The organism is Mesorhizobium sp. M7A.F.Ca.MR.245.00.0.0, assembly GCF_003997415.1.
GTDB lineage: Bacteria > Pseudomonadota > Alphaproteobacteria > Rhizobiales > Rhizobiaceae > Mesorhizobium.
Window position 1 is genome coordinate 1 of record NZ_RZTE01000010.1, and the last position, 178,607, is coordinate 178,607.

Annotated in this window: 166 protein-coding genes and 1 tRNA gene; 82 read left to right on the forward strand and 85 right to left on the reverse strand. The window is 63.9% G+C overall.

The features are described 5' to 3' along the window. Window positions 1-256 precede the first annotated feature (256 nt). Window positions 257-2,299 carry a hydantoinase/oxoprolinase family protein gene (locus tag EOB80_RS13090; RefSeq protein WP_127327988.1) on the forward strand — a complete coding sequence of 681 codons (2,043 nt, stop codon included), beginning with the start codon at window positions 257-259 and terminating at the stop codon, window positions 2,297-2,299. Between the two features lie 48 nt (window positions 2,300-2,347). Here EOB80_RS13090 and EOB80_RS13095 read toward each other — a convergent pair whose 3' ends face one another. Continuing rightward, window positions 2,348-2,767: a hypothetical protein gene (locus EOB80_RS13095; RefSeq protein WP_127318995.1), complete on the reverse strand. Its 420-nt coding sequence runs from the start codon at window positions 2,765-2,767 to the stop codon at window positions 2,348-2,350. Between the two features lie 232 nt (window positions 2,768-2,999). On the opposite strand from EOB80_RS13095, the gene EOB80_RS13100 reads away from it, so the two are divergent. Continuing rightward, entirely contained in the window at window positions 3,000-5,168 is a 2,169-nt protein-coding gene (locus EOB80_RS13100) for a malate synthase G (protein WP_127327990.1), read from the forward strand. A gap of 52 nt (window positions 5,169-5,220) precedes the next feature. Here EOB80_RS13100 and EOB80_RS13105 read toward each other — a convergent pair whose 3' ends face one another. From EOB80_RS13105 to gshB, 3 genes are all read right to left on the reverse strand, one after another. Continuing rightward, entirely contained in the window at window positions 5,221-5,760 is a 540-nt protein-coding gene (locus EOB80_RS13105; protein WP_127318999.1) for a J domain-containing protein, read from the reverse strand. Window positions 5,761-6,030: 270 nt separating this feature from the next. Then, a complete protein-coding gene (locus EOB80_RS13110) occupies window positions 6,031-7,563 on the reverse strand; it encodes a YifB family Mg chelatase-like AAA ATPase (RefSeq protein ID WP_127328179.1) in 1,533 nt (510 codons plus the stop codon). Between the two features lie 183 nt (window positions 7,564-7,746). Continuing rightward, window positions 7,747-8,688: a glutathione synthase gene (gshB, locus tag EOB80_RS13115; RefSeq protein ID WP_127327991.1), complete on the reverse strand. Its 942-nt coding sequence runs from the start codon at window positions 8,686-8,688 to the stop codon at window positions 7,747-7,749. Window positions 8,689-8,918: 230 nt separating this feature from the next. Between gshB and EOB80_RS13120 the strand changes: the two genes are divergently transcribed. The 6 genes from EOB80_RS13120 (at window position 8,919) to EOB80_RS13145 (ending at window position 14,970) form a co-directional block, all read left to right on the forward strand. Further along, a complete protein-coding gene (locus tag EOB80_RS13120; RefSeq protein WP_023814197.1) occupies window positions 8,919-10,268 on the forward strand; it encodes an EAL domain-containing protein in 1,350 nt (449 codons plus the stop codon). Between the two features lie 268 nt (window positions 10,269-10,536). Beyond that, the gene (locus EOB80_RS13125; protein WP_127327993.1) at window positions 10,537-11,304 is read left to right on the forward strand and encodes an SDR family oxidoreductase; all 768 of its coding nucleotides are present in this window, start codon (window positions 10,537-10,539) and stop codon (window positions 11,302-11,304) included. Then, window positions 11,301-12,254 (forward strand): 2-dehydro-3-deoxygalactonokinase, encoded by a 954-nt coding sequence (locus tag EOB80_RS13130; RefSeq protein WP_127327995.1) that lies wholly within the window; start codon window positions 11,301-11,303, stop codon window positions 12,252-12,254. Before EOB80_RS13125 ends, EOB80_RS13130 begins: the two co-directional genes overlap by 4 nt. Next, complete coding sequence (locus EOB80_RS13135) at window positions 12,251-12,889, forward strand: 2-dehydro-3-deoxy-6-phosphogalactonate aldolase (protein ID WP_127327996.1); 639 nt, start codon at window positions 12,251-12,253, stop codon at window positions 12,887-12,889. Before EOB80_RS13130 ends, EOB80_RS13135 begins: the two co-directional genes overlap by 4 nt. Continuing rightward, window positions 12,889-13,770 (forward strand): SMP-30/gluconolactonase/LRE family protein, encoded by an 882-nt coding sequence (locus tag EOB80_RS13140; RefSeq protein WP_127327998.1) that lies wholly within the window; start codon window positions 12,889-12,891, stop codon window positions 13,768-13,770. The genes EOB80_RS13135 and EOB80_RS13140 overlap by 1 nt, the downstream gene beginning before the upstream one ends. A gap of 126 nt (window positions 13,771-13,896) precedes the next feature. Further along, window positions 13,897-14,970 carry a D-alanine:D-lactate ligase-like protein gene (locus EOB80_RS13145; RefSeq protein ID WP_127328000.1) on the forward strand — a complete coding sequence of 358 codons (1,074 nt, stop codon included), beginning with the start codon at window positions 13,897-13,899 and terminating at the stop codon, window positions 14,968-14,970. A gap of 43 nt (window positions 14,971-15,013) precedes the next feature. On the opposite strand, the gene EOB80_RS13150 is transcribed toward EOB80_RS13145, so the two are convergent. The 9 genes from EOB80_RS13150 to dnaK all read right to left on the reverse strand — a co-directional run bounded on the left by EOB80_RS13150 (window position 15,014) and on the right by dnaK (window position 22,910). Continuing rightward, on the reverse strand, window positions 15,014-15,424 hold the full coding sequence (locus EOB80_RS13150) for a GFA family protein (protein WP_127328002.1): 411 nt from the start codon (window positions 15,422-15,424) through the stop codon (window positions 15,014-15,016). Window positions 15,425-15,465: 41 nt separating this feature from the next. Beyond that, on the reverse strand, window positions 15,466-15,930 hold the full coding sequence (locus EOB80_RS13155) for an SRPBCC family protein (protein WP_127328004.1): 465 nt from the start codon (window positions 15,928-15,930) through the stop codon (window positions 15,466-15,468). Then, entirely contained in the window at window positions 15,927-16,247 is a 321-nt protein-coding gene (locus EOB80_RS13160; RefSeq protein WP_127321643.1) for a helix-turn-helix domain-containing protein, read from the reverse strand. The genes EOB80_RS13155 and EOB80_RS13160 overlap by 4 nt, the downstream gene beginning before the upstream one ends. 715 nt (window positions 16,248-16,962) lie before the next feature. Further along, a complete protein-coding gene (locus EOB80_RS13165) occupies window positions 16,963-17,250 on the reverse strand; it encodes a DUF1330 domain-containing protein (RefSeq protein ID WP_023762651.1) in 288 nt (95 codons plus the stop codon). 32 nt (window positions 17,251-17,282) lie between these two features. Beyond that, the gene (pyrF, locus tag EOB80_RS13170; RefSeq protein WP_164762605.1) at window positions 17,283-17,996 is read right to left on the reverse strand and encodes an orotidine-5'-phosphate decarboxylase; all 714 of its coding nucleotides are present in this window, start codon (window positions 17,994-17,996) and stop codon (window positions 17,283-17,285) included. Next, on the reverse strand, window positions 17,993-18,589 hold the full coding sequence (locus EOB80_RS13175) for an NADPH-dependent FMN reductase (protein WP_127328006.1): 597 nt from the start codon (window positions 18,587-18,589) through the stop codon (window positions 17,993-17,995). The genes pyrF and EOB80_RS13175 overlap by 4 nt, the downstream gene beginning before the upstream one ends. 288 nt (window positions 18,590-18,877) lie before the next feature. Next, window positions 18,878-19,483: a phospholipid N-methyltransferase PmtA gene (pmtA, locus tag EOB80_RS13180; RefSeq protein ID WP_023810874.1), complete on the reverse strand. Its 606-nt coding sequence runs from the start codon at window positions 19,481-19,483 to the stop codon at window positions 18,878-18,880. Window positions 19,484-19,650: 167 nt separating this feature from the next. Next, window positions 19,651-20,781 carry a molecular chaperone DnaJ gene (gene dnaJ / locus EOB80_RS13185; RefSeq protein WP_013528587.1) on the reverse strand — a complete coding sequence of 377 codons (1,131 nt, stop codon included), beginning with the start codon at window positions 20,779-20,781 and terminating at the stop codon, window positions 19,651-19,653. Window positions 20,782-20,993: 212 nt separating this feature from the next. After that, on the reverse strand, window positions 20,994-22,910 hold the full coding sequence (dnaK, locus tag EOB80_RS13190; RefSeq protein ID WP_023810872.1) for a molecular chaperone DnaK: 1,917 nt from the start codon (window positions 22,908-22,910) through the stop codon (window positions 20,994-20,996). A gap of 213 nt (window positions 22,911-23,123) precedes the next feature. Here dnaK and EOB80_RS13195 point away from each other — a divergent pair, with 213 nt between their 5' ends. The 5 genes from EOB80_RS13195 to EOB80_RS13215 all read left to right on the forward strand — a co-directional run bounded on the left by EOB80_RS13195 (window position 23,124) and on the right by EOB80_RS13215 (window position 32,966). Beyond that, on the forward strand, window positions 23,124-25,379 hold the full coding sequence (locus tag EOB80_RS13195) for a hypothetical protein (protein WP_164762606.1): 2,256 nt from the start codon (window positions 23,124-23,126) through the stop codon (window positions 25,377-25,379). A 10-nt stretch (window positions 25,380-25,389) separates the two neighbouring features. Beyond that, on the forward strand, window positions 25,390-29,235 hold the full coding sequence (locus EOB80_RS13200) for a hypothetical protein (RefSeq protein WP_127328009.1): 3,846 nt from the start codon (window positions 25,390-25,392) through the stop codon (window positions 29,233-29,235). 220 nt (window positions 29,236-29,455) lie between these two features. Next, window positions 29,456-30,133, forward strand: coding sequence for a ribulose-phosphate 3-epimerase (gene rpe, locus EOB80_RS13205; RefSeq protein WP_127271687.1), 678 nt, complete (start codon window positions 29,456-29,458; stop codon window positions 30,131-30,133). A gap of 401 nt (window positions 30,134-30,534) precedes the next feature. Then, window positions 30,535-31,275 (forward strand): GntR family transcriptional regulator, encoded by a 741-nt coding sequence (locus EOB80_RS13210; RefSeq protein ID WP_127320269.1) that lies wholly within the window; start codon window positions 30,535-30,537, stop codon window positions 31,273-31,275. Between the two features lie 176 nt (window positions 31,276-31,451). Further along, on the forward strand, window positions 31,452-32,966 hold the full coding sequence (locus EOB80_RS13215) for a malonyl-CoA synthase (protein WP_127328011.1): 1,515 nt from the start codon (window positions 31,452-31,454) through the stop codon (window positions 32,964-32,966). A gap of 27 nt (window positions 32,967-32,993) precedes the next feature. Here EOB80_RS13215 and EOB80_RS13220 read toward each other — a convergent pair whose 3' ends face one another. From EOB80_RS13220 to EOB80_RS13240, 5 genes are all read right to left on the reverse strand, one after another. Continuing rightward, complete coding sequence (locus EOB80_RS13220; protein WP_027040195.1) at window positions 32,994-35,033, reverse strand: ABC transporter ATP-binding protein/permease; 2,040 nt, start codon at window positions 35,031-35,033, stop codon at window positions 32,994-32,996. Window positions 35,034-35,095: 62 nt separating this feature from the next. Further along, window positions 35,096-36,274, reverse strand: a complete 1,179-nt coding sequence (gene nagA, locus EOB80_RS13225) for an N-acetylglucosamine-6-phosphate deacetylase (RefSeq protein ID WP_127328012.1) — start codon at window positions 36,272-36,274, stop codon at window positions 35,096-35,098. Next, a complete protein-coding gene (locus EOB80_RS13230) occupies window positions 36,271-37,305 on the reverse strand; it encodes an SIS domain-containing protein (protein WP_164748800.1) in 1,035 nt (344 codons plus the stop codon). Before EOB80_RS13230 ends, nagA begins: the two co-directional genes overlap by 4 nt. A 17-nt stretch (window positions 37,306-37,322) precedes the next feature. Further along, window positions 37,323-38,105: a GntR family transcriptional regulator gene (locus EOB80_RS13235; protein ID WP_027040192.1), complete on the reverse strand. Its 783-nt coding sequence runs from the start codon at window positions 38,103-38,105 to the stop codon at window positions 37,323-37,325. Continuing rightward, complete coding sequence (locus EOB80_RS13240; protein ID WP_127328016.1) at window positions 38,102-38,983, reverse strand: N-acetylglucosamine kinase; 882 nt, start codon at window positions 38,981-38,983, stop codon at window positions 38,102-38,104. The genes EOB80_RS13235 and EOB80_RS13240 overlap by 4 nt, the downstream gene beginning before the upstream one ends. A gap of 198 nt (window positions 38,984-39,181) precedes the next feature. On the opposite strand from EOB80_RS13240, the gene EOB80_RS13245 reads away from it, so the two are divergent. The 6 genes from EOB80_RS13245 (at window position 39,182) to EOB80_RS13270 (ending at window position 45,823) form a co-directional block, all read left to right on the forward strand. After that, window positions 39,182-40,132 carry an N-acetylmuramic acid 6-phosphate etherase gene (locus tag EOB80_RS13245; RefSeq protein WP_127321313.1) on the forward strand — a complete coding sequence of 317 codons (951 nt, stop codon included), beginning with the start codon at window positions 39,182-39,184 and terminating at the stop codon, window positions 40,130-40,132. Between the two features lie 117 nt (window positions 40,133-40,249). After that, window positions 40,250-41,509 (forward strand): ABC transporter substrate-binding protein, encoded by a 1,260-nt coding sequence (locus EOB80_RS13250; protein ID WP_127328018.1) that lies wholly within the window; start codon window positions 40,250-40,252, stop codon window positions 41,507-41,509. Window positions 41,510-41,754: 245 nt separating this feature from the next. Then, entirely contained in the window at window positions 41,755-42,684 is a 930-nt protein-coding gene (locus tag EOB80_RS13255; RefSeq protein ID WP_127321311.1) for a sugar ABC transporter permease, read from the forward strand. A 227-nt stretch (window positions 42,685-42,911) separates the two neighbouring features. Continuing rightward, the gene (locus tag EOB80_RS13260; RefSeq protein ID WP_127265686.1) at window positions 42,912-43,751 is read left to right on the forward strand and encodes a carbohydrate ABC transporter permease; all 840 of its coding nucleotides are present in this window, start codon (window positions 42,912-42,914) and stop codon (window positions 43,749-43,751) included. Continuing rightward, window positions 43,748-44,809: a Gfo/Idh/MocA family oxidoreductase gene (locus EOB80_RS13265; RefSeq protein ID WP_127328020.1), complete on the forward strand. Its 1,062-nt coding sequence runs from the start codon at window positions 43,748-43,750 to the stop codon at window positions 44,807-44,809. Before EOB80_RS13260 ends, EOB80_RS13265 begins: the two co-directional genes overlap by 4 nt. Window positions 44,810-44,824: 15 nt before the next feature. Beyond that, window positions 44,825-45,823 carry an ABC transporter ATP-binding protein gene (locus EOB80_RS13270; RefSeq protein ID WP_127328021.1) on the forward strand — a complete coding sequence of 333 codons (999 nt, stop codon included), beginning with the start codon at window positions 44,825-44,827 and terminating at the stop codon, window positions 45,821-45,823. 208 nt (window positions 45,824-46,031) lie between these two features. Here EOB80_RS13270 and EOB80_RS13275 read toward each other — a convergent pair whose 3' ends face one another. From EOB80_RS13275 to EOB80_RS13295, 5 genes are all read right to left on the reverse strand, one after another. Then, a complete protein-coding gene (locus EOB80_RS13275) occupies window positions 46,032-46,877 on the reverse strand; it encodes a fumarylacetoacetate hydrolase family protein (protein ID WP_127328023.1) in 846 nt (281 codons plus the stop codon). A 218-nt stretch (window positions 46,878-47,095) separates the two neighbouring features. Further along, on the reverse strand, window positions 47,096-47,827 hold the full coding sequence (locus EOB80_RS13280) for an SDR family oxidoreductase (protein ID WP_127328025.1): 732 nt from the start codon (window positions 47,825-47,827) through the stop codon (window positions 47,096-47,098). A gap of 186 nt (window positions 47,828-48,013) precedes the next feature. Then, on the reverse strand, window positions 48,014-50,386 hold the full coding sequence (locus EOB80_RS13285; RefSeq protein WP_127328027.1) for an aldehyde dehydrogenase family protein: 2,373 nt from the start codon (window positions 50,384-50,386) through the stop codon (window positions 48,014-48,016). Window positions 50,387-50,459: 73 nt separating this feature from the next. After that, complete coding sequence (deoC, locus tag EOB80_RS13290) at window positions 50,460-51,509, reverse strand: deoxyribose-phosphate aldolase (protein WP_127328029.1); 1,050 nt, start codon at window positions 51,507-51,509, stop codon at window positions 50,460-50,462. 153 nt (window positions 51,510-51,662) lie between these two features. Then, entirely contained in the window at window positions 51,663-52,490 is an 828-nt protein-coding gene (locus EOB80_RS13295; protein WP_127320870.1) for a ferredoxin--NADP reductase, read from the reverse strand. A gap of 219 nt (window positions 52,491-52,709) precedes the next feature. On the opposite strand from EOB80_RS13295, the gene EOB80_RS13300 reads away from it, so the two are divergent. From EOB80_RS13300 to EOB80_RS13315, 4 genes are all read left to right on the forward strand, one after another. Continuing rightward, on the forward strand, window positions 52,710-54,794 hold the full coding sequence (locus EOB80_RS13300) for a hydantoinase/oxoprolinase family protein (protein ID WP_127328031.1): 2,085 nt from the start codon (window positions 52,710-52,712) through the stop codon (window positions 54,792-54,794). Between the two features lies 1 nt (window position 54,795). Beyond that, window positions 54,796-56,553, forward strand: a complete 1,758-nt coding sequence (locus tag EOB80_RS13305; protein WP_127328033.1) for a hydantoinase B/oxoprolinase family protein — start codon at window positions 54,796-54,798, stop codon at window positions 56,551-56,553. Between the two features lie 125 nt (window positions 56,554-56,678). Further along, entirely contained in the window at window positions 56,679-57,455 is a 777-nt protein-coding gene (locus EOB80_RS13310) for an ABC transporter substrate-binding protein (protein ID WP_127320873.1), read from the forward strand. Between the two features lie 69 nt (window positions 57,456-57,524). Further along, window positions 57,525-58,640, forward strand: a complete 1,116-nt coding sequence (locus tag EOB80_RS13315) for an aminomethyltransferase family protein (RefSeq protein WP_245466356.1) — start codon at window positions 57,525-57,527, stop codon at window positions 58,638-58,640. Window positions 58,641-58,731: 91 nt separating this feature from the next. Here the strand turns inward: EOB80_RS13315 and hpaR are convergent, their stop codons facing one another. Next, window positions 58,732-59,127 carry a homoprotocatechuate degradation operon regulator HpaR gene (gene hpaR / locus EOB80_RS13320; RefSeq protein WP_127276380.1) on the reverse strand — a complete coding sequence of 132 codons (396 nt, stop codon included), beginning with the start codon at window positions 59,125-59,127 and terminating at the stop codon, window positions 58,732-58,734. Between the two features lie 214 nt (window positions 59,128-59,341). Here hpaR and EOB80_RS13325 point away from each other — a divergent pair, with 214 nt between their 5' ends. From EOB80_RS13325 to hpaH, 5 genes are read left to right on the forward strand one after another with little or no spacing between them, the layout of a single operon-like run. After that, window positions 59,342-59,728, forward strand: a complete 387-nt coding sequence (locus EOB80_RS13325; protein WP_127266759.1) for a 5-carboxymethyl-2-hydroxymuconate Delta-isomerase — start codon at window positions 59,342-59,344, stop codon at window positions 59,726-59,728. A gap of 11 nt (window positions 59,729-59,739) precedes the next feature. Further along, the gene (gene hpaE, locus EOB80_RS13330) at window positions 59,740-61,257 is read left to right on the forward strand and encodes a 5-carboxymethyl-2-hydroxymuconate semialdehyde dehydrogenase (protein WP_127328037.1); all 1,518 of its coding nucleotides are present in this window, start codon (window positions 59,740-59,742) and stop codon (window positions 61,255-61,257) included. A gap of 14 nt (window positions 61,258-61,271) precedes the next feature. Beyond that, window positions 61,272-62,252 carry a 3,4-dihydroxyphenylacetate 2,3-dioxygenase gene (gene hpaD, locus EOB80_RS13335; RefSeq protein ID WP_127321202.1) on the forward strand — a complete coding sequence of 327 codons (981 nt, stop codon included), beginning with the start codon at window positions 61,272-61,274 and terminating at the stop codon, window positions 62,250-62,252. Between the two features lie 25 nt (window positions 62,253-62,277). Next, entirely contained in the window at window positions 62,278-63,153 is an 876-nt protein-coding gene (locus EOB80_RS13340) for a fumarylacetoacetate hydrolase family protein (protein ID WP_127328039.1), read from the forward strand. After that, window positions 63,150-63,956 (forward strand): 2-oxo-hept-4-ene-1,7-dioate hydratase, encoded by an 807-nt coding sequence (hpaH, locus tag EOB80_RS13345; protein WP_127328041.1) that lies wholly within the window; start codon window positions 63,150-63,152, stop codon window positions 63,954-63,956. Before EOB80_RS13340 ends, hpaH begins: the two co-directional genes overlap by 4 nt. Before the next feature lie 27 nt (window positions 63,957-63,983). On the opposite strand, the gene EOB80_RS13350 is transcribed toward hpaH, so the two are convergent. Genes EOB80_RS13350 through EOB80_RS13375 form a run of 6 tightly spaced genes read right to left on the reverse strand, consistent with a single transcriptional unit; the run spans window position 63,984 to window position 70,416 of the window. Then, window positions 63,984-65,006: a phosphotransferase gene (locus EOB80_RS13350; protein WP_127321205.1), complete on the reverse strand. Its 1,023-nt coding sequence runs from the start codon at window positions 65,004-65,006 to the stop codon at window positions 63,984-63,986. Continuing rightward, window positions 65,003-66,295 (reverse strand): aminotransferase class III-fold pyridoxal phosphate-dependent enzyme, encoded by a 1,293-nt coding sequence (locus EOB80_RS13355; RefSeq protein WP_127328043.1) that lies wholly within the window; start codon window positions 66,293-66,295, stop codon window positions 65,003-65,005. The genes EOB80_RS13350 and EOB80_RS13355 overlap by 4 nt, the downstream gene beginning before the upstream one ends. A 34-nt stretch (window positions 66,296-66,329) precedes the next feature. Continuing rightward, window positions 66,330-67,679, reverse strand: a complete 1,350-nt coding sequence (locus tag EOB80_RS13360) for an aminotransferase class III-fold pyridoxal phosphate-dependent enzyme (protein WP_127328044.1) — start codon at window positions 67,677-67,679, stop codon at window positions 66,330-66,332. A 21-nt stretch (window positions 67,680-67,700) separates the two neighbouring features. Next, window positions 67,701-68,369, reverse strand: a complete 669-nt coding sequence (locus tag EOB80_RS13365; RefSeq protein ID WP_127328046.1) for an HAD-IA family hydrolase — start codon at window positions 68,367-68,369, stop codon at window positions 67,701-67,703. After that, on the reverse strand, window positions 68,366-69,646 hold the full coding sequence (locus tag EOB80_RS13370; RefSeq protein ID WP_127328048.1) for a Tm-1-like ATP-binding domain-containing protein: 1,281 nt from the start codon (window positions 69,644-69,646) through the stop codon (window positions 68,366-68,368). Before EOB80_RS13370 ends, EOB80_RS13365 begins: the two co-directional genes overlap by 4 nt. Beyond that, window positions 69,646-70,416, reverse strand: a complete 771-nt coding sequence (locus tag EOB80_RS13375) for an IclR family transcriptional regulator (protein WP_127328050.1) — start codon at window positions 70,414-70,416, stop codon at window positions 69,646-69,648. Before EOB80_RS13375 ends, EOB80_RS13370 begins: the two co-directional genes overlap by 1 nt. 173 nt (window positions 70,417-70,589) lie before the next feature. Here EOB80_RS13375 and EOB80_RS13380 point away from each other — a divergent pair, with 173 nt between their 5' ends. The 6 genes from EOB80_RS13380 (at window position 70,590) to EOB80_RS13405 (ending at window position 77,698) form a co-directional block, all read left to right on the forward strand. Next, entirely contained in the window at window positions 70,590-72,038 is a 1,449-nt protein-coding gene (locus EOB80_RS13380) for an APC family permease (protein WP_127328052.1), read from the forward strand. A 57-nt stretch (window positions 72,039-72,095) separates the two neighbouring features. Beyond that, window positions 72,096-73,289 (forward strand): cytochrome P450, encoded by a 1,194-nt coding sequence (locus EOB80_RS13385; protein WP_127328054.1) that lies wholly within the window; start codon window positions 72,096-72,098, stop codon window positions 73,287-73,289. Further along, window positions 73,286-74,773: an aldehyde dehydrogenase gene (locus EOB80_RS13390; RefSeq protein ID WP_127328056.1), complete on the forward strand. Its 1,488-nt coding sequence runs from the start codon at window positions 73,286-73,288 to the stop codon at window positions 74,771-74,773. The genes EOB80_RS13385 and EOB80_RS13390 overlap by 4 nt, the downstream gene beginning before the upstream one ends. Window positions 74,774-75,017: 244 nt before the next feature. Beyond that, complete coding sequence (locus EOB80_RS13395) at window positions 75,018-75,872, forward strand: MetQ/NlpA family lipoprotein (protein ID WP_127328057.1); 855 nt, start codon at window positions 75,018-75,020, stop codon at window positions 75,870-75,872. Window positions 75,873-75,963: 91 nt separating this feature from the next. Further along, window positions 75,964-77,061, forward strand: a complete 1,098-nt coding sequence (locus tag EOB80_RS13400; RefSeq protein ID WP_127328059.1) for a methionine ABC transporter ATP-binding protein — start codon at window positions 75,964-75,966, stop codon at window positions 77,059-77,061. Beyond that, a complete protein-coding gene (locus EOB80_RS13405; protein ID WP_127328060.1) occupies window positions 77,042-77,698 on the forward strand; it encodes a methionine ABC transporter permease in 657 nt (218 codons plus the stop codon). Before EOB80_RS13400 ends, EOB80_RS13405 begins: the two co-directional genes overlap by 20 nt. 75 nt (window positions 77,699-77,773) lie before the next feature. Here EOB80_RS13405 and EOB80_RS13410 read toward each other — a convergent pair whose 3' ends face one another. Together EOB80_RS13410 and EOB80_RS13415 are read right to left on the reverse strand one after the other, a co-directional pair. Next, entirely contained in the window at window positions 77,774-78,283 is a 510-nt protein-coding gene (locus tag EOB80_RS13410) for a flavin reductase (protein WP_127328062.1), read from the reverse strand. Between the two features lie 6 nt (window positions 78,284-78,289). Next, complete coding sequence (locus tag EOB80_RS13415; RefSeq protein WP_127328064.1) at window positions 78,290-79,834, reverse strand: 4-hydroxyphenylacetate 3-hydroxylase N-terminal domain-containing protein; 1,545 nt, start codon at window positions 79,832-79,834, stop codon at window positions 78,290-78,292. A 92-nt stretch (window positions 79,835-79,926) separates the two neighbouring features. Here EOB80_RS13415 and EOB80_RS13420 point away from each other — a divergent pair, with 92 nt between their 5' ends. The 15 genes from EOB80_RS13420 to EOB80_RS13495 all read left to right on the forward strand — a co-directional run bounded on the left by EOB80_RS13420 (window position 79,927) and on the right by EOB80_RS13495 (window position 95,765). After that, window positions 79,927-80,796: a helix-turn-helix domain-containing protein gene (locus EOB80_RS13420; RefSeq protein WP_127328066.1), complete on the forward strand. Its 870-nt coding sequence runs from the start codon at window positions 79,927-79,929 to the stop codon at window positions 80,794-80,796. Window positions 80,797-80,958: 162 nt separating this feature from the next. Continuing rightward, a complete protein-coding gene (locus tag EOB80_RS13425; RefSeq protein WP_127328068.1) occupies window positions 80,959-81,456 on the forward strand; it encodes a hypothetical protein in 498 nt (165 codons plus the stop codon). A 176-nt stretch (window positions 81,457-81,632) separates the two neighbouring features. Further along, window positions 81,633-82,727: a transporter substrate-binding protein gene (locus tag EOB80_RS13430; RefSeq protein WP_127328070.1), complete on the forward strand. Its 1,095-nt coding sequence runs from the start codon at window positions 81,633-81,635 to the stop codon at window positions 82,725-82,727. Further along, window positions 82,724-83,341, forward strand: coding sequence for an ANTAR domain-containing protein (locus EOB80_RS13435; protein ID WP_127268207.1), 618 nt, complete (start codon window positions 82,724-82,726; stop codon window positions 83,339-83,341). Before EOB80_RS13430 ends, EOB80_RS13435 begins: the two co-directional genes overlap by 4 nt. A 19-nt stretch (window positions 83,342-83,360) precedes the next feature. Then, window positions 83,361-84,227 (forward strand): ABC transporter permease, encoded by an 867-nt coding sequence (locus tag EOB80_RS13440; protein WP_206516809.1) that lies wholly within the window; start codon window positions 83,361-83,363, stop codon window positions 84,225-84,227. Next, complete coding sequence (locus tag EOB80_RS13445; RefSeq protein WP_127328072.1) at window positions 84,224-85,144, forward strand: ABC transporter permease; 921 nt, start codon at window positions 84,224-84,226, stop codon at window positions 85,142-85,144. The genes EOB80_RS13440 and EOB80_RS13445 overlap by 4 nt, the downstream gene beginning before the upstream one ends. 34 nt (window positions 85,145-85,178) lie before the next feature. Next, window positions 85,179-86,822: an ABC transporter substrate-binding protein gene (locus tag EOB80_RS13450; RefSeq protein WP_127328074.1), complete on the forward strand. Its 1,644-nt coding sequence runs from the start codon at window positions 85,179-85,181 to the stop codon at window positions 86,820-86,822. Next, complete coding sequence (locus EOB80_RS13455) at window positions 86,812-87,756, forward strand: acetamidase/formamidase family protein (RefSeq protein ID WP_127321079.1); 945 nt, start codon at window positions 86,812-86,814, stop codon at window positions 87,754-87,756. Before EOB80_RS13450 ends, EOB80_RS13455 begins: the two co-directional genes overlap by 11 nt. A gap of 211 nt (window positions 87,757-87,967) precedes the next feature. Next, window positions 87,968-89,731 carry an ABC transporter ATP-binding protein gene (locus tag EOB80_RS13465; protein ID WP_127328076.1) on the forward strand — a complete coding sequence of 588 codons (1,764 nt, stop codon included), beginning with the start codon at window positions 87,968-87,970 and terminating at the stop codon, window positions 89,729-89,731. A 205-nt stretch (window positions 89,732-89,936) separates the two neighbouring features. Then, the gene (locus tag EOB80_RS13470) at window positions 89,937-91,145 is read left to right on the forward strand and encodes an ABC transporter substrate-binding protein (RefSeq protein WP_127328078.1); all 1,209 of its coding nucleotides are present in this window, start codon (window positions 89,937-89,939) and stop codon (window positions 91,143-91,145) included. Between the two features lie 12 nt (window positions 91,146-91,157). Continuing rightward, complete coding sequence (locus EOB80_RS13475) at window positions 91,158-91,937, forward strand: ABC transporter ATP-binding protein (protein ID WP_127267607.1); 780 nt, start codon at window positions 91,158-91,160, stop codon at window positions 91,935-91,937. Beyond that, entirely contained in the window at window positions 91,930-92,640 is a 711-nt protein-coding gene (locus EOB80_RS13480; RefSeq protein ID WP_127328080.1) for an ABC transporter ATP-binding protein, read from the forward strand. Before EOB80_RS13475 ends, EOB80_RS13480 begins: the two co-directional genes overlap by 8 nt. A 7-nt stretch (window positions 92,641-92,647) precedes the next feature. Continuing rightward, a complete protein-coding gene (locus tag EOB80_RS13485; protein ID WP_127328082.1) occupies window positions 92,648-93,535 on the forward strand; it encodes a branched-chain amino acid ABC transporter permease in 888 nt (295 codons plus the stop codon). Between the two features lie 22 nt (window positions 93,536-93,557). Next, a complete protein-coding gene (locus EOB80_RS13490) occupies window positions 93,558-94,529 on the forward strand; it encodes a branched-chain amino acid ABC transporter permease (RefSeq protein ID WP_127328183.1) in 972 nt (323 codons plus the stop codon). Between the two features lie 177 nt (window positions 94,530-94,706). Next, on the forward strand, window positions 94,707-95,765 hold the full coding sequence (locus tag EOB80_RS13495) for an aminopeptidase (protein ID WP_127328185.1): 1,059 nt from the start codon (window positions 94,707-94,709) through the stop codon (window positions 95,763-95,765). A gap of 85 nt (window positions 95,766-95,850) precedes the next feature. Here EOB80_RS13495 and EOB80_RS13500 read toward each other — a convergent pair whose 3' ends face one another. The 9 genes from EOB80_RS13500 to EOB80_RS13540 all read right to left on the reverse strand — a co-directional run bounded on the left by EOB80_RS13500 (window position 95,851) and on the right by EOB80_RS13540 (window position 104,828). Next, on the reverse strand, window positions 95,851-96,084 hold the full coding sequence (locus EOB80_RS13500) for a hypothetical protein (protein WP_127328084.1): 234 nt from the start codon (window positions 96,082-96,084) through the stop codon (window positions 95,851-95,853). A 104-nt stretch (window positions 96,085-96,188) separates the two neighbouring features. Further along, on the reverse strand, window positions 96,189-96,572 hold the full coding sequence (locus EOB80_RS13505; protein WP_127328086.1) for a VOC family protein: 384 nt from the start codon (window positions 96,570-96,572) through the stop codon (window positions 96,189-96,191). Between the two features lie 95 nt (window positions 96,573-96,667). Beyond that, on the reverse strand, window positions 96,668-97,648 hold the full coding sequence (locus tag EOB80_RS13510) for a 2-dehydropantoate 2-reductase (RefSeq protein WP_127328087.1): 981 nt from the start codon (window positions 97,646-97,648) through the stop codon (window positions 96,668-96,670). Between the two features lie 2 nt (window positions 97,649-97,650). Next, window positions 97,651-99,177 (reverse strand): acyl--CoA ligase, encoded by a 1,527-nt coding sequence (locus EOB80_RS13515; protein ID WP_127328089.1) that lies wholly within the window; start codon window positions 99,175-99,177, stop codon window positions 97,651-97,653. A gap of 90 nt (window positions 99,178-99,267) precedes the next feature. Then, window positions 99,268-100,854 carry a gamma-glutamyltransferase gene (gene ggt, locus EOB80_RS13520; RefSeq protein WP_127328091.1) on the reverse strand — a complete coding sequence of 529 codons (1,587 nt, stop codon included), beginning with the start codon at window positions 100,852-100,854 and terminating at the stop codon, window positions 99,268-99,270. A 48-nt stretch (window positions 100,855-100,902) separates the two neighbouring features. Continuing rightward, window positions 100,903-101,703, reverse strand: coding sequence for an ABC transporter permease (locus EOB80_RS13525; RefSeq protein ID WP_127328093.1), 801 nt, complete (start codon window positions 101,701-101,703; stop codon window positions 100,903-100,905). Then, window positions 101,700-102,626, reverse strand: a complete 927-nt coding sequence (locus EOB80_RS13530; protein ID WP_127328095.1) for an ABC transporter permease — start codon at window positions 102,624-102,626, stop codon at window positions 101,700-101,702. Before EOB80_RS13530 ends, EOB80_RS13525 begins: the two co-directional genes overlap by 4 nt. Next, window positions 102,626-103,708, reverse strand: coding sequence for an ABC transporter ATP-binding protein (locus tag EOB80_RS13535; protein ID WP_127328097.1), 1,083 nt, complete (start codon window positions 103,706-103,708; stop codon window positions 102,626-102,628). Before EOB80_RS13535 ends, EOB80_RS13530 begins: the two co-directional genes overlap by 1 nt. A 79-nt stretch (window positions 103,709-103,787) precedes the next feature. Then, the gene (locus EOB80_RS13540; RefSeq protein WP_127328099.1) at window positions 103,788-104,828 is read right to left on the reverse strand and encodes an ABC transporter substrate-binding protein; all 1,041 of its coding nucleotides are present in this window, start codon (window positions 104,826-104,828) and stop codon (window positions 103,788-103,790) included. 237 nt (window positions 104,829-105,065) lie between these two features. On the opposite strand from EOB80_RS13540, the gene EOB80_RS13545 reads away from it, so the two are divergent. Continuing rightward, complete coding sequence (locus EOB80_RS13545) at window positions 105,066-105,767, forward strand: GntR family transcriptional regulator (RefSeq protein WP_127268040.1); 702 nt, start codon at window positions 105,066-105,068, stop codon at window positions 105,765-105,767. A gap of 70 nt (window positions 105,768-105,837) precedes the next feature. Here EOB80_RS13545 and EOB80_RS13550 read toward each other — a convergent pair whose 3' ends face one another. The 4 genes from EOB80_RS13550 to EOB80_RS13565 all read right to left on the reverse strand — a co-directional run bounded on the left by EOB80_RS13550 (window position 105,838) and on the right by EOB80_RS13565 (window position 110,578). Then, window positions 105,838-106,404, reverse strand: a complete 567-nt coding sequence (locus EOB80_RS13550; protein WP_127328101.1) for a cytochrome c — start codon at window positions 106,402-106,404, stop codon at window positions 105,838-105,840. Beyond that, on the reverse strand, window positions 106,401-107,909 hold the full coding sequence (locus tag EOB80_RS13555; RefSeq protein ID WP_127328103.1) for a multicopper oxidase family protein: 1,509 nt from the start codon (window positions 107,907-107,909) through the stop codon (window positions 106,401-106,403). The genes EOB80_RS13550 and EOB80_RS13555 overlap by 4 nt, the downstream gene beginning before the upstream one ends. 196 nt (window positions 107,910-108,105) lie before the next feature. Further along, window positions 108,106-108,870, reverse strand: a complete 765-nt coding sequence (locus tag EOB80_RS13560; protein ID WP_245466357.1) for an SDR family NAD(P)-dependent oxidoreductase — start codon at window positions 108,868-108,870, stop codon at window positions 108,106-108,108. Between the two features lie 292 nt (window positions 108,871-109,162). Next, window positions 109,163-110,578, reverse strand: a complete 1,416-nt coding sequence (locus EOB80_RS13565; RefSeq protein ID WP_127328105.1) for a LuxR C-terminal-related transcriptional regulator — start codon at window positions 110,576-110,578, stop codon at window positions 109,163-109,165. 260 nt (window positions 110,579-110,838) lie between these two features. Between EOB80_RS13565 and EOB80_RS13570 the strand changes: the two genes are divergently transcribed. Together EOB80_RS13570 and EOB80_RS13575 are read left to right on the forward strand one after the other, a co-directional pair. Continuing rightward, complete coding sequence (locus tag EOB80_RS13570; protein ID WP_127318860.1) at window positions 110,839-111,075, forward strand: hypothetical protein; 237 nt, start codon at window positions 110,839-110,841, stop codon at window positions 111,073-111,075. Between the two features lie 172 nt (window positions 111,076-111,247). Beyond that, complete coding sequence (locus tag EOB80_RS13575; RefSeq protein WP_206516808.1) at window positions 111,248-111,988, forward strand: hypothetical protein; 741 nt, start codon at window positions 111,248-111,250, stop codon at window positions 111,986-111,988. Window positions 111,989-112,432: 444 nt separating this feature from the next. Here EOB80_RS13575 and EOB80_RS13580 read toward each other — a convergent pair. Both EOB80_RS13580 and EOB80_RS13585 read right to left on the reverse strand, forming a co-directional pair. Next, window positions 112,433-112,509 (reverse strand) — tRNA-Arg (locus EOB80_RS13580). Between the two features lie 219 nt (window positions 112,510-112,728). Continuing rightward, on the reverse strand, window positions 112,729-114,231 hold the full coding sequence (locus EOB80_RS13585; protein ID WP_127328107.1) for a HAMP domain-containing sensor histidine kinase: 1,503 nt from the start codon (window positions 114,229-114,231) through the stop codon (window positions 112,729-112,731). Window positions 114,232-114,509: 278 nt separating this feature from the next. On the opposite strand from EOB80_RS13585, the gene rpmH reads away from it, so the two are divergent. The 3 genes from rpmH to yidC are packed head-to-tail and all read left to right on the forward strand — an operon-like array spanning window position 114,510 to window position 116,828. Next, a complete protein-coding gene (gene rpmH / locus EOB80_RS13595) occupies window positions 114,510-114,644 on the forward strand; it encodes a 50S ribosomal protein L34 (RefSeq protein ID WP_008833937.1) in 135 nt (44 codons plus the stop codon). A gap of 16 nt (window positions 114,645-114,660) precedes the next feature. Next, a complete protein-coding gene (gene rnpA / locus EOB80_RS13600) occupies window positions 114,661-115,014 on the forward strand; it encodes a ribonuclease P protein component (RefSeq protein ID WP_027040126.1) in 354 nt (117 codons plus the stop codon). Window positions 115,015-115,028: 14 nt separating this feature from the next. Next, entirely contained in the window at window positions 115,029-116,828 is a 1,800-nt protein-coding gene (gene yidC / locus EOB80_RS13605; RefSeq protein WP_127270245.1) for a membrane protein insertase YidC, read from the forward strand. 366 nt (window positions 116,829-117,194) lie between these two features. Here yidC and EOB80_RS13610 read toward each other — a convergent pair whose 3' ends face one another. The 3 genes from EOB80_RS13610 to EOB80_RS13620 are packed head-to-tail and all read right to left on the reverse strand — an operon-like array spanning window position 117,195 to window position 120,482. Then, window positions 117,195-118,736: a DHA2 family efflux MFS transporter permease subunit gene (locus EOB80_RS13610; protein ID WP_127328109.1), complete on the reverse strand. Its 1,542-nt coding sequence runs from the start codon at window positions 118,734-118,736 to the stop codon at window positions 117,195-117,197. Further along, window positions 118,733-120,025: an HlyD family secretion protein gene (locus tag EOB80_RS13615; protein ID WP_127328111.1), complete on the reverse strand. Its 1,293-nt coding sequence runs from the start codon at window positions 120,023-120,025 to the stop codon at window positions 118,733-118,735. The genes EOB80_RS13610 and EOB80_RS13615 overlap by 4 nt, the downstream gene beginning before the upstream one ends. Then, entirely contained in the window at window positions 120,018-120,482 is a 465-nt protein-coding gene (locus tag EOB80_RS13620; RefSeq protein ID WP_127328113.1) for a MarR family winged helix-turn-helix transcriptional regulator, read from the reverse strand. Before EOB80_RS13620 ends, EOB80_RS13615 begins: the two co-directional genes overlap by 8 nt. A 174-nt stretch (window positions 120,483-120,656) precedes the next feature. On the opposite strand from EOB80_RS13620, the gene EOB80_RS13625 reads away from it, so the two are divergent. From EOB80_RS13625 to yihA, 3 genes are all read left to right on the forward strand, one after another. Further along, on the forward strand, window positions 120,657-120,971 hold the full coding sequence (locus EOB80_RS13625) for a hypothetical protein (protein ID WP_127328115.1): 315 nt from the start codon (window positions 120,657-120,659) through the stop codon (window positions 120,969-120,971). A gap of 124 nt (window positions 120,972-121,095) precedes the next feature. Then, entirely contained in the window at window positions 121,096-121,734 is a 639-nt protein-coding gene (locus EOB80_RS13630) for a CatB-related O-acetyltransferase (RefSeq protein ID WP_164762607.1), read from the forward strand. Next, on the forward strand, window positions 121,731-122,390 hold the full coding sequence (gene yihA, locus EOB80_RS13635; protein WP_024502094.1) for a ribosome biogenesis GTP-binding protein YihA/YsxC: 660 nt from the start codon (window positions 121,731-121,733) through the stop codon (window positions 122,388-122,390). The genes EOB80_RS13630 and yihA overlap by 4 nt, the downstream gene beginning before the upstream one ends. 23 nt (window positions 122,391-122,413) lie before the next feature. On the opposite strand, the gene EOB80_RS13640 is transcribed toward yihA, so the two are convergent. Further along, entirely contained in the window at window positions 122,414-123,148 is a 735-nt protein-coding gene (locus tag EOB80_RS13640; RefSeq protein ID WP_127328119.1) for a TetR/AcrR family transcriptional regulator, read from the reverse strand. A 131-nt stretch (window positions 123,149-123,279) separates the two neighbouring features. Between EOB80_RS13640 and EOB80_RS13645 the strand changes: the two genes are divergently transcribed. Both EOB80_RS13645 and EOB80_RS13650 read left to right on the forward strand, forming a co-directional pair. Continuing rightward, complete coding sequence (locus tag EOB80_RS13645) at window positions 123,280-124,479, forward strand: HlyD family secretion protein (protein ID WP_127328121.1); 1,200 nt, start codon at window positions 123,280-123,282, stop codon at window positions 124,477-124,479. A gap of 22 nt (window positions 124,480-124,501) precedes the next feature. Continuing rightward, window positions 124,502-126,100, forward strand: coding sequence for a DHA2 family efflux MFS transporter permease subunit (locus EOB80_RS13650; protein WP_127267221.1), 1,599 nt, complete (start codon window positions 124,502-124,504; stop codon window positions 126,098-126,100). Between the two features lie 176 nt (window positions 126,101-126,276). Here EOB80_RS13650 and msrB read toward each other — a convergent pair whose 3' ends face one another. The 4 genes from msrB to EOB80_RS13670 all read right to left on the reverse strand — a co-directional run bounded on the left by msrB (window position 126,277) and on the right by EOB80_RS13670 (window position 129,039). Continuing rightward, the gene (msrB, locus tag EOB80_RS13655) at window positions 126,277-126,780 is read right to left on the reverse strand and encodes a peptide-methionine (R)-S-oxide reductase MsrB (RefSeq protein WP_127267220.1); all 504 of its coding nucleotides are present in this window, start codon (window positions 126,778-126,780) and stop codon (window positions 126,277-126,279) included. 212 nt (window positions 126,781-126,992) lie between these two features. Continuing rightward, window positions 126,993-127,550, reverse strand: coding sequence for a fasciclin domain-containing protein (locus EOB80_RS13660; RefSeq protein WP_027040113.1), 558 nt, complete (start codon window positions 127,548-127,550; stop codon window positions 126,993-126,995). Window positions 127,551-127,774: 224 nt separating this feature from the next. Beyond that, the gene (locus EOB80_RS13665; RefSeq protein ID WP_127328123.1) at window positions 127,775-128,503 is read right to left on the reverse strand and encodes an anti-sigma factor; all 729 of its coding nucleotides are present in this window, start codon (window positions 128,501-128,503) and stop codon (window positions 127,775-127,777) included. Beyond that, window positions 128,500-129,039 (reverse strand): sigma-70 family RNA polymerase sigma factor, encoded by a 540-nt coding sequence (locus tag EOB80_RS13670; RefSeq protein WP_127267227.1) that lies wholly within the window; start codon window positions 129,037-129,039, stop codon window positions 128,500-128,502. Before EOB80_RS13670 ends, EOB80_RS13665 begins: the two co-directional genes overlap by 4 nt. Before the next feature lie 151 nt (window positions 129,040-129,190). On the opposite strand from EOB80_RS13670, the gene EOB80_RS13675 reads away from it, so the two are divergent. Next, the gene (locus tag EOB80_RS13675) at window positions 129,191-130,690 is read left to right on the forward strand and encodes an amidase (protein WP_127328125.1); all 1,500 of its coding nucleotides are present in this window, start codon (window positions 129,191-129,193) and stop codon (window positions 130,688-130,690) included. Between the two features lie 159 nt (window positions 130,691-130,849). Next, window positions 130,850-131,743, forward strand: coding sequence for an acetylglutamate kinase (argB, locus tag EOB80_RS13680; protein WP_127328127.1), 894 nt, complete (start codon window positions 130,850-130,852; stop codon window positions 131,741-131,743). 8 nt (window positions 131,744-131,751) lie between these two features. Here argB and bchE read toward each other — a convergent pair whose 3' ends face one another. Together bchE and EOB80_RS13690 are read right to left on the reverse strand one after the other, a co-directional pair. Then, complete coding sequence (gene bchE / locus EOB80_RS13685) at window positions 131,752-133,320, reverse strand: magnesium-protoporphyrin IX monomethyl ester anaerobic oxidative cyclase (RefSeq protein WP_127328129.1); 1,569 nt, start codon at window positions 133,318-133,320, stop codon at window positions 131,752-131,754. A 115-nt stretch (window positions 133,321-133,435) separates the two neighbouring features. Next, window positions 133,436-133,912, reverse strand: coding sequence for an Lrp/AsnC family transcriptional regulator (locus tag EOB80_RS13690; protein WP_127328131.1), 477 nt, complete (start codon window positions 133,910-133,912; stop codon window positions 133,436-133,438). 140 nt (window positions 133,913-134,052) lie between these two features. On the opposite strand from EOB80_RS13690, the gene phhA reads away from it, so the two are divergent. Further along, entirely contained in the window at window positions 134,053-134,889 is an 837-nt protein-coding gene (gene phhA / locus EOB80_RS13695; RefSeq protein ID WP_127328133.1) for a phenylalanine 4-monooxygenase, read from the forward strand. A 10-nt stretch (window positions 134,890-134,899) separates the two neighbouring features. Here phhA and EOB80_RS13700 read toward each other — a convergent pair whose 3' ends face one another. From EOB80_RS13700 to EOB80_RS13710, 3 genes are all read right to left on the reverse strand, one after another. Continuing rightward, on the reverse strand, window positions 134,900-136,339 hold the full coding sequence (locus EOB80_RS13700) for a GMC family oxidoreductase (RefSeq protein WP_127328135.1): 1,440 nt from the start codon (window positions 136,337-136,339) through the stop codon (window positions 134,900-134,902). After that, the gene (locus EOB80_RS13705; protein WP_127269433.1) at window positions 136,336-136,512 is read right to left on the reverse strand and encodes a hypothetical protein; all 177 of its coding nucleotides are present in this window, start codon (window positions 136,510-136,512) and stop codon (window positions 136,336-136,338) included. Before EOB80_RS13705 ends, EOB80_RS13700 begins: the two co-directional genes overlap by 4 nt. 194 nt (window positions 136,513-136,706) lie before the next feature. After that, window positions 136,707-137,468 carry a GGDEF domain-containing protein gene (locus tag EOB80_RS13710; protein WP_127269432.1) on the reverse strand — a complete coding sequence of 254 codons (762 nt, stop codon included), beginning with the start codon at window positions 137,466-137,468 and terminating at the stop codon, window positions 136,707-136,709. A 160-nt stretch (window positions 137,469-137,628) separates the two neighbouring features. On the opposite strand from EOB80_RS13710, the gene EOB80_RS13715 reads away from it, so the two are divergent. Beyond that, a complete protein-coding gene (locus EOB80_RS13715) occupies window positions 137,629-138,354 on the forward strand; it encodes a pyrimidine 5'-nucleotidase (RefSeq protein WP_127272323.1) in 726 nt (241 codons plus the stop codon). A gap of 108 nt (window positions 138,355-138,462) precedes the next feature. Here the strand turns inward: EOB80_RS13715 and EOB80_RS13720 are convergent, their stop codons facing one another. After that, the gene (locus EOB80_RS13720) at window positions 138,463-139,308 is read right to left on the reverse strand and encodes an LOG family protein (protein ID WP_023810769.1); all 846 of its coding nucleotides are present in this window, start codon (window positions 139,306-139,308) and stop codon (window positions 138,463-138,465) included. A 227-nt stretch (window positions 139,309-139,535) separates the two neighbouring features. On the opposite strand from EOB80_RS13720, the gene dapD reads away from it, so the two are divergent. From dapD to EOB80_RS13740, 4 genes are all read left to right on the forward strand, one after another. Then, window positions 139,536-140,390: a 2,3,4,5-tetrahydropyridine-2,6-dicarboxylate N-succinyltransferase gene (dapD, locus tag EOB80_RS13725; protein ID WP_127269742.1), complete on the forward strand. Its 855-nt coding sequence runs from the start codon at window positions 139,536-139,538 to the stop codon at window positions 140,388-140,390. Window positions 140,391-140,462: 72 nt separating this feature from the next. Continuing rightward, entirely contained in the window at window positions 140,463-140,825 is a 363-nt protein-coding gene (locus EOB80_RS13730) for a DUF805 domain-containing protein (RefSeq protein WP_127318322.1), read from the forward strand. Next, entirely contained in the window at window positions 140,818-141,195 is a 378-nt protein-coding gene (locus tag EOB80_RS13735) for a DUF805 domain-containing protein (RefSeq protein ID WP_023810766.1), read from the forward strand. The genes EOB80_RS13730 and EOB80_RS13735 overlap by 8 nt, the downstream gene beginning before the upstream one ends. 13 nt (window positions 141,196-141,208) lie before the next feature. After that, a complete protein-coding gene (locus EOB80_RS13740; protein WP_127318320.1) occupies window positions 141,209-141,982 on the forward strand; it encodes a hypothetical protein in 774 nt (257 codons plus the stop codon). Here EOB80_RS13740 and EOB80_RS13745 read toward each other — a convergent pair. Next, complete coding sequence (locus tag EOB80_RS13745) at window positions 141,885-142,925, reverse strand: 2-dehydropantoate 2-reductase (protein WP_127328189.1); 1,041 nt, start codon at window positions 142,923-142,925, stop codon at window positions 141,885-141,887. The genes EOB80_RS13740 and EOB80_RS13745 overlap by 98 nt on opposite strands. A 125-nt stretch (window positions 142,926-143,050) precedes the next feature. Between EOB80_RS13745 and dapE the strand changes: the two genes are divergently transcribed. Both dapE and EOB80_RS13755 read left to right on the forward strand, forming a co-directional pair. Continuing rightward, the gene (gene dapE / locus EOB80_RS13750) at window positions 143,051-144,244 is read left to right on the forward strand and encodes a succinyl-diaminopimelate desuccinylase (RefSeq protein WP_127328137.1); all 1,194 of its coding nucleotides are present in this window, start codon (window positions 143,051-143,053) and stop codon (window positions 144,242-144,244) included. Between the two features lie 5 nt (window positions 144,245-144,249). Then, window positions 144,250-144,885: a transporter gene (locus EOB80_RS13755; RefSeq protein ID WP_127328138.1), complete on the forward strand. Its 636-nt coding sequence runs from the start codon at window positions 144,250-144,252 to the stop codon at window positions 144,883-144,885. Here EOB80_RS13755 and truA read toward each other — a convergent pair. The 5 genes from truA to EOB80_RS13780 are packed head-to-tail and all read right to left on the reverse strand — an operon-like array spanning window position 144,852 to window position 147,856. Next, entirely contained in the window at window positions 144,852-145,622 is a 771-nt protein-coding gene (truA, locus tag EOB80_RS13760) for a tRNA pseudouridine(38-40) synthase TruA (RefSeq protein ID WP_127318314.1), read from the reverse strand. The two genes, EOB80_RS13755 and truA, sit on opposite strands and share 34 nt — an antisense overlap. Before the next feature lie 23 nt (window positions 145,623-145,645). Next, window positions 145,646-146,152, reverse strand: coding sequence for an N-acetyltransferase (locus EOB80_RS13765; RefSeq protein WP_127271002.1), 507 nt, complete (start codon window positions 146,150-146,152; stop codon window positions 145,646-145,648). Beyond that, window positions 146,149-147,102 (reverse strand): methionyl-tRNA formyltransferase, encoded by a 954-nt coding sequence (gene fmt, locus EOB80_RS13770; RefSeq protein ID WP_127318312.1) that lies wholly within the window; start codon window positions 147,100-147,102, stop codon window positions 146,149-146,151. Before fmt ends, EOB80_RS13765 begins: the two co-directional genes overlap by 4 nt. 44 nt (window positions 147,103-147,146) lie before the next feature. Then, window positions 147,147-147,572, reverse strand: a complete 426-nt coding sequence (locus EOB80_RS13775; protein ID WP_127328140.1) for a type II toxin-antitoxin system VapC family toxin — start codon at window positions 147,570-147,572, stop codon at window positions 147,147-147,149. Then, window positions 147,569-147,856: a plasmid stabilization protein gene (locus tag EOB80_RS13780; RefSeq protein WP_127328141.1), complete on the reverse strand. Its 288-nt coding sequence runs from the start codon at window positions 147,854-147,856 to the stop codon at window positions 147,569-147,571. The genes EOB80_RS13775 and EOB80_RS13780 overlap by 4 nt, the downstream gene beginning before the upstream one ends. A gap of 153 nt (window positions 147,857-148,009) precedes the next feature. Here EOB80_RS13780 and EOB80_RS13785 point away from each other — a divergent pair, with 153 nt between their 5' ends. Then, window positions 148,010-148,261 (forward strand): hypothetical protein, encoded by a 252-nt coding sequence (locus tag EOB80_RS13785; protein ID WP_127328143.1) that lies wholly within the window; start codon window positions 148,010-148,012, stop codon window positions 148,259-148,261. A gap of 3 nt (window positions 148,262-148,264) precedes the next feature. Here the strand turns inward: EOB80_RS13785 and def are convergent, their stop codons facing one another. Then, a complete protein-coding gene (gene def, locus EOB80_RS13790) occupies window positions 148,265-148,795 on the reverse strand; it encodes a peptide deformylase (RefSeq protein ID WP_127328191.1) in 531 nt (176 codons plus the stop codon). Between the two features lie 103 nt (window positions 148,796-148,898). Between def and EOB80_RS13795 the strand changes: the two genes are divergently transcribed. Next, a complete protein-coding gene (locus tag EOB80_RS13795) occupies window positions 148,899-150,170 on the forward strand; it encodes a DNA recombination protein RmuC (protein WP_127328145.1) in 1,272 nt (423 codons plus the stop codon). Between the two features lie 20 nt (window positions 150,171-150,190). Here EOB80_RS13795 and EOB80_RS13800 read toward each other — a convergent pair whose 3' ends face one another. From EOB80_RS13800 to EOB80_RS13810, 3 genes are all read right to left on the reverse strand, one after another. Next, window positions 150,191-150,595: a GFA family protein gene (locus tag EOB80_RS13800; protein WP_127318300.1), complete on the reverse strand. Its 405-nt coding sequence runs from the start codon at window positions 150,593-150,595 to the stop codon at window positions 150,191-150,193. Window positions 150,596-150,656: 61 nt separating this feature from the next. Further along, window positions 150,657-151,622, reverse strand: coding sequence for a cation diffusion facilitator family transporter (locus EOB80_RS13805; protein WP_127328147.1), 966 nt, complete (start codon window positions 151,620-151,622; stop codon window positions 150,657-150,659). A gap of 127 nt (window positions 151,623-151,749) precedes the next feature. After that, window positions 151,750-152,559: a transglutaminase family protein gene (locus EOB80_RS13810; RefSeq protein ID WP_127328193.1), complete on the reverse strand. Its 810-nt coding sequence runs from the start codon at window positions 152,557-152,559 to the stop codon at window positions 151,750-151,752. A 209-nt stretch (window positions 152,560-152,768) separates the two neighbouring features. On the opposite strand from EOB80_RS13810, the gene EOB80_RS35870 reads away from it, so the two are divergent. Together EOB80_RS35870 and sugE are read left to right on the forward strand one after the other, a co-directional pair. Then, window positions 152,769-152,894 (forward strand): hypothetical protein, encoded by a 126-nt coding sequence (locus EOB80_RS35870; protein ID WP_013528464.1) that lies wholly within the window; start codon window positions 152,769-152,771, stop codon window positions 152,892-152,894. A 206-nt stretch (window positions 152,895-153,100) separates the two neighbouring features. Beyond that, on the forward strand, window positions 153,101-153,415 hold the full coding sequence (gene sugE, locus EOB80_RS13820; protein ID WP_013528463.1) for a quaternary ammonium compound efflux SMR transporter SugE: 315 nt from the start codon (window positions 153,101-153,103) through the stop codon (window positions 153,413-153,415). 128 nt (window positions 153,416-153,543) lie between these two features. On the opposite strand, the gene EOB80_RS13825 is transcribed toward sugE, so the two are convergent. Further along, window positions 153,544-153,972: a DUF6481 family protein gene (locus EOB80_RS13825; RefSeq protein WP_023761392.1), complete on the reverse strand. Its 429-nt coding sequence runs from the start codon at window positions 153,970-153,972 to the stop codon at window positions 153,544-153,546. A 300-nt stretch (window positions 153,973-154,272) separates the two neighbouring features. On the opposite strand from EOB80_RS13825, the gene EOB80_RS13830 reads away from it, so the two are divergent. The 3 genes from EOB80_RS13830 (at window position 154,273) to EOB80_RS13840 (ending at window position 157,823) form a co-directional block, all read left to right on the forward strand. Then, window positions 154,273-155,331, forward strand: coding sequence for an LLM class flavin-dependent oxidoreductase (locus EOB80_RS13830; RefSeq protein ID WP_127321808.1), 1,059 nt, complete (start codon window positions 154,273-154,275; stop codon window positions 155,329-155,331). 252 nt (window positions 155,332-155,583) lie between these two features. Next, entirely contained in the window at window positions 155,584-156,753 is a 1,170-nt protein-coding gene (locus EOB80_RS13835) for an AI-2E family transporter (protein ID WP_127328149.1), read from the forward strand. Window positions 156,754-156,821: 68 nt separating this feature from the next. After that, window positions 156,822-157,823 carry an LLM class flavin-dependent oxidoreductase gene (locus tag EOB80_RS13840; RefSeq protein WP_127328151.1) on the forward strand — a complete coding sequence of 334 codons (1,002 nt, stop codon included), beginning with the start codon at window positions 156,822-156,824 and terminating at the stop codon, window positions 157,821-157,823. Between the two features lie 32 nt (window positions 157,824-157,855). On the opposite strand, the gene EOB80_RS13845 is transcribed toward EOB80_RS13840, so the two are convergent. Continuing rightward, the gene (locus EOB80_RS13845; protein ID WP_127328153.1) at window positions 157,856-158,875 is read right to left on the reverse strand and encodes a LacI family DNA-binding transcriptional regulator; all 1,020 of its coding nucleotides are present in this window, start codon (window positions 158,873-158,875) and stop codon (window positions 157,856-157,858) included. 220 nt (window positions 158,876-159,095) lie between these two features. On the opposite strand from EOB80_RS13845, the gene EOB80_RS13850 reads away from it, so the two are divergent. Genes EOB80_RS13850 through EOB80_RS13860 form a run of 3 tightly spaced genes read left to right on the forward strand, consistent with a single transcriptional unit; the run spans window position 159,096 to window position 162,957 of the window. Next, window positions 159,096-160,679: a sugar ABC transporter ATP-binding protein gene (locus EOB80_RS13850; protein ID WP_127328155.1), complete on the forward strand. Its 1,584-nt coding sequence runs from the start codon at window positions 159,096-159,098 to the stop codon at window positions 160,677-160,679. After that, a complete protein-coding gene (locus tag EOB80_RS13855; RefSeq protein ID WP_127328157.1) occupies window positions 160,676-161,992 on the forward strand; it encodes an ABC transporter permease in 1,317 nt (438 codons plus the stop codon). Before EOB80_RS13850 ends, EOB80_RS13855 begins: the two co-directional genes overlap by 4 nt. Then, window positions 161,989-162,957 (forward strand): substrate-binding domain-containing protein, encoded by a 969-nt coding sequence (locus EOB80_RS13860; protein ID WP_127322602.1) that lies wholly within the window; start codon window positions 161,989-161,991, stop codon window positions 162,955-162,957. The genes EOB80_RS13855 and EOB80_RS13860 overlap by 4 nt, the downstream gene beginning before the upstream one ends. A 40-nt stretch (window positions 162,958-162,997) precedes the next feature. On the opposite strand, the gene EOB80_RS13865 is transcribed toward EOB80_RS13860, so the two are convergent. From EOB80_RS13865 to EOB80_RS13890, 6 genes are read right to left on the reverse strand one after another with little or no spacing between them, the layout of a single operon-like run. Continuing rightward, a complete protein-coding gene (locus EOB80_RS13865; RefSeq protein ID WP_127328158.1) occupies window positions 162,998-163,459 on the reverse strand; it encodes a MarR family transcriptional regulator in 462 nt (153 codons plus the stop codon). After that, window positions 163,456-164,040: an amino acid synthesis family protein gene (locus EOB80_RS13870; RefSeq protein ID WP_127271009.1), complete on the reverse strand. Its 585-nt coding sequence runs from the start codon at window positions 164,038-164,040 to the stop codon at window positions 163,456-163,458. Before EOB80_RS13870 ends, EOB80_RS13865 begins: the two co-directional genes overlap by 4 nt. Next, window positions 164,033-164,917, reverse strand: a complete 885-nt coding sequence (locus EOB80_RS13875; RefSeq protein ID WP_127328160.1) for a UPF0280 family protein — start codon at window positions 164,915-164,917, stop codon at window positions 164,033-164,035. Before EOB80_RS13875 ends, EOB80_RS13870 begins: the two co-directional genes overlap by 8 nt. Then, window positions 164,917-166,458, reverse strand: a complete 1,542-nt coding sequence (locus tag EOB80_RS13880; protein ID WP_127328162.1) for a 6-hydroxynicotinate reductase — start codon at window positions 166,456-166,458, stop codon at window positions 164,917-164,919. Before EOB80_RS13880 ends, EOB80_RS13875 begins: the two co-directional genes overlap by 1 nt. Continuing rightward, window positions 166,455-169,289 carry a molybdopterin-dependent oxidoreductase gene (locus EOB80_RS13885; RefSeq protein ID WP_127328164.1) on the reverse strand — a complete coding sequence of 945 codons (2,835 nt, stop codon included), beginning with the start codon at window positions 169,287-169,289 and terminating at the stop codon, window positions 166,455-166,457. Before EOB80_RS13885 ends, EOB80_RS13880 begins: the two co-directional genes overlap by 4 nt. Beyond that, window positions 169,286-170,140: a xanthine dehydrogenase family protein subunit M gene (locus tag EOB80_RS13890; RefSeq protein ID WP_127328166.1), complete on the reverse strand. Its 855-nt coding sequence runs from the start codon at window positions 170,138-170,140 to the stop codon at window positions 169,286-169,288. The genes EOB80_RS13885 and EOB80_RS13890 overlap by 4 nt, the downstream gene beginning before the upstream one ends. A 245-nt stretch (window positions 170,141-170,385) precedes the next feature. Between EOB80_RS13890 and pncA the strand changes: the two genes are divergently transcribed. Next, window positions 170,386-171,000, forward strand: coding sequence for a bifunctional nicotinamidase/pyrazinamidase (gene pncA / locus EOB80_RS13895; RefSeq protein WP_127328168.1), 615 nt, complete (start codon window positions 170,386-170,388; stop codon window positions 170,998-171,000). Between the two features lie 157 nt (window positions 171,001-171,157). Beyond that, a complete protein-coding gene (locus EOB80_RS13900; RefSeq protein WP_127328170.1) occupies window positions 171,158-172,603 on the forward strand; it encodes a sodium:proton antiporter in 1,446 nt (481 codons plus the stop codon). Here the strand turns inward: EOB80_RS13900 and EOB80_RS13905 are convergent, their stop codons facing one another. The 6 genes from EOB80_RS13905 to EOB80_RS13930 all read right to left on the reverse strand — a co-directional run. Next, window positions 172,604-173,323 carry an ABC transporter ATP-binding protein gene (locus tag EOB80_RS13905; RefSeq protein ID WP_127321450.1) on the reverse strand — a complete coding sequence of 240 codons (720 nt, stop codon included), beginning with the start codon at window positions 173,321-173,323 and terminating at the stop codon, window positions 172,604-172,606. Continuing rightward, window positions 173,320-174,048 carry an ABC transporter ATP-binding protein gene (locus EOB80_RS13910; RefSeq protein ID WP_127328171.1) on the reverse strand — a complete coding sequence of 243 codons (729 nt, stop codon included), beginning with the start codon at window positions 174,046-174,048 and terminating at the stop codon, window positions 173,320-173,322. Before EOB80_RS13910 ends, EOB80_RS13905 begins: the two co-directional genes overlap by 4 nt. Further along, window positions 174,045-175,007 (reverse strand): branched-chain amino acid ABC transporter permease, encoded by a 963-nt coding sequence (locus EOB80_RS13915; protein ID WP_127328173.1) that lies wholly within the window; start codon window positions 175,005-175,007, stop codon window positions 174,045-174,047. Before EOB80_RS13915 ends, EOB80_RS13910 begins: the two co-directional genes overlap by 4 nt. Further along, window positions 175,004-175,885, reverse strand: coding sequence for a branched-chain amino acid ABC transporter permease (locus EOB80_RS13920; RefSeq protein ID WP_127328175.1), 882 nt, complete (start codon window positions 175,883-175,885; stop codon window positions 175,004-175,006). The genes EOB80_RS13915 and EOB80_RS13920 overlap by 4 nt, the downstream gene beginning before the upstream one ends. Window positions 175,886-175,923: 38 nt before the next feature. Further along, window positions 175,924-177,228: an ABC transporter substrate-binding protein gene (locus EOB80_RS13925; protein ID WP_127321454.1), complete on the reverse strand. Its 1,305-nt coding sequence runs from the start codon at window positions 177,226-177,228 to the stop codon at window positions 175,924-175,926. 128 nt (window positions 177,229-177,356) lie between these two features. Further along, on the reverse strand, window positions 177,357-178,607 hold a 1,251-nt coding region (locus EOB80_RS13930; RefSeq protein WP_127328177.1), incomplete at its 5' end, for a hypothetical protein.

The following is a 178,607-nucleotide window of genomic DNA, read 5'->3' on the forward strand; positions in this document are numbered from 1 at the left end:
GGGTAGCTGCGATCTCCCTCCTTGAGGGGGAAATGGCCGGCAGGCCAGAGGGGGTCGTCTCGCGTAGAGCGCTGGCTTCCTCTTTCGCCTCGTATGAAGTCGCATCCAGTCGTGCCGACCCCCTCTGTCGCCTTTGGCGACATCTCCCCCTCGAGGGGGGAGATTACCCGTGGCCCAGCGCTCGCGGCTTTATCGCCCGCTCCGTATCGGCTAAGGGCAGGGACAAATAAATTGCCACCCGGACCGCCGCCAAAAAATGACCGCCAAGACCAAGCCAAAGCCGCTGTTCCTCGGGATCGACACCGGCGGCACCTATACCGATGCCGTGCTGTGGTCTGAAACGGAAGGCCCGCAAGAAGGCCCGAACAAAGGCAAGGTGCTGGCCAAGGCCAAGGCGCTGACCACAAGGCATGATCTGGCCGTCGGCATTTCCGGTGCCGTCGACGCGGTGCTGGGCAAGGCCGGCACCGATCCCGCCGCCATCAAGCTGGTCTCGATGTCGACGACGCTTGCCACCAACGCGCTGGTCGAGGGCCAAGGCGGCCGTGTCGCGCTGGTGATGATCGGCTTTTCCGAGGGCGACCTCGCCCGCGACGGGCTGAAGGCCGCGCTGGGCACCGATCCGGTGGTTTTTTGTCCGGGCGGTCACGACGTGCATGGCAATGCCGCCAGGCTCGACCTCTCTGGGCTGGAAGCGATGCTGCCGGAACTCGGCGCGTCGGTGTCCGGTTTTGCCGTCTGCGCCTATTTTGCCACCCGCAATCCGGCGCATGAGATCGCCGCCCGCGAGCTGATCCGCGAGAAGACAGGCCTGCCGGTCACATCGAGCCACGAGCTGTCGGCCAAGCTCGGCGGCCCGCGCCGGGCGCTGACCACTTTGCTCAACGCCAGGCTGATCTCGATGATCGACCGCCTGGTGGCGGCAACCGAAGGTTTTCTTGGAGAACGCAACATTGCAGCACCCCTGATGGTCGTGCGCGGCGATGGCGCGCTGGTTTCGGCGGCGTTTGCCCGCCAGCGGCCGATCGAGACCATTCTGTCCGGCCCGGCCGCCAGCCTCGTCGGGGCTCGCCACATGACCGGGCTCGACAACGCCATGGTGTCCGACATCGGCGGCACCACAACCGACGTCGCCGTGCTCGATGGCGGCCGTCCCAGGCTCGATCCGGAAGGCGCCACCGTCGGCGGCTTCCGCACCATGGTCGAGGCTGTCGCCATGCGCACCTTCGGCCTCGGCGGCGATTCCGAAGTGGCGCTGGAAGATGGCGCGCTCAACCCGAAGATCCTGCTCGGGCCGCGCCGCCTGGTGCCGCTGGCGCTGGCCGGCATGGCGCATGGCAGCGCCGTCACATCGGAACTCGAGCGCCAGTTGCGGGCGCCCAATCCCGGCCGCATGGACGGCCGCTTCGCGGTGCGCACCGGCGTGCCGGATCGGCTCGCCGCCGGCCTGACCGGCGCCGAAGCCAGGCTCTACGAGCTGATTGGTGCCGTGCCGCTCGCCGTCGACAGGCTTTTGACCTCGAACGCGCAGAACGCGACGCTGAACCGGCTGGTGTCGCGCGGGCTGGTGCATGTCGCCGGCTTCACCCCGTCGGACGCTGCCCACGTGCTTGGCAAGCAGGCGAACTGGGATCCCATCGCCGCGCGCCTCGGCGCCGAATTGTTCGCCCGCAAGCGTGACGGCCGTGGCCAGTACATCGCCGCCTCGCCGGAAGCGATCTCGGAGCGGGTGCTGGTGACGCTGACCCGCTGGTCGGCCGAATACATCCTCGAGACCGCCTTTGCCGAGGATGGGCTCGATGGCGCGTCGACGGTGGCGCACGCCCTGGTGCAGCGCGCCGTCGACGCGCATCCCGGCATCGCCCGCCTGAGCGTTGCGCTCGACCGCCCGGTCATCGGCCTCGGCGCCTCGGCGCCGCTGCACTATGCCGGGCTGCCGCCGCTGATCGGCAATGACTGCGTGGTGCCCAGGGATACCGATGTCGCCAACGCGCTTGGCGCCGTCGTCGGCCAGGTCAGGGTTTCGGCCGAGGCGCGGGTCAGCCAGCCCATAGAAGGGCTGTTTCGTCTCGCCTCGGGCGAGACCGTGCGCGATTTCCTCGACGAGGCGACGGCTATCGCGGCGGCCGAGGCCGATGTCCGCGCCATCGTCGCGGAGCGCGCTATGGAGGCCGGCACCGACAGCGCCGAGATCGACGTTTCGACCGAATTCCGCGTCTCGACCGTCGAAGCCCAGCGCATGTTCATCGAGGCGCATGTGGTGGCGGTGGCCTCGGGAAGGCCAAGGATTGCGGTTTGATGTCGTGAAAACCGGTTGGCGCATTCAAGCAAATGCGCATCGCAGCCGTCAAATCGAGGATTTGGACACGGCAAGTCGCTCGAACACCGCGTGTACCCGTATTCGACTGCCGTTCGGGTCCACGATTTGCATGATCAAAAACAGCTTGTCCTGATGAAGCTTGAAGGCTGCCGACAGGGCTCGGGCCTTGGCGCTTGCCGATGTCGATCCGGGCCAATTGCCATTTCCGATCAAGGCCTGTTCCCCGTTGATCGTTTTCTCTTTCAGATTGGCCGTCCACCCATTGCTCGCATCGACCTGCAAGCCGGGATCGCTGCGGATAACGACTCTGCAATTGGCACATTGGCCGCCGGTTGAGTAAACCTGCTGCCATGTGCCGATGAACTCGACATCGGCAGCGCCGGCGGGGGCGGCGCCCGCGAACGCAAGAGTGAGTGAAACAAAAGTAAGCCAGGCAAATCTCGACATCGGCATACTCCAAAGATGCCTGATTTATTTGACAGGCAATGTATAAGGCCGGGTTTACTGGAATGAGAAAATTGACGCGATATGCGATTGGACATGGCCGGTTGTGCCCTGCGATGCCGCTCCTCTCTGGAGGACGAAGCGATGCAAATACGTTCCCTTCACCCTAAGCTGAATTGACCCGGCAAACCTGACATGCCAAAGGCCCGCAAAGCCTTTCATCTGGAGTAGCCTGATGACCGACCGCATCGAGATCGCCGGATTGCGGATTGCCCGCGAGCTGCATGAGTTCGTGGCCAGGGAAGCGCTGCCGGGCACGGGCGTCGAAGCGGACGCCTTCTGGAACGGTTTTTCGGCCATCATCCATGATTTGGCGCCGAAGAACCGGGCGCTGCTGGCAAAGCGCGACGCCATCCAGGAACAGATAGACGGCTGGTATCGCGAGCATGGCGCGCCGGTCGACATGGAGGCCTACAAGGGCTTCCTGAAAGAAATCGGCTATCTCGTTCCCGAAGGCCCGGCCTTCAGCGTATTGACCGACAATGTCGACCCCGAAATTGCTGATGTTGCCGGACCGCAGCTGGTCGTGCCGGTGATGAATGCGCGCTATGCGCTCAACGCCGCCAATGCGCGCTGGGGGTCGCTCTACGATGCGCTCTACGGCACCGATGCCATCCCCGAAACGGATGGCGCCGAAAAGGGCAAAGCCTTCAATCCGGCGCGCGGCGCCAAGGTCGTTGCCTGGACGAAGGCCTTTCTCGACGAGGCTGCCCCGCTCACCTCGGGCAAATGGGCCGGCGTCAACGGGCTGTCGCTGGCGCAAGGTGCCTTGCGGCTGAGCGCGGGGGCCGGCTCGACCACGCTGGCCAACCCGAAGCAATTCGTCGGCTACCGTGGCGACGCGGCCAATCCCGATGCGGTGCTGCTGGTGCGCAACGGCCTGCACATCGAGATCGCGATCGACCGCAACAACCAGATCGGCCGCACCGATCCGGCTGGCATCGCCGATGTCATCCTGGAATCGGCGCTGACCACCATCCAGGACTGCGAGGATTCGGTCGCGGCGGTGGATGCGCCAGACAAGGTCGTCATCTACCGCAACTGGCTCGGCCTGATGAAGGGCGATTTGGCGGAAGAGATCACCAAGGGCGGCAAGAGCTTTGTCCGCAAGCTCAATCCTGACCGCTCCTACACCGCGCCCGCCGGCGGCACGCTGACCGTGCCCGGCCGCTCGCTGATGCTGGTCAGGAATGTCGGCCACCTTATGACCAACCCGGCGATACTGGATCGCGACGGCAACGAGGTTCCGGAAGGCATCATGGATGCGGCGATGACGGCGCTGATCGCGCTGCACGATGTAGGGCCGAACGGCCGCCGCGCCAATTCCCGCGCGGGCTCGATGTATGTCGTGAAACCCAAGATGCATGGGCCCGACGAAGTCGCTTTCGCCGTCGAGATCTTCGACCGCGTCGAAGCGCTGCTCGGTATGGCCAGGTATACCATCAAGATGGGCATTATGGATGAGGAGCGGCGCACCACCGTCAACCTCAAGGAGGCGATCCGCGCCGCAAAAGCGCGCGTCGTGTTCATCAACACCGGCTTCCTCGACCGCACCGGCGACGAGATCCACACCTCGATGGAAGCCGGCCCGATGATCCGCAAGGGCGACATGAAGCAGGCCGCCTGGATTTCCGCCTACGAGGCGTGGAATGTCGACATCGGGCTGGAATGCGGCTTGGCCGGCCACGCCCAGATCGGCAAGGGCATGTGGGCGATGCCGGATTTGATGGCGGCAATGCTGGAACAGAAGATCGCCCATCCCAAGGCCGGCGCCAACACTGCCTGGGTGCCGTCGCCAACGGCAGCGACGCTGCATGCCACGCACTATCACAAGGTCGATGTTCATGCCGTGCAGGCGGCACTGAAGAACCGGCCCAAGGCGAAGCTCGACGACATCCTGTCGGTGCCCGTCGCGGTGCGGCCGAACTGGTCGCCCGAGGACATCCAGAAGGAACTCGACAACAACGCGCAGGGCATTCTTGGCTATGTCGTGCGCTGGATCGACCAGGGCGTCGGCTGCTCGAAAGTGCCTGACATCAACGATGTCGGCCTGATGGAAGACCGCGCCACATTGCGTATTTCCTCCCAGCACATCGCCAACTGGCTGCACCACGGTGTGTGCAGCGAGGACCAGGTGATGGCGACGATGAAGCGCATGGCTGACATCGTCGACCGCCAGAACGAGGGCGACCCGCTTTACCAGCCGATGGCGGCTGACTTTGACAAGTCGGTAGCCTTCCTCGCCGCCTGCGACCTGGTCTTCAAGGGCCGCGTCCAGCCCAACGGTTACACCGAGCCGGTGCTGCACGCGCGGCGGCTGGAACTGAAGGCGCAGCAGAGCTGAAGAGGCCAGTATGGGCGGCGGGTTTTCGGCCTGCTTTCTCCGGGGTGAGGCGTCAGGGAGCTGTATGGTCCAGGAGCCGGATGGTGGGATCGCGACGGTGTTCGGAGTTGACCCGATCGACGCCTTCCACCGTAATCGCAATCGTCCCGTTTTCCACTCTTGCTATCCAGCCCTTCGCTTTCAGATACCAGAGATGAAACTCGAGATGCTCTCGCGGACAGTCTGACAGGCGTTCGAGCTCCACATCTCCGATCCCGGGATTGCCGACGTCGTGCCGGCGCTTCGCGTAAAGCAGCGACAGCAGCCTGGCCTGGATCACGACGTCACGCTCGATGCCTTTGGTGTTGCTGGCTTCCTCGGTCAATTCACGGCGAAGGCCGGCATGGTCCCTGTACGCGATGTCGTATTGTGCGCGTTTGACCGGATCCTTGAGCGTATTGTGGGCTTCCACGATTTCACTGAAACGGGCTTCATCGCCGGTTTCGCGATTGTCTGGATGATAGCGCATCGCAAAATAGCGAAATATGCGCTCCAACGTTTCCGAATTGGCGTTCGGGCTAACTTCCAAAACTTCGTAGTAGTCAATGAACATAGCGGGCTCCCCGACCACACCATATTCGCATTGTCTAAATAAGGAATGTCAATGCGGAGGCCAAGACCTTGGTCCGACGCGCGATGACATCCACGCTTTTGGAAGAGGAAGAAAATGGCCGGCGCCCCGTCGGTGGGGGCCGTTGGGTGGTGAGGACGCCGGCCAAGCGGACATTCAGGTCCGCCGCACCGTGGAGATGATCGATTCGCGGAGGCCGGGTTATGGCGTGATCGCGGAAGGTAATGTGGCGAGGTCGGCTTGTCGGCGGACCTACGCCGCCTGCGCCATCCGCTCCGAGCTCATGCGGTAGGAGATCGCTTCGGCCAGATGGATGCGGCCGACGGTTTCGCTGGCGTCGAGATCGGCGAGCGTCCGCGCCACCTTCAGCACGCGGTGATAGGCTCGCGCCGAAAAGGCGAGCTTTTCGCTGGCGTCCTTGAGCAGCGACAGGCCGGCGGCGTCCGGCATGGCGATCTCTTCGATGACCGAGGGCGCGCAATGCGCGTTGGTGGTGGCGCGGGTGGCGCCGAGCCGCTCGAAGCGCTCGCGCTGGATGGTGCGGGCGCGTGCCACGCGCAGCGCCACATCGGCGCTTTTCTCCGCCCGGTCGGGCCGGATCAGGTCGCTGGCCGAGACCGCCGGCACTTCGATCCTGAGATCGATGCGGTCGAGCAGCGGACCCGAAATGCGCGCCTGATAGTCGGTACGGCAACGCTCGCCGCGCAGGCAGCGATAGCCCGGCTCGCCGGCCATGCCGCAGCGGCACGGGTTCATCGCCGCCACCAGCTGGATACGCGCCGGATAGGTGACGCGATGGTTGGCTCGCGCGATCATGCAGTCGCCGGTCTCCAGCGGCTGGCGCAGCGCATCGAGCGTCTGCGGTGTGAACTCGGGAAATTCATCGAGGAACAGCACGCCGTGATGGGCCAGCGACACCTCGCCCGGCCGCGCGCGGATACCGCCGCCGACCATCGCCGCCATCGAGGCCGAGTGGTGCGGTGCGCGGAACGGCCGCCGGTCGGTCAATTTGCCTTCGCCGAGCTCTCCCGCCACCGAGGCGATCATCGAGACTTCCAGAAGCTCCTTCGGCGCCAGCGGCGGCAGGATCGACGGCAGCCGCTGCGCCAGCATCGATTTGCCCGAGCCCGGCGGCCCGATCATCAAGAGATTATGCCCGCCGGCCGCCGCCACTTCCAGCGCCCGCTTGGCGGTCTCCTGGCCCTTGATGTCGGCGAGGTCAGGCAAATCCAGAGCGGCGGCATGGATGCCGGCTTCCGGCCGCGACAGCACCTGCGTGCCGCGGAAATGGTTGGCGATGGCGATCAGGCTGCGCGGCGCCAGAATGTCGAATTCCTTGCCCGCCCAGGCCGCTTCCGGCCCGCAGGCGAACGGGCAGATCAGGCCCTTGCCTTCCGCATTGGCGGCGATAGCCGCCGGCAAGGCGCCGGCGACCGCGGCAATCGTGCCGTCGAGCGACAATTCTCCAAGCACGACATAGCCGGCCAGCATGTCGCCCGGAATGGCGCCAAGGGCAGCCATCAGGCCAAGCGCGATCGGCAGGTCGTAATGACTGCCTTCCTTCGGCAGGTCGGCCGGCGCCAGATTGACCGTGACTTTCTTCGACGGCATCGACAGGCCGGAAGCATGCAGTGCGGCCTGCACCCGCTCGCGGCTTTCGGCCACCGCCTTGTCGGCCAGGCCGACGATGTGCATGTTGACCTTGCCGGGCGCGATCATCACCTGCACGTCGACCGGCACAGCCTCGATGCCCTGGAAAGCGACCGTGCGAACCCGCGCCACCATCGTGCAACCCCAATTCAGGCTGGCCCCAGCCCCTGCGATCAGGCCAGGAATGGCCCGTATGGCAGACAATCACACTTCCACGTTCAAATCAAGAACATTACGGGAACATCTGAGCGCGTGGGTTGCAGCCGAATTGAGCGCGGTTGCAAAAACGGAACATGGTTAAGACAAAATGAAAACGGCTTACCCGCGCTTTCCCTCAACCGCGTCCCAGAACAGGCTGGCGATGTCGGCGCCGCCGAAGCGTTTGACCTCGCGCACGCCGGTCGGCGAGGTCACGTTGATCTCGGTCATGTAGTCGCCGATCACGTCGATGCCGACCAGGATGAAGCCGCGCTCCTTCAGCGATGGGCCGATGCGGGCGCAGATCTCGCGTTCGCGCTCCGTCAGTTCGGTCTTTTCGGCGCGGCCGCCGACATGCATGTTGGAGCGGGAATCATGCTCGGCCGGCACCCGGTTGATGGCGCCGACCGGCTCGCCGTCGATCAGGATGATGCGCTTGTCGCCCTTGCGCACGTCCTTGAGATAGCGCTGCACGATGTAGGGTTCGCGGAACATCTGGCCGAACATTTCCAGCAGCGAGGCAAGGTTGCGGTCGGCCTCCAGCAGATGGAAGATGCCGGCGCCGCCATTGCCGTAGAGCGGCTTGACGATGATGTCGCCGAACTCCTTGCGGAAGGCGGCAACTTCGAGCGGATCCTTGGTGATCAGCGTGTCCGGCATCAGGTCGGCAAATTCGGTGACGAAGATCTTTTCCGGGCTGTTGCGCACCCAGGCCGGGTCGTTGACCACGAGCGTCTTCGGGTGGATGCGTTCGAGAATGTGCGTGGTGGTGATGTAGTTCATGTCGAAGGGCGGATCCTGGCGCAGCAGGACCACATCCATCTCCGACAGGTCGGTACGCACCTTCTCGCCCAGCGAATAGTGGCTGCCCTTCTCGTCGCGCACCTGCATTTCCTCGATGCGGGCGAATACCTTGCCGTCGCGCAACGAGAGCCGATCCGGCGTGTAGTGGAAAAGCTCAAGGCCGCGCCGCTGCGCTTCCAGCGACAGCGCGAACGAGGTGTCGCCGGCGATCGACACGGTGGAGATGTGGTCCATCTGGACGGCGATTTTCAGCTTCATGGCGGGTCTCCGGCGGCTCGGATGGACGACTGTCTTGCCTGTACAGGCTCACTGCCCGTCTGCCAATCGCGACATTCCTGGGATCGGCATCCGACACCCGAATGCGCTGCTTTCATCGATCCTTCGAAACAGTCGCGGTTGCCCGTGGAAAATCGATTTCGCGATACGTTTCCTAAAGGGTTTGCTGCCAGTCTGAAAATAAATTCCGACGTCACAAAACAGGGACACCGATGCAAACTTCGTTTGGCACCGGTCAGGCAAACAGGGAGAGCACGGATCTGGCATTCACAGATCCGTTGACCGGGCTTGGCAACCATCGCCGCTTCTTCGACAAGGTCGATCGCCTGATCGCCGACCGTGCCGACGATCCCGCGCCCTTTACCGTCGGCATTCTCGACCTCGACGGCTTCAAGCCGATCAACGATCTGTTCGGCCACAAGGCCGGCGACGATATCCTGATCCAGGTGGCGATGCGGCTGCGCGCCTCGATGGACGGCCATTCCACGGTCTGCCGCATCGGTGCCGACGAATTCGCCTTTCTCTATCCCTTGGTGTTCAGCGAGGATGCAGCGGCCGAAAAGTCGCGCATGCTGATCGAAATCCTGTCGGCGCCCTATGATGTCGGCGAACGCACCGCCAGGCTTTCGGCCTCGGTCGGCTGCTCGCTGTTCTATTCGGGCGACGAGACCACGGAAATCCTCATCAACAAGGCCGAGACGGCGCTCTATCACGCCAAGCGTTCCGGCCGTGGCCGCGTCGTCGTCTACACCCGTGAGATGGAAGAGGCGGCCAAGCGCGTCACCCGCATCGAACAGGCGCTGCGCCGGGCTGTCTCGGCCGGCGAGGTGGAGCCGCATTTCCAGCCCATCGTCGATCTCAACACGCGCCGCACCATCGGCTTCGAGACGCTGGCGCGCTGGACCGATCGCGACCTGGGTTCGGTGCCGCCGACCGTCTTCATTCCCATCGCCGAGGAGCGTGGCATCATCGGCCCGTTGTCGCAGTTGGTGCTGCGCAAAGCGACCGAAGCGGCCAGAAGCTGGCCGAAGGACCTCTTCCTGTCGTTCAACCTGTCGCCATCGCAACTCGTCGACCAGAACACCGGCCTGCACATACTGGCGATCCTCGATCGCACCGGCTTCGATCCGCGGCGGCTGGAGATCGAGATCACCGAGACCGGCCTGATGAACGACCCGGCCTCGGCCGCGCAGATCGTCGAGGATCTGCGCCGCGTCGGCATCCGCGTCTCGCTCGACGATTTCGGCACCGGCCAGTCCTCGCTCGGCCGTCTGCGCGAATTCCATTTTGACAAGCTCAAGATCGACCGTGCCTTCGTCTCCTCCATTCTCGACGACCGTCCGTCGGAACACATCATCCGCGCCATTCTCGCAATGTGCGAGGGGCTCGGCATGGACGTCGTCGCCGAAGGCATCGAGCAGGAAGCGCAGGCCGACCGCCTCGTCCAGTTCGGCTGCGCCGGCGGGCAAGGCTATCTGTTCGGCAAGCCCGTCGATGCCGACGCCACGCTCGGTTACCTCCGCGATTCCTTCCGCGGCGCCCTGCGCGCCAAGGCGATCTGACCGGCGATCCTCCGCGATCCCCGACCCCAACGATGCCGCTGTGCGCACCCGGTGCGGCGCATTGTCGTTTTGTCTGACATAAGCCCTGAAATTCGACGGTTCGCCCTTGCCCGCGCGCCTTGCGTGGCTAGGATGCGCGCCGATCACGCTACAGCGCCGCGCGTCCTTTCGGACGCGCAAAGGACGCTGTAGCAATTTACATTTTGCGCATGATCCCTTTCCGAAAATCGATCCGATTTTCTGGGTCATGCGCTGGGAGACAGAAACGATGATGCCATCGGCGCATTTTGCCGACCTCGAAGGAGCCTCGGTGCTGATAACCGGCGGCGGCTCCGGAATAGGTGCTGCACTGACCGAGGGCTTTGTGCGCCAGGGCGCCAATGTCGCCTTCATCGACATCGCCGACGGCCCAAGCACGGCCCTCGCCGACCGCATCGAGAAGACGTTCGGCAAGCGGCCGCTCTATCTCAAGACCGATTTGCGCGACGTCGAGGCCCTGCGGGCGTCCGCCGCGAAGGCCGCCGAGGCGCATGGCGATGTCACCGTGCTGGTCAACAATGCGGCCTGGGATGAACGCCACGCCGTCGAGGACGTGACGGTCGAGTTCTGGGACAACAATCAGGCGATCAATTTGCGGCCGCATTTCTTCACCGCGCAAGCGGTGGCGCCGGGCATGAAGCGGGCCGGCGGCGGCTCGATCATCAACTTCACCTCGACGTCCTATCTCATCAACCACCCCGACATGCCGTCCTACACGGCCGCCAAGGCCGGTATCCTCGGCCTGACCAAGGGGCTGGCGGGCAAGCTCGGTGTCGACGGCATCCGCGTCAACGCCATTGCGCCCGGCTGGGTGATCACCGAGCGGCAGAAGGAGCTCTGGGTGACCGAACAGGGGCTTGCCGCCCATGTCGCCAAGCAATGCATCAAGCAGGTGATGCAGCCCGACGACATCGTCGGCACCGTGCTGTTCCTGGCCTCGGACGCCTCGCGCATGCTGACAGCGCAGATGCTGGTCGTCGATGGAGGTTTCCTGTGAACCCAGCCGGCAACGCACCGGCGGTCGCCGCCGCCGACTGGGGCACGACCCGCATGCGGGTCTGGCTGATAGACGGGCAAGGCAAGGTGCTTGCCGAACGCCGTGGCGACGATGGCCTGATCACGGCGCAGCAGAAGGGCTTTTCGACCATCCTCGAAGGGCATCTGGCGGCGATGGGAGCACCAGCGGCGCTGCCCGTCATCATCTGCGGCATGGCCGGATCCCGCCAGGGCTGGCTGGAAGCACCCTATGTCACCGTGCCGGCGCCGCTTAGCGCCATCCTTGCGGGTGCCGCCAGCGTGCCCGGCCAGAGCCGCGACATCCGCATCGTTCCGGGCCTTGCCCAGCGACTGACTGACGCGCCCGACGTCATGCGCGGCGAGGAAACCCAGCTTGCCGGCGCTGGCTTGCCGGCCAAGGGACGCCAGCTGGTCTGTATGCCCGGCACCCATTCGAAATGGGTGCTGGTCGAGGACGGTACTGTCACCGGCTTCGGCACCTGGCCGACCGGCGAGCTGTTTTCGGTGCTTGCCGCGCATTCGATCCTGCGCCATTCGCTCGGCGAACATCCAAAGCCCGTCACATCGGACAATCCGTTCTTCCGCCGCTGGTGCGAAACCGCATTGAGCGATGGCGGCGATGTCACCTCGCGGCTGTTTTCCATCCGCGCCGCCGGCCTGCTGCAGGATTTGAAAGCCGACGATGCCGCAGCCTGCCTGTCCGGCCTTCTGATCGGCGGCGAGATCGCCTCCGCCAGCCGTCGGCACGGCGCCGGTGCGGAACCCGTGGTGCTGGTCGCCTCCGGTGCGCTGGGAACGCTGTACAGCGAGGCGCTCGGCCTTGCCGGACTTGAGGTCCGGGCCGTCGACGCGGACGAGGCGGTGCGTGCAGGTCTCGTCGAGGCGGCGCGCGAGAACGGCATGATCGCAAGAATTGGAGCAGCCCGATGAGCCAGACCGCACCGTTTCCAAAACTCAAGCGCGGCCTGGTTGCCATCCTTCGCGGGCTCAAGCCCACCGAGGCGATGGCCATGGGCAAGGCACTGTTCGACGCCGGCATCGAGGCGATCGAAGTGCCGCTGAACTCACCGCAACCGTTCTCGTCGATCGCCCGCATCGTCCAAGTGCTGCCGAAAACGGCGCTGGTTGGCGCCGGCACGGTGCTGACGCCAGCCGATGTCGATGGCTTGCACCAGGCCGGAGGGCGGCTGCTGGTTAGTCCCAACATCGATGCCGAGGTGATGGCGCGCGCCATGCACTACGGCATGGTGACGATGCCCGGCGTGTTCACGCCGACCGAAGCCTTCCAGGCGATCAAGCTCGGCGCCTCGGCGCTGAAATTCTTCCCGGCGAGCGTGCTGGGTGCCGGCGGCATTTCCGCGATGCGCGCCGTGTTGCCGGCGCAGACATTGGTCGGCGCCGTCGGCGGCGTCTCCGAAAAAGATTTTGCCGGCTACAAGGCGGCCGGCGTGACCGCCTTTGGTCTGGGCTCCAGCCTGTTCAAGCCGGGCATGAGCGTCGACGAGGTGGCCGCGCGTGCACATGCTGCCGTCGTGGCCTGGGATGCGGTGTTCGGAGAAGCATGATGAGCGAAGCCATCGTTTCGGTTTTTTCCGATCACGTCTGCCAACTCGGCGAGGGGCCGAGCTACGATCCCGCCACCGATACGCTCTACTGGTTCGACATCGTCAACGGTCAGCTTCTGCAAAAGCAGCTGTCCGGCGGCGCGGCCACCGTCCATGAGCTCGGCCAAATGGCGAGCGCCATCGCAATCATCGACGACAAGCGCCAGCTTATCGCCGCCGAAACCGGCCTTTATGTCCGTGATGTCGCGACCGGCAAATTGACGCTGCACACGCCTGTCGAGGCCGACAATCCGGTCACGCGCTCCAACGATTCCCGGGTCCATCCCTGCGGCGCCTTGTGGATGGGTACCATGGGCAAGGGTGAGGAAAAAGGCGCGGGTTCTATCTACTGGTTTTTCAAGGGCGAACTGCGCCGCCTGTTTTCGGACATCACCGTCTCCAATTCGATCTGTTTTACCGAGGATGGCGCGATCGCCTACTACACCGACACCTCGACCGGGCTGCTGATGCGCGTCGCCTGCGACCCGGCGACCGGTCTGCCTGCAGGTGAGCCAAAGCTGTTCGTCGATCACCGCTCGGCCAAGGGCTACATCGACGGGTCCGTACTCGACCGCGACGGCATCCTGTGGAACGCCGTCTGGGGCGGCAGCGTCATCGAAGCCTATGGACCCGACGGCAAGCTCGTCCGCACGGTCGCCATGCCGGTGACGCAGCCATCCTGCCCGGCCTTTGTCGGCGCCAAGGCCGATCGGCTGGCGGTCACCTCCGCCTGGTCGGGCAAGGATGAGAAGCAGCGTCTGCTGGATCTGCAGGGCGGCATGACCTTTCTGCTCGATATTCCCGTCAACGGCCGCTTCGAGCCGCGCGTGCTGATCGCCTGAGCGAACTGGATTCTGCGGTCGGACGGTGCGTTGTCACGCAACCGCCCGCGCCGTGTCGGTTTCGCGAGAGCCTGACGCCTCGACCATGCGATGGTAGGCAATCCTACTGCCGGAATCGTTCATCTCATGTCGAGCCGCAAGCCAAGACTGATCCTCGTCCATGAGCCGGAGAAGGCTTGTTTCGACCGTCTGGTCGCCGACGGTCATGCGCCGCAGCGTGCCGGCGAAATTGCGTCCTATCTGGCGCAGTCGACCGATCTCGCTCCTGAATTCGAGGCGCTTGACCGCGCCTGCCAGGCACGCGGCCTGTCGTTTGCGCCAGTGGCGCTGGACGACGCCGCAAGCGTCCTCGCCGGTGAGCATCCCAGCACAACGCTGGTCTGGACGCTGACCGACGGCATTGCCTATTTTCGCGGCGGCGCGGCGCCCGCTCTGGCGCGACTGGGCGGTTTCAAGACGATAGGCGCCGACGATGCGCTGTTCGCGCTCTGCCAGGACAAGTTCCGCTCCGGAGCCGTGCTCGGCGCGCTCGGCCTGCCGGTGCCGCAGGCCGGGCTCGCGCGCGACGGCCAATGGCTGGTCGAGCCGCCGGCCTCGCCCGCCGGCTGGTTCGTCAAGCCCAACCGGCTCGGCGCCAAGATCGGCATCTGGCCGGACTCGCGTGTGGCCGACCTCGGCCATGCGCTGGAGCTTAGCCGGCGCGTCTTTTCGGCCTATCGCGACGATGTCGTCGTCCAGCCCTATGTCGCCGGCCGCAACGTGCGCGCCAGTTTCCTCGGCCTGGTGCCAGGCGCCGGGGTCGAAGCGCTTGGCGTGGCCTTTGTCGATTCAGGCGCCGATTTCCAGACCATGGCCGACAGCCTGGCGCTCTACGGCGACACTGGCGAGGCGGCGAAAGCGGCTGGACACTATGCCGAACCGGAACTCGTCGCGGTTGCCGACGGCCAGCAGGCTGCCGACGCAAGGATTCGCGCGATCGCCGGGCGGCTGATCAGCGGGCTCGGCCTGCGCGACGTGTTTTCGATCGATCTCAGGGTCGAGGCCGACGACACCGTCCACCTTATCGAGTTCGAGGTCTGCCCCGGCCTGCCCTGCTTCGATTTTCGCGCCTATTGCCGCCAGCAATGGGGTCTTGAGCTGGCCGATGCCATGGCCGAAACCGCGGCGAGCCGGCTGATCGGCCAAGAGCATCGCGCCTGAAGGCGCGACGGCAGATCGCGGGCCGACCGGCGGACGCGTTCCACTACGGCATTCGCTCGACCGCCTGCAAGGACGGATCCATCTTGTCCCAGGCATGGCCGTGGCTCGTGTAGGTCACCATCTGCGGGCTGAACTGTTCGGGATCGTCGAGGCTGGCCGCGTGCACCACTATCAGCTCGGGCATGGCGACGGGTATCAGAAAGACCGGCGTTCCGCAGGTTGGACAGAAGGTGTGGATTTTTTCGTTGCCGCTGGCGCCCGCCACGCGCCAGGTGCTCACCTCCCCGGTGATGGCCATATCGGCACGTTGGCCGAAGGTCAGGTAGGATCCGTGGCCGGTGCCTGAGCGCTTCTGGCAATCGCTGCACTGGCAGTGGTTCTGGAAGATCGGCTCGTCATTGGTTTCGTAGCGGATCGCGCCGCATGCGCAGCCGCCGGTAAAGCGTTTGGTCATTGCCATTCTCCACGGGTCTGTTTCTGCTTGAGGTCGCAGCATCAGGCCCATTTCGGCTTGGCGAAAATGTCGATGCCGCTGCCGGTTTCGAGGAAAGATTTCAGGCTGGACAGCACCGCCGGCCAACCCTGGCTGACGCCCTTCGCCATGCCGCTGCCGGATTCGAGCTCGTCATGGCTGACGGTCAGCCGCACCATGGTGTCGTATTCCTCGATGGCGAACGTCACCCGGCTGGTTTTCGACGGATCGTCCGCCTGCGAAGCGTTCGCCCAGGTGATGACGAGGCGGGTCGGCGGCGAAATCTCGACGACCTTGCCGACGAGTTCGACGGTCCGTTCGTCATTGGCGCGGATGTGCTCCCATTTCGAGCCCGGCGTCCATTCGGAGACGTTTTCGTGGCCCCAGTAGCGCTTCGCGATCTCGGGCTTGATTATGGCCTCGAACACCTTCTGCGGCGTCGAGCGGATATAGGTCACGTAGACAAAGCTGGTCGTTTCCCTGGTCATCGGTCTTCTCCTTCGAGTTCTTGCTTCAGGTCGTGCAGCAGGCTGAGCCGCTGCCGTTCGAATTTCCGTACCCAGCGCTCGTAGACTTCGTGCAGCGGCACGGGATTGATGAAATGCAGCTTCTCGCGGCCGCGCTTGACCGTGCTCACCAGATTGGCCGCCTCCAGCAGGTCGAGGTGCTGGGTGGCGGATTGCCTGGCCATGTCCAGATGGTCGCAAAGCTGACTGAGCGTCTGCCCGTTCTGCTCGCACAGAAGGTCGAGCAGCCTTCTGCGTGTCGGGTCGCCCAGCGCTTTGAAAACCTTGTCGGCGTCCATCTGCCTCACTCTGTTATAAGGCACAATATGCAGGTAAATACCTGCATGTCAATCCACCAACTACCCCGCACTGCAAAGGAGAACTCAAAGGCTGTTGAGAGTTGGCAGTCAGTTGCTGGATGGCCGCTCGCCGGCAAGGCATCCGCTGATGCCACTCACGGCGCGGCCGTCCGTGGGGATTGTGCATCACTTAGATGCATCAACATTCGATGGGCATCGAACGCGCATTGCAGGTTTGGTGGGAATATTTATTCGAGTGTCTTCAAATCGGTGCTTTTGCCCTTAGTGCCATTGGGTTATTTTCTAATCGTTGACAACCGAAGGGGCATCGAGAGGTGCAGAGCAGTTTGCTAATCGAAATACACGACAACATTTTTCTTATAATTGCCTTCGCTATCGCGTTTTCTGTTCCTCTCGTCGAGATATTTAAGCCTCGGAAAGGAGGGTTGTGGAATTACCCGTCTGATCCGAAAGAGAGGAGAAGGTTATTCTTAAGTTTTATCGCATCGGTGGTTGCGATGTTTTTTATGTTTCTGCACATTTACACGAGGCGATGAACCAATTGCCCATGCTGGCCGTGGCCCTCGTGCAGGATGGTGAAACGAACGCGGACAAATATAGGGGGAGTCAGCGTGCAAGGGGCTTCGTCTGAAGCACCGTCAGGCTCTATCCGGTCTTGAGCATGATCTCCGGCGACATCGGATATCGGCAGACCTCAGGCGCCCTCGACCAGAACGATTTCGCCGTCGGCGACCTTCTGACGGATGGCGACGGCGCGCTGGTATTCCGGCGAATGGTAGCAATCATGCGCGGCGGCAAGCGATTCGAACTCTATGATGACGTTGCGTGCCCGGCCGGGGCCTTCGGCCTTTTCATGCTCGCCGCCGCGCGCCAGGAACTTCGCACCGAAGCGCTCGAAGGCAGGCTTGGCGGCGGCGACATAGTCCTTGTAGCCTTCCGCGTCGCGCACATCGACACGGGCGATCCAGTATCCCTTGGGCATTTTCTTGGTCTCCGAAGTTATTCTTGGAAATCTCAGGCCGAGCGCATCTCGTCGAGGATGGCTTCGGCCGCTTCCCGTTTGTTGGCCGCAGCAATGATCGGCCGGCCGACGACGAGGTGGCTGGCGCCGTTGCGGATCGCCTGGCCCGGCGTCACGACGCGCTTCTGGTCGCCATGGTCGCTGCCGGCCGGCCGGATGCCGGGCGTCACCACCGCCATGTCGGGTCCCACGATGCGGCGCACCGCCTCGGCCTCCGCGGCCGAGCAGACGATGCCGCCCATGCCGGCATGCAGCGCCTGTTCCGAGCGCCGCAGCACCAGCGTATGCGGGTCGTACTCGTAACCGACATCGATCATGTCCTGCTCGTCCATCGAGGTCAGCACGCTGACGGCAAGCAGGCAAAGGTCGCTGCCTCTGGCCGCCTCTACGGCGGCCTGCATAGCCTTCGGATAGGCGTGGATGGTCAGCATGGTCATGCCCATCTTGACGATGTTCTCGACGCCCTTGGCCACTGTGTGGTCGATGTCGAGCAGCTTCATGTCGAGGAAGACCTTGGTGCCGCCGCTGGTCAGTTCCCTGGCGAAATCGAGCCCGCCGGCGAAGGCAAGCTGGTAGCCGATCTTGTAGAAGGAGACGACGCCGTCGAGTTCGCGCACCGCCTGCTCGGCTTCTCTCACTGTCGGCACGTCGAGGCCGACGATAAGCCTTTCCTGCATGGATTGGGCCTGCAAGGTGCTGGCAATCATGTCTCTATCCGGGTGGACAGCATGCGCGAGGTTTCGATCAGCGTGCGGCATAGATGCTCCATCGATTTGTACAGTCTTTCGTCACGGAAATTGCCGTCCTCGTCGAAGGCGTTGCCACCCTCGGGCACCGAGCATTCCGGCGTCACCACCTCCATCTGGCAGCGCACCAACACGGCGCGCAGATGGTTGATGCAGCGGATGCCGGCAAAGTGCCCGCTGGAGGACGAACAGAGGCCAACGACCTTGCCGGCAAGTGGCCTCACCGGCCGGCCGCCATCCCTGCGCACCCGGCTCACCCAGTCGATCGTGTTCTTGAGCAGCGGCGGAATGGAGCCGTTATATTCGGGCGTGGCGATCAGCAGCCCGTCATGGGCGGTCACCAGCCGGCCGAGTTTCTGGGCGTTTTCGGGAACGCCTTTTTCCTTTTCCAGGTCCTCGTCCATGATCGGCAAGGGATAATCCGCGAGCGAGATGCGGGTCACCTCGGCGCCTTGCATGGCAAGTTCCTTCTGCGCCACGTCGGCCGTCCTGCCGCTATAGGCGCCGCTGCGCACCGAGCCGGCGAAGACGAGGATTTTCGGGATCACTGCCATTGGCCACCCTTGCTCCCGGACAGGTACAGCCAAGGACCGAGCAAATCAACGCCAACTTCGTCATCCCTGGGCGAAGCAGGAGCGAAGCTCCGTCGTGGAGACCCTGGAATCCATTCCGTGACCTTGACCGTAGAGTGCGGCGGAACAGAACTCTGCGCCGTGGCGTGCACTCGGAAGTCGCGGCATGGATCCTCGCGTCTGCGCTGCGTCGCTGCGCTCCTTGCTCCGCCCGTGGATAACGAAGTCATAGAGTTTGCGCGAGTCGCCGAGCGGTTCCGCTCCGAGAAACTAATGCGCCTCGCGCCGGTAGATCCACAGCTGCGTCGGCGGGATGTTGCGGAGGATGAAATCGAAATGCTTGACCGTATAATTGCCACGGCCGGCCGGAATCGGCGACATCGGGCCGTAGGTCAGCTGCACGATCGGCCGTCCGGCCGGGATGCGGTCGAGCAGGCTCTCGATATAGGCAATGCGCTGGGCGACTGGGAAGTTGAGCAGCGGCACGCCGGAAACGACGGAATCGAAGATCATCCCGCTCTTGTCGCCAAGCGTGGCGTTGAGATTGAAGGCATCGCCCTCGATGACGTTGACGCCGGGATAGAGCCGCCGCAGATGACGGACGAAATCCGCGGAATACTCGACTGCGTAGAGGTTTTCGGGCCGCACGCCCTGAGCGAGGATGGCGCGGGTGATCACGCCGGTACCGGGGCCGACCTCAAGCACCGGCAGGCCGGATTTAGGATTGACGATCGAGGCCATTTTGCGCGCGGTGACCGAACTGGTGGGCACGATCGATCCAACCGCCTTCGGCTTGTCGATCCAGCCCTTGAAGAATTTGAGTTCGTCGTCGAACTTTTCGACAAGCGCCTTCCGCAGTCCAGGGCCACGTGTCATGCAAGCTCTCCTCAGCGCTCCCCGCAAAGTTACTTAGCACCTGAGCGGTGCTAGGCAAGGCGCGGCCGGACGCATGTCGTGGATAAGATAATTTTCGTCGCGTCTCAAGGGGTGACGCGATTCAAGGATTTACGCGTTGCAAATCGGCTTAGGCTGGCCAAAGTGCATCAACGTTCGCCAAAGGACTCGAAAAAATCCTTCATGCGGGCAAAAAAGCCGCTCGATTGGGGCGAATTGTCCTGCGAGGAGAGCTGTTCGAACTCCTCCAGCAGCTCACGCTGGCGGCGGGTCAGGTTCTGCGGCGTCTCGACCGCGGTCTGGATGTAGAGGTCGCCGACATTGGGCTGACGCAGCACAGGCATGCCCTTGCCTTTGAGACGGAACTGGCGCCCGTTCTGCGTGCCCTCGGTCACCTTGACCTTTGTCTGCGTGCCGTCCAGCGTCGTCACCTCGAAGGAGCCGCCAAGGGCGGCCGTCGTCATCGAGATCGGCACCTTGCAATACAGGTCGGCGCCGTCGCGTTGGAAGAACTCGTGCGGTTTGACCGCCAGGAAAATATAGAGGTCGCCCGATGGCCCGCCGCGCAGGCCGGCTTCGCCCTCATTGGCAAGGCGGATGCGGGTGCCGTCCTCGATGCCGGCCGGGATGTTGACCGACAGCGAACGCTCCTCGGTGACGCGGCCCTGGCCGGCGCATTTCGGGCACGGATCCTTGATTGTCTGGCCGCGCCCCTGGCATTGCGGGCAGGTCCGCTCGATCGAGAAGAAGCCTTGCGTGGCGCGCACCTTGCCGTGGCCGTTGCACATCGAGCAGGTGACGGGCTGGGTACCGGGCTTGGCGCCGCTGCCCGAACATTCAGAGCAGGAGATCGACGCCGGCACCCGGATCTGCGCGGTCTTGCCGGCAAAAGCCTCTTCCAGGGTGATTTCCATGTTGTAGCGCAGGTCGGCGCCGCGCTCGCGGCCGCCCGACGAACGGCGCTGGCGCCCGCCCATCATGTCGCCGAAAATGTCCTCGAAGATGTCGGCGAAACCGCCGGCGCCAAAGCCTTGCGCGCCGCCATTCATGCCGCCCTGTTCGAAGGCGGCGTGGCCGAAGCGGTCGTAGGCCGCGCGCTTCTGCGGGTCTTTCAGCGTCTCGTAGGCTTCGTTGATTTCCTTGAACTTGTGCTCGCAGGAATGATCGCCGGGGTTGCGGTCGGGATGGAACTGCATGGCGAGCTTGCGGAAAGCGCTCTTGAGCTCCTTCTCGTCGGCGCCTTTTTGGACGCCCAGCGTCTCGTAGAAATCAGCTTTCATTTTTTCCCGCTGTCCGGATGCTCAACGTCTTGAAGCATTGTTGCGTCTCTTGCCGGCACTGACGCTTCGATTTAGGTGCGATGGAAGGGGGATGCCAGTGTCGACGCGGCTTTGCCTGCATTTTTTCAGCAAGGCCCGCTGTTTTTCTGCAAGGGGTTGCAAAAAAGCCCGGCCTTCGCCGGGCTTTTCGCCTTATCTTGCCGTCAAACGGTTCAGGCCGACTTCTTCTTGTCGTCATCCTCGTCGATTTCCTCGAAATCGGCGTCGACAACGTCACTGTCCTTGGCGGCATCCGCCTTGGCGTCGGCTTCCGCCGCTTCCTTCTGCGAAGCCTCGTACATGGCTTGGCCAAGCTTCATCGAAGCCTCGGCAAGCGCCTGGCTCTTGGCTTCGATGTCGGCCGGGTCGTCGCCTTCGGTCGCGGTCTTCAGCGCCGCGATCGCGTCGGAGATCGCCGTGCGCTCGCCTTCCGAAACCTTGTCGCCATATTCCTTCAGCGACTTCTCCGAGGAATGCAGCAGCGCTTCGGCCTGGTTGCGGGCCTCGACCAGCGCCCGCCGCTTCTTGTCGGTCTCGGCGTTGGCCTCGGCGTCCTTGACCATCTTCTCGATGTCGGCGTCCGAAAGACCGCCCGATGCCTGGATGCGGATCTGGTGCTCCTTGCCGGTACCCTTGTCCTTGGCCGAAACGTTGACGATGCCGTTGGCGTCGATGTCGAAGGTGACCTCGATCTGTGGCACGCCGCGCGGCGCCGGCGGGATGCCGACCAGGTCGAACTGGCCGAGCGCCTTGTTGTCGGCGGCCATTTCACGCTCACCCTGGAAGACCCGGATGGTCACGGCCGACTGTGAGTCCTCGGCCGTCGAGAACACCTGGCTCTTCTTGGTCGGGATCGTCGTGTTGCGTTCGATCAGGCGGGTGAACACGCCACCCAGCGTCTCGATGCCGAGCGACAGCGGCGTCACGTCGAGCAACAGCACGTCCTTGACGTCGCCCTGCAGCACGCCGGCCTGGATGGCGGCGCCGAGAGCGACGACTTCATCCGGATTGACGCCCTTGTGCGGCTCCTTGCCGAAGAACTGCTTCACGATCTCCTGGATCTTGGGCATGCGGGTCATGCCGCCGACCAGGACGACTTCGTCGATCTCGCCGGCCTTCAGGCCGGCATCCTTGAGAGCCGCCTTGCAAGGGGCAATCGTGCGCTGGACCAGGTCGTCGACCAGCTGCTCGAACTTGGCGCGCGTCAGCTTCAGCGTCAGGTGCTTCGGCCCGGTCGCGTCGGCGGTGATGAAGGGCAGGTTGATTTCGGTCTGGGTGGTCGACGACAGCTCGATCTTGGCCTTTTCAGCCGCCTCCTTGAGGCGCTGCAGGGCAAGCTTGTCGTTCTTCAGGTCGATGCCCTGTTCCTTCTTGAACTCGGCCGCCAGATATTCGACCAGGCGCATGTCGAAATCCTCGCCGCCGAGGAAGGTGTCGCCATTGGTCGACTTGACCTCGAACACGCCGTCGCCGATTTCGAGCACCGAAATGTCGAACGTGCCGCCGCCAAGGTCATAGACGGCAATGGTCTTGCCTTCCTTCTTGTCGAGGCCATAGGCAAGCGCTGCCGCGGTCGGCTCGTTGATGATGCGCAGCACTTCAAGGCCGGCGATCTTGCCGGCGTCCTTGGTCGCCTGGCGCTGGGCGTCGTTGAAATAGGCTGGAACGGTGATGACCGCCTTCTCGACCTTCTCGCCGAGATAGGCTTCCGCCGTCTCCTTCATCTTCTGCAGGATCATGGCCGAGATCTGCGAGGGCGACTGCTTCCTGCCGCCGGCTTCGACCCAGGCATCGCCATTGTCGCCCTTAACGATCTTGTAGGGGACAAGCTTCTTGTCCTTCTCCGTCACCGGATCGTCATAGCGGCGGCCGATCAGGCGCTTGACCGCGAAGATGGTGTTTTCAGGATTGGTGACCGCCTGGCGCTTGGCCGGCTGGCCGACCAGACGTTCGTCGTCGCCCGAAATGGCGACGATGGAAGGCGTCGTGCGCGCGCCTTCCGCATTCTCGATCACCTTGGGCTCCTTGCCATCCATGATGGCGATACACGAGTTGGTGGTGCCGAGATCGATACCGATTACTTTTGCCATTTTTCTAGTCTCTCCGCTAAGCAGGCTATCAGGACCCGTACAGGCGTTCCGACGAAAGCCCCTGTTCACAAGAAATCCCGTTCCGGCAACCGGCATTCCGGCGCCGAACGGCTTGGCGCGTATATAAGAACAGGCGGCATCGCGCGCAAGCATTCTGCGCAAGGCTTCCATGAACCTTTCCACCTCCGCCTGCGACTGATCTCCAGGTGCCGCATGGTGCGGCCCGGAAAGGAAGCCCCCATGACCAATAACCCAGAGACTCCCAGGTCTCCGGGAACAACAGGAGCTCGGCGCGACCACCGCCTTCGGGACGAGGTCGATGCGCTGGGCTTTCTGTTGATTCCGTTGACCCTGCGTAAGAGCAGGCGTATCGTCATCTTGAGGAAAGCAGACAATTCGATCAGGGAAGAACGAGCCGGACCGCCGCGCCTTGCCCTGATTTGCGCGGCCAGACCCGACGTTCTCCCGTCGACTACGGGGGGTAGTGTCATGTCTCGCATCCGCGGCTCGTTCGTGTCGTCTCTTGCTGGCGGCTTGCGCCGCGCTGCGCATCCAGGCGGGTTGCTGGCACTCGGCCTGTGGCTGGGCGCCGCGCAGGCGCAGGAAACCCGGATCATTTATCCCGGTTCGATGGCGGTGACCGGATTTTCCGGCACCATCATTCCCAATTTCGACCCCCCTGATTCCGAAAAAGAGGGACTGCCGCCCGGCGTCGATCCGGTCGACGAAACCTTCATCGACACCACGCGCGCCACCTTGCGCGTCTTCGACGTCTCGCAACTGGGCGGACCAGCCACCGGCCAGCTCGTCAACACGCCACCGCCCTTCGAGGTGACGGCGGAGCAGGTCGGCCAGGTGTTCGGCGTCACCTACGATGACGGCGTGCGCGACGGCGTTCCGACGGGCATTCCCAATCTCTATGCCGGCGCCACCTCGCTGCACGGCATCCGTATCGTCACCCCGGACGCCGACGATGACGGCCGCCCCGAGCGGCAGCGCCGCGGCGCTGCCGGCGCCATCTTCATGGATGGCCAGTTCGGCACCGAAAACGGCGGCGGGCCGGGCACCGTCTGGAAGATCGACGGCATCACCGGCCAGGTCTCCAAATTCGCCGACATCGACACCAACAGCGGTCCCGGCATCGGCAATCTCACTTTCGACGCCACTCACCGCGAGTTCTTCGCGTCCGATCTCGATACCGGCCTGATCCATCGCATCGATGCCGAAGGCAGGCTGATCGACAGCTTCGATCACGGCGTTGCCGGCCGTCCCGCGCATGGGCTTGCTCCAGTCGCCGACGACGGTTCGGTGATGGACATAAAGGGAGCGACCTTCGACAGCGAAGACCCCGACAGCTGGGGCTACACGCAGGACGAGCGCCGCGTCTGGGGCGTCTCCTACCATGGCGGCCGGCTCTACTACTCGGTCGGCGAAAAGTCGGAAATCTGGTCGGTGGGCATCGCCCGCGACGGCAGTTTTGTCGGCGACCCGCGCTGGGAACTGACGGTCAAGGCCGACAAGGACTACGCCGTCACCGACATCGCCTTCGACAATAGCGGCTTCATGTACCTGGCCCAGCGCGGCCCAGTCGAGAACCGCTACGATTACAGCCAATTCGCCGATTCCGGCAAAGGCGAGGTCATCCGCTACTTCCGAGAGAACCCGGACGATCCGGAGACGGAATCGGTCTGGGTCGAAGTGCCGCAGGAATATGCGGTCGGTTTCCCGCAGGGCAACCGGCAGGCCGCCGGCGGTCTCGACCTGCAATATGGTTATGATTCCGACGGCAATCTCGACACATCGGTCTGCACGCAGACGCTGGTCAAGTCAGGCGACAAGCTGCGCGACAATCCTTCACTCGCCGAACGGCTCGCCGCCGGCGGGCCGCTGGCCGTGCATGGCGTCCAGATCACGCCGAAAGAGCTGGTCAAGCCGGCCAACGTGCCGCCCTTCGGCTCCTGGTTCGTCGACTTCGACGGTTATTTCGAAGATCCGGAGGTCGAGGGCCATGTCGGCGACGTTGCCGTCTGGCATCCTTGCGAGGGCCGCGCCGGCTATTACGAGGAAATCCCGGGCGGCTACCTGCCCCCCTTCTACCCGCCGGATTTCCCACCACCCGGCAACCTGCCTCCGTGCATCGATGTCGAGGATATCAGGTATTACTGTACGCCTCGCGGCCTCCAGGCCGATCTCTATCTCCATGACCATGCCGGCTTCGGCGGCGATTCGATCAAGGCCCAACCTTCCAATGAGACAAAGTCCAGGACGCCAGGCGTCGGGGTGACATCATCCCAGTCGCATGCGCCCGGCAAGCCTTACACGGTCGACATCACCGGCCACTATCCGGGCGACAGAGTGGATGTTGGACTTTGCTTCTACAGGAAGTCCGACAAGGACAAGGGTGGCTACTACCCTTGCTGCAAGATGATCTTGCCGCTCCGAACCCCAGCCGTCAGCTGCGAACGTTGAGGAGGGGAAGATGAAAAATCTCGCACTCTCCCCGCTCACGACGAGCTCGCAATCCACAGTCATGGAGACGATCATGAAACCCCTGTCATACGCCAGGCGCGGCGCGCGCTGGCTGATGGCGGCCGGTATCGCGGTCGCCATGTTCACCCCTGTGGCAAGCCACGCGGAAGACGCCGCCCCGATCACCCCGGAACTGAGGCTCGATCTCGACAATTCGAAGATCGTCAATCCGAGGCCGGAGCGGGCGGTGCCCTTCTTCACCAAGAAAGGCACCCAGCGGAGCTGCGACTATGTCGTCTACTCCCTGAGCTTTGGCCTGCGCGGCGATGCGCAAGCCTTCGCCGACCTGACAGCCTTGCTGAAAACGCTCAAGATCGAGTTCAAGGACCAGCTTCCACACGGCCTTTCGATCGTCAGCGCGAATGTGTCGGGCGACGGCACGGACGCTTCGGGCGGACCATTGCCCGGCGTTTCGATCAGCACCTCGGCCGGTCCGAACGACACGGCAACGGTGTCCAATTTCCGGCTCTCCGCCGCTGATCTCGACGGCGCCGGTGCCGCCAATGAACGCGTCATCAACTTCCAGATCACGGCCAAGATCGACCATGCGGCGTTTCCTTCGCCGACCGTGATCGACAACCAGGGTGTGATCAAGGTCAGCAACGGAGCCGGCCCCGGGACCATTATCCCGTCGCAGGATCCGGGCAAGCCCGACGATGGCGACTACAAGTCCGGGGCCAAGACCTCGATCAAGATCGACCTCACCAACTGTGATAAGCGGCCACCGCCTCCCGACCGGGAATGCTTCAAGGTGGAACGCGGCACGGTGGACTGCGTGCCCGGCGGCGGCGCCTTCATCTACCACATGCCGGTCGGCCCGGAGATGGGCGGCAAGTGGGTGCAGGTGTCGACGACCACATCAGGCGTCACCATCATCCCCGACACCCAGTTGGTGCCGGCGGGCGGCGGTGTGCTCAACTGGAAGATCGTCGGCGCATCGCCCGGCGACGTCATCCACCTCATCGTCACCGGCATCGAAACCTATGCCGGTCCGAAGGAAGGCTGGGGCCTTTGCTGCACGCAGACGATCGACATCGTCATCCCGCGTGACCAGAGGTGCCCGCCCAAGGACAAGGAGCCGGACCTCAAGGTCGAGAAACGCGCCGACGTGACGCGTTGCTCGATGGGTGGCGGCTGCGACTTCACCATCAGGGTCACCAATGTCGGCACCGGTGCCTACCACGGCAAGATCGTGCTCGACGAGGTGACGCTGCCGGCCGGATCGACGCTCGATTCAGGACCCAATCCGCCCTGGGTCTGCGTACCCGGCGCTACCCCGATGATTTGCACCTACCCAGTAACCACGCTCAATCCGGGGGCCTCCGTCAACCTCAAGCTCGGCTTCAAGCCGGCCGGAGGCTGGCAAGGCAGCGTCTTGCGTAACTGCGCCACCTATAATTACGGCGCCAGCGGCAAGCCGCTGTTCGGCAGCCAGTCGAACGATCGCGGCTGCGCCTCGATCCCGATCTGCCGGCGTGGCGATCGTGACCGCGACTGCCGGCCGCCGGTCGAGAAGAAGGTCGACCTGATCCTGAAGAAGCGTGCCCGCGTCCCGGTCTGCACGGCCGACGGCATCTGCCACTTCGTGATCGACATCATCAACAACGGCACATCGACTTATAACGGGCCGCTGACGGTGATCGACAGCTACCCGGCCGGCGCGCCGGCCTCCTCGACCTTCGGCCCAAGCCCGCCATGGACCTGCGTACCGACAGGTCCCGGCCTGTTCCGCTGCGACCATGCGGGGATCTCGCTGCCTCCGGGCGGCTCGACGCCGATCGTCGTCAAGGCGGTCATGCCGGCCGGCTATCAGTCGGACATTGTCGAGAATTGCGCGACGGTGAAGCCCATCCCCGGCGAAAACGACCTCACCAACAACAAGGCCTGCGCCAAGGAACGCTTCCGCCATCCCAATGGCGGCAAGCCGACCCTGCGCATCACCAAGGTCTGCAACGGCTCGCTCGCCGGTGCCGCGCTGATCTCTTGCCGCATCACCGTCATCAGCCTTGGCACCGCTGCCCCCACCGGTCCGGTGCGGGTCAACGATGCCGCCACGCTGGTGGCCGGCGGCGCGCCTGTCCAGATCCAGACCGTCACCCCTGACGGCGCGGAATGGGCGTGCGGACCGGTTCCGGCCAACGCACTGTCGTGCCAGATTCCCGGTGCCGTCATGAAACCTGGAACCAGTCGCCACTTCGACGTGACGGTTTCGGCCAATGGCGCGTTCGAAAACTGCGCGCGCGGCTCTTATGGGCCGGCACCGGGCGACGACGTCGTCTATCCCTTTGGCCAGGCCTGCGCCAAGGGCGGCGGCGCCTCGACCATCCGTGTCGAAAAGACCGGCGACCGCGAATGCAGGCTCGGCCAACCCTGCTCGTTCGAGATCACCGTCACCAATGACGGAGCGACCGCCTTCTCCGGGCCGGTCCGCATTGGCGATGCGATTGGCGTGGAGGGTCTCGGCAGGCTGGAAGGCGTTGAGATCACGTCGATCGATCCGCCCTTCGGCTGCTCGCCGGCACCGGCAACCTTGCCTGCGTCCTGCATTGCCAATTTGTCGCTCGGCGCCGGCGAAAGCCGGGTGCATCATGTCACCGTGGTCATTCCCGACGACGGTCGTCTGGCCAATCTGCAGGGCAATGTCAGCGGCCAGAACTGCGTCGGCGTGCTCTCTCCCGACACACGGGTGCAAGGCGGTGGCGACGTGCTTGGCGGCGATCAGGCCAATGTGCAGGGCGATCGCGGCAAGGCCTATGCCTGCCATCCCTTCACCATCAGCCAGGAGACGAAGAAGGAATGCTCGCAGGGCTTCGTCATGAACGATGCCGGCCGCTGCGTCTGCCCGGAAGGCACCACCTACCGCAACGGCCAGTGCTCGCCGGGCGGCGGTATCGTGCCGAAGCCGGAACAGCCGAAGCGCTGTGTGCTGCTCGAAGGCCAGATCCGCACCGAGGACGGACGTTGCGTCTGCCCACGCGGAACCGGGCTTGAGAACGGCAGATGTGTCAGGACCGACAAGCCCGAGCAGTGCACCGTCCGTGGCCAGGTCCACAATGCCGATGGCGATTGTGTCTGCCCCAGGGGAACGGAGATCAGGGGCAATGCCTGCCGCCCGATCCAGCCAAAGCCTGAGCAGTGCACGATCCGTGGCCAGGTCCACGATGCCGATGGCGATTGTGTCTGCCCGAGAGGGACCGAGGTGCGCAATGGCGCCTGCCGTCCGATGCGGCCAAAGCCCGAGCAGTGCACGATCCGTGGTCAGGTTCACGACGCCGACGGCGATTGTGTCTGCCCAAGGGGTACCGAGGTCAGAAACGGAGCCTGCCGCCCGATTCGGCCGAAGCCTGAGCAATGCACGATCCGTGGCCAGGTCCATGACGCAAAGGGCAATTGTGTCTGCCCGAGGGGTACCGAGGTGCGGGGCAATGCCTGCCGGCGCAAGCAGCCGACGCAGGAGCAATGCGACATACGCGGCCAGGTCCACAACAAGCGTGGCGAGTGTGTCTGTCCGCGTGGGACGCAGGTGATCAACGGCGCATGCCGCAAGCCCAGGCAAGAGGTGGAATGCGCACCGGGCTCGCAGATGATCAACGGCCAGTGCCAGCCGATCATCAGGCGGCGCTGCCCGGAAGGTACGATCGGACGCTATCCGAACTGCCGGGCGGTCCGCGGGCAACCGTCGCTGGAGCTCAACCCCGGCCTGCTGCTGCAGCAGGTACTGCCACGGCGCAGGCCGCAGATCGAACAGCAGCAGGATCCGGTTCCAGACAGAATCCTGAAGCTCCAGCAGCAATAACGATCTGCTCGACGCCAGACCAGAAACCCGCCGGAGCAATCCGGCGGGTTTTCTTATGGCTCCGAGGCAAGCGGAAATTGGCTGCAACAGGATCGCGGACGCCGCAACGCCACCTCCGGCCGTGCAGCCGCCGCGCCCGTGCCCTCGACAAGTCGGCTGGAGCGCATTAGGCAGTCGATAGAGTGGCCGAACGTGAAGGGCACTCGGAAAGGCCGCATCCATGAGCAGAAAGACCCTGATTGCACCGTCGGTGCTGGCGTCGGATTTTTCCAAACTCGGCGATGAGGTCGAAGCGGTGGCGGCGGCCGGCGCCGACTGGATCCATCTCGATGTGATGGACGGGCATTTCGTGCCCAACATCACCTTTGGCCCGCCGGTGATCAAGGCGATCCGCAACCGCACCGAGGCCTTCTTCGACTGCCATCTGATGATTGCCCCGGCCGACCCCTATCTGGCCGCTTTCGCCGAGGCCGGCTGCGACGGTTTGACCGTCCATGCCGAAGCCGGCCCGCATCTTGACCGCTCGCTGCAGACCATCAGGAACCTCGGCAAGAAGGCCGGTGTGTCGCTCAATCCGGCGACGCCGGAAAGCGTGGTCGAATATGTGCTCGACCGGCTCGACCTGATCCTGATCATGACCGTCAATCCGGGCTTCGGCGGCCAGGCCTTCATCCCGGCGATCGTCGACAAGGTGAAGCGGGTCAAGGCCCTCATCGGCGGCCGGCCGATCCGCATCGAGATCGACGGCGGTGTTTCAGCCGAAACCGCGCCGCTGGTCACCGCTGCCGGCGCCGACGTGCTGGTCGCGGGCGCCGCCATCTTCAAAGGCGGCAGCGTCGAGGCTTACCGTCAGAACATCCAGGCGATCAGGACGGCAGCCGACCACGCAGCCGGCTAACCAGCGCTTTTCCCGCGTTCAGCCCGGCATGCCGGCTAAGGTTCTGGTACCGGCCGAGGCTTGTGATGGTCTGATGCGCAACGGCATCGGATCTGGAGCGGCTGCCTGATTCGGCCTCAAGGGTCCTCACAGCAGACAGTTGATCCGGCGCGCATACAAAAGAACAGAAAGAACAGATTCTCCTGCGTGCATACAAAACATGTTAAGTTCCCGCAGGTTGTGAAAATGCGCGGAATTACAGCATTGAGCTCCAGATGCCGCATATTCCTTCGTGCTAAAGTACAATAACGTGATCTTGTGCTTGAGCAGGCGAATGCCCGCACTGTATGGTACAAGTACGAGAAGGCGAATGCTTTCGGACTCGAATCGCCCAGGACAAGTCTTGGGGACAAGGAGTCGCTATGACATACGGAGCTGCCAATCTGAACGACGACGCTGCGGGACCGAAGAGTACGCTTGCCAGTACGGTCTATCAGCAATTGCGGGACGATCTTCTCGGTGGTGTTCTTGAGGCCGAGAGCAAGCTGCGGGTCGAATGGGTGGTCTCCAAATATGGAGCCGGCGCCTCGCCTGTCCGCGAAGCTCTCAATCGCCTCGCCTCGGAAGGACTTCTCGGCCGGCACGATCAGCGCGGCTTCTTCATCATGCCGGTCAGTGCGTCGGAACTCGAGGAGCTGACGCGCACCCGCTGCTGGCTCGAGGAGCGGGCGCTTCGCGAATCCATCGCCCACCGCACCGCCGAATGGGAAGAACAGCTCGTGCTGGCGCTGCATCGCCTGGGACGCGCGTCACGCCTGTCTCCGCAGGATCTCTTTTCGCTCAATCCCGATTGGGAGAGGCTGCATCGTATCTTCCACAGGGTGCTGATTTCGGCCTGCCGGTCGCAATGGCTGGTGGGGTTTTGCGACCAGCTCTCCGATCACGCCTATCGCTACCGGCAAATGGCCAATGATGGCGAGGGTGTCCAGCGCGACGATTTCGGCGAGCATCGCCTGATCGCCGAATGTGCCTTGGACGGCAATGCCGACGGTGCCGTCGAGGCACTGCTCAACCATTACCAGTTGACTGCCGCCATGTGCATGAAGCGTTTCGAGCAGGACGACGAAACGAAGGAACTCGCCGGCAAACGCGCTCGGCGATAACAGCCGATTCCCGGCGGGCTCTTGCGCTCGTTTCTTGCTCGCAATCCGCGTCGAGCGCGGCTGGCGTGAACCGCTGTCAGCAGGCTTGACGGCGCGGCCAAGAACCGCGAACTCTCGCCGCCGAGGCATGCCGCGACAGGCGCATGCTCAGCGCCGCCGCACCCAGGGAAGTCTTCATGAGCAATCATCTGTTCGATGCGTTCCGGTCCCGGATGCCGGCGCCAGCGCGCTTGCTGATGGAAACCGATGATGGCCGCTCGCTCACCTATGGCGATATGCTGGCCCGCTCGGCGCAGCTTGCGCATGCGCTCCTGCAACTCGATGTCGAACCCGGTGACCGCGTTGCCGTGCAGGTCGAGAAGAGCCCGGAAGCGGTCATGCTCTATCTCGCCTGCCTGCGAGCCGGCGCCGTCTTCCTGCCGCTCAACACCGCCTACACGCTGGCTGAGCTGGAGTATTTCTTCGGCGACGCAGAACCACGCCTGGTCGTCTGCGATCCGGCAAGAGCTGCCGACATCGGCGCGCTGGCGGAAAAGACCGGCGCTGTCACCGTCACGCTCGGCCGCGACGGCCGGGGATCGCTGACCGACCAGGCCTCGCGACTGCCGACGGATTTTCATGACGTGGCGCGTGGGCCGGATGACCTCGCGGCGATCCTCTACACGTCGGGAACCACCGGCCGGTCGAAAGGCGCCATGCTCGGCCACGAGAATCTTGCTTCGAACGCGCGCGTGCTGGTCGAGCACTGGCGTTTCACTGGAGACGACGTGCTGATCCACGCATTGCCGATCTTCCACACGCACGGCCTGTTCGTCGCCACCAATGTCGTCCTGATGGCCGGCGCCTCGATGCTGTTCGAGCAGAAGTTCGATCCGGCCCGCATCGTCTCGCTGCTGCCGCGTGCCACGGCCCTGATGGGCGTGCCGACCTTCTACGTGCGCCTGCTGCAGCAGGATGGGCTGGACCATGAGGCGGCAAAAAACATCCGTGTGTTCATTTCCGGGTCGGCGCCGCTGCTGGCCGAGACGCACAAGTCCTGGCGCGAGCGCACCGGCCACGCGATCCTCGAACGCTACGGCATGACCGAGACCAACATGAACACCTCGAACCCCTATGAGGGCGAGCGGCGCGCCGGTACCGTCGGTTTCCCCTTGCCCGGCGTCATGCTTCGCATCGCCGATCCAGACAGCGGCGCACCGCTTGCGCAGGGCGAGGTCGGCATGATCGAGGTGAAGGGCCCAAACGTCTTCGGCGGCTATTGGCGCATGCCGGAGAAGACCAAGGCGGAATTCCGAGCCGACGGTTTTTTCATCACCGGCGATCTCGGTATGATCGACGCCGACGGCTACGTCCACATTGTCGGCCGCGGCAAGGACCTGATCATATCGGGCGGCTACAACATCTATCCGAAGGAACTCGAAAGCGAGATCGACGCGCTCGACGGGGTTAGCGAAAGCGCCGTCATCGGCGTTGTCCATCCGGATTTCGGCGAAGGTGTCACCGCTGTCGTCGTGCGTGCGCCGTCATCGCGGATCACCGGTGCCGAAATTCTCGGCGCCATCGCCGGGCGGGTGGCGAAATACAAGCACCCGAAGCGGGTGATCTTCGTCGATGAACTGCCGCGAAACACCATGGGCAAAGTACAGAAAAACGTGCTGCGCGATACCTACAAGGACATATACGCACCATAGTTGCGCGGTGCCTGGGGTAGGGGCTCCTTACTCCTTGCGCGGCCTTTCGGCCCGGCTGCCGGAACCCCACAAGGCACGCTTCAGCAGGTTGCGCTTGCGTGGGGCGAGGTTGATGTCGCTGACAAGCTTGGCGCCGCCCTCGCGCCGTTCCAGGGTGATCTTGCGGCTGTGGAAGGCTTCCAGCTCGGCCCGGTGCGCCACGCTGATGATGGTGACATCAGGCAATTCGCGGATCACCGTCGCCATCATGGTGTCCTGGCTCTTCTCGTCGAGCGCCGAGGTTGCTTCATCCAGCACGACGATATCGGGGCGGTGCAGCAGCAGGCGTGCGAAGGCGAGACGCTGCTTTTCGCCGCCCGACAGCGTCTGGTCCCATGGCGCTTCTTCCTTGATCCTTTCGACAAGGTAGGCGAGGCCGACCTTGTCGAGGGCGGCCTTGATCTGTTTGATCGTCCACTTGTCCGCCGCCGCGGGATAGGCGACCGCGCGGCGAAGCGTGCCCGAAGGGATGTAGGGGCGTTGCGGCAGCATGAACAGTCGCCTGTCGGCGTGGAAATTGACGCTGCCGCCGCCCCACGGCCACAGGCCCGCGACGGCCCGCACCAGCGTCGACTTGCCCGAGCCGGATTCGCCGGCCACCAGCACCCGCTCACCGGGTTCGATCGCAACCTCGGTCTCCTTGACCACGGCGGTGCCGTCGTCGAGCGTCACGGAGAGATCGTCGAGGCTGAGCATGGCACCGTCGTCGGTTTCGCCGTGCTGGATGCGTCCAAGCGCATCGCTCTGCTCCGCACGCTCGAGCCCGTCGAGCGACATCATCAGCGAAGCTACGCGCCGCGCGGAGGCGTTCCAGTCGGCAAGACGCGGGTAGTTGTCGACCAGCCATCCGAACGCGCCTTGCACGATGCCAAAGGCGGACGCTGCCTGCATCACCTCGCCAAGCGTCATTGAGCCTTCGAGGAATTTTGGCGCGCACAGCAGGATCGGCACGACCGGCGCAAACAGGCTCGATCCCTGCGACACCGCCGCCGTGCGCATGTGCTGGCCCGTCAGCAGCGCCCATTGCCTCAGCACATGGCCGAAATTCCTGTCGATGCCGCTGCGCTCCTCCTCCTCGCCGCCCAGCAAGGCGATGCTCTCGCCGTTTTCGCGCACGCGCGTCAGCGTGTAGCGCAGTTCGGCCTCCGCCTGGTTCTTCCGCTCGGAGAGCTGGACGAAATTGCGGCCGATGACCACCATCGCGGTCGAGGTGATGGCGGCATAGATCATCGCGGTGATGACCAGGAAGCCGGGGATGGTGATGCTCTCGCCGCCGATCGGCAAAGTGAGCGCGCCGCCGATGGTCCACAGCACGACGATGAAGGTCGAGGCAGACAGGAACGCGTTGAGGACGCCGGCGATGAAATCGACCGGCGACTCGGTGGCGATGCGCAGATCCTCGGTCATGCGGGCCTCGGGGTTCTGGTGGTCGCCGCCGACGAGATTCAGTTGGTAGTAGCGGCCGCCTGCCAGCCAGCGCGCGATGACCGCGGTGGTCAGCCAGGAACGCCAGCGGCGCTGGATCGTCATGCGCAGGTAGACCTGCGCGACGACAAGGCTGCCGCTGCAGATTACCAGCGGCACGAAGACGGCGCTGAGGAAATAGACGCTGCGGGCGTTGCGCTGCTCGAGGGCATCGAACATCGAACGGTTCCAGACATTGATGCCATACTGGAAGCCGATATTGATGCAGATCAGCAGCAGCACCCCGATCGTCAATGGCCAGGCGAGCCGGTCGCCGCGCCGGCTCCAGTAACCGCGCGCGCTGATCCAGAAACGCCGCAGCAGATATTTCTTGCGCTCCTGCTCGGCCCCTTCGGGCGTCAGTTGCGGATCGGGCTCGACAGCATCCGGCGGTGGCCCCGGCTGGCCGTCGACCTCCGGGGCAGCTTCGGCACTCGACAGCTTTTTTTCGCGCAGCTCCTCGTGGCGTGGCCTTTGGTCACGCGGCGCTTTCTGTGGCGGCTTCAAGGCACCGCGCGGTTTGATGCCGTCGGCCTGTTTCAATTTGGGTTTCGCCTCGGACATACGCTCCGACAACGACCTCAAAATCAAAAGGTTTCATGACGTCAGCCGGCTTGAACCTGAAATCAACGCGCAGTGTCGGAACCGGCCGCAAAAACCTTTTCGCCGCCGATCCAGACGCCCTTCGTGTCGAGATCGTCCGACAGCGCGACAATATCCGCAGCCGTGCCGTTGGCGAATCGGCCAAGCCGGTGCGACTGGCCGATTGCTTGCGCCGGATAGAGCGAGGCCATGCGCAAGGCCTCGGAAAGCTCGACCCCGGCGACGCGGTGGATGAAACGAACGGCCGAGATCATATCGAGATCGGCGCCCGCCAGTGTTCCGTCGGCGAGCCTCAGGCTGCCGTCCCTTCGATAGATGGTGCGACTGTTGAGCGTGAACGACGTCATGTCGGTGCCGATTGTCGCCATGGCGTCGGTGACCAGCACGATCCTGGCCGGCCCCTGCTTGGCGCGCAGCGCGATCTTGATGGTGGCCGGATCGACATGGATGCCGTCGGCGATGAGGCCGGCCGACAAGGTGCCGATGTCGATGGCGGCGCCGACCAATCCGGGCTCGCGATTGCCGATCTGGCTCATCGCATTGAACAGATGGGTGACCATTGAGGCGCCGGCCGCGGCAAAGGCGCTGGCGGTGGCATAGCCGGTATCGGAGTGGCCAAGGCTGACGATGATGCCGGCCCTGGCGAGTGCCGCGACGCGCGCCGGCTCGACGGATTCAGGGGCAATGGTGGTGAGCAGCACCGGTAGTTTTTGCCGCGCGGCGATCAGCATCGCCTGATCGGCATCCGTCATCGGCCGGATCAGCGCCGGATCATGCGCGCCCTTGCGGGCGACCGACAGATGCGGGCCTTCGAGATGCAGTCCGAGAAACCCAGGCACCTTCTGGCGCGCCGCTGCCTCGCCGGCGGCGACAGCGGCGGCCGTGATTGCAGGCGTGTCGGTGATCAGCGTCGGCAGCAGCGCCGTCGTGCCGAAGGGCGCGTGCGCGCGGCAGATGGTCTCGATTGAAGCGACATCGGGGTGGTCGTTGAGCATGACGCCGCCGCCGCCGTTGACCTGCAGGTCGACGAACCCCGGCGCCAGAAGGCCGCCACCGGTGTCGACGACGCGGATATCCGAGGGGATGGCACCAGTGGGCAGAATGGCCTCGACGAGACCGTCGCGCACGACAAGTGCGTGGCCTTCATGCCAGTCGTCGCCGTCGAAAATCCGGGCGCCAGTCAGGGCAAAGCGATCGCTCATACTGTCTCCGTCACCTTGCGAAGATTGCGCGGCGTGTCCGGATCGAGACCGCGATGGCGGGCAAAGGCCTCGACGAACATGTAGAAGGAGACGATCAGCGTCAGCGGATCGGTCAGCGGGTGCCCGGTGGCGACATGCGGCAGGCGCACGGCGCGTTTGGCAAGCGCGGAGGTGACGAACACCGGCGCGCCCTTGGCCGCCAGGCTGTCGGCGGCCTCGGCGATAGACGGTTCGGAGGCGTCGCGCGCGGCCAGCGCCAGCACCGGAAAGTCGGGGCCGATCAGCGCCAGCGGGCCGTGCATGACTTCGGCGGCGCTGTAGGCCTCGGCATGCATGCCGCAGGTCTCCTTGAATTTCAGCGCCGCTTCGTTGGCCATCGCTGCCGACGGTCCGCGGCCGAGGATGAACAGCGACTTCTGCTTCTCGATCGTCTCAGACAGCACGCTCATCCAGTCGCAGGCGATCGCCTTGCCGAAATGCTCCGGCAGGCGGGCAAGTGCGGCCAACAGCGCATCGTCGCCGGTGGCGTGCGCCATCAGAGCGAGGCCGGCGACGGCCGAATTGATGAAGGTCTTGGTGGCCGCCACGCTGCGCTCGGGGCCGGCCAGGATATCGATCGCATAGTCCGAAGCACGCGCCAGCGGCGAATCGGCGGTGTTGGTGATGGCGACGGTCAGCGCGCCCCCCGCCCGCGCCGTTTCGGCCATGGCGACGATATCGGGGCTCTTGCCCGACTGCGAGATCGCCAGGCAGGCCGAGCCGGCGAGCCTGAGCTTGCGGCCATAGATCGAGGCGATCGACGGTCCGACAGACGCCACGGCCAGGCCCGCGGTCAGCTCGACGGCGTATTTCATGAAGGTGGCGGCATGGTCGGACGAGCCGCGCGCCACGGTGACGACGAACTGCGGGTCGCGTTCGCGGATGCCGCGCCCGGCCTCGGTCAGCACGGCGCCGGAGCCGTCGAGCAGGCGGGCGACCGCTTGCGGGACCTCCTCGATCTCGCGCCGCATATGGGTCATTTCTGCCGACATGGTCGGCTCTGTCGTGCTCATGGTCGGCCCTCTTCGCTCGGCCCTGTCAGCCGCAGTTCGGCGACGAAATCATAGGCGTCGCCCCGGTAGATGGAGCGGGTGAATTCGATCACCTTGCCGCTCGCCAGATAGGAAATGCGTTCGATGTGCAGGCCGGCAATACCTGGCGGCACTTCGAGCAGGCGCGCGTCGCTGTCTCCGAGATTGGCGGCGGAAATGCGCTGCACGGCGCGCACTGGCCGGTTGCCGGTCAATTCCAGCGCCGCGTAGAGCGAGGAACCTATATCGGCCGGATCGGGCAACACGCTGGCCGACAGCGAGGCGCGTTCGATCGCCAGCGGCGTGTCGTTGGCGATGCGCAGGCGCGCCACGCGCGCCACCAGTTCGCTCGAGGACAGGCCGAGCACCATCATCTCGTCGGGCGAAGGTGCGTAAAGGCCGCGGTCGAGCCATGCCGAACGCACAGCCATGCCGCGCCGCGCCATGTCTTCGGTGAACGAGGTCAGCCGCGACAGCGACTGTTCGACACGCTCCATGCGCGGCGCCACGAAGGTGCCGGAGCCGTGGCGCTGCACCAGGATGCCGCCCTTGACGAGATCCTGCACCGCCTTGCGCACGGTGACCCGCGAAATATCGGCCTTGGTGGCGATGTCGCGCTCGGAAGGCAGCGCGTCGCCCGGCCCGATCAGGCCGCGATTGACCGCGTCCTCGATGCTCTTGCGAAGCTGCAGATAAAGCGGCGCGCCGCTTTGCGCCTGATGTTTGAGCGTGGCGAAGATCTGGTCGGCGGCCTCGCTCATCGAGTTGCCTCCGCGTGTCCGGCGAAAAGGCGAACCGCCATCTGCACCGCGCCGCCCAGTGCGTCGTCGAGCGGCGGCTTCAGCAGCGCCCGGTAGCGGGCAGACAGGCGCGGCGCGTAGAGCGGCGCCAGCCCGCCGAGCAGGCACAGCGGCGCGTCGTCAGCAAGGTCGAGCGCGCCGAGCGAGGCTTCGACATCGGCGACCACCCTGTCGAGGATCCAGTTGGCGACGCTGTCGCCCTTCTCGGCATGCTCGAACACCTTGGGTGCGAAGCCGCCGAAATCGCCCGGCTTGGCATTGGTGGTGAATTCGACGACGTCTTCCGGGTTGTTGCGGAAGACGGCCAGCATGCTGTGCGTCAGCGGCGAACCGGCGCGAACGCCGTCATAGGCAAGCAGTGTCTGTTCGAGCAGGTCGCGGCCGATGCGGGCGCCGCTGCCCTGGTCGCCGACCTGGAAACCCCAGCCGCCGATGGCCCGCGATTTGCCTTGTCTGCGCGCCATATAGGCGGTGCCGGTGCCGAGGATCGCCATGGCGCCGTCACCCGAGCCGACAGCGCCCTCCAGTGCGATCTCGGCGTCGGTCTCGACGCGACTGATGCTGAACGGCAGGATCGCTTCGAGCTGCTGCCGATAGGTACCGACATTGGCGCCGGCCAGCCCGAGAATGGCCGGCGTCCGCGGGATCAGTTCCGCATCCTGCCCGGCGGCGAGAAACGCCTGCCGCGCGGCCTCGACGATGTTCGAGCGGGCGCCGGTCAGGTCGGTGCGGATGTTGGCGGCGCCGCTTTTGGCGCGGCCGATCACCGTGCCGTCCGCCGTTGCCAGAGCGGCCCTGCAACTGGTGCCGCCGCCATCGATTCCGAGCACGAAATTCACTTGATTTCTCCTCCGGGCGGATAATACCAATAAAATACCAATAGCCAAGGATTAATTTCCGTTTCAAAAAGATTAAGCCGTATTTTATTGAAAGATCTGCGTATTTCGTCGGTTCAACGCTTCCAGACCAGCAAATTCGTTAATGCGTGTGGACAAGTGGTATTTTTTTGGTATTGTTCTGGTATTGGAGGAACCGGGATGGCCGAAACGCGCACTGAAGCGCTTCACAAGAATGCCGAAGGGCTGGATATCCAGGCCCCGGACACCGTCCTTTCCTATTTGGCCGATGCGCAGATCGAAGCCGCCAAGGTCGTGCGCCACGCCATTCCATCCATCGCCAGGGCTGCCGAGATCATTGCCGTCAGGCTGAAGAGCGGCGGCAAGCTCGCCTACGCCGCTGCCGGCAGCTCAGGCCTGATGGCGCTGGCCGATGCGCTGGAGCTGCCGGGCACCTTCGGCATTCACCGCGACCGCATCGCTATCCTGATCGCCGGCGGCGACGACGCTTTCCGTACGCTGGCCGGAGGGCCGGAAGACGATACCGAGGAGGCTGCGGCAGCGGTCGCCGGGGCCGGCCTCGGCAAGGGCGACTGCCTGATCGCCATTTCCGCCAGCGGCACGACGCCCTATGCCGTCAAGGCCGTCGAGGAGGCTGCTCGCCGCGGCGCTGCCACCATCGGCATCGCCAACAACAGGGACTCTGCGCTGCTGCGCCGGGCACAAACCGCCATCCTGCTCGAAACGCCGCCGGAACTGATCGCCGGCTCCACGCGCATGGGCGCCGGCACCGCCCAGAAAATCGCGCTCAATATGCTGTCGACGCTGACCGCCATCCATCTCGGCCATGTGCATGACGGTTACATGGTCAATCTCATGGCCGACAACATCAAGCTGCGCGACCGCGCGGCCCGCATCGTCGCCGCCGTCAGCGGACGCGGTACGGACGAAGCGGCCCGCCTGCTCGAGAAGAGCGGCGGCGCGGTCAAGACCGCCATTCTGCTCGCCGCCGGCGCCGACAGCACTGACGCGGCGCAGAAGATACTGGAAGAGGCCGGCCAGAAGCTGCGGCCGGCCCTTTCCGCGCTGGGGCATGATCCCGAAAAGTGGAAGCCGCTTTTCGGAAAAGATCATGCTCGAACAGAGAAATAGAGCCTGGTTCATCCCGATTTTCATCGGGGTGAAACAGGCTTGCGAGGGGAGCAAAGGGCGCACTGCCTCCGTTCTCATCAAAACCGAACCTGAAAAAGGTCAACAGGGAGACTGAGCATGACAACGAAACTACTGACGGCACTGCTTTTGGGCACCAGCATTCTCGGCTCGGCCGGGGTTGCCTATGCCGAAGACGTAACGCTCAACATCGAAAGCTGGCGCGGCGACGACCTTGCCATCTGGAAGGACAAGCTGATCCCGGCTTTCGAAGCCAAGAACCCGGGCCTCAAGGTGGTGTTCGCGCCGTCGGCTCCGACCGAATATGACGCAGCGCTCGGCGCCAAGCTCGCCGCCGGCTCGGCGGGCGACCTGATCACCTGCCGCCCGTTCGACAAGTCGCTCGAGCTGTTCAAGAAGGGCAACCTTGCGGATCTCTCGGCGCTGCCCGGCATGGAGAACTTCTCGCCCGTGGCCAAGTCCGCCTGGCAGACCGACGACGGCAAGGCGAGCTTCTGCGTGCCGATGGCATCGGTCATCCACGGCTTCATCTACAACAAGGACGCCTTCGACAAGCTCGGCATCAAAGTGCCGGAGACCCGCGACGAGTTCTTCGCCGCACTCGACAAGATCAAGGCCGACGGCACCTACATCCCGATGGCGATGGGCACCAAGGATCTCTGGGAAGCCGCAACCATGGGCTACCAGAACATCGGCCCGAACTACTGGAAGGGCGAGGACGGCCGCGCGGCGCTGATCAAGGGCGAGCAGAAGCTGACCGACAAGGACTGGGTCGCGCCGTATGAGGAACTGGCCAAGTGGAAGCCGTATCTCGGCGACGGCTTCGAGGCGCAGACCTATCCGGACAGCCAGAACCTGTTCACGCTCGGCCGCGCCGCCATCTACCCGGCCGGCTCATGGGAAATCGGCCTGTTCAACACCCAGGCGCAGTTCAAGATGGGCGCCTTCCCGCCGCCGGTCGAGAAGGCCGGCGACACCTGCTACATATCAGACCATACCGATATCGGCATGGGCCTGAATGCGGCTTCGAAGAACGCCGATGCGGCCAAGACCTTCCTGTCCTGGGTCGCCTCGCCTGATTTTGCCACCATCTACGCCAACGCGCTGCCGGGCTTCTTCAGCCTGAACTCCGCTCCGGTGAAGATGGAAGACCCGCTGGCGCAGGAATTCGTCTCCTGGCGCGGCAAGTGCAAGTCGACGATCCGCTCGACCTACCAGATCCTGTCGCGCGGCACGCCGAACCTCGAAAACGAGACCTGGGTTGAATCGGCCAACGTCATCAACGGCACCGATACGCCGGAAGCCGCGGCCAAGAAGCTGCAGACCGGTCTCGACAGCTGGTACAAGCCGGCCAAGTAGAACTCAGGCAACGGAACCGGCCGGGCGCAGGCCTGGCCGGTTCCGGACTACCTCATTCAAAGTGCGCTTATTCAGATAGCGATTGTCGGCACTGCCTCCCGGCCTTACCCTCTCATCGGGGAAGGCTAGCTGATCAGTCGCAGGCCTTTGTTCTTGCCGCATCGGGCAGGAATGTTCGGGCCGTGCATCGAGGCATCATCTAGATCGATACCCTTTGGAACCGAGAGACGGCGGGGACCGAACTCATGGCCGCAGATATCCGACCGAAAAGACCGTTCCGCTGGCACATCGGCATCTTCCTGGCGCCGGCCGTGCTCGTCTACACGGCGATCATGATCCTGCCGCTCGCCGGCACGCTGCAGCTGTCGCTGTTCCGCAACATCGAGCAGCACCAGGTCTTCGTCGGGCTGCAAAACTTCCGCACCCTGTTCGGCGATCCCAACTGGTCGGTGGGTTTCTGGAACGCGCTGAGGAACAATGTCTGGTTCTTCATCATCCACATGATCGTGCAGAACCCGATCGGCGTCATGCTGGCCGCGCTTCTGTCCAGCCCGAAACTCAGATTCGCGGCTTTCTACCGCACGGCGATCTTCGTGCCGACCATCCTGTCCTTCGTTATCGTCGGTTTTGCCTGGAAGCTGATCCTGTCGCCGCTGTGGGGCGTGGCGCCGCATCTGATGGACATCGTCGGCCTGAAAAGCCTGTTCACGCCGTGGCTCGGCAAGGAGCAATATGCACTGACCGCACTCAGCCTGATCTCGGTGTGGCAGTTCGTCGGCATTCCGATGATGCTGATCTATGCCGCCCTGCTGTCGATCCCCGAAGAGGTGATCGAGGCCGCCGAATGCGACGGGATTACCGGCCTTTCACAGTTCTGGAAGATCAAGCTGCCGCTGATCCTGCCGTCGATCGGCATCATCTCGATCCTCACCTTCGTCGGCAATTTCAACGCTTTCGACCTGATCTACACCGCGCAAGGCGCACTCGCCGGGCCGAACTATTCGACCGACATTCTCGGCACCTTCCTCTACCGCGCCTTCTTCGGCTTCCAGCTGCAGACCGGCGACCCCAATATGGGCGCGGCAATTGCCACGATGATGTTCCTGATCATCCTCGGCGGTGTCTGCGTCTACCTCTTCCTCGTGCAGACGCGCCTGCGTCGCTACCAGTTCTGAGGGTTGGATATGTCACGGCTAAACACCCCCCTCTGTCCTGCCGGACATCTCCCCCTCAAGGGGGGAGATTGGATATCATCACTGCTTTCGCCAATCGCCACCGTTGCAAGAAGGGCGGCGACATTGACGCTGCCAATCTCCCCCCTTGAGGGGGAGATGTCCGGCAGGACAGAGGGGGGCGCCTTGGCGCCGACCTCGCAGATCGCGATTGTTCAGGAGACGTCCCAATGAGCACCGCCACCCGTTCCGTGCCCCGCACCATCGGCGCCCACGCGATCCTTTTGACCTACACGGTGATCGCGCTGTTTCCGGTGATCCTCGTCATCATGAACTCGTTCAAGTCCCGCGCCGGCATCTTCGGCGCGCCTTTGACGCCCCCGACGCCAAAAACCTTCGACCTGATCGGCTACACGACCGTCATCGGCCAGGGCGACTTCATCCACTATTTCCAGAACAGCCTTGTCGTCACCGTCGCCTCGCTGTTCTTCGTGCTTTTGTTCGGCGCCATGGCCGCGTTCGCACTGTCGGAATACCGCTTCCGCGGCAATTCGCTGATGGGGCTCTATCTGGCGCTCGGCATCATGATCCCGATCCGGCTGGGCACCGTGGCCATCCTGCAATTGATGGTGGCGAGCGGGCTGGTCAACACGCTGACGGCGCTGATCCTGGTCTACACCGCGCAGGGCCTGCCGCTTGCCGTGTTCATCCTGTCGGAGTTCATGAAACAGGTGTCCGACGATCTAAAGAATGCCGGCCGCATCGACGGGCTGTCCGAATACACCATCTTCTTCCGACTGGTGCTGCCGCTGGTCAGGCCCTCGATGGCGACCGTCGCCGTCTTCACCATGATCCCGATCTGGAACGATCTGTGGTTCCCGCTGATCCTGGCGCCGTCGGAGGAAACCAAGACCGTGACGCTCGGCGCGCAGCTGTTCCTCGGCCAATTCGTCACCAACTGGAACGCCATCCTGGCAGCCCTGTCGCTGGCGATCATGCCGGTGCTGATCCTCTACGTCATCTTCTCGCGGCAGCTGATCCGCGGCATCACGTCCGGAGCCGTCAAGTGAGTTCTGAAACACCTCTTCGCGTCGTCGTCGCCGGGCTCGGCAATATGGGTCGCAGCCATGCGCTGGCTTATCATACCAATCCAGGTTTCCAGATCGCGGCGCTGATCAATCGCTCCGACGTGCCGCTGCCGGACGGGCTGTCCGGCTACGGCATCAGGCGCTCCTTCGATGACGCCCTGCGTGACGAAAAGCCCGATGTCGCCTGCATCGCCACCTATTCCGACAGCCATGCCGATTACGCGGTGAGGGCGTTCGAGGCCGGTTGCCATGTCTTCGTCGAGAAGCCGCTAGCAACGACGGTGGCCGACGCCAAGCGCGTCGTTGCGGCGGCCAAGGCCAATGGCAGGAAGCTGGTGATCGGCTACATCCTGCGCCATCACCCGTCCTGGATCAGGCTGATCGCCGAAGCGCGCAAGCTCGGCGGGCCCTACGTGTTCCGCATGAACCTCAACCAGCGATCCTCGGGCCACACCTGGGAGACGCACAAGCAGTTGATGCAGACGACGTCGCCGATCGTCGACTGCGGCGTGCACTATCTCGACGTCATGCTGCAGATCACCGACGCCAAACCTATCGAGGTGCGTGGCATGGGCGTGCGGCTGTCCGACGAGGTGGCGCAGTCAATGTACAATTACGGCCATTTGCAGGTGCTGTTCGACGACGGCTCGGTCGGCTGGTACGAAGCCGGTTGGGGGCCGATGATTTCGGAAACCGCCTTCTTCGTAAAGGACGTCATCTCGCCCAATGGCTGCGTGTCGATCGTCATGAAGGAAGGTGTGAAGTCCGATGACATCGACACCCACACCAAGACTTCGACCATCCGCCTGCACAGTGCGGCGACCGGCGCGGACGGCAAGTTTCTCAAGGCCGACGAGATGCTGTCGATGGAGGGCGAACCCGGCCATCAGGATCTCTGCGACCTCGAACAGGCCTTCGTGCTGAAGGCGATCCGCGAGGATCTCGATCTCACCAAACATATGGACGACGCGGTCAAATCGCTCGCCGTCTGCCTTGCAGCCGACGAGAGCGTGCGCAGTGGCGCCGCCGTCAAACTCTAGAACAGGGACGAAGCCGTGGGCTCGCTGAAAATCGAGAACGTGAAGAAGGCCTTTGGGCCGGTCGAGGTGCTGAAGGGCATCAACCTCGAAGTGAACGACGGCGAGTTCGTTGTCTTCGTCGGGCCGTCCGGCTGCGGCAAGTCGACCTTGCTCAGGGTCATTGCCGGGCTGGAGGACTCGACCTCGGGCCGCGTCGTCATCGATGGCGCGGATGTCTCGGCCACGCCGCCGGCCAAGCGCGGCATCGCCATGGTGTTCCAGACCTATGCGCTCTATCCGCATCTGACGGTGAAGAACAATATGGGCCTCGGCCTCAAGCAGGCCGGCACGCCCGCCCCGGAGATCGAGCGCCGCATCGGCATCGCCTCGTCGATGCTGTCGCTGGAGCCCTATCTCGAAAGGCGGCCGGCCGAACTCTCCGGCGGCCAGCGCCAGCGTGTCGCCATCGGCCGCGCCGTGGTGCGCGAACCCAAGCTCTTTCTCTTCGACGAGCCGCTTTCGAATCTCGATGCAGCACTGCGCGTCAACACGCGGCTGGAGATCGCGCAGCTGCATCGCCGGCTGAAGGCGACGATGATCTACGTCACCCACGACCAGGTCGAGGCGATGACGCTGGCCGACAAGATCGTGGTGCTCAACGCAGGGAAAATCGAGCAGATCGGTGGCCCGATGGAGCTCTACAATTCGCCGGCAAATGAGTTCGTCGCCGGCTTCATCGGCTCACCAAAGATGAATTTCGTCGACGGCGCCCGTCTCGGCGAAACCGCCAAGACCATCGGCGTGCGGCCGGAACATTTGACCGTCGATCCGAAATCCGGCGCCTGGAAGGGAACGGTGGTGCATGCCGAGCACCTCGGCGCCGACACTAATCTGTATCTCGACTGCGAGAAGGCCGGCCTGATCACCGTGCGGATTTTTGGTGTTTATGATGCCGAGCCGGGTGCCACGCTGTATGCGACGCCGGATCCGGCGAAGACGTACAGGTTTGGCGCTGATGGGAAGACGATCAAGTAATATTTGACGTCGGCGCTGCCCCTCATTGCCCTGCCGGGCATTTCTCCCCGTATAGTGACGGGGAGAAAGGTACTGGCGCGACGCCGGCGCCTTCTTTGCAGCGTTGGCGATTGGCGAAAGCAGCAGTCACAGCGTCCTTCTCCCCGTTCACGGGGAGAAGATGGCGGCAGCCAGATGAGGGGCGGCGCAGACCTGTCGAGCGACAGGCTTATACGTCTGCCTTGAACGTCTGCTTCTGCTGGCCCAGGCCCTCGATGCCGAGCTCAACCACATCGCCGGCCTTCAAGAACACCGGCGGCTTCATGCCCAGCCCGACGCCGGGCGGCGTGCCGGTGGAGATGATGTCGCCGGGGTGCAGCGACATGAACTGGCTGAGATAGGACACCAGATATTTGACGCCATAGACCATGGTCTTGGTCGAGCCGTTCTGCATCGTCTTGCCGTTGACGGTCAGCCACATTTTGAGGTTCTGCGGGTCGGCGACTTCGTCCTTGGTCACCAGCCATGGGCCGGTCGGGCCGAACGTGTCGCAGCTCTTGCCCTTGGTCCACTGGCCCTGGCGCTCGGCCTGGAAGGCGCGTTCGGAGACGTCGTGGGCAACGCTATAGCCGGCAACATAGTCGAGCGCATCGGCCTCGCTGACATACTTGGCGGTTTTGCCGATGATTACGGCCAGTTCGACTTCCCAGTCGGTCTTCTCCGAGCCGCGGGGGATCAGCACGTCGTCATCCGGCCCGACAATGGCCGAGCTTGCCTTCATGAAAATGATCGGCTCCGGCGGCACGGTGGCGCCGGTTTCGGCGGCATGGTCGGAATAGTTGAGGCCGATGCAGATGAACTTGCCGGTGCCGGCAACGCAGGCGCCGAGGCGCGGGCTGCCGGAAACCGCCGGCAGCGACTTCGGATCGAGCTTGGCCAGTGCCGCCAGCGATGCCGGGTCGAGCGTCTTGCCGCCGATATCGGTGACGTGAGCGGAGAGATCACGGATCGTTCCATCCGCATCGAGCAGGCCGGGACGTTCGCTTCCCACCTCGCCATAGCGCAGCAGTTTCATCTAAATCCTTCTCCTGATTGCGGCCTCGTGGCCTTTTGCAAACTTTCCGCCAAGGCGATTGCGCCTTCAAGGAACCGGCGGACCGTACCCATCGACCTGACCACGGACAAGCGCGATCGCCATACAAGATAGCCGGCGCGCGGGATTTTCAGACTCTTCGATCCCCTGTCAAACGCCGGGAAAGGGCCAGATCGTCCGGCTCGGCAAGATTTCCGCAGTCAGATCGACCAGCCGCCATCGATATTGTAGGCCTGCCCTGACGTATAGGTGGCGCCGGCCAGATAGACGGCGAGATCCGCGATCTCCTCCGGCGTGCCGAGCCGGCCCATCGGCTGGCGGGCGATGAAGGCGGCGCGGGCGGCATCGTAGTCGCCTTGCGCGTGCATGCGGTCCTGCAGCGACGGGCTCTCGACCGTGCCGGGGCAGATGGCGTTGCAGCGTATACCCTTGCCGACATAGTCGGCGGCGATCGCCTTGGTCAGGCCGATGACGGCGGCCTTGGTCAGGCCATAGACGAAGCGGTTGGGTACGCCCTTGGTTGAACTGGCCAGCGAGGCCATGTTGATGATCGATCCGTCGCCGCGTTCCAGCATGCCGGGCAGCACGGCCCGGCTGGTGCGGATCATGGCGCGAACATTGAGATTTAGCGCGAAATCGAGATCGGCTTCCTTCATCTCGAGGATCGAGCCGGAATGGACGAAACCGGCGCAATTGAACAGCACGTCCACGACGCCGATCTCGGCAAAGGCGGCGTTGACGGCTTCGTCGTTGAGCACGTCCAGCTTGCGGGTCTTGATCCCCGGCGTCTTGGCGAGTTCCGCCAGCAGTGTCTCGTTGATGTCGGTGGCGTGGACGATGGCGCCAGCTTTTGCGAACGCCAATGCGCTCGCCTTTCCGATGCCTTGCGCCGCTGCCGTGACGACAACGACCTTGCCTGCCAGATTCGCCATGCTGTTCTCCTCGTCCGCTGGGATAGTCCGGGTATACCTGCGGCTGGCCAAGGCGTCATGTGCCAGTCACGCGCGATCGTGCAGCCTGCGCCGTTGACCGTTCACTGATAAAGATGTTTTTTCTCGTTAAAGAACATCTGTCCGTGCGTCAACCCCGAACACGGGTCTCACAGCACCGGCGGGACATCAATCGCCGTAAGGCACCCAGACATTCTTGACCTCAACGGCGCGGCGCAGGAAGGCGTCGCCGGCGGCTTCGTCGGATGCCCAGTCGATGCCGCGGCCATTGCCGCTCCAGACGCGCTTGAGGTTGCCGACGGACTCGGCTTCGGCCTTGGCGCAGGTCTCGGCATCGGCGAATACCCAGAGCCCGTCGACATCGTCATGCTTGGCCAGCACGCCGGCGAGTTCGGCGCTGCGGCCGGTGACGATGTTGATGGCGCCTGAGGGAATGTCGGAATATTCGATGACCTGGTAGAGATCGGTGGCCAGCAGCGGGTAGCGCTCCGACGGCACCGCAACCACGGTGTTGCCCATGGCCAGCGCCGGTGCGACCAGCGAGATCAGGCCGAGCAGCGGCGAGCTATCGGGGGCGACGATGCCGACGACGCCGACCGGTTCATGGAGCGCCAGCGTCACGGCACGCGCCGGCGGCTGGTGCACGCGGCCCTCGAACTTGTCGGCCAGACCGGCATAGAGGAACAGCCGTTCGATGGATTGTTCTACCTCTTCCCGCGCGGCCTTGGGCGTAGCGCCGGTCAATTCGGTGAGACGGGCGGCGAACTCGCCGGCACGGCCGGAAAGATTCTCGGCCAGATAATAGAGCACCTGGGACCTGTTATAGGCGGTCGCCTCCGGCCAGGCCTTGGCACCGCGGGCGGCAGAGACGGCATCGCGGATATCCTTGCGGCTGCCGAGCCCAACTTCGCCGGCAAGCTTGCCCTTGGCGGTGGCGATGGCGAGCGAGTAATTGCCGTCCGGTCGCACCTGCTTGCCACCGATGAACAGCTTTGCCGTGCGGTCGATTGCCGAGCCGTCGGCCTGCTCGACCGGCTGTGCGGAGATCGTCGCCGGCTTGATGAGCGGGCCGAGCGGCAGCTTTGCCGAGAGGTACTCGAACATGCCCTCGCGCCCGCCCTCGCGACCGAAACCGCTCTCGCGGTAGCCGCCAAAACCACAGGCGGCGTCGAACATGTTGGTGCCGTTGACCCAGACCACGCCGGCTTTCAATTGGGGCGCGACGTGCAGAGCGAGGTTGATATTTTCGCTCCACACCGAGGCGGCGAGGCCGTAGCGCGTGTTGTTGGCCAGCTCGATCGCTTCCTCGGTGTTGCGGAAGGTCATGGTTGCCAGAACAGGGCCGAACACCTCTTCTTGCGCCAAGATGTTAGCCGGCGAAACACCTGTGGCGAGCGTTGGCAGATGGTAGTAGCCGGAAGAGGGCAGCGCCGCATCCGGCTGCCAGCAGACGGCGCCCTGCCTGGCACCTTCGGCAACCAGGCCCTTGACGCGGTCAAGCTGGGTCAAGTCGACCAGCGGGCCGATATCGGTGTTCTTGTCGAGCGGGCTGCCGACGCGCAGCCGGCTCATCCGCGTCTTGACCTTGGCGATCAGGGCGTCGGCGATGCCTTCCTGCACCAAAAGCCGCGAACCGGCGCAGCAGACCTGGCCCTGGTTGAACCAGATGCCATCGACCAGGCCTTCGACGGCGCTGTCGAGATCGGCATCCTCGAAGACGATGAAGGCCGACTTGCCGCCAAGTTCCAGCGACAGTTTCTTGCCCGAGCCGGCGGTCGCCTTGCGAATGATTTTGCCGACCTCGGAAGAGCCGGTGAAGGCGATCTTCTGGATGCCGGGATGGTTGACGATGGCGACGCCGGCCTCAGGGCCGCCCTGGACGATGTTGACGACGCCTTTCGGCACGCCGGCGCGTTCGCAAATCTCGGCAAACAGGATTGATGTCAGCGGCGTGAATTCGGCCGGCTTCAGCACCACGGTGCAGCCGGCGGCGAGCGCCGGCGCAATCTTCCAGGCCAGCATCAGCAGCGGAAAGTTCCACGGGATGATCTGGCCGACCACGCCGACACCCCTGTGGCCGGGGAAATCCTTGTCCAGCGCCTGCGCCCAACCGGCATGGTGGATGAAATGGCGGATCGCCAGTGGCACGTCGATGTCGCGGCTTTCGCGGATCGGCTTGCCGTTGTCGATGGTCTCAAGCACTGCGAACAGGCGCTGGTGGCGCTGCATGGCGCGGCCGATGGCATAAAGCACCTTGGCCCTGACATAGCCTGAGGATGCCGACCACTTCGGCAGCGCCTTGGTGGCCGCCGCAACCGCCGCATCGATATCGGCGGCGTTGGCGTCCGAGACCTTGGCCAGCAGCTTGCCGGAAGACGGCTCGCTGGTCTCGAAGGTCTTGCCGACGGAAGCGGCCTTCCAGTCGCCGCCGATGAACAGCGCCTTGGAAAAGTCGCGAGCAGCAAGCCATGCATCGGCCTCGTTGCGGGCTTCCGGCGCCGGGCCGTACTCCATGGCGTGATAGCGGTCGAGGATGTTCATCAGGTGCCTCCTTCACCCTCCCACTTGTGGGGAGGGTCGATCGGCGAAGCCGATCGGGGTGGGGGTGGTGCGCTCAAGCCATCGCGTGGCGATGATTGGCCGAATAGTGTCCGGTCAGATGGTGCTCGAGCTGGCGCTCGATGTCGGTCAAGAGGCTCGACGCGCCGAAGCGGAACAGGTCTGGCTCCAGCCATGGCCGGCCGAGCTCTTCCTTCATCAGCACCAGCCAGTCGAGCGAGGCCTTGGCGGTGGAAATGCCGCCGGCCGGCTTGAAGCCGATGAGATAGCCGGTTTCCTCGAAATAGGCCCTGATGGCGCGCACCATGGCGAGGCCGACGGGCAGTATCGCATTGACGCTTTCCTTGCCGGTCGAGGTCTTGATGAAATCGGCGCCCGCCATCATCGCCACCATCGAGGCCAGCATGACGTTGCGCAGCGTGGCGAGATCGCCGGTGCCGAGGATGACCTTCAGATGCGCGTCACCGCAAGCGGCGCGCATCGAGACGATCTCGTTGTAAAGCTCCCGCCACTTGGCCCCGAACACCAGGCCGCGCGGGATGACGACGTCAATCTCGTCGGCGCCGTCGCGGACCGAGGCTTCGATTTCCTGCAGGCGGGTCGACAGGGGTGCCAGACCATGCGGGAAGGCGGTGGAGACGGCGGCGACATGGATGCCGGTGCCGCGCACGGCGTCAACCGCGGTGGTGACGAAAGGATGGTAGACGCAGACGGCGGCCGGGCGGATGGTTTCACCTGATATGCCGAGGCCCTCGACAATGTCGCGGCGGAACGGATTGATCGCCTTGGCGCAGAGCCGGCGCACGCGCTCCTCGGTGTCGTTGGAATTCAGCGTCGTCAAATCCATGCAGGCGACGGCGCGCAGCAGCCAGGCCGCCTGGTTGTCGGCCTTTATAGAGCGCCGCTTGGTCAAGCTGGCGACGCGCCGTTCCAGCGCCGAGCGGTTGACGCTGCGCACCGATTCCATGAAGCCGAGATCGAGCTTCATGCCGGGATTGCGCGCAATGCGATGGTCCGGTGGAACGGCTGTGTTGGCGGCGGCACGCGCCGGCAGCGGCGTCACCTTGGACGAGCCAACATCGGCTTCGCGGATTGTGCTGCTCATCTCCTGCCCTTTCATTCAGCGACGTGTGCCGAAGATAGCCCGTGAAGTCGTACTTCACGAGTCCTGCAGACGGTGATATCCGAAAAAGGCGGCGAAAGCAGCAGTTTTTGACCGTGTGGTCAAAAACGCAGACTTCGAGATGTCAGGTGCGGCTCAGCCGACGAAAGCGCGCTCGACCACGAAAGTCGCCGGGTGGCTCAGCGAACCTTCCTCGAAGCCGAGGCTTTCGGCCAGTTCCTTGACGTCCTTCAGCATATGCATCGAGCCGCAGATCATGATGCGGTCGGTTTCCGGGCTGAGCTTGTCGATGCCGAGATCGCTGTAGAACTTGCCGGAGCCGATCAGCGCGGTGATGCGGCCCATGCGCGCTGAGTCCTCGCGGGTCGTCGAATTGTAGAGCGTGACGCGTCCAGTGGTCAGTTCGCCGATCAGCGGGTCGCTTTCCAACGCCGCGACCAGCTCCTGGCCGTAGGTGAGTTCCGCATTGTCGCGGCAGGTATGGGTCAGGATCAGCTGATCGAACTTGTCGTAGGTGTCGGGGTCGCGCAGCAGGCTGGCGAAAGGTGCGATGCCGGTGCCGGTCGAGATCATGAACAGCCGCTTGGCCGGCGTCAGCGCGTCGACCACCAGCGTGCCGGTCGACTTCTGGCGCATGATCACCGTGTCGCCGACCTGGATCTTCTGCAGCTCGGAGGTCAGCGGACCGTCCGGCACCTTGATCGAGAAGAATTCCAGCTCCTCGTCCCAGGCCGGGCTCGCCACCGAATAGGCGCGGTACACCGGCTTCTCGGCATTGGGCAGGCCGATCATGACGAACTCGCCGGAGCGGAAGCGCAGCGACTGCGGACGGGTGATGCGGAACGAGAACAGCCGATCGGTATAGTGCTTCACCGAGACGACGGTTTCGGCATAGACGTTGGCCGGAATCGGGAACTGCAGCGGTCGGGCGCCGGCGGTGTTGAGAGCGGATGTGGTGTTCATCAAATCCAACCTTCTGGCCCAACCGTGGACGCGGGCGCCAAACTTTCACCTGCACGCCCGGACCATTCAGATCCCGGCGGGCTGTTCGCACACTGCAAAGCGGCAAGCTCTTGTGTCCGGAATTTATTAGTATACAAACGATATTTGCGTCAAGATGCTCCCTTAAAACAGCTTTCCAAACTGGCGCATATCCGTAGTCGCGCATTTCGGGTTTCGACGATGGAAGAGAATATTTCGGCGCAAGCGCGCAATTCCCGGGGAAATGTCGTCGCCGGTATCGATGTCGGCGGCACCTTCACCGACCTGCTCCTGATCGACGGAAGCGACGGCGGCCGGGTGTATCTGGCCAAGACGCCGACCACGGTGGACAACCAAGCTTTCGGTGTGGTTTCGGCACTCGGCGCCACCGGATTTCCGATCGGCGGCATCGACCTCATCGTGCATGGCACGACCACCACCACCAATGCGGTGCTCGAACGCCGGCTGGCGAAAACCGGCATGATCACCACGCGCGGTTTTCGCGACGTGATCGAACTGGGCCGGCGCACGCGGCCGCAGGCCTATGGCATGACCGGCAGCTTCGTGCCGATCATTCCGCGCAATCTCAGGCTCGAAGTCTCGGAGCGCGTCGAAGCATCGGGCGCGGTGCGCACGCCGCTCGACGAGACCGAGATGCGCGACGCAGTGCAGACGCTGATAGCGGCCGGTTGCGAATCCCTGGTCATCCATTTCCTGCATTCCTACGCCAACCCGGCACATGAGCGGCGCGCCGTCGAAATCGCCACCGAACTCTGGCCGAACGGCTACATCACGGCAGGCCATGCGCTGCTGTCGGAAGCGCGCGAATTCGAACGCGGCGTGACCGCTTCGGTCAACGCCTCAGTGCAGCCGATCCTCGAGCGCTATGTCGAGCGGCTGCGCAAGGAATTGGCCGCCAAAGGCTATGCCCGCGACTTCCTGATCATGAACGGCAATGGCGGCATGATCTCGGCCCGCTTCGTCACACGTGAATCGGCCAAGACGGTCATGTCCGGCCCGGCCTCGGGCGTCATCGCCGCCGCCTATACGGGAAAACGCGCCGGCTTCGAAAACCTCGTCACCTATGACATGGGCGGCACCTCGACCGACGTGGCGTTGATCCGCAATGCCGAGCCGGCAGTGTCGAACGAGATCGAGATCGAATATGCGATGCCGATCCATGTGCCGATGGTGGCGGTGCACACGGTCGGCGCCGGCGGCGGCTCGATCGCCCGCGTCGATGCGGCCGGCCTGATCCAGATCGGTCCGGAAAGTGCCGGCGCCAATCCCGGCCCGATCTGCTACGGACGCGGCGGCCTCGAGCCGACCATTACCGACGCCAATCTGGTGCTCGGCCGGCTGGCGCCGAAGAAGCTGCTGGCGGTCCAAAATCCCGTCACATCAGAGCGCGTCACCGGCATTTTCGAAGACAAGATAGGCAAGGCGACCGGCCTGTCCGGCGTCGAGGCGGCGGGCGCGGTGCTGCGGCTCGGCAACATGAAGATGGCGGGCGCCATCCGCATGGTCTCGGTGTCGCGCGGCCATGACCCTCGTGATTTCGCGCTGTTCGCCTTTGGCGGCGCCGGCCCGCTGCACGCAACGGCCCTGGCACGCGAACTCGGCCTGCCCAAGGTGCTGGTGCCGGCGCGTCCGGGCATCACCAACGCACTCGGCTGCGTCGTCGCTGACCTGCGCCATGACTTCGTCAACACCATCAACCAGCCGGTGGCGGTGCTCGACGAAACACAGCTTCACACTGTATTGGAACGCCACCGAAACGAAGGTGAAGAGCTGATAGGTAAGGAAGCGGTGAAGCCGGAGACGATCCGCGTCACGCACTCCGCCGACATGCAGTTTGTCGGCCAGACCCACATCATCAACGTGGCACTGCCGTCTTCCTCGGTGACGCGGGGAACGCTGCAGCAGCTTTTCGAAAAGGCCTATTTCGCCCGCTTCAAGGTAGAGCTTCCGGAAATCCGCGCCAACCTCGTCAATCTCAACACCTCGGTGACCGGCGTGCGTCCGGCGATCGACCTGTCGCGGCTGATCGACCCGGCGGGGCGCGCGACAACGCTCGACGAGGCGCGGCGCGAGATCCGGCCGGTCTGGTACGCCGGCCAATGGCACGACACGCCGGTATACGCGCGCGAAAAACTGCCGCTCGACGCTGAAATCGAAGGGCCGGCGATCCTCGAACAGATGGATGCCACCACCGTGCTCGAGCCCGGCGACCGCGCACGCAGCGACGCCGACGGCAACATCATCATCGACATTGGCGAGGCCTGAGATGCCAAATCTTGATAGGGCAAAGCTCGACGCCATCACCCTTTCGGTCCTGCAGGCGGCACTCCAGCAGGTCTGCGACGAGATGGACCTGACCTTCTCGCGCGCCGCCTTCTCGCCTGTCATCGCCGAGGCCAATGACCGCTCCGACGGCATCTATTCGGCCGTCGATGGTTCGCTGATCGCGCAAGGCAGCCAGGGCCTGCCGGTGTTCGTCGGCGTCATGCAATATTCGACCAGGACGGTGATCGAGATGATCGCCGATGGCCGCTGCTTGGCCCCGGAGCCGGGCGACATCTACATCGTCAACGATCCCTATCTCGGCGGCACGCATCTGATGGATGTGCGCTTTGCCATGCCGGTCTACCGGGACGGCAAGATTTTCTGCTGGCTGTCCAATACCGGCCATTGGCCCGACATTGGCGGCTCGGTGCCGGGCGGATTTTCAGCCTCGGCGACTGCCGTGGAGCAGGAAGGCCTGCGACTGCCGCCCGTAAAACTGTTCAAGAAGGGCGTGCTCGATCCGGAGATCTACGCCATCATCTGCTCCAACATCCGTGTCGCCGACCAGCGCATCGGCGACATCCGCGCCCAGGCTGCGGCACTGCTGATCGGTCAGGACAGGCTCAATGGGATCCTGGATCGTTACGGTGATGAAACGGTTGTCGAGGCGATCGCCGAACTGCGCCGCCGCGCGGCCGAGCAGATGCGCGCCAACATCTCAGCCATTCCCGACGGCACCTACCATTCCAAGGCGTTTGTCGATTCCGATGGGGTGGTCAACGAGCCGCTGACCATCGCGCTCGCGGTGGAGAAACAGGGCAATACGCTGACCTTCGATTTCACCGGCTCGTCAAAGCCCTGCGCCGGGCCGATGAACAGTGTGCTGGCGACGACCTTGTCGTCGGTCTATCTCGCCATGCGCCACATTTTCCCTGATGTGCCGATCAGCGCCGGTGCCTTCGAACCGCTTGAAGTCAAGCGGCCGGAAGGCACTTTCCTCGACGCCAGATATCCACGCCCGGTCTCGGGCTGCGCGGCTGAAGTGTCGCAGCGCATCGCCGAAGCGGTGTTCGCGGCGATGGTGCAGGCGTTGCCGGACAAGGTGACGGCGGCGCCCGCCGGCTCCAGCGGCAATTTCGCGCTCGGCGGCAACGACCCGGCGCGCGGTCGCGATTACGTCATGTACCAGATCTCCGGCGGCGGTTACGGCGGAAATTCAGGCCATGACGGACTGACCAATGGCTGCTCGACCATCGGCATTTCCAAATCGCCGCCGGTCGAGATCATGGAACAGGCATTCCCGGTGCTCTACCGCCACTATGCCTTGCGCGAAGGTTCAGGCGGCGCCGGCAAGCATCGCGGCGGTTTCGGCCTCGCCTATGAGGTCGAAATCCTGCGCGGCGACGCCCGTGCTTCTTTCGTCATGGATCACGGCCGTTTCGGCCCCCAAGGCGCACTCGGCGGCAGGGATGGCGCGGTCAACACGGTGACCGTCTTCCGCAACGGCGAGGAACATGTACCGCCGCATTTGTCCAAGGAGCAGGACATCGCGCTCAAGGCCGGCGACCGCGTGCGTGTCGGCACGCCGGGCGGTGGCGGCTACGGCGATCCGCTGCAGCGCGATCCGGATCTGGTGCTGCGCGACGTGGCGTTGGGTTACTATACGGTCGAGGAAGCCAACGAAAAATTTGGCGTTGTCCTCTCGGCAGGCGAACTCGGCATCGACCGGACAGCGACGAACAAGCAGCGCGCCGGCTAACGCACGACCAATCGTGAGGGCTTGGTCCGCTCGCCGCGCCGCGATCGCCGCAGCGCATGTCGTTTCCGTCTCCGCCGGGATCATGAAAGCCCGTAGACTTCCCGCTTTCAACGGGGAACTCGAACATGCGTCTTTTCGGTCGTTTCGTGCTTGCCGCTTCCGTCGCTCTCACCCTTGCCACGGGCGCCGCCTCCGCCCAGGACAAAAAACTCAGGATCGGCACCGAGGGCGCCTATCCGCCCTTCAATTACGCCAGTGCCGACGGCACGCTGGGCGGCTTCGACATCGACTTGGGGAAGGCGCTATGCGCCGAGATGAAGGCCGAGTGCGAGTTCAGCGTGCAGGATTTCGATGGTTCCATACCGGCGCTGCAGGCCGGCAAGTTCGACGCCATCATCAACATCACCATCACGCCCGAGCGGGCCGAGAAGGTCGAGTTCACCCACAAATACTACCAGACGCCGCCGGCCATCGCCGTGCCCAAGGATTCGACCATATCAGGCACCTCGCCGGACGATCTGAAAGGCAAGGCGCTCGGCGTGCAGACCGCGACCATCCACCAGAAATTCGCCGACCAGAAATATGCAGGCTCGACGGTCAAGGCCTATCCGACGGGCGACGATGCCCGCACCGACATGGCCAATGGCCGCCTCGACGCGATGATGGACGGCTCGATCATCCTGACCGAGTGGTTGAAGAAGCCAGACGGCGCCTGCTGCAAGCTGCTCGGCACGCTGACGGCCGATCCGGCCATACACGGCCCGGGCGTCGGCATCGCCCTGCAGAAGGGCAACAAGGAGTTGGCCGACAAGCTCAATGCGGCCATCGACGCGCTGCGCGCCAATGGCAAGTACAAGGAAATCAACGACAAATACTTTTCCTTCGACGTCTACGGCAGCTGAGAACGACAACAGATGCCTTCCGGCAGCGCTGCCTGGCGCTGCCGTTTTTCTTGAACGATGGAGACTTCCTTGGCTGAGCGGCGTTCCCCTTTCTACAGCAGCATCGTCGGGCTGGGCGCGACCATGGGTCGTGTCGGGGGCGATTTCATCTCGGCCAAAACTTATTCCGGCATTGCCGACGAGCACCTGAACACCCGCAGGAATGTCGGCGTGCAGGATCTCAGCACCATGGGCAAGATGGATATCAAGGGGCCGGAGGCCGAGGCGCTGGTCAACCATGTCATCGTCAATAATGCCGCTGCCATGAAACCGGGCCAGGTCCGCTATTCCACGGTCTGCCGCGAGGATGGCGGCATCATGGACGACCTCACCGTGTTTCGGTTGGGCCCGGAGCACTTCATGCTGGTGACCGGCTCGGTCAACCGCCTGAAGATGCTGCCCTGGCTGCAGCATCACGCTCAGGGCCGCAAGGCCTATGTCACCGACATCACGGCGGCCATCGCCTTCCCGACCATCCAGGGTCCGCGCTCGCGCGAACTGCTGAAAGCGTTGATCGCGGATGCCGATCTGGATGGACTGAAGCGCTGGTCGTTCACGTCGGGCCATATCAACGGCACGAGAGTACTGATCTCGCGCACCGGCGTCACCGGCGAACTCGGCTTCGAACTGTTCGTGCCGGCCGACGAGGCGGCCTCTCTCTGGGACGCGCTGATGCGCACCGGCCGTGACTTTGGCCTGAAACCCTATGGCGTGCTGGCGATGTTCACGCTGGGCCTGGAAAAGGCCTATCCGGCGCACGGCATCGACATGGACGAGACCCGCACCCCGTTCCATGTCGGCCTCGACCGCTGGATCAAGTTCGACAAGGGCGATTTCATCGGCCGCGAAGCTTTGCTCAAGGTTCGCGACAAGGGCCTCGACGAGCAATGGGTCGGACTGATCCTCGACGGCGACAAGCCGGCCGCGGCCGATGCCAGGATTCTGGCCGATGGCGAGGACGCCGGCATCGTCACCTACAGCGACCACGGCTATTCCCTCGGCAAGGTGCTGGCCACCGCGCATCTGCGGCTGCCCTTCACGGCTGTCGGCACCGAATTGAGCATTGATATCGGTGGTAAGCCGAAGCGTGCGGTGGTGGCTCCGATACCGTTCTTCGATCCGGAAGGGGCGAGGTTGCGAGGTTAGCTGACCCCCCTTCGGGTGTTTCGGCCATTTCCAAGGTATGCGGGGCCGTCAACCCAAGCGACCGTCGAAACTTCTGAGGTAGCCGGAACGATCAGCTCTCGCCATCGATCAGCGTCTCCAGCAGATCGAGCAACTGCTCGAGCTTTTCGTGGCCGAAGCGCTGTTCGATGTCGTCATAAATGACGCGACGCTCCGGCGACAGGGCGTCGATCAGGGCGGAACCGGCGGGCGCAATGGTTAGAACGACGCGTCGGCCGTCGCCTTCGGCCTTGTTGCGGGTGATGAATTTGCGGCCCTCGAGCGCCTTGATGATGCGCGTCAGGCTGGGCGGCAAAACCGAGGCGCGGTCGGCGAGTTCCGTCGCCTCGACCGGGCCGGCTTCGCTCAGCACGCGCAGCACGCGCCATTGCTGTTCGGTCACGTCATGCGCCGCAAGCATCGGCCGAAACCGCGCCATCACCGCTTCGCGGGCATGAAGCAGCGCCATTGGCAGAGAACGACGGGTGTTTTCAGGCAGCAAGAAAAAGAGCCTCCCACGCTTGCGATCGAAAACAGGCCTTCCCTCAGCCGAATCCGCCTGCCAGGGCCCGTTCCTGCCATCCCGTATCGTTGCGCCAAGGCCGATGCAAGACTTGACTTCGTCGGCGTTGCATGTAATTAACGCGTTAACTACAACAAAAGCAATAGACCAGGGAAACGCCGTGCCTCACTTCTCCATCGAGTATTCAGCCAATCTCGATGCCAAGGTCGACATGGGCGAATTGTGCGCGCTGGTGTTGCGCACCGTGCTGGACACCGGGCTGTTCGAGACCGGCGCCGTGCGGGTGCGGGCCTTTCGCGCCGAGGCTTACGCGATGGCCGACAGTCTGCCGGAAAACGCTTTTCTCGACATGTCGTTTCGCATCGGCACCGGCCGAAGCCCTGATGAGAAGAAGCGGACCGGCGAAGCCGTCTTCGCGGCGGTGAGCGAATATCTCGCCGGGCTGTTCGAGACCCCGCATTTCGCCCTGTCGCTCGAGATCCGGGAAATCGACCCGGAGCTGAGTTGGAAGAGAAACGCAATCCACCCGCGACTGCGCGGCAAGTGACGGAACCCGACATGTCCGACCTGCAAGGCAATCTGAACAAGGCCGAGGCCTATATGGACCGCTTCAGGCGCGATGGCGTGTTGAACCAGATCGGCGGCGAGGCGGTACCGGCGCTCGACGGCGCGACATTCGAAACGCTGTCGCCGGTCGACCTGAAGCCGCTGGCCAAGGTCGCGCGCGGCGGAGCCGCCGACATCGACCGCGCCGCCAGGGCGGCCAAGGCTGCGTTTCCGGCCTGGGCCGCCATGCCGGGCGAAGCGCGCAAGAAGCTGCTGCACAGAATCGCCGACGCGATCGAGGCGCGTGCCGAGGAGATAGCCTTCGTCGAATGCATGGATACCGGCCAGGCGCTGAAGTTCATGGCCAAGGCGGCGTTGCGGGGTGCCGAGAATTTCCGCTTCTTCGCCGACCGTGCACCCGAAGCCCGAGACGGCGAGACGCTGCGGACGTCCGGCCAGGTCAACATCACGACACGCGTTCCGATCGGCCCGATCGGCATCATCACGCCGTGGAACACGCCGTTCATGCTGTCGACCTGGAAGATCGCGCCGGCGCTGGCGGCCGGCTGCACCGTGGTTCATAAGCCGGCTGAATTTTCGCCGCTGACCGCCCGCCTGCTGGTCGAGATCGCCGAGGAGGCCGGTCTGCCGAAGGGTGTCTGGAACCTGGTCAACGGCCTGGGTGAAGATGCCGGCAAGGCGTTGACCGAGCATCCCGACATCAAGGCGATCGGCTTTGTCGGCGAGAGCCGTACCGGCTCGATGATCATGAAACAAGGCGCCGACACGCTGAAGCGCGTGCATTTCGAGCTTGGCGGCAAGAACCCGGTGATCGTCTTTGCCGACGCCGATCTCGAACGCGCCGCCGACGCCGCCGTATTCATGATCTATTCGCTGAATGGCGAACGCTGCACCTCGTCGTCGCGACTGCTGGTCGAAGCTTCGATCTATGAAAGCTTCACCGCCAAAATCGCGGAGAGGGCGAAGCGCATCGTCGTCGGCCATCCGCTCGATCCGAAAACGGTGGTCGGCCCGCTCATCCATCCGGTGCATGAGAAGAAGGTGCTGTCCTATATCGACATCGGCAGGTCGGAGGGGGCCACGCTCGCCGTCGGCGGCGGCAAGGTCGATGGGCCGGGCGGCGGCTGTTATGTCGGCTCGACACTGTTCACCAACGTCACCAACGGCATGCGCATTGCGCAGGAGGAGATTTTCGGGCCGGTGCTGAGCGCCATTCCCTTCAACGACGAGGCCGAGGCGCTTGCGCTGGCCAACGACACGCAATACGGCCTGACCGGCTATCTCTGGACCTCGGACGTCACCCGCGCCTTCCGCTTCACCGACGCGCTCGATGCCGGCATGATCTGGGTCAATTCGGAGAATGTGCGCCATTTGCCGACACCGTTCGGCGGCGTCAAGAATTCCGGCATCGGCCGCGACGGCGGCGACCATTCCTTCGACTTCTACATGGAGACGAAGAACATAGCCTTTGCGACGACGGCGCACGCGATCCAGAAACTCGGCGGCTGACCGGAGGAAATCAGATGCCCTTGCCCAAGCCCAATCTCTACCCCGCCTTCAACATCGTGCGCCTCAGCCATGTCGAGCTGGCCGTCACCGACCTCGCCAAATCTCGCGCCTTCTATGTCGATACGCTCGGCCTGCAGGTCACCGACGAGACATCGGACACCATCTATCTCAGGGCGCTGGAGGAGCGTGGGCACCATTGCATCGTGCTGAAGAAGGCGGCCACGGCAGAAGCGCGCGACCTTGGCTTCAAGGTCTTCTCGGATGAAGACCTCGACAAGGCAGTGCATTTCTTCAAGGACAAGGGCCTGCCGGTGGAATGGGTCGAGCGACCCTACCAGTCGCGCACCTTCCGCACCCGCGATCCGCACGGCATTCCGCTCGAATTCTACGCTGAGATGGAGCGGCTGCCGCCGATCCACCAGAAGTATGCGCTGTACAAGGGCGTCAAGCCGCTGCGCATCGACCACTTCAACTGCTTCTCGCCCAATGTCGACGAGTCCGTCGCCTTCTACAACGAGCTCGGCTTCCGGGTGACCGAGTATACCGAGGACGCCAGCAGCGGAAGGCTGTGGGCGGCGTGGACGCACCGCAAGGGCGGCGTGCACGACATCGCCTTCACCAACGGCATCGGGCCGCGCCTGCACCATGTCGCCTTCTGGGTGCCGACGCCGCTCAACATCATCGACCTGCTCGATCTGATGGCAACGACGGGCTATTTGCCGAACATCGAACGCGGCCCCGGCCGGCACGGCATTTCCAACGCCTTCTTCCTCTATGTCAGAGACCCGGACAACCACCGCATCGAGATTTACTGTTCGGATTACCAGACGGTCGATCCGGACCTGGAGCCGATCAAATGGGACCTCAAGGACCCGCAACGCCAGACGCTGTGGGGCGCGCCGGCGCCGAAAAGCTGGTTCGAGGAGGGCAGTGTGTTTGCCGGAGCGAAGGCACGCCAGCCGAATTTGGCGGCTTCGCCGATCATTGCGCCGTGACGATGAACCTTACGAGGAGACACGGATGACTGGACATGGCCGGCTCGCCACCTTCACCGTCGGCGGCAAGGCGCGCTATGGCGCGGTCACCGGCAAGGGCGTCGTCGACCTGTCGGCGCGCCACGGCCAATGGCCGACGTTGCGGGAAGTGATCGAGGCCGGCGCCTTGCGGCGGCTGGCGGAAGAGGCGGAGGCGTTTGCCCCAGATTTCCCGCTCGACGCCATCGCCTACGAAATCCCGGTGCCTTCGCCGGAAAAGATCGTCTGCGTCGGCGTCAACTACCCCGACCGTAACGAGGAGTACAAGGATGGCCAGGCTGCGCCCTCCAACCCGTCGCTGTTCGTCCGCTTTCCCCGCTCCTTCGTCGGCCACGGCGCGTCGCTGGTGCGGCCACCGGAATCACCGCAGCTCGACTATGAGGGCGAAATCGTCATCGTCATCGGCAAGGCTGGCCGGCGCATTGCCGAGGCCGACGCGCTTGGCCATATCGCGGCGCTGTCGCTGTGCAACGAGGGCACCATCCGCGACTGGGTGCGGCATGCCAAGTTCAACGTCACGCAAGGCAAGAATTTCGACCGCAGCGGCTCGATCGGCCCATGGCTGGTGCCGTTCACCGACGAGGCGCAGATCGCCGACATCGCGCTGACCACCCGCGTCAATGGCGAGTTGCGCCAGCAGGACCGCACCAGCCGGATGATTTTTTCCTTCCGCAAGATCATCAATTACATCTCGACCTTCACCACGCTGGTGCCGGGCGATATCATCGTCACCGGCACGCCGGCCGGCGCCGGCGCCCGCTTCGAGCCGCCGATCTGGCTGAAGCCCGGCGACGTGATCGAGGTGGAGGCCGAAGGCATCGGCGTGCTCAGAAACGGTGTCGTCGACGAGGCAGCGCAATGACCCCGGAACAGGTGGAGGACGCCGCGGCACGGCTGTTCGAGGCCGAGCGGTCGCGCCGCCAGATCCGTCTGCTCAGCCTCGATTTTCCCGATGCGACGATGGAGGACGCCTATCGCGTGCAAGCGGCGCTGGTGGCGCGCAAGATCGATGCCGGGCTGAAGCCGAAGGGCTGGAAGATCGGCCTGACCTCCAAGGCGATGCAGTACGCGCTTGCCATCGACACGCCGGATTCGGGCGTGCTGTTCGACGACATGTTCTTCCATGACGGCGCGACGGTGCCGGCCGGCCGCTTCATCCAGCCGCGCGTCGAGGCCGAGATCGCCTTCGTCATGAAGGCGCCGCTGAAAGGCCCCGGCGTGACCATCTCCGACGTGCTCCACGCCACCGACTACATCACACCGGCGCTGGAAATCCTCGATACGCGCATCGAGCGCGTCAATGCCGAGACGAAGAAGGTGCGCACCTTCTTCGACACGATTTCCGACAATGCCGCCAATGCCGGCATTGTCATCGGCGGCCGGCGGCAACGTCCTGATGAGGCCGACATGCGCTGGATCGGTGCCATCGTCTCGCGCAACGCCGAGGTCGAGGAAACCGGGCTCGGCGCCGGCGTGCTCAACCACCCGGCCATGGGCATCGCCTGGCTGGCGGACAGGCTCGCCCGCTACGGCATGTCGATCGCGGCTGGCGAGGTGGTGCTCTCGGGATCGTTCGTGCGCCCGATCGAGGCGCGGCCCGGCGACACGATCGTCGCCGATTTCGGCAGTTCGGGCACGGTCAGCATCCATTTCGCGAAGGGCTGATGACCCGCCAGTTCTTATTGATCGGCCCTATTCGCCACGCAGATAGGCAATCACCACATCGGCTGCGATGGCCGACATACGCTGGCCGACATCCCTGGTGATGTCGCCTTCGACGCGGCTCTGCACCCAACCGAGGAAAGCAAAGGCACGCAACGCCGAAAACAGCGGCAGCGCGGCGATGTCGCGCGCGGTCAGTGCCCGCTCCTGCCGATAGCCCTCGAGCAAAGCGGCCTCGATCAGCGGATAGATCGCCTCATCGCGGTTCTGGTAGAGCGCGACGGCAAGGTCGTACATGTGCCAGCCATAGCCGCAATCGTCGAAGTCGATGATGCGGATCGCGCCGTCATGGACGAGCACATTCTCGCGCACCAGATCGGCGTGGATGATGCCGAAATTGCGGGCGCTGCGTTCATGCTCCGACAGCACCTTCACGGCCTTTTCCCGCGCCTGGAAAACCAGCTCGCGATGAGGGCCGTCGAGGAAGGGCGAGGTCTCGAAGCGGCCCCAATTCGGGTTCGCGCCGAAGAAGCCATCGAAATCCCAGGCATGGCGGGCAAAGCCGGCGGGCGGCGTCCAGGCAGACGTGACATTGTGCATGTGGGCGATGGTTCGGCCCAACGCGGTGAAGACCTGTCTTGCCTGCTCGGGCGTAAAATCCAGCGGCACGCCTCGCGCGCCGACGGCGCGGCCTTCCAGCCAGCTCAAGCAATCGACTTGCCGGGGTTGCACTGAGGCGTTGGCGCTGACAAGCACGAACAGATCGCCGGCCGGCGTGGCGACCGCAGATGGCGTGGCGATGCCGGCCGCTTGCAAAAAGCCCATCCATTGCAGTTCCGAGCGCAGGGCGGCGTCCGTGTGATAGCCAAGCCGATGAATGCGCATGGCGGCCGGCTGGCCTGTTGGCAAGATGACGCGAAACACCGCGTTCTCGCGGAATTTCAGCAGCTCCGGCTCACCCTCACGAATGCCCCAATGTTCGAGCGCGCGCTTGGCAAGCTCGGTGACATCGGCTGCCGTCTCGGGCTCGGATTGCGTGGAAACAGCGTTCACGCCTTCACTCCGCCGACTTCACCCAGCACCTCGTCGAGGACGCCGATCAGGACGTCGGCATTGTCGCGCGAGAACGGCATGGGCGGGCGGATCTTCAGCACATTGCCGTGGATGCCGGTCTTGCCCATGAGCACGCCGCGCTGGCGCATGCGGTTGGCGACCTGCTCGGCGATGTCGGGCGCCGGCTCACGGGTCTCGCGGTCGTGAACCAGTTCGGCGCCGAAGAACAGGCCGGCACCCCTGACCTCGCCGATGCATTCATGCCGATCCGCCAGCGGGCGCAGCAGCCCAAGCGCATAGGCGCCGACATTACGCGCGTTGGCGACGAGATCTTCCTGCTCGATGACGTCGAGAACGGCATTCGCCACCGCGCAGGAAACCGGGTTGCCGCCGAAGGTGTTGAAGTAGCGGAAAGCGTTGCGGAAGGTCGCCAATGTGTTCTTGGTGGTGACCACCGCGGCGACCGGATGGCCGTTGCCCATCGGCTTGCCCATGGTGACGATGTCGGGAACGAAGCCGGCGCGCTGGTGGCCCCAGAAATGACTGCCGGTGCGGCCGAAACCGGGCTGCACCTCATCGGCGATGACCAGTCCGCCGGCGCCCCGCACCGCGCGCATCGCGTCGTCGAAAAATCCGGATGGGAGCGTCGGAAAGCCTTCATTGGCGAGCAGCGGACACAGGATGATGCCGGACAGGCCGATGCCATCCTGCTCCAGCGAGGCGATGGCTTCGCGCACCGCGTCGCCAAAGGCTTTGCCGTTGGCCATCGCATCCGGCTGGCGATAGCTGTCAGGTGCCGGCACCAGCCTGACGTGGCGGGCACGGCCGCCGACCGGCGGCATGCGGGTGCTGAGCTGCGAAACCGCCGTGGTGTTGCCATGATAGGTGGCGTCGGTGGCGATGATGCCCATGCGGCCGGTGGCGGCCTGCGCCATGCGCAGCGCGATGTCGTTGGCCTCACTGCCGGTGCAGGTCAGGATGGCGGTCGATAGGCTGGCATCGAAGGTCGCGGTCAGCCGCTCGACATAGTCGAGGATGGCGGTGTGCAGATAGCGCGTGTGGGTGTTGAGCAGGCCGGCCTGCCGGCACAGGGCCTCGACCACATGCGGGTGGCAGTGGCCGACATGCGCGACATTGTTGTAGGCGTCCAGATATTTGCGGCCGTCGGCATCGTAGAGCCAGACGCCTTCGCCGCGAACCAGATGCACGGGCTCGTCGTAGAACAATTGCGATTTCGCGCCGAGCAGGCGGGAACGCCGGCTAACCAGTGCCTCTTGTGATTGACTCATTGCGTCTTGAAACTCCGTTGTGGCCAGCTAACCGTCAGGCCTTCGACAGGCCTGCATCCAGCGCTTCGCCGATCTTCGTCACATCGGCAGCGCTGATGATGAGCGGCGGCGACAGGATGATGGTGTTGCCCGACACACGCAGCATGACGCCGGCCTCATAGGCCGCCTCCGAAACCACCGCCATGGTCTTCTTGTCGGCAGGCTTCTTGGTGGCACGGTCCGAGACCAGCTCCAGCGCCGCCATCAGGCCCTTGTACCTGACATCGCCGACGATCGCGTGCCTGGCCTTCAGCCCCTCCAGCGTGGCCGCGAGTTCGACGCCCCGTGCCGCCGCGTTCTCGTTCAGGCGAAGCCGTTTGGTCTCGGCAAGCGCCGCCAGACCCGCCGCGCAGCCGACCGGGTGGCCGGAATAGGTATAGCCGTGGCCGATCGCACCAAAACTGGTCTTGTCGGCCTCGAAGACATCGGCGACTTTTCCGCCGATCAAGGTCGCGCCGAGCGGGAAATAGCCTGACGTGATCGCCTTGGCGATGGTCATGAAATCCGGCTTCACGCCGGACAGACGCGAGCCCGACCATGCGCCGGTGCGGCCGAAGCCCGTCACCACCTCGTCGGCGATCAGCAGGATCTCGTGGCGGTCGCAGATCTCACGCACCAGTGGCATGAAGCTCTCATGCGGAACGATGACGCCGCCGGCGCCGAGAACCGGCTCCATGATGAAAGCGGCGATGGTGTCGCCGCCCTGGAAGGCGATTTCGTCCTCCAGCGCCTTGGCGCACAGTTTCGCCAGCCGCGCTGGGTTGGTCTCATCGAACGGGTTGCGGAAGGTCCAGGGCGCGGGAATATGGAAGACGCCGGGCAGCAGCGGCTCGTAGTTGCGACGGAAATTGGCGTTGCCGTTAACCGACGCGCCGCCAAAATGCGTGCCGTGATAGCCCTTCTTCAGGGCGAGGAATTTTGTCCGGTCGGCCTGGCCGCGGATCTTCCAGTATTGCCTGGCCAGCCGGAGTGCCGTTTCGACCGAATCCGAGCCTCCCGAGGTGAAGAAGGTCCGCACCATGCCTTCTGGCTCGAACCATTCGCAGAGTTCGTAGGCGAGTTCGATTGACGGTCCTGTCGAGGTGCCGCGAAAACCGGAATAATAGGGCAGCGCCGAAAGCTGGTCGGCGATCGCCTGCTTGATCGGGTCGCAGCTGTAGCCGAGATTGACGTTCCACAGGCCGCCGACGGCGTCGAGCACGGTGTTGCCGGCGATGTCGGTGACCATCACACCCTCGCCTTTCATGATCACCTTTGGCGGGTTGGCCCGCATCTCGGCCGGATGCGCCATCGGGTGCCAGATCGGCTTGGCGTTGGTTTCGGTGAGAAAATTGATGTCGCGCATGGAGGACTCCGCAAAAAAATCTCAGGCAACTGGGACGAGGCCGAAATGACCGAGGGCCTCGGCATAGGAATGAGCCGGGCGAGCGACGTCGAAATGAACCGTGCGCATGCCGGCAGCACAGCCGCCATCGACATTGCGCTGCTGGTCGTCGACGAAGACGCAAGCGCCGGCCGCAAGGCCGAGCGCCTCGGTGACGAAGGCATAGGCGCGTGGATCGGGCTTGAGGATGCCGGTATAGGTGGCGTCGACGATGAGGTCGAAGAGGCCGAGCAAGGGCAGCCGCCGGCGGAAATCGGCGCCGTAGAACAGGTCGAGTTCGTTTGACAGGATCGCCATCCGAAAACCCGCCGCGTGCACGGCCCGGATGGCATTGTCGGCCTCGGGCCGCACCACCTTTTCCGGCTCGGCGCCGCGCGCTCGTTGGACGAAGGTCTCCATCGCCTGCCAGTCCTCGCCGACCAGCCGACCGACCTCACTGGTGCGGGAGCGCCAGTAGTCGCGCTCGCTGATCTCGTCGGCCTGCATCGCGCGCCACAGCGGATCGCTGTCCGGATCGAACGGCCCGCGCCATTGCAGCGTTCCCGGCGCAAGGCCGAGCGCCTGTTCGGTCAAGGCATGCGTCTCGAACAGCGTCCGGGTGACGACGCCGCCGAAATCAAGGACAAGCGCCTGGGCGGGAACAGCGCTCACGCTGCCACTCCCTTGGCCGGCTTGCCGCGCGGGACGATGCCTTCCTCGACCCAGCGGTCGAAGATCTCGAGCGCCTTGTCGACGAAGTCGTCGCTGTTGATGTGAGCGTCGATCTCGTGGAACTCGACCCCGGCGGGAATAGCCCTGCGCATTTCATCTGCGAAGGCGGCGAGAGCCTCGGGTTCATAGAGCGGCTCGCCCTGCACGTCCCATTCCTGGATGCCTCCGGTTGGAAGGATGAAGGCGGAGCGGCCTTTCGCGGCACCGAGCTTAGCGGCGATGGCCCTGGCGACCTGGCGGCGATCGTCGGCATTGACAGTGATCGAAGCGATCAGCCTGTTATGAGCATGAAACGGCCGCGTCGAGAATTTAGCCGGCAAATCCTGCCAGGTCGGCAGATCGACCATGTCGACCGCCCCGGGTGCGGCGATCTGCGGAATGCCGCGGGCGCCGGCATTCTCCAGCCGGTCGGTGCCGGAACTGACGACGGAACCCGCGAGATGATTGGTGATTTCCTGCAGGCTGAAATCGAACACCGCGCAAAAATGGTCCTGACCGGCAATCGATTCGAAGGCGCGGCCGCCCATTCCGGTGGTGTGGAAGACGGCAACGTCATAGCCGCGCTGTTCCAGCGCTGGCTTCAGCGTCTTCATGTAGCGCAGGCAGCTGCTGCCGAGCGAGGTCATGCCGATGGTCGGGCCGATTGCCGGAGCCGCCGTGCGGGCCTCCAGCACAATCCTGGCCGCGCCGACGACCGCACCACAGGCCTGTGACAGGACCAGCCTGCAGATCGAGTTGAGGCCGTACAGCCCGCCCGCCCAGAGGATCATCATCAGGTCGGGCGCGACGCGCTCGGGCGGGATGAGGTGCGAATAGGCGATGGTCGAGACGACGAATTTCGGCACACCGAGCGGCAGGCAAAGCGCCACGTCGAGCGCCAGATCTGTCCCCATCGAGCCGCCGATGGCGATGAAGGCGTCGATCTCGCCACTTTGATGGAGTTTGCGCACCAGCTGCACCGCGCCGCCGGCCATCAGCGTTATGGCGGTGTTCTCATCACCGCTCGAAACGATCTCGGCGATCGTCACATCCACCGCGCGTGCCACGGCGTGCTTGTCGTGGTCCGGGCTGTAGGGCGGGTCGCCCAGCACGCTGACATCCATCATCACGGCGCTGCCGCCTGACTGCTCGATGCACTGTTTCATGAACAGCAGCTCTTCGGCCTTTGTGTCGCCCGTGCCGATGACCAGGATGCGGGGCGCTGTCTCCGAGGGCATCAGGCCTGCCTCCTCAAGATTTGCAGGTTTTCGCCGTTGAGGCGCATGGAAATCTCCCGTGCCGCCTCCCTCACGGCAAGTCCCCGCTCTGTGATCGCGGCTGCCGTCGTTCTGGCCTTTGGCGCCGCCACCGCGATGGTGCCGAGCGCAAAGCCATCCGCCCCGCGGATTGCCGCCGCGACGCTGATCACACCTTCCTCATAGCCCTGGTCGCAGATCGAATAGCCGCGCTCGCGCGCCTCGCTCATGGATCTTGAGATGGCGGCCGGCTCGATCAGCGTATGGGCCGTGAAAGCGTCGAGCGAACCCGTCAGGCACGCCTTGACGGTCTCGTCGCGGGCGAAGGCCAGATAGGCGATGCCCGACGCGGTCGAGTGCAGGGGCAGCAACTGACCGATGTCGATGTTGACCCGGTTCGCCCATGCCGGATGCTCGACATGAACGGTGACCAGCCTGTCGACGCCGAACTCCGACAAATGCACGGTCTCGGCCGTCGATGCTGCCAAGTCCCGCACCAGCGGAACAGCTGTCTGCAGGAAGGGAAAGCGCGCTTCGCGGATGCGCGCCAGCCGCGACAGGCCGGCGCCGAGGCGATAGTGCCGCGTGCCGATATCCTGCTCGACAAAGCCATGGCCGGCCAGCGCAACCAGCAGCCGCCGTGTCGTCGCCTTGTCGAAGCCCGAGCGGCGCGCCAGATCGGACAGGCCGAGCTCGGGCTCGTCGACGCTGAACAGCTCCAGAAGCGAGATCGCTTTTCCGACCGTACTCAAATTTGCCTCCCGGTTCGGGACAATCATTTAACGTGTGAATTAACTTGACAGGCATCGGCATTGTTTGCAAGTCTATATTCAAAATAACGGTTCAAATAATGAACCAACCGCCAGAGTGCATGGGACAGGCCATTCGGCCGGCGAGCCTGAGGGTTTGCAAACAGGAGGGATCGATGACAGCAGTTGCAGAACAGGTGCCGGCCAACAGGCTGCGCAAGAACAGTCTTGGCGTCGGCGCCATCACCTTCATGGTGATTTCGGCGGCCGCCCCGCTCACGGCCGTCGCCGGCGGCACGCCGCTCGGCATGCTGATGGGCAATGGCGCCGGCTTTGCGGGCACCTATCTGATCGTCACCATCCTGCTGCTTTTGTTCGCGGTCGGCTATGTCGCCATGTCACGCCATGTCGGCAATGCCGGCGCCTTCTATGCCTATGCCGCGCGCGGCCTCGGCAGCATGGCCGGCGGCGCCACGGCGCTGATCGCCATCCTGTCCTACAATGCCATGCAGATCGGGGTCATGGGCCTGCTCGGCGCCGCGACATCAGGCCTGTTCGCCGGCTGGGGCATCAACCTGCCCTGGTGGGTGTGGAGCTTCATCGCCATCGCGCTGGTCGCCGTGCTCGGCTATCGGCAGGTCGACCTCTCCGCCAAGATCCTGACGGTGCTGGTGCTGTGCGAATATCTTGTGGTGCTGGTCCTCGACATCGCCATCCTCAAGACCGGCGGCGATAGCGGCCTGTCGGCGGCGCCGTTCAGCTGGAGCCAGATCACATCAGGCTCGCCGGCCATCGCCATTCTGTTCTGCTTTGCCGCCTTCATCGGTTTCGAGGCGACGACGATCTATGCCGAGGAAGCCCGCGATCCAAAGATCACCATTCCGCGCGCCACCTATTTTTCGGTCGTGCTCATCGGCGTCTTCTACATGCTCACGGCATGGCTGATGGCGGTCGGCGCCGGTGTCGACAAGCTGCTGCCGACGCTGCAAGGGCTGCCGGATCCGACGACCTTCCTGTTCGGCCTGTCGGATCGTTACGCCGGCACGATGCTGTCGCAGGCGATGAGCATCCTGTTCGTGTCGAGCCTGTTTGCCGGCGTGCTGGCGTTCCACAATGCGGTTGCGCGCTATATCTATGTCTCGGGCCGCGAAAAACTGTTGCCGCAGACGATTGGCGTGACGCATGCGGTGCACCAGAGCCCGCATGTCGCTTCCGTCATCCAGAGCGTGCTCGCCGCGGTCGTCGTCGGCCTGTTCGCCGTGCTCGGCCTCGATCCGGTGCTGGCGCTGTTTTCGTGGCTGACCAATGTCGCGACGCTCGGCGTCATCGTGATGATGGCGGTGGCCTCGCTGGCCGTGGTGATGTTCTTCCGCGCCAACCCGGCAGCCCAGGAGAACGCGCTGAAGACCACCATCCTGCCCGGGCTGACCTTCATCGCTTTCGTCATCATCATCTACCTGATCGTCATCAATTTCGGCAGCCTGTCCGGGGCCGGCGGCTTTCTTGGCGTGTTCCTGCCGGGGCTGGTGCTGATCGCCGCGATCGTCGGCCTGCTGCTGGCCAGCGCGCTGAAGAGCCGCGATCCCATAGCCTTCGAAAACCTCGGCCAGCCGCTGAAAGATTGAGAAAAGCAAAGGGGCGGCGTGCCACGCCGCCCTTACACCACAAGGGGAGTGGCGGAATTGAGCTTTGCCGAAAATATAACCGTCGAGGCATTGGAAGCCGATCCCTATCCGATCTATGCAGAGCTCAGGCGCAGTGCGCCTGTCGCTTTCGTGCCCGCGGTCAATCTGTGGTTCGTCACCCGCTGGAAGGATGTCGAGAGCGTCGCCAAGTCGCCCGACATCTTCTCCGCCGTCGTCGGCTCGTCGCCGGTCGAGCGCTCCTTCGGCAAGCCCACCATCCTGACCACCGATGGCGAGACGCACAAACAACTGCGCCAAGGCGTCGATCCGAAATACCGGCCGCGCACCGTCGCCGCCTATGCCGGCGACCTCGTGCGGTCGATTGCCGAACCTTTTCTCGGCCGGATCGCCAACCAAGGCTGCGCCGAGCTGATGGCCGATTATTTCGAACCGGTGTCGACGCTCAGCCTGGCACGCTCGCTCGGCCTTGCCGACATCGACATGCCGACGCTGCGCCGCTGGTTCTATGGCCTTGCCCAGGGTGCCATCAATTTCGAGAACGACCCGAAGCGGCAGGAGATCGCCGACGCGATCGGTGCCGAGGTCGGCGACGCCATCTTGCCGACGCTGGAAAGGCTTGTCCACGCGCCGGATGATTCCGCGCTGTCGCATATGCTGCATGACGGCATGCCGGAGGGCACGACGCGGCCAATCGATTTTTTGATGCCGAGCATCAAGGTCATCCTGCTTGGCGGCATGCAGGAGCCCGGACATGGCGCCGGCTCAATCCTGGCCGGTCTACTGGCCCATCCCGAGCAGATGCGGCAGGTGCTCGCCGATCCCGAGACCTTCGTGCCCAAAGCGGTCGACGAGGGCCTGCGCTGGGTGGCGCCGATCGGCACCCAGACGCGGCAGACGACACGGGCGGTCGAGCTTGGCGGCGTGACGATTCCAGCCGGTGCCGCGGTTGCCGCACTTGTCTCCTCGGCAAGCCGTGACGAGAGCCGCTTTGCCGATCCAGACCGCTTCGACATCAACCGCGACGAAGGCAACCATGCCGCTTTCGGCTTCGGCCATCATTTCTGTTCGGGCCGGTTTTTCGCACGCGAGCAGATGTGCCTTGCGGTAAGGCTGTTGCTCCTGCGCTTCCCCGATCTCAGCCTTGTGCCTGGCAAGGAGCCGGTGTTTCGCGGCTGGGAATTCCGCGCGCCAACCACATTGCATGTTTCCTTGGGAGTCCGTCACCCATGATCAGTCAGAATGCCATCGACACGCTGCGCCAGACGGAGATCGGCGCACGGGGCCTGTTCATCGATGGCGTGCAGATCGAGACAACAAGCGGCGCAAGCCTGCCGGTGACGTCGCCGATCGACGGCCGACCTTTCGCCAGCATCGCCGACGGCAACGCCGCCGATATCGACCGCGCCGTCAAGTCGGCGCGCAAGGCGTTCGAGAGGGGCTCGTGGTCGCGATCAGCGCCGGCCTTTCGCAAGAAGGTGCTGACGAAGTTCGCCGAGCTGGTCGAAAAGCATGCCGACGAGCTCGCCGTGCTCGGCGTGCGCGACAACGGCACCGAGATCGGCATGGCCTACAAGGCCGAACCGCTGTCGGCGGCAGGCACCATCCGCTATTATGCCGAGGCCATCGACAAGGTCTATGGCGAGATCGCGCCGACGGCCGACAATGTGCTGGGACTGATCCACAAGGAGCCGCTCGGCGTCGTCGGCGTCATCGTGCCGTGGAATTTCCCGCTGATGATCGGCGCCTGGAAGATCGCGCCCGCACTTGCCGCCGGCAATTGCGTGGTGGTCAAGCCGCCGGAAATCGCTTCGCTGACGCTGCTGCGGCTGGCCGAATTGGCAAGCGAGGCCGGACTTCCCGCCGGTGTGCTCAATGTCGTCACCGGCCGTGGCGCGGTCACCGGCGAAGCGCTCGGCCTGCATATGGATGTCGACGCCATCGCCTTCACCGGCTCGGGGCCGGTCGGTCGACGGCTGCTCGAATATTCCGCTCGCTCCAATCTGAAGCGCGTCTTCCTCGAACTCGGCGGCAAGTCGCCCAACATCGTCTTTGCCGATGCTCCCGACCTGAAACAGGCGGCCGTCCTCTCGGCCAACGGCATTTTTCGCAATTCCGGCCAGGTCTGCGTCGCCGGCTCGCGGCTTCTGGTCCAGTCAGCGGTCTATGATCGGTTCATGGACGAACTTGTCGCGGCAACCACGCGGCTCAAAGTCGGCGATCCGCTCGATCTCACCAGCGATGTCGGCGCCGTGTCGAGCGCCGAGCAACTGAACAAGAATCTCGGTTTCGTCGCCAGGGCCACCGAAGAAGGCGCCCAGCTGGTCACCGGTGGCGAGCGGATTCTGACCGAGACCGGCGGCAGCTACATGGCGCCGACGATCTTCGAGAATGTCACGCAAGACATGCAGCTTGCGCGCGAGGAGGTGTTCGGGCCAGTGCTCGGCGTCATGCGCTTCGAGACCGAGGAGGAGGCGGTGCGGCTTGCCAATTCGACCGTCTACGGGCTCGCCTCGGCGGTGTGGACATCAAACCTCTCCACAGCACACCGCATGGTGCGCGCCATCAATGCCGGCGTCGTCCACGTCAATACCTACGGCGGCGCCGACATCACCGTGCCGCTCGGCGGCGTCAAGCAGTCCGGTTTCGGCCGCGACAAGTCGCTTCACGCGCTGGAGAAATATTTGGAACTGAAGACGGTGTGGATCGCGCTTTGACGGCACGCCGGGCTCTCTGAGAATCTGACGACCTCCAGAGGCGCGCAAGATCGCGCCGCGACCCGCTGCGGCCGGTCAAGCGGCGGCTTTTGCTCACGCTCTTGAAAATTTTGAGAGAATATTCCCGGCTTTGGCGAGAACGGCGAAACCCGTTCTTTGATATAAAAGATAGAATTTCTGAGGATGTGACCAAGGCTAGGCAATCCGCCTCGCTGCCATGACTTCACAACCACAGAGATCAATCATGTCCGACTTCAAGAACACTTTGCCATCTTCCCTCGGGTCAACCGTCAACCGGCGCAGCGGCTTGGCTTTGCTGTTCGCCTCGGCCGTCGCGATCGGCGGCCTGATGGCGCCCGGCGCATCGTTCGCCGAGGACAAGAAGGCGATCAAGGTGGGTATCATCAGCGGTGAGGACGAGGATGTCTGGCGAGTCGTCGTCGCCCAGGCCGCCGAAAAGGGCCTCTCCATAGAAACCGTGGTGTTCAACGACTACACCCAGCCCAACGAGGCGCTGGAGCGCGGCGAAATCGACGCCAACGCCTTCCAGCACCAGCCCTATCTCGACAACCAGATCAAGACTCAAGGGTATCATATCGTGCGCGTCGGCTATACCGGCGTGTGGCCGATCGGCCTCTACTCGAAGAAGTACAAAGCAGTCGCCGACCTGCCCGAGGGCGCGGTCGTCGGCGTGCCGAACGATCCATCCAATGAAGGCCGGGCGCTGCGCGTGCTGCAGAACGAGGGCGTGATCAAATTGAAGGACGGCACCGGTATTCTGGCCACCACCGCCGACATCGCCGAGAACGCGAAGAAGGTGGTGATCAAGGAGCTGGACGCCGGCATTGTCGGCCGCTCGGTCGAGGATCTCGACGCGGCGGTGGTCAACACCGACTGGGCGCTGAAAAGCGGCCTGACGCCGGAAAACCGCATCGCGCAGGAGCCGATCGCCGACAATCCCTACCGCAACTTCATCGCGGTGAAGGCCGGTAACGAGAACGAGGCCTGGGTGAAGACGCTGGTGGCCTCCTATCAGAACGAGGCGGTGAAGGCCGAGTTCGACAAGGTCTACAAGGGCACCGGCCTCAGCGCCTATTGATCCGATCGTCGACCGGAAGCCCGGTGCGAGAGCAACAGCGGTCCGCGCTCAGGCGCGGGCCGCGATTGCGTTTTCGGGAACAGGAACAATCATGAACCAGCATATCACGGCATCCGGAGAAACCGCCGATCCGACCCATGGCCGGCCCGACCCGTCTCAGGACGTCGTGCGCCTCGTCGAGCTGAAGCGCCGCTTCGGTGTGACAGCGGCGCTCGACGGCATTTCGCTGACCGTGCGCAAGGGCGAGATCCTCGGCATCATCGGCCGTAGCGGCGCCGGCAAGTCGACGCTGATCCGCTGCCTGAACGGGCTGGAACGGCCTGACTCCGGCGAGGTGTTCATCGAAGGCAGAGAGATCAGCCGGCTCGGCGAGCGCGACCTGCAGCCGCTGCGGCGACGCATCGGCATGATCTTCCAGCATTTCAATCTGCTGTCGGCCAAGACCGTCGAGGACAATGTGGCGCTGCCGCTGAAGATCGAGGGCCGCCCGAAGGCCGAGCGGCTGAAGCGCGCCGCCGAACTGCTCGACCTCGTCGGCCTGTCCGAGAAGGCAAAAGCCTATCCGGCGTCGCTGTCGGGCGGCCAGAAGCAGCGTGTCGGCATCGCCCGGGCGCTGGCAGCACGCCCGGCGCTGCTCTTGTCGGACGAAGCCACCTCGGCGCTCGATCCGGAGACGACGCGCTCCATCCTCGCCCTTCTCAAGGACATCAACCGGCAGCTTGGCCTGACCATCCTTCTGATCACCCATGAGATGGAGGTGGTCCGCTCGATCGCCGACCGCGTTGCGGTGATCGACGCCGGGCGCATCGTCGAGCAAGGGCCGGTCTGGTCGGTATTTGCCGACCCACAATCAGACATCACAAAAAGCCTGCTCGGCGCCATCCGGCCACAGCTGCCAGCAGAACTGGCGGCCCGGCTGCTGCCGGCGGCCGGCGCGGAGACGATCCTGCGCGTCGATGTGGCCGGCGATGCGGCACGCGGCCCGTTGCTGTCCGACCTTGCCACGGCTGTTCCAGGCGCCTTCCGCCTCATCCACGGCGGCATCGACCATATCCAGCAGCAGCCCGTCGGCACGCTGTTCCTGTCTGTTCCCGGCAGCGATGCAAATCATCTCGCTGACATCATCACATTCCTGAAGACCCGCCAGGCGCGGGTGGAGGTGCTTGGCCATGTCGCCGATCCTGTTTGAACTTCTGCTGCGTTCGATCTGGGAAACCGTCCTGATGACAGCCGCCTCCGGCCTCATCTCGCTGGTCTTCGGCCTGCCGCTCGGCATGGCACTGATCGCCACCGAACGCGGCGGGATTGCCGAAAGCCTGTGGGTGAACCGGGCGCTCGGCGCCGTCATCAACGGCTTCCGTTCGGTGCCCTTCATCATCCTTCTGGTGGCACTGATCCCGGTGACGCGGCTGATCGTCGGCACCTCGATCGGCACATGGGCAGCCATCGTGCCGCTGTCGATCGCCGCCACACCCTATTACGCGCGCATTGCCGAAGTGTCGTTGCGTGAGGTCGACCGTGGCTTGATCGAGGCGGCGCGCGCCATGGGCGGCAACCGCTGGACGATCATCCGCGAGGTGCTGGTGCCGGAAGCCCTGCCCGGCATCGTCGCCGGCTTCACGGTGACGCTGGTGACGCTGATCGGTGCCTCGGCCATGGCCGGCGCCATCGGCGCCGGCGGCCTCGGCGACCTCGCCATCCGCTACGGCTATCAACGATTTGAGACGTCCGTCATGATCGCGGTGGTCATCGTGCTGATCATCCTGGTCTGCGGCATCCAGTGGGCGGGGGACCGGCTGGTGGCGAGGCTGGATCGGCGGGGGTGAAAGACTGGCTGACGGCACGGCCGCGTACGGGATAGGCGGAGGCCTTCCCGCCACCAAACCGTCTGACGCCCGGCTTCACCCGCCAAAGCTGCCCAGCCGCGTCGGCTGCGTATAGCTGCGGTCGACATAGAGCAGGGCCGAGCCGCCGCTGCCGTGCCGGACGTCGATGACGCGGCCGATCATGACATTGTGCGTGCCGACGACATGTACAGTCTCGATCTCGCAATCGAAATTGACGATCGCATCCGAGAGTGCCGGCGTGCCGGAGGTCAGCGTCTGCCAGCGCGCCGAGGCATAGCGTGCCTCCATGTCCCTGGCCGCGCCAGCGAATTTTCCCGCCAGATGCATGTGGTCATGCGTCAGCACGTTGACGCAGAAGCGCTGGTTGGACAGGAACATGGCGGCCTGCGTCGAGCGCCCGTTCATGCACACCAGCAGCGTCGGCGGCTCGTCGGAGACGCTGCACATGGCGGTGGCGGTGAAGCCGCCGCGCCCTGCCGGGCCATCGGTGGTGACGATGTTGACCGGCGCACAGACCCTCGCCATGGCGTCGCGGAAATCGGCTTTCGAAATCTGCGTGGCCATCTGGTTTCACTCGGCCGTTGAGACAAGCGGATTGAACCAGGTATCGCCCGTCCAGCCATTCTCGTCATAATCGGCCATGCAGGTGTCGACGAGCTCTTCCATTGCCTTCAGCCGCCCGCCGCGTTCAGCTCCTTTCAGCACCTGCAGCCGCACCTCTTCCGGCGCGCCGGCATAGTTGAGCTCGTAGAGCGCGTGGCGGCCGCCGAACTCGGTGCCGGTCGCGTCCCACAAAAGCTTCATGATCTTGATGCGCTCGATGTGGCCCATGTCGTTGGAGCCGCGCACATATTGCGCCAGATATCTGTCGATCTCGGAGTTATTGAAGTCGCGCACCGACGACGGCAGGTAGATCAGCCCGGACGCGATCACCCGGCGCACGGTGTCGATGACGCGCGGATAGGCCTCCGACATGAAGGTGCGGTAGGCGAGCGCGGCTTCCAGATTGGGCAGCACCGCGCCATTCGCCCACGGGATCGGGTTGTAGGCCATGGCGTTGGAAAAACTCCAGAACATGTGCCGCAGTGCAATGACCTCGCCCAGCGCCGCCTGGTTGCCGCGGAAAGCATCGCCGCCCGTGGCGCGCAGCGCCTTGGCCAGCAGGCCGGCGAGGAAATCGAGCTTGACGGCGAAACGCGTGCAGCCCTGGAAGCAGTAGCCATGCATGAAGCCGGAGGCCGGATGGAAGGACAGGATTTTCTGTGCGTCGCGCAGCACCAGCACGTCCTCCCAGGGGATGAAGACATTGTCGAGCACCAGGATCGCGTCGTTCTCGTCGAAGCGCGACGACAGCGGATAGTCGAAGGGTGCCGCCACCGTGTTGGCGGTCTGCTCGTAGGAGACGCGGCAGAACATCTTTATTCCAGGCGCATTCATCGGCACGATGAACATCACCGACAGCGACGGATCCTCGGTGACCGTCGCCGATCCCTGCGCCAGGAAATTATAGTGCGTCAGCGCCGAGGACGTCGCCACCACCTTGGCGCCGGAGACGTAGATGCCGGCATCCGTCTCCTTGGTGATGTGGACGAAGACATCCTTCACCTGTTCGGCCGGCTTGTGGCGGTCGATCGGCGGGTTGACGATGGCATGGTTCATGAACAGCACGGCTTCCTGGGCACGCCTGTGCCAGGTCAGGGCATTGTCCCTGAACGGCCCGTACCAGTCGGCATTGGCGCCGAGCGTGTTCATCAGCGCCGCCTTGTAGTCTGGCGTGCGGCCCATCCAGCCATAGGACATGCGCGACCACTCGGCGATCGCCGTCTGCTGGGCGGCGAGTTCGCCAGAGGATTTGGCGACGCGGGAATATTTGTGGGTGTAGCCGCCCGAGCCGGTGTCGGTCGGTGAGGTCAGTGTGTCCCGCCGCAGGGGATCATGCAGGGCGTCGTAGAGGCGTGCCAGCGACCGCGCCGAGTTGCGCATCGAAGAATGCGTGGTGACGTCGGCAATGCGTTCGCCGTTGATATAGACCTCGCGGCCGTCGCGCAGGCTCTCCAGATACTCAGCCCCGGTGAACGGCCGTGCCTTATCAGTGCGGAAGTCTTCTGATCGCATGATGGTCCTCCTCTTGAGTCGCAACACTAGCGCCTTGGGCATGCTTCGGTTATGGACGGAACGGCAAAACCGATTGGACTTTTTCAGGCGCCATGAGCCAGAATTCCATCCCCGACTTCTTCGTCTATGGCGAGCCGGTGAGGCCGCTCGATGTCGGTTTCCTGCATGTCGAGACGGTGCTTGCGCGCAGCAATATCCATCTTGGTCAGGTTGCGGCGCACAAGCATCCGCAGATGGGCCAGATCACCTACTGGACCAGCGGCTCCGGCACCTACCGTATCGAAGACCGATCCTGGGACTTTTCGGCGCCTGCCGTCAGCTTCGTGCCGAGCGCTGTCGTGCATGGCTTCTCGATCGGGCCCGGCACCGACGCCATCGTCGTCTCGGTCGCCGACGGCGCGCTCGCCGCAATCGCCAGTCACAGCCTGCTGCCGCTGGACAGGCCGGTCTTTGCCGACGGTCTGCCGCGACACGCAGCGTGGACGAGACTGGCGGCGGTGCTGGAGATGATCGCCGCCGAATATGCCGAAGCGCAAGCCGGCAATGACAGGGTCCTGCCGGCGCTGATCGCCGTCGCACTCTCCCACATTGCGCGCCTGAGCCCCGGCGTGACCGCCTCCGCCGCCTCTTCCGATGCTTCGCTGGCGCGGGGCCTGCGCCGGCTCGCCGACGCGCATTTCCGCGACAACTGGCCGGTCGATCGCTACGTCGAGGCGTTGGCCACCACGCCGCATCTTCTCGACAAGGCTGCCCATGCGGTTCTGGGCGCCGGCGTCAAGCGGGTCGTCAGCGAAAGGCGGCTGCTGGAGGCCAAGCGTCTGCTGCTGTTCACCGTACGCACGGTGGAGGACATCGCCTACGAGATCGGCTTCGACGACCCGGCGTATTTTTCACGGTTCTTTCGCGCGCGGGTCGGCGAAGCGCCCGCCGCCTGGCGCCGGAAGCACTTGCAGGGCCATTGATCCTGCGTGAAATGCAGATCCCGTGACGCGCAATCCTCGATGTTGCAGCCACAGCCACTTTTTCGTGAAGCTGAACGGGTTGATCCCTTCGCCTGTCTGCCTAGGTAGAAAGGAGCGGCGGGCGCCACGCAAATCTGACATCGGACCAATCTGACGGTCGGCATGATATTTTCCTGCATTCAAAAGCTTGCCCTTCCTGTTCTCTTCGTTGGCATCCAGTCTTCCTGCGTCGTTCCCGACGATGCGTCGCGTATCGCCAAGGTTGATCCAACGGCGGCGGCCGCCCGCAAGGAGATGGTCGGCCTCAGCGAAGCCGATGTTCGAATGTGCGCCGGGTTTCCCACCGCCACCGCCGACGCCGGCCGATCGGGCCAGATCTGGACCTACAAGCGCATCGTCCAGCGCGGCAATCTCAGCATTGTGGTTCCGACTCTAGCGGTAGGCGCGATCCCGGCGGTCGGAGGCTCCGTCAATGTCGCTCCCGGCGGCTATTGCGACACGCAAATTCGCATGGTCGACGGCCGCGTCGCCGAAGTTGCCTATGCCGGCGACAACAATTTGCCGAACAGGCGCGACGCGCTTTGTGTCAGCACGGTGGACGCCTGCGTGACCTATGCGCGTCAACACGGTCAGAGGCCGGCGGCCAGATCGGCCAGATAGCCTGCGGCAGCGAAACGGCGATGACGGTCACGCAAATATCGTTGAGGGCTTGACTGACCCGCCGGACAGAATACGCTAGCGCAAAATACCGGCTCTGATCGCCGGGCGGCAAGAATGCCTCGTATGCCTCGCCCTTCCGGCGCTGGCTGCGAGGCATTGTCATTTTGGGGATCTGTTTGAAACGGCGTATCGAGATCGGCATCCTGTATTCCCGCTCGGGGAGCTATCAGCTCGTCTCCGATGCGTGCCGCATCGGCGCCATGCGCGCCATCGCCGACATCAACGCCGATCGCAGCTCAGGCGTCGAACTGGTGCCGGTCGAGCGCGATCCGCAAAGCAATGCGGACCGCTACGCGACGCTGTGCGAGGATATTTTCAGGACCAGCAGTGCGCGCCATGTCGTCGGCTGCGTCACCTCGTGGAGCCGCAAGGAAACCATTCCGGTGCTCGAGAAGGCGGGCGGCATGCTCTGGTACGCCTGCCCCTATGAGGGCTTCGAGGCCAACGAGCACGTCGTCTACATGCACGCCTGCCCCAACCAGCATCTGGTGCCGCTGATGGCGCATGTCGTGCCGCGTTTCGGCGCCAACGGTTTCCTGCTCGGCTCGAACTACATCTGGGGCTGGGAGATGAACCGCGTCGCGCGCGACCTGATCGCGGATGCCGGCGGCAAGGTTCTGGGCGAACGCTATCTGCGCATCGGCGAGACCGATGTGTCGCGGCTGATCGCGGAGATCCGCGCCACGCGGCCGAACTTCGTCCTCAACAACCTGATCGGCACCTCGTCCTACGCCTTCCTCGCGGCCTATCGCGACCTGGGTCACGAGGATGCCGCCTTCAGTCCCGAGACTTGTCCCGTCATCTCCTGCAACCTCACCGAAGGTGAGCTGCCGGCGATCGGTGAATCCGGCAAGGGACATCTGTCGGTCGGGCCGTATTTCGCGCCGCGGCCGGCCGCCTTCGCCTCGTCTTTCGAGGCCTCCGCCTATGCCTCCGTGCAGGTGATGGCCGACGTGCTCTCCAGCAATCCCGAAGCCGGTCCGGCGGGATTTTCCCGAGCCTTCGCAGAACGCCGCTTCTCCACCCGGCTCGGGCCGATAGCCATCGACGCCCATTCCCAGCACGCGACGCTGCCGGTGATCATCGGGCGCATCGCGGATGGCTTGTTCGAGGTCGTCAGCCGCGAGGACGAAGTCGCGCCAGACCCGTATCTGTCGCGCTACGACCCGGCAAAAACATTCGGCCGCCCGCGCCTGAGGGTGGTGTCGTGACGAGAACCCCACGCATCCCCAATCTCGGCGGCGCCAGGGCCTTTATCCTGCATCGCCCGCACCCGACGGTGCAGGCGATCACCAGGCAATTGTCGGCCATCGGCCTGATCACGCTGGACTGCTGGCCCGAACTACCGCCCGAGGCGCTGGCGGCCGATTTCGTCTTCTTCGACGCCGATCTCGGCTTCGACGAGCAATTCCCGTGGAAGCCGGGCGAAGCGCCGATGCCGCTGGTGGCGCTGATCGGTTCCGAGGCGCCCGGCCGCATCGAATGGGCATTGTCGCACAAGGCCGACGCCCAGCTCCTGAAGCCGGTCGGCAATGCCGGCGTCTACAGCGCACTGCTGATCGCAAGGCAAAGTTTCGAGGCGCGAAAACACCTGGCCAGCGAAATCGCCTCGCTTCGCCAGCGCGTCGCCGAGCGCCAGACCATCGTGCGCGCGGTGACGGCACTGGCGAAAGGCGCCGATGACGGCCGCGCCTATGCGCAGCTTCGCTCGCTGGCGATGAGCTGGCAGATCAGCGTTGAGGATGCCGCGCGGCGGATCGTGGCCATGACAAGTGAAGAAGCAACGGGGGAAGAAGGCGGCGATGACCAGTCCCATCGCGCCTGATCTCACCGCGCCAGGGCGCATGCCGGTCAAGCCGCGCGCCGGCGTCTGGCGCCGGCTGGTCAGGCGCCGTCTGGCACTGCTTGGGCTGGTGATCGTCGCCATTGTCGTTGCCGGCGCCGTGCTGGCGCCATGGCTGACAGGCTACGATCCCAACGAGCAGATGTTCGACGGCCTGACCATCGAGGGCTCGCCCTTGCCGCCGGATGCAAAATTCTGGCTGGGCACCGACCTGCTCGGCCGCGACCTGTTGACCCGCATCCTCTACGGAGCCCGCACCTCGCTGATCATCGGCATCGTCGCCAATGGCGTGGCGCTGTTCATCGGCACGCTGGTCGGTGTTACCGCGGGTTATTTCCGCGGCTGGATCGGCAGCGCGCTGATGCGTTTCACCGATTTGATGATGGCGTTTCCGGCACTGCTGCTCGCCATTTGCCTGGCTGCGGTGTTCGAGCCGAGCCTGTGGATCGTCGCTATGGTCATCGCCCTGGTCAACTGGGTGCAGACCGCCCGCGTTATCTACACCGAGACCTCTTCGCTCGCCGAACGCGAGTTCATCGACGCCGAGCGCACCATCGGGGCGAGCGCACCGCGCATCCTGTTTCGCCACATCCTGCCGCATCTCCTGCCGACCATCATCGTCTGGGGCACGCTCGGCATTTCGACCACGGTGCTGTTGGAGGCGACGCTCTCCTTCCTCGGCATCGGCGTGCAGCCGCCGACCGCGTCCTGGGGCAACATCATCTTCGAGAACCAGACCTACTTCCAGGCAGCACCCTGGCTGGTGTTCTTTCCCGGCGCGGCGATCCTGGCGCTGGCGCTGGCCTTCAACCTGATCGGCGACGCGCTGCGCGACATCCTCGATCCGACGCAAAGGGGCCGGGCATGATCGCCTATCTCGGCCGCCGCCTGATCCAGTCGCTGCTGATCCTGCTCGGCGTCTCGCTGATCACCTTCGCGCTGCTCTATCTCTTGCCGGCCGACCCGGTGCGCCAGATCGCCGGCCGCAGCGCCACGCCGCAGACGGTCGAGAACATCCGCCAGCAGCTCGGCCTCGACCAGCCCTTCATCGTCCAATACTGGCGCTATCTCACAAAGCTCATCAGCGGCGATCTCGGCCGCTCCTACATCCAGCGCTCCGAGGTCACCGAGCTGATCGTCTCGCGGCTGCCGGCCAGCCTGTTGCTGATGGTCGGCGCCATCCTGTGCGAACTGCTGCTCGGCCTGAGCATGGGCCTGATCGCCGCCGTCAAGCGCGGCACCGCCACCGACCAGACGCTGATGGTCGCCTCCTTCGTCGGCGTCTCGGCGCCGCAATTCGTCGTCGGCCTGCTGCTGCTCTACGTCTTTGCCGTGCGGCTCAGCTGGTTCCCGATCGGCGGCTATGGCACCTGGCGTCATCTCGTGCTGCCGTCGCTGACCATGGGCATACTCGGCGCCGGCTGGTACGCCCGCATGATGCGCTCGTCGATGATCGATGTTCTGTGCCAGGATTATGTCCGCACCGCCCGCGCCAAGGGCCTGGCGCGGCGAGCCATCCTGTTCCGCCATGCGCTGCCCAACGCCATCCTGCCGGTCATCGCCATGATCGGCATCGACATCGGCATCTTCATGGGTGGCATTGTTGTCGTCGAAAGCGTGTTCGGCTGGCCTGGCATTGGCCAGCTGGCGTGGCAGGCCATCCAGCGCGTGGACATCCCGATCATCATGGGCGTCACCCTGGTCTCGGCCTTCGCCATCGTGCTCGGCAATCTGCTGGCCGACGTCATCGCGCCCTTCATCGACCCCCGCATCAAGCTCAGATGAAAATGAAAACCAGACAGAGAAAGGGAACATAAAAATGAAAAAGTTTCTCGCATCCACGGTAGCGGCATCGGCGCTGGCGCTGATGCTCGGCATGACAAGTGTTCGCGCCGAAGACGCGATCGATCCGAACGCCAAGCAGGGCGGCGCCATCACCATCACCTACAAGGACGATGTCGCCACGCTCGATCCGGCGATCGGCTATGACTGGCAGAACTGGTCGATGATCAAGAGCCTGTTCGACGGGCTGATGGATTACGAACCGGGCACCACCAATTTGAAGCCCGACCTTGCCGAAAGCTACGAGATCGCGCCCGACGGCAAGGCCTTCACCTTCAAGCTGCGCCATGGCGTGAAATTCCACAATGGCCGCGAAATGACCGCCGACGACGTGAAATATTCGCTCGACCGCGTCACCAATCCCAAGACTCAGAGCCCCGGCGCCGGCTTTTTCGGCTCGATCAAGGGCTATGACGATGTCGCCGCAGGCAAGGCCGAGAGCCTCTCGGGCGTCACCGTCGTCGATCCCTATACGGTCAAGCTCGAGCTGACCCGGCCCGACGCCACCTTCCTGCATGTCATGGCCATCAACTTCTCGCATATCGTGCCGAAGGAAGAGGTCGAGAAATACGGCGCCGATTTCGGCAAGCATCCGGTCGGCACCGGCGCTTTCAAGCTCGCCGAATGGACACTCGGCCAACGCATCGTCTTCGAGCGCAATGCGGACTATTGGCACAAGGGCCTGCCGCATCTGGACAAGATCACCTTCGAGATCGGCCAGGAGCCGATCGTTGCGCTGCTGCGCCTGCAGAAGGGCGAGATCGACGTGCCCGGCGACGGCATTCCGCCGGCAAAATTCCAGGAGGTGATGGCCGATCCGGAGCAGAAGGCACGCGTCGTCGAAGGCGGCCAGCTGCACACCGGCTATGTCACCATGAACACCACCATGGCCCCGTTCGACAATGTGAAGGTGCGCCAGGCGGTCAACATGGCGATCAACAAGGCGCGCATCATCCAGATCATCAACGGCCGCGCTGTGCCGGCCAACCAGCCGCTGCCGCCGTCGATGCCGGGCTACGACAAGGAGTACAAGGGCTATCCCTATGACGTCGCCAAGGCCAAGGCGCTGCTTGCCGAGGCCGGTCATCCCGATGGTTTCGACACGCAATTGTTCGCCATGAACACCGATCCCAACCCGCGCATCGCCCAGGCGATCCAGCAGGACCTGGCGGCGATCGGCATCAAGGCCAGCATCCAGTCGCTGGCTCAGGCAAACGTCATTGCCGCCGGCGGCGACAAGGCCGGCGCACCGATGATCTGGTCCGGCGGCATGGCCTGGATCGCCGACTTCCCGGATCCGTCGAACTTCTACGGCCCGATCCTCGGCTGCGCCGGCGCGGTGCCGGGCGGCTGGAACTGGTCGTGGTACTGCAACAAGGATCTCGACGCCAAGGCGGCCGAGGCCGACTCAGTGGTCGACCCGGCCAAGGCCGGCGAGCGCGACAAGATGTGGAGCGCCATCTACGACAAGGTGATGGAAGACGCGCCCTGGGCGCCGGTCTTCAACGAGCAGCGCTTCACCATGAAATCGGCGCGCATGGGCGGCGCCGACAACCTCTATGTCGACCCGGTCCATATCCCGATCAACTACGACAATGTGTACGTAAAAGATGTGCAATAACTGCGACTACACCATCCACGGGCGCCAACATCATTTCGGCTGGGACAATTCGTTTGTTCCGGCCGAGCGGGTGGCGCCCGGCTCGACCATCGAGTTCCAGTGCCTCGATTCCTCCGGCGGCCAGTTGCAGGCCGACAGCACGGTCGCCGACGTCGCCAGGCTCGACTTCGCCACCGTCAATCCGGTGACCGGGCCGATTTTCGTCGAGGGCGCCGAGCCGGGTGACGCGCTGAAGGTGACGATCGAGATGTTCAAACCGTCCGGCTTCGGCTGGACGGCCAACATTCCCGGTTTCGGGCTGCTCGCCGACGATTTCAAGGAGCCGGCGCTGAACATCTGGAAATACGACGCTGCCTCGCTCGAGCCGGCGCTGTTCGGCAAAAATGCGCGGGTGCCGTTGAAACCCTTCGCCGGCACCATCGGCAACGCGCTGGCGGAAAAGGGCCACCATTCGGTGGTCCCGCCAAGGCGCGTCGGCGGCAATCTCGACATTCGCGATCTCGCCGCCGGCACCACGCTCTATCTGCCGGTGGAAGTGGCGGGCGCGCTGTTTTCGGTCGGCGATACCCATGCCGCGCAAGGCGACGGCGAGGTTTGCGGCACGGCGATCGAAAGCCCGATGGACGTCGTGCTCAAGCTCGATCTGGTCAAGGACGCCAGGCTGAAGACGCCGCGCTTCACCACGCCAGGCCCGGTGACGCGCCATCTCGACGCCAAGGGCTATGAGGTGACGACCGGCATCGGCCCGGACCTGATGGCCGGCGCCAGGGAGGCGGTTGCCCAGATGGTCGACCTGCTCGCCGGGAGGTACAAAATCGACCCGGTCGAAGCCTATATGCTGGCCTCTGTGTGCGGCGATCTCAGGATCAGCGAGATCGTCGACATGCCGAACTGGGTGGTGTCGTTCTACTTCCCGCGCTGCGTGTTTGAATGATGTCAAGTCGGCGCTGCACCCCCCTCTGTCCTGCCGGACATCTCCCCCTCAAGGGGGGAGATCAGATGTCACTTCGGCTTTCGCCAATCTCTAATGTTGCAAGGGGGAGCGCCGGCCCACGTGACGGCCAATCTCCCCCCTTGAGGGGGAGATGTCCGGCAGGACAGAGGGGGGCGTGCCGGAATCAACCTCTCAGAACTTTGCCTTTGCAATGACCTCAACCCCCAAATCCATCCTCGACATCGCCAACCTCTGCGTCAGCGTGCGCGGCGAGGATGGCGAGCGCGAGGTTGTCTCCGACCTGTCGCTCACGCTGAGCCGTGGCGAGACGCTCTGCATTGCCGGTGAATCCGGCTCCGGCAAATCGATGACCGCACTGGCCATCATGCAATTGCTGCCGCAGCCGGCGGCGCGCATATCGTCTGGGAAAATCCATCTGGGCGATACAGATCTGACGACTCTCGATGAGCGCGGGATGCGGCGCATTCGCGGCGACCGCATCGCCATGATCTTCCAGGAGCCGATGACCTCGCTCAACCCGGTGCTGTCGATCGGCCGGCAGCTCACCGAATCCATCGAGGCACACACCAGCCTGTCGCAGGGCGAAGCTCGTCAGCGCGCCATCGAGGCGTTGAAGGCGGTGCGCATTTCGGAAGCCGAAAGCCGGCTAAAGCAGTTTCCGCACGAACTGTCCGGCGGCATGCGCCAGCGGGTGATGATCGCCATGGCGCTGGCGCTCGAGCCGGACGTGCTGATCGCCGACGAGCCGACGACGGCCCTCGACGTCACCGTGCAAGGCGAGGTGCTGGAGCTGCTGCGCGACCTGCAGTGCCAGCACGGCACCAGCGTCATCCTGATCACCCACGACATGGGCGTCGTCGCCGAAATGGCCGACCGCGTCATCATCATGCGGCATGGCCGCATGGTCGAAGAGGGAAGAACCGCTGACATTTTTGCCAGGCCGCAAGCCGACTACACGCGCGAACTGCTTGCCGCCGTGCCGCGCATCGGCAGCGGTATCGGCCGCCAGAAATCCAGGGATGCCGAGACGGCGATGCCGGCCAATGTCGCAGAAGTCAACGACCTGCATGTCCGCTTCGACCTGCATGGCGGCTTCTTCGGCCGGGTCACCCGCCGCGTCCACGCGGTGGAAGGCGTGACCTTCTCGATCGCGCCCAACGAGACGCTGGCGCTGGTCGGCGAATCCGGCTGCGGCAAGTCGACCACCGCCAAGGCACTGGCCGGACTGGTGCCCTACAGCGGCGACATCGCCATTGGCGGCCGCAATCTGTCCGGCCTTGGCCGCGACGAGCGTAAGGCGGTGCGCCGCGACGTGCAGATGATTTTTCAGGATCCCTACGCCTCGCTCGACCCGCGCATGCGCGTCGGCGACCTCGTCGCCGAGCCGCTGCTGATCCATGGCGTCGCCTCGAAGCAAGAGCGCAGTGACCGTGTCGCCGCGCTGTTCGAGCGCGTCGGCCTGTCGGCCGATCAGATGGAGCTCTATCCGCATGAATTCTCCGGCGGCCAGCGCCAGCGCGTCTGTATTGCACGCGCTCTTGCGCTGCGGCCGAAGCTGATCATCGCCGACGAAAGCGTCTCGGCGCTCGACGTTTCGGTGCAGGCGCGCGTGCTCGATCTGTTGAAGGAATTACAGCGCGAATTCGGCGTCGCCTATCTCTTCATCTCGCATGACATGGCTGTGGTCGAGAACATCTCCGACCGCGTCGCCGTCATGTATCTCGGCCAGATCGTCGAGATGGGCACGCGCGACCAGGTCTTTTCCAACCCGCGCCACCCCTACACCAGACGCCTCATCGAAGCCGTGCCGGTGCCCGATCCAGCCAAGCGAAGAAGCCGCTTCGCCCGCCTGGACCAGGAGATCCCGAGCGCCACCCGCAGGATCGGCGAGGCGCCGCTGAAACTGGCGCTGAGGGATGTCGGCAACGGCCATCTCGTCGCCGCCGAGGGCTGAGCCGGCACTGCCGCCGGCGGTTCACGTGTTTGTGTCTCGATCTCGCGCTCAAGGCTCGCATTCCGCCGCCAAACCGTATCGCTTCGAGCACGAAATCCCTAACGGCCTCTTGCCCTCTGTCCCTATCTTCCTCATGTTCAATACCATTGCGATGATCGATCGTAGGAGGGTCGGTCGGATTCATCGCTATGGGAGGAAGTCAACCATGAAGGTAAGCCTTTTCGTTTCCGCGGCACTTCTCGCCGCATCCACGATCCCCGCCTCGGCCGCCGAAATTTCCGACGGCAAAGTCAAGATCGGCATCCTCAACGACCAGTCGGGCGTCTATGCCGATTTCGGCGGCAAGTGGTCGGTCGAGGCGGCCAAGATGGCGGTCGAGGATTTCGGCGGCAAGGTGCAGGGAGCGCCGATAGAAATCATCAGCGCCGACCACCAGAACAAACCGGATATCGCCTCCAACATCGCGCGGCAGTGGTACGACACCGAGCAGGTCGATGCCATCATGGAACTGACGACCTCTTCGGTGGCGCTCGCCGTCCAGGGGATCTCCAAGGAAAAGAAGAAGATCGACATCGTCACCGGCGCGGCAACCACGGAGCTGACTGGTAAACAATGTTCGCCCTATGGCTTCCACTGGGCCTATGACACTCATTCGCAAGCGGTTGGGACCGGCGGCTCTCTCGTGCAGCAGGGCGGCGACAGCTGGTTCTTCGTCACCGTCGACTATGCATTCGGCTATTCGCTGAAGGATCAGACCACCAAGTTCGTCGAGAGCCATGGCGGCAAGGTGCTGGGCGAGGTGCGTTATCCCCTGGGATCGACCGATTATTCGTCCTTCCTGCTGCAGGCGCAATCGTCGGGCGCCAAGGTCATCGGCCTGGCCAATGCCGGCCTCGATACCTCCAACTCGATCAAGCAGGCGGCCGAATTCGGCATCGTGCAGGGCGGTCAGCGTCTTGCCGCACTCCTGTTCACGCTGGCCGAGGTGCATGGGCTTGGCCTTCAAGCGGCGCAGGGCGTTGTGCTGACCGAAGGCTATTATTGGGATCGCGACGACAAGAGCCGCGAATTCGGGCAGCGCTTTTTCAAGCGCACCAACCGCATGCCGAACATGATCCAGGCCTCGACCTATTCAGCGGTGACGCAGTACCTGAAAGCGATCGACAAGGCCGGCACGGACGAGACCGAAGCCGTCGCCAAGCAACTGCATTCGATGCCTGTGGACGACGCCGCGATAACCAACGGCAAAGTGCAGGCGGACGGCAACATGGTCCACGACATGTACCTCTATCAGGTCAAGTCGCCAGCCGAGAGCACCAAGGAGTGGGACTACTACAAATATCTCGCCACCATTCCTGGCAACGAGGCCTTCCTGAGCGAAAAGGAAAGCGGCTGTCCGACGGCCGGCCAGTGATCGGCGCGGCCGATGGCGCCGACTGACCTGAGCGCGAACGAGCCGCCTGTGGTGCTTTCCGCCCGCGGGTTGCGGCGTGACTTTGCCGGCTTCATCGCCGTGAAAAACGTCGATCTGGATGTTCGCCATGGCAACATCCATGCCCTGATCGGACCCAACGGCGCCGGCAAGACGACCGTCTTCAACCTGCTCACCAAGTTCCTGGCGCCGACCAGCGGCAGGATCGAGCTGCTTGGCCATGACATCACCCGCACGTCGCCGGCCAGGGTCGCGCGGATGGGCCTGGTGCGCTCGTTCCAGATATCGGCGATTTTTCCGCACCTCAGCGTGCTCGACAATGTCCGCGTCGCCCTGCAGCGGCCGGGCGGGCTCAGCGTTCAGTTCTGGCGCTCGCTGGCGGCGCTCGACCGGCTGACGCCGCGTGCCGAGGAATTGCTTCGCTCGGTCGGTCTCGACGACGCCAGGAACAGGCTCGCCGGCGACCTTTCCTATGGCAGGAAACGCGTGCTCGAGATCGCCACGACCCTGGCGCTCGATCCGAAAGTGCTGCTGCTGGACGAGCCGATGGCCGGCATGGGGCACGAGGACGTGGCCACGGTTTCCGACCTTATCCGTTCGGTGGCCAAGGATCGCGCCGTGCTGATGGTCGAGCACAATCTGACTGTCGTGGCCGACCTTTGCGACTGGATAACGGTCATGCAGCGCGGCGAGGTGCTGGCCGCCGGCGACTACGCCACGGTCAGCCGCGACGAGCGCGTCAAGATCGCCTATATGGGCACCGCCGATGACTAGTGCCGCACCTCTGCTTGCCGTCAGCGGCCTCAACGCCTGGTATGGCGAGGGCCATGCGCTGCACGGCGTCGATCTGGAAGTGTTTTCCGGCGAGACGGTCACACTGCTCGGCCGCAATGGCGTCGGCAAGACGACGACGCTGCGCGCCATCATGGGGCTGATCCGCAAGCGAACCGGCCGGATCGCCTTCGGCGGACAGGATCTGATGCGGCTGCCGCTGCACCGCACCGCGCATCAGGGCATCGGCTTCGTGCCGGAGGAGCGCGGCATCTTCGCGACGCTGACCGTCGACGAGAACCTGGTTCTGCCGCCGGTCGTGGCCGAGGGCGGCATGAGCGTCGAGGAGATATTCGATCTGTTCCCCAATCTGAAGGAGCGGCGCAACAGTCCCGGCACCAGGCTGTCGGGTGGCGAACAGCAGATGCTGGCGATCGCGCGCATGTTGAGAACGGGTGTGAAAATGCTGCTTCTCGATGAGCCGACGGAGGGGCTCGCTCCCGTCATCGTGCAGCGCATCGGCGCGTTGCTGGCGACGTTGAAAAAGCGCGGCATGACGACCCTGCTGGTCGAGCAGAATTTTCGCTTCGCCAGCCGTGTCGCCGATCGTTTCTATCTGATGGAGCACGGCAAGGTGGTGGCGGGGTTTCCGGTCGGCGAGCTGCCGGACCGCATGACGCAGCTCCACGAAGTCCTGGGTGTATGATGGCGCCATGACGATGATCTTCGGCATCCCCGTTCAGGCCTTCCTCGGCCAGTTGCTGGTCGGCCTGATCAACGGCTCGTTCTACGCCATGCTGAGCCTGGGCCTGGCTGTCATATTCGGCTTGCTGCGCGTCATCAATTTCGCCCATGGCGCCCAGTATATGCTCGGCGCCTTCGTCGGCTATCTGCTGCTCACCCATCTCGGCATCGGCTACTGGCCCGCCTTGATCCTTGCCCCGCTGATCGTCGGTGTCTTCGGCATCGTGGTCGAGCGCCTGGCGCTGTCGCGGCTGTACGATCTCGATCCGCTCTACGGGCTGCTCTTCACCTTCGGCCTCGCGCTCGTGCTCGAAGGCATCTTCCGCTACTATTACGGCGTCTCGGGAAACCCCTACGCCGTGCCGCCGCTGCTTGCGGGAGGCACCAATCTCGGCTTCATGTTCCTGCCCAATTATCGCGGCTGGGTCGTCGTCGCCTCGCTGATCGTCTGCTTCGGAACCTGGGCGCTGATCGAGAAGACCAGGCTCGGTTCCTACCTGCGCGCCGCGACGGAGAATCCCCGCCTCGTCCAGGCTTTCGGCGTCAACGTGCCGTTGCTGCTGACGCTGACCTACGGCCTCGGCTCCGCGCTGGCTGGGCTTGCCGGAATTCTGGCAGCGCCGATCTATCAGGTGAGCCCGCTTATGGGGTCGGATCTCATCATCGTCGTCTTCGCTGTCGTCGTGGTCGGCGGCATGGGATCGATCCTCGGCGCGATCGTCACCGGCTACATGCTCGGCCTTGCCGAAGGCCTGACCAAGGTCTTCTACCCCGAGGCCTCCAACCTCGTGGTCTTCGTCATCATGGCCATCGTGCTTCTGGTCCGGCCGGCCGGCCTGTTCGGAAGGGACGCCTGACATGTCGGAAGAGACATCTGACATGTCGGAACTGACGCTTCGCGAGACATCGGCCAAAACCTCGGCGCGGCTTGAATGGACGCTGGTCGGGCTCGGCATCCTGGCGCTGCTGGTGGCGCCTTTCCTAGTCTATCCGATCTTCCTGATGAAGATGCTGTGCTTTGCGCTGTTTGCCTGTGCGTTCAATCTCCTGCTTGGCTACACCGGGCTGCTGTCGTTCGGCCACGCCACCTTTTTCGGCGGCGCCGCCTACTTGACGGCGCATGCCGTCAAGGTCTGGGGCTGGCCGCCGGAAGCCGGCATTCTGCTCGGCATGGCGGGTGCGGCCTTGCTCGGCCTTGTCATGGGCTTTTTCGCCATTCGCCGGCAAGGCATCTATTTTGCCATGATCACGCTGGCGCTGTCGCAGATGTTCTTCTTCTTCTGCGTGCAGGCGCCGTTCACGCAAGGCGAGGATGGCATCCAAGGTGTGCCGCGCGGCATGCTGCTGGGCGTCCTCGACCTGAACGTCTCGCTGAACATGTATTATTTCGTGCTGGCGGTGTTCCTGATCGGCGTCTTCGCCATCTGGCGCATCGTCAATTCGCCGTTCGGCATGATCCTGCGCTCGATCCGCGAGAACGAGAACCGCGCCATTTCGCTGGGCTATTCCGTCGCCAACTACAAGCTCGGCGCTTTCGTCATGTCGGCGGCGCTGGCCGGGCTGGCCGGATCGCTCAAGGCGATCGTTTTCCAGTTCGCCACGCTCACCGACGTCACCTGGCAGATGTCGGGCGAGGTGATCCTGATGACGCTTCTGGGCGGCATCGGCACCATGGTCGGGCCGATCATCGGCGCCAGCCTTGTCATCGGCCTGGAAAACACGCTTGCCACTTCCGGCTTTCCGGTGACCATCGCCACCGGCCTGATCTTCATGGTGTGCGTGCTCGTCTTCCGGCGCGGCATCGTCGGCGAATTTTACGCGCGGATTTTCGGGCGAGCGGGAAAGGACTGATCAGCTGCAGGTTGGCGGGACGCGGTTTGCGCGTGGTGACGCATGCGTCACCACAATGAGCACCTGTCCGGATTCTTGAGAAAGCTATAGACCTCGATCAAATCGATGCGACTGCTTGCGACCTGGGGCAATTGCGACTCCATCGGAACGGGTGAGCACTGCTTTGGGCAAATCGTGATGCGCGCATTCTTTCGATTGCTTGTCGTTGTAATCATGGCGTCCGGCGTGACCGGTTGCACCAGTATTTCCTACTACGCGCAATCCGTGCAGGGCCATCTGCGGATCATGACGGCGCGCCAGGATGTCGGAAAACTGATCGAGGATCCGTCGACGCCGAAGGCATTGCGCGCGCGAATGGCATCGGCGAGCGCTATACGACAGTTCGCAACGGATGAACTGGCGCTGCCTGACAACAACAGCTACCGCAGCTATGTCGACATTGGTCGGGACTCAGTGACATGGGCCGTCTTCGCCGCGCCGGCATTTTCGCTGACGCCGCGAACATGGTGTTTCCCTGTTTTCGGCTGTGTTCCCTACCGGGGGTATTTCTCCAGGAAGTCCGCGACTGAAACCGCTGTCGAACTTCAGGGACAGGGCATGGACGTCTATGTGACGGGCATCACGGCATATTCCACGCTTGGCTGGTCGAGCGACCCGCTGCTCAGCACGATGTTCGGCCAGGATGAAACCTATCTCGCAGCGCTGGTGTTCCATGAACTGGCCCACCAGCGCGTCTACGTGCACGACGATTCCGCATTCAACGAGGCGTTCGCTGTCGCCGTCGAAACAACCGGCGTGAAAAAATGGCTGCGCGCGGTTGACGATGCCGCCGCATTGCGCCGTTACGAAGCGGCCCGGAAGCGAAAAGCTGAATTTCTTGCGCTGGTGTCGCGGACCCGCGACGAGTTGGCGCAAGTCTATTCCAACGCCGGCACCTCGGAGCAAAAACTGGCCGCGAAGACGGCCGCGATTGAACGGCTGCGGATGCGCTACCGACACATGCGCGACAGGCGCTGGGGCCGATACCGGGGATACGATGCCTGGTTCGCTTCCCCGATCAACAACGCAAAGCTCGCCGCGACGTCCGTTTATAGCGATCGGGTGGCCGCGTTTCTGCGCCTGTTCGACTTGTGTTCGGGCGACTATGTCAGCTTCTATGCATCGGTCCGGCGGATTAGCGCACTGGACGAAGCTCACCGTGCCGAAGCCCTTGCGGCGGCAGATCGCTGTTATTGAGCCGGTCAAAAGGGATGGCCCGAAGCGTCGGGGAACTTGCGTCCGAAACCAACCAAATCGCGCGATTGAGATCGCCCGCGCGGTTCTACTGGTCCGAGAACTTCACGCTCACGCCGCGCTGCCGAAAATAAGCCTGCATCAGCTTGCGGCCCGAGCGGTTGTTCTGCGCCAGCTTGGCCGGATCGAACACCGCCTGTTTGATCCCCTCTCGCGTCAGCGCCGCCTTAAGTGCCGCGATATGTGTGTCGATGTCGGCATTGTCAGCCCGGAGGGAGGCATAGATGCTCTCGGTCGCCTCGGCCACGGTCGGTTCGCTCATTGGTGTCGTCCTTTGGTTGGTTGGGCGGCGCTTAGCACAGATTCGCGGTCCGCCGATACCGAGACCGTCAGTACACAGCGCCCGTCGCGAAAGCGAACCGTTCCTTATGGGGCTTCGTAGAGTTCCAGCGGCAATCCATCCGGGTCCCTGAAAAAGGTAAACCGCTGGTCTGTGTATGGGTCGATCCGGATAGGCTCGACGGCAACGCCTGCGGCTTCCAGGCGGATAATTACGGGCTCAAGATTAGCCACAGCGAATGCCAGATGTCTCAGGCCTGTAGCCTCTGGGTGGGATGGCCGCATCGCTGGTGCAGGGAAGGAGAACAATTCCAGTTGGGCCGACCCGATCCGCAGATCCGCCTTCCATGATTGCCGCTCCTCCCGATAAACCTCCCGGATCAGATCGAGGCCGAGGAGTTCGACGTAGAACCGTCGCGACTGGTCGTAGTCGGTGCAGATGAGCGCGACGTGGTGAATGGCGTTCAGCATGCTGCTAACCTTGGTCAAGCCGGGATATGAGGCCAAGACGCTTCAAGGCCTGGATCGTCGCGCGCCACGGCTCTGATTTGCCCTGTCCTTCCATCTCACCCATAACACCCGCGTTCCACCGCCAGCCGCCGCACCAGCGCCAGCACGGCATCGATGGTCGGGGTCGGCTTGTCCGTGAGCCGGCCAAGTTCCTGCACCGCGCTCACCAGCGCGTCGATCTCCATCGGCCTGCCGCGCTCCAGGTCCTGCAGCATCGAGGTCTTGTGTTCGCCGACATCGCCGGCGCCCTTGATGCGCCGGTCGACCGCTATGGGAAAACGCACGCCGAGGCTTTCGCCGATCGCCTGCGCCTCCAGCATCATGGTGCGGGCCAGCGTGCGGGTGCCATCGTCGGCAACGATCGCGGCCAGCGTGCTGCCGGTCAGCGCCGAGATCGGGTTGAAGGAGAGGTTGCCCCACAGTTTTACCCAGATTTCGCTACGGATGTCCTCGCGCACTGGCGCTTGCAAGCCGGCCTTGACCATCTCCTCGGCCAGAAGCGTGACCCGTTCGCTGCGCTCGCCGGAGGGTTCGCCGAGCGAGAAACGTTTGCCCTCGACATGACGGATGAGGCCCGGCGCATCGACCTCGACGGCGGGATAGACGACCGAGCCGATGACGCGGTCCGGTCCGATCCGCTGCCAGATCGCGCCGCCGGGGTCGACCGCGTTCAGCCTGGTGCCTTCCAGCGGCCCGCCGACGCCGTGGAAATACCACCAGGGCACGCCGTTCTGCATGGTGACGACTGATGTGTGGTCCCCGAGTAGCGGCGCGATCTGGTCAAGGGCTGGGGAGAGCGAATGGGCCTTCAGCGCCAGCACGACGTAATCCTGGGCGCCAAGCTCGTCGGCTTTGGCGGCGGCCCGGACGGGGACCGAAATCTCCTGGCCATCCTCGATCAGGCGCAGGCCGTCCGCCTTGATGGCTTCCAGATGGGCGCCCCGCGCGACGAGCGAAAGATCGGTCCGACCAGTGATGGCGAGCTTGGCCGCGAGATAGCCGCCGATCGCACCGGCGCCGAAGATGGTGATCTTCATCGTCAAAGCCCGAGTTTGGCGGCGAGGCCGATGCGCTGCAATTTGCCGGTCGCACCCTTGGGGATCTCGTCCAGGATCAGGATCTTGCGCGGCACCTTGAAATCGGCAAGCCGTGTCGCGGCATAGGTGCGAATGTCGCCCTCGGTGGCATTGATGCCTTCGCGCAGCACAACCGCCGCGGCCACCTCCTCGCCAAGCTTGTCATGCGGCATAGCGAAGGTGACGACCTGCGCCACTGCCGGATGGTCCATCAGCACGTCGTCGACCTCGAGCGGCGAGATCTTTTCGCCACCGCGGTTGATGATCTCCTTGAGCCGACCGGTGACGCGCAAATAGCCGTCCTCGTCGAGCACGCCCTGGTCGCCGGTGTGGAACCAGCCATGCGCGAAAGCCGTGGCGTTGGCATCCGGGTTCTTTTCGTAGCCCGTCGTGACGTTGGGTCCGCGAATGACGATCTCGCCGGTCTCGCCGGCTGCGAGCAGCCGCCCGTCGGGCGCCATGACAGCCACCTCCGGACCGGCGGAGGCGCCGACGCTGCCGGGCTTGCGCTGGCCCGGCGGCAGCCGGTTCGAGGCCATCTGGTGCGCGGCCTCGGTCATCCCGTAGGATTCGATCACCGGGCAGCCGAAGGTCGCCTCCAGCTCGGCCATCACCTGCGCCGGCAGCGACGCCGAGGATGAGCGGATGAAGCGCAGACGCGCCGCCGCCAGCGCCTCGGTGTTGCGTGCCGCGCGGGGCAGGACCGCCTGATGCATGGTCGGCACCGCCGTGTACCAGCTCGGCTGCGCCTCGCTCAGCCACTGGAAGAAGCGCAGCGCGTTGAAACCCGGCGTGCAGTAGATGCTGCCACCGGCAGCCAGCGACGACAGCACGGCCGCGATCAGGCCGTGGATGTGGAACAGCGGCATGATGTTGAGGCAACGGTCATCTGCCGTCAGGCCAAGCGTGCCGCCGATATGGGCAGCCGAGGCCGCGATGTTTGCATGGCTGAGCGGCACCAGTTTTGGACGCGATGTCGTGCCGGAGGTATGCAGCAGCAGCGCAATGTCGCTGTCTTGCGCCATGTCGGGCGCGGCCTGCGGTCCGATCGCTGCGCCCTCGATCATGAAGCTGCCAGCGGGTGTGCCGGGCTGCACGATAAGCCGCAGCACGCCGATGCCGAGGCGTTCGGCCACCGTCACCGCCGGTCCGGTCTCGCCCTCCCCGACAAGGATCGCCTTGGCGCCGATGTCGGTCAGGTAGAAATCCAGCTCGTCGGCCCGGTAGGCGGGGTTGAGCGGAGCCGTCGAGGCGACGGCCGCCACGGCGACGAAGGCGGTGGCCATCTCGGGCCCGTTCGGCAGCACGATCGCCACCCTGTCGCCGCGGCCGATGCCGCGCGCATGCAGCTGTTTTGCCGTATCGGCGATCAGGCTGCGCAATTCGCCATGGCTAAGCGTCGCCCTGTCGGGTGCCAGGATGGCGGGCGCATCGTCGGCGCCGGCGGCGAGACGGCGGGAGAGATCTGCGTGGGTTTCGGTTTGGGTCATGATCACCGGCTGGATTTCGAACGACTATTGGCGGGAGCCCTTCTGACGGGCTTGCCTCGATACGGATACGCCATTGGACAACGGATCGCCTCAGTAGCCAAGCGCCAAACCATCCTTGCGCGGATCGGAAGCGCCGGTCAGCGTCCCCTTCTCCCAGTCGATCAGCACCACCTGCCCGCCGCCCAGCGGGTGATGCGGTTCGGCGATGCGGTGGCCGCGCCGGCGCAGGCCCTCGATCGCCTCGGTGGGAACGCCACGCTCGGCCTCCACGGTGTCATCATTGTAAAACACCCTCGGCGCATCCAGCGCCTGCTGCGGGTCCATGCCGAAGTCGATCATGTTGGTCAGCAGATGGACATGGCCGAACGGCTGATAGCCGCCGCCCATGACCCCGAACGGCATCACCACGCGGCCGTTCTTCGTCGCCATGCCCGGCATGATCGTGTGCATCGGCCGCTTGCCCGGTGCGATCGCGTTCGGATGCGCCGGGTCGAGGCGGAAGCTGGAACCACGGTTCTGCAACACGACACCGGTCTTCGGGCCGACGACGCCGCTGCCGAACGAATAATAGGTCGAGTTGATGAAGGAGACCGCGTTGCGGTCGCGGTCGACGATGGAGATGTAGACCGTGTCACTGCCGGGCAGCTGCACGCGCGGCAGATGCGTCATGGCGCGGTCGCGGTCGATCTCGGCGCGCAGCCGGTCGGCATAGGCGCCGGACAGGAGCTGCTTCACGGGCACTGGGACATGGTCCTGGTCGCCGACATAGCGGTCGCGGTCGCGATAGGCCAGGCGCCCGGCCTCGATCTCCAGATGCAGGCGCTCGGCGCCATTGGGATCCAGCCCGCCAAGCTCGAAGCCCGACAATAAATTGAGCATCAAGAGCGCCGTCAGCCCCTGATTGTTTGGTGGCATCTGGTGGATCTCATGTCCGCCATAGGAGGTGCTGACCGGCGCCACATAATCGCCTCGGGTCGCGGCGAAATCCTCGGCCGAATGAAGTCCGCCCAATGCGTTGAGCCGGCTCACCATGTCGTCGGCGACAGCGCCTTCGTAGAAACCGGACCGGCCGTGTTTGGCGATGATGCGCAAGGTCCCCGCCAATTCCGGCTGCCGGTGGACGTCACCCGCCTTCGGCGCCTTGCCGCCGGGCAGGAAGATACGGGCGGCATGCTCGTCGGCCGATAGGTCGGTTTCCGGCTCGGCCCAGTCGAAGGCGACGCGGTCGTGCACGACATAGCCGTTCTCGGCATAGTGGATGGCCGGCGCCAGCGCCTCGGCAAGGCCCTTTCGGCCATGGTCTTCGAGCAGGCGGCTCCAGGCATCGACGGCACCCGGCACGGTGACCGCATGCGGCCCCTGCAACGGGATGCGGTCGAAGCCTTTTTCGCGGTACCAGTCGACCGTCGCCCTGGCAGGCGCGCGGCCGGACCCGTTGAAGGCCAGCACATTGCCTTGTCCCCCGGGAGAATAGAGCACGAAGCAGTCGCCGCCGATGCCTGTCGATTGCGGCTCGACCACGCCCTGCACGGCGGCGGCGCAGACCGCGGAATCCATGGCATTGCCGCCGGAGCGCAGCATGTCGATGGCCGCAAGGGTTGCAAGCGGATGCGAGGTCGCGGCAACCGCCTCGGTGGCACGAACCGGCGAGCGGCCGGGAAACTGGAAATCACGCATTCTGTCTGAATATCCCATGGGTCACTTCTGCGAATTCGTCTGGTGAAATCAATGCCGCCGGCCGAAGATCTGCGCAACCGACAACAGCACGACCGAGAGCACGATCAGGCAGGTCGAGATGGCGGCGATCGTCGGGTCGATCTGGTCGCGCAGCGCATTGAACATGCGGCGCGTCAATGTCGTGGTCTCGCCGCCCGATATGAACAGCGAAACCACCACTTCGTCGAAGGAGGTGATGAAGGCAAACAGCGCGCCCGAGACGATCGAGAAGCGGATCTGTGGCATCGTCACCTGCCAGAAGGCGGCGACACGGCCGGCGCCAAGGCTGCGCGCCACCCGCTCCTGGTTCATGTCGTAGGAGCGCAGCCCGGAAAGCACGGTCAGCACCACCAGCGGCAGCGCCTGCACCGTGTGCGCGATGACCAGGCCGGTCAGCGTGTTGTTGAGCCCGATGCGCGCATAGAGGAAGAAGGTGCCGATGCCGATCAGGATCACCGGGACGATCAGCGACGCCGTCAGCAGCGCATTGATGGTGCCATTGAAGCGCAGCGTGCCCCGGTTGATGGCATAGGCGGCCGCGGTGCCGAGCGGGGTCGCCACCAGCACCGTCATGACAGCCACCTTGACCGAGACGATCGTGGCGTCACGCCATTCCAGCGACCCGAAATAGGTCTGGTACCAGCGCAGCGACCATTGCTGCGGCGGGAATTGCAGCAGCGTCGAGTCCGAAAACGACATGATGACGATGATGATCGACGGCGCGATCAGGAACAGAAGCACGAGGCCGCCGAGGCAATAGAGCCACAGCCGTTGCCGGTGCGAGATAGGCAGGCCAAAATCCTCGCTCATCGCGAACTCCACACACCTGTGGCGCGCGCGCCGAGCAGCCACTGGAACAGGCCGAGAAGCGCCAGCGTGACCACCAGCAGCACCACGCCGAGTGCTGCACCCGCGCCCCAGTTGGAATAGAGGCTGGTGGTCTGTTCCATGCGCATCGCCCACATGATGACCTTGCCGCCGCCCATCAGCGCAGGCGTGACGAAGAAGCCCAGGCACAGCACGAAGACGATGACCACGCCCGAGGCGAGGCCGGGCAGCGACAGCGGAAAGAAGATCTGCCGGAAGGTGGCGACCGGGCCGGCGCCGAGGTTCATGCCGGCGCGCAGGCAGTCGGTGTCGATGGTCTTCATCGAGGCGTAAAGCGGCAGCACCAGGAACGGCAGCAGGATATGCGTCATGCCGATGACGACGCCGGGAAAATTGTTGGCGAGCGACAGCGGCTGGCTGATGACACCGAGGTCGATCAGCCAGCTGTTGATCAGGCCCTTGCGCTGCAGGATCACCAGCCAGGCATAGGTGCGCACCAGGACCGATGTCCAGAACGGCAGGATGACGAAGATCAGGCAGATCGACGCCGCCCGGCGCGGCAGTTGCGACAGCATGTAGGCCAGGGGATAGCCAAGCAGCACGCAGGCGCCGGTGACGATGAAGGCGACCTTGAAGGTGGTGACAAAGGTCTTGATGTAGGAGGCCTGCTCGAAGAATCGCGCATAATTGGCGGCGCTGAAGCCGCCCGCTTCGTCGAACAGCGACAGCCAGAACAGCCAGCCGATGGGCACGATGATGATGGCGAAGACCAGCAACAGGCTCGGCGACAGCAGCGCCAGCAGCCGCAACGACTCGCGCCGCGCGTCCGTGCGCAGCGCCTGCGTGTTCAAATCCGGGCCCGCGCGGCCGGCATTCTCCTGCATGACGGCGGTCTGCGCGCTCATCAGTCTGCCGCTACCAGGATTGTGTCCTGCGCATCGAGACCGAACGAGACTGGCTGGCCGGGCGCCGGCATTTTCGCCAGCACATCGCTGCGGCAATAGTCGCGCAAAGTCAGCTGCCGGCCGTCGCGCAGCACGGCATAGCAGACGAAGCTGTCGCCCTGATAGATGATGTCACTGAGCGTCGCGTTGAGCACGTTGACGCCGCTTGTCGGTTCGGCGGTTGCCAAGAGCCGCAGCTTTTCCGGCCGCACCACCATCAGGTACTGGCCTGCCGCCGGCGTCGCCGCCGCCGTATGGATTCTTCGGTCCTCGTACCAGACGGAGCCGTTGCGGCACTCGACCGGAATGAAATTCGATTCGCCGATGAAGCCTGCTACAAATTGCGTTTGCGGCCTGGCGTAGAGGCTTTCGGGCTTGTCGAGCTGTTCGATGCGTCCGCCGTTCATGACAGCAATGCGGTCCGACATGGTGATGGCTTCGCGCTGGTCGTGCGTGACATAGACGGTGGTCATGCCGAGCCGCCGATGCAGGGCGCGCAGCTCGATCTGCATGTGCTCGCGCAGGCCCTTGTCGAGCGCCGACAAGGGTTCGTCCATAAGCACGATGCGCGGCTCGAAGACGATGGCGCGCGCCAGCGCCACGCGCTGGCGTTGGCCGCCGGAGAGCTGGTCGACCCGGCGCTCGCCCAGTCCCTGCAATTTCACCAGATCGAGTGCCTTCTCGACACGCTCGGCCGTCTCGGCGGCGGCGACGCCGCGTTGCTTCAGCGGAAAGGCGATGTTGTGAAAGACGTTCATATGCGGAAACAGCGCGTAGTTCTGGAACACCATGCCGATGTTGCGCTTGTGCGGCGGCGTGGTGATGATCTCGTCGCCGCCGACCCTGATCGAGCCGGCATTGGCCCGCACGAAACCGGCCAGGATCATCAGCAGCGTCGTCTTGCCGGAACCGGAAGGCCCCAGCAGCGTCAGGAATTCACCAGCCTCGACATCGAGGTTGAGGTCGCGCAGCACAGGCACGCTGCCAAATCGTTTCTCGATCGCGCGCATGCCGATCGGCAACGCGGATGGCGCAATGGACAAGATTTTTCTCTCCCAGGGGCTGAGGCGGCGAAAGCAGGGCGAGGCGTCGCCCTGCCGTGGTTTGGATTGCGGCCGCAGCCTATTGCTGGATCAGATTGTTGAACTTTTCCGTCGCCTCGACCAGGTTGTCGCGCCAGAATTCTGCATCCTGCAACACCTGCTTCTTGACGTTTTCGGGCGCCGAATTGATGTCCTTGATCCTGTCCTGCGGGATCTTGCCGGTCTCGAAAGCCTTCTCGTTGACCGGGCCATTGTCGACATAGAGCGGCAGATTGGCCTGCAATTGCGGGCTGACGAACATCGCCAGCGCCTTCATCGCGGCTTCCTTGTTCTTGGAGCCCTTGGGGATGACCATGCAGTCGGCGGTCAGCACGCCCTGGTCGAAGGAGAAGCTGATCGGCGCGCCTTCCTTTTTCAAGGTGCCGGCGCGGCCGTTCCAGATGCTCGCCATGTCGACTTCGCCGTCCTTAACCAGCTGCATGGCCTGGGCGCCGGAGGTCCACCAGGCGTCGACATTGCCGCGGATCTTGTCGACGGACTTCAACGCGCCGTCGATATCGACCGGATAGACCTTGTCGATCGGAATGCCCTCGGCCAGTGCGGCAACGCTCAGCGTTTCCGTCGCCTGGCTGCCGCTCAGCGCGCGCCGTCCCGGAAACTTTTCCACGTTCCAGAAATCGGCCCAGGTCTTCGGGCCTTTGTCGCCGAAGACGTCGGTCCGGTAGATCAGCACGACCGAGGTGTAGGAAATGCCGACCCAGTCGTCGTGGACAAGCTTCGGGTTGATGCCGCTCTTGTCGATGATGCCGTAGTCGAGCTTTTCGAACAGCCCTTCCTTCGAGCCGCGCGCACATTCGTCGGCGCCAAGTTCGGTGATGTCCCACTTCACCGCATTGCCGGTCACCTGCAGCCGGACGTCGTCGAGGCCGTTGGTGGTGTCTTCCTTGATGGTGATGCCGAGCGCGTCGGCGGTCGGCTTGAAAAACGCCTTGGTCTGCGCCTCCTGGTAGGTGCCGCCCCATGAGGCGACGGTGATGGTGTCGCCCGCCATGGCGGGGGCTGCGAACGAAGCCATGAGGCCCGCCATCGCAACGATGCTAACGTTTCTGGTTCTGTTCATTTTTCGGCTCTCCAACCGGTGTTCCCATTGTTTTTGATTTGGCATGCTATTTTGTATACAATTTTGAGTGTAGACTAGCGATCGATGTTGTCAACATCGCCGGCGCGCTCGAAATGTACGCTTCGTGCCGGACCAGGTTGGTGAGGACGGCTTCGCCGGAGGCGTGGCAAATTGCGCCGACTGCGGCTACAGCTATGCGTGTTTCGGCTGAAAGGCCGGAGAAGTGGGAAGGGAAGCTTGGCCAAGGAAACCAAAAATACGCTGCGCGACTCGGTCTACTCCGCGCTGAAGGCGATGATCGTGACCGGCCAGATCCCGCCGGGCTCCCGCGTCACCGAAAACGACATCGCGGCGAAGCTGACGGTCAGCCGAACCCCGGTGCGCGAGGCTTTCAATCGCCTCGAGCGTGACGGGCTGGTCACCGGCCGGCCGCGCCAGGGCTATGTCGTCACCGAGTTCGACATCAACATGTTCCGCGAGGCCTTCGAGATCCGCGAACTGCTCGACGGCCATGCGACGGAACTTGCGGCAACGGCCGCGACGGAACAGGACAAGGCGCGGCTGCGCGCCATGTTGGCCGAATGCGAGCGGCTGGCAGCCATTCCGGAACGCACGAACCGGGAAAAATTCCAGGAACTGGAAGTCGGCATCGACCTGCACCGCGTCATCGCCGAAATCAGCGGCAACGTCATGCTGCACAACATGCTGTGCGGCATCCTCGACAAGTGCCAGCACTACGTCTGGACCGAACTCCTGTGGCTGGACGAATGGAAGATCGCCCGCGACGAGCACGCCGAGATCGTCGATGCCATCTGCGCCGGCGACGCTGCCCGAGCCGGCACGCTGGCACGCGCCCATGTGCGCGGCTCGCGAGACAATGTGCTGCGCCTGCTGCAGGCCAAGTCGGATTATCGGAATTTTCTGGCGAAGGCGTCTTGATACAGGTGGCCTTCCTGGCATTCCGCATCGCTGCACAAGAGGGCACAAATGGCGGTGTGATCGCCGGTTCTCACTTCACCTTTTGCCGAAACTTGGAATGGCAGCTTGAGCAATCCTGGAGGATAAGGTGCAGAAGATGCTCCGCCGGCAATCCGGCCGGATCCGCCTGCGTTGTCTTCAGCCGCTTGCCGAGCAGACTGCCCCCGTCCATTGACGTCATCGCGCCCATGCGCATGTCCCCGGTGATCCGGGCAGGCGCGGTTTCGGCCTTGGCTGCCAATGCATCGGCGAGTTCGCCAATGTGACTGGCGAGCGCCTCGAACTCCGGCCGCGCCTGATCGATTTCCGCTTTGGCGCCCGACGGCGCGCCCAGCGTGCCCGCCGGGAATTCAGCCATCAGGGCGGGTCCGGTACGGGCGCTGAGCGCCTCCGCCGCCGCCTTGAAGCTGGCGGCGTCGTAGGCGCGCTTGCCGCCGAACATCTCGGCGATGGTTTTCGCTGCCGCCGCCATAGCCTTCATCGAGGCCTGGCGTGCGGCCACGATCTCATCACTGGAGGCGACCGCCTGCGGCGAGGAGAGGCTCAGCGAACCGGCCAGCGCCAGCACCACCGCTCCGAACGCGATGCCGAACTTCATGCCATGACATCGAGCACGCCCATCATGCCGAGCTGCTCGTGCTCGAGGATGTGGCAGTGATACATGCGCTGCCCCGGCCTATCCTGGCGCAGCAGGAGCCGCACCGTCTCGCCGCGGGCGACGTTCACCGTGTCCTTCCATGCGAGATAGGGCGGCTTGGACACCGCGCCGTCGCGCTCATGCTCGACGACCTGGAATTGAGTACCGTGGACGTGAAAGGGATGGTCCATGTCGGCCTGGTTGACTATCTCCCAGAGCTCGATCTCGCCGGCCCTGGCGACGAAGTCGACGCGTCCCATGTCGAAGGCCTTGCCGTTGATCAGGAAACCCATCTCCATGCCGGTGGGTTTCATCGCCATGGTCTCCGTTAAAACGAGCCGCCGGCTGAGGACAGGGTCAGCGAACGGTGCGATCGGCCGCAGCCGCGCCGGCAGCTGCGGCACCGCCTCGGCTTTGTTCTCCGAGACATCGACCGTCAGCAGCGTCAGCCCCGCATCGGCCGGGCGGCCGGGACCCATCCAGCCACGGTCGTAGCCGAGCGTATCGAGGGTGATGGGGCCGGGCCTGTCGAAGGATGCGACCAACTCGAGGCGTTCGCCCGGGCTGAGCAGGATCTCGTCCGCCGCCACCGGCGCCGCGAGCAGCCCGCCATCCGTCCCGATGACTGTTATCGTCGCGCCGTCGAAGGCAAGCTTCAGGAACCGTGCGTTGGTGGCGTTGTAGAGGCGCAGGCGTCGCTTGGCGCCATTTGCCACCGAGAGCCTGGGATTCTTCTGGCCGTTGACCAGCACGTGGTCGCCAACGCGGCCGTTCATCAGATCGCTCATGCTGTTGCTCGGAATCGAGCCATCGGCGGCAAGTCTGAGATCGGTGAACACCAGCACCGTGTCGCCATATTCGGCCGGGATGGGATCGGCCTTGGCCTTGACGACGAAGGCGCCGGCAAGACCCCGATAGACCTGCTCTGCCGTCTTGCCGTGCGGGTGCGGGTGGTACCAATAGGAGCCTGCGGAGCCTTCCGGCAGCTCGAAGGCATAAACGCGCTCGGTGCCCGCCGCAACCGGATCCATCGGACTGCCGTCCTGGTCGGCCGGCACCGGCATGCCGTGCCAGTGGATGGTGCTCACCTCGTTATCGATGCGGTTGGCAAATGTGATCTCGACGCGGTCGCCTTCGAAGGCCTCGATCAGCGGCCCCGGGCTGATGCCATTATAGGCGAGGATTGGTGTGTCGCGCCCCTCGGCGAACCTCGCAATGGTCGGTTCCGCCGTCAGCCTCGCCCTGAGCAGGCCCGGCCGGTCGGCTTCGTTGGCAAGCACCTGCAGGGCGCGCAACGCCTGGCCTTCGGGCAGGGTGACCGCGTCTTGCACCATCGCGGCCATGTCGTGCCCGGCATGGCCGCCCATGCCGGGCATCGACATATCGTCCATCTTCGTCTGCGCCAGCGCACGCGGGCTCGCCAGAACCGTCGCCAGGCTTGCCGTCAGAAATCCGCGTCGATGCATTTCTCCGCTCCTTGCTCTCGATGAAAGGCCCGCCGGAAGACCTCGCGTGACCCTAAGGGTTCCAGCAGCTGGAAGGTCAAGTGAGATCGAGCAGTCGACGGTGACGATAGAAGCTGCCCTGGCGCACGATGTAGTAAGAGCCCGGACCCGCTGTCCGATCATGAACACCAGTCGTTCCGGCGAAGCCGCAGAGTTCTCAGCCCTTGCGCTCCTGAAGGCTGTTGCCGCCGTCGACCACCAGCAGCGCGCCATTGACATAGCTGGCGGCTTCCGAGGCCAGGAATGCCACGGCGGCGGCCACCTCATCCGGCCGCCCTGCCCGCGCCGGCGGCGTATGCAGGGCGGCTTGCCGCTCCATTTCGCTCGACGAGCCCGTTTCGATCCAGCCGGGAGCGACGGCGTTGACGGTGATGCCGTTTTTCGCCACTTCGAGCGCCAGCGTGCGCGTCAGGCCGGCCATGCCGGCCTTGGCGGCCGAATAGGCTGCCGTGCCTTCGAAAGACACCAGCGGGCCGGTGACCGACGCCACATTGACGATGCGCCCATAGCCCGCTTCGACCATCGCCGGCAGAAAGGCCTTCGTGACGAGGAATGCCGTCTTCAGGCTGACGTCGATCCCCTGGTCCCAGTCGGCCTCGGTCATGGCGAGAAACGCCTTGTCGACCGATGGCGATGCCAGCGAGCCCATGCCGGCATTGTTGACCAGGATGTCGACGGCGCCGACTTCAGCCCGCAGCCGCGCGACATCGGCTGCCATGGTGAGATCGGCGACCACGGCCTTGGCATCGATGCCTTCTGCACGGAGCCCAACGGCGCGATCGAGCACACGCGCACTGGCACCGGTGAGAAAAACGGCATGGCCGGCATAGCCGAGCTGCCGGGCAATGGCAAAGCCGATGCCGTCGGCCGCGCCGGCCCCGGTGATCAAAGCGCGTTTGATGCGGGTATGGGGAATGGTCAAATCAGGCTCCGCTGGTTTCCGCCCTGTCGCGGTCTTACCACGCAGATTGGACGACGGCGCTGCGAAGATTTGCTCTGCAGCATTCTGCGCCGCTTTGCCGAGCTTCGTCCTGGTGACCCGCGTAGGCGCCGCCCGAATGCTTAGTCCATTGCGTGGCCGGTGTTGACCAGCCATCCTGCCACCGCCGTGCAGTCGCAGGCCGTCACTCGTTCCCGCCGTTCGGGTTGGAGCCCGCCATGACGCAAGTTGAGACGCAACCGGACCTTATGCGCCCAATGTCATCCTCGATAGGTCACTTCCATGGCAGTCCTGCTGCGCTGAGGCGTGACCACAGGTTATTTCTAAACTCCGGACCGCGCGCTTGCTGCAATCGATCGACATACTCGCCGGTCAACCGGGGCGACTCGCGCGAGACGAACGACACGTCCTTCCGCGCAGACTCGAGATCGCCCATCCCCATGTATGATGCAGCCCGCAGGAGCCGTGCCCAGTGGTATTCAGGCAGGACCATCAGAAATCGATCAAACGAGGCAGTCGCGGCGTTATAGTTCTCCCCGGCGTATTCGGCATCGCCCCTGAACAGAAAGATCGGATGATAATTCGGACTGAGAAGGTCGGCCCGCGCGAAAGCTGCCTGTGCACCTTCGAGATCTCCGGCGTAAGTTAGCCCAATTCCCAGCCAGGTACGGCACTCTGCATCGTTCGGATTGAGTGCGATGGCCCGCCACAGGCAGCCAAGGCCCGTCTGCAAGTTTCCGAGATAAGTCTCGGCCAATCCGAGAGCACTGTGCAGAGATGCTTCCCGGTCATGGCCACAAAGTCCGGCCCGAGCCTCATCACCAGCCCGGCGAAAGGCCTCGATGGGTTCAATGGACCATCCGTTGAAGCAGGAGTGGAAATCGACCCAGGCAAGAGTCTCCCTTATCAATGCATGCTCTGGCTCGGCGGCGAGGAGCCTTTCACAGAGACGCCGCGCTACGACCATGCTTTTCGCCGTCGGCCGTTCGACGTGGTAAAACGCCTTCAGATAGAGCTTGTGGTGCTGAATTGCTTCCTCGAGGGCGGGCGGGCCTGCCGCGTGCTTCATCAACACCTGGAAGAGGTTTCCGCTGATCACGCCTGTCAATTCGTCATGCGATGACGTCTGGGCGAGATCATATCTTGCGCTCCAGACCTCGACTTCCTCCTCGGCGTCCACGAGATGCGCGAAGGCGTGCATGGCTTTGTCTTGGCTATGGACCGCGACCTCCAGGACATAGTTGGCTCCCGTGGTCCTGCCGATTTCCTTGACAGTGAGATGCCGCTTCGCGAGCGCGAACATTGTGGCCGCTGCGACGATTCCGATCTGGGAGAAGCGTCCGAGCTCTGCGGTCAACGCGCGCGTCAATGCATCCGCATCGGTCCTTGTTTTGCCGAACTGACCCTTGACCGGCATCACCGCCAGCCGCGGTTTTTCGCTTTGATGGGGTGACAGCCCGCCTGGCCTGGCGCCGGAAGCGCCGGCAAAGTACGCCGCGAGCCCGATCTTGGTCCGCACCCCAAGTTTTCCGTAGATGGTCGCAAGGTGAGTGCGAACAGTGGCCGGAGCAATGAAAAGCGCCTTGCCGATCTCCCGATAGGTCAGGCCGGCGGCAAATTTTTCCGCGACCTCGCGCTCACGACCCGACAATGCGACAAGCGTTTGAGCTTTCGAAGCGCCGAGCACCATTGTGGACCCCCGTCCTTGGAAACCCTCCGTAGCCGAAGAATGCTACAGAAGAATGCTACAAATGCACTAGGCCGAATACCGCATCTGCCCGATTCCGCCGCAGGCTCGCACGGCGCAAGCTTCCCCGACGGCAACAAACAATCGGCTAAGGGGGTTCCATGCGTCCTGTATCCATAGTGCTGGCATGCACGGCCTTGGGCTATTCCGCCCAACCGTCACCTTCTTTCGCAAGCGGGTGCCGACAGTTGCTGGAATCAAACGTGAAAATCGCCAGCATGCATGCCTATGCCAGCATCTTGGCCAATGCTGCCCGCAACGGCTGGAACTACACGCCTGAATCGATCGTCAGCGGCTCGAAGCGTCACTTCGAGGAGATGAGTCTCCAGTTGATCGCAGCCGGTTATGAGATTGTCCCCGCCAACGCTCACCCGCACTGCGCCAATCTGAACAGGGCGGAAAACGACGAGAGCACGATGACGACCGAGCCGAACACCTAAGGAAGCCCGATCGACCGCGGTCTGATCTAAGCTGGTCTCACCGCGCGCCACATACACCAGCTTTTGTCGAAACATCGATATGTCGAAGGTGCGGGCCAACTGTCTGCTGCTCGGATCGAGATGATCCAGCACGTCTTCTGCGTGCGCTGCCTGATCGCGGGGTTCGTTATCAATGATCATGCATGACCTTCCCGATGCCGCCGGAGAGCCGGGCGACACTTCAGGCCTGTCGCGTTTCGCCGCGGCAATCCGTTCACGCATGGTAGGTCCCGGAGGATACTACAATCTCGGCAATGGGCTCGGGCTGGCGACGGGCGTCATGGTCCAGATCGTTGCCGTGCCGCCGGGTTCCGCCGTGAGTGGCCATGCCGCGCTCCTCGATTATTTCGTTGGCAGCATCGCTGCCCTGTCGCTCACCCTGGCCACGCTGGTCTTCTTCTGGAGCGGCGAGATCTACTGCCGCGCATGGGCCAGGAAGCCGTCCCCAGACGTGTCCCTAAACCGCCTTGGCGACATCACGTCGGGGGTCGGGGCGATCGGACTCGGCATCGCCCTGTTCCTGTTCGGCGAACCTGTGCTTGCGGCGACCTCGGGCTTGCTGCATGCGCTCGGCAAGTTCGGCAGCGCCTTCGAGGACGGCAAGCCGTTGCCCGGCTGGCCAGCCAACTGGCCCAATCCGTTCCGGAGTGCCGTTCTGGCCAGCCGTCTGCCGGCGCTGGTCTCGGCCGCGGTGGGGAGCGGCGGTGCCCTGCAACTGGTATGGTCGGGCGCTTCCTGGACGCTCGTCGCAGCGCCGCTGACATTGCTTGTCTGCTATCTGCTTTGGGCCAAGGCAGACCTGTTGCTGCTGCTCCAGGAGGTGCGAGCCGGGAGCGCGCCGGCATCGTCCGCCGGCAACCGAGATCGAACGTGACGGCCCATGTCGAAGACAGAGGCCCCTGCTTGCAGGCGCCTTTGGGGTTTGGCAACGTCGCGCAGAAGACCGTGCTGGATTATCTGCAGCATCAGAAGACTCTTCCGGAGTTGAAGCGCACCAAATTCGAGGTGCGGGCGAGGGCCGGAGCGGAGAGCGCGCCTCATCCCGCCGATCAGCATGTATGAGAACGCGAGGAATCGGCGGCAGTTGAAAACGGCCTTTTTTCGGACAGTCATTCCCTAGATTTTGCGTTGGGAGCCGGCAACATCAACACCGGTGCCCCATGCGTGTACCCAGCGACCGCGATGACCGCCAGCCCGATCCGTGCGAATCTGATCGAATCGTCTGTTGACCAACAGGCGGGCCACCATTCGTCAGGAATTCATGCCGATACGGTTGATTAGCGAGGCCTGAAAGGCAAGCAATTTCAGCTGGATGGAATGGCGCGCCCGAAGAGATTCGAACTCCTGACCCCCAGATTCGTAGTCTGGTGCTCTATCCAGCTGAGCTACGGGCGCGCAACAGGCCATGCTTTCCATGACCCCGCAATCCGATCGTAAACGACCGGTCGCGACGAGACGTGTTCCCTAGCGACTGAATTTCGGAAAAGCAAGCCGATCCGGCAAAAGTTTTGTCACAAGTGCCTTGGCCGGCGATGAAGGCTGGGATTCCGGCACCTGACAACGGTCCGAAGTCGAGCCGGTTCCTGCTCATTGGAGACCCAGCGCCCTAAACGGTCAGGCGGGGCGGCGCAGGCCATTGCGCGCCTGGTCGAGCCGGACCGGCTGATCGGGGATGGTGACGGCGAATGTGGTGCGCCCGCCAATGCTCTCGACCAGTTCCACCGTGCCGCCATGCGCGCGGATCAGTTCGTGCGCGATCGCCAGGCCAAGGCCGGTGCCGCCGCTGCGCGCCGAGCCGCGAAAGGCCGCGAACAGGTTTTCCCGCGCCTTGGGCGGCAGGCCGGGTCCGGTGTCGCTGACGGCAATGCGGCTGACGCTGCCCAGACGCACGGCCGAAACCGCCAGGCGGCGCACCAAGGCGTTTTCGCTGTCGGCCGCCATCGCCTGCACGGAATTCCGGCACAGATTGGTGAGCACCCTGAACAGCTGGTCGGAATCGGCATCGACCTCGAAGGCCGGCTCGACCGAATTGACGAACTCGATGCCTTGCTCGATGTCGAGCAGGCCTTGCACGTCTTCGACCAGCTGCCGCAGCCGGAGCCGGCGGCGCGCGGGCGGCGGCTCCTGGGTGCGGCCGTAGTGAAGCACGCCTTCGGAATAGGACACGGCACGGTCGAGTGCGCGCAGCAGTTTCGGCGCGAAGGCCTGCACGGTCGGATCCTTGACCTGGCGCAGGCGGTCCGACATCAGCTGCGCCGAGGCCAGGATGTTGCGCATGTCATGGTTGATCTTGGAGACGGCAAGGCCGAGGTCGGCAAGATGCTTCTGCTCGGAGAGCATTTTTTGCAGCCGCTCCTGCATTTGCGACAGCTCGCGCTCGGCAACGCCGATCTCGTCGGCGCGGGCAGCCGGATGGATGATCCGTCCGGGATCGTCGGGCGCCTCGGAGAAGGACAGCATCGAGCGCGTCATCGTCCGGATCGGCCCGATCATGATCAGGTCGATGGCGGCGTAGACCAGCATGGCGGTGAACAGCGAGATCAGCAGCGAGACGAAGGCGACGTTGCGCGAATAGCGCAGCATCGCATTGCGCAGGCTGTTGTCGGGCATGATCAGCTCGAACTCCTTGTCGGACTCGCCGACCGGACCGAAGACGCGCAGCATCCGGTCGCCGCCGAAAAACAACGTGTCGAGCGCGCCGGTCATGCCCTTGATCATGCCGATCGAGGCGATATCGATATGCGCGTCGACCTTCGGCGGCATTTCGGCCACCACCAGCAGCCGCGAGACGCCGCCGTCGCGCACCGCGATCGCCTTGGCGCCGATCGCCATCAGCACGTCGTTCTGGGCCGTGCGCGACAGCGAGGCGGGCTCACCCTGCACCAGCACGATCGACACCGCAGCCGCCGTGCTCAGCCGTTCCTTAAGCCAGTTCAGCCGGTAGCTCGCGATCCAGGGCAGGAAGATCAGCACTTCGGCCAGAAGCACGAAGACGATGGTCAGCAGCAGCAGCTTGGTCGACAGGCCGCGCGACAGCGGCACCGTGCGCACGGCGGCTGGCGCCTCGGTGGACGCCGCCGTGCCGATCCCTTCCTGTGCCTGTATGGTTTCGCTCATGCGGCTAATGTCTTCACGATCACTTGATCAACGCAGATTAGGCGATTACGGCTTTTTTGCCAATTTCATCCTTGGTCGCAAACATAAACCGGCCTGAACGGAGCCGGATTGCGCCCGACGACTCCGGATTGACTTCCAAAAGCCTTCTTTCTATAAGCCCGCACACGCTCGGGCCATTCGTCCCGGCGCGGTTTCGATCGCGCCAAAGCCGGCCCGGCAAAGCTCCTGTTACACAGTGACAGAATCAAGAAGGGCCGCACCCCGCGGTATTAAAACAAATGAAGCGTACCTACCAACCGTCTAAACTCGTCCGCAAACGTCGGCACGGCTTCCGTGCCCGCATGGCCACCAAGGGTGGTCGCGGCGTCGTCGCAGCTCGCCGCAACCGCGGCCGCAAGCGGCTCAGCGCCTGAACGGAAGACGAGATCGTTGCCCGCAACCGGCAAGCCAGTGGGACCAAATCCCAAGCGGCTTCTGAAGCGCGCGGAATTCCTGGCTGTCCGTCGTGGTGAAAAACGACGCGGGCGGCTTTTTCTCGTTGAAGTTCTCGACCGCGGCGACGGCCTGTCGCCGCGCGTCGGCTACACCGTCACCAAGAAGGTCGGCAATGCGGTTGTCCGCAACCGTGTCCGGCGGCGGCTGCGAGAAGCCGTCCGTACGCATGCTGCAAGTGACATGGCGCCTGGCAATGATTATGTCATCGTCGGGCGCGAAGACGTGCTTACCACTCCGTTCGGCCAGTTGAAGGCCGAACTCTCCCGCCGACTGCGCGGAACACGATAGGCCAAGGGCTTTCGATGGAAAACAACCGGAACTTCTTCATCACCATCGCGCTGTCGGTGCTGATCCTTGCGGTATGGCAATATTTTTACGTGTTGCCGCGCAGCGAAGCCCAGCGCGAGGCGGCCCGCGTCGAACAGCAGCGCATCGAGGAGCAGAAGAAGGCCGCCGGTACCGACACCGGAACGCCCGCCGCACCTGGCGCCATTCCGAATGCACCGGGTACCGACGCCGTGACGCCGGCCGGCCGCGAACAGGCGCTCGCCACGACGACCCGCGCGAAGATCGACACGCCGAGCCTCGAGGGTTCGATCAACCTGACCGGCGCCCGCCTCGACGACCTCAAGCTCAAGCACTACACCGAGACGGTCGACAAGAACTCGCCCGAGATCAGCCTGCTCAACCCGGCGGCACTGCCCAATGGCTATTATGCCGAGATCGGTTTCGTCGGCAACGACAAGACCGGCGCGGTGCCCGGTCCGGAGACTGTGTGGACCGTCGACGGCAATGCGACGCTGACGCCGACAACCCCGGTCACGCTGACCTATTCGAACGACAAGGGCTTGACCTTCAAGCGCACCTTCTCCGTCGACACCGATTACATGTTCACGGTGTCCGACACGGTGCAGAATGCGGGCACGGCCGCCGTCTCGCTGTCCAATTACGGCCGCGTCACCCGCTTCGACAAGCCGCTCGTTGCCAGCACCTATGTGCTGCATGAGGGCCTGATCGGCTTCACCGGCACCGAAGGCCTGCAGGAGCACAAATACGCGTCCATCGAATCGGACAAGCAGTTCACGCCGGGCAAGTCGACTGACGGCTGGTTGGGCATTACCGACAAATACTGGGCGGTGACGCTGGTGCCGACCGAAAAGCAGCCGTTCCAGCCGCGCTACGCCTTTTTCGAGGACGGCCGCCACCGCTATCAGTCCGACTTCCTGACCGACCCGATAACGGTTGCCGCGGGTCAATCGGCGACGGTGGAGAGCGAGATCTTCGCCGGCGCCAAGGAGGTCGGCAAGATCAACGCCTATGCAGAGGACCGTCAAATCAAGCGGTTCGATCTTTTGATCGACTGGGGCTGGTTCCACTTCATCACCAAGCCGATGTTCTGGCTGATCGACACGCTCTACAAATTCTTCGGCAATTTCGGTCTGGCCATCCTCGCCACCACCGTCATCGTCAAGGCCATCTTCTACCCGCTCGCCAACAAGTCCTACGCGTCGATGGCGAACATGAAGAAGGTGCAGCCGAAAATGCTCGAGATCCGCGAGAAATACGCGGACGACAAGATGAAGCAGCAGCAGGCGATGATGGAGCTCTACAAGACCGAGAAGATCAATCCGATCGCCGGCTGCTGGCCGGTGGCGCTGCAGATCCCGGTGTTCTTCGCGCTCTACAAGGTGCTCTACATCACCATCGAGATGCGTCATGCGCCGTTCTTCGGCTGGATCCAGGATCTGGCCGCGCCCGATCCGACATCGCTGTTCAACTTGTTCGGCCTCATTCCGATCACGCTGCCGCATATGCTGATGATCGGCGTATGGCCACTGATCATGGGCGTCACCATGTTCCTGCAGATGCGCATGAACCCGACGCCGCCGGACCCGACGCAGGCGGCGATCTTCACCTGGATGCCTGTCATCTTTACCTTCATGATGGCGGGTTTCCCGGCCGGCCTGGTCATCTACTGGGCCTGGAACAACACGCTGTCGATCCTCCAGCAGGGCATCATCATGAAGCGCCAGGGCGCCAAGATCGAGCTGTGGGACAATCTGGTCGCGCTGTTCCGAAAGAAACCATCACCGGCCGAATAGAAGGCGCAGCGCTTTCTCCAGCCTTCAAAGCCCCGCCTCGCGCGGGGCTTTTTCGTTGGCGGGACATCCATTCCGCCCATTTCCGCTCGTCGGCGAAACTTTGGCGCGCCACGCCTCGTAACTGCGCGTTGCCATCTTGCGGCATGCGCTCCGGCACGCCTTGTGGCGGCCGCGTCGTTGCAGACCACCGCGTTTCGCGATGCCGGCAAGATGCCCTTGCCAAGACGGCTTCCGGCGCAAAGGCGCCGGTGTTTGGGAGGCCGTGACGGCAGACCGGGTCCTGTAGGCCTCCACGGGGCCCCGGTTCTTTCACACGCGTAGGTCATGCAGGCTGCGGCTTGTCCCGGCAGACGGACCGATGCCACCTCACTCCATGACGGCGCTGTGGTCGATCTTGGCCGGAGTGGCCGGCTTGCGCAGCAAGAGAACCAGCGGAATGGCGGCAAGCGACAGGATCATCATCAGCTTGAAGTCGTTCATATAGCTTATGATCGTCGCCTGCAGCGTCACCACGCCGTCGAGCGCGGCGCGGCCCGCGGCGCTGTAGGGATCCATCGCCTGGAAGATGGCCGGATTGCTGAAAGCCTGGTTGTAAGGCGTCACATAGGTGGCGATGTTGGCGTGGTTGATCTGCACGTTCTCCGTCAACAGCGCGGTGACGACGGATATGCCGACGCTGGAGCCGATGTTCCGCGACAGATTGTAAAGGCCTGTGCCTTCCGCGCGCCGCTCCGGCGCCAGCGTGGCGAAGGTGATGGTGGTCAGCGGCACGAACAGGAAGCCCAGGCCAGCGCCCTGGATGAAGCCGGTGCTGATGATCGTCCATTGCGACACATCAGGGGTCCAGCCGGTCATGTCGTACATCGCCCAGGCGGTGACCAGCAGGCCGGTCAACAGCAGCCAGCGCGTGTCCACCTTGCCGATCAGCCTGCCGACCAGGAACATGCAAGCCATGGTGCCGAGACCGCGCGGCCCCATGACGATGCCGGCCGTCACCACCGGATAGCCCATCAGCGTCTGCAGATAGGGCGTCATCAGGGCCAACGAGGCCAGATAGGTGATGCCGATGATGAAGATGAAGATCATGCCGACGGCGAAATTCCTGTCGAGGAACAACCGCGGGTTCACGAATGTGTTTTTGGCGGTGAAGGTGTGGACGAGGAAGATGTAGAAGGCCGACGCGCAGATCAGCGCCTCGACGATGATCTCGGACGACGAGAACCAGTTGAGCTGCTCGCCGCGATCAAGAAACATCTGCAGCGATGCGATGGTGACGCTGAGCATGCCGAAGCCCAGCCAGTCCAGCCTGGCCTTGAGGTCCGTCTTGGTTTCCTGGACGAACATCGAGACGCCGGCGAAAGCCAGGACCCCGATCGGGACATTGATGTAGAACACCCAGCGCCAGCTGACGTTTTCGGTGAGCCAGCCGCCGATGACCGGCCCGAGCACCGGCCCGACCATCACCGAAACGCCGAACAGCGCCATCGCCGAGCCGCGCTCCTCGACGCTGTAGATGTCGAGCAGGATGCTCTGCGCCAGCGGAACCAGGGCCGCGCCGAACAGACCTTGCAGCAGGCGGAAGCCGACGATCTGCGGCAGCGACTGCGCGAAGCCGCACAGCACCGACGCGACGACGAAGCCGGTGATGGATATCAAAAGGATGCGCTTGCGGCCGAAACGATTGGCAAGATAGCCCGAAGGCGGAGTCATGACGGCCGCCGCGACGATATAGGACGTCAGCACCCAGTTTATCTGGTCGGCGCTCGCCGAAACGCTGCCCTGGATATAGGGCAGCGCGACATTGGCGATGGTCGTGTCCAGCGCCTGCATGATCACGGCCAGGATCACGCAGGCGGTGATGGCGCCGCGATTGGCGACCACGCCACCTGTCGCGGACGCGCCGGTCATGACTTTTGTCCGAACCGGCCGAGCAGGTCCGTCACGAAGTCCGGCAAGCCGCGCGCATGACCGGTATCGATGCCGACCACGACGCTCATCCCGCCACGCAACGGTGGCTTGCCCTGGAGATCGTCGACCGTCACGCGCATCGGAATGCGTTGCACGACCTTGACCCAGTTGCCGGTGGTGTTCTGCGCCGGAAGCAAGGAGAAGCTCGACGACGACGCCGGGCTGATCGAGGCGACCGTGCCGTGCCAGACGGTGCCGGGATAGCTGTCGACGCTGATCGTCGCCGTCTGTCCCGGCCGCACATAGGTCAGTTCGGTTTCCTTCGGCTCCGCCGCGATCCACAGATCGGTCGCCGAAATCAGGCTGAAGGCCGGCTGCGAAGCCGGCAGGTACTTGCCGACCTGAAGCGCGTCGACATTGGTGACGATGCCGTCGAACGGCGCCTTGACGATGGAATCGGCAAGATTGCGCTGGGCATCGTCCACCGCCGACTGCGCCTGGAGGTAGAAGGGGTTCTTCTCCACCGGCTGGCTGGCGTCGCCGCCAAGCTGGGCAAGCGTCGCCTGTGCCTGCGCCTGGGCAACGGACACTTTCTGGCGGGCGGCGACGAGGTCGTGCTGGGCGCTGTCGAAGGTCGCCTTGGAGGAGGTGGAGGTCTTGAGCAGATCCTGCTGGCGCTGGAAAGCGGCCTCGTAATAGGGGATGTCGGCCTGCGCCTGCTCGATCAGCGCCTGCGACTGCTGGTAGCTCGCCTGCAAGGTCAGCACCTGGTTGCGCACAGTGCCGAGCTGCGCCTGGGCGGCGGCAAGAGCGGTTTCGAAAGAGGCCGGCCGCAGCCGGAAAAGCACCTGGTCCTTCTTCACCGCCTCGTTCTCGTGCACGTCGATCTCGGACACAGTGCCGGAGACATCGGTGGAAACGCCGAGCGACTGCGCCTGGATGTAGGCGTTGTCGGTCGTCATGACCTGGCCGCCGATGACGTAGTAATAGCCGCCGACGACCAGCGCGACCGGAAGCAGGGCAAACAGGATCGGCCGTGCCCGGCCGCGCTTGGGCTTGACCGGCGCCGGCGGCGCCACCGTAACCGTGGCCTGCCGTGGCTCCTTGGACGGCGCCTCGAGCGCCGCCGGCTCCAGGGCGACCGGTGCTTCGAGTTCGTCATTGCCGATGAGGGTGCCGGCTCGCCTTTGTTCGCGTTCGCTGTCCAGTCGGATGATCTGGTCGCGCGCCCGGCCGGCGGAGGATCCGTCTTCTTCGGCAGGCTTCTTTGGTGAGGTTGATTCAGCCATGTGTTTTCTCCCGGTCGGCGGCAGGCTGGGTGCAAGCCGCGAGCAGATTGGATTTGATGAGGGATAGGGTTTGCAGCAGATGCAGCTGGGCATCCGCGGAAAGACCGACAAAGGCCTCGTCCCGCGTCTTCTGCCCATTGGTGCGCATGGTTTCGATGAGCGGATAAGCTTGCGGCTTCAGGTAGAGCAGCCATGCCCGGCGGTCAGCGGGATTGGGCCGGCGCTCGATGAAGCCGCGTGCCTCCATCTTATCGAGCAGCCGGGCGAGCGTGATCGGCGTGATCTCGATAAGATCGGCCAGTTTGTTCTGGTGGATGCCCTTATGCAGGCAGAGATAGGCGAGCACCTGCCACTGGGCGCGGGTCAGCCCCGATGCCCGCGACCTCTGCTCGAACCGCTTTCGAAGCAGGCGCGCGACATCGTGCAGCACGAAGCTGATGTTGGGTGGCGATGGCATGGAAGGAGGTTCTAAGGCGCAACTTTTAGTGAGCATGCTTATTATCATCATGCACATAATCCCGCTGGACGCGGTGCGCAAGACGGACTAAGCCCGCCTGGAAAAAATGACGCATGTGCTGCGACACCACAAAAAGGCTCAGGTAGCAGGCTGTTGCCGGGCAAGGATAGGACGATGAATTGGCTGAAGATCGTGACCGTGGCGGCCATCGCGGGATGGCCTGGCATTGCGCTCGCAAAGGACGCCGTCAGCTGCGGCGGCGCCGCCATGCTGGGTGGCGCGCAATTGAACTGCAGCCACGTCGAACCCCAGGCGCCGCCTCAGTTTTGCACCTATAGCTGGGCTCTCCACATGCCGGCCGGAGACCAGAAAATCGTCGAAGGCAGCTTCATGCTGCCGCCCGGCGCGGCGAACGTAACCGTCTATCAGGGCAGCGGTTTCGACAGCGCGCTGTCCGATCCGATCGTGATCTGCCGCGGCGGCAAATGAGCAAGGCCGTCAAGGAAAGCTCGCTCGTCGCCCGATTGGTGCTATAGGGCGGATCACGCTATTTTGAACGGGCGCATTCGAGTTTCGGATGTGCCTGGCTGCCATTTCTCTGACGGATTTCGACATGGACGGACCCAACCCAGACATCAAGCACCCGATCCCGATGCATACCCGCGTCGGCTTCCTCAAGGGACTGGTGAATGCGCCGAACATCGAGATCGGCGACTTCACCTATTATGACGACCCCGACGGGCCGGATAAATTCGCCGAGAAATGCGTGCTGCACCACTATCCCTTCATCGGCGACAAGCTGATCATCGGTCGGTTCTGCGCCATCGCCGAGGGCGCGCGCTTCATCATGAACGGCGCCAACCATGCTATGTCCGGCTTTTCGACCTATCCGTTCAATATCTTTGGCCATGGCTGGGAAAAGGGTTTTGACCCGGCGACGTGGTCGAAGGAAGTGCGCGGCGACACCATTGTCGGCAGCGACGTCTGGATCGGCATGGAGGCGGTGATCTTGCCCGGGGTGGAAATCGGCCACGGCGCCATCATCGCCGCGAAATCGGTGGTGACGCACGACGTGCCGCCCTATGCGATCGTCGCCGGCAACGCGGCCAAGGTGGTGAAGATGCGTTTCGACAACCGGACAATCAGGCGGCTGCTGGCGGTGGCATGGTGGGACTGGCCGGTGGACAAGGTCAGTCGCAACCTCGATGCTATCCGGGGCGCCGATATTTCTCTTCTGGAGGCAGCAGCTTGAACGCTCTGAACAGCAGCATAATCGGCACCGAACTGTTTACGCGGGGGTGGATCTTCATCCGCGGCGTGCCGGCCATGAAATTCCTGCCGCCGGAAGGGCCGCCGGAAATCGCCTTTGCCGGCCGCTCGAATGTCGGCAAGTCGTCGCTGATCAACGCGCTGGTCAACCAGAAGGGGCTGGCGCGCACCTCCAACACGCCGGGGCGCACGCAGGAGCTCAACTATTTCGTGCCGGACGGATTTTCGGGTGAGGGCGCCGACCTGCCGCCCTTGGCGCTGGTCGACATGCCCGGCTATGGCTATGCCACCGCGCCGAAGGAGAAGGTCGACGAGTGGACCAAGCTGGTCTTCGACTATCTCAAGGGCCGCGTCACGCTGAAGCGCGTCTATGTGCTGATCGACGCCCGCCACGGCATCAAGGCCAAGGACGACGAAGTGCTGTCGCTGCTCGACAAGGCGGCGGTGTCCTACCAGATCGTGCTGACCAAGACCGACAAGATCAAGACTGCCGGCGTGCCGAGGCTGATCGAGGAGACGCTGGCAAAGATCAAGAAGCGGCCGGCGGCGTTCCCGTTCGTGCTGGCCACCTCTTCTGAAAAGGCCGAGGGCCTCCAAGAATTGCAGGCGGCCATCGTGCTTGCCGCCAATGGCGGCTAAGCATCCACAGCTTAGAGCATGGCCTACGGCTTGGCCTCGATAGCAATCGTCTGGTGGCCTTCTTCCGCCACAAGCCTTTCGGTGCCGTATGCCTTGAGGAACATGCTGACGCCTGACCTGACGATGCGGTCGATCTCGTCCTGGGTCGGGGCTTTCGTGCGATAGGCGAAGATGCACTGGCGGAACAGACCGGCCAGGCACAGTTCGGTGAACTGATAGGCGGCAAGATCGACATCGTCGATGCGCAGCAGGTCGCGCTCGATGGCGGCATTGAGAAAGGCCGCGACCTTGTCGTGGCCACGCTTGGGACCGCGCTCGTAAAACCGCGCGCCCATGTCGGGTATCCGGTCGGATGCACCGATCACCGTGCGCTGCGCCTGGATCACCTTGGCCGACGTGATCTTGAGGGCCAGCACCTTGCCGAACTTCACCAGCGTCTCGCGCAGGTTGTCGGCATTGTCCAGCACGTCATACATGTTCTTGAAGATGGTGCCGCGCTCTTCCTCGATCAGCGCTTCGAACAGCTCTTCCTTGTTGGCGAAATAGACGTAGATCGTACCCTTGGAGACACCGGCCTCGCGGGTGATGTCGTTCATCGAGGCGGCTTCGAAGCCCTTGTCGATGAAGACACGACGGGCGCCGTCGATGATCTGGCTGCGCTTGACCGGATCCTGCCCCGCGGCCGGGCGGCCACGACGCATGCTTTCCAACAGGTCGTCGCACGACTCGTTTTCGACATTGGGCGGGGTCTCGGCCATGAAAGTCACACCTCGAAATAATTCGAACCAAGCGGTTCGATTGCCCTTGATATGGTCCTGTTTACGCGCTATGTCAACGGCCGGATCGAACCGAACGGTTCAGTATTATATTATAACTTTAGAGAGATGTCATGTCCTCGAACGCGCCGACCACTGCCGAAGTCCGTCCCTTTCCCAACGCCAAGGTTGCGCCGGCGACGGAAGCCCCGGAAGTGCCTGTCCAGCCTGTCTCGTCGCCACCGGCAGAGGCTTCGGCCAAGAAGAAGCGTTCGGTGCGTTCCTTCCTGCTGCCGGTCATCGGCGCCGCTTTGCTGGGCGCCGGCGCCTGGTATGGTTACGACTACTGGACCACGGGCCGCTTCATGATCTCCACGGACGATGCCTATGTCCAAGCCGACATGGCGTTCATCTCGCCCAAGATTTCCGGCTATGTCGATCAGGTCAAGGTCAGCGAGAACCAGCAGGTCAAGGCCGGCGATCCGCTGCTCGTCGTCGATGACGGCGATTACAAGATTGCCGTCGCCCAGGCCGAGGCGCAGATCGCCACCTTGAGCAAGACGCTCGACCGTATCGACGCCCAGACTGAAGCAGCGCGCGCCTCGCTGCAGCAGGCGCAGGCGCAGAAGGTCGCCGATCAGGCCGCCGCCGACAATGCGGCCAAGGTCGCGGCGCGCGCCTCGCAACTGCTCAAGACCCATGTCGGCACGCAGGCGCAGCTGGACGACGCCCAGACGGCGGTCCAGCAGGCCGATGCCGCCCTTGTCGGCGCCGACGCACAGATCGCCGCCGCGCAGGCCAATATCGGCGTGCTGCAGGCGCAACGCGCGGAATCGGCGAGCACGCTGGCGTCCCTGCAGCTCAGCCATGACAAGGCGCTGCGCGATCTTTCCTTCACCGTGCTCAAGGCGCCTTATGACGGCATCGTCGGCAACCGCTCGGTCGAACAGGGCGACCTTGTCAGCCCCGGCCAGAAGCTCGCCGTCATCGTGCCGATGGACAAGCTCTACATCGTCGCCAACTTCAAGGAGACGCAGCTTGCCCGGCTGGTGCCCGGAGAGAAGGTGAAGATCTCGGTCGATGCGACCGACGGCCAGGACTTCGAGGGAACCGTCTCGTCGCTGGCGCCGGCTTCGGGTGCCGTGTTCTCGCTGCTGCCGCCCGAAAACGCCACCGGCAACTTCACCAAGGTCGTGCAGCGCGTTCCGGTCCGTATCGATGTGCCGGCAGATGTCCTGAAGAGCGGCAAACTGCGCGCCGGCCTGAGCGTCATCGTCGACGTCGACAGCCGTACCGCCCCATCCGGGTCGGCATCAGCGGCAGCGTCGAACTGAGCGGCTGCCGGGGAGCAATGCCATGGCAACCGCAACCCTGACAGCAGGAGCACCGCCGGCGAGGCCGGCTGTGCCTGACACCATTTCGACGCGGCGCGTCATCGCCTTCCTGGCGATGGTGTTCGGCATGTTCATGGCCATCCTCGACATCCAGATCGTTTCCGCCTCGCTGTCGGAAATCCAGGCCGGCCTGAGCGCCAGCTCCGACGAAATCCCGTGGGTGCAGACCGCCTATCTGATCGCCGAAGTGGTGATGATCCCGCTGTCGGGCTTCCTCAGCCGGATGCTGTCGACGCGGGTGCTGTTCACGATCTCGGCGGCGGGCTTCACCGCGGCCAGTGCGCTGGCGGCGACTGCCACCAACATCGACCAGATGATTGTCTACCGCGCCGTCCAGGGCTTCATCGGCGGCGGCATGATACCGAGCGTCTTCGCCGCTGCCTTCACCATCTTCCCGCCCTCGCGCCGCGCCTTCGTCTCGCCGATGATCGGCCTGGTGGCGACGTTGGCGCCGACCATCGGCCCGACTGTCGGCGGCTATATCAGCCATGCTATGTCCTGGCACTGGCTGTTCCTGGTCAATGTCGTGCCCGGCATCCTGGTGACAGCGGCGGCCTGGACGCTGATCGACTTCGATAAGCCCAACCTCAAGCTGTTCAGCAAGTTCGACTGGTGGGGCCTCGCCGGCATGGCGGCTTTCCTGGGCTGCATGGAATATGTGCTCGAGGAAGGCCCCAACAATGACTGGCTGCAGGACCAGGGCGTCTTCATCTGCGCCATTGTCATGACCATCGGCGCGGTGCTGTTCTTCTGGCGGGTGTTCACCGCCGAGGAGCCGATCGTCGACCTGAAGGCCTTCACCAACATCAACTTCGCCTTCGGCTCGCTGTTCTCCTTCGTCATCGGCATCGGCCTTTACGGCCTGACCTATCTCTACCCGGTGTATCTCGGGCGCATCCGCGGCTACGATTCGATGATGATCGGCGAGGCGCTGTTCGTCAGCGGCCTGGCCATGTTCTTCACCGCGCCGATCTCGGGCATCCTGTCGAACAAGATGGACCCGCGGCTGATGATGATGATCGGCTTCTTCGGCTTCGCCACCGGCACCTGGTGGATGACGCATCTGACCGCCGACTGGGATTTCAACGAGCTGCTCATCCCGCAGATCCTGCGCGGCTGTTCGATGATGCTGTGCATGGTGCCGATCAACAACATCGCGCTCGGCACCTTGCCGCCCGAGCGGCTGAAGAATGCGTCCGGCCTGTTCAATCTCACCCGCAACCTTGGCGGTGCGGTTGGCCTCGCACTGATCAACACCGTGCTGATCGACCGCAATGCCTTCCACTACGCAAGGCTCTCCGAGCATGTGCAATGGGGCAGTGAAGCCGCGCAGACCAAGCTGCAGAACATGACGCTCAATTTCGAGCAAACCCCCGGCCTGGACGCGACAAGTGCCGCCATCTCCAAGCTGTCGGGCATGGTCCAGCAGCAGGCGGCGCTGCTGTCCTTCATGGATGTGTTCTTCATGCTGACGGTGCTGTTTGCGACGCTTGGCCTGTTCACCATGTTGATCCGCAAGCCGGCCGCGGCGGCGGGTGGAGGTGGTGGCGGCGGCCACTGATACCGGAGCAATTCCAGGAAAAGTGTAAGGCGGTTTTCCGTCAGGAATTGCGACAAGACAGAGATACGTGGGCAGCTGTTTCGGGAAGCTCCTCCAGTCCACGCCCGAAAAAGCTCTGACCGCGCAAAAAACTCCGGGCCGCAAGCCCGGAGTTTTTCATATCCAGTTGGAATTTGTCAGGCTGTGGCGGGCTTGAAGGTCAGCGCGACGCCGTTGATGCAGTGGCGCAGGCCGGTCGGCGCCGGACCGTCGTCGAAGACGTGGCCGAGATGGCCGCCGCAGCGGCGGCAATGCGCCTCGGTGCGCGTCATGCCGAGCGAGCGGTCCACGGTCGTGCCGATAGCCTTGGGGATCTCTTGCCAGAAGCTCGGCCAGCCGGTGCCGGAATCGAATTTCGTCTCCGACGAATAGACCGGCAGGTCGCAGCCGGCACAGGCGAAGATGCCCTTACGGTGTTCGTTGAGCAGCGGGCTGGTGCCGGGATACTCCGTGCCTTCCTTGCGCAGCACGTCGAAGGCGGCCGGCGACAGGATGGCTTTCCACTCGGCGTCGGTCTTGGTGACTTCGAATTTTTCGGCGGCCTGTGCTGCCTGCGGATCGCCCATGCGCAGCATCGTTGCTGCGGCCCCGACGACGCCGATGGCGGCGGCACCGCTCAAAAGAAAGTCGCGACGGTTCATGACCGGTTCCTCCTGATGTCCTTTTGCCAAACTATACCGCCGCGCGGAAATCAAAAGCCGGTGACGGTAGCCCCCTCGAACGAACACTCCGCGCCCTCCCACATCCGAATATGGGCGGCGCGGAGTGCGCGGGTCAATTGCGGATCACGGGAGCGGGATCGTGCAATCGACGGAGGGCCCTTGCTGCCAGTTCGCCGGCAGCAATCCCCTTGTTACATCTTCGGCAAAAGAACCTTGTCGATGACGTGGATGACGCCATTGGACTGTTCGACATCGGCGATCGTCACATTGGCGACATTGCCGTTCTCGTCGGTGACGGTGACCTTGCCGCCGTCGGCCTTGAGCGACAGCTCGCAGCCGCCGACCGTCTTGACCTTGTGGGCGCCGCCGTCAGCCTTGGCCATCGCGGCGACATCCGCCCCCATCGCCTTGGCGCCGATGACATGGCAGGTCAGGATCTTGGTGAGCTTGTCCTTGTTTTCAGGCTTGAGCAGCGTCTCGACCGTCCCGGCCGGAAGAGCCGCGAAGGCTTCGTTGGTCGGAGCGAACACGGTGAACGGACCGGCGCCCTGCAGCGTTTCGACAAGGCCGGCGGCCTTCACGGCGGCGACCAGCGTGGTGTGGTCCTTCGAGTTCACGGCGTTCTCGACGATGTTTTTGTTAGCATACATCGCGGCGCCGCCAACCATCGGGTTTTCGGCATAGGCGGCGGTGGCAAGGGCCGAAACGGCGATCGTACCGGCGAGCAAAAGGGTGGCGTATCTGCGCATGATGTCAAACTCCTCGGGTTTTCTCTTCCCATTTTTGGGGACGCGAGGAGATACGGAACAGAAGTGCGGGAGTTTCAGAAATATTCTTATTTTTTATTTTGCCCGGGATGCCGAAGAGATTTTGCCACGCAACGGCTTGCCGGCTACCATGCTGTCTACGGGCGTGGAAGGTGGGAGATACACTTCAGGTACTCTATTTTGAGTCTGGCGACGCCAAGAGCCGGTCAGATGCTCTTCAAGTCGCCGGCGGCGACCACCGGTCCGGTCGGCTGTCCGGTCGGCGAACCGCCTGACGGCTCAAGGCTGACGGCAAGCACCGCGCCCTGGGCAAGCTTCTGCTGGGCCGCCGGCGAGACGACGATGTGCGCCGTAGCACCGGTCGGAATGACGCCCATCGAGACCGGCGGGTTCTTGCCCTCGATCATCCACAGCTCGAAGTCCTTGCCGGAAGCACGCTCACCGGAGACATGCGACAGGCCGACTTCGTGATGCGCGGCATCATAGACGGCGAGGTATCTGACGTCGCTGCCTTCGGCGGCCAGCGAAGCGACGAGGCGCGCTTGCGGCTGCTCGACCGGTGGGTTGAGAGTGGGCACGAGGATGTAAATCGCCAGTGCCGCAACCGCAGCCGCGGCAAGGCCGCGCCAGAAAGCGAGGCTGGACCACAGGCCGCCGCGCGATTCGGCGGGCGTGGTCACGGCGGCAGCGTTCGCGAACAGCCGGCGGTCGACCGAGGCCTTCACCGAAACCGGCGGCTCGATTTTCGGGTAGGCGGCGGCCAGCGGCGAGAGACTGACCTCCCATCCCTCGACAAGACGAGCAAAAACCGTATCCGCATCGATGCGGCGGGCGACGATCTGGCGTTCGTCGGCATCGAGCACGCCGAGAACGTATTCGGCGGCGAGCAGGTCGTCGCCTCCACGTTCCGGTCCTGTGTCTTCTGCCAGCGTCATCTTTCCAGACATTCTCTGAGTTTCAACAGGCTGCGGCGCAGCCATGTACGCATCGTGTTCAGCGGCACGCCATGGCGCTCCGCCAGTTCGGCATAGCTCTCGCCCTTGAGATAGGCGCCCCGGACGGCGGCTGCCCGGTCCTTCTCCAACTCATCGAGACAATGGTGGATACGTTCGGATTCGTCGCCCGCCACCGCCATCGCTTCAGGCCCCGGCGCCGGATCGGCCACGTCGAGCGCGGCATCGATGTCGGCGGCAGGCCTGCGCCGCGCTCGTATGCGATCGATCGCATGATTACGCGCAATTGCCACCAGCCAGGAGATCGGGCTTAGATCGGAGACGGCAAAACGATCCGCCTTCGTCCATATCTTGACGAAGACTTCCTGTAGCGCTTCTTCCGCATCTCCCCGGTCGTTCAATACACGAAGACAGACGCCAAAAAGTTTCGCGCTGGTCTGCCGGTAAAGCAGATCGAACGCGGCCCGATCCTTCATCGAAGTCCGGACGATCAGCTTGGTGATGTCCTGCGGCGTCATCTGCGGCAAGTTAGGCGATTGCAATGTATTTGCAACGGCGGAAATAACCTTGTGCACGCCTAAGCTTTTGTGTGTCGCCAGCCGGGTCCGTCGACCGATTGCCAATGGAATCGCCACTGGCTAGCTTGCCCTCAGTGATGGGGGAGCGCGCATGTCGGTCGAACGGATCCTTTGGGAAGAAGATGCCGCGGGCCTCGCCGATCTGGTCCGCAAGGGCGAGGTTTCGGCCGTCGAGCTGACCGACGCCGCGATTGCCCGCGCCGAGGCCACCCGTCCCGACATCAATGCCACGGCCGAACCGCTCTACGATGCCGCGCGGGCCCGCGCCAAGACCGTCGACCCCTCGCTGCCGCTGGCCGGTGTTCCCTTCGCCATCAAGGATCTCGGCATCGCCATCAGGGGCGTGCCGACGCATGGCGGCAGCCGCATTCCGGCATGGCTGGCCGATGTCAATTCGGTGCTGACCGACCGCTACATCGCTGCCGGACTTATCCCGATCGTCACCTCGACATCGCCGGAGCACGGGCTTCGATTGATGACCGAATCCAGGGCCTTCGGCATCACCCGCAATCCGTGGAACACCGGTCACACCAGCGGCGGCTCGTCGGGTGGTGCGGCTGCACTGGTCGCCGCCGGCGTCGTGCCGGTGGCGCATGCCTCCGATGGCGGCGGCTCGATCCGCGTGCCTGCCGCCTGCACCGGGCTTGTCGGCCTGAAGACGTCGCGCGGCCGCACCCCGCTGACGCCGCTGGTGAGCGAAAGCTGGTACGGCATGGTCGTCGACCATGCGCTCACCCGTTCGGTGCGTGATTGCGCGCTGCTGCTCGACCTCACCCATGGGTCCGATCCTCTGTCGCCCTATGCCGCGCCGCCGCCGAAGGGCACGTTCGCGGCCGCTGCCGCGCGCGATCCCGGCAAGCTCAGCCTGGCCGTGTACCGCAAATCCCCGCTTGGCCTGCCGATCTCGGACGAGACGCTCAAGGCGCTCGACACGGCGATGGCGCTTGCCCGCGAGGGCGGCCACACGGTCAAGGAGATCGACCTACCCTTTATCGGCCGCGAGTTCTTCGCCGATTTCTGCAGGACGGTTGCCTCCGCAGTCGCCGGCACGATGCGGGCCGAAGCGCTGCGTGTCGGCCGTTCAGTTACCGGCGACATCGAGCGGGCGACGCGGGTGCTCGCCCGCTTCGGCGAAATGGTGTCGGCCGGCGAGACCTATGCCGACCTGCAGCGGCTGCATGCCGCCTCGCGGCAGCTGATTTCGGAGACCGTGCAGTACGACGCCGTGCTGATGCCGGTCATTGCCCACCCGCCGCTCGCCTGCGGCGCCATGGATCCGAAAGGCGCCGACGAGTTCATCGAAAACCTGCTCGACAAGCTTCACCTCACTCCCTTGCTGAAGCTGAAGCCATTCTTCGGCCAACTGATGGACAAGAGCCTCTGGTTCACCCATTGGCCGGCGATCCAGAATGTCAGCGGCCAGCCGTCGATCGCGCTGCCGGTCCATGTCACTGACGCCGGCATGCCGCTCGGCGTCCAGGCGGCCGGCCGTCCGGGCGACGAGGAGACGCTTTTGTCGCTCGCCGCGCAGATGGAGAAGATCTCGGGTTGGCTGGACCGCAGGGCGCCGCTGATGGTGCCGACACGATGACGAGGTCGTGAAGCGCTTGAATATGACAGCAAAGCCATTTGCGGGCGGCGCCAATTCCCGCTAAGACGCCGCCGTCCTTACCTGATGCATGTCGCCCAAAAGTGTCCAGCGGTTTTGGGACAGCGACGTGCTTAAAATAAAAAGCCGGGAACCAAGCCGATGACGGAAATAACCGCCACCGCCGAAATGCAGGCAGCCCTGTTGTCGCGGGCGCTGCCCTACATGCAGCGCTACGAACACAAGACGGTCGTGGTGAAATATGGCGGCCATGCCATGGGCGACATCGAGCTTGGCAAGGCCTTCGCGCGCGACATCGCGCTGCTCAAGCAGTCCGGCGTCAACCCGATCGTCGTCCATGGCGGCGGCCCGCAGATCGGCGCCATGCTGGCCAAGATGGGCATCGAATCCAAGTTCGAGGGCGGCCTGCGCGTCACCGACCAGAAGACGGTCGAGATCGTCGAAATGGTGCTGGCCGGTTCGATCAACAAGGAGATCGTCGCGCTGATCAATGCCGAGGGCGAATGGGCGATCGGTCTCTGCGGCAAGGACGGCAACATGGTGTTCGCCGAAAAGGCCCGCAAGACCATGATCGACCCGGACTCCAACATCGAGCGCGTGCTCGATCTCGGCTTCGTCGGCGAGCCGGTCGAGGTCGACCGCACCTTGCTCGATCTTCTGGCACGCTCCGAAATGATCCCGGTGCTGGCGCCGGTGGCGCCAGGCCGCGACGGCCACACCTACAACATCAATGCCGACCCCTTCGCCGGCGCCATTGCCGGCGCCTGCCAGGCGACGCGCCTGCTGTTCCTCACCGACGTGCCTGGTGTGCTCGACAAGAACAAGAAGCTGATCGACGAACTGACCGTGGCCGAGGCCAAGGCGCTGATCAAGGACGGCACGGTCTCGGGCGGCATGATCCCCAAGGTGGAGACCTGCATCGAAGCGATCGAACGCGGTGTCGAAGGCGTCGTCATCCTCAACGGCAAGACGCCGCATGCCGTGCTGTTGGAACTGTTCACCGAGCACGGTGCCGGCACGCTGATCGTGCCTTGATGGGCTCGTCAGCCGGCTAACTTTTTCGCCTCGGAATCTTCAATATTGCCGATGATGGGAATGGCGGGCTTTCTGGCCGGCCGTGAAACCGTCATCGATTCCTCCTCGGCGTCCTGCGGCGCGCCCCAGAATTCAGCCAGCGTCGGGCCGTCTTTCACCCTGACGTCGCGGACCAGAAAACCCCAGACCTCGCGGAACCAGACGCGGCGGCCCATCTGTGTGTACCAGCGCATCGAATGCCGCTGCTCGGGATCCTTGTGTAACAGGATGCGGGCCAGCGCCTTCGGCCGTGATTGCACCGCCAGCTCGATCAGCTTGACGCTGAAGAACAGCATCCAGGGTTTCAGCCGCGTCATCTGCAGCACCTGGTGCTTGTAATCCCACAAGCGCGCATCCTGCTGGATCACCTTGCGATCCCGCGCGATGCGGAAGAACGGCGTCCAGCGATGCGGCGTCACATAGAGCGCCTGGATCTGGTCGGGGTCATAGGCGATGAGCTGGCGAAAGCCGCGCCACAGATCGCGGAACCCTTCGTCCTCGAAGCCGGCCACCCAGGTCGCCATCGACAGGATGCCGTTGAGGCGCAGCAGCCTTATCGCCTCGCGGTCGGATGAGATGCTGCCGCCCTTGCGGATCAATTGCAGCGTCTGCTCGTCGGTGTTTTCCATGCCGAGCAGCCAGCGGATGACACCGGCCTTGCGGTAGAGATGCAGGATGTCGGCATCGCGCACGATGTCGTCGGCACGGGTCGAACCGACGATCAGCACCGGCACGTTCTCGGCGATAAGGGCGTCGAGGAAGGCACGCCAGGCCTTCTTCGAGACCGTCGGATTCTCGTCGGCGAGATTGATCAGTTCGATGCCGTGCTCGCGGTGCAGCCAGGCGATCTCCCTGGCGAATTTCACCGGATCGCGATGCCGCCAGCGGGTCCAGAAGCCGCGCTGGCCGCAATAGTTGCACAGATGCGGGCAGCCGCGCGAAAACTGCATGACCACGGCGCGCTTGCCGCCCCAGTAGCTGTAACTGGTATGGTCGATCAGCTCCCAGCCGACGCGGTAGGCGTCGAGGTCGGCAATGGTCATGGCCGCCTGTGTGGCGACGGGACGGCCGAGATCGTCGCGATAGGCAATGCCGGCCACGCTCGCCGGCGGCTGGCGCATTTCCAGCGCCTCGACCAGCGCCACGACGGTCGCCTCGCCCTCGCCGCGCACGATGAAGTCGAAGGCATCGGTGGCGGCCAGGATGTCGCGCCAATGATAGGTCGGGAAAACGCCGCCATAGATGATGATGGTCGCCGGCTCCCGCTGCTTGATCTGCTCAGCAATCAGCAAGGCGGTCGGGTGCGCCGAGGTCGAGCCGGAATGGCCGATCAGGACGAAGTCGGGGTGGTCCTCCAGTGCGTTGCGTACGACGTCATCCAGCGGCATAGGCCCAAACTCGGCGTCGACGAGGCGCACCTGATGGCCGGCATCGATCAGCGGCCCGCCGATCGCCAGCAGGCCGAGCGGCGGCAAATGATCGTCGGGCACGCGGCTGCCGATGGCGGTGTGCGGCGGATTGATCAGGACGATTTTCATGGCGGACCTCTGGGCGGTTGGTCCGCGCAAGCTGGCCGGCGATGTGGACACGCGCTTGGCCCGTTTCAGCAGTTTGCGTGCAGCTTTTCCCCAAGGAGTGCGAAGAGAGGCATTGTCATCGCCTGAGATGCCCGAGCGGCACATGGCCCGGCCCCTTGATGTTCTGCAGCACCAACTGCGTGTGGACGTCGCGCACGCCGTCGAGCCGCATCAGCCGGTGCATAACGAAGGCGTTGAGTTCGTCGACCGACGGCACCATGACATGCAGCAGAAAGTCATGGTCGCCAGTCATCGTCCAGCACGAGGACACCTCGTCCATGCGCTGCACGGCGGCGATGAAGCTTTCGGGCGAGCCGTCGCTGTGGCTGACCAGGCGCACCTGGATGAACACCTCGACCATCAGGCCGACCGCGCGGCGGCTGATCACCGCGGCAAAACCCTTGATGATGCCGGCCTCCTGCAGCGCCTCGAAGCGCCGCGCGCACGGCGTCGTCGACAGGCCGATCTCTTGCGCCAGTTCGGAAACCGGCTTGCGCCCGTCGCGCTGCAGGATATCGAGCATCTTGATCTCGAAATCGTCGAACTGAGGCATTTTCACTCCACTAGAGGGTTTTGTGAGTGGATGTTATCTCGAATATTCCGTTCGAGCCATCATCAAAACCGATTTGCCTCGGCAAATCCGGGTAGCCTTTTCGGCACGTCAGCCATTGATGATTTGCGAGGAGAAAAACCATGACGACGATGAGCGTTGCCGAATATGCCCGCGACTGCGCGGCGCAAGGATTGCGCGGCGACTATTCGGTCTGCCGTGCCGATTTCACCGTGTCGCAGGGTTATGATTACAGCGAAGAAGAGCAGGCGGTGTGGCGCACGCTGTGCGACCGCCAGACCAAATTGACGCGCAAGCTCGCCCACCATTCCTATCTCGACGGCGTCGAAAAACTTGGCCTGCTCGACCGTATTCCCGATTTCGACGAGGTCAGCGCCAAGCTGCGCAAATTGACCGGCTGGGAGATCGTCGCGGTGCCCGGTCTCATTCCCGCGGCCCCGTTTTTCGATCATCTCGCCGATCGCCGCTTCCCGGTCACCAACTGGCTGCGGACGAGGCAGGAGCTCGACTACATTGTCGAGCCCGACATGTTCCATGATTTCTTCGGCCACGTGCCGGCGCTGTCGCAACCGGTGTTCGCCGACTTCATGCAGATGTATGGCGAGAAGGCCGGCGACATCATCGCGCTGGGCGGCGACGAGATGATTTCCAGGCTCTACTGGTACACGGCCGAATACGGCTTGATGCAGGAGGCCGGCCAGCCGCTAAAGGCCTTTGGCGCCGGCCTGATGTCGTCGTTTACCGAGCTGCAGTTCGCGGTCGAAGGCAATGACGCCCACCACGTGCCCTTCGACCTCGAAACGGTGATGCGCACCGGCTACGAGATCGACAAGTTCCAGCGCGCCTATTTCGTGCTGCCGTCCTTCGACGCCTTGCGCGATGCCTTCCAGACCGCCGATTTCGCGGCGATCGTCGCCCGACGCAAGGACCAGCCGGCGCTCGACCCGGCGACGTTATAGTGCAGAACCGTCAGGCGGTGACCACCTTGCTCAGATGCTCGCCCAGCCGGCAGGCCAGCGCGGTGATCGTCGTCGTCGGGTTGCATTGGCCCGACGTGCAGAACACCGAGGAGCCGCCGACATAGAGATTGTCCATGCCGTGCACCTTGCAGTTGGCGTCGACCACGCTCTTGCTGACGTCGGTGCCCATGCGCGTGCCGCCCATGTGATGATGGCCCGCCGTCTCGTCGTTGGTCGGATAATCCTGACCATTGCTGATCCAGTCGGCAATACGCACGCGGCCGAGATTCTTCTCGATCAGCGTCATGCCGAACAGTCTGAGCCCTTCGAGCAGGGTGCGGCGCTCCATTTCCGATTTCTTCCAGTGCAATTCGATGCGTGGCACGCCGGCATGGTCGACATCGGTCTTCGACAACTCGATCTGGTTGGAGGCCAGCGGCGCCTGTTCCCAGGCGACGTAGAGCTGGGCGGCGCAGCGCAGTCTCTGACTGAGCTTGGAGGACATCCACTCGGCCATGTCGGGTGCCGTGCAGGCGAGGTCGGCGATAAGGCTCTTGACGCCGGGATACGGCGTCTCGATCAGCCGGATGCCGAAATTCATGATCTGCAGCCGCTCCATGGCGGCAAGGGCCGGCGAGAAGAAGGCCTCATTGACGGCGTCGACCTCGAACGCGTTGTAGTCGGCCAGGATCGCGTTGCCGCCCTCGAAGGTCGGATGCTCCATCCAGTAGCGGCCAAGCGCCGTCGCATTCGGCACGACGCCGCCGTTCGAACGCTGGTTCGACCACAGAAGCAGCCGCGAATTCTCCAGCCCGCCGGTGCAGACGATGAAATAGTCGGCACTGAAGGAGCCGGCATCCTGCCCGTTCGACCACAGTCTGGCGCCCGTCACACGTTTGCCGTCGCCGGAAAGTTCGGTGGCACAAGTGTTGAGCACCACCGCGATGTTCTTGGCCTTGTCGAGTTCATCGCCGAACTTCTCGGCGAAGCGCACGGCCGGGCTCTTGATCAGCTGCACCCAGTGAATGTCGTCCGAGATCGGCACATCTGGCCGGAGGGCCGGAAGGTCGAGAATGTCGCGCACTTCCGGCAGATAGGGTTCGATGTCGGTGCGGCGGATCGGCCAGCCCGTATCGGGTACCCAGGCCTTCGGCTCGAAATCCTGCTTGTCGAGCACGCGGCACCAGCCGGCCCAGTGGTTGGAACTGCCGCCCATCAACCGCAGCCGGGTTATGTCGAGATCGAAATAAAAATCGCCGACCGTGCTGCCACGGTAAAAGTCCTGCGACTCGTCGCTGAATTCGCGCGGACCGGCCTCCATCACCACCACCGGAATGCCGGCCGCGCCAAGCTTGCGGGCAATGGTCGTGCCGGCCGGACCGGAGCCTAGGATGCACACTTTTGGGGTGAAGTTCGCGGCGCGATACGCCTCGTAGCTGTCGAAGATCATGCCAGGTCGCTCCGCCTCAGAATCCAGCCATTGACCTCGACGATCTCGTTCGGGTTGGGCTCAGGATCGGCTGCATCGGCATCAGGCAACTTGCGGAACAAAGACAGGGCAGGCAATGCGATCAACGCCTGCACGAGCGCGCGGCGTGACATTTTCTTGATGATGAAACTCATGGCTGGTCTCTCGGCTGGGCTTCGGCACTGCATGGCGTTCCCAGAACGGCAATTCCCGGAACGACACATGCATCACCGTGGAAGCCAGTATCGTGCCAAGTCTGGCCGCAAAGCAGTGAAAACCCGGCTAAGCGGTACAACCGAGTGCAAACAGGGTTAGAATTTTCTTAACAGGCCGGTTGCTGCAGATCGGATCACGCCGCCTCGGAAATGCCGGTGTCGATGATCGTCAGGTTACGGCCCTGGTGCTTGGCCTGGTAGAGGCGCCGGTCGGCGGCGCGCATCAGCTCCGACACACTGGCTTCCTCGCCGCAGACAGTGCCGCCGATGCTGACCGTGAGCGGAATGGTCCGCTCGTCGACGGGCCGGAAGCGGATCAGCTCCACTTCGCGGCGAATTCGCTCGGCGACGCGCTTGGCCTCCTGCTCGGTGGCGCCGATCAGGAAGGCGCCGAACTCCTCGCCGCCGATGCGGCCGAGCACATCGCCGCTGCGCACGCCGCGCTGGATCGCGCTGGCGATCAAAAGCAGCGCGTCATCACCTGTCAGGTGGCCAAAATTGTCGTTAATGGTCTTGAAGTGGTCGGCATCGATGATCAGCAGCGCGCCGCGATCGGACTTGCGGCGCGAACCGTCGAGCGCGGCAAAGAAACTTTCCCGGTTGAGCATGCCGGTCATGTCGTCGCGGCTCGCCTTTTCCGCCAGGCGGCGATGCGCGGCGGCGAGCTGGGCATGGGCTCGGGCGAGATCGCGATGCGCGTTTTTCAGCCTGTCGCTTTGCCAGAAAGTGCTTGCGCTGGCAGCCCACGCCAGCACCAGCGGACAGAGGGTGGAGGTCAGCCAGATCGTGCGGTTGACCGGAAATCCCATGGCCGGAACGATGATCAGGGTCAGCAGGAGAGAGGCCGCGACTGAGGCGAAAGCAACGGCGGCGGATCTCAGAATTATGCTGTTCATCGCTTGCTCCCACAAGACTGCCTCTCTGCCAGCAAGCCCTAAAGGCCACCTTTCCCAGATGCCTAAAATTTGAATCGTGAGGCGATTTACGCAACCTCAACGAGCAGAAGTTGTGGATAAAGTCGCTTCCGGAATGCGCGTTTCATGCCATAAGGAGCCCATGACCACGCTCCCTGACCCCGCCCGCTTCGCCCATGTCACCGACTGGGTTTTCGATCTCGACAACACGCTCTATCCGCATCATTCGAATCTGTTCTCGCAGATCGACGTCAAGATGACCGCCTATGTCGGCGAGCTGCTGGCATTGCCGCGCGACGATGCGCGCAAGTTGCAGAAGGAACTCTACCGCGAATATGGCACGACGCTGAACGGCCTGATGACACGTCATGGCATCGACCCCGATGATTTCCTCGAGAAGGTCCACGACATCGACTATTCATGGCTGGTGCCAGACCCCGTTCTCGGCACCGCCATCCGCCAGCTTCCGGGCCGCAAGTTCATCTTCACCAATGGCGACCGCAGGCACGCCGAGCGCACCGCGCGCCAACTCGGCATCCTCGACCATTTCGACGACATCTTCGACATCGTCGCCGCCGGGCTCAATCCCAAGCCGGCGCGCCAGACCTACGAGAAGTTCGCTGAACTCCACGCCGTCACCGGCCACAATGCGGTGATGTTCGAAGACCTTGCCCGCAACCTGTCGGTGCCGAAGTCGCTCGGCATGACCACGGTGCTTATCGTGCCGCGCAATTTCGAGCCGACCTTTGCCGAGATCTGGGAGCGCGACCCGACCAACGAGGACGACGTCGATTTCGTCACCGACGACCTGGCGGGGTTTCTGACGGCGATTGTGGAGGGGGAAGGAAGAGGGGAATTGAAGAATTGAAGAATTGAAGAATTGAAGAATTGAAGAATGAAGGACGGTCTCGCAGATTCCCCCAGTTCCCGAGTTCCCCAGTTCTTCAATTCGTCAGCTCTTCAATTCCCCACTCCCCTACTCCCCTAACTTGTAGAACCGGCTGATGATCCCCCAGGCTTCGTCGGCGGTGTCGACGAAGTCGATGATGTCCTGATCGCCGGGGCTGATCGTGCCCTGCTCGGCGAGAAAATCGAGATTGATCGCCCGCTTCCAGAAGGATTTGCCGAACAGGATCACCGGCACGCGCTCCATGCGCCCTGTCTGGATCAGGGTCAGCGTCTCGAAGAATTCATCCATCGTGCCGAAGCCGCCCGGAAACACCGCGACCGCCTTGGCGCGCATGACGAAATGCATCTTGCGGATAGCAAAATAATGGAAGTTGAAGCAGAGCTCCGGCGTCACATAGATGTTCGGCGCCTGCTCGTGCGGCAGGACGATGTTGAGGCCGATCGACGGCGCGCCGACATCGTCGGCGCCGCGGTTTCCCGCTTCCATCACGCCGGGCCCGCCACCGGTCACCACGACATATTCGCGGTAATAGGAGGTGGCCGACTGCTGCGAGCAGAGGCGGGCGAATTTCCGCGCCTCCTCATAGTATTTGCTGTTTTCCTCGAGGTTCTTCTTCTGCGTCTCGTTCTTGGCCGCCCAGGCCTCGCCGCCGGGTTCCGGCAGGCGCGCGCCGCCGAACAGGATCACCGTCGAACGGATGCCGCGTTCGGCCAGGATCATTTCCGGTTTCAGGAGTTCAAGCTGCAGCCGGACCGCGCGCAACTCGCGCCGCGTCATGAAGTCGGGATCGTTCCAGGCGAGCCGGTAGGTTTCGGCACGCGTCTGCGGCGTATCCGGCACACTCTTCGACCGCTCCAGATCCTCGTCCGAATGCGGCAGTGGCGTCCAGCCCGCCTTTTCCATAGGTGTCATATGCTCTACCCGTCCAAATTCTTCACTTGCGCCGCCCCATGACGCAGCCGCGATTGACCCTCACCAAGGCTTCACATAAGCAGGTTCCGCAAAAGTGTCCCGCGGTTTTGTGACAAGAACCTGCTACATGCGAAGATCCAGGCAGGCAAAGCCTGCCAAGGGGTCCGCGCGACTTTCAAAACAGGTTAAGGCGTTGCCCCTTAACAGCTTGGTAATGGAGCGAATTCATGTCGAAGCCCGATCTGGCGAGCCTCGAAAAGACCATCGAGAAGGCCTTCGAGGAACGCGACGCGATTTCGACGGCAACGCGCGGCGAAACGCGCGACGCCATCCAGTCGGCGCTCGATCTGCTCGACCGCGGCGCCGTCCGCGTCGCCGAGCGGCAGGCCGACGGCAAGTGGCATGTCAACCAGTGGCTGAAGAAGGCCGTGCTGTTGTCGTTCCGGCTCAACCCGATGGAGATCATCAAGGGGGGACCCGGCGAGGCGGTGTGGTGGGACAAGGTGCCGTCGAAGTTCGACGGCTGGAGTGCCGTCGATTTCGAAAAGGCGGGCTTCCGAGCCGTGCCGTCGTCGGTCGTGCGCCGTTCGGCCTATGTCGCACCGGGCGCCGTGCTGATGCCGTCCTTCGTCAATGTCGGCGCGTATGTCGACAGCGGCACCATGGTCGACACCTGGGCCTCGGTCGGCTCCTGCGCCCAGATCGGTAAGAACGTGCATCTGTCCGGCGGCGTCGGCATCGGCGGCGTGCTGGAGCCGATGCAGGCCGGCCCGACCATCATCGAGGACAATTGTTTTATCGGCGCGCGTTCGGAAGTGGTCGAGGGCTGCATCGTGCGCGAAGGCTCGGTGCTCGGCATGGGCGTCTTCATCGGCCAGTCGACCAAGATCGTCGACCGCGCCACCGGCGAGATCTTCTATGGCGAAGTGCCGCCGAATTCCGTCGTCGTCGCCGGAACGATGCCGGGCAAGCCCTTTCCGAACGGCGAGCCGGGTCCCAACCTCTACTGCGCCGTCATCGTCAAGCGTGTCGACGCCAAGACCCGCTCCAAAACCTCGATCAACGAATTGCTGCGCGATTGATCTTTGCGCAAAGCGAGCGCACCTTCCGCCGGCGCGACAATCGGTCGCGCTGGTTCAAGATGGAGGGGTGACATGGACTGGAAGTATCTGCTCACAAGTTTTGATGGTCGCATCAACCGTGGCAAGTTCTGGGCCGCGATTGGCGTTTTCATCGTCATTGGTATCGTTGCCTTCATTCTCGATGCGATCCTCGGTACACGTCTCACCACCGCCAGTGGCGCCCAGATCGGCATCATCGGCATTCTCATCGCTCTGGCCTCGATCTATTTCGCGCTCGCAGTCTACGCCAAGCGCTGGCATGATCGCGGCAAGTCGGGCTGGTGGAGCCTGATCATGCTGGTGCCGCTCATCGGCCCGATCTGGTTTCTGGTGGAATGCGGCATTCTCGAAGGCGCCAGAGGCGCCAATCAATATGGACCGGACCCGCTTGCCTGACAGATCAGATCTCACCTGGCTTTTCTTCAAAACCTCGGGCCGCGTCAGTCGCGCGGCCTATTTTCTTGGCGGGTTGCTCGTCGCCATCATCCAGGCCTTCCCGCTCTACCGCTTCACGCTGGTGCCGGAAGGCTCGGCCGAGAGCAACATGTGGTCGTTCATCTTCTTCGTCGCCTTCATCGCCTCGCTGTGGTCGAACATCGCGCTGGCGGTGAAGCGGCTGCACGATTTGGACAAGCCGGGCATTGCCGCGCTGATCCTGTTCGTGCCGGTGGTCTCGATCGTCGCCTTCCTTGTGTTGTGCCTGTTTCCAGGGCAGCCTGGACCCAACCGCTATGGCCGGCGCACCAACGAGCCGGAACAATCCTGAGGGCCGATCGGACATGCGCTACCGCACGCTTGATCCGAAACTGATCGTCGAAACCGCCGAGCGGCTGGAAGAGCGGATCGCCGACCGTTTCCCCGAAGCGGGATTGCGTGGCGTCGCCGCCGAACTGGTCTCGCTGTCGCGAGATCTGGCCAAGGCGGCCAAGGTGCTCGAAGCACCGATCTGGTGGCTGCGCGGGCTCATCGTCGCCGCCTTCGTCACGGGTGTGCTGGTGTTCCTGTTCGTCGGTACCATCTTGCCGATCGACCGCATTTCGGGGACCCACGATGCCCTGCAGTCGGTGCAAGGCATAGAGGCTTCGATCAACACCGTCATACTCGCTGTGTTGGGCTTGCTTGCTCTGATCCGCACCGAGGAGCGCATCAAGCGCAAAAGGGTGTTTCGCCAGCTGCACGGCCTGCGTTCGCTGATCCATGTCATCGACATGCACCAGCTGACCAAGGATCCGGCAGCCCTTTCGGCCGATTTCAAGCCGACGGCGCACTCGCCGGCCCGCATCACCAATGCCGCCGACCTGGCGCGTTACCTCGACTATTGCTCCGAAATGCTGTCGATCACGGGCAAGATCGCCGCATTGTTCGCACAGTCGGTCAATGACGACGTGGTCATCGACGGCGTCAACGACATCGAGAACCTGGCATCCAACCTGTCGCGGAAAATCTGGCAGAAGATCACGTTGATCGACGGCCGGCCGGTGCAACAACCTGCTCCGGCGCCAGGCCCGGCGAGCCAAGCCGCTCCGCTTCCGCCGCGCGCACCAAAGCGGTGACCCGCTGAACCGTCGGCACGGGCGTGCCGGCCTTCCCCGCCAGCTGCAAGATGGCGCCTTGCAGGTCGTCGATCTCTGTCGGCCGGCCGCGCTGAAGATCGTCCCACATCGACGAGCGCGCCTGCAGGTCGATCGCCAGCAAGCGCCGCGCCAGCAGCTTGAACAGCCAGTCCGGCAGCCTGAGCACCTTCGGCAGCAACGCCGGCGGCAGGCCGGCGATCCGCGCCGGCTCGATGCCGGACGCTCTCATTGCTCTCAGGGCCTCGTTGATCTGGCTGGCCAGGATCAGCCGCCAGCGCCGATCGGCCAGTTCGGTCGCCAGCGGCAGGCCGGAAAGCGCCACCAGCGCGTTGTTCAAATTCATCAGCAGCTTGCCCCACAGCACGGCTTTCATGTCGCCATGGGCTTCGACCGCAAACCCTTCGACGCCAAGCAGGCCGACCAGGCCGGCGGCGCCATCCTCGCCCATTACCGTGCCGTCGCTGGCGCGGTGAACGCGCAGCGGCAGTTCGCCGTCCGGCGACTGCACCACATTGAACGGCACCATGCCGGCCAGCACCGTACGTCCGGCAAGTTCAGCGCGCAGCCTGTCGGCATTGTCGACGCCGTTCTGCAGGCTGATCACCACGGCGTCGGGCCGGGCATGGGCTTTGATAAGATCCGCCATATCCTGGGTGGCGCCGCTCTTGACCGTGACCAGGATCACGTCCGCCAGCGGCAAAGCGGCGGCCGGATCGACGGTGACGACAAGCGCCTCGGGCTTGATCGAGCGATCGCGGCCCTGGAAGTCGCTGACCCGCAATCCACCCTGCCGCAACGCTGCCTCGATGCGCGGCCGAGCCAGCAGAATGACCTCTCGGTTGGCCAGCGCCAGGCAGCCGCCGGCATAGCAGCCGATGCTGCCGGCACCGGCTATGACGATCCTTCTGTCCTTGTCTGCCATCCTGTCCCGCGCCGGGTCGGAGCTATACGACATGAAAACCATAATATCGGCGGCATCGCCAGCCATGACGCTGGCCCCTATGTCTGGCCGTGACAGGCCCTGCGCTTTCGACTATCGCTTTTGCCATGACGCTGCCGACCGATCCCGCCGAAAACCTCGCCGCCCTTATCCGTTGCGCTTCGGTGACGCCCGCTGAGGGCGGTGCGCTGACCGCGCTGGAGACGATGCTCAAACCGCTCGGCTTCCGGGTCGATCGGCCGGTGTTTTCCGAAGACGGCACTCCCGATATCGAAAACCTCTATGCAAGGCGCTCCGGCAATGGCCCGCATCTGATGTTCGCCGGACACACCGACGTGGTGCCTGTCGGCGACGAAGCCGCCTGGACGCATCCGCCTTTCGCCGCCGAGATCGCCAATGGCGAGATGTATGGCCGCGGCGCCGTCGACATGAAGGGCGGCATTGCCTGTTTCATCGCCGCCCTGGCGCGCCATGTCGAGGCCAATGGTGGTCCGAAAGGGTCGGTCTCGCTGCTGATCACCGGCGACGAGGAAGGCCCGGCCATCAACGGCACGGTGAAGCTGCTCGAATGGGCGGCTTCGCGGGGCGAGAAATGGGATGCCTCTGTCGTCGGCGAGCCGACCAATCCGGACGCTCTCGGCGACATGATCAAGATCGGCCGCCGCGGTTCGATGTCCGGCGCGGTCACCGTCAATGGCCGCCAGGGCCATGTCGCCTATCCCCTGCTTGCCGACAACCCGGTGCGCGGGCTGATGAGCCTGGTCGACGCCTTGCTGCATCCGGTTTTCGACAAGGGGACCAGGGACTTCCAGCCGACCAATCTGGAGATCACCTCCATCGATGTCGGCAACCCCGCCACCAATGTCATTGCGGCCAAAGCGACCGCGACCTTCAACATCCGCTTCAACGACACCTGGACGGACGAGACCCTGCAGGCCGAGATCCACAACCGGCTCGACCAGGCGGCCAGGCGCAGGAAGTACCGGCAGGGCAAGAAGACGCCGGTCGACTACGAGCTCGTCTGGCGCGACCGGCCGAGCCATGTCTTCCTGACCCGCGACGACAGGCTGATCGAAACGCTGCGCGGCTCGATCAAGTCGGCGGTCGGCAAGGAGCCGACGCTGTCGACCTCCGGTGGAACGTCCGACGCGCGTTTCATCAAGGACTATTGTCCGGTGGTCGAGTTCGGGCTGGTCGGCAAGACAATGCATATGGTCGACGAGCGCGTCGCCATTGCCGATTTGGAAACGCTGACGCAAATCTACCAGCGCTTCATAGAAGACTGGTTCGGACAGGGCTGAACAGCATGCTTTCGGCGGACGAAACCCAAGCTTCGCTGACGGGCGCCTGGCGATTGATGCTCGGCAAGGCCGACGGCCTGCGCCTGCTCGACCTGTCGGCCGACGGCTTCTGGAATTCCTTCTTCGCCATTGTCGTTGCTGCACCGGCGCTGATCGTCGGCTGGGTCGGCATCGCCAACGAAATCGGCGATCCCGACGCCTTCGCGGGCCGCTTCAGCATGCTGGTGCGCCTGGCGACGGTCGACATCGGCTCCTGGGTGCTGCCGCTGATTGCGCTCGCCCTGATCGCGCCGCGCGCCGGCATAGGCGGCCGCTTCGTCCATTACGTCGTCGCCAGCAACTGGGCTTCGGCCATCACCGCCTGGCTGATGCTGCCCTCGGCCCTGATCCGGCTTTTCCTCTCGTCCGCAAGCCAGGCTGCGAGCCTTGTGTCGCTGTTCCTGTTTGCCCTGTCGATGGTGCTGACCTGGCGCATGACCAACGCCACGATCGGCAGGGGCGCATCGGTCGGCACCGCCGTTTTCGTCGGCATGTTCATCGTCTCGCTGCTGGTGCTGTTCGGCCTGCAGGCGCTGCTCGGCATCACCGTGCCGGAGGATGTCGGAGTTCAGAGCCTGTCCGGGCTCGTCTCGACTGGATAATCGACACCGGTGAGAAACAGCCCGTCGGGCGGCGCCACTTGGCCACAGGCGGCGCGGTCGTGCGCCTCGAGCGCCGTTTTCAGGTCGGCCGCAGTCCAGCCGCCGTCGCCGACGCGCTTGAGCGAGCCGACCATCGAACGTACCTGATTGTGCAGGAACGAGCGCGCCGAAGCCCTGACCTCGATCATGTCGCCCTGTCGGCTCACATCGAGCCGTTCCAGCGTCCTGATCGGGCTGTTGGCCTGGCACTGGGTCGAGCGGAAGGTGGTGAAATCATGCCGTCCGAGCAGGACTTTCGCCGCTTCGTGCATGGCGCCGGCGTCGAGCCGCTTCGGCACCCACCACACCTTGCCCTTGTCGAGCGCGGCCGGGGCACGGCGGTTCAGGATGCGGTAGAGATAGTGGCGGCCGATGGCCGAGAAGCGGGCGTCGAAGCTGTCGGAGACGACTGTCGCTTTCAGGATGGCGATACGCGCCCCGCCCGCCTGCAGATGGGCGTTGACGGCATCGCGCACCTTGTCGCCCGGCCACGCCTTGGCGAGGTCGGCATGCGCCACCTGCGCGGTCGCATGGACGCCCGCATCGGTGCGGCCGGCGGCGCGCAGCCGGATCGCTTCGCCGCAGAATTTTTCGATCGCCCGCTCGATCGCCTGTTGCACCGAAGGCTGATCCGCCTGGTGCTGCCAGCCGGCAAACAGACTGCCATCATATTCGATGTCGAGGCGAAAACGCGGCATGCCGGGCGGCTATACGCTCTCGCCTACGCGGCGAGAGCGGTGAAGGCGGAGGCGTAGACCAGCGTGCCGGCCTCAGGCGCGTCGCCCCAGGCCAGCGCCTGCAGCGCTTCGCCCTGGTATTCGCTCTCGAAGTTCTCGGCACGCGTGTGGCTATATCCGAAACGCCCGTAATAGATGGGGTCGCCGAGCACCACAGCCAGCGTTTCGCCGGCATCCCTGAGGCGGATATGCGCCTCGCGGATCAGCGCGCCGCCGATGCCGCTGCCATGGAACGAGGGCTCCACCGCCAGCGGTGCCAGCGCCACGGCCGCGAAAGTCTTGCCGCCATTCTGGACGAACAGCCGCGAAAACAGGATGTGGCCGACCACCTGGCCGTCCTCTTCCGCCACCAGTTCGGCAACAGCGTCGCCGCCGGTCACCAGCGCGTCGACCAGACCGGCCTCCGCCTGCTGGCCGAAAGCGTGTTCCTCGACGAGGCGGATGGCCTCGCGATCCCGCGGCGTTGCCGCGCGTATCGACATCATGCTCATGAGAATTTCAGTCCTTTTTCGATCTTGGCCCCGCGCAGGAACTCCGACGCGGCAGCGGGCTTTCCGCCCGCGCGTTGAACTTCGACCAGCCTGATCGCGCCTGCCCCGCAGGCGACCGTCAGCCGGTCATCGAGAATTCCTCCCGACTCGCCCAACTCTTCCCAAAGCGACAGGCCTTGCGACAGCGTCGAGCGAAGCAGTTTCAGCCGCTCCTGACGGCCGCCAATTCCTATCTCCGACCAGGCGCCGGGAAAGGGTGACAGGCCGCGAATATGATTGTGGACCTCACTTGCTGAGCGAGTCCAGTCCACGCGAGTCTCGGATTTATCGATTTTCTTGGCGTAGGTCACCCCATCCACAGCTTGTGTGGTGAATGTCAGGGTATTCCTTTCCAGTCGCGCCAGCGCTTCCACCATCAAGGCAGCACCGACACTCATCAACCGATCATGCAGATCGCCGGCTGTCATATCGGGTTCGATGGCGCATTTTTCAACCAGCCCGACCGGGCCGGTGTCCAGCCCCTCTTCCATGCGCATCACCATCATGCCGCTTTCCAGGTCGCCGGCCATGATGGCGCGCTGGATCGGCGCGGCACCGCGCCAGCGCGGCAGAAGCGACGCATGGCCGTTGATGCAGCCGAGCCGGGTCGCCTCGAGAACGGCCTTCGGCAGCAGCAAGCCATAGGCGACGACCACGGCGACATCGGCCCGCAAGGCACGGAAAGCGGCCTGCTCGGCCTCGCCCTTGAGCGAAACCGGCGCCCGGACTTCAATGCCCAGCCGCTCCGCCTCGCGCTGCACCGGCGATGGCGTCAACTCCAGCCCGCGCCGTCCTGCGGCGCGCGGCGGCTGGGTATAGACGGCTGATATCTCATGGCCAGCCTCGGCGATCCCGCGCAAAGTCGGCACCGAAAACTCCGGCGTGCCCATGAAGATGACGCGAAGGGGCATTTTTCTTCCGGTATCCTGTCTTCTTGCTCGCGCCGTGTGCCGGCTCAAGCATCCGCTTCAAACGGGTTTACGCGCTTCAGGTCAAGCCCGTCGAAGTCGCGAACGTTGCGCGTGGCAAGCGTCGCATCATGGGCGAGGCAGATCGCGGCAATCATGGCGTCGGAAAGACTGATCGGACGGCCAATTCTTTCCCGCGTCGCCCGCAGCTTGCCGGCAAGTCGGGGGATCGAACCGGAAAAGTCCACGATGCGGCCGGCGAACTGCTGCGAAATCAGCTGATCGAGCACGCGAATATAACGGTCTGATCCCGTCTTGTTCAAAAACCGTTCGGCCCCGAAAGACTGCTCCATGATGACTGGCCCACACATGTAGAGTGCGAGAAGATCCTGTTTGCGGAACCAGGCGGAGACATTCAAGTCGGGCGCCGGTTTGCTGGCTTCGGAAACAACATTGGTATCGAGGATGATCACTCGAAATCCTCAACTGGATGGCCGAAGTCGCGTTTTCCGTCCGCTTCGATTTGGTCCATTATCTCGGAAAATTCATCGCCTATTGCATTTTCAGCAGCGAACGCCGAACGAATGGCATCCCACGCGGAAAGTCCCGGCTCCGGTTTGGCTTCTTTCTCCGCGACCATGCCTTTACGCAAGAGATCGATCGCCTTGCCCGAAAGACTTTGGCCGCCCTTGCGCGCCGCGTGTTCGATTTCGCGCTTCAACGGTTCGGGAATATCTCTGATCAACATATCGCCCATGGATGCCTCCAAGATTTGATATCACTGATATCACCCCCGGAGTCATTGATCAACAAGAGTTCCGCCCCCTTCCCCCAGCCACTCAAAACGGTCCATTAAGTCTACACCAACTGTTCAGGCGTATGCTTCGCGGATCTGTCCTGGGAGCTTCATATGCAGCGCGCTCAAAATCCCTTTGGGAAACGCAGGAAGCCAATAGCTGAATACAAATCGGTCGAAGAACGATACGAGAAAGGCGAATTGTCGAGGCGAAGAGAGAGCAATTTCGCCATTTATAACACCCTGCTACTGATGGTGTTAGCCGTGGTTGTCTCTCTGGTGCTGATCATCTCGCCAGAATCTCGCGCGCTTGCAAAAGCGTTCGAGCTTGGCAGGGATTGGGTTTTGCGTGGCGTGCTCGAATGATCCCTATCCCGCCAGCTTGCCCGGCGCCTTGTCCCTGGCGAGCTTCTTGAATTTCTTCACCACCATGTCGCGCTTCAGCTTCGAGATGTGGTCGATAAACAGGACGCCATTGAGGTGGTCGATCTCATGCTGCAGGCAGGTCGCCATCAGGCCTTCGGCCTCCATATCCTGCAATTTGCCGTCGCGGTCGAGATACTTGACCCGCACGGCGGCCGGGCGTTCGACCTCGGCGTAATAATCCGGGATCGACAGGCAGCCTTCCTCATAGACCGAGCGCGCGTCGGCGCTCTCCAGGATTTCCGGGTTGATGAAGACATGCGGCGCCGGCGTCTCGTCTTCCTTGGCCAGATCGATCACCAGTAAGCGCAGCGGTTCGCCGATCTGGATCGCCGCCAGCCCGATACCCGGCGCGTCATACATGGTCGCCAGCATGTCGTCGGCTAATCTGCGCAAAGGCGCGTCGACACGCTCCACGGGCTTGGAAACCTGGCGCAGGATGGGGTCGGGAAGGATGATGAGCGGCTTGATCGGCATGGCGTTCCACCTAAGACCTCCAGCGAAAAGCGTCAACCGGTCGGCATCAGGCTCGTTCACGTTTTGATCTGTGCTATCGCGGCGAATCGTCTATGCTGTCCACATGAATGATTTGAGCACCATCCTTTCGGAGCCTGTCGCCCGGCTCGGCGCCACAACCATCACGCTCGGCCATGCGCTGGCCTTCGGCGCTTTGCTGTTTCTGGCCCTGTTCATGGCGCTGGTCATCGCGCTGTGGCGGTCGGCGAAGGCGCGCGCCGTGGCGGCTGCCGAAGCCGCCGATCATGCCCGCGACGCGGAAGTGCGGATGGCCGGCATTCTGCAAAGCCAGGCCGAAATGCAGGGACGCATGGGCGCCATTGCGGAAGTGTTCGGCGCACGGCAGGCGGAGCTGACGCAATCGATCGGCCAGCGCCTCGACGCCATGACCGGCCGGCTCGGCCAGACCATGACCGAGCAGACCAAATCCACGCATGAGAGCCTGGCCAAATTGCAGGAGCGGCTGGCCATCATCGATGTCGCGCAGGGCAACATCCAGTCGCTCGCCGGCCAGGTGGTGCAGTTGCAGGCGATCCTCTCCAACAAGCAGACGCGCGGCGCCTTCGGCCAGTCGCGCATGGAGGCGATCGTCGCCGACGGCCTGCCGCACGGCGCCTATGAATTCCAGGCGACGCTGTCGAACGGCAGCCGTCCTGACTGCCTGGTGAAGATGCCGAACGGCGCACCGTCGCTGGCTATCGACGCCAAGTTTCCGCTCGAAGCCTGGAATGCCATCCGCGCCGCCGACGGCGCCGACCTGCAGAAGGCCGCCTCGCAGGCCTTCCGCCGCGACATCGAGATCCATGTCCGCGATATCTCGGAAAAATACCTGATCCAGGGCGAGACGCAGGACACCGCCTTCATGTTCGTGCCGTCGGAATCGGTGTTCGCCGAGATCCACGAGAATTTCGAGGCGATCGTCCACAAGGCGCACCGCGCCCGAATCGTCATCGTCTCGCCGTCGCTGCTGATGCTGTCGATCCAGGTCATCCAGGCGATCCTCAAGGATGCCCGCATGCGCGAACAGGCGCACCTGATCCAGGGCGAAGTCATTCGGCTGATGGAGGATGTAGCGCGCGTCGATGAGCGGGTGCGCAAGCTGCAGGTCCATTTTGGCCAATCGGCCAAGGACATCGACGACATCCTGGTTTCGACGTCGAAGGTCACCAAGCGCGGCCAGAAGATCGAAGCGCTGGAGTTCGGCGCACAGCCCGACGGCGATGCCGCCGCGGACGCAGCGTCACGGGCTCCCGCCGCGAAGGTCGATACTGGCGCGCGCGTTGCCGATTCGAAAAGCGGGCAGCTCAGGCTGAGGGTCGTCGAAGGCGACGATTGAGGCGCGGCGCCGGACCGGCGCTACTGCTCTTCCTTGGTCGTCATACCCGGGAATTCCGGCAACCAGGGCAGCGCCGAGCGGTGCCAGCTTTGCCGTCTCGGGACCAACTGTTCACGTTGTCGCGCCGTGCCGACCCGGATGCCATAAACCTTCGGCCCGTCGCCAACCGATGTCGCGTAGAGATGCGAGCCGCACTCGCCGCAAAAGCCCTGCGCGCGCTTGTCGCCGCTCGACCCTGTCTTGATATAGACCTTTGGCGCACCCTTGGTGATCCGGTAGTGGCCTTCAGGCGCGCCCACGGTCACGCGATAAGCCGTTCCGGTCAGTTGTTGGCAATCGGTGCAGTGGCAGATTCCGGTGTTCTCCGGGTCGACCTCGGCCTCGTAAGTGATGGCGCCACAATGACAGCCGCCGTCTATTCTCATCTTCGTTCCTCCAAAGTCCCTTCAATCTAGCGGGGCAAGGCCGTGAGGCAATGGCGCAGCGCTAGTCCAGAGCCGGATCGGATGCGGTCTCGATCAGCTTGCGCCGCTGCTCCCAGGTGCCTGCCGTCTGTGGTTTGACGAACAGCCGCGTGATCTCCGGCATTTCCTTCTTCAGCTGCGCCTCCAGGCGCTCGACGCAAGCTTCGATCTCGGGCGCCGTCAAATGGTCCTCGAACTCGATGCTGAGCCCGGCGACGATCTCTGTCGGCCCCATATGGACGGTCAGGACGCCGTTCGCCCGCTGCACCGCCGGATCCTGCTGGGCGATCGCCAGCACCTTCATCTGCACCTCGGGCGATGCCGGCTCGCCGATCAGCAGGCCCTTGCTTTCGCGGGCCAGGAAGATTGCCGTCGCGCCCAGGATCAGCCCAATGCCGATCGAGGCGGCGCCGTCGAGTTCCGGCATCTCCAGAACTTCCGCCGCCAGGATGCCGACGAACGCGACGATCAGGCCGAGAAGTGCTGCACTGTCCTCGAACAGCACGGTGTAGACGCTCGGATCCTTGCTCGACTGCACCGCCCGCAGCCAGCCCTGCTTGCCCTTCTGCTGGCGGAACTCCTTCAGCGCCACCCACCACGAACTGCCTTCGAACAGGAAGGAAAGGCCGAGCACGATGTAGGTCACCTCGGCGTTGGCGACCGGCTCCGGCGCCATCATATGGATCACGCCTTCGTAGAACGACACGCCGGCGCCCAGCGCGAAGACGAGGAGCGCGACGATGAAGCTCCAGAAGTAGAGTTCGCGGCCGTGACCGAGCGGATGCGTGCGATCGGCCGGGCGGGCGGCGCGGTGCATGCCGTAGAGCAGCAGGCCGCCATTGCCGGTATCGACCAGCGAATGCACGCCCTCCGACAGCATCGCCGAACTGCCGGTAAAGGCGGCGGCGGCGAACTTGGTCAGCGCGATGGCGAAATTGCCGGCGAGCGCCGCGTAGATCACCTTTTTTGAGCCGCCGTGCCCGGCCATGGCATTTGTTCCCATTCAAGGCGCAGTCTAGCGGCCAGGCCGCTAAAGCTCCACAGGCATCACACCGCGCGAATGTCGGGTCGTCCAAGCCAGCGGTCATGAGAGATCGGCCTATGGAAAACGGCGACTACTCGACGATCTCGCTGGTCCACACCTTGAAGCCGGCAAGCGTTCCCGGGCCGAATATATGGGTCAGCGGCACGTCGGCGGCGTCGCGGCCGGAGGCGATCAGGATGCGGCCGATGCGCGGTGCATTGTTGCGCGGATCGAAGACATGCCAGCGGCCGCCGAGATAGACTTCCATCCAGGCGCAGAAATCCATGCTCGCCCATGGCTTCGGCATACCGATGTCGCTGATGTAGCCGGTGCAATAGCGCGTTGGGATGTTGAGCGCCCGGCAGAAGGTGACGGCGAGATGCGCGTAGTCTCGGCACACGCCGCTCTGTCCGCGATACGCTTCCGCGGCGGTGCGTGTCGGCCGTGCATTGCCGTAGTTGAAGACGATGTGGTTATGGACGAAGTCGCAGACCGCCTGCACGCGCGGAATGCCCAGCGGCGTGTTGCCGAACAGCCGCCACGCTTCATCAGCCAGAAGGTCGCTTTCGCAAAAACGGCTGGGCAGCAGAAACAGCAGCGTGTCCGCCGGCAGGTCGCGCACCTCGTGCTGCCAGGCCATCAGGTCGCCCATCTCGAAAGTGCCGGGATCGCGGATCACCGCGTCGGTGCCGAAGGTGAAACGCCCGGGCGGCGCGACGAACCGGTTGCACCAATTGCCGAAACTGTCGCGATAGCTTTCGATCGGCACCGGCGGGTTGGAAATCAGGAAATCCGGCCGCTCGAGATCGGAGGCACGCGAATAATGCACATTCAGCATCGCGATGAGCGGCGTTTCCTGCGGAAAGTCGAAGCTCATCTCGCAGCCGATGTGGATTCGCATTGTCGTCCTGACGGCCTGCCTGACGATCACCCGGCGAAGCTCGGGTCGATGCTGCAGTGCGAAAATCACCATCGCACGGACCGTCATGGTTTACGAGCAAATTAGAAACCGGTGAAAGCGATCCGGCGACGCCGGCAACGGTCGCTAACCCCTTGCGGTCGGGCGGTTCTCTTGTTTCACTTGGCGTCCCACATCAGGAGGAACGAATCATGGCTAAAGGTGCGATGAAGGCAGGCAAGGAAGCCCGCAAGCCGAAGAAGGACGCCAAGAAGCCCGCTCCGGCTCCCGCGCTGAAGGCGCCGCCGGTCAAGGCGATGAAGCTCAAGGACAAGTAGGTCCGGCGATCCACTTCGCAATAAGGGTTACGGCCGGCGACACTGTTGCCGGCCGCTGTTGATCGAGCGCTCGAAGTTCCTATATTGGCATGGCGGGGACGACCTCGCGCTTCCCCAAAATCCGGACGGGACGACCCGCCATTGTTTGACTGATCGTCGGACGCCGAAATCACCTTTCGGTCCGATGCTCTGATGGAGCGTTGTCGATGTCATGGATTCTTCTCTTTTTCGCCGGCCTGTTCGAGATCGGCTGGGCAATCGGCCTCAAATACACAGATGGCTTCTCGAAGCTGGTGCCGACCGTACTGACCGTTGCCTCGATGGTCGTCAGCCTCACTCTGCTCGGCCTGGCGCTGAAGGCGCTGCCCGTTGGCACCGCCTATGCGGTGTGGACCGGCATCGGCACCGTCGGTACGGCACTGCTCGGCATCTGGCTGCTCGGCGAACCAGCCACCGCGATCAGGCTGGCCTGCATCGCGCTCATCGTCTGCGGCATCATGGGGCTGAAGTTCGCCGCCTGACGGTCTTTTGGTTTGCGCATGTCGTCCTCCCAGAACCGGGACCAATATTTGGGCGACGGACAAACACCTTCAGGGCCGCTGTGAGGCGACCCTGATTGTCGAAGCTGGCTGCTTCGGTAATCCTGAGGCTAGCGGGCGGAGAAGCCCGGCGGCGTCCTGCCGGTGCGCTGCTTGCGTGCCGCATAACGCGCGTCACGCTTGGCCTTGCGTTCGGCTTCGTCGGCCAGAAAACGGGCGATGCGCTCGTTCTCTTCGGATTCCCGAATCTTGGCCTCAGCCTGTGCAGCTTCCTCGGCGGCGATACGTGCCGCTTCGGCTGCTGCCTCGCGCTCGGCCTTCTCGACCGCTTCGCGTGCCAGCTTCTCCTGCTTCAGCCGAGCCTTTTCAGCCTCGCGGATTTCGCGGGCCGCAAGGATCGCCTTGCGTTCAGCCTGCCGCGCCAGCACAGCGGGATCATCCGCTGCGGGCTTTGCCTTGAAGCGCTCGAGGAGCGCCTTCTTTGCCTCGTTTGCGGCATTGCGCCGCTCGAAAACGTCTTTTTCCCTGTAGATAGCCAAGTCCACTTCCCTGAAGTCAATTCGCGAGGCTTACATACGCGCGAAAACCGAGAGTTCAAGCGCCAAAACGGCATGGCAGCCATGAAATTGTCGGCTGTTGCACTCGGGAGACGCCTTTGGAGCAATTTCAGGGAAAGTGTGAAACGGTTTTCCGGGAAAAGCGCGCAGCGCTTTCCCTTGGGAATTGCGACGAAGAGATTGAACCGAAAACGACATGCACTGTTCACCGTCGCGCCTCTGGCGGCGAGGTTGGCGGATGGCTACGTCTAGCGGCAAATTCCAACACCAGGATGACATTAGATGGAACTCGGTCTCTACACCTTCGCCGACGTCAGCCCGCAGCCGGGCCCCGGCGCCATCGGCCCGCATGAGCGGCTGCGCAACCTGATCGAGGAGGTCGAGCTGGCCGATCAGGTAGGCCTCGACGTCTTCGGCCTCGGCGAGCATCACCGGCCCGACTATGCCGCCTCCGCACCGGTCGTGGCCCTGGCCGCGGCCGCCGAGCGCTCGAAGCGCATCAAGCTGACCAGTGCCGTCACCGTTCTGTCTTCCGATGACCCGGTGCGCGTGTTCCAGCAGTTCGCAACGCTCGACCTTCTGTCGGGCGGCCGCGCCGAGATCATGGCCGGACGCGGCTCGTTCATCGAATCCTTCCCGCTGTTCGGTTATAACCTCGAGGACTATGACGAACTGTTCGCCGAAAAGCTCGATCTGCTGCTTGCCATCCGCGACGGCGTGAAGGTTACCTGGTCCGGCAATCTGCGCGCGCCGATCAACGATCGCGGCGTTTATCCCCGGCCCTTCCAGGACAGGCTACCGGTCTGGATCGCCATTGGCGGCACGCCGCAGTCTGCCGCCCGCGCGGGTGCGCTCGGCCTGCCGCTGGCGCTCGCCATCATCGGCGGCGAGCCGGCGCGCTTCGCGCCGCTGTTCGATCTCTATCGCGAAGCCGCCAAGCGCGCCGGCAGCGACCCGAGGGGCCTTGCCACCAGCATCAACGTGCACGGCTTCATCGCCGAGACGACCGAGCAGGCGGCCGACGATTTTTACGGCCCGCAGGCGGAGGTGATGAACCGCATCGGCCGCGAGCGCGGCTGGGGTCCGACATCCCAAGCGCATTTCGACCAGTCGCGCGGCCCGAACGGCGCGTTGTTCGTCGGCGGTCCCGAGCAAGTGGCTGAGAAGATCGTCGCCCAGCACAAGATCTTCGGCAATGACCGCTTCCTGCTGCAAATGGCGATCGGCACCATGCCGCATGCCAAGATCATGAAGGCGATCGAACTCTACGGCACCAGGGTGGCGCCGATCGTGCGCAAGGAAACAGCCAGGGCTGCCACAGCCGTCACCGCGCCAGCCTGACGGAAATGTCGGCTGCTGGCTGCTACCATTGAGAAGGGCCGGATTTATCGTTCTCGTCGCCACGACATTCGGAAGAAGCCAAATCTTTCTTCCAACTCCGTGAGTGCAGGCCTGGATGCTGCGGCGCGCTCTGATTTCCGGACCCGTGCAAACGGGCCTCATTCCGGAAGCCGGCTCATGGAACCTGCGCCCATAACTCTGCGTTCATGCAAGCAATAGCCGATCGCCGAGGGCGCCGGCTCGAGGGTGAGCATGAAAACAGAACACGCTGCCTTGGGCCGCGCCATCGCCGACGAGTCGGATTCGCGCGTTGCGGCCCGCGCCGACACGCATCTGATGCGCTCGCTGCTGGTCGGCATTTTCCTGTTCATGGCCATCTATGCGCTCTACTTCGCTCGCGCTTTCTTCATGCCGGTCATTCTGGCTTTCCTGCTGGCGCTGACGCTGACGCCGATCGTTAGGCTCCTGCGCAGGCACGGCATCTCCGAAGTGGTTTCGGCGACCCTTCTGGTGCTGTTGTCGATCTGCATCTTTGCCAGCGTAGGCTACCTGCTCAGCGGACCGATCATCGACCTCATCAACAACACCTCTTCGATAGGCCAGCAACTTGCCGAACGGCTGGCGCAATTGCGCCGCCCACTCGAGAAGATCATGCAGATTTCGCATCAGATCGAACAGCTGACCCAGACGTCGCAGGAGCCGGGCATCCAGAGGGTGGCGATGGCGCAGTCCGGCATCCTGTCGGCGGCCGCCAGCAACATCCTGTCGGCCGGGACAGGCCTGACCATCATCTTCGTGCTGTCGCTGTTCCTGCTCGCCTCCGGCACGATGTTTTATGAAAAGATCATCCAGTCCTTCGCCAGCCTCAGCGAAAAGAAACGGGCGCTGCGCGTCGTCTATGACGTCGAGCGCGAAATCTCGCACTATCTGCTCACCGTCACCATCATCAATGCCGGCCTCGGCACGGTCATCGCTCTTGGTCTGTGGGCGCTCGGCATGCCCAATCCGCTGGTCTGGGGAGCCGCCGCGGCGTTGCTCAACTTCTTGCCCTATGTCGGAGCGCTGATCACCATCGTGCTTGTCACGGTCATGGCGTTGATCAGCTTCGATACCATCTTCTACGCGCTTCTGGCGCCGGCCTTCGTGATCTTGTGCGACATCGTCGAAGGCCAGTTCGTGACGCCGATGGTGGTCGGCCGGCGTCTGGAGATCAACGCCGTGGCAATCTTGATCGCCATCGCCTTCTGGTCATGGTTGTGGGGCTTCGTCGGCGCCCTGATGGCGGTGCCGCTGCTGGTCGTCATCAAGGTATTCTGCGATCATTTCGACGGGCTCAGCCATGTCGGCAATTTTCTCGCCGCGCAGCACGCGGTTGTCGTCGAGGAGGACGACATCGCCGACCCCAAAGCTATCAAAGGCTGATCAATATTTTTGAATTTGCGGCGCCGCCGGATGCTTCCTACATGCGGTCCTGACACAGGATCCCATCCATGACCGCTCTTTCCGTTCTCGACCTGTCGCCGATCGTCGAAGGCAGCGATGCCTCGCAGTCGCTGGCCAACTCGCTCGATCTTGCCCGCCATGCCGAGCGCCTGGGCTACAAGCGTTTCTGGCTGGCCGAGCATCACAACATGCCGGGTATCGCCAGCGCGGCCACAGCCGTCGTCATTGCCCATGTCGCCGGCGGTACCAAGACCATTCGCGTCGGCGCCGGCGGCATCATGCTGCCCAACCATTCGCCGCTGGTGATTGCCGAGCAGTTCGGCACGCTGGCCGCCTTGCATCCGGGCCGCATCGATCTCGGCATCGGCCGGGCGCCCGGCACCGACATGGGCACCGCCCGTGCCTTGCGCCGCAATCTTGAGGCCGGGGTTGACAATTTCCCTCAGGATGTCGTCGAGCTGATGGGCTATTTCCAGCCGGCCGAGGAAGGCCAGCGAATTCGCGCCGTGCCCGGCGAAGGCCAGAACGTGCCGGTCTGGATCCTCGGCTCCAGCCTCTACGGCGCGCAGCTCGCCGCCATGCTCGGCCTGCCCTACGCCTTCGCTTCGCATTTCGCGCCGGCGGAGCTGGATCACGCGCTGGATGTCTACCGCTCGCGCTTCCAGCCGTCCGAGCAGCTCGACAAGCCGCATGTCATGCTTGGCCTCAATGTCTTCGCCGCGCCCACCGATGCGGAGGCCCGTTTGTTGTTCACCTCGCTGCAACAGGCTTTCGTCAATCTGCGCACCGGTCGGGCCGGCCGGCTGCCGCCACCTGTCGAGAACTATGACCGCGATCTCGATCCGATGGCAAAGACAATGCTCGGCCAGGCATTGTCCTGCGCCGTCGTCGGCTCTCCGGAAACGGTGCGGCAAGGCCTCGATGCCTTCGTGCGCCGCACCGGTGCCGACGAGCTGATGGTCACCGCGCAGATTTTTGATCATGCGGCACGGGTGCGATCGTTCGAGATCCTGGCCGACGCGCACAAATCCCTGTCGCAGGCGGCCTGACAAATCCTGGTACGACTTACGCCGGGGGCAGGCTACGCGCTCACGCTCTGCGCAATCGCGCCGAGCGGACGGCATGAATTGCGGATCATCAGCCTGCCCTTGAGCAAAAGCTTGCGCGGCGGCGCGTCCCTGTTGCCGGCGAGACGATCGAGAAGCAGATTGGCCGCCTGTTCGCCGATCGCCTGCACGGGCTGGGCCACCGTGGTCAACTGCGGCTGGAACACGTCGGACCATGGAAAGTCGTCGAAGCAGGCGACCGAAATATCTTCCGGGCAGGACAGGCCGATGTCGCGGATCGCCTTCATGGTGCCGATCACCATCGGATTGTTCGCCGAGAAGATCGCGCTTGGACGATCATGCGAGGAAAGCATCTGCATGGTTTCGTTATAGCCGTCGATCTCGTGTAAATTGCCGAAGCGGATCAGCTCCTCGGCGATCGGCAGGCCGGCGACGTGAAGCGCCTCGCGATATCCCGCCATGCGGTCATGCATCGGCGAGATGTCCGAGGTGCCGGTGATGTAACCGATGCGCCGGTGGCCGAGATTGATCAGATAGGTGATGGCGTCGAACACCGCGCGCTGGTTGTCCAGCACCACGGCATCGGTGTCGATGCCTTTGCAGATACGATCGAGCAGCACGACCGGCACGTTGGCGTCGTCGACGATCCGCTTGAGGATCGCGCCGTCGCCGACGCGCGCCACGATCAGCCCGTCGACCATGCGGTCGAGCAGCAGCCTGATCTGGTCGTCCTGGGTGTTCAAATCCTCGTCCGTGCAGCACAGCATGACGGCATAGCCGGCCCGGTCGAAGGCCTGCTGGATGACCGAGACGACATCGGTGAAGAACGGGTTGGTGATGTGCGGCACGGTCAGTCCGATGGTGCGGGTCGTGCCCATCTTCAGGCTGCGGGCGATCGCGTTGCGCTTGTAGCCGATATCGCGGATTGCCTGCTCGATGCGCTGGCTAAGCTCCGGGCTGACCGTCGCCGTGCCATTGATCAGCGCCGAAACGGTGGCGACAGAAACACGCGCCGCTTCAGCCACATGAAGCATGGTGGGCGCGGTGGATTTGCGGTGTCTTTTTTGCCCTGACGCTGTCATTTTCGAAACGTTTCGCCACCCTTGCTGGCCAATACGTACGGAATCCTGTCCTTTTTAGCAAGAATCGAATTGCACCAAACGTCCGGCACCTTATATCGGCTTGACATGATCGAAACGTTTAGATTAGCGTTTGCGGGAAGTTGACGACGACGGAAGGGAGGCCGCCATTGTCATGCAAGAGAGCAATTGCCTGTCCCCGGAGCACGGTGCGGCCGATCGGTCGCACATCGTTCTGAGTGCCGAGCGCATTTCCAAGAGCTTCGGCGGCATCGCCGCGCTTGTCGATGTCGGCTTTGAGCTGCGTCGCGGCGAGGTTCATGCCTTGATGGGCGAGAACGGCGCCGGCAAGTCGACGCTGATGAAAATCCTCTCCGGCGTCTATACCGGCTATGAAGGCACGGTCAGCGTCGATGGCCGCCCCGTCAGCTTCGCCGGCGTGCGCGACGCCGAGGATGCCGGCATCGCCATCATTCATCAGGAGCTCAACCTGGTGCCCGAACTCAGCGTCGCCGACAACATCTTCCTCGGCCGCGAGAAGCTGATCGCCGGGCTGATCGTCGACCGCAAGGCGAGCAGCCGCGCGGCAGGTGCTTTGTTGCAGCGGCTCGGCATCGAACTCGATCCGCAAGCCCGCGTCGGCGCCCTGCGTGTCGGCGAGCAGCAACTGGTCGAGATCGCCAAGGCTCTGTCGATGTCGGCACGCATCCTGATCATGGACGAGCCGACCTCGGCGCTGTCGCCGGCCGAATGCCAGCGGCTGTTCCGCATCATCCGCCAGCTTGCCGACAGCGGCGTCGCCATCGTCTACATCTCGCACCGCATCGACGAGGTCATGCACCTGGCCAGCCGCGTCACCGTGTTTCGCGACGGCCGCCATGTGCTGACCGAGCCGATGGCCAGGCTCCACGAAGATACGATCATTTCGGCGATGGTCGGCCGCAACCTGCTCGCTTCCTCCGAGGAAGAGCGCAACACCAGCGGCATGACCGTGCTTTCGGTCGAAAACCTGTCGCTGTCGAAGCCCGATGCGCATGGTTGGCGCACGGTGATCGACGGCGTCGGCTTCGATCTTGCCGCCGGAGAAATCCTCGGCATTGGCGGGCTGCTGGGTTCGGGTCGCACCGAGATCCTGGAAGCGATCTTCGGCTCGAGCGATGGCCGCACCGGCGGCGAAATCCGTATCGACGGCCATCCCGTGGATATCCGCTCGCCCCGCGATGCAAGGCGGCTGGGCATTGCGCTGGTGACCGAGGACCGCAAGACGCAAGGCCTGCATCTTCAGGCTTCGATCGCGGACAATGTCGCGCTGCCGCTGGTCGGGTCGCTGGCCCGCTTCGGCATCCGTTCGCTGGCCGGCGAGCAGGGGCTGGCGCGGCAGGCGGTCAAGGCCCTCGGCATCCGCTGCCGGGACATCGACCAGCCCGCCGGGACGCTGTCGGGCGGCAACCAGCAGAAAGTTGTCATCGGCAAATGGCTGGCGACGAAGCCGAGGGTGCTGTTGCTGGACGAGCCGACGCGCGGCATCGATGTCGGCGCCAAGCGCGAGATCTACGACCTGATCTTCAAGCTGGCGCGCGACGGTCTCGCCATCGCCGTCATCAGCTCCGAACTGCCGGAGCTGCTGCACCTCTCCGACCGCATCCTGGTGATGGCCGATGGCCGCCAGACAGGCATTCTTTCCCGCGACGCGGCCAGTGAGGAGGCCATCATGCGCCTCGCCGCCCCGCGCCGGACCATATCGAGACCAGCCGCATGACCGTTTTCAAACTCCTGTCCCGGACCAAGCTCTATTGGGGCCTGATCGCCATCTTCCTGATCGGTGTCCTGGGCTCGCCGATGAGCTCGAAGGGCAACAACATCTTCCTCTCCTACGGCAATCTGCTCGATGTGCTGCGCCAGGTGTCGACCACCGGCCTGATCGCCACTGGCATGACGGCTGTCATCATCACCGGCGGCATCGATCTCTCCGTCGGCTCGCTAATGGCCATCTGCTCGGTGGTCTGCGCCATGCTGCTGACGGTTCCAGGCGTGACGCCGGGCGTCGTGCTGGGCGTGCCAACCGTCGCCCTGGTGGCGCTTTGCCTCGGTTTCGTCGTCACCCGTTTCATTTTCCAGAACCTGGCAAAATCCCGTGCCGGCGCCGACCTCCTCCGTGAGATCAAGCTGGACGGGATTCGCGGCCTGGTCACGCCCGCCGTCGTCGGCGTGGTCCTGTGCTGCCTGTCGCTGTGGTTTCTGCTGCCGCAGATCGAGCCGAAATTCGGTGTGCTCGGCGTGCTGCTGGTGGCGCCGTGCGTTGGTTTGCTGTTCGGCGCGCTCAACGGCTTCATCATCGTTGCCGGGCGCCTGCAGCCCTTCATCGTCACCCTGGCGATGATGGTGACGGCGCTCGGCATCGCACGGTTGACCGCCGGCCAGAACAATGCGGTGCTGCCGGTCTATACAGGCTCCAACGCGACCGCCGATTTCGAGATCCTGCGCTCGCTGGTGTTCGGCATCATCCCGATGCCGGGCCTGTTCTTCCTCGGCGCCATCCTGATCTATGGCGCGGTGCTGCGCTTCACGCCGTTCGGCCGTTACGTCTATGCCATCGGCGGCAACGAGGAGGCGGCGCGCCTCTCCGGCATCGCCGCCGGCCGCGTCAAGATAGTAACCTATGCCGTCTCGGGGCTGCTCGCCGGGATCGCCGCCGTGCTCTATGTCGCACAGTACCGGCAAGGCAAGCCGGATGCCGGCGCCGGGCTGGAGCTCGACGCCATCGCCGCCGTGGTCATCGGCGGCACCAGCCTGATGGGCGGGCGCGGCAGCCTCACCGGCACGTTCTGCGGCGTGCTGATCTTCGGTCTGCTCTCCAACATCCTGCAGCTCCACAACATCAATTCGAACCTTCAGCTGGTGCTGAAGGGGATGATCATCATCGGCACCGTGCTCGTGCAGGAGCGCAATGCCGGTGATCTCCTGGCCTATCTGCGCCTGCCCGGCGGGCAATCGGCGCACAAGGAAACGGCCGCGGCAAAGCGGCCGTCGCAAGAGACACCGTCTCTCAATCTCGGAGGAAACAAAAAATGAAACGACGTGACATGCTGAAGCTTGCCGCCGTGACCGCGGCACTGCTGACCGCCACCGCGCTGCTGACCACCGGCAATGCCTTCGCCCAGGACAAGAAGTGGAAGATCGGCTTCTCGCAGGTGACGACCATCGAGCCCTGGCGCGCGCAGTTCAACAAGGACATTCTGGCCGAAGCCGCCAAGCATCCCGAGGTCGAACTGATCATCACCGACGGCGAGGACAAGACCGAAAAGCAGGTCGCCGATGTCGAGAACCTGATCCGCCAGGAAGTCGATGCGCTGTTGGTGTCACCGAAGGAATCGGCCGGCCTGACCGGCGTCGTGCAGCAAGCGATCGATGCCAAGATCCCGGTCTTCGTGCTCGACCGCAATGTCGAGACCAAGGACTACACGCAGTTCGTCGGTGGCGACAACGCGCTGATCGGCCGCGCGGCCGGCGAATATGCCGTCGAACTGCTTGGCGGCAAGGGCAAGGCTGCAGGCAACGTCGTCGAGATCTGGGGCGGCATGGGCACCCAGCCGGCGCATGACCGCCACGACGGCTTCCACGAATTCACCGACAAGGAGCCGGGCATCAAATATCTGCTCGACCAGCAATCGGGCGACTGGAAGCAGGATCAGGCCTACAATCTGATGGCCAACGCGCTGAAGAGCAACGAGAAGATCGATCTCGTTTACGGCCACAACGACCCGATGGCCTATGGTGCCTATCTCGCCGCCAAGGATGTCGGCCGCGAGAAGGACATCAAGTTCATTGGTATCGACGGCCTGCCCAACGAAGGCGTGCAGATGGTCAACAAGGGCGAGCTGACGGCAACCTTCACCTATGTCACTCCCGGTGCCGAAGGCCTGCGCCAGGCGATCAAGTTCCTCAACGGCGAGAAGGTCGAAAAGACCATCACTCTGCCAACCGAGAAGATCACCAAGGAAAACGCCGCCCAGGTGCTGAAGGACAACGGCCTCTGAGCCAAGCTTCCTGCCGGGTGCCTTTTTGGCGCCCGGCGATCTAAGCCAGCTTCACCAGCAGCTTCATGAAGGTGGCGATCTCCTTGGCGGAGAGCGGCGCCAGCGTTTCCTGGGTGATCTCGCGCGCCAGCGGGATCAGGCGGTCGATGGCATCGCGGCCTGCCGCGGTCAGATTGACCAGCAGCCGTCTCTTGTCGACCTCGTGCCTGGAAAGCTCGACCAGGCCGCGCGCCTTCAGCCGGTCGATGACGCCCTTCACCGTCGCCGCATCCATCGCGATCAGCGTGCCGAGCTGGTTCTGCGAGGTCTCGCCGACGTCACGCAGCTTGGCCAACGCCGCGAATTGCGGCGGCGTCAGATCGCCGATATGCGCGGCAAAGATCGCGACATGGCGCTGATGCGCCTTGCGCAGGATGAAGCCGACCTGCTCCTGCAGCAGGTAATCCTGGTCGTCCGGGGTCTCGACCTCGACCAGCTTGAGCAGATTGTCCTCGCCGCTCACCGCAAGCCATCCCAGGCTTTGATGTCATCGGCCGCGAGACCACCCATGCGATTGTGGATGCGCGGGCCACAGGTCATGGCGAGGCAGAACAGGATTTCGTCTGGGCGCGGACCATCGCTGATGCCGACTTCCATGGCGTCGAAATGGCTGCGCACATAGGCGGCGTTGATGTGGCCGAGCGGTACATCGAGCTTTGAACCGAACGCGCCGACCTTTTTGGCCGACGGCACGATCGCCTTGGCGTCGCCGAGCCGTTCGCGCATGGCGTAGCCGCCGGGCACATGCCACAGCGCACCGTGCTCCAACTCGCCCGCCGTGCCGACAATGGCGCCCTTGCCGTAGCCGTCGATCTGCTTGACGTCGCCGCCGAGCGCCGCGATCAGCCGGTCGGCGAGCAACAGGCCGAGCGGCTTCAGATCGTCCATGGCGCTCTGCAAGTCTTCGACATAGCGCCCGGCGAACGGGTTTTTCACCAGGGCCATCGCGGCGGCGCGGCGGCGCGGCACCTGGGCCACCGGCCCGCCCTCGTGAAAAATCTCTTCGGTCAGCACCGCGATTTTGCGGATCGAAAACTCAGGCATGGGCAACTTCCTCCCTCGAACTTTTGTTGGGCGCTGCAAGCGCGACCGAGCCACTGATGCGGATCTCACCGCCAAGAAACAGCGCCGATGCGGCAATCAGGCCGCGCCGGCGAAAATCTTCGGCGACGGCAAGGCCATTGTCCAGCGCCCGCGCCACTTCGCCAAGGCCAAGCGTGCCGACACCATGTGTCACCAGGCGCGCGCCGAGATCGCTGTCGGGCGACAATTCATGTGCGGGAATGCGCTTGATGGTGGGATTGCCGGGCAGGTCCACCGCGTTGGCAATGAGGGTCGCTGCCGCATCTGCCTCGGCGCCGGTCCGCGCGAGCACGGTGACGGCGTCGGCAATGCCAAGCGAGAAGGAGCGGCCGCGCCAGCCGCTGGTGGCAACGCCACGAACGCCATCTTCCGCGCGGATCGTGATCCGGTCCGCCATGCCGTTACCGGTGCCGGCGACCGCCAATCCCATCGACTGTCCCCTGCCGATATGGATTGCGCAGTCGCCGCCATTGTTGACATAGGCGCGATCGAGCTTGCGGCCGGCAAGCAATGCGGCGAGCATTTCGTCGGCTACCGATCCCGCGACGGCGGCCATCGGTGTTATGAAGCATTCCGCCAGGGGCATGACGGCTGCTTCCATGCGGCGCGCCGTCGGGCCGGCGAAGCTGCGAGGCGCCAGGAAAAACGCCGGTAGTCGCAATTCGGGGAGCTCCTCGACCAGCTCCATCAGGATCGTCTGGAACCGCGCTACCGCCTGTTCATAGGCTCGGCGGCATTCATCCGCCTCACCAAAAACCTCGACGATCAGGTCGATCGGCCCGTGGTTGAGATGGAGCCGCTTGCCGTCCTGCAGCCAGTTGGCTTGCGGGCCTTGCATCACCCGGCCCCGTTCGAGCCGGCACGGCGTAGCTGCGCGAGTGGCGGCCATGGATTGGTGGCTTCGGCGCCTGTGCCGCGGCGCGGATTCAGGTACTCACCGCCTTTTGCGACAATATCCTCGACGCTGCGGATCTCGGCCTCGTACCCGCCGAGCCTGACATAGTCGTCGCGGCGCAGCGTGAATTCGATAGGCGCCACCAGCGCCGGCGTCGGCACATAGCCGAAGGCACCCTCAGGCACTCTGGTGACATCGACCATCAGCGTGATGCCGCCGCCCGGCCAGACATAGACCGGCGCGCCGCCGACCGTGACATAGGTGGTCAGGCCCTGAACCGAGCGGGTGAGATTGACCGGGTTTTCGGTGACGCCGGCCCGCAGCGAGCCGCCGGCGCCGCCGATGAACAGCACTGTGCACAAAGCCGGCTCGCAATTGTCCTCGATCAGCCCGACCGACTTCTGCAGCCGTTCGGGGAAAGGTTTTTGCACCGGTTTCAGTTCGTCGTCGAGTTCGTAATAGGCGAACTGTTCCCCGGTGGTCGACACCATCAGCAGCGACAGCCCCGGCCGCGCGCCTTTCTTGGCGTTCCACTCTCCGAGGATCGACAGCGGGTCTGAAATGCTGGTGCCGCCCCAGCCCAGCCCGGGTTCGGACACCTTGAAATAGCGGCCCGGCGTCGAACGGCGGCCGATTATTTTTATACCGGTATCCTGCCAGCCCAGCACCTTGCCGGCCTGATGCTCGGAAACAACGCCGGTGATGTGGTCGTCGACCACCACCACCTCGTCGACAAGGCCGCGCCATTGCGTGGCGAACATGCCGATGGTGGCCGAGCCGCAGCCGACGCGCATTCGGTGTTCCTGCTTGCCGTCGATGACAGGTGCTTTGCCGGCTTCGACTATGATGGTGGCGCCGCCGTCGATGGCCAGTTCCATCGGTTTGCGGTTGCACAGATTGAGCAGAGCGTCGCAGGTGGCGCGTCCCTCGGCCTTGGAGCCGCCGGTCAGATGGTGCACACCGCCCAGCGACAGCATCTGCGAGCCATACTCGCCCGTCGTGACATGGCCGATCGCTTCGCCGGCTGCGCGGACTATTGCCGTCTCGGGACCGAGGTGACGGTCGGTATCGATCTTCACCTTGACGCCGCAATAGGAGAAGATGCCCTCGGTGACGACGGTGACGAGATCGACGCCTTCGACCTCCTGGCTGACGATGAAGGGGGCCGGCTTGTAGTCGGGATAAGTGGTGCCGGCGCCGATTGCGGTGACGAAGCGGCGGCCGGTGTTGACCAGTTCGCCATCCCATGCCTCGCCCTCGGCGACGAACGGCACGATCGCCGCGCCGGTCTCTGACGCATGGTCGAGGATGGTCAGCGGATCCATCCGCACGATCCTGCCGCCGACATTTCCGTAGCGGTCGCAGGCGCCGGTGCGCCCATCCGCGATGTAGCACATCACCGGACAGGCATCGCAGCGGATCTTCTCCGCCACCAGCTTCTCGCCGGGATCATGGGTCTCGAAGCGTTCGGCAAGCTCGCTCATCGGCGTGCCTCCTTTTCGCGGATACCATCTTTCTCCCGGATGCCAGCGCGGATACGCGTCGGCGTCGCCGGAACTTTGGTGACCAGCACACCGGTGGCGTGGCGGATGGCGTTGAGGATCGCCGGCGCCGTCGGGATCAGCACATGCTCGCCCAAACCCTTGGCGCCAAAGGGTCCTTCCGGATCCGGAACTTCTATCAGGATGGTCTCGATCGGCGGCACGTCGCCAATGGTCGGGATGAGATAATCGTGCAAATTCTCGGTGCGGCCGGGAATATACTCTTCCATCAGCGCCATGCCGATGCCTTGCGCGATACCGCCTTCGATCTGGCCCTCGGCCAGCAGCGGGTTGATCGCCTTGCCGACATCGTGCGCGGCGGTAATTTTCAGCAGCTTCACTGTCCCCAGTTTGAGGTCGACTTCCAGTTCGGCGATCTGCGCGCCATAGCCGTAGACGGCGTAGGGTTTGCCCTGGCCCTTGGCGTCGAGGGGCAGCGTCGGCGGGTCGTAGGTCTCCTCGGCGCGAAAGACGAAGCCTTCGGTGTCTACATCCAATGTCGCGAGATCGACGCGGCGCGTGGCTTCACCTTCGCGGATGACGATCACGGGGCCGTCGAGCTGCAGCGCTGCGTTTTCGGAAACATTGGCGAAGCGCAGGATCGTTTCGCGCAAGGCGCGGCCGGCCTTTTCGGCCGCCTTGCCGGTGACGAAGGTCTGGCGCGAGGCCGAGGTCTTCCCGGCGTCGGGGGTGATGGCTGTATCGGCGCTCTTCAACTGGAATTTCTCAAGCGGCAGGCCGAGCGCGTCGGCGCAAATCTGGGCGATGACCGTGTTCGAACCCTGGCCGATATCGACAGCGCCCTGGTGCAGGATGACCGTGCCGTCAGCCGCGATGCCGACCCGGATGGTCGACGGGTTGGGCAGCGAGGTGTTGCCGCAGCCATACCAGCAGGACGCGACGCCAACGCCGCGCTTTCTATCCCTGCTGGCACGGTTGAACGCATCCGCATCGGCTGTTGCCCGCACCCAATGCGGCTGCAGCGATTCGAGGCATTCGGCAATGCCGACGCCGGACTCCAGAAGCTGCCCGGTAACCGTTTCGGATCCGTTACGAAGGCAGTTCTTCAAGCGAAAATCGAGCCGGTCCATGCCGAGCTTGCCGGCTAGCTCGTCATACAGCGTCTCCTGCATGATCGTCGCTTGCGGCACGCCGAAGCCGCGGAAGGCGCCGGAGATCGGCCCATGCGTGTGAATGGCGCGGCCTTCGGCGCGGTAATTCGGCGTCGCGTAGGGTCCGGAGGCGTGCACCGGCACGCGGTTGGCCACGGTAGGGCCCCAGCTTGCATAGGCGCCGGTGTTGAAGTCACCTTCGAAGATCATGCCGGTGACAAGGCCATCGGCATCGGCGCCGATGGTCGCTCTCATCTCGGCCGGATGGCGCTTGGTGGTCGAAATCATCGATTCGGTGCGGGTGTAGGCAAGTGCCGCCGGCCGCCCCGTCTTCATCGCCACCAGGCCGATCAGCGGCTGCAGCGAAACGTCGAGCTTGGACCCGAAACCGCCGCCGGTCGCGGTCGGCACGATGCGCACCTTGTCGACGGCTAGGCCGAGCACCTTCGCCGTCTCGTCGCGGTCCATATAGGGCGCCTGGGTGCAGGCGACGACGACCAGCGTGTCGCCGTCCAGATAGGCATAGCCGGCTTCCGGTTCGATATAGGCGTGCTCGACATAGGAGGTGTCGATGGCGCCGGACACGGTGAACGCAGCGCCGGCAAGCGCTGCTTCCGGATCGCCGCGTTCGACGAAGCCGGAGGTCAGCAAGTTTGCCGGCCTGTTCTCATGAATGAGCTTGGCACCATCGGCGCGCGCTTCGCAGGATTGGAGAACATGCGGTAATTCGGTCCAGCGGATCGGAAAGTCCGAGAGGTCGAGATCGAGCATCGCCTCGCGCTCGCCGGCGACCAGCGCCACAGCCTCACCGCGAAGGCGGGCAAACCCTTCCGCCAGCGCCGGCTGGTCGGCGAACGGGCCTATGACGCCGAAACAGTTTTTTCCCGGAATGTCGGCGGCGGTGAAGACACCGGCAACGCCGGGATGTGCCTTCTCCCAGCCGTCCAGATCGCCGAAGGCGAAGCCGGCGTGATAATGCGGCGAGCGGACCACCAGCACGGCCAACGCATCGGCGGGGAAGGAATCGCCGCCGAATTTCTCAGCCCCGGTGACCTTCGGCATGCCGTCGAGCCGGATGGGCGAGGAGCCGATCGCGTGGCCTGATTGAGGCAAGCGGAAATCCAGGCTTGCTGCCTGCAGCGAGGCATCCATCACCGCGGCAATGATCTTCCGGTAGCCGGTGCAGCGGCACAGAATTCCGCCGAGCGCGTCCTGCACCTCGACTTCGGTCGGGTTGGGCTGCTTGTCCAGCAATGCCGTTGCCGCGACCAGCAGCGCCGGCGTGCAGATCCCGCACTGCGCGGCGCCGTGGGCGAGGAAAGAGGCCTGCAGCGCCGACAGCCGGCCATTGGCGAGGCCTTCGACGGATGTTACCGCCGTCCCGGCGGCGGAAGCCGCCGACATCAGGCAGGCGCAGACGGGATCGCCGTCGACCAGCACCGTGCAAGCGCCGCAGTCACCGGCATCGCAGCCGACCTTGGTGCCGGTCAACAGCAATTCATCGCGCAGCACCAGGGACAGCCGGCGCAGGGGCGGCACATTGACCGAGACGGCGGCGCCGTTGACCTCGAAGGCGATATCGGCGCGCACAGCGCCGAAGCCTGGCTGGGCACTGCCCGGATCGGGCAGTGCTTCACGCGCGTCGGGCTGAATTTGGCTCATGCCGCCACCTCTTCGCCAGTCGTACGCCCCATAGCCGCAAGCACCGCGCGGGCAACAATCTCGCGCACCGCATCGAGCCGGTATTCGGCGCTGCCGCGCACATCGGCGATCGGCGACAGTTCTGCCATCGGCGCGGCCAGGACCGCGTCGGCGAGTCCGCCGTCCACCGGCAGACCGTGCAGCGCGGCTTCGACACCTGCCAGCCGCTTGGCCACCACCGAGCAGGATCCGGCGGCGACGGCGGCGTCGCTGACGATGCCATCCTCGACGACCAGACGCGCCGCCACCATGGCGATGGAAATGACGAGATAACGGCGCGCGCCGAGCTTGACGAAAGCCGACGTGCCGCTGGGCTTCGGCACGCGGATGGCCGTGACCATCTCACCGGGCAGCAGAGCGGTTCGGCGGTTGCCGAGAATGAAGTCCTGCAACGGCAGATGCCGCGTCGCGGCCACCGAGCGCAGCTCGACCTCGGCATCGAGGATGAGCAGGCCCGGCACCCCGTCGGCGGCCGGCGAGGCGTTGCAGAGATTGCCGGCGACCGAGGCGACGTTCTGGATTTGCACCGAGCCGACCTCTCGCGCCGCCTGTTTAAGCGCATCGAAGGCCGGAGGCAAGGGATGGCGGACGATGTCGGTCCAGGTCGTGCGCGCGCCGATGACGAAATGGTCGTGCGTCTCGGCAATGCCGCGCAGCGCCGCCAGGCCGTTAACGTCGAGAACATTGTCGCGGAAGGGTTTGCTGCCCTGTGCGGGATAGAAATCGGTGCCGCCGGCAAGGATGCGCCAGGCGCCCTCGCCAAGCAAAGCGAGCGCTTCGTCGACCGAGGTGGGTTTCGCGTAACGGATCACGCTTTGCCTTCCAGAAAGGAACTTTCCGAATCCGGTATTTCCGGCGTTCGAGCCGAGAAACTCATTCGTATGCAAATGATATCAAGCCCGCAGGATTTGTCAAAGCCCGAGTTTGCGGCGGCCCGGCCGGCACGCATTTGTTATGTCGCGAGAGGTTGACGCCGCCGGCCATCTGGTCAAGTTTCTGCGTCCGGTCGCGTCAGCGGCATTTTCCACTGGAGCCTGCATACGGAAGAGGAAAGCCCATGGCCGACGAGGCGCTTGTTGTCATCGACCTGCAGAACGACTTTTGTCCCGGCGGCGCGCTGGCGGTTGCCGGCGGCGATGAGATCGTGCCGCTGGTCAACGACCTGATCCGGCGAACCGACCATGTCGTGCTGACGCAGGACTGGCATCCCGCCGGTCATTCCAGCTTTGCCTCCAGCCATCCGGGCGCGCAGCCTTTCACGATGATCGAAATGCCCTATGGTCAGCAGACGCTGTGGCCGGACCACTGCATCCAGGGCAGCCTGGGCTCGGATTTCCATTCCGGCCTCGCCTGGACCAAGGCCGAGCTCGTCATTCGCAAGGGATTTCGGTCTGATATCGACAGCTATTCGGCCTTCTTCGAGAACGACCGCACGACGCAGACCGGCCTTGCCGGCTACCTCCGGGAGCGCGCCATCGACACGCTGACCCTGGTCGGGCTGGCGACCGATTTCTGCGTCGGCTTTTCGGCGCTGGACGCCGTCAGCCAGGGCTTCAAAACCACAGTGCGGCTCGATGCCTGCCGCGGCATCGATCTCAACGGTTCGCTCGATACAATGCTGCAGCGCCTGCGCGACGCCGGCGTGACGCTCGAAGACCCTTTGTCGGATTGAACGGCCGTTGGGCAAGCACCCCCTCACCCGGATTGCCAGCCGAATTGCGAAGGGCAATTCGGGGCAATCCGACCTCTCCCCGAGGGGAGAGGAGAAGGCGAGCGTCGGCGCCGAGTCTCTTCTCCCCTCGGGGAGAAGGTGGCCGCGTAGCGGCCGGATGAGGGGGCCTTTTTCATATCCGATCTCCCTGTTGGCTGCATGCGCTGCGATAATTGCCGCCGTGCTGTTTCCGGCACAGGCATTCGCCGCCGAAGACCACGGCCTGCCCGGTGCTTCGATGTCGCTGTGGTGGGCGCTGCCCTTTGCCGGGCTGCTGTTGTCGATCGCCACCGGTCCGCTGCTGTTTCCTCATGCCTGGGAACATCACTACGGCAAGATATCGGCCCTTTGGGCCGCGCTGGTGATCGTGCCGCTGGCGATTGCCTTCGGTGTTCCCACAGCGACCGAAGCGGTGCTGCATGCGTTGCTCACGGAATACATGTCGTTCATCATCCTGCTGTTTGCGCTGTTCACCATTTCGGGCGGCATTCTCCTTGCCGGCAACATTCACGGCACGCCGCTGGTCAATGCCGGCCTGCTGCTGGTCGGCGCGCTGCTGGCATCGGTGATCGGCACGACCGGTGCCTCGATGATCCTGATCCGGCCGATCATCCGCGCCAACGATAACAGGCCGTTCAACGCCCATGTCGTCATCTTCTTCATCTTCCTGGTGTCCAACATCGGCGGCTCACTGACGCCGCTTGGCGATCCGCCACTGTTCGTCGGCTTCCTCAGAGGCGTCGCTTTCTTCTGGACGACCGCGAATCTCTGGCGCGAGACGCTGTTCGTCGGCGGTGCCGTGCTGGCCGTTTTTCTGGGCATCGACATCATCCTGCATCGGCGCGAGGCTGGCGCGCCGAAGATCAAGGATCCGACGCCGGATACCAAGGTGCGTCTGCGCGGCCTGGCCAACCTTCCGCTGCTGGCGGGCGTGATCGGCGCCATCCTGCTGTCGGCGGCCTGGAAGCCCGGCGTCAGCTTCTCGGTGTTCGGCGTCAGTCTCGAACTGCAGAATCTGGTGCGCGACGCCATCATCCTGGTGCTCGCCCTGCTGTCGCTTCCGCTCTCCTACAAGAGCCACCGGGAGGCGAACGGCTTCAACTGGGGCCCGATAGCAGAGGTGGCAAAATTGTTTGCCGGCATCTTCATCTGCATCGTGCCGGTCATCGCCATCCTAAGGGCAAGCCATGACGGCGCGCTGGCACCGCTGGTGTCGCTTGTCAGTTCACCCTCGGGTACGCCCAACGATCTCGCCTATTTCTGGCTGACAGGGGCATTGTCGTCCTTCCTCGACAATGCGCCGACCTATCTGGTGTTCTTCGAGCTTGCCGGCGGCGACCCCCGGCACCTGATGACGGAGTTCGCTTCGACGCTTGCCGCGATCTCGGCCGGCGCGGTGTTCATGGGCGCCAACACCTATATCGGCAATGCGCCGAACTTCATGGTCTACGCCATCGCCCGCCATCGCGGCGTGAAGATGCCGGGCTTCTTCGGCTACATGCTGTGGTCTGGGCTGGTGCTGATCCCGATATTTTTGGTCGCGGGCTTTCTGTTCTTCGGCTGATCACCCGACGCCGACATAGCGGCGGACCGCCGACGGGTCGGCGCGCAACTCCTCGACGTCGACCGTCTCGCGGTTGCGGCCGTTTTCGATGAAGGCAACGTGGTCGGCGACCGAAAGCACTGCATCGACACGCTGCTCGACCAGGATGGTCGAGACGCCCATGTCGCGCAGCTTCGACACCGTCTCGCGGATCTTGGCGATCATCGACGGCATCAGCCCTTCGGTCGGCTCGTCGAGCAGCAGCACTTGCGGTTCGAGACAGAGCGCGCGCGCCATGGCCAGCATCTGCTGTTCGCCGCCGGACAATGTGCCGGAACGCTGCCGCAGCCGCTGGCGCAGCAATGGAAAGAGGTCGAGCACGTTTTCACGCGTCGCCTTGCCCTTGCCGCGCGCCATCAGGCCGATCTCGATGTTTTCCGCCACCGTCATTTCGGCGAACAGCCGCCTTCCCTGCGGCACATAGGCGACGCCGGCCTTGGGCACTTCATGCGCCGGCAGACCAGTCAACTCTTGGCCAGCCAGTTTGATCGAGCCGGCGCTTGAGGGAACCAGTCCCATGATGGCTTTCAGCGTCGTCGTCTTGCCGGCGCCATTGCGGCCGAACAGGCACAGCACCTCGCCCTTGTTCAGCACCAGGTCGAGGCCATAGAGCACCTGGACCTCGCCATAGTAGCAGTCCAGTCCAGAGATGGTCAGCGCCTCGGACTTTGCCTCGGTCATGGGGCGGTCCCCAGATAGGCTTCCTGCACCGCCGCGTTCTCGCGGATCGCTTCCGGGGTGCCTTCGGCCAGGATCTTGCCGGCATTGAAGACGGTGATGCGGTCGGCGAGTTGCATGACGACAGGCATGTTGTGCTCGATCAGAAGCACGGTGGCGTTCTTGGCGATCTCGCGCACCAGGGTGATGAAATTGTCGATCTCGCTGTCGGCCAGCCCTTGCGTCGGTTCGTCGAGAATCAGCAGGCGCGGCTTCAGCGCCAGGCCCATCGCCACTTCCAGCAGGCGCTGGTGGCCGTAGGACAACTGCCCGGCCGGCATATGGGCGCGGTCGGCCAGGCCGGTGCGTTCCAGTGCGGTCATGACAGCGGCCTGTATCGCGCTCTTGGAATGGCTGCCATGCCGCTGCGTCAGTTGCGCGGGCAGCGCGACGTTGGCGTAAACGGACAGGTTGGCATAGACGCTGGTGAGCTGGAAGGTGTAGGCGATGCCCCTGCGCACCCTGACATAGGCAGGCAGATTGGTGATGTCGGCGCCGTCGAAGACGATCATGCCGGCAGACGGCTTGATGCGGCCGCTGACCAGGCTGACGAAGGTGGTCTTCCCCGCCCCGTTGGGGCCGATCACGGCGCGGATCTCGCCCGGCATCAGCGCGAAATCGACATTGTCGACGGCGCGCAGACCACCGAAATTGCGCGACAGGCCCTTGGTGGTCAAAAGCGGCATCATGGCAGCCACCCGAGCCAGCGCTGGCGGATGCTGCCCAGAATGCCTTTCGGGAAAAACAGCACCAGCAGGATCAGCGCGATGCCGACGATCAGCAGATAGGCGGAGGTGTAGCCGCTGGTGATATCGATGACATAGTACATGAACAGCGTGCCGATCAGCGGCCCAAGCGTGGTGGCGGCACCGCCCAGCAGCACCCACAGCAGCGGCAGGATCGAATACTGCACCGACGCGAAGCTCGATCCGACATAGCCGAACAGCAGCGCATAGGCGGCCCCCGAGGCCGCGCAGATGATGCCGGAGATGACGACGGCGGCGAGCTTGTTCGAAAACGTATCGTAGCCGAGCATCTTCGTGCGCTCCTCATTCTCGCGGATGGCGACCAGCACGCGGCCATAGCGGGAGCGGACGATGGCCAATGTGACGAGCAGCACGATGGAAAACAGCGCCAGCGCTGTCATGTAGCGCACCGTCGGATTGGTGAGTTCGAGCGATGTAGCGCCAAAGTTGAGCACCCGCGCCGGCTGCGGCACGACCATGCCTTGGTCGCCGCCGGTCCAAGTCGCGAAGTAGAGGATGAGGAGGTAGAACACTTGAGCGAACATCATGGTGACGATCATGAAGGCGACGCCCGTGGTGCGCAACGCCAGCAGGCCGATCACGAGTGAAACAACAACACCACAGCCGAGGCCCGAGGCGAATGCCGCTGGTACGCTCCAGCCGAGCTGGATGACGGCAAGGCCGGCGCCATAGAGCCCGGCGGCGAAGAACATCGCATGGCCGAGGCTGAGCAGGCCGACATAGCCGAACAGCATGTTGTAGCCCATGGCAAAGACCGCCAGCACCATGATGCGGGCAAGCAGGCCGTGATAGTAGTCCGGCAGCAGGAAGCTCAGCACGAAGAGCAGGGCGATGACGCCGAGATGCAGGGCATAGGCTTTTGCCGGCGAAGCTTCGCTCATCGCGATGCCGTCCCGAACAGGCCTTGCGGGCGGAACACCAGCACCATGGCGACGAGCAGCGTGGCAATGATCTTGGCCAGCGTCGGCGAGAAGAACATCGAGATGATGCCGTCGGAGAGGCCGATCAGCACGGCGGCGACGACCGTGCCGCGCAGCGAGCCGAGGCCGCCGATGATGACGACGATGAAGGAGAGCAGCAGCGGATCCTGTCCCATCAGATAATGCGCCTGGCTGATCGGCACGATCAGCACCGCGGCAATGGCCGCCAGCATGGCACCGAGCGCGAAGACGCCGCCATAGACACGGCCGACAGGGATGCCGAAGGCCTGTGCGGTTTCGCTGTCATACTGCGTGGCGCGCATGACGAGGCCGATCCTGGTGCGCGTCAGCACCAGCCATGTCGCGGTGAGCAGCAGCGCGGAAGCGGCGATAACAGACAGTTTGTAGCCGGAATAGCCGAACCACGGCAAAAGGACGCGGTAGCTGAACGGCGGCTCGACCGGCCGAGCCTCCGGGCCATAGAAAGTCAGCGCCAGCTGCTGGATGATGTAGAGCATGCCGATGGTGGCGACGATGGTGGCTTCCGGATTGTAATTGAGCCGGCGCAGCACCAGCCGTTCGGCGACCAGCGCAATGGCGCCGACGATCAGCGGGGCAATCACCAGCGCCGCCAGGAAGCCGAGCGCAGGGTGACCGCCGATGGCCGTGGTGATCGCCCAGGCGAGCACCGCGCCCAGCATGAAGAACTCACCATGCGCGACATTGACCACGCGCATGACACCGAACACCAGGGACAGCCCAAGCGCCGTCAGCGCCAGCACGGCTGAGGTGACGAGGCCTTCGAGGGCAGCGAGGAGGAGGTGGGGACCAAAGTGCATCGGTTACACGCTGGCAGGCGCTTGCTGGAATGCCAAACTCACAGCGCCTGCGTGGTATAATCTCCCTCGGCCTCGTAAAGCCCGTCCTCGATCTTGGTCTTGTGCACGACCTTGAGCTTGCCGCCTTCGACCTTGGAGATGTTCTGGATACCAAAGCACTGGTGGATCTTGCCGTTGAAGGTTTTCGGTCCCTGCGGATGCTGCGGGCCTTCGGCGAACTCGGTCAGCGCCTCGGTCGCCTCGACCAGCTTGGCGCGGTCTTCCGGACCCTTGTAGCCGGCGTCTTCCATTGCCTTCTTGACGACATAGAGCGTCTCCCAGCAGCCGAACATGTGGGCTGCGGTGGAGACATCCTTGGGATCGCCGACGGCAGCGCCATTGTCATCGATGCCGACAGCGGTGCGGTAGGCCTTCTGCGCTTCGGAATCGTTGGCCTGCGCATAACGCGGCGAGCCTTCCCAGAAATGGCTGCCGTCGAGGAATTCGAGGCCGGGACTGTTGATGTCGGTGGCTTCGAGCGAATCGATGAAGCCGAACAGTTGCGGCCGGTTGGAGCCATAGAACTCGCCGAGCTCCTTGACGAAGGTCAGCACGGCCGGGCCGACCATGACGTGGTAGATCACCTCGGTCTCGGCCGGGATCTGCGGGAAGTATTTGGTGAAGGACGATTCCGTCGGCGGGATGGCGATCTGCGCGATGACCTCGCCGCCTTGCGCCTTCAGTGCCGGCGGCAGGTAGTCGCGATGGTCGTAGCCGAAAGCGAAATCGGGGAAGATCTGCGTCACCTTCTTGCCGGCATTGGCCGCGATCCACGGCGCCATCGACTGGATCTGGCTCTTCACGTCGGTGATGCCGGGCTGGAAGACATAGCGGTTCAGCTTTGTCGAGGCGACGTGATGGCCTTCGCTGACGACGAAATAGGGCATCTTGTTTTCGCCGGCGGCGGGCGCAGAGCCAATGACGACATGCGAGAACAGCGTGCCGAAGACGATGTCGGTCTTGTGCTGGGTGGCGAACTTGCCGACCACCTCGGCGCCACGGCCGGGATCGGTGCCGTCATCCTCGATGATCACCTCGACCTGACGGCCGTTGATGCCGCCGGCGGCGTTGATCGCCTTGACCGCGGCAGCCGTGGTCTTCTCGTACCAGCGGCCATAGGCGGCGCCGATGCCGGTGCGGTGCGACTGGAAGCCGATCTTGATCGGCGCCGAACTCTGCGCCTGGGAATAGCGGACGTAGCCGGGGGCCAGGCCCAGGCCGGCGCCGGCGACCAGACCCTTCAGCGCCGTGCGGCGGTTGAGCGTTGATCTGGAGAGATCGAAAAACCCATTCTTGTCAGTCACGGCAGTTCCCCTGTTTTTGAGTTTTGACTGGCTGTAACGAGGCAAAAAATCGCATGTGTACAAACTAAATCACCAAAGCCCCGACGTGGCAAGCGGGCTTTCCCCGAAGGCATGCTGGTCGCCTTTTCTCATCCGGCAGTCGGCGTGGCAAGCAACCAGAGGCCGAAGACGGTGTAGGCGATCATCAGCAGTGTGAGCGGGAACTGGCTGAGTGCCGCGCGGGAGGGCTGTGGGTGCAGGCGCCAGGCGAAGCCGTGAGCGACGAGGACGGCGAGCACATGGCCCAGGATGATGGCGCCGGCTTGGATATTCCACAGCCACCACGCGGAGTCCGCTCCCGCAACGATGCCGGCCTCGATCTGCACGTCGGCGATGCCGAACAGGTTCCAGCCCCGCGCGAACGGGTCGGAAAGTGCCGCAAGCGCATATTGGCCGTCGACGAGCAGCGCCGTCAGATAATGCGCAACGTGATAGGCAAGCGCGATCGGCACGATCGACCACACCAGCAGGCCTGCGGCTTGGCCGAGCGTGTGATCGCTGCCGGCAAGACGCTGGCCGAGCCGGACGGCAAGCAGGAACATCGCCGCCAGCAGCGCGAATGTCAGGATCAGCCCGCAAGTGCCGCTGCCGATCAGCGCGGTGCGGCCGGGAAATTCGAGCGGGTTGATGCCGAACAGGCCGAGCCAGAAGAAGGTCTTCGACAGGCCGTCGAAGGACACCGACGACAGGGCCAGCAGCAGGAAGGCGATGCCGCTGGCCGGCAGGGGCTGCGCCGTCAGCAGCTTGGCGCCGGGCCAGCACAGGCCAAGCCGGCCGTCTTGGTTGCGTTCGGCCACGGCGAAGCGCGCCACCATCGAGAAGAAAACCGTCAGGAATTCACCGCTGCGGCTCCAGTCGCGATAGCCGAACGCCAGCATGGCGAGGAAAGAGAACAGCCAGTAGAGGCCGGCGGCCAAGGCCAGCCGCCCCGGATCGTCGGGCGCCGGATCGATGAGTTCGAACCAGGCGAAGGCGAAGAACAGGATGACAGCCGGCCAGCAGCCGACCCATCCGGGCAGGCGCCATGCTCCGTGATCCCTGGTCCCGAACAGGCGCGAGGCGAGACGCCATGCTCCATACCAGGGGTTGAGCCATGACCAGAGGTCGCCGAAGACACCCTGCAGCAGCGTGACGCCGGCCCACAACAGTGTCCAGATCACCAGTGGCAGAGGATTGGAAAGTGGGTCGCGGCTGCCGAAAAAGCCGGCGGCGATAAGAATTGCAAAGCCGGCGAAGGATAGCAGGCTGATGGCGGCGCGGGTGGCGTCGCTGAGGGCAAACAACGGCAGGCGCCGGCGCCAGAAACGATCGAGAAAATCCGCTGGCAGCAGCGCCAGGAC

Bases quoted from the DNA above. Each gene is read 5' to 3' on its own strand.
- EOB80_RS13090 (WP_127327988.1), top strand. From the start codon at position 257: ATGACCGCCAAGACCAAGCCAAAGCCGCTGTTCCTCGGGATCGACACC.
- EOB80_RS13095 (WP_127318995.1), bottom strand. From the start codon at position 2,767: ATGTCGAGATTTGCCTGGCTTACTTTTGTTTCACTCACTCTTGCGTTC.
- EOB80_RS13100 (WP_127327990.1), top strand. From the start codon at position 3,000: ATGACCGACCGCATCGAGATCGCCGGATTGCGGATTGCCCGCGAGCTG.
- EOB80_RS13105 (WP_127318999.1), bottom strand. From the start codon at position 5,760: ATGTTCATTGACTACTACGAAGTTTTGGAAGTTAGCCCGAACGCCAAT.
- EOB80_RS13110 (WP_127328179.1), bottom strand. From the start codon at position 7,563: ATGGTGGCGCGGGTTCGCACGGTCGCTTTCCAGGGCATCGAGGCTGTG.
- gshB (WP_127327991.1), bottom strand. From the start codon at position 8,688: ATGAAGCTGAAAATCGCCGTCCAGATGGACCACATCTCCACCGTGTCG.
- EOB80_RS13120 (WP_023814197.1), top strand. From the start codon at position 8,919: ATGCAAACTTCGTTTGGCACCGGTCAGGCAAACAGGGAGAGCACGGAT.
- EOB80_RS13125 (WP_127327993.1), top strand. From the start codon at position 10,537: ATGATGCCATCGGCGCATTTTGCCGACCTCGAAGGAGCCTCGGTGCTG.
- EOB80_RS13135 (WP_127327996.1), top strand. From the start codon at position 12,251: ATGAGCCAGACCGCACCGTTTCCAAAACTCAAGCGCGGCCTGGTTGCC.
- EOB80_RS13140 (WP_127327998.1), top strand. From the start codon at position 12,889: ATGAGCGAAGCCATCGTTTCGGTTTTTTCCGATCACGTCTGCCAACTC.
- EOB80_RS13145 (WP_127328000.1), top strand. From the start codon at position 13,897: ATGTCGAGCCGCAAGCCAAGACTGATCCTCGTCCATGAGCCGGAGAAG.
- EOB80_RS13150 (WP_127328002.1), bottom strand. From the start codon at position 15,424: ATGACCAAACGCTTTACCGGCGGCTGCGCATGCGGCGCGATCCGCTAC.
- EOB80_RS13155 (WP_127328004.1), bottom strand. From the start codon at position 15,930: ATGACCAGGGAAACGACCAGCTTTGTCTACGTGACCTATATCCGCTCG.
- EOB80_RS13160 (WP_127321643.1), bottom strand. From the start codon at position 16,247: ATGGACGCCGACAAGGTTTTCAAAGCGCTGGGCGACCCGACACGCAGA.
- EOB80_RS13165 (WP_023762651.1), bottom strand. From the start codon at position 17,250: ATGCCCAAGGGATACTGGATCGCCCGTGTCGATGTGCGCGACGCGGAA.
- pyrF (WP_164762605.1), bottom strand. From the start codon at position 17,996: ATGATTGCCAGCACCTTGCAGGCCCAATCCATGCAGGAAAGGCTTATC.
- EOB80_RS13175 (WP_127328006.1), bottom strand. From the start codon at position 18,589: ATGGCAGTGATCCCGAAAATCCTCGTCTTCGCCGGCTCGGTGCGCAGC.
- pmtA (WP_023810874.1), bottom strand. From the start codon at position 19,483: ATGACACGTGGCCCTGGACTGCGGAAGGCGCTTGTCGAAAAGTTCGAC.
- dnaJ (WP_013528587.1), bottom strand. From the start codon at position 20,781: ATGAAAGCTGATTTCTACGAGACGCTGGGCGTCCAAAAAGGCGCCGAC.
- dnaK (WP_023810872.1), bottom strand. From the start codon at position 22,910: ATGGCAAAAGTAATCGGTATCGATCTCGGCACCACCAACTCGTGTATC.
- EOB80_RS13195 (WP_164762606.1), top strand. From the start codon at position 23,124: ATGGTGCGGCCCGGAAAGGAAGCCCCCATGACCAATAACCCAGAGACT.
- EOB80_RS13200 (WP_127328009.1), top strand. From the start codon at position 25,390: ATGAAAAATCTCGCACTCTCCCCGCTCACGACGAGCTCGCAATCCACA.
- rpe (WP_127271687.1), top strand. From the start codon at position 29,456: ATGAGCAGAAAGACCCTGATTGCACCGTCGGTGCTGGCGTCGGATTTT.
- EOB80_RS13210 (WP_127320269.1), top strand. From the start codon at position 30,535: ATGACATACGGAGCTGCCAATCTGAACGACGACGCTGCGGGACCGAAG.
- EOB80_RS13215 (WP_127328011.1), top strand. From the start codon at position 31,452: ATGAGCAATCATCTGTTCGATGCGTTCCGGTCCCGGATGCCGGCGCCA.
- EOB80_RS13220 (WP_027040195.1), bottom strand. From the start codon at position 35,033: ATGTCCGAGGCGAAACCCAAATTGAAACAGGCCGACGGCATCAAACCG.
- nagA (WP_127328012.1), bottom strand. From the start codon at position 36,274: ATGAGCGATCGCTTTGCCCTGACTGGCGCCCGGATTTTCGACGGCGAC.
- EOB80_RS13230 (WP_164748800.1), bottom strand. From the start codon at position 37,305: ATGTCGGCAGAAATGACCCATATGCGGCGCGAGATCGAGGAGGTCCCG.
- EOB80_RS13235 (WP_027040192.1), bottom strand. From the start codon at position 38,105: ATGAGCGAGGCCGCCGACCAGATCTTCGCCACGCTCAAACATCAGGCG.
- EOB80_RS13245 (WP_127321313.1), top strand. From the start codon at position 39,182: ATGGCCGAAACGCGCACTGAAGCGCTTCACAAGAATGCCGAAGGGCTG.
- EOB80_RS13250 (WP_127328018.1), top strand. From the start codon at position 40,250: ATGACAACGAAACTACTGACGGCACTGCTTTTGGGCACCAGCATTCTC.
- EOB80_RS13255 (WP_127321311.1), top strand. From the start codon at position 41,755: ATGGCCGCAGATATCCGACCGAAAAGACCGTTCCGCTGGCACATCGGC.
- EOB80_RS13260 (WP_127265686.1), top strand. From the start codon at position 42,912: ATGAGCACCGCCACCCGTTCCGTGCCCCGCACCATCGGCGCCCACGCG.
- EOB80_RS13275 (WP_127328023.1), bottom strand. From the start codon at position 46,877: ATGAAACTGCTGCGCTATGGCGAGGTGGGAAGCGAACGTCCCGGCCTG.
- EOB80_RS13280 (WP_127328025.1), bottom strand. From the start codon at position 47,827: ATGGCGAATCTGGCAGGCAAGGTCGTTGTCGTCACGGCAGCGGCGCAA.
- EOB80_RS13285 (WP_127328027.1), bottom strand. From the start codon at position 50,386: ATGAACATCCTCGACCGCTATCACGCCATGGAGTACGGCCCGGCGCCG.
- deoC (WP_127328029.1), bottom strand. From the start codon at position 51,509: ATGAGCAGCACAATCCGCGAAGCCGATGTTGGCTCGTCCAAGGTGACG.
- EOB80_RS13295 (WP_127320870.1), bottom strand. From the start codon at position 52,490: ATGAACACCACATCCGCTCTCAACACCGCCGGCGCCCGACCGCTGCAG.
- EOB80_RS13300 (WP_127328031.1), top strand. From the start codon at position 52,710: ATGGAAGAGAATATTTCGGCGCAAGCGCGCAATTCCCGGGGAAATGTC.
- EOB80_RS13305 (WP_127328033.1), top strand. From the start codon at position 54,796: ATGCCAAATCTTGATAGGGCAAAGCTCGACGCCATCACCCTTTCGGTC.
- EOB80_RS13310 (WP_127320873.1), top strand. From the start codon at position 56,679: ATGCGTCTTTTCGGTCGTTTCGTGCTTGCCGCTTCCGTCGCTCTCACC.
- hpaR (WP_127276380.1), bottom strand. From the start codon at position 59,127: ATGGCGCTGCTTCATGCCCGCGAAGCGGTGATGGCGCGGTTTCGGCCG.
- hpaE (WP_127328037.1), top strand. From the start codon at position 59,740: ATGTCCGACCTGCAAGGCAATCTGAACAAGGCCGAGGCCTATATGGAC.
- hpaD (WP_127321202.1), top strand. From the start codon at position 61,272: ATGCCCTTGCCCAAGCCCAATCTCTACCCCGCCTTCAACATCGTGCGC.
- EOB80_RS13340 (WP_127328039.1), top strand. From the start codon at position 62,278: ATGACTGGACATGGCCGGCTCGCCACCTTCACCGTCGGCGGCAAGGCG.
- hpaH (WP_127328041.1), top strand. From the start codon at position 63,150: ATGACCCCGGAACAGGTGGAGGACGCCGCGGCACGGCTGTTCGAGGCC.
- EOB80_RS13355 (WP_127328043.1), bottom strand. From the start codon at position 66,295: ATGAGTCAATCACAAGAGGCACTGGTTAGCCGGCGTTCCCGCCTGCTC.
- EOB80_RS13360 (WP_127328044.1), bottom strand. From the start codon at position 67,679: ATGCGCGACATCAATTTTCTCACCGAAACCAACGCCAAGCCGATCTGG.
- EOB80_RS13370 (WP_127328048.1), bottom strand. From the start codon at position 69,646: ATGCCCTCGGAGACAGCGCCCCGCATCCTGGTCATCGGCACGGGCGAC.
- EOB80_RS13380 (WP_127328052.1), top strand. From the start codon at position 70,590: ATGACAGCAGTTGCAGAACAGGTGCCGGCCAACAGGCTGCGCAAGAAC.
- EOB80_RS13390 (WP_127328056.1), top strand. From the start codon at position 73,286: ATGATCAGTCAGAATGCCATCGACACGCTGCGCCAGACGGAGATCGGC.
- EOB80_RS13395 (WP_127328057.1), top strand. From the start codon at position 75,018: ATGTCCGACTTCAAGAACACTTTGCCATCTTCCCTCGGGTCAACCGTC.
- EOB80_RS13400 (WP_127328059.1), top strand. From the start codon at position 75,964: ATGAACCAGCATATCACGGCATCCGGAGAAACCGCCGATCCGACCCAT.
- EOB80_RS13405 (WP_127328060.1), top strand. From the start codon at position 77,042: ATGTCGCCGATCCTGTTTGAACTTCTGCTGCGTTCGATCTGGGAAACC.
- EOB80_RS13410 (WP_127328062.1), bottom strand. From the start codon at position 78,283: ATGGCCACGCAGATTTCGAAAGCCGATTTCCGCGACGCCATGGCGAGG.
- EOB80_RS13415 (WP_127328064.1), bottom strand. From the start codon at position 79,834: ATGCGATCAGAAGACTTCCGCACTGATAAGGCACGGCCGTTCACCGGG.
- EOB80_RS13420 (WP_127328066.1), top strand. From the start codon at position 79,927: ATGAGCCAGAATTCCATCCCCGACTTCTTCGTCTATGGCGAGCCGGTG.
- EOB80_RS13425 (WP_127328068.1), top strand. From the start codon at position 80,959: ATGATATTTTCCTGCATTCAAAAGCTTGCCCTTCCTGTTCTCTTCGTT.
- EOB80_RS13440 (WP_206516809.1), top strand. From the start codon at position 83,361: ATGCCGGTCAAGCCGCGCGCCGGCGTCTGGCGCCGGCTGGTCAGGCGC.
- EOB80_RS13445 (WP_127328072.1), top strand. From the start codon at position 84,224: ATGATCGCCTATCTCGGCCGCCGCCTGATCCAGTCGCTGCTGATCCTG.
- EOB80_RS13450 (WP_127328074.1), top strand. From the start codon at position 85,179: ATGAAAAAGTTTCTCGCATCCACGGTAGCGGCATCGGCGCTGGCGCTG.
- EOB80_RS13455 (WP_127321079.1), top strand. From the start codon at position 86,812: ATGTGCAATAACTGCGACTACACCATCCACGGGCGCCAACATCATTTC.
- EOB80_RS13465 (WP_127328076.1), top strand. From the start codon at position 87,968: ATGACCTCAACCCCCAAATCCATCCTCGACATCGCCAACCTCTGCGTC.
- EOB80_RS13470 (WP_127328078.1), top strand. From the start codon at position 89,937: ATGAAGGTAAGCCTTTTCGTTTCCGCGGCACTTCTCGCCGCATCCACG.
- EOB80_RS13475 (WP_127267607.1), top strand. From the start codon at position 91,158: ATGGCGCCGACTGACCTGAGCGCGAACGAGCCGCCTGTGGTGCTTTCC.
- EOB80_RS13480 (WP_127328080.1), top strand. From the start codon at position 91,930: ATGACTAGTGCCGCACCTCTGCTTGCCGTCAGCGGCCTCAACGCCTGG.
- EOB80_RS13485 (WP_127328082.1), top strand. From the start codon at position 92,648: ATGACGATGATCTTCGGCATCCCCGTTCAGGCCTTCCTCGGCCAGTTG.
- EOB80_RS13490 (WP_127328183.1), top strand. From the start codon at position 93,558: ATGTCGGAACTGACGCTTCGCGAGACATCGGCCAAAACCTCGGCGCGG.
- EOB80_RS13495 (WP_127328185.1), top strand. From the start codon at position 94,707: ATGCGCGCATTCTTTCGATTGCTTGTCGTTGTAATCATGGCGTCCGGC.
- EOB80_RS13500 (WP_127328084.1), bottom strand. From the start codon at position 96,084: ATGAGCGAACCGACCGTGGCCGAGGCGACCGAGAGCATCTATGCCTCC.
- EOB80_RS13505 (WP_127328086.1), bottom strand. From the start codon at position 96,572: ATGCTGAACGCCATTCACCACGTCGCGCTCATCTGCACCGACTACGAC.
- EOB80_RS13510 (WP_127328087.1), bottom strand. From the start codon at position 97,648: ATGAAGATCACCATCTTCGGCGCCGGTGCGATCGGCGGCTATCTCGCG.
- EOB80_RS13515 (WP_127328089.1), bottom strand. From the start codon at position 99,177: ATGACCCAAACCGAAACCCACGCAGATCTCTCCCGCCGTCTCGCCGCC.
- ggt (WP_127328091.1), bottom strand. From the start codon at position 100,854: ATGCGTGATTTCCAGTTTCCCGGCCGCTCGCCGGTTCGTGCCACCGAG.
- EOB80_RS13525 (WP_127328093.1), bottom strand. From the start codon at position 101,703: ATGAGCGAGGATTTTGGCCTGCCTATCTCGCACCGGCAACGGCTGTGG.
- EOB80_RS13530 (WP_127328095.1), bottom strand. From the start codon at position 102,626: ATGAGCGCGCAGACCGCCGTCATGCAGGAGAATGCCGGCCGCGCGGGC.
- EOB80_RS13540 (WP_127328099.1), bottom strand. From the start codon at position 104,828: ATGAACAGAACCAGAAACGTTAGCATCGTTGCGATGGCGGGCCTCATG.
- EOB80_RS13550 (WP_127328101.1), bottom strand. From the start codon at position 106,404: ATGAAGTTCGGCATCGCGTTCGGAGCGGTGGTGCTGGCGCTGGCCGGT.
- EOB80_RS13555 (WP_127328103.1), bottom strand. From the start codon at position 107,909: ATGCATCGACGCGGATTTCTGACGGCAAGCCTGGCGACGGTTCTGGCG.
- EOB80_RS13565 (WP_127328105.1), bottom strand. From the start codon at position 110,578: ATGGTGCTCGGCGCTTCGAAAGCTCAAACGCTTGTCGCATTGTCGGGT.
- EOB80_RS13575 (WP_206516808.1), top strand. From the start codon at position 111,248: ATGATCATGCATGACCTTCCCGATGCCGCCGGAGAGCCGGGCGACACT.
- EOB80_RS13585 (WP_127328107.1), bottom strand. From the start codon at position 114,231: ATGAGCGAAACCATACAGGCACAGGAAGGGATCGGCACGGCGGCGTCC.
- rpmH (WP_008833937.1), top strand. From the start codon at position 114,510: ATGAAGCGTACCTACCAACCGTCTAAACTCGTCCGCAAACGTCGGCAC.
- yidC (WP_127270245.1), top strand. From the start codon at position 115,029: ATGGAAAACAACCGGAACTTCTTCATCACCATCGCGCTGTCGGTGCTG.
- EOB80_RS13610 (WP_127328109.1), bottom strand. From the start codon at position 118,736: ATGACCGGCGCGTCCGCGACAGGTGGCGTGGTCGCCAATCGCGGCGCC.
- EOB80_RS13615 (WP_127328111.1), bottom strand. From the start codon at position 120,025: ATGGCTGAATCAACCTCACCAAAGAAGCCTGCCGAAGAAGACGGATCC.
- EOB80_RS13620 (WP_127328113.1), bottom strand. From the start codon at position 120,482: ATGCCATCGCCACCCAACATCAGCTTCGTGCTGCACGATGTCGCGCGC.
- EOB80_RS13625 (WP_127328115.1), top strand. From the start codon at position 120,657: ATGAATTGGCTGAAGATCGTGACCGTGGCGGCCATCGCGGGATGGCCT.
- EOB80_RS13630 (WP_164762607.1), top strand. From the start codon at position 121,096: ATGGACGGACCCAACCCAGACATCAAGCACCCGATCCCGATGCATACC.
- EOB80_RS13640 (WP_127328119.1), bottom strand. From the start codon at position 123,148: ATGGCCGAGACCCCGCCCAATGTCGAAAACGAGTCGTGCGACGACCTG.
- EOB80_RS13645 (WP_127328121.1), top strand. From the start codon at position 123,280: ATGTCCTCGAACGCGCCGACCACTGCCGAAGTCCGTCCCTTTCCCAAC.
- EOB80_RS13650 (WP_127267221.1), top strand. From the start codon at position 124,502: ATGGCAACCGCAACCCTGACAGCAGGAGCACCGCCGGCGAGGCCGGCT.
- msrB (WP_127267220.1), bottom strand. From the start codon at position 126,780: ATGAACCGTCGCGACTTTCTTTTGAGCGGTGCCGCCGCCATCGGCGTC.
- EOB80_RS13660 (WP_027040113.1), bottom strand. From the start codon at position 127,550: ATGCGCAGATACGCCACCCTTTTGCTCGCCGGTACGATCGCCGTTTCG.
- EOB80_RS13665 (WP_127328123.1), bottom strand. From the start codon at position 128,503: ATGACGCTGGCAGAAGACACAGGACCGGAACGTGGAGGCGACGACCTG.
- EOB80_RS13670 (WP_127267227.1), bottom strand. From the start codon at position 129,039: ATGACGCCGCAGGACATCACCAAGCTGATCGTCCGGACTTCGATGAAG.
- EOB80_RS13675 (WP_127328125.1), top strand. From the start codon at position 129,191: ATGTCGGTCGAACGGATCCTTTGGGAAGAAGATGCCGCGGGCCTCGCC.
- argB (WP_127328127.1), top strand. From the start codon at position 130,850: ATGACGGAAATAACCGCCACCGCCGAAATGCAGGCAGCCCTGTTGTCG.
- bchE (WP_127328129.1), bottom strand. From the start codon at position 133,320: ATGAAAATCGTCCTGATCAATCCGCCGCACACCGCCATCGGCAGCCGC.
- EOB80_RS13690 (WP_127328131.1), bottom strand. From the start codon at position 133,912: ATGCCTCAGTTCGACGATTTCGAGATCAAGATGCTCGATATCCTGCAG.
- phhA (WP_127328133.1), top strand. From the start codon at position 134,053: ATGACGACGATGAGCGTTGCCGAATATGCCCGCGACTGCGCGGCGCAA.
- EOB80_RS13700 (WP_127328135.1), bottom strand. From the start codon at position 136,339: ATGATCTTCGACAGCTACGAGGCGTATCGCGCCGCGAACTTCACCCCA.
- EOB80_RS13705 (WP_127269433.1), bottom strand. From the start codon at position 136,512: ATGAGTTTCATCATCAAGAAAATGTCACGCCGCGCGCTCGTGCAGGCG.
- EOB80_RS13710 (WP_127269432.1), bottom strand. From the start codon at position 137,468: ATGAACAGCATAATTCTGAGATCCGCCGCCGTTGCTTTCGCCTCAGTC.
- EOB80_RS13715 (WP_127272323.1), top strand. From the start codon at position 137,629: ATGACCACGCTCCCTGACCCCGCCCGCTTCGCCCATGTCACCGACTGG.
- EOB80_RS13720 (WP_023810769.1), bottom strand. From the start codon at position 139,308: ATGACACCTATGGAAAAGGCGGGCTGGACGCCACTGCCGCATTCGGAC.
- dapD (WP_127269742.1), top strand. From the start codon at position 139,536: ATGTCGAAGCCCGATCTGGCGAGCCTCGAAAAGACCATCGAGAAGGCC.
- EOB80_RS13730 (WP_127318322.1), top strand. From the start codon at position 140,463: ATGGACTGGAAGTATCTGCTCACAAGTTTTGATGGTCGCATCAACCGT.
- EOB80_RS13740 (WP_127318320.1), top strand. From the start codon at position 141,209: ATGCGCTACCGCACGCTTGATCCGAAACTGATCGTCGAAACCGCCGAG.
- EOB80_RS13745 (WP_127328189.1), bottom strand. From the start codon at position 142,925: ATGGCAGACAAGGACAGAAGGATCGTCATAGCCGGTGCCGGCAGCATC.
- dapE (WP_127328137.1), top strand. From the start codon at position 143,051: ATGACGCTGCCGACCGATCCCGCCGAAAACCTCGCCGCCCTTATCCGT.
- EOB80_RS13755 (WP_127328138.1), top strand. From the start codon at position 144,250: ATGCTTTCGGCGGACGAAACCCAAGCTTCGCTGACGGGCGCCTGGCGA.
- truA (WP_127318314.1), bottom strand. From the start codon at position 145,622: ATGCCGCGTTTTCGCCTCGACATCGAATATGATGGCAGTCTGTTTGCC.
- EOB80_RS13765 (WP_127271002.1), bottom strand. From the start codon at position 146,152: ATGAGCATGATGTCGATACGCGCGGCAACGCCGCGGGATCGCGAGGCC.
- fmt (WP_127318312.1), bottom strand. From the start codon at position 147,102: ATGCCCCTTCGCGTCATCTTCATGGGCACGCCGGAGTTTTCGGTGCCG.
- EOB80_RS13780 (WP_127328141.1), bottom strand. From the start codon at position 147,856: ATGGGCGATATGTTGATCAGAGATATTCCCGAACCGTTGAAGCGCGAA.
- EOB80_RS13785 (WP_127328143.1), top strand. From the start codon at position 148,010: ATGCAGCGCGCTCAAAATCCCTTTGGGAAACGCAGGAAGCCAATAGCT.
- def (WP_127328191.1), bottom strand. From the start codon at position 148,795: ATGCCGATCAAGCCGCTCATCATCCTTCCCGACCCCATCCTGCGCCAG.
- EOB80_RS13795 (WP_127328145.1), top strand. From the start codon at position 148,899: ATGAATGATTTGAGCACCATCCTTTCGGAGCCTGTCGCCCGGCTCGGC.
- EOB80_RS13800 (WP_127318300.1), bottom strand. From the start codon at position 150,595: ATGAGAATAGACGGCGGCTGTCATTGTGGCGCCATCACTTACGAGGCC.
- EOB80_RS13805 (WP_127328147.1), bottom strand. From the start codon at position 151,622: ATGGCCGGGCACGGCGGCTCAAAAAAGGTGATCTACGCGGCGCTCGCC.
- EOB80_RS13810 (WP_127328193.1), bottom strand. From the start codon at position 152,559: ATGCGAATCCACATCGGCTGCGAGATGAGCTTCGACTTTCCGCAGGAA.
- EOB80_RS35870 (WP_013528464.1), top strand. From the start codon at position 152,769: ATGGCTAAAGGTGCGATGAAGGCAGGCAAGGAAGCCCGCAAGCCGAAG.
- sugE (WP_013528463.1), top strand. From the start codon at position 153,101: ATGTCATGGATTCTTCTCTTTTTCGCCGGCCTGTTCGAGATCGGCTGG.
- EOB80_RS13830 (WP_127321808.1), top strand. From the start codon at position 154,273: ATGGAACTCGGTCTCTACACCTTCGCCGACGTCAGCCCGCAGCCGGGC.
- EOB80_RS13835 (WP_127328149.1), top strand. From the start codon at position 155,584: ATGAAAACAGAACACGCTGCCTTGGGCCGCGCCATCGCCGACGAGTCG.
- EOB80_RS13840 (WP_127328151.1), top strand. From the start codon at position 156,822: ATGACCGCTCTTTCCGTTCTCGACCTGTCGCCGATCGTCGAAGGCAGC.
- EOB80_RS13845 (WP_127328153.1), bottom strand. From the start codon at position 158,875: ATGCTTCATGTGGCTGAAGCGGCGCGTGTTTCTGTCGCCACCGTTTCG.
- EOB80_RS13850 (WP_127328155.1), top strand. From the start codon at position 159,096: ATGCAAGAGAGCAATTGCCTGTCCCCGGAGCACGGTGCGGCCGATCGG.
- EOB80_RS13855 (WP_127328157.1), top strand. From the start codon at position 160,676: ATGACCGTTTTCAAACTCCTGTCCCGGACCAAGCTCTATTGGGGCCTG.
- EOB80_RS13860 (WP_127322602.1), top strand. From the start codon at position 161,989: ATGAAACGACGTGACATGCTGAAGCTTGCCGCCGTGACCGCGGCACTG.
- EOB80_RS13870 (WP_127271009.1), bottom strand. From the start codon at position 164,040: ATGCCTGAGTTTTCGATCCGCAAAATCGCGGTGCTGACCGAAGAGATT.
- EOB80_RS13875 (WP_127328160.1), bottom strand. From the start codon at position 164,917: ATGCAAGGCCCGCAAGCCAACTGGCTGCAGGACGGCAAGCGGCTCCAT.
- EOB80_RS13880 (WP_127328162.1), bottom strand. From the start codon at position 166,458: ATGAGCGAGCTTGCCGAACGCTTCGAGACCCATGATCCCGGCGAGAAG.
- EOB80_RS13885 (WP_127328164.1), bottom strand. From the start codon at position 169,289: ATGAGCCAAATTCAGCCCGACGCGCGTGAAGCACTGCCCGATCCGGGC.
- pncA (WP_127328168.1), top strand. From the start codon at position 170,386: ATGGCCGACGAGGCGCTTGTTGTCATCGACCTGCAGAACGACTTTTGT.
- EOB80_RS13900 (WP_127328170.1), top strand. From the start codon at position 171,158: ATGAGGGGGCCTTTTTCATATCCGATCTCCCTGTTGGCTGCATGCGCT.
- EOB80_RS13905 (WP_127321450.1), bottom strand. From the start codon at position 173,323: ATGACCGAGGCAAAGTCCGAGGCGCTGACCATCTCTGGACTGGACTGC.
- EOB80_RS13910 (WP_127328171.1), bottom strand. From the start codon at position 174,048: ATGATGCCGCTTTTGACCACCAAGGGCCTGTCGCGCAATTTCGGTGGT.
- EOB80_RS13915 (WP_127328173.1), bottom strand. From the start codon at position 175,007: ATGAGCGAAGCTTCGCCGGCAAAAGCCTATGCCCTGCATCTCGGCGTC.
- EOB80_RS13920 (WP_127328175.1), bottom strand. From the start codon at position 175,885: ATGCACTTTGGTCCCCACCTCCTCCTCGCTGCCCTCGAAGGCCTCGTC.